Genomic DNA, 226392 nt, shown 5'->3' with positions numbered 1-226392 from the left:
CGGTTCCACCCCACCGCCGTCGCCGATGCCGCGCGGCGCCATGTCGACCGAGGTTCCGCTGCAACCCGGCCAGCAGACGGTGAACTTCTCAGTGACCCTGAACTGGGAGCTGCACTAAGCGTTAGTCCTGATAAACCCGCGGGTCCAGGGTTCCGATGTACGGCAGGTCGCGGTAGCGCTCGTCGTAGTCCAGTCCGTACCCGACGACGAATTCGTTGGGAATATCGAAGCCCACATAGGCAATGTCGGCGTTGGCGCGCCGCGCGTCGGGCTTGCGCAACAGGGTGCACACCTGCAGCGACCGTGGCCGCCGGGTGGCCAGGTTGCGCCGCAGCCAAGACAACGTCAGACCGGAGTCGACGACGTCCTCGACGATCAGCACATCGCGATCGTTGATGTCGCGGTCGAGATCCTTGAGGATGCGCACCACCCCCGACGACGACGTCGACGACCCGTAAGAGCTGACCGCCATGAACTCGAATTGGGTCGGCAGCGCGATCGCGCGCGCCAGGTCGGTGCAAAACAGCACCGCGCCCTTGAGCACGGTGATCAGCAGCAGGTCTTGACCACCCTCGGCGATCACGTCGCGGTAGTCGTCTTCGATCTGTGCACCGAGCTCGACGGTGCGCTGCCGGATCTGCTCTTCGGTAAGCAACACCGACTTGATGTCCCCCGAATAGAGCTCGGCCACGCCCACAGCCTAAGTTGTCGGGCGGCGACCCGTCCCCCTCGCCCCTACGGGGCTGGGGGTGCCCCCAGCGCCCGGCTCCGCCGCGCCGCTAGATGGGCTCGGGCCGCAGCCTCAGCACATCGCCCTCACGACCAGCGAACAACCGTTGCCCGCGCAGCTTTGAACCGACCGCTACCCCGCCTTGACCCCGCCACGCGGTGACCAGCGTGTCGACTCTGCGGATCTGGTCATCAGTCAGCCCGACCGCACCTTCGGCCAATAGCCAGCTGCGGATCACTCCGCGGCGGATCGGGTCGGGCAGCTCCGCCAACGCGCGGGCGTCCAGCCCGTCGGCGGTGACCGTGGCGGTCAGCGCCTCTTCGACCAGGGCATCGATGAAGTCGGTTTCCTCCCGCAGTGCCGTCGCGGTGCGGGCCAGCGCCTCGGCCACCCCGCCGCCGAGCACGTCTTCCAGCAGTGGCAGCACCTCGTGGCGCAGCCGGGTGCGGGTGAAGCGACGGTCGGTGTTGTGCGGGTCCTGCCATGCCGTCAGCCCTAGCTCTGCGCAGGCGGCATGGGTGACGTTGCGCCGTACTCCCAGCAGCGGTCGACACCACGGCGGGTCGAACGGGCGCATCCCGGCGATCGAGCGGGCACCCGAACCGCGGCCCAACCCGAGCAGCACCGTTTCCGCCTGATCGTCGAGCGTGTGGGCCAGCAGCACCGGCTGATCTTTCCGGGCGTCCTCCAGCGCCCGGTAGCGGGCCGCGCGGGCCGCCGCCTCCAAGCCGCCGTCGCCGCTCACTTCGACGGAAAGCACTTGCGCATCAACGCATCCCAGCCCTAGCGCCTGCGAGTGTGCGGTGACCGCGATCTCGGCCGAGCCGGTTTGTAAGCCGTGGTCCACAATCAGCGCGGTGGTCGGCAGCATTGCGGCGGCGACGGCGGTGAGCGCCAACGAATCCGGGCCTCCGGACAGCGCCACACACCACCGCTTCGCGGTCGGCAGATATTCCTTCACATAGGAGGCGACGACACGGCGAAGCGCTGTTACAGAACCCTGTCGATCCATCGCTCGGGATGCTCGATCTCGTCCGGCAGCGGGAGCGTCTGGGGGCTGGACCAGACGACGTTGAATCGTTCCATCCCGACCCGCTTCACCACCTGGTCGACGAACGCCTTGCCGCGGGTGTATTGGCTGAGCTTGGCGTCGATACCCAGCAACGCCCGCAGAAGGCGTTGCAGCGGTGGCTGTTTGCGCTGCCGGCGGTCGTCGAATCGGCGACGGATGGTGACCACCGACGGCACCACCAATGGTCCGACGGCGTCCATCACATGGTCGGCGTGGCCCTCCAGCAACGTGCCCAGCACCAGCAGCTGATCGAGAGCGTTGCGTTGCGGCTCGGACTGCACGGCGCGCACCAGGCCCAGCACCCCGGTCGAGTGCGGACCGCCGTCCGACGACTCGGCGCGGCCGCGGACGAAGCCCGCCAGCCGGGTGATCACCTGGGCAACGTCGTCACCGCTTTCCTGAGTGAGCACGCCAAGCGCTTGGGACATGTAGTCGGAAAGCCACGGGTTGGCGGTGAACTGCACCCGGTGGGTGACCTCGTGCAGGCACACCCACAGCCGGAAATCGGAAGGCTCAACCCGTAATTGGCGCTCGACCGCCAACACGTTGGGATACACCAACAGCAGACATCCCGTGTCGCCGGCGGCGAACGGGTCGTACTGTCCGAGAATGCCGGAGGCGACGAACGCGAGCACTGCGCCGGTCTGCGCGCCGGTGAGTCGCCCGGTAATGAAGCCGCGCGGCTGGTCGGTGCCGCCCGTCATCACGCGCATCGACTCGGCGGCCGCGCGCACCCACGCCGCCCGGTCGACGATGCGGGCGTCGGGCACCACATCGCTGGTGTCCAAACCGGTGACGTCGCGCACCGGCGGTTCGGCCGCTTTGGCGGCATTGGCCAAGTCGTCGATCACCTGCCGACGGGTGTAGTCGGTCGACGGCGGACCGGGCCGCGCCAGCCGTTCGCCCACGGTGGCGGCGAACTGCCAATCGACGGCACGTCCGACGGTCAGCTCGGGTGCCGTCACGTCGCGCATCCACACGACCATAGAGCCGCGGCCAGGTTGTCGATCGCAATACGGCCGGTTGGGCCGGCATCGTTGGAGATCAGCGCGAAGGTCAGCACCCGCCCGCTGGCGTCGGTGACCACTCCGGCCAGCGAATTGACGGCGGTCAGTGAGCCGGTCTTGGCCCGCAACCAGCCCGTCGCCGGGCCGGGCCGGTAGGTGGGATCAAGGAAACGGTCGGACAGCGTGCCGCTGCCGCCGGCGATCGGTAGCAGATCCAGCAGCGGCCGCAACGCCGGCTGATCCGGTCCGGCAGCCGCCTGCACCACCGAATCAAGCGTTTTGGCGGTCAGCCGGTCGTCGACCGACAGCCCGCTGGCATCGCGCAGCATGGCATGGCTGGTGTCGACGTGCGCGGTGCTCAACCGATTGGTCACCGCGTCGACCGCACCGGTGAAACTGCGCGGCCGGCCCATGGCGGCGGCAACCTCGCGGGCGATGCACTCGGCCATCACGTTGTCGGAGGCATCCATCATCTGCTGCAGCCGCTGAATCAGCGGCGCGGACTGCACGGCGGCCAGCTGTCGCGCACCCTCGGGTGCCGGGTGGGCGGCCAGCGTCACCTTCGCCGGGTTGATACCCAACCCGATAGCCAACGCACGGCCGGCGTCCAGCGCCGGGGTGTGCGAACGGGTGGATTGGTCGGTGGCCGGCTGCACCCGCCCGCCGTCGAGCATCACCGACTCGATCGGGGCGACGTCGCCGCCCTCGATGTCGCCGGGGTCCCAGCCGGGAGCCACCGTGGGACCGCTGAAAGCCGAAGTGTCCACCTGCACGGCGGTCGGTGTCACGCCGCTGCGACGGACCTGATCGACAAGATCGCTCATGCGGGCCGCGCCGCGGTACCAAGTCACCTGGCCGGGCGCTGCGCCGGACAGCGTTGGATCACCACCTCCCACCAGGATCACGACCCCCGGCTGGTCGGCCGCGACGACCTTGGTGGTGACCCGGGCGTTGCGGTCCAATGCGAGCAGCGCGGCGGCGGCGGTGAGGGTTTTGTTGGTCGACGCCGGCTGCAACGGCAGCTCGTCCTGGTGTTGCCAGAGCTCCTTGCCCGTCATCGCGTCGGTAACCCGTCCGCCCAGCGTGCCCAGATTGGGATCGGCCGCCACCTCCGCCAGCGTCGCGGCCAGCCCGCTTGTGGTCGGCATGGGCGCATCGTCGGATACCGGCACGACCCCGGGTTTCGCGGTGACCGGTGCTGGTGCCGGCATGGTCTGGCTGGCGCCGGGCCCACGGCCGGTCGCCGTGAAGAACGCGCCCGCCGCCACCAGAACGGCAACTATCGCAAGCACGGCCGCCCCCACGAGCAGGTAGGTTGACCGCCGCCACCGAGTGGGACGCATGTCTCTCCTGACTGTCTGGTCCCATTCTGCCAACCACCTTGCTCTACTAGGGTGGACCTCCGACGTCCGCCGACGAGCGGTGACACCCCGCACGAAGCCTGAAGGAGCCGAACCGGTGCAGTTCGACGTGACCATCGAGATCCCAAAGGGCCAGCGAAACAAGTACGAAGTGGACCACGAGACGGGCCGGGTCCGGCTGGACCGCTATCTCTACACCTCGATGATGTACCCCGCCGACTACGGATTCATCGAGGACACCCTCGGCGAGGACGGTGACCCGCTCGACGCCATGGTGTTGTTGCCCGAGCCGGTTTTCCCGGGCGTGCTGGTGGCGGCGCGACCGGTCGGCATGTTCCAGATGACCGATGAGGCCGGCGGCGACGACAAGGTGCTATGTGTCCCCGCCGGCGACACCCGATGGGACCACATCAAAGACATCGACGACGTTCCCGCGTTCGAGCTCGACGTCATCAAGCACTTCTTCTCGCAGTACAAGGCGCTGGAGCCGGGCAAGTACGTCGAGACGGCGCACTGGGTCGGACGCGCCGAGGCCGAAGCCGAAGTGCAGCGCTCAATCGAGCGGTTCAAGTCCAGTGGTCACTGAAGGCGCCCTTGGCCTTCCCAACTGTCCGGCAGCATCGGCATGCTCGGGCTATCCGGAATTTCCTGGCCGCCCAGGGTGACCAGCCCGCCCGCTTGCACATCCGAGCGGCACACAGTCCCGGCGAACCCCAACTGCCCAGCGCCCATACTGTCGTCGGCCTGCAGGTACTCGTAGCGATAGCCGGGCAGGTCGATACCGCCACGTCGTCGACGTAGCCACACGTGCTGTGGCTGCGCTGCGGTCGCGGCCGGCGCGGTCGCGGCGGCTTCGGCGGCCGGGACCGCGGATTTAGACCGCGTCGCCAATGCCGAATCACGGCTCAAGCCAAGACCACTCACCAGATAGCCGAAACCTTCCGCACCGGTGACCGGTGTCGGTGGGACGGGCGGGGTCGGCGGCGGTGCGGCGGCCGAAGCGACCGCTGTCGCCGAGACGGCCGACGCCGCCGGTGCCGTCGGGAGCGTCGGCACCGGCGGGGCAGCGCCGCTCGTCACCGAAATCGTCGGCGGCGCAACGCCGGACGTCACAGGTTGTGGGAGCGGCGCGACGACGCTCGGAGCAGCGACCTCGCTCAGACCGGCCAGTCCCGACAGCCCGGCCAGGCCGCCGAGATTGACCAGCCCGCCCAGGTTCGGGATCGCCATGCTCAACCCGACCGCGCTCAACAGCGGCAGCTCCTGGATGAGGAACCGCAGCGTTCGCAGCGTCCAGTTGACGGCGCGATACGTCTGCCAGGCGACGAAGAAGGAGATCAGCTGCGAGGACTGCGAGGGGTCGAGCAGCCCTTGCCAATTCTCCTGTAGCCACAGCAGGGCCTGCTGGTTGCCGTTGAAGAAGTTCGACAGGTTCAGCAGGTATTGCGAAGGGTCCCAGTTGGGTTGGCCCTGCCCGGGAATCTGCTCGCCGTTCGGCCCGAACAGCATCTGCCAGATCTCAGCCGGCGTGGGCAACTGAAATGACCCGCCACCGCCGCCGTTGCCCCCTCCGCCGCCACTGCCGGGTCCTCCGCCACTACCGTTGCCGCCCGCACCCGTACCGCCGCCGGCGCCGCTCCCGGCGCTGGCCGGCTCCGCGATCGCCTGATAGGTGCTCATGGTGGTGGCCGCCTGGGTCCACATCCGCGCGTAGTCGGCTTCGTTGAGCGCGATCGGAATCGTATTAATGCCAAAGAAATTCGTGGCCACCAATATGCCGTGAACGATGTGGTTGGTGGCCAATTCCGCCAACGTCGGCATGGCCGCCAACGCCGCTGTGTAGGCGGCGGCCACCGCTTCATGCTGGGCCGCCGTCTCGGCGCTGACGGCGCCGGCCAATCCCAACCACGCCAGATACGGCACGTGTGCCGCCACATACTGTTCGGCGGTCGGGCCGTCCCAGGCAGCCTGAGCGCCCGTCAGGGTGGCGGTCAGTTCGCTTGCCGCCGTTTCATATTCGGTGCTCAGCGACGTCCACGCCGACGCGGCGGCCAACAATGGACCCGGGCCCGGACCGCTGCTCAGCAGCGCTGAATGCACCTCCGGCGGAAATGCCATCCACACCGGCGTGAGCATTGTCAGTGGCCCGCACCCAGATACGTCGAGGCCGCCGCGGCGTCGCCGGCCGAATAATTTGCGCCGGCCAGGTTCACCCCGACACCGGCGCGGCCCAGCACTTCGACCCCCTGGGTCGCCGCCGACTCATGCTTGGCCCCACGCGCGCTGAACATCGCCGCGGACTGCGTCGATACCGCATCCGCCGCCGGCGGTACCACCGCGGTGATCAGCGGCGCCGCCCCGGCATGCGCGGCCGCCAACCGGGCGGCGATTGCCTCGACGGCCGCACTGGCCGCAGCTAAACCCTCGGGAACGACTTGCAGTGTCATCGCAATTACTCCTTCCGGGGCGCTGGCGCCAAAGGCGTTGCACCCCAGTCGATTCCGGTGGCGATAGCCCAGCCAAGCAATCCCGCCACCAAACCGAAACCCAAGTGGAACAACACCTTTTCGGCCATCCCGGCCCAGACCTGTATGCCCACGAGTGCAACCAGGTGGATCGGCGCGGCCGCGAATGCAAGTAACCAGCGCCGTTCACGCACTATCGGCGCTCCGGCCACCACATACAGCAACACCGCTGCGGCCAGGTAGCGCAAACTGGCGTGATCACCCGGGCCGGCGTGCAGCATCAGCGCCGCAAAAGTCGAGCCCGTCCCGACCGCAATCACCGTCGGTCGGGTGCGCGTCACCATGGCCACCGCCACCAGCAGGGTCAGCCAGACCAGTCCCCGGTGCCCGGGCAGCCCCAACGGCATCCGCGCATCCAAAGACACCACGATCGCCAGCAGCGCCAGCACCGGGAAGCCGACCTCACGAGCGACGACCACGCTATTCGCCGGCTGCCGCATCGCCGTCGGTACGCGATACGACCCGTTATTGCCCACATACAACCGCACGTGCGGAACTTTACTCCGGATACATTCCTTGGATGCGATATCCGGCTGGCAATAGGCTGTGACCATGCGAACCGTGACACTTCGGCTTCTGGCGCCGGCGATCATGGTGATTGCCGTCATTGCCGGCATCGGGGTCAGCGGTTGCGACGCGTCGGAAACCGACGAATCACTGGTGGTGCAGCAGGGCAGCCGGGCACTCGCCCACTTCACCGTGCGCCAGCTACAAGGACTTCCCCAGGTCGAGATCACCACGCCGCAGTCTCGGGGCGCCAAGGTCCAAAAGGGGCCCACCGTGCGTTCCGTGCTCGACGCGGCACACGCCGACGGCGTCATCGTTGTGCGGGTCGACGGCCGCGACCCGGCTCAGACGCTCAGCGCCGCCGAGCTGACCAACGACGTCATCTTGGACATCACCAAACGACACACCCTCAAGCTCACCGGAGCCAACCTGACCCTGGACCGGTGGGTCCGCGACGTCACCGCCCTGGTCGTGAACCCGTGACTGATGGCGATGGCATCCTGGCATTGTGAGCCCGGTCGTGCACTTCGCCGCGAACTTCTGGTGGTTGATATTCCCGCTTGGCGGTGTGATCGGTGGGGCTGTGCGCACCATCGCGGCGGCCAACGAGCGCCGCGCCGAGCGACGGCTCGAGCGATATCGACTGAAGCAGCAGGCCAAGATCGCGATCGCAGAAGCGTCGGCGCGAAACCGAAGCAATGAGCAGAGCTATCGCCGGGAGCTGAGCAAGCTCATCGCCGAACATGACCGCACCAACGCGCGCTGGTTCGACTACGAAATGGATATCGCCAAACTGCTCGACTTTCCGATGATGACCGACATGCGCAATCCGCTGACGATTGCATTTCACAAGGCCAAGCGGCGCGCGGACTTGCTGCGTCCGGAACGCCTCGAGGACATGCTCGAAGACCGGAGCGCGCAACTGGACTACCGCGACGCCGTACACGAATACATCGCCGCGTTCGAGGTCGCCGAGGCCGAAGCGATCCGGCGGCGTCGGAGCGACTTCTCCGCTGACGACCAGCAGCGATTGGCTCGGGCCCAAAATTTGTTGCACCTGGCCCAAGACAGTGCGGCCAGCCCGCAGGAGCGCCAAAGCGCCTATGCCCGGGCGAGCAAGGAGCTCGACGGCCTGCTCGTGCTGCCGGCGCCGGTCCGCGCCAGCATCGAAGCACGCATTGCCGGCCAGATCGAGGCGTGAGAAGTTAGTCCAGCCGCTCCAAGGCGAGTTGAGTCAGATCGGTGTAGCAGTCGACGGCCATCGTCAAGTCGGCCTCCGCCAAGATCTGCGACACCACCGTCCGCAGACCCTCACGCCCACCGACCGCCAGGCCGTAAGCGTACGGTCGGCCGATGCCGACCAGCGCTGCACCCAGGCCAATAGCGCGCAGCACGTCGACACCGTCACGAATTCCCGAGTCGAAAGTCACCGGCAGATCACCGGCCGCGTCGAGAACTGTTTCCAGATGGCAGATCGCGGGGACACCGCCATTGGCTTGGCGCCCACCATGATTGGAGCAGGCGATGACGTCGACACCCAGCTGCCTGGCGCGGGCGGCATCGTCAGGCATACAAATTCCCTTGACGATCAATGGTAATTCGGTGAGTTGCCGTACCCAGGTGATGTCATCCCAGGTGAATCTGGGATTGGCGAAGACTTCCAGCCACACCGCGCCCGCGTGCATCGGGTCGAGATCCTTTTCGCTTGTCACCCCGGCCAATTCGAGGAAACGGGGGTCGGAGGTGTAGTTGGCGATGCAGTCGCCGCGCATCATCGGCATGAACCCATGTGACAGATCCCGCGGTCGCCAGCCCACGATTCCGTAGTCCACGGTGACCGCGATGGCGTCGTACCCTGCCTGCTCGGCTCGCCTGACGAAACTTTCGGTGAGCTTCTCGTCAGCGGTCGGGTAGAGCTGAAAATCCCCAATGAGTCGCCCCGTGCGTCGGCAACTTCTTCCAGCGTTGCCGACGACAAAGTGGAATACATTCCGACGAGGTCGAGCTCGGCGCAGACCCGTGCCGCCTCCAAGTCCCCCTCCGGCCGGATGTTGCCGAGCACCCCGACCGGGCACAGGAAGACCGGCGTCGGCAGCCTGCGCTCCAAGAAGGTGACCGACATGTCGCGGTCGCTGCGGTCCCGCAGCATCCGGGGCGTAAAGCCGTACCGGCGCAACTCGGCGACGTTGGCGTCCTGGGTGTGCTCGTCACCGGCGCCGCCTTTGACGTAGCCGTAGATCAGCGGGTTCATGTTTTCCCTGGCGCGGTGTTCCCACTCGCTGAATGTGAACGGAAATGATGAAGTTTTGTTGAGAACGCCGGCTTGGTAGAACCGATATTGGTAGTCGCCGAAGTTGCCCATTGCCGCTTCCCTCCTGGTCGGTGACGACCGGAGTCGGCTACCCGCTGCGGTCCATGGCTACACCGACGCTGTCTTTGTCTTTGACGTCTTTGACACGGGTCTTATAGAGGCTGGCCGCCGCCGTGATCGCGAGAGTCACCACGATGACAGCGAGGCTGAGCAGCGTTGGGATCTCAGGCACCTCGAGGGGCTTGCCGCCGTTGATGAACCACAAATCGTTGCCGTGCAAGGCGTGCAGCACCAGCTTCACCCCGATGAAAAGCAGGATCACGGCGAGACCCTTGGACAGGTAGACCAGCCGTTCCAGCAAGCCGCCGAGCAGAAAATACAACTGCCGCAGGCCCATCAGTGCGAACACGTTGGCGGCCAACACCAAATACGGCTCGCTGGTGAGGCCATAGATGGCGGGAATGGAGTCAACGGCGAATATCAAGTCGGTGGCGCCCAGCGCCAAGATGACCAGAAACATAGGCGTCATCAGTCTTTTGGCGCCGTCTTTGACGTAGAGCTTGAGGCCGTCCCAGTCGTCGGTGGTACTGAAATGCCTGCGCGCGAATCGCACGACCGCGTTGTCGGTGCTGTCGTCGAACCCGGCCTGGCGTCCCAGTTTGACGGCGGTGTAGATGAGAAAGACGCCAAAGACGTAGAAGATCCACTCGAACTCTCGAATCGCCACTGCGCCAAGACCAATGAAGATGCCACGGAATACCAACGCGATCACGATCCCGGCGAACAGCGCTTCCTGCTGGTACGCCTTGGGCACATTGAAACTCGCCATGAGGACCATGAAGATGAACAGGTTGTCGATCGACAGGCTGTACTCGGTGAGCCATCCGGCGAAGAACTCCAGCCCGAACTCGTGGCTGTGGGAGCTCCAAACCCAGATCCCGAAGATCACGGCGAGCCCGATGTAGGCCGACAACGCGAGAGCGCACTCACGCACCGTCGGCTCGTGCGGCCGGCGCGCAACAACCACCACGTCAAACAGCAGGACGGCGATCATCACGCCGAAAACGGCGATCCACTCCAACAGCGTCACGTGCACGGGATACCCCTTCTTCCGCCCACTGTCTCAATTGCAGGTTGCCAGCGGATGGCGGGAAGGTGACCTGCTCTGAGTATTTTCGAACCGTGGCGATGCCGGAGGTCCCCGCTCAAGCGTCGACCGGGCCGGTCGCTCGCGGCAGCGTCGCCAGAGTCGGGCTGGCGACCGTGCTGACCGCCCTGTGCGGCTACGCGGTGGTCTACCTGGCGGCACGGGACCTGGCTCCGGCCGGATTCTCCGTCTTCGCCGTGTTCTGGGGTGCGTTTGGCCTGGTGACAGGCGCCGCCAACGGGTTGCTGCAGGAAACCACCCGGGAGGTCCGCGCGACGCCCTACACCGAGATCGCCGCGGGTGGCCGTACCCGCCCGCTGCAGGTGGCGGGGATGGTCGGGGCCGGGGCGGCGGTGGTGATCGCCGCCAGCTCGCCGCTGTGGAGCAGCCAGGTGTTCACCGGCGAGCGCTGGCTCTCGGTGGGTCTGCTCAGCGTCGGGCTGGCCGGATTCTGCGTGCATACCACCCTGCTCGGCATGCTGGCCGGCGCCGACCACTGGACGCACTACGGCGCACTGATGGTGGCCGACGCCGTGATCCGGGTGGGGGTCGCCGTGGCCGCCTTCGTGCTCGGGTGGGGTCTGGGCGGATATCTGTGGGCGACGGTCGCCGGCGCGGTTGCGTGGCTGATCATGCTGGCGGTGGCGCCCACCGCCCGCGCAGCCGCCCGGTTGCTGACGCCCGGGGGAACCGCGACGTTCCTGCGGGGCGCCGCGCATTCGATCACCGCGGCCGGTGCCAGCGCCATCTTGGTGATGGGTTTCCCGGTGCTGCTCAAGGCGACTTCGGCTGAGCTGGGCGCGGCCGGTGGCGTGGTGATCCTTGCCGTGACATTGACCCGCGCGCCACTGCTGGTGCCGCTCACCGCGATGCAGGGCAATCTGATCGCGCACTTTGTGGACGCGCGCACCCAGCGGTTGCGGGCGCTGATCGCGCCGGCGCTGCTGGTCGCCGGTATCGGCGCCGTCGGCGTGCCGGCTGCCGCCCTGGTCGGCCCGTGGATCCTTCGGGTCGGGTTCGGCCCGGCCTACGACGCCGGCGGCGTGCTGCTGGCGTGGCTGACGGCGGCGGCGGTGACGATCGCCATGCTGACCCTCACCGGTGCGGCCGCGGTCGCCGCCGCATTGCATCGCGCATATGCGGTGGGCTGGGTGAGCGCTACCGTGGCGGCCACGGCGCTGTTGTTGTTGCCGCTGCCGCTGGAGACCCGCACCGTCATCGCCCTGATGTGCGGGCCGCTGGTCGGTATCGGTGTGCACCTCACGGCGCTGGCCCGCCCGGCCGGGTAATTCATTCCCAGCCAAATTTCCAGGTAAGTTGTGCTGTCGAAATGGGTTACCCCGACGTGTGGGTCATCGTTCCGGCCTTCAACGAGGTTGCAGTCATCGGCGAGGTGATGGCCGATGTCCGGTCGGTCTTCGATCACGTGGTGTGTGTGGACGACGGAAGCACCGACGGCACCGGTGAGGATGCGTTGCGGGCCGGTGCTCATCTGGTGCGCCACCCGGTGAATCTGGGTCAGGGCGCGGCCATCCAGACCGGTGTCGAGTACGCGCGGGCGCAACCGGGCGCGCAGGTATTCGTCACGTTCGACGGCGACGGTCAGCACCGGGTCAAAGACGCGGTGACGATGGTCGACCGGCTGGCCCGTGGTGACGTCGACGTGGTGATCGGAACCCGCTTCGGCCACGGGGTCAGCAGGCCCCCGCTGGCCAAACGGATCGTGCTGCAGACCGCCGCCTGGCTGAGTCCGCGTGGTCGCCGACTGGGCCTGACCGACACCAACAATGGCCTGCGGGTGTTCAACAAGACGGTTGCCGACGGGCTGGACATCACCATGAGCGGGATGAGCCACGCCAGCGAGTTCATCATGCTGGTCGCCGAAAACCGTTGGCGGGTAACCGAAGAGCCTGTCGAGGTGTTGTACACCGAATACTCCAAGTCCAAGGGACAACCACTGCTCAACGGCGTGAACATCATCTTCGACGGGTTCCTGCGCGGAAGGACGTCACGGTGAACTGGATTCAGATTCTGTTGATCGCATCCATCATCTCGCTGCTTGTCTACTTGCTGCGGTCGCGGCGCCGCGCGCAGTCACGAGCCTGGGTCAAGGTCGGTTATGTGATCTTCGTGCTGGGCGGTGTGTATGCCGTACTGCGGCCTGACGACACGACGGTGGTGGCGCACTGGGTCGGGGTGGACCGGGGCACCGACCTGATGTTGTACGCGCTGATCATCGCGTTCGTCTTCGCCACGCTCAGCGCCTACATGCGGTTCAAGGACCTGGAATTGCGTTACGCGCGACTTGCCCGGGCGATCGCATTAAAGGGCGCGCAGTCACCCGAGCAGGGCTAATCAGAATGCGCGTGCCGGAAGTAGTCGACGGCGCGCCGCACACCTTCGTCCAGCGCTACCTGCGGGCGCCAGCCCAAAACCCGTTGGGCCAAACCGATATCGAGGCATGAGCGCTTGAGATCACCGAGCCGCGGCGGGTAAAACTCCGGGTTGTCGGGAGCGCCCACCGCCGCGGCGACCACCGAATGCAGTTGGCGGGCCGAGGGTTCCACGCCAGTGCCGATGTTGAACCGCTGCCCGCCGCCCACCGGCCCGGCCGCTTTGACGAACGCATCCACCACGTCGTCGACGTACACGTAATCCCGGGTGTTCGATCCGTCCCCGAACACCCGGGTGGACTTGCCGGACAGCAGTGCCTGGGCGAAGATCGCGACGACCCCGGCCTCGCCGTGTGGATCCTGGCGTGGCCCATAAACATTGGCGGGTGCAATGTGCGAGCAATCCAGCCCGTAGAGATGCCGAAAGGTGTTGAGGTAGATCTCCGCTGCCACCTTGCCCGCGGCATACGGCGATGCCGGATCGGTCGGTTCGGCCTCGCTGGTCGGGTACTTGGGCGGGGTGCCGTAGATGGATCCGCCGGACGAGGTATTCACGATTTTGCGCACCCCGGCGGAGCGCGCGGCCTCGGCCAGCCGAATCGTGCCGATGACGTTCACCGAGGCGTCGAACTGCGGGTCGGCCACCGAGTGCCGCACGTCGATCTGCGCGGCCAGGTGAAACACCACTTCGGGTCGGTGTTCGTCAAGGATGGCCTGCAGATCGGCGGTCACGATATCGGCCTCGACGAAGGCGAACTCGGGATCGTCGGTGAGGTGCTCGAGGTTGGTGGCTCGTCCCGAGGCGAAGTTGTCCAGCCCCACCACCGCGTGACCGTCGGCGCGCAGGCGGTCGACTAGCGTCGACCCGATGAATCCGGCTGCCCCGGTGACCAGTACACGCACCGGCCCACCATACCGGCGGGTTCCGGCAGTGGCGCTGGCCGCCGTCGCGCTGGTCGCGGTGCAGTTGGTGATACGCGGGGTGCTGGCCTTCGGCGGCTACTTCTACTGGGATGACTTGATCCTGGTCGGCCGGGCGGGCACGCACAGCCTGCTGTCGGCGGCGTACCTGTTCGACGACCACGACGGCCACCTCATGCCGGGCGCGTACCTGCTGGGCGGTGTCATCACCCGGCTGGCGCCGCTGAACTGGATCGGGCCGGCGATCAGCCTGGTGGCGCTGCAGCTGTTGGCGTCGCTGGCGCTGTTGCGGGCGCTGCAGGTCATCCTGGGCTGGCGGCCGGTGCTGCTGGTCCCGCTGACGTTCGCCCTGTTCACCCCGCTGGGCATTCCGGGCTTCGCCTGGTGGGCGGCGGCGCTGAACTCGCTGCCGATGCTGGCGGCACTGGCCTGGGTGACCGCGGATGCGGTTTTGCTGGTGCGCACCGGCAACTGGCGCTATGCGGTGACGGGCGCGCTGGTGTACCTGGGTGGCTTGTTGTTCTTCGAGAAGGCTGCGGTGATTCCGTTCGCGGCGTTCGCGATTACTGCGCTGCTGTGCCATGTTCAGGGCGATCGGGCGGCGCTGACGACGGTCTGGCGCGCTGGAATTCGGTTGTGGGCGCCCGCGCTGGCCCTGACCGCCGGATGGGTCGCGGTCTATCTGGTCGTGGTCAACCAGCAGCGGTGGAGCACCGATTTGGCGATGACGGTCGATCTGTTGTGGCGTTCGATCACCCATGGGATCGTGCCCGGGCTGGTCGGCGGGCCCTGGGTCTGGGACCGCTGGGCGCCGGCCTCGCCGTGGGCCACACCGCCGCTGCTGGTGCGGGTGATCGGCTGGCTGGTGCTGGCCGCGGCGCTGGTGGTCACGCTGCTCCGCAAGCAGCGCATCGCGCTGGTGTGGCTGGCCGCGGCCGGCTACGTCATCGTCTGCCAGGTACCGATCTACCTGATGCGCTCGTCGCCGTTCACCGCGCTGGAGCTGGCCCAGGCGTTGCGCTACCTGCCCGACCTGGTTGTGGTGTTCGCGCTGCTGGCCGCGGTGGGATTCTGCGCGCCCAATCGCCCGTGGTCGCGGTGGTTGGACGCGTCCACGCGGCGTCGCGCTGCGACGACGGGCCTGGCGGTGCTGTTCGTTGCCAGCAGCTGCTACTCGACCGCGACGTTCTCAAAGTCGTGGCGCGACAACCCCGCTCAGCCCTACCTGCAAAATGCGCGCCGCGGTCTGTCTGCCGCGCATGCGCAGTCGACTGCGCCGATGCTGGACCAGGAGGTCGATCCGCTGGTGTTGCAGCGGGTGGCGTGGCCGGAGAACCTGGCCAGCCACATGTTCGCGCTGCTGACCGATCGTCCGGAGTTCGCAACGGCCACAACGCAATTGCGCATGCTCGACAGCTCTGGTCGGCTGGTCGACGCGCGGGTGGCGTGGATCCGCACGATCGTGGCGGGTCCGGTGCCGCAGTGCGGGTATTTCGTGCAGCCCGATAGCCCGGTGCGGCTTGGTCTCGACGGCCCACTGCTGCCTGCGGATTGGACCGCCGAAATCAATTACCTGGCCAACAGCGACGGCTCGCTCACGATGTCGCTGTCGGAAGGTGAGCACGTCAAAGTGCCCGTGCATCCCGGGCTGAACCGGGTTTACGTGCGGCTTGCCGGAGCCGGCAATGCGATAACCGTGACAGCCGACACCGCCGCGCTTTCGGTGTGCATCGCGGCCGGCCCGGTCGGATATGTGGTGCCGGCCTGAACGCGCGAGCGGCGGAGCGGGGTGGAGCCACCTAGGAGAATCGAACTCCTGACCTGCTCATTACGAGTGAGCCGCTCTGCCGACTGAGCTAAGGTGGCGTGCCCCTTGCGGGCGGGACGAGTCTACCGGTCGGCGCGCAACGCCTGGCCGATGGTGGCGACCATGGCATCGACGGCGAACTTGGGTTTGACGTTGACGGCCAGGGCTTCGCGGCATTCCAGCACCGCCTCGATGCAGCGCAGCAGCCGTTCGGGCGACGCGTGCGCGGCCATCGCCGCCACCCGTTCGGTCATGTCCGGGTGGTTGGCCCGCACGCCGGTCGCTCCGGCGGACATCAGCAGGGCGTCCCGGAAGTAGGTGGCCAGGTCGATCAGCGCGCGGTCCAGCGCGTCTCGGGACGCCCGGGTCTGACGTGACTTCTGCCGTCGCTCAAGGTCTTTGATCGCGCCAGTGGCGCCGCGCAGCGCGCCCGCGGTCCCCTTACCGGTGCCGCCGGCGCCGAGCGCGGTACGTAGTTCTTCGGTTTCGGCCTCGTCGCGGCCGGCGGTCAGCACCAGCGCCTCGGCCTCCGCGGCGGCCACCAGCTCTTCGGCGGCGGCATAGGCCCGCGACGGCGTGGCCGCGTCGCGGGCCAGTCCCAAGGCCCGCTGCCGCCGCTCGCGCGCTTCGGGGTCGGTGGCCAGCCGCCGAGCCCGCCCCACATGCCCGCCGCTGACCGACGCCGCCCAGTTCGCGGTGTCAGCGGCCAGCCCGTCACTGTCCACCAACACCTGCGCGATCGCCTCCGCCGACGGGGTCACCAACGCGACGTGCCGGCACCGGGACCGCAGCGTGATCGCGATGTCTTCGGGGTCCACTGACGGCGCGCACAACAAGAACACCGTCGACGGCGGCGGTTCCTCGACGACCTTGAGCAAAGCGTTCGCCGCGCCCTCGGTCAGCCGGTCGGCGTCCTCGATCAGGACGATCTGCCAGCGGCCGGTACTCGGGCGGCGGGAGGCGATTTGGACAATGGCCCGCATATCGTCGACGCCGATGGACAGCCCCTCGGGTATCACCCGACGCACGTCGGCGTGGGTGCCGGCCATCGTCGTCGTGCAAGCACGGCACTGGCCGCAGCCGGGGACTCCCGGTGCGGTGCACTGCAACGCCGCCGCGAAGCACAGGGCCGCCACCGATCGTCCCGAGCCCGGCGGTCCGGTGATCAGCCAGGCGTGTGACATGGCCGCGCTGTGAGCCGAATCACCGCGGGCCGCCTCGGCGGCGGCCACCAGCTCGGCTTCCACCGTCGCCTGGCCAACCAGCCGCGCGAATACCCCGGACATCACCGGCAACACTAGTGGCCGGTGCCGACGGCCCCGCAAAATGGCAAACGGCGCACCCCGCGCAGCCGGTTTTTAGCTACGTGTTCGTCCTCGTCGACCGATACGGTGGGCTCGTGAACACCGCAATGCCACTTCCCAGGCGAATCATTGGATTCGTCCAGTGGCTGGTGCGCACCCCATGGCCGGTGTTCTTGCTTTCGGTGCTGCAAGCCGACATTCTCGGCGCGCTGTTCGTGCTCGGGTTCTTGCGCTACGGGCTGCCGCCCGAAGACCGCATCGAGCTGCAGGACCTGCCGCCCGGCAACCTGGCGATGTTCGGGGCAGCGCTGGTTGTCCTGTTCATCTGCGGCTCCGCGCTGAGCACGCGGCTGCTGGTGCCGGTATTCCGCTGGCAGCGCCGGGAGAGTCTGCTCGCTGAGACCGACCCCTCCGCAACCGAGCTGGCCCGCAGCAGGGCGCTGCGGATGCCCTTCTACCGCACGCTGATCAGCCTGGGCTACTGGGCGATAGGCGGCACGGTCTTCATCATCGCCAGCTGGCGACAAACCAGCCATCTGGCGCCGGTGGTGGGGGTGGCTGTCGCCCTGGGCGCCGCCGCCACCGCCATCATCGGCTACCTGCAGAACGAGCGGGTGCTGCGACCGGTGGCCGTCGCCGCGCTGCGCGGTGGGCTACCCGAGAACGTCCGGGCCGCCGGTGTCATCGGACGCCAGATGCTGACGTGGACGTTGTCCACTGGTGTGCCGCTGCTGGCCATCGTGTTGGCGGTGGTCGCCAACAAGGCTGCGTTTCTGCACGGCTCGCCCGAGCAGCTGTTCAACCCGATCCTGTTGCTGGCGTTGGCCGCGCTGGGTCTCGGGTTGGTCAGCACGCTGTTGGTAGCCATGTCGATCGCGGACCCGCTGCGCCAGCTGCGCTGGGCCCTCGGCGAGGTGCAGCGCGGTAACTACAACGCGCACATGCAGATCTACGACGCCAGCGAGCTCGGCCTGCTGCAGGCCGGCTTCAACGACATGGTGCGCGATCTGGCCGAGCGGCAACGGCTGCGCGACCTGTTCGGTCGCTATGTGGGTGAGGACGTCGCCCGCCGCGCGTTGGAGCGTGGCACCGAACTGGGCGGTCAGGAGCGCGACGTCGCGGTGCTGTTCGTCGACATGGTCGGCTCGACCCAGCTGGCGGCCACCCGACCGCCCGGCGAGGTGGTCAGCCTGCTCAACGACTTCTTCCGGGTGGTGGTCGACACGGTGGGCCGACACGGCGGCTTCGTCAACAAGTTCCAAGGTGACGCCGCGTTGGCGATCTTCGGTGCCCCGATCGAGCACCCGGACGCATCCGGCGGGGCGCTGGCGGCCGCACGCGAATTGCACGACGCATTGCTGCCGGTGCTGGGCTCGCTGGAGTTCGGTATCGGCGTCTCGGCCGGCAGGGCCATCGCCGGCCATATCGGCGCGCAGGCTCGTTTCGAGTACACCGTGATCGGCGACCCGGTCAACGAGGCCGCACGGCTGACCGAGTTGGCCAAGCTCGAAGAAGGGCATGTGCTGGCGTCGGCGACTGCGGTCAGCGGCGCGCTCGACGCCGAAGCCCTGTGCTGGGATGTCGGCGAAGTCGTCTCGCTGCGCGGTCGCACCGCACCCACCCAGCTGGCCAGACCCTTGAATCTGGCTGCACCGGACGAAGTTTCGGACCAAGCCAGCGAAGCGAGCGAAATCAGCTAGCTAGCTACTGCTTCTTGGCCGGCGCCTTGCGCCGAGTGCTCTTCTTGGCGCCCCGCTTGACCGGGCCCCGTGCCCGCCGGTCGGCCAGCAGTTCGGCGGCGCGCTCGTCGGTGATGGACAGCACGTCGTCGCCCTTGCGCAGGCTGGCGTTGGTCTCGCCGTCGGTCACGTACGGGCCGAACCGGCCGTCCTTGATCACCATTTGCTTACCCGACGCCGGATCGATACCCAGCTCGCGTAGCGGCGGCGCCGAAGCTGCTTGCCTGCCACGACGTTTGGGCTCGGCGTAAATCTTCAGCGCCTCTTCGAGCGTGATATTGAAGATCTGGTCCTCTGTCGTCAGCGACCGAGAGTCCTTGCCGCGCTTCAAATATGGGCCGTAGCGGCCGTTCTGCGCAGTGATTTCCTCACCCGTCTCCGGATCGACACCTACCACCCGCGGCAGCGACAGCAGTTTCAGCGCGTCGTCGAGGGTGACGGTCTGCAGGTCCATGCTGCGCAGCAGCGACGCCGTGCGCGGCTTGGGACCGGTCGGCTTCTTGCCCTTCTTGGCGGTGGCGCCGGCGTCGCCGTCGTTGTCGGGCTGTTCCGGCAGGACCTCGGTGACGTACGGACCGTATCGACCATCCCTGGCGACGATCTCGTGCCCGGTTTCCGGGTCCACCCCGAGCACTCGGCCCTCCTGCGGGGTGGCGAACAGTTCCTCGGCCAACTCCAGCGTCAGCTCGTCCGGCGTCAACGCGTCGTTGAGGTTGGCCCGCTGCGGCACCAGCTCACCGTCGTCGCCGGCCACCATGCGTTCCAGATACGGGCCGTTCTTGCCTACCCGCACATAGATGGGTCTGCCCTGAGCATCGTCAAACACCTTGATCGAGTTGACTTCTCGGGCGTCGATGCCTTCCAGGTTGACCCCGACGAGCTTTTTGAGACCTCCCGAGCGCGCCACCGAGTCCGGGACGCCGTGGTCGCCGCCGAAGTAGAAGTGGTTGAGCCAGGTGGTGCGCTGCTCGCTGCCCGCCGCGATGGCGTCCAGCTCGTCTTCCATTGCGGCGGTGAAGCCGTAGTCGACCAAGCGGCTGAAATGCTGCTCCAACAGTCCGATCACCGCGAATGCCACCCAGGACGGCACCAGCGCGCTGCCGCGCTTGTAGACGTAGCCGCGGTCCTGGATGGTCTTGATGATCGACGAGTACGTCGAGGGGCGCCCGATGCCCAATTCCTCGAGCGCCTTGACCAGCGACGCCTCGGTGTAGCGCGGTGGCGGGTTGGTGGAGTGCACGTCGGGGGTCAGCTCGGTGGCATCCACCCGCTGGCCCTGGCGCAGGTGCGGCAACCGGCGCTCGGCGTCGTCGGCTTCACCGCCGGCCAGCTCGTCGACGGTTTCCACATAGGCCTTGAGAAATCCCGGGAACGTCAGGGTACGGCCGCTGGCGGAGAACACGACCTGGCGGCCGTCCGACTCGCCGTTGATCCGCAGACTGAGCGTGGTCCCGCGGGCATCGGCCATCTGCGAAGCCACCGTGCGCTGCCAGATCAGCTCGTAGAGGCGGAAATCGTCGCCGTTGAGTTCGCGGCGCACCGCGTCGGGGGTGGCGAAGGTCTCGCCGGCCGGCCGGATGGCCTCGTGGGCTTCCTGAGCGTTCTTCACCTTGCGGGTGTATTGGCGCGGCGACGGGTGTACGTATTCCTCGCCGTAGAGCTGACGGGCCTGGTTGCGGGCAGCGTTGATCGCCGACTCCGACAGTGTCGTGGAGTCGGTCCGCATGTAGGTGATGTAGCCGTTCTCGTAGAGCCGCTGCGCGATGCTCATCGTCCGCTCGGCCGAGAACCGCAGCTTGCGACCGGCCTCCTGCTGCAAGGTCGAGGTCATGAACGGCGGATACGGCCGGCGGGTGTAGGGCTTTTCCTCCACTGAGGCCACCGACAACTGCCCGCCGCGCAGGCCGGTGGCCAGTGCGGTGGCGTTGGCCTCGTCGAGGACGATGACCTCGTCGGGCTTGCGCACCACGCCCTGCGAGTCGAAGTCGCGACCGGTGGCCACCCGCAGGCCATCGACACTGGTCAGGCGGGCGGTGAAGGTGGGCGGGGAGGCTTCGGGGTCGGACACGCTGGCGTCCAGCTCGGCCAGCACATCCCAATAGGTGGCGCTGCGAAACGCCATCCGGTCGCGTTCGCGCTGCACGATGATGCGGGTGGCCACCGACTGGACCCGGCCCGCCGACAGCTTGGGGGCGACCTTCTTCCACAGCACGGGGCTGACCTCGTAGCCGTACAGACGGTCCAGGATGCGCCGGGTCTCCTGGGCATCGACCAGGTCGGTATCCAAATCCCGGGGATGCTCGGCGGCGGCGCGGATCGCCGGCTCGGTGATCTCGTGGAACACCATCCGCTTGACGGGGATGCGCGGCTTGAGGGTTTCCAACAGATGCCAGGCGATCGCTTCACCTTCGCGGTCGCCATCCGTGGCCAGATAGAGCTCGTCGGCGTCCTTGAGCAGGGCTTTGAGCTCGCTGACCGTGCTCTTTTTCTCCGGACTGATGATGTAGAGCGGTTCGAAGCCGGCGTCGACGTTGACACCGAGCCGCGCCCATGGCTCGGATTTGTACTTCGCGGGCACGTCGGCGGCGTTGCGGGGCAGGTCACGGATGTGTCCGCGCGACGATTCGACTACATAGCCGGAGCCCAGGTAGTCGGCCAGTTTGCGCGCTTTGGTCGGCGACTCGACAATCACGAGTCGCCGCGCGCTTCCAATACCCCTGGTCGTGGGGCCGCTGCCATTGCCGTTAGCCAACTGCGCTTAGCTCCATTTCTGGTTCCACCCCCCCGATAGGCCCGGCGTTGGTGTGCGTAGGCCCCTATAGACAATTGACAATGTGACACCCGCGACGGGCCGACGCAAACTGACGCCCCGTCAGTAACCCTTCCAATGACCGCTATGCACGCGGCCAGCTCGCCTTCGCCTCCACACTGTCAGGCGGTTCTCCGACATTTTCTACCAGGCGCGAGAGCCGGCGGCGGCCGCTGACCCGCAGCGCCGGCCGCGCGCCGCGGGTACCGATCAGAGTGGGCGCGATGCCGACCCGCATCAGCGCTGACGCCAGGGGGGAATGGGTGTCCGGTGCGTGCGGGTCGAGCCCGAGCAGGTAACGGTCGGCCTCGGGGCTGCCGGCCGCCAGCGTCCAGGCCCGCAGCTCCCGCGGGCCGGGCAGCCACAGCGGAGGCACGGTCTTGACCGCGCCGCGGGTCCACATGGCTGCCATCGCCCGCAGCCGCCCGTCCAGCGCCGTTCGCACCAGCGGGGTGTTCTCGTCGGTCTCGGTGATCTCGGCCACCAGCCCGGCCTCCTCGATCATCTCGGCCAACGCTTCGGCCCGCCAGAGAAGCTCCACCACCACCGAAAGCCGCGCCTGGTCGCCGACCACCACGATCTGCCCGGTGGCCGCCAGAACCCCGCTCAGGTCGGTGACCGCAGGCGGCACCGACTCAGCGGAGAAGAACGAGAGCTGGCTCACGTCAACGACAGTAGGCCCCCCGGCGACGGTGCGCGCCGTGGCGGGGCGGGGCGATAGGAGTGCAGTAGGAGCCCCAACAAACGAAAACCCCCGCCTTCCCATCGAGTGGGAGCGGCGGGGGATTCGTCTGAGGTGGCTCAGATGGAGCGGACGCCGGTGGCCTGCGGGCCCTTGGGGCTTTGACCGACCTCGAATTCGACTCGCTGGTTCTCCTCAAGGGTGCGGAAACCGCTTCCCTGGATTTCCGTGTAGTGGACAAACACGTCGGCCGAACCGTCCTCAGGGGCGATAAAACCAAACCCCTTCTCCGCGTTGAACCACTTCACAGTTCCCTGTGGCATTTCTCGATCTTTCCTTTACTACTGGGGAGCGGGACACCGCCTTTCGGTGGCCCGGGCCCGCTGTGACCGCTGACCTCGCGGAGTTGCCGGAACTTCACCCGAGCTAAAACCTCGCAGGAACCGCGGCCGCAACGTCGATCCTGCGAAAGTGTGACACGAACACAGAAGCTGCGACCGCAGATCAGTCAATCACGTTCCTGGCGTCGGCGACAGCCTCCCGCCGCCAATTGAGCAACCATCCGGTGAACAATTCAGGTGACGGCGGCTTGGAAGGGTGCGTAATGGTGACGTTCGGCAGCGAACTGCTAGCCGTCGCGGTCGCCGGTGGTGAGCCGGGCGAAAACCCGTTGCGCCACGTCGCTGAGCTGCCGGCGCGGGAGGGTCGGCCCGGTCCCTGGCCGGTCTGGGCCGACCCTGAGGTGGTTCGCGCGTTCACCGGGCGTGGCATCAGCTCACCCTGGTCACATCAGCTCGAGGCGGCCGAGCTGGCCCACGCGGGCCGGCACGTGGTGATCAGCACCGGCACGGCGTCGGGCAAGTCACTGGCCTACCAGCTTCCGATCCTCAACACCCTGGCCACCCAACCGCGGGCCCGGGTGTTGTACCTGTCACCCACCAAAGCGCTCGGCCACGACCAGCTGCGCGCCGCCCATGGGCTGACCGCGGCCACACCGCGGCTTGCCGACGTGGCGCCCACCGCCTACGACGGCGACAGCCCGGCCGAAGTGCGCCGCTTCGCCCGGGAACGGTCCCGGTGGCTGTTTTCCAACCCGGACATGGTGCACCTGTCGATAGTGCGTAACCACGCCCGCTGGGCGGTGTTCTTACGCAACCTTCACTATCTGGTGGTCGACGAATGCCATTACTACCGCGGCGTTTTCGGGTCCAATGTGGCGCTGGTGCTGCGCCGGCTGCTGCGGCTGTGCGCTCGATACGGTGGGTCGCCGACGGTCGTCTTCGCCAGCGCGACGACGGCGTCACCGGGCGCCACGGCCAGCGAGCTGATCGGCCGGCCGGTGCACGAGATCACCGAGGACGGCTCCCCGCAGGGCGGCCGCACCGTCGCGTTGTGGGAGCCGACCCTGCGCGCCGATCTGATCGGGGAGAACGGAGCCCCGGTCCGCCGTTCGGCCGGCTCGGAAGCGGCCAGGGTGATGGCCGATCTGGTCGCCGAGGGCGCACGCACGCTGACCTTCGTCCGGTCGCGCCGCGGCGCTGAGCTGACCGCACTGGCCGCCCGGGCGCGTTTGAACGACATCGCTCCCGAGCTGGCCGACAAGGTGGCCTCCTATCGCGCGGGATATCTGCCCGAGGATCGCAGCGACTTAGAACATGCGTTGGCCGACGGGCGGCTGCGCGGCATGGCCACCACCAACGCGCTGGAGTTGGGCGTGGATATCGCCGGCCTGGATGCGGTGGTGCTGGCGGGTTTTCCCGGGACGGTGACCTCGTTCTGGCAGCAGGCCGGCCGGTCGGGGCGACGCGGTCAAGGCGCACTGATCGTGCTGATCGCCCGCGACGATCCGCTGGACACCTACTTGGTCCACCACCCTGCCGCGCTGTTGGACAAACCGATCGAACGGGTGGTGATAGATCCGGCCAACCCGTATATCCTTGGGCCCCAACTGCTCTGCGCTGCAACTGAACTACCGCTCGACGATGCCGAAGTCCGGGAATGGGGCGCCGAAGCGGTCGCCGCTTCGCTGGTCGACGACGGGCTGCTGCGTCGGCGGTCCGGCAAGTATTTCCCGGCGCCGGGTGTCGATCCGCATCCTGCGGTGGACATCCGAGGGCCGACGAGCGGCCAGATTGTCATCGTGGAGACCGAGACCGGACGGTTGCTCGGCACTGCCGGGATCGGCCAGGCCGCGGCCTCGGTCCATCCCGGCGCGGTGTATCTGCATCAAGGCGAGAGCTACGTCGTCGACTCGCTGAACTTCGAGGAGGGCATGGCTTTCGTCCATGCCGAGGAACCCGGATATGCGACCTTCGCGCGGGAGCTCACCGACATCGCGGTGACCGGAGCCGGTGAACGCGCGGTGTTCGGTCCGGTCACGCTGGGCTTGGTGCCGGTCACCGTCACCAGCCGGGTCGTCGGCTATCTGCGCCGCCGGCTGTCCGGGGAGGTAATCGACTTCATCGACCTCGACATGCCGACTCAAACGTTGGCCACCACCGCAGTCATGTACACGATCACGCCGGAGGCATTGGTGCGCAACGGAATCGACGCGCCACAGATCCCGGGAGCACTGCACGCCGCCGAACACGCAGCGATCGGGCTGCTGCCCTTGGTGGCCAGTTGCGATCGTGGCGACATCGGCGGGCTGTCCACGGCGGTGGGCCCGGAGTCCGACGGGTTGCCCAGCGTATTCGTCTACGACGGCTATCCCGGCGGCGCCGGATTCGCCGAGCGTGGCTTTCATCAGGCGAGCACCTGGCTGGGCGCAACCGCGGCGGCCATCGAGTCGTGCGAATGCGCGCGGGGCTGCCCGTCCTGTGTCCAGTCGCCGAAATGCGGCAGCGGTAATCAACCGCTGGACAAGGCGGGTGCGGTGCGAGTGTTGCGGTTAGTGCTCGCGGAGTTGGCTCGGGAATCTTAGCGAGACGTGTGAAGGCGACCGACCCCTCGACGATCGACTTCCAGGCGTCTGCATCGTGGCAGCTGCCACCGACGCGCTTTCCTCACTTCTGAAGAACGCAGGTATGCCAAATAGAAACAGCGCGACGAACGGTCGGAGGACGCGAGCCGTTCCCAATCCAAAAGGCTGAGCAAAAAATACCCAACGAGCGGGCCATACGCAACTTACTGCACACGTGTCGAGCAACTGGCGAATTGATTACCGTCGGTCACGAAGCGAATTCGCCGGGCGCGCAACGAACTAATCCATTCATCCAACATCGGTAAAATATGCAGCCATGCCCCGCGACTGGCTGCTGGTGGAAACACTGGGCGATGAGCCGGCGGTGGTGGCGCTGGGCCGTCAACTGAAAAACCTTGTTCCAATTTCCGCATTTCTGCGACGCAATCCTCATCTCGCCGCCATCCAGACGGCGATCGCCGAATCGATGAAAACCGGTGAGAGCCTGGTCAGTATCACCCCAAAAAGCGACCGGGTAATCCGCACCGAGCCGGTGCTGATGTCCGACGGCCGCATGCACGGTGTACATGTTTGGAGCGGCCCGGCCAGGGTCGAACCGCTCGAGCGGCCGATCCCCGGGCCGCTCAAGTGGGACATGACCGTCGGTATCGCCACCGACACACGGGAGTCGTTGACCAACAACGGCAAGAATCCAGAGGTTGAGGACACCGACGGCCGCGCATTCGCCGAGAACTGGCCGGCGCGCGAGCTCAAGCCCAACGAAAGCAAGGTGCTTGCACTCGCGGTCAACCCCGAGCCGGGTCGAACCCTGTGCGCGACTTGGGACGCCACCGATTGGCAGGGCAACCCGATCAGGGTCGCTTTTGTCGCGCGCAACCTAGTGGAACCGGGCCCCGACGGCAGAGACCATCTGATCGCTCGCGGCATGAACTGGCGCGCCGATCCGGCAGAGCAGGCGGAGTCGAATAACGGGCTGGCCGAGCGCATTCTGCATGGGCTGGCGCAGCCGGGGGTGCATCGCGCCCTGATCGAACTCAACAACTGGACACTGCTGAAATGGCTCGACGAGCCGTGTCCCTTCTACGACTGGCGGCGCAGCGCGCGCAACGCCCCGCGGATCTATCCCGGCGACGAGCCGCGGTTGGCGGCGATGATCGACCAATTCGGCGAAGGCGCCGCCTGCGGGGTGTTGCGCATGCCCGGTCACGGCGATGCCTGGGTGCCGGTGCATGTGACGGTCAACCGGGTAGAGCTCGCCGAGCGGACATACGCCGGGCTCGTCACACTACGGTTGCCCACCGACGCCGAACTCGCCGCCGCCAAACTCGACTAAGCCGAGTCGGGCCCGGCCCGCGCGGCGGCGCGGGCAGCGCCCCACCTGCCGCCGGCCAGACCCACCTGCACGGTGACGATCACGTCGAGGCCATCCACCACGCAATCCGTGGTGACGCCTCGCATTTCGCTGACCACCGTCCTGGCCCGCTTGCATGCGGCTTGGGCTCCGCCGGCCAGCCGCCCGGCCGCGGCCAGCGCGGCCAGATCGGCCGCGGCCTGGGCGCGGTGGCGTGCCAGCACAGCCGAACCAAGATACACGCCGCCGCCGGTCACCGACAGCAATGCGGCCATCATCGCCGCCGCCACCACGGTTGCCGACCCGCGCTCAGCGCGACGGTTCTGCCGCCGAGGTTGCGGTGGCCGAGACGCCCAGCGCCGGAAGCAGATTCGATCGGGCGGTGACGGTTGCGACGACGAACTCGCCGTCTCGACGCAGCTGGACCGCGGCACCGCCCGGCGCGACGCGCCGGGCGGCCTCGATCGCCGAACGTTCGTCACCGCGTGCGGCCAACCGCGCCGCCTCACGCGCGGCATCGACACAACGCACCTGCATCGACACCGCGGTGATCCCGGCAAGGCAGACCACCAGCACCGCGACGAGCGCGGCGATCCCCAGCGCCGCCTCGACGGTGCTTGCGCCGTCATCTGCGGCTAGGTCTTGGTGTTGAGCGCGCGGGTGATGATGTTCGTCAGGGCGGTGACGATGGAGTCGCCGGTGACCACCGTATACAGGATCGCGCCGAACGCCGCTGCGGCAATGGTCCCGATGGCGTACTCGGTGGTGTGAGATTACACCGTGCAGAACCGACAGGCAGCACTGCATAGTGCCATCAGAATTTCTTCAGTTCATCCTTCGCCCATTGCACAAACTGCTCTCGGTGCGTCTCACGCCAAGCCTTGTCTTGGCGGTACGTGTCGCGGATTGGCGGCAGAATCGTCTGCCAGATGTCCTGCACCATGCGTTGGCCGGTAAGGGCGACTGAGAGCTTCTTCAAGTCTTTATCGTCGTACTTGCTCTTCCGATAAGCCTGGAAACCGCCGTCCGGAATCAGCTGCAATTCGAAGTATCCCTCCGGCTCCGCATAATGCTTGATGCCTATCTTGGCAGGCCCGAGTCTCGACCGATTGCGTGCGACCAATGCGAGCGAATCTTCTCGGAACATGTCGACACCCTGCGTCAGATGATTTCGCCGCCCGACAAAGGCGCCGTTCATTTCAGTAATGCCAGACAGTTTCACGTTTGGCGCTATTCTCTCGCCTTTGTGGAGCTTGTAGAGCAGCCAGAGAAAGAAATCAGGATCTAGCTCTTCTGTAATGCTGGCTGAACTCAGGCTCCCTGGTGGTACCTCGCCAGAGACCAAGGCGGTCAACGCGGGCCGTACGAATTCTGTCATCTCGGAGTCATTCCGCGACGCCACCAAAGCAGTCAGCTGGTCAGGCTCATGTTCGTCCAGAAGAAGTACATCGACCGCGCGCCGGTTGCTAATCCTTTGCCACTCAACGTCACCACCCAACCGCTTCGCCAGGGTGGTATCAATTTCGTCGTAGTAGTACCGAAGGCCGAGAATGTTGGTCTCATTATGGTTCGTCGCGACCTTGAGTTTGTAGCCCTTGTATGGGAGATAAAGTCCCTCGTTGCCAGCGAAGACTTCATCGTCAGACAGCGATCCCCATCCTTCGCTGAGTTTGGTGGGTTCCGAGGGATACCTCCGCTCGCTCGCTGCGCCGGCGATCCCGTCCAGGCCGGCCGACGTCTTCACCTTCAGGACGCTGACCGACAAGAGTCCCTTCGTCAGCAGCCCCATCGCTACCTCCCCCTCAAGTGGAAGCCATCTACACCCGCCTTAACCTTGAGGAGCTTAGGGCAACACCTCGCAAGAGGCGGCGACCAACGCTGTGTTATTTCCAGTTCCATTGGATTCGAGACAGTAAAGGCACCGTCGCGGACGATTTGGATCTCGGACACGGCTTGAAAGCCGCTACGGGCACTAAGGCCGGTGAAGATCACTCCTGTCCCGGTTGCATTCAGCCGCGCAGGCGTGTTGCGCCGAGTCTGGATGACGACCAAGTGTGAGCCGTAGGGACGAAAGTCGAGTTCCAATTCGCACTGTCGGCCCTCGGTGCATTTCCGGATCGCTTTACACATCCACGTTTCACCGGTTACGTGAATCTGAACGTTCACGCTCTGGTTGGGAGCGAGCGTAGGGCGACCGCTTTCCGGCTGATAAGTCTCCGCAGTTCTCCAGTGGAGTTCGACGGTGGGCCGACCAACAACAAAGCCCCAGAACACGAAAGCCAGCGTTGAGGCTACGACAGCCTCAATTAGCATCTCCAGGAGTTTCCCGTTGGTGAATTTCAACTCAAAAGGCACGAACGAAAGTAGCCAGAAAGTCACCACCGCCGAAGCGAACTTCGACGTCTCGAAGATCCACTCGCGTAGTTTGGAGGTCACAGGCCTGGGTCGACTCCGGTCAGACCCTTCCGAAGTGAGGCGAGATCTTCCTCATTTGCGTTGACAACGCCTTGCTGCGCTATTGAAAGATGGTTGTCAGCTCCACTAAGGAACTGGACTTGCTCCACGAATCGCCCAGACATGTGTCGATCGACGAAATCCCACAGTGATTGCCATTTACCCGCTTCTATGAGCTGGATAAGTTCACCCGACAGCCATTCTCTTTCTTCCTCCGCAACACGAACAAAGAATCGGTCCACAATGTGGAAGTCGAGCACGCGAAAGTCGGTTTGACCCAGGTGAAAGGCAATCGAGATGAGGTCATCCGAACCAGCCAGAAAGGCGTCTTTACGCTGCCGAAAAATCTGCACAGGTTGGAGCTGATCTGGGTTGGGTAGCGGCTCGAGTCCCTTCTCGTCGCCCCTTACCAGCTGGAGGACGGTCATGCTGCAATCCTCCCTCCGACCTCCGACATGCCGTCGGAGTACCCGAGCTTAGGCCGTTCTCTACTGCTATACCACTCGGCCGCCTCACCGAACCGTGTTTGTGACGGAAAGTCGCCACCAGCGTTACCAGCGACAACGCAAACACCGACTCCCGCGTGTTTGCGTTTCATCGCCGGACCATGACGTAGTCGACATGAGCTGTTCGGCGGCTGCCGTTGTAGATCTTCGGATCCCCGTCGATGGCGTACCGCTTGCCGTTCCACTCGACGGCGCTCTGAGCGCCCAGCAGATCGCGGTATCCGACCAGCCGTAGCCGATACCTCGAGGTGGTCCCGTCGTCGTTCTCGGTGGACGACAGCGGTTGCACGACGGCGCGGCAGACGACTCCGACCGTGCCGGGTTTCGTCATTTTGTTGCCGTCTGAGTCGATGGTCAGTATCTCGGGGTAGACGGTGACCTGATCGGTTCCTCGGTGCAGGAGGCTCATCAGCGGCCTCCGATGTTCGGGACGATCTGGAACATCTTGCTCGGCTTGACCCCGAGGCGTTCCCACTCCTCGGCGGTGATGCGGAGGCTGTTGTCGGCAGCCTCTCGCGACAGTTGGTAGCCGTAGCTGCCGTCCTGCTCGCTGAAGAGACCCTCGGGGTTGCGAATGACCCGCAGCACGGCCTCGGCCTCGATGTCGATCACGTCGTCCTGGTCGATGTCGCCTTCGGCGATCTGGTCGGCCAGGTCCGGGATCCTGCGGAGGATCTTGCGTTCTACCTGCTCGAGCCGGCGGTTGACGAGCGCCGTCTCTTCGGCGGTCAGCGACTTGCCGTAGATCGCCTGTACGTCAGTCGCTTTCGCGTATGCCATTAGATGGCCCTCTCTAGTCGGTCTAGTAGTGCGGCGGTGGCTGGGTTGGCCAGCAGCCCTGCGGCTTGCTTGGCTCGCATTTCTGCGAGGAACTCCGCGTGCGAACGCGGGGGACTCATGAATCGTTGCCGAAAGATCTCAGCCATAGACCCGCTGGGGGATGGTTTCGTAGCTGCCGTGCGGCGGCGTCTGGTCTTGCGTCCAGCTCTGGACATCAGTCCTCGGTCTCCGCGAAGTTCATCCGCGCCAGGAGCTGAGCCAGGAGCCCGCGCTGAACGCGGGCCTCAGCGATGAACGGGGAGATCACCGGCTGACCCATCGAGCCCCGCACGGTCAGCGGGGCCTCGGCGGCTGCCTCGTCCAGCTCCGCGATTTGATCGGCTACTTTGCACGCTTGGAATAGCAATTCGAGCCGGTCTGGCTCGTTTTCCAGGTAGAACTCTGCGGTGATTTTCCGCCATAAAGCCTTACCGTTTTTCTGCAAACCTGCAGGTACACGCATGTTTTTCATAACTTACTGACTCTCGAAAAATAGGGGTTTAAGTTTAATCGGATTTCTCACCCGCATAACCGACCGGTCGGGAAGGGGTGGGGAGGGGATGCCCCCTGGGGTCCGCAGCGAAGCCCACTTGTCAGCGGGCAACAGCTTTGAGCTGCAGATAATCCTCGCCGGCTCTCGCGAGCCGCTAATTCCTACGATGCTCTCGCTGGCGGTTCTCTCATGCCTGAGTTCGAGTTCGTGTCGTCCATCAGATCGGTTGGTTCTCATCGCTACGGTGAAGCTCGGTCATCGAACAAGGGCGGGGGTTGCAATGGCCTCGGAAGTCTGGGCAGCAGTCATTGGCGGTGTAGCGGGGTTGGCTACTGGGGCGCTCGGCTCGGTAATCGCGCCGTGGGTGAATTGGGGCATCGAGAAGCGGCGGTCTGACCGTCAGCACAGGCGCGACTTGGTTAAGGCGTGGCGAGAAGGTGTGACATACGAGGGACACGATTTCGTGCTGGCGCTCAACAGCAACTGGTATGAGACGCTGCGGCCGAACATGAAACCGGAGACCGTCGAGCGTCTAGAGCGACAACGGACGAGCATCGTGCCGCCTGACAATCATCGGCACTTCAAAGACGTATTCACCGGAGAGATAGACCGGATAGAACGCGAGTGGAAGCTCTGACTGTGACGTACCGAGTGAATTCCTCAGGAGGCGAGGGCAACGGTGTCTGACAATGCAAGATGGCCGAAGATGAGGGCCGACCAAGCGCAGAAGGCGGTTGACTTCTTACGTGAGGGTTTGAGTGATGCGGGTAAGGGTCTGGGCCCAGCGGCTGGCATGGGCGAGTTCATGTTTCAAGTCGGAAACTACGAGCAACTGATGGAGCTGGCGATGGGCTTGAAGGACGTTGCCGAGATCCTGATCGAAGGAACCGGTAGCTCCTACGAGGATGTCCTCGAAGGCGTCTCCAATAACATCGAGAACAAGCGGATCTGACCCCTCGGGGGACGGCGGATCTGGCCGTCCCCGTCGGGGATTCGATCAGGCGGCGTCGTAACCGCGAACGACAGCGGCTTCGTGCAGGAAGCCAACACCGACACGGGTGATCGCACGAACGTCGAGCGCGTCGTTGTAGAACCCGGAGTCCTTCGACCGAGTGACCTCGGCGTCCTTGCGGAGCACGGTCACGACACGGTCGCTCGGGATACCCCAGAACAGCGTGTCCTCGTCCACGGACGGGAGCGTCAGAACCGGCAGGCCCAGGACCGACAGCTCGCCGCGAGCGTCGAACGCGATCAGCGACTCGTTCGAAGCCTCAGCCTTCTTGATCTTCGCCAGCGTCTCGGCCGTGCTCGGGGCCATCAGCCAGTGAGTCAGCTTGGCGCCCACGGCCTTAGCCGCGAAGACGGCCTGGACGAACGGATCGGTGTTCGTGATCGCCGCGCCGGTATCGACCACAGACGGCGTGATCGACAGGAGACCGGACGGGCCGTTCGTCGTCGTGTTGCCGACGAACGCGGTGTCGATGGCGTGGCTGATCTGGTTGACCAGACCGCGCACCGCCAGCTCTGCCACCTCGGGGGAGCTGTCATCCGCGAGTTCGTTCGACAGGCGGGTGATGCCGCCGACCTTGCTCGGGGTGACCGTCACACCTTCGGTGTTGCCGTCGGTGGCGACGATGGTGCCCAGCTCGGTCAGCCAGTTCACGGCCGGATCCTCGTCCCAGATCGGGAAGGTCATCGAGACCTTGCCGGTCTTGACGACCGACGAAACCTGAAGGGCGACCGACTCCGACTCCAGCGCGGTGTTCAGCAGCTTGCCGAAGTCCTGCGGGGTGAAGGCGTCGTTGGTGCTCGAATGCTGCATTGCCATGTTTGTCCTCCTACGGACATGAGTAAGGCCCTTGGCACAGATACCAAGGGCCGCAATGGAATACTGTCTCCGGGCTAGACCTACGGTCTAGTCCGGTGCGGTTCTACAACCGCGAACGGTGCTCAGAGTTCGACCTACGGTCGACAGCTCCGGGCGTCAGCTCTTGAGTAAGTCAGAACCGGATTACGTCTCCCAGACTCTTCGGCTCGCGCTTCGCCGGGGGCCTGCCGCCGCGCCCCTGGGACGGGTCGTAACCGGGAGTCTGCTTCCGCAGACCCGGCCGCTCGGCGAGGATCGCGGCCACGTCAGCCGCCACCTTCTCGGGGTCCACGTCTCCGTCCTCGGTGAGATAGTCGGCCAACTCGTTTCCGCTGAGGCTGAACAGATCAGCCGGATGACTCAGCCCATCGGAGGCCAGGCGCTCGACCTCGGCGCGTTGCATCCGCTGAATGCGCTCCTCGGCTGCGGCCAAAGCCTCGCGGGCCTCGTTACGCTCCTTGCGGAACCGCTCCTCCTTATTGCCCTTGGGGCTTTCGAAGTCGTTCCCCGGACCTTCCCCCTCGGGTGGGGCCGAAAGTCCGTCAGCGACGCTCTCAGCGCCTTCGTGAGTTGTCTGGACAGCGTTCTCGTTGGTGTCTTCGCTCATGGTCGTCTCTCATCGGTTGCGGCGGTGCCATAGGGCACGCCTCAGTTCCATCGGGTCGGCGTCTTCGGGGAGCCCGAGGCGCTCGGCTACAGCCGCTCGCTTCTCTGGGTCCATCGGCCACGGCACGCCGTCGTTGGCGATCACGGCAGCCTCGTATGGCTGACCGTGTTTGGCGTACCACTCCTCGAATGTCAGCTCAGGTCGGTAGCTCACCGGCTCTCCCAGGCGCTCAGGACGGCTCCGTCGAACGGGTTCGGGCCGTCTCCGAGGGTGACTCCGGCCTTCGGGCCGAGGTGCCAAACCTTCGGCGGCGATTGGCCTTCTGCTGCTGCCAGTACGGCTTGTTCCAGTCGGCTCTGCATGTGTGTCTCCTATCTGTGGTGGGCGTCAGGCTCTGCCGTAGGCAGAGCCGAGACGACGAGAGCCCCGGCGGTTGGGCCAGGGCTCGCGGTTGGGGTGTTCGGTTGTCAGGCCCACGGGTCGCCGTGCGACCACGTCGTGGCTGCGGTTGCGGGTTCCAGATTCTGTGAAGCGCGTCCCTCGCGTGCTCGCGCCTTAGCCACCCAAGCGGGTGGCTCAGCCCACGGGTCATCGAACGGTGACCCGGTGGCGGTTGGAGGTCGTAGACCGACAAGCCCCTCCGGTGCCTCGGAGGCACCTCCGGTTGCGGTTGAAGGAACAGCCTGCCGATTGGCCGGCTGTTCGGCTGCCAGCGTTGAGGCAGCCTCACAGGAGGAGCCCTTCTTAGGGCTCCGACTATCGGCAACCTTTCCGGTTGCCTCTAATCCCTCAACCGCAAGAGACCGGCTCTCAAGGCCGGTCTCGTCCTGATCAGTTCTTGCATTACTGGAATGCACTTCTGGTGCATTCCTGGAATCCATTCCTATGGTGTCCGTCTGGTACCCATCCATGTGACCGTGGGACGGACACCTATGTGTCCGTGTGGCGGACACCTCCCCCGTCAACGTGTCCGTGGGACGGACACCCTCGGTGGCACTCAACTCCCGGATCTCGTCCGGGGTGAACGGTCGGTTCGTCATCTGCAGGTGCCAGCGCTCCCAAGCTGGACGGCTCTTGCCGGGGTTGTAGTGGATCTCCCGGACGAGCCAGCCGCGCCCCTGCAGCTCGTCCAGTGCTGCTGCGACGGTCTTCCGGTTCAAACCAATCGCCTCGGCGACGGCGGCGGCCGACTGCTGCCACTTCTCGTCATGCGACCAGACGTAGAGAGCCACGGCTCGTGCGTACGGCGAGAGCTTGCCGTCACGGGCAAGCGCCATCGGGATTCCTGCGTACAACTTCCCTCCACCGGGGCCGTGAGCCCCGCGTTCTCCGTGGTGCTGAACTAGGTTGCGACTAGCCATTTCGGCGAGCTGCCTCCAGCTCGGCGCGGAGAGCGGCCAGCTCGGCGCGTGCCTCGTTACGTTCAACTCGGTAGCGTGCCGCCTCCAGGCGAGCCTGCGCGGTCTCCTGCCGCGCGTAGGTGCGCTGCTTGCGGTAGTCCTTTGCTTCGGATCGGAGGTTGCGTATCAACCTCTGCACCGGCTCAGGTAGTTCCTGTTGCGTAGGTGCGGCTTTCATCTCTTCCCTCTCGGTTGAATTGTCCCGGCGACGTTTGTCGCGGGGTTCGCCTCCTGGGCGATGTGGGACCGGCCCACCTGGGGCCGGGGTAAATCAGGGCAGCTCTGGGAGCGCGCCAGCCTCGTATAGCTCGGCTAGGGCTTTGGCTACCTCGGCGGGTGCGACGGGCACTCCGTCGTGCTCGAACCGCACTCCAGCGGCCTCGAAGGCTCGGACGACCATCAGCGCGGCGCTGTTGCCTACGCGGCGTCGTCGCTCGCGTTCGGCCTTGCACTTGCGGCAGTAGCCGAACTTGTCGCGGTCGGCGGCGGATCGAATCTCATGCCCTTGAGGGCACCGGTTGGCGGGCATGTGCCCTCCTTTCTCGTGCGCCATGCGCGTGCATGGTTTGAGTCAAATAAAAAGAGCCAGAACGTAGTCCAGTTCTGGCAAGAGGAGAGAGACCCGCGCTGCCGCAATGTCCAGTACATCAGCGCGGGCTCTCGGTGACCCCGATCCTCATCGGTAACGGGACGTATGGCCGCGTCCCTTATCCGCCTGGGTGATGCAGGCGGCTCACCGCTGGAGCAGGTAGACCAGCGGGAAGTCTGTGACGGTCGGGGGAGACTGCCGACCGTCAGCCGGTGCCTGGGGCTGGCACCGTCAGGAACGACCGGAGGTCGATCCCTCAGAGGGACGGGTCTGACCGTCCCGTCTCGCGGCGCTTCAGGCGGTGGGGTGACCGCCGAGCTGCACGCAAAGTTTGGGGCGAGGGCCTTCCCCTAGGCCCTCACTATGTAGATACGTGTATGTTGTCGGCTGCCAGGTGAATGGGACCACTTCAGTGCTGGTTTTGCCATGAGCATGGGACCACCTGTTTGCCATTGATGGGACCACCTGGCTGGCGTTTTGCCAGTTATGGGACCACCCCGGCGTGGCTTCGGGTCTTCCGGTTGTTGAGCCGCTGTATTGGCCAAATGAGCTACCGGGAGGTGTCGGTGATCGAGGTTGTGGAGATGCTGCGGCTGTGGTTGCAGGGGCGGGGATTGCGGGAGGTGGCCCGGCTATCGGGAACCGACCGTAAGACGGTGCGCCGGTATGTCGATCGGGCGCGGGCGTGTGGGCTCGACCGTGACGGCGGTGAGTGTCAGCTGTCTGATGAGTTGATCGCGGCGGTGATCGCCGAGGTTCGCCCGCATCGGCCGGCCGGCAAGAGCCTGGCATGGGAAGCTATCGCCGCCGAGCATGAACGGATCAAGGCCTGGCTCAAAGACGGGCTGACGTTGACCAAGGTCCACACCTTGTTGGGACGTCGGGGTGTGGTGGTGTCGTATCGGACTCTGAATCGTTATGCCACAACTGAATTGGACTTCGGTCGGCGCCAGGCCACGGTGCCGGTGGCCGATTGTGAACCCGGCGCGGAGGTGCAGGTTGACTTCGGGCGGCTCGGCATGCTCACCGACGCTAGCGATGGTCGCCGTCGGGTGGTGCACGGGTTGATCTTTACCGCGGTGTACTCACGGCACATGTTCGTCTGGCCCACCTACCGCCAGACCCTAGCCGATGTGGTCGCCGGGTTTGAGGCGGCGTGGAAGTTCTTCGGTGGGGTGTTTTCGGTGGTGATACCGGACAACATGAAGGCCATCGTCATCGCCGCTGATGCCACCGAGCCCCGGCTCAATGATTCCTTCCGTGAGTACGCCCAGTCGCGTGGGTTCGCGATCGATCCGGCGCGGGTCCGCAGCCCGAAAGATAAGCCGCGGGTGGAGCGCATGGTGTCCTATGTGCGGTCGAATTTCTATGCCGGAGAAGACTTCCGGGATCTCGATGACTGTCGTAGCCGCGCCGAGCAGTGGTGTCGCGATACCGCGGGGATGCGCATCCATGGCACCACCCGGCTTCGTCCGGCCGAGGTGTTCACCGCTGACGAACTCCCGGCGCTGAAGCCGGTGCCCGACACCGTGTTCGACGTTCCGGTCTGGACGCACCCGAAGGTGGCCCCGGATCGGCATGTGCAGGTCGCCAAGGCGCTCTACAGCGTGCCCGGTGAGTTGATCGGCAAGCGCATCGCTGCCCGCGCCGATGCGCACTCGGTGAAGCTGTACTGGCGTGGTGAGCTGATCAAGGTCCACCCGCGGGTGGCGCCCGGCCGCCGTCACACCGATCCGGCTGATCTGCCCTCGGAGGTGTCGGTCTATGCCATGCGTGACATCACCACGCTGCAGCGCAAGGCCGCCGCGCACGGCGCTTATGTGGGCACGTATGCGTCCGCGGTGCTCGAGCATCCGTTGCCGTGGACCAAGATGCGCCAGGTCTACCGGTTGCTGGGGTTGGTGCGCCGCCACGGCGGCGCCGCGGTCGACGATGCCTGCCGGCGCGCTCTGGACGCCGAGGTCATCGACGTCGGGCTCATCGAACGGATCCTGACCCGCAATGGCGGGGAACAACTCCCGCTGATACCCAAACCGCCGGCACAGGCGTCGCGGTTCGTGCGCCACAGTTCGGATTTCGCGGTGCGGAGGCCCTCGTGAGCCCCACCCGCCCCGACGCCGCGCCGGCGGTCAAACCGATCGAGGTCTCCGCCGACCTCAAAGCGTTGATGCGTCGCCTCAAGCTGGGTCAGCTGCTCGACACCCTGCCCGAACGGTTGGCGTTGGCCCGCACCAACCGGCTGCCGCATCACGATTTTCTGGAGCTGCTGTTCGCCGACGAGGTCACCCGCCGCGACCGCGAATCCGCAGCCCGACGCGCCAAGGCCGCCCACCTCGATCCGGCGATGCAGTTGCAGGCCTGGGACGACTCCGCCGCGGTGGCCTTCGATCAGCAGCTGTGGGCCGAGCTGACCTCGCTGCGGTTTTTGGCCGATGCCTACAACGTGCTCATCATGGGGCCGGTCGGAGTGGGAAAGACGTTCCTGGCCAACGCATTAGGACATATCGCCGTCCGCCGCGGGCGCAGCGTGCACACCGAGCGGGCCGACAAATTGTTCAAACGCCTGCGCGGGGCACGCCTGGACGGCAGCTACGAAGACGAGATGCGCAAGCTGCATCGCGTCGAACTGCTCATCGTCGATGATCTGGCGCTGCACCGGCTGGAGGCCACCGAAACGACGGACTTCTACGAGCTGATCGTCGAGCGCCACCGCAAGGCCTCCACGATCATCACCAGCAACCGGGAACCACCCGAGATCCTGACCATGATGGCCGACCCGCTACTGGCCCAATCAGCGATGGACCGGCTGCAATCAGCGGCCTACGAACTCGTCGTCGAAGGCCAGTCCTACCGGCAACGCCAAAAGCCAAAGCCGGTCCCTCCGACTGCGTCGGATTGACCGGCAACGGCTCCGTCAGTCACCATCAACACGGCCCGTGACCGGAAGACGAACTGGTCCCATCCTCATGGCAAACCAGTGGTCCCATCACCCTGGCAGGCGACAGTATGTGGGGTTTTTGGCCCCTCACATGTAGGAAGGTGACACTTCGCGCCGACCCGAGGTCAGGAGCTCGACCCCTTCACTAGATAGATACGCGTCCTTTAGACCCCTCCGCTTATAGGGAAGGCGTCTGCAACACCCCTCCACTAGTAGGGAAGGTGAGTATTCGCCCTCTCCACTAATTGGGAAGGTGTTACTTGCAGGCAGTTCCGGCTATTTGTGAGCAACATCACCGAGGCGGTTCATGGCGGAGTCAAATGACAAAGCCCCGCACGATGGCGGGGCTCGGTCGGTCGGTTGGGTTAAGGCTGCAGCTACAGCCGCTCGGGCAGACGCAGCTCGAGAACGTGCTCGTTGCAATCACTCTCGGCGCAGGACGGGCAGTCTGCCGAGAACACCGACTCGAGGAATCCGAGGCTGATCAACTCCTCTACTGCGTCGGCGCAATCAGCCGCCGTCGTCGTGGCCATCACGTCATCACCGACCTTCCGGCCTCTGCGGTTGATCGACTCAGCCATGCTGTCGGCGTCGGTCTTCCCGAGCAGGATCTCGGTGGCGGCGTCAACCGGCGTAACCATCGCCCCGCCGTAATGCGCGATGATCGCGGCGAGCCATTCACTCCTGTCGAAGCCCATCGTCACGCTCCCTTCCGGTCAGTGGCGTCGATCTGGTCGTCAACGGCTCCTCCGGTGTGGTGAATTGTCTCCGTCCGTCCATCCGTGAGGTGGACGATCACCTCACCCGTTCGCAATTCGAGTCCGGCAATGCCGTTCGCCTTCATGGCTTCGAATGCCTGCTGAAGGTTGGCCGCAGGTCCGCTGGTCTCCAATTGCTGCCTCAGCGTTTCGAGGTCCGCGAAGTCGACATTCAGCGTCGGCCCCTTGCCATCGAGTGAGTAGACGAATCCGAGGGTGAAGCCCATCGAACGCAGCCACACGTTGCGAGCGGTCACGTCCTGCCGGTCCCACCAATCGGCGAACTTCTCGCCAGTCGGCTGCCAAGTCCAGCCAGCGGGCTTGATGGCTTCGGCTGCCAGCTCGGCCTGGCGTGCCGCCAGCGCCTCGATCCTGGCGTCCAGGCGGTCACGCTGCGGAGTGCCCTTGCGGAAGGCGGGAGAGCCGAGCTGATCCGCCAGATCCGCCAGGGTGCTGTCGATCTCGGCCAACTCGGCCGAGTGATCCGATCCTGAGTCCCAGACCCGTTCCAACCTCTCGGACGTGCCGAGCACGCCGAGCAGGAGCGTCTCCACCGTCTCGTCTGCATACTCCAGCGGTATCGACCTGTTGCCGCAGGGATCTCGGTACTGCGCCGAGGCACACCGGTATCGAGGCTTGCGCCCCACGCCACCCTTCAGCCGGTAGGCCGGCCGACCGCAGACGCCGCAGTAGATGACCTGAAGCAACAGACCCGAGGACCGTTTCGTCGGCTCCTTCCGGTTCTCCCGGTCGGCCAGCTCCGCGCCGACCCGGTCGAATACCTCTCGGGTCAGAATCGGCTCAGACCGGACGACTGGCGATCCGTCGTCGTTACGGACGACCGTCTCAGGACCGAACACCTTGCGGCCCTTCGAATCCCGCTTGACGCGGCCCTGGGCGTCTGTCAGCGGTTCCCGTGCCACTATCTGTCCCAACAGCGTGGGACTCGTCAGAGCCCGTTTCAGCGGGCTGGAATGCCACTGGTACCCCTTGACCTCTCGGCCCTGCAACTGCGCGAACCGATCCTTCGGAGTGAGCACCTTCCGAGCCGTCAGATCGTGAGCAACAGCTCGCAGCGGCTCACCGGTCAGCACCCGCTCAACCACCTCCCGAATGACCGTAACTTGCTCGGGATCCTGTACCAGTCGCCAATTTCCGTCCTCGTCCTGCTGAGGCAGGTAGCCCCACGGCGGAATGCCTCCCCGGTACTTGCCAGCCCGAATGTTGTACCGGGCAGCCGAGGCGTTGCGGTCGCTGATGGCTGCAAGCTCCATCTCGGCCACCTTCGCGACCAGGAGCGCGATGATGTCGCCGAACGGCTGAGTCAGGTCGAGGAACTGCTCGGTGGCTGACACCACCAAGACCGAGTGCTGCTGACACCAGCGGATGAGGTCCGCGAGGTCTAGGAGCCTGCGGACTATCCGATCCATCCGGTAGAAGACCAGAACGTCGAACTCGCCGAGCCGGTTGGTCAGCCAGTCGCCGAGTTGCGGACGGTCAAACGGCGACGTGGCCGCAGCCGATACGTCGAGATCCTCGGCGATCCCAACCACCTCGTACCCGCGCCGAGCGCACAGCTCGCGGCAGGCTTGTAACTGCCGCTCAGGGGAGGTTGTAGCGTCGGTGACGCGGGACAAACGGACAACGATCAGGGCACGCACGGTGGCATCCTCTCAGACGGTGTAAACCGAGCCGATCGCGTATTCGACGGTGGACATGCCCGCCTCGTCGACGACCAGCAAGACCAATCGCGCATGCATCTTCCGAAGCATCTTGGCTCCCTTCGCCTTCCCGTTGCTCATCAACCCGCCTCACAACAGCCCCGACTGCAGTACCTCACCGGCCAGTCCGGCGACCACCGGAACCAGGCCCAAGCAGACGAAGGCCGGCAAAAAGCACAGGCCGAGCGGGCCGGCGATCAAGATTGCTGCCCGCTCGGCGGCCGCGGTCGCCGCGTGGGCGGCATCCTGGCGGCACTGCCCGGCCAGCTCGGCCACCCCGTCGGCGAGCGCCACCCCGGAGGACGCCGAGCGTCGTGCCAGCCGAAGCAGCGCATCGGTCTGCGCATCGATAGCACCGGCCGCCAGGTCCGCCGGCGCCGTCCAGGCGACGGCCGGATCGGCACCCATGGCGAGCAGATCGGAGGCCCGGCGCAGCAACCTGGCCAGCAGCGGCGGAGCGGCCCCGGCGGTGGCGGCCGCGGCGGTCGATGCGGCCATGCCCGCCGCCAGGCAGACCGACAGCACATCCAGGCTCGAGGCCACGGCCAACGGGTCAGGGCCGCGCGCCGGGCGTCGCCGCGAACGTGATCTGCCGATGGGCAAGCCGGCGCGCGCCCGCACCGTCGACGGCCCCGCACCGCTCAGCAGTGCCGCAGCCAGCAGCATCGCCGCGGTACTCACGACGTCACCCGGTCGGTGATGCGGTCCGACCACAACAGCCCGGCGCACGCCAGTGTCACTCCAACCACCAGCAGCCAGCCACCCGCGCGTCCGTTCAACAGGAACGCCATCGGTCGCGCCCCGATCAGCTGGCCGAGCAACACCGCGAGTACCGGTAGGCACGCCAGGATCGCGGCGGTGGCGCGAGCACCGGCCATCGCCGAACTCACCTGTGTCGAAAAGCGTTGTCGCTCAGCGATATCCCGTTGCGCTGCGCGCATCAACGTCGACAGCGCCAAGCCGTGGTCGGCGGCCAGCTGCCAGCACACCGCCATCCGCTCCCACTGTGTGGGCAACGCTGACGTCCGGGCCGCGTTACGCAGACCGGCGGCGACGTCGGCGCCCAGTCGGGCGCGCGCCGCCACGGCCCGGCAACGGTCGCCGACGGACCCGCTGGTTTCGTCCGCCGCCACGCCGAACGCCTGCACTGGGTGCGCGCCGACCCGTAGCTCACCGACGAGCACGTCGATCGCGGTTTCCAGGGCGCGGCTCTCGGCACGTTCACCGCGGCCGCGGCGTCGGCGCCGCCAACGCAGGGCGCACGTCGCGGCCAGTACAGCTGCCGCCAAAAAGGTGGTGCCCGGCAGGAGTACCGCGCCGACGACGCCGACAACAGCCCCGCATCCGACCAACAACGGCGCTGCCGGGAACCGGGTTGTGCGGCAACGGTCCGGCGACGCCAGCCGCCCACGGGGCGAGTTCGGTAGCACGAGCAGCGCCAGTCCCAACGCGATCGCAGCCAGGGGATAGCCCGTCACGCCGCATCCCGGTTGCTCAGCAATCGGCGTAGCTCGGTGATCTCGTCAGCCACGCCACGATCGGCATGCCACACCGTGGCGACGCGGACTTGGCGGTCGGCGCGGCGCAGCATGGCGATCTCGCTCACCCGCCGGCGCCCGCTACGGTCGCGGGCGACGTGCACCAAAACCTGACCGGCTTATCTGTAAGGAGAGCGGCAGCTTGTTGAATATGGGCTGGTCAAGAGGTGTTATACATGTGGTGATCGGGCGGGTTGGTGGCTCGCCAGGTGCACATGTGTAGGTCGCGGCTCGGCGCGGAGGGTTCTGGATCCAGGTAGGCGGCGCCGATCATGTCGGCGATGGCGGGCATGCGGGCGGCGCTTCCGAGTGTTCGTGATCAATGCGCGACCGTCAGCAGATAAGCAGAGCTCGAAGATGCCGCAGTCGGCACCGGAATCGCTAAACCCACCACTTCTAACTACTTCGCCAAAGCGGACATCCTGGCGTTCTTGCTCGCAGTGTCCCCCCAAGACGTCGCCAACGAGATGTCCTCGATCGCGTCCGCGCGCGGTTCCCGAAAACTAGTACTACTGGTAGCGCACCGCTACTAGTAGTAGCGTGCTTGGTGTAGGTAGCTGGACGCAAGGGGGAGCACGGGCCATGTCGGCAGAAGATCCGCCGGCCGCGGCGATCGCCGGGGCGCCATTGACTGGTGCCGGTGAGGTGCTTGGCGTTACCCGCATCACTGGTCGGCTGGATGTCTCAACTCCTATGTGGTGCCGTCATGAACGCGGCAGCGTTCGCTGACTTGCGGTCTGCCGTCACGCCGAAGCGGGGGCGTCGCGCCCTGATCCTGGATGCGGTTGTGGCGATTGGGTCGCAGGGCGGCTATGACGCTGTTCAGATGAGGGATGTCGCCGAGCGGGCTGACATCGCCATCGGAACGCTCTACCGCTACTTCCCATCCAAGGTGCATCTGTTGGTATCGGCGCTGGGGCGTGAGTTCGAACGCTTCGACACCAGCTACGACTGGGCGGCGAGCGGCGCTACGGCGCAGCAGCGGCTGCGCCGTTTGATCGACCGTGTCAACGAGGAATGGCAGCGCAATCCCGGGTTGACGGAAGCGATGACGCGAGCGTTCGTGTTCGCTGACGCCAGTGCGGCCGCGGAGGTTGATCATGCCGCCAACGTCTTCGAAGGCATGCTGGCCCGCGCCATGAGCGGCGGTGAGCCCACCGAGGAGCAGCATGCTATCGCGACAGTTATCTGCGATGTTTGGTTGTCAAATCTGACCGCCTGGCTGAGCCGGCGGGTGTCGACGGCCGAGGTCTGTCGGCGACTCGACCACGCGATGCGCCTGCTGATCGGTGACGACGAGCACTCGAAAATCTGAATCGGAGGGCCGCGATAATGAAACTCGCAGTAGCGTAGCGCTACCAAGGGTAGTCTTTGTGGTGAGGACCTGACGTCGCGTCGAAGGGACGATCATGTTGAGCCAGTGGATCGAGGGGTGCGCCGTGCAGCGCGTCGCCGTCAAGGATGGCCTCGCCCTTGACCTCGACGAGTACAACGAGCTGGTCATTTGGGGGCCGCTGCGCTTGACTGTGCCCCCGGTGGGTGACTGCCCGCCCGAGGAGGTCGTCATCGATCCGAACGATGTGCCGGTGGTGCTGCGTCCGCTGTTGGATTTTTCGGGATCGACGTGCACTCGGGCGCTCTACGACGACGATGGCCACCTGCATCTGGAGTTTTCCACTGGCCACTGGATCGATGTCGCGGGCGATGAGAACCTGACGGCGTGGGAGTTGTACGGCAAATACCACGGCTATATGGCCTGCCTACCCGGGGGCAGGGTGCGCGTCGTGCGCCACGACATACCCGACGAGCACGACAGCACCCCAGCGGTGGCGCGATAGCGCCACACTGCACAGCAGGACTATTAGGTAGGAGCCAGCCCGCCCATGGCCGCAGTTGATCCGACCGGACCGCCGGCACGCGGGGCAGACGGCATTTTCGACGACGACGACATCGACCCGCGCAAACTTCGTTCACGCGCCCGGCTGCTGGACGCCGCCACGTCGCTGCTGACCAGCGGCGGGGTGGAGGCGGTCACCGTGGACGCGGTGACGCGGTTATCGAAAGTGGCGCGCACCACACTGTATCGGCACTTCGAGAGCACCACCCATCTGCTGGCGGAGGCGTTTGAGCGGCTGCTTCCCCAGGTGACCTCGCCGCCGGCCACGGGCGATCTACGTGACCAGCTGATCGAGCTGGTGCATCGGCAGGCGGCCCTGATTGATGAGGCGCCGCTGCATCTGACCGCGTTGGCCTGGTTGGCGCTCGGGCCCGATCCCAACAGCGACGCGCGCCAGCCCCTGGCCGGTCTGAGCGCTCGCGTCATCGAGCAGTACCGGCAACCCTTCGACGAGCTGTTGGCCGGCGCGGCGGCTCGTGATGAACTCGACGACTTCGACACCACGCTGGCCATCATCCAACTACTCGGACCCATCGTGTTCGCCAAACTCACCGGGATGAAAACACTGACACCCGCGGACCGTGTCCGCATCGTCGACGATTTCCTGGTGGCCCACCGACCACCGACGCCAGAAACCGCCTGACGATGCCCGGCGCTGCCACCACTACAGGGGCATCGCGTCGGCAACCTCAGGTGCATGCCATTCCCCACAAAGGGGTACTCATAGTAGCGTTGCGATACCGATAGTCTCTTTTCCATAGTCTCTCTTCCAGGGAGAGGCGCTTCCCTTTCGGGAGTAGATGCGATGACAGACGGCCGACCAGGTTCGACGGCCACGGCGAACGCGCGCCACACGGCACGAACCGGGCAGTCCCGGCCGCCGGCTGCCGGGAGGGAATACAGCGGGCGGCTGGCCGCCCTGGGCGGATTCACCGTGCGGCATAAAGTGCTGGTGATCGGGGCGTGGCTCGCGGTCGCGGTCGTGTTGGCGCTGCTGTTTCCGCAGCTGGAGACTGTGGTGCGGCAGCAGTCGGTGGATCTGATCCCCCGCGACGTGCCGTCGTTTCAGACGCTGGACCGGATGAGCGCCGCGTTCGGCGAGCAGGGATCCAAGACCACAGTCTTCGTCGCGATGGAAGACCCCGCCGGGTTGACTCCGGCCGCGCGTGACCGCTACGAGGCGATGGTGTCGCGGCTGCGCGCCGACACCGACCATGTGCTGCTGGTCCAAGACCTGCTGGCCGACCCGGTCACCGCCACCCAAGCGGTCAGCCAGGACGGCAAGGCCTGGTATCTGCCGGTCGGCGTGGCCGGCACCTTAGGCGACCCCACCGCGGCCGAGTCCGTGCAAGCGGTGCGCGCCCTCGCCGCCGAGGCCTTCGCCGATTCGAGCACCACGGTGCGGGTTACCGGTCCACCGGCCACGTTCAGCGACCAAATCGCCTCGGCCGAACACGATCTGGTGCTCATCTCGATCGCGACCGCGGGGCTGATCGCGCTGATTCTGCTGATCGTGTACCGGTCGGTGTTCACCGCCCTTCTCCCACTGCTGGTCATCGGTGTGAGCCTGGCCGTCGGGCGAGGTGTGCTCTCCGCGCTCGGGGAGATGGGCATGCCCGTCTCACAGTTCACCGTGGCGTTTATGACCGCGATCCTGCTCGGCGCGGGCACCGACTACACGGTGTTTCTGATCAGCCGCTACCACGAGCAGCGCCGCGCCCAGGTAGCGCCCGAGCAGGCCGCGATCTACGCGACCGCCAGCATCGGACGGGTCATCTTGGCCTCGGCGGCCACCGTGGCGTTCGCGTTCCTGGCGATGGTGTTCGCGCGGCTCAGCGTGTTCGCCGCTTTAGGCCCCGCGTGCGCGATCGCTGTCCTGTTCGGATTCCTGGCCACCGTCACGCTGCTGCCGCCGGTGCTGGCGCTGGCCGCCAAACGCGGCATCGGCGACCCCAAACCCGACCGCACCCGCCGCTACTGGAACAGCGTGGCCGTCGCCGTGGTCCGCCGGCCAGTCACACTGTTGACCATCAGCCTGGCCGTCCTGCTGGCCCTGTCGGCGGTCGCGGTGACCATCAACATCAGCTACGACGACCGCAAAGGCCAACCCGCCGACACCGCCAGCAACCAGGGCTACCAGCTGCTGGACCGCCACTTCCGCAAAGACGTCGTCTTCACCGAATTCCTGGTGGTCGAAAACCCCACCGACATGCGCACCGGCAAAGGGCTGGCCGATCTCGACGAGATGGCCTCACGCGTGGCCCAGATCCCTGGCGTCACCAAGGTCTCCGGGGTCACCCGCCCCACCGGTGAGCGGCTCGACCAAGCCGAATTAGCTTGGCAGAACCAACAAATCGGGGACAAGATGGCCGACGCCGTCGCCGACGGCAACGCCCGCAAAGCCGACCTGGCCAAACTCACCAACGGCGCCGACCAACTGGCCGCCGGGTTGGCCCAACTCGACACCACCCTGCGCACCGCCCTGGCCCCGCTGAGTGGGATCTTGAGCCAAGCCCAATCCGCCGGCACACAAATGCAGCAGTTCCGGCCCCTGCTGCAGCAACTTTCGGCCACCGCACCCGCGGTCGACCAGGCCATCCAGTCCGGGCCGGGACTGCGGCCATGGGCCGACCAAGCCGCCAACGCGATCGCCATCCTTGATCCGCTCGTCGGTGCCCTCAACACCGCTCCGTGGTGTGCCACCACACCCCAATGCGCCCAGATCCGCGACCAGGTCCAGGTCTTGGTGACCCTGCGCAACAGTGGCTTCTTCAGCCAGGTCGCCGACCTCGGCGACCGCTACAATCCCGCCACCGGCGCCACGGTCGCCGAAACCCTCGCCGACATCCGAAACGCCGTCACCGCCTTGGACAAAGCATTCGGAGCCCTCGGGGACCCGGCCGACCTGGCCGGCAACATCGGACGGCTCCAAGACGGCATCAGCCAACTGGCCTCCGGCGCCCAAGCCCTGGCCACCGGCGTGCACACCCTCGTCGACAGCAACCTCGAATTGCTCTCAGGCATGAGTAAGATCGCCACCCAACTACAGAACTCCGCCCGCGCCAGCGCAGATTCAGATTCCTCCAGCGGCTTCTACCTACCTCCCAACACCTTCGAAAACCGCCAATTCGCCGATGTCGCCAAGCAATTCCTGTCCCCCGACGGCAAGACCGCCCGCTTCGCCATCGAATCCAGCCACGACCCCTACACCGTCGACGCGATGAACCTCGCCCACACGGTCACCGACGTCGCCAACGCCGCCCGCCCCAACACCGCCCTAGCCCACGCCACCGTGTCAGTGGCCGGATTCCCTGCCGTCAACTCCGACATCGCACGCCTACTATGGGCCGACTTCGCCCAACTCGCCATCGCCACCATCGTGATCGTCGGCCTCATCCTCGTGCTGCTGCTGCGTGCCGTGCTGGCCCCGATCTACCTGCTGGGCACCGTCGTGCTCAACTACCTCGCCTCCCTGGGCATCGGCGTCCTAGTCTTCCAATACCTGCTTGGCCACGAAATCGCCTGGCCCGTACCGCTTCTCGCGTTCATCATCCTCGTCGCGGTCGGCGCCGACTACAACATGCTGCTCGTCTCACGGCTACGCGAGGAATCCGGCACCAACATCCGCGTCGGCGTGCTACGCACCGTGGCGAACACCGGCTCCGTCATCACCTCCGCCGGAGTCATCTTCGCCGCCAGCATGTTCGGCCTCATGTTCGGCTCGATCGCCATCATGATCCAAGCCGGATTCATCGTCGGATGCGGCCTACTGCTCGACACCTTCCTCGTCCGCACCCTCACCGTCCCCGCCATCGCCACCCTGCTGCGCGAAGCCAGCTGGTGGCCCCAACCCAACCGTGCGCCGTAACCCCCGCCGAGCCCAACAGGTGCTCGGCGGGCACTGACCCCACCAGAGGTCCACGGCCCGGCCAAGGAACCTCCTCTTTCTGATTTCACGATTCAGCAGTCAGGCCACCGTTTGATGCTCCTAAGGCCATCTACCGTCGGCGATTGGAGATTCGGGGTCGAATCGCAGGATGGCCTCGGCGGGGTTGGTGCCCAGTGCTCGGGCGATCTCGGTCCAGCCGTGGCCGTTGGCGCGGGCGTCGTGGACCAGTTGGGGCAGGCAACGTTCGGCTTGCTGGATGAGGCTGGCGACCAACGCGAGGCTGCGCAGATCATCTCCTAGCCAGACGCCGCGGCGATCGGCGAGGGCGGCCACGGCGTCGTCGATGAGGTCGAACGTGTCCTCGCCGGTGCGCGGATCCTGGGTGGTCACCCTCTCACGCTACGTCTGCGGCGGCGGCAGGAGCACGCCGATGTCGCGGTACCGCAACAAGCATGTCGATGTCATGGTTCCGTGACATCGACGCCGAGAAGGTGCGCAAGCTCCCACCTGACCAGGTCCGGCGCCGCTTGGACCGACGGGACCTCAGGGTCCAATCCAACATCAGTCAATGCTTGTCTGTCGTCGGGATCCATGCTCGTAGGACGCACTGCTCACTCGACCGGTTCCAAGGGATCGCACGCGGGTTGGTCGATGACGACGCTCGACAGAACCATGCCCGCTACCGATTCGGCGTCAGGCAACACGCACGCACCGCTTCACCAGTCACACGAGTCACATCAGCCACACTCGTACGCATGTTCGGCAGGCCCGACCGCCCCTTCCTGCACCGGCCAACCACTGATCGGCGGCGACTCACGCTGGCGCAGCCACCCACCATTCTCGGCCTGCGAAACATACTCGGAAGTGCACGAAATCGGCGTGTTTACACTGCATCTCACGATTTACACATGTATACTTTGGGCGTGGTGAAGCAGCCGAAATTGTCGCCCCGACACGCGGGGAGCCTCCGCAGTGTTGTAGGAAAAACCGTGCAGAATTTCTGCCATGGCGGTTCCGAAGGACTTGCTTACGGACTTGGTTACCCAGCACGGGTTGGCGTGGGCCAAGTTGCTCGGCGAGGTGGAGGTGGCGTTCGACAAGACCTTGGCCGCCTGGGCGCCGGTGTGTCCCGACCCGATGCGGATTCCGGGCGGAACACTGTGCAGCGATGTGCGTACCCGGGTGCTGTTGATGAACGGCATCGACGCGCGGAGCCGGTTCGACGACCCGCCGCGGACACCCCCGAAAGGGGCGTCGTGCGGCCCGGGGTCGACGCTGAAGATGACCTCCGGCCCGAGTTCGTCAGTGCGTCTCGGCGATACCAAGAAGGTGGCGTGGGCGCGGTTGCGCCACCTGCCACGCCAGGAGGCCGAGGACATCGGGGCGTTGGCCCCGCAGCCGATGCCAGCCACCCAGCCGGGCAAGCAGATGGCGTTCGACGCCGCCGAGATGGAATCGGAGCCGCAGGTGATGGGCCCGCCGGGCATCGGCGACCAGTACGAGTTCATCGCCTACTGGTGGGAGAGTCCGGGCCGGTTGTCGGTAGCCGGTGCCATCCTGGCCCTGGTCGCCGATATCGACACCAAGGACGAGCGGATCGTGGAGTTCGTGGAACTGCCGGCGGCGATCCGGCCCAAGACGGCGGCCGAGCTGGCGGCCCACGACGACTCCGACGACGAGGATGTGCGCGACTTCGAGGATCTCTTGCCTCCCGAATCGCCTTCGGAGACTGGGGATTCGGAGGCCTAGCCGATGCAGTTCTGCCGACTGGCGCTGACCGGGGACGAGGTGGTCGGTGATGACGACAGTCGAGGTGTTCGGCACCCGGGTCCGCCAGGCCCGGGTCCTTCGGCGAATGTCGGGTACCGCGGTCATGGAGCACATGGGCTGGCGGTCGCCGCGGCAAACCCGACTGGAGCAGGCCGAGACGGCGGTGCTCGACGCGGTGGAGTTCGACCGGCTGGCTGCGTTGTTGCGGTTCCCCCCAGCGTTTTTCACCACCGCCCCGGTGTCACGGGTGAGCACTCGGGATCTGTTGTTCCGGGCGCCGAAGTCCACCACGGCCGCCGAGAAGGAGTACCTGGCGGTGTTCGCCAACGTCATCGGTGATCTGGCTCATCAACTCAACCGGCAGGCCACCCTGCCGGCGGTGCGGCTGGAGCCGCTGCCGGCGGGCACCGATGTGGTCGCCGCGGCCGCGCAGGCCCGTCGGTGGCTGGGCGTGGAGCCTTTGACGCCGATCAAACGGTTGACCTACGAACTGGAAGCCGCCGGGGTGCCGGTGGTGCTGCGGATGAAGCATTCGCGCTCCACCGGGCTGATCGATTGGGACAATGCCGAGGACGAACCGGTCGGCTTGTTGACCGAGAAGCATCTGGGCTGTTCGGCGCGGACCGGCGACTATCGCGACCGCCCCGTTGTCTTGTTGCGTGGCATGGAGTCTTGGGAGCGCACCCGCTGGACGGTTGCCCATGAGATCGGGCATTTGGTGTTGCACCGCTACGGCGATATCAGCGATGAGGAGGAACGGGAAGCCTCCCGCTTTGCCTCCGAGCTGCTCGCGCCCGCCGAGGCGATCGCCGCCGAGATCCCGGCCTCACCGACACTGAATGACTTGATCGAGGTGAAGTTGAAATGGCGAATCTCGATCGGGGCGTTGATCATTCACCTTCGCGAATCGAAACTGATCGACGGTGCCCGCGCGCAGACGCTGCAGCGTCAGCTCTACACCCGGATCAACACCGACACCGGGCACACTTGGGGCAAAACCGAACCGGGCTGGGACACCTACAAGCCCGAGCGGCCCCGGCTGCTGCGGCGGTGGATGGGGGTCTGCTACGCCGGGGCCGATTCGGCCGAAGCCCTGGCCGCCCACAACCTGATCTATCCCACCGATCTGCTCGCCGACATCCTGGCCGGCCAAAGCGATGCCCCCGGCCGCACCCGGGCAGAGCACGCCAGAACCGCTGACGCCGGTGCCCGACAGGGCGACATCGTGGTGCCACTGCACCGGGCTCCCCGGCAGGCCTAGCAGAAAGCCACGGGTCGGTCAGCACACAATGGCACGCACACAGCGGATCGCACTGACCGATCGCCCCGACACCTACACCGTGCTGGGCGCCGATCATCTACCGATTGATCCGGCTGAGGAGTACCTGCAGTTCCTGCGTGACGACGCGGCCTCCCCGAACACGGTGAAGGCCTATGCCGCCGGGCTGGCGGCCTGGTGGACACTACTGGAGCACACCGGCACCGATTGGCGTGATGTCAGCACCGCGATGTTCGGTCAGTTCTTGACTTACCTGCGCAGCGGGGATCTGCCCGGCACCGCCCGCATCGGCGCCCCGCCGACGTGGCTGGGCCCGGCCAGCACCCAACTGCGGGCTGCAGCGGTGCTGGCCTGCTACCGCTACCACGCCGACGCCCACGGACTGACCGTCCCGTATCAGCGGCTGTTCACCAGCCGCGGCAAACGCGGTCGCTCCCACTACATTCCGATGCTGGCCGGGGTTGGCCCACCTCGAACCAAGGATCGCCCCGTCTACACGGTGCGCCGCGGTAACCTCGCCGCCACCCCGGTCCTGCTGCCCAGTCAAGTCAGCGCCATCCTTGACGGGTGCGCCACCCAGAATGGGCATGTCTGGTCCGGACCTGCCTCCGGCCTGCGTGATCGGCTGCTGTTCGCCACGCTGGCCGAGACCGGGATGCGGCTAGGTGAAGCACTGTCGTTGCGCCACCACGACTTTCACCTGGGCACCGGCGCCACCCCCTACATCGAAGTGGGCGCCCGCCAGGACCATCCGCGCGGAGCCCGCGGCAAGACACTGCACGGGCGACGGATCTACATCGGCGACGACCTGGAAGCCCTGTATTCGTCATATGTCTGGCATCTGGTCGATCACGGCGCCGACCTCGCGATACCGAACCTGGACACCCATTTCGTGTTCGTCAACCTCGTCGCCGGTGAACGCTTCGCCCCGATGCGAGCCGAAACCGTTTACGCCAAAGTCGATTCCCTGACCCGACGCTGCAACGGTGTCCTGCCCGAGGACTGGACACCGCACTGGCTGCGTCACACCCATGCCACTGCGCTGCTGCTGTCCGGAGCGCCGCCACACGTGGTGATGCGCCGACTCGGGCATGCCGACATCCAAACCACTTTGTCGACCTACGGCTGGGTCACCGAGGACGCCGAAATGCGCACCGTGGCCCAGTGGCGCAACTACGTGGCCGGATGGAAAGGCCTGCACGATGACGACCCCCACTGAGCCGCCATGCCCACCCACCGGCGAGGCCCCGTCACTGGTCGCTGGGCCCGGCTCGTGGGAGGCCCAGTGGGCGCAGGTTCCCGCCGCGTGGCGCCGGCCCGTCTACCCGATCTACGCGGCCCCCTATGACGAAGTCTTCCTGCGCAACCAGTTCTATCTGCGGGCCAACCGCGCCACCGCCGCACACGATTTCACCCCGGCGGCCCCACCGCGGTTCGCCGACGAGATCGCCTGGTGGGTGTGGTTGTGCTGGGATCAGCAGCTGCGCCGTATCGAGCCCTCCCTGCTGGCCTGGCTGGTGCGGACCCTGCCGGGTGCGGTCGCCGAACACAGCGCCCGCACCGGTCACCCGCCGGTCAGCATCGCTGATCTGGATCCCACCGAGCTGATCCGCCAGGCCGCCCTGGCGTTCCAGCGACGCAACAACCGGCTGCCGTCGGCGGGGTCGCGGCGCAACATCCGCCATCTCATCGAACATCTCCATTTGAGCGTGTCAGTGCGCTGCACCGACGCCCCGTGGTGGAGCCACGACATCTGGGATCTTCGCGCCGACCCCCGTATCCCTCAACGCCCGCACGAACCTCACCACGACCAAACGGTGCGGCTGCGCGGCATCGAACCGGTGTGGCTGCGGGAAGGGCTGCGGTTCTGGCTGCGCAGCGCCCTGACCTATGACTTGCTCACGTGGTCTTCAGTCGTCTCACGCACACGCAACATCGGCTCGCAGCTGGGCCGCTTCGCCCGCGACCGCGGGTATCTGCACGACCCGTTGATCAGCACCGACCCCGACGAGCTGCGGAAGGCGTTTCTGGGCTACCTGGAATACCTTCGATCACCGCAGGCCGCAACACAATCCGAGCGGCTGACCCCCTACACCGTGGCCAGCCTACAAAGCGAAACCCAGTCGTTTTACACGTTCATGCACGACCACGCCGCCGAGGCCGCCGCGGGCACCGGCAATCCCCGCTGGCGCGAGGCCACGCTGACCCACACCGCGTTGTGGTCACCGATCCACGCGCCCCGACGCCAGCGCCGCGAACGCGACCTGACCTGGTATTCCACCGCCGACCTGCAACGCATGCTCACCTACCTCGACGTGCTGGCCGCCGACCGCAAGCAGAAGATCGTCCTGACCCGCCCCGACGGCACACTGACCGTCCTGCCCGGGCTCGGTGACCCTCAGGCCGCCCGCATTTGGCTGCTGCAAGCCCTGACCGGCCGGCGAGCCTCGGAAATCCTGATGCTCGACTACGACCCGCTCGAAGCCATCCCCGGCCGCGACCGCCCCACCGACGCCACCGAAGCTGACAGCGGGGCGTTCGTCGCGCGGCTGCGGTATCAACAAACCAAAGTCGACGGCGTCATACCGACCATCCTGGCCGAGCAGGCCATCGTCGACATCATCACAGAGCAACAGGCCTGGCTCAAATCCAAATACCCTGCGCTGCAACCGAAATACCTGTTTCTCGGCATCAAGAATCAGCACCGAGGGCAACGGCCACGGTCCTACACCACCTACCGGGCGATGCTCGACAAGCTCGACCAATGCCACGACCTCACCGACAGCGCCGGGCGCCCGCTGCGATTCACCCAAACACACCGGCTACGCCACACCCGGGCCACCGAACTGCTCAACGACGGTGTGCCGTTTCACGTCGTGCAGCGTTATCTCGGCCACAAGAGCCCTGAAATGACCGCCCGGTATGCCGCCACCATGGCCGCCACCGCTGAGGCTGAATTCCTCAAACACAAGAAGATTGGGGCACACGGCGCCGACATCGAAATCACCCCGCACGACATCTACGAAATGACCCAACTCGCCAAGCGCACCGACCGGGTGCTGCCCAACGGGGTCTGCTTGCTGCCGCCGCTAAAATCCTGCGACAAGGGCAACGCCTGTCTATCCTGCGGGCACTTCGCTACCGACGCCACCCACCTGGCCGAACTACGGCAGCAGCTCGCCTCCACTCAAACCCTCATCGCGCAGCGTCAGGACCAATACCGGCAACGCTCTGGTCGTGAACTCGGCGAGGACAACATCTGGATCATCGAACGCCGCCGCGAAATCGCCTCCCTACAGGCGATCATCGACCGGCTCACCACAGAGGAAGCCGGTTCGGTGGCCGGCGCCGGCGCCGCCAAGCGACTGCCGCTGCTGCAGATCCAAACCCGCGGCGCGCACCAATCCGCACTCGACAAAGCCCGCCGCCCCCGCACCGGAGAACCGTGACCCCACCGCGATCGACCGAAGGCCTGCTGGTCAGCACCAAACGGCGCAAAGCTGCGACCCGCGCCAAGGTCCGAAAAGCGCTGCGCGAGATGAAGAAAAAAGGACGCACCATCAACATCAACGCCGTCGCCAACTACGCCAAGGTCGCCCGCAAGACCATCTACAACCACCCAGACTTGCGCGACGAGATCCGCGCGGCAGCCACTGCGCCGAGGCCGCGGCCGACCACCGCACCCGGCGACGAGGCCAACGGCCAGACCAGCATCACCGCCGCACTGCGCGACCAACTCCGCAGCCAGAAAACCCGCTACGAAACCGACATCGCCACACTCAAATCCCAGATCAAGCAACTGCAACAAGAATTGGCCACCGCACACGGAGAACTGCACCGACTCCGCAATGCCGGCGGCCACCCACAACGAGGAACGTCATGAAGTTCAAACGGCGAAACGCCGCCGACCTCGCGGACTTGATCTGCGGAAACGTCGGCTCCGACGATCCAGGCTTCGGCGAGAAGCCCAAGTACTTCCCCTACCGGTCAAGTAGCTACATCACCGAGTTCTTCGCCGACCTCGACACCGACTGGGTGCATGACGGCTCGACTCGACAATGGTGGGTAGCCGACGTCATCGAATCCATCCTTAACGAACCCCACGACGGGCCACACCAACCGCCGCAGACCTTCTGCCGTCTCATCGACCAACTCATGGACCCGCGCGAGGCCCTCAACGAAAGTGCCGACCGTCCCCGCGCACTGGCCCAACTCAACGAGGTGCTCACCCGAGAAGGATTCGAAGCGTTCTACGCCGAAGGCCGACACTGCTATCTACGCCACCTCGGCAGCGACACCGTCACCATGCTGCACGCCAATCCCCACCGGCCACTCACCCCCGCCGAAAACCAAAGGCGCACCCACTTATCCGCACACCTCGACACCTGCAGCGAAGATGCCCTCATCGAACACGTCCTCCTGCCACTCTTCCGGCAACTCGGCTTTCACCGCATCACCGCCGCAGGCCACAAAGACAAGGCACTCGAGTACGGCAAGGACATCTGGATGCGCTACACCCTGCCCACCCAGCACCGCCTCTACTTCGGAATTCAAGTCAAGAAAGGCAAACTCGACGCCTCCGGAGTCACCAAAACCGGCAACGCCAATATCGCCGAAATTCGCAACCAGGCACTGATGATGCTGGCCCACGAAATCTTCGACCCCGAACACAACAAACGGGTCCTCGTCGACCACGCCTTCATCGTCGCAGGCGGCGAAATCACCAAAGCGGCACGCAACTGGATCGGTAACGCCCTCGACGCCTCCAAACGCAGCCAAATCATGTTCATCGACCGCAACGACATCTTGAACCTCTATGTCGTGACAAACCTCCCGCTACCCGACGCTGCCGTGGCGCCCTCCGGTCCGAGGACCACAGATACCGACGAACCGCCCTTCTAGGCGAACAGCCAACGCAGCGTCAAGGACCTACTCGCCACCCCGGCGGGCCCTCAGCGACTACTCACCGTCAATGCGCATGCGATGCAGCAAGCCGCGACAAGTAACCACGAAGGGAACACCGTTACAGATAAGACTGACACCGACGAGATGCTCGGCATTCCAAATCCACGTGGGTACCTGTCTTACACATCCCAATCGACGTTACAGATAAGACCGCCGCGGCCAGTTGGCTGTGCAGTGCGTCGCGATCCAACCCGCCGAGCGCGCCCAATGCCTCCAACCGGGCCGGTACCTCGCCCGGGTTGTTGGCGTGCACGGTGCCCGCGCCGCCGTCGTGACCGGTGTTCAGCGCCGCCAACAGGTCGACGACCTCGGCGCCGCGAACCTCGCCGACCACGATGCGGTCCGGCCGCATGCGCAGCGCCTGCCGAACGAGTTGGCGCACAGTGACTTCGCCGACACCTTCGACGTTGGCGCACCGCGCCAACAGCTTGACCAGATGCGGATGCGCGGGCGCCAGTTCCGCGGCGTCCTCGACACAGACGATCCGTTCCTGCGGCGCCACCGCGCCCAACATGGCCGCCAGCAAAGTAGTCTTCCCGGCGCCCGTGCCGCCGGTCACGAGGAATGCCAGCCGCGCGCCGATGACGTCGGCGAGTAGCTCGGCGGCCTCGGGCGCAATGGCCCCCGCCGCGGTCAACGCCGGCAGATCCTGCGTGGCCGGCCGCAGCACCCGCAACGACAAACACGTGCCACCGACGGCAACCGGCGGGAGCACGGCGTGCAGCCGCACCGCGAAACCATCGCTGCCGATACCGGTCAATTGACCGTCCACCCACGGCTGCGCGTCGTCGAGGCGCCGGCCGGCGGCCAACGCCAGCCGCTGCGCCAGTCGGCGCACCGCCGCCTCGTCGCTGAACCGAACCGAACTGCGCCGCAGCCCGTTTCCGTCGTCGACCCAGACCGCGTCGGGCGCGCTGACCAGCACATCGGTGGTGCCTTCCGCGCACAGCAGCGGCTCGAGGATCCCGGCGCCGGTCAGCTCGGTCTGCAGCGTTCGAAGACTGTTCAATACTTCGGTGTCGCCGAGCAGCCCGCCGGATTCGGCGCGGATCGCGTCGGCCACCACACTGGGCCGCAACGGACCGGATTCCGCGGCCAGCCGCTCGCGCACCCGGTCGATCAGCGAACCGGTCATGCAGCCCCCGCAGCGGTGTGCGCCGGTAGCAGGCCGAGTATCCGGCGGGCCGCCGCCGCCAAGGCGGATCGGCGTCGAAACCGCAGACCGCCATGTTCGAGTTGCTCGGCGATACGCGGTTCCGCCCGCATCGACGCCAACATTGGTACGCCGGCGGTGGCCGCGACCTCTGCGGCGCGCAGCCCACCTGGCGATGGTCCGCGCACCACCAAACCGACGTTCGGGTTGCTGCGGCGTAGCACCGGGACGATCGTCGCGGTGGCCGCGCATGCCCGCACGTCGCATGGGGTGACGACGACGACGAGATCGGCGGCCTCCAGCGCGGTCTGGCTGGCATCGCTCAGCCGACGGGCCAGATCGCACACCACCGTGGCGCCGCCGCGCCGGCCGGCGTCGATGACCGCGGCGGCCGCTGCGGCGTCCACTTCGTGTCCGCGGCGGGCACCGGAAAGCATGCTGATCCCGCGGTGGCGCGGCAACGCCTCGCGCAGCGCGGTCCAGTTCAGTCGCCCGCCCTGTAGCGCCAGATCAGGCCAGCGCACACCCGGTGCGGATTCGGCGCCGACCAGCAAGTCGATGCCACCGCCCCACGGATCGAGGTCGAGCAGCAGTGGTTCGCGGGCAAGTCGCGCCAGCGCGGCGGCGAACAGCGAGGCGCCCGCTCCGCCGCGGCCGCCGATGACTGCGATGACCGGCCCGCACCCGGCGTCCTCGCAGGCCGATTCGGCAGCCTCGGCGAGTTCGCGGACCAGCTCCTCGCCGTGTGCGGGCAAAGTCAGCACCTGCTGGGCGCCGACCCGGATGGCGGCCTGCCAGACCGACGGCGTCGGTTCGGCGCCGGTCACCACCACGACATGGCGGCGACGCGGCAAGGCGAAGCGCGCGCAGCGCTGCGCCGCCGCCTCGTCGAGCAGCACTACCGCGGCCGCCGACCAGGTTTTGCGGCTCACCGGCGAGCTGTGCGCGCCGTGAACTACCCGGACTCCGGCGGCGGCCGCGATCCGGTCGACCTCGACCCGCAGTGCGGTGCCGGCCAGCACCGCCAAAATGCCGGGAGTCTTCGGACTGAACGCGCGGGTGGTCACCCGCTCACCGTGCCGGGTTACGGCACCGGGCCGCCAGCACCAAACGACGATCTGTGGACAGCGCGCGATCTGTGGAGATAGTCAACTAAGTCACAACGCCGGCGCACTGTTCTGGAAGCCGATACCGGTAGCAGATTGACCCGAGAAAGGGACGACCCCCGCCAGGGGGGGAGGAGGCGAGGGTCGTCGTGTATCAGCCCCGGGGGGTCGGGCTGATACACCCTCGGCGCGAAGCCGAGTACCGTTAACTATACACATGACAGCGCTACCTAGCGCAAGAGTGCTTGCTAGAGAAAGCACAATGTGTAACGCCGTGGGCTCGACGCCGCGTCGTCGTGAAGAGCGGCCAAACCCCAGCTCACAGTGGGTTTTCCGGTCATCCCTCGCCCCGGCGCGCGGCGCCGCCCTATGCTGGGCGCGTGAGCGTCTCCGAGTCGGCCGCTGACCAGCAAACTCCGTCGCCCGCACCGGACAGCCCCGGGCCAGGGGTCCGCACCGCCGCCTTTTTCGACCTCGACAAGACGATCATCGCCAAGTCCAGCACGCTGGCGTTCAGCAAACCCTTCTTCAATCAGGGCCTGATCAATCGTCGCGCGGTGCTCAAATCCAGCTACGCCCAGTTCGTCTATTTGCTGTCGGGTGCCGACCACGATCAGATGGATCGGATGCGCGTTCATCTGACCAACATGTGCGCCGGCTGGAACGTGGAACAGGTCAAGTCGATCGTCAACGAAACGCTGCACGACATCGTCACCCCGCTGGTGTTCGCCGAAGCCGCGGATCTGATCGCCGGGCACAAGTTGTGCGGGCGCGACGTCGTGGTGGTCTCGGCGTCCGGCGAGGAACTGGTGGCGCCGATCGCCCGGGCCCTCGGGGCGACTCACGCGATGGCGACGCGCATGGTCGTCGAGGACGGTCGGTACACCGGCGAGATCGCCTTCTACTGCTACGGCGAAGGCAAGGTGCAAGCCATCCGCGAGCTGGCCGCGCGCGAGGGCTACGCGCTCGAACACTGCTACGCCTACTCCGACTCGATCACCGACCTGCCGATGCTGTTGGCGGTCGGCCATCCGAGCGTGGTCAACCCGGACCGCGCCTTGCGCAAGGAAGCGATCGCCCGCGGCTGGCCGGTGCTGAGCTTCTCGCGCCCGGTGTCGCTGCGTGACCGCATCCCGGCACCGTCGGGTGCCGCGGTGGCGACGACGGCGGCGGTGGGTGTCGGCGCGCTGGCCGCCGGGGCGGTCACCTACTCGTTGCTGCGCCGCTTCGCGTGGTAGGACCCGTCAGATCCAGCAAACGACCAGCGGCTGTACTCATGTCGTTTCGGACTCTTAACACGATTGGCTCTTGCTGTGATACCGGTCACGTAGTACAAAGGAGGCACGGAAGCCCGGTGAGGCCAAGGTCGATCCGGAAGAGAAGGGTCGGTCTCCCGAACCGGGCGCCCAGCACGGTACCCGGCACCCACGCGGAGCCATAGCCGCGATAGAGGCAGAAGTGTTGCGGGCCTGCGTAATTGCGAAGAGCGGACGGCCTTGACGGTCCTTTGGGTGGGGCCATGGTCGCACGCAGCGCAAGATCGCCGAGGCCAACCCACGCAACCCACAAGTTGCACGCTTGGTAACCGAGTCCCGTGCTAGCGGGCGACGAGCCGATCATGCCGGAGCGTCGCCCGCTGTGCATGTCCGCGGCTCTTTTGTCTCTGTTGTCTCCGGCCGCTGGCAACCTACTTGGCCAGTGAATCGGCGATCGACAGCGCCTCGCGCGCCCCGTCCTGCAGGGCACGGCAGCACAGCTTGAGCCAGGCCGCCACCCCGTCGTGGCCGCCGGCCGCGAAGCCGCGCGCGGCCTCGCGATAGTCGGCGCCGCGACGCATCCAGGTCACCTCGGGCACGCCTAAGCCGCGTGGATCCAGCCCGCTGGCGATGGTGATCAGCCGCGCGACCGCGCGGGCCACCACGCCGTCGGCGCTGCCGAAAGGGGCCAGCGTCAACAGCTCGCCGTGCGCCACCGCCGCGATCAACGGTGCCGGCGCGCGGGTGCCCCCGCTGACCAGATCGGCGAGCAGCTCCAGCCGGGGCCCGACATCCGGGTCGGTGCGCGGCCGGCCCAACCGGTCCTCGTCGACCTGGTCGGCGGCGGCAAGCACGTGCAGGCGCGCCAGTGCCTGCAGCGGCGCTCGTTGCCACACCCCGACAAGGTTGGTTTCGCCGCCCTCGAGCGCCTGCGCCACGCGCAGCGCACCGGCGAAGACCGGATCGCTGGTCGCCGACTCGTCGAGCTGCACCGGTCCCCCGTCGAGCACCGATGACGCCCGCGCCGCCCGCAGTGCGGCTTCGGCGGCGGTGACCGGCCAACCGCGCAAATTGGCCCGGTGCCGATGCACCCGGCTCAGCGCGTCGCGGGCGTGATCGGCAGCGGCGGCGACACCGGGCAGCTCGGCCAGCAGGGCCAGTGGGTCAGTGGTCATAGGCGCCGCTAACGATACGTATTCGTCTTTGGCGGTCACCCGCGCCCTGGAATCGCATCGAGCAGCTCACGCGTGTAGGCCTCCCGCGGTCGGCTGAACACCTCCTCGGTGGCCGCGTGTTCGACCACCCGGCCGGCCCGCATCACCAGCACCTCGTCGGCGATCTGCCGAATGACCGCCAGGTCGTGGCTGATGAACAGGTAGGTCAGGCCCAGCGTCGCTTGCAGTTCGCCCAGCAGATCCAGGATCTGCGCCTGCACGACGACGTCGAGCGCCGAGACCGCCTCGTCGCACACCAGCACCTCGGGTCGCAGCGCCAGCGCCCGGGCGATCGCGACCCGCTGTTGTTGACCGCCGGACAGCTCGTGTGGGCGCCGCCCCAGCAGCGACGACGGCAGCGCCACCTGGTCGATCAGTTCCCGCACCGCTCGGCGTCGTTGCCGACGGTCACCGATGCGGTGGATGCGCAGCGGCTCTTCGATTGCCCGGAACACCGAATACATGGGATCCAAACTGCTGTACGGGTTTTGGAACACCGGCTGCACCCGACGCCGAAACTCCAGCGTCGCGCGCCGATCCAGGGCGGCGATGTCTTGACCGTCGAAGACGACGGCGCCCGACGTCGGTTGCAGCAACCCGAGCACCATTCGCGCCAGCGTGGACTTTCCCGAGCCCGATTCGCCGGCGACCGCCAACGTGCGGCCGCGCCGCAGCCGAAACGACACGTCGTCGACGGCGCGCAAATGGGTGTGCCGCCACGGCAACCCATGGGACTGCCGATAGATTTTGGTCAGCCCGCTGGCCACGACGATGTCGTCGGCGGACGCTTCGCGGTCTACTCGGTGTTGGTCCGCGGCCGGACGCAGCGCCGGTGCCGCCGCAACCAGCCGTTTGGTGTAGTCATGCTGCGGATTACCCAGAACCGCTTGTGCCGCATCGGTTTCCACGACAGCGCCACGGTGCATGACGACCACACGCTCGGCCCGCTCGGCGGCCAGCGCCAAATCGTGGGTGATCAGCAGCAGTGCGGTGCCGAGTTCGGCGGTGAGGCGCTGCAGATGATCCAGCACCTGCCGCTGCACGGTGACATCCAGCGCGGAGGTCGGCTCATCGGCGATCAGCAGCTGCGGCCGGCCGGCCAAACCGATTGCGATCAGCGCGCGCTGGCACATGCCGCCCGACAGCTGGTGGGGGTATTTTCGGGCCTGCGTCGCCGGGTCCGGCATGCCCGCGTCGGCCAGCAGCCGCTCGGCGGCGACGTCGTTGACGTTGTTGACGCGCAACGCTTCTGACACCTGGAAACCAACCTTCCATACCGGGTTCAGGTTGGTCGTCGGGTCTTGAGGCACGTAGCCGATGCCCGAACCGCGGATCGCCCGCAGCGTGCGCCGGTCCGCCGCGGTGATGTCGACGCCGTCGAACACGATACGCCCGGCAGTGATCCGTCCGCCGGGCGGTAGCAATCCGAGAACCGCTGCGGCCGTTGTGGATTTCCCCGAACCCGACTCCCCGACGACGGCGACGGTCTCGCCACGGCGCACGGTGAAATCCGCTCCCTGGACCGCGGGGTCGTCGCCGAAGCGGACCTCCAGGCGCTTCACCGTCAACAGCGGCTCGGTCATCGCGCCGCTCTCCCCCGCGACGCCGGATCGAGCGCATCGCGCAGGACGTCGCCCATCATCATGAAACCCAGCACGGTGATCGCCAATGCGCCCGCGGGAAAGAACAGAATCGGCGACCCCGCCCGCAGCCGGGTTTGCGCCACATTGATGTCGCCGCCCCACGACACCACCGACGGCGGCAATCCGACACCGAGGTAGGACAGCGTGGCCTCGGTGACGATGAACACACCTGACGCGATGGTAGCCACCGCGATCACCGGCCCGATGGCATTGGGCACCACGTGGCGGACCAAGATGCCGAACTTGGTCAACCCCAACGCCTTCGCCGCCAGAACATAGTCGCGGCCCCGCACTTCGAGAACCGCTCCCCGCGCGATCCGGGCAATCTGCGGCCAGCCGAACACCGCCAGGATCGCGATCACCGTCCACACAGTGCGGTGATGCACCACCTGCATCAGCACAATGGCGGCCAGCAGCAACGGGATTGCGAAGAAGACGTCGGCGACGCGGGAGACCAACGTGTCGATCCAGCCGCCGTAGAACCCGGCCAGCGCCCCCAGCACCCCGCCGAGCACGAACACCACCGCGGTGGCACCCAACCCGACCGCGATCGATGCGCGGGCACCGTAGACGGTGCGCGCATAGATGTCATGACCCTGCAAGTCGGTGCCGAACCAGTGCGCCGCCGACGGCGCAAGCAGGCTCTGGTCGGGGTCGGCGTAGCCGGGATCGGCAGAGGTGAACAGCGCCGGGAAAGCGGCGACGACGAGGGCGAACCCGATCAGCGCCGCAGCGACAATGAACTTCGGCCGGCGCCAGAATCCACCCCAGAGCTCAGCCATAGCGGATCCTGGGATCCAGTGCAGCGTAAAGCAAATCGACGATCAGGTTGGCAGCCAGGTAGATCACGACCAGCACCGTCACGATCGACACCACGGTCGGCGCCTCTTGGCGGGTGACGGCCTGGTAGAGCACGCCGCCGACGCCGTGGATGTTGAATATCCCCTCGGTGACGATCGCCCCGCCCATCAGCGCACCGAGGTCCGCGCCGAGGAAGGTCACCACCGGGATCAGCGAATTGCGCAGGATGTGGACCGTCACCACCCGCGGTCGGGACAGCCCCTTGGCGGTCGCGGTGCGCACATAGTCGGCGTGCGCGTTGGCGGCCACCGCCGACCGGGTCAACCGCACCACGTAGGCGAATGACACCGAGCCCAGCACGATCCCGGGCAGCAGCAACCGCGACAATGACGCGTCATCGCCCACCGTGACCGCGGCGATGCCCAGCCGCACTCCGAAGACGAACTGTGCCAGGAAACCCAGCACGAAGATCGGGATTGCGATGATGATCAGACTGGCGATCAGCACCCCGGCGTCGAAAACGCCACCGCGCTGAAGCCCTGCGATCACCCCGAACCCGATGCCCAGCACCGCCTCGACCGCGACCGCAATCAGCGCCAGTCTGATCGTTACCGGAAACGCCTGGGCCAGAACGGTAGTCACCGGCAGACCAGAGTAGGAGCGGCCCAGGTCGCCGCGCAGGATGCCGCCCAAGTAGTGCACGTACTGCAGCCAGAACGGGTCATCGAGGTGATATTGGGCGCGCAGCGCCGCGGCCACCGCGGGAGAAAGCGGGCGGTCTCCCCCCAGCGCCGCCACCGGGTCGCCGGGCAGCAAAAACACCATGCCGTAGATCAGCAGCGTGGCCCCGAAAAAGACCGGGATCATGACCGCCAGCCGCCGCGCGATATACCACGTCATATCAGGCCTTGATGATGTGTTCGTAGTCGGGCAGACCGTTCCAGGTCAGCGTGAGGTTGCTGACGGCCGGCGACCGGCCGGCCACGCTGACGGTGTACCACAGCGGTATGACGGGCATGTCGCGCAACAGGATTCGCTGTGCCTGGTTGGCCAGCGCGTGAGATTCCGCCACGCTGGGTGCCGCCGCGGCATCGGACAGCGCACTGTCGAAACGGGGGTTGGAATAACCGACGTCGTTCGCTCCGGCCCCGGTGACGAACAGCGGTTGCAGGAAACTGAGCAGCGATGGGTAGTCGCCCTGCCAGCCGGCCCGGAAGGCGGTCGCGATGCTGCGGCTGGTGATCTGCGTGCGGAATCCGGCGAAGGTGGGTTGCGGCGCGCCGACGGCGTCGATGCCCAGGACGTTCTTGATGCTGTTGGCCACCGCGTCCACCCATTCTTGGTGGCCGCCGTCGGCGTTGTAGCTGATTGCGTACTGGCCGTTCCACTTTGAGATCGCGTCGGCCTGCGACCACAGCTGCCTGGCCCGGTCCGGGTCGAAATCGAGCCCCTCGTTGCCGTCGATGTCGGCGTCGTAGCCGGGCAGCGAGCTGGCGGTGAATTCGCGGGCGGGCGTGCGGGCGCCGGAGAAGATCTGCCGGCAGATCTGCGGCCGGTTGATCGCGGCCGACAGCGCCAGCCGGCGCAACCGTCCCTCTTCGCCGCCGAAATGCGGCAGCCGCAGCGGAGTATCGAGGGTTTGGTTGCTGGCTGCCGGTGCGGTGATCGCCCGGTCGCCGAGGTCTTTGCGGTAGACCGGCAGCACACTGGGCGGGATGCTGTCCAGCACATCGAGATTCGACGACAACAGGTCGGCGTAGGCGGTGTCGAGGTTGGCGTAGAGGACGAAGCGCAAGCCTTTGTTCTGCGGCATCCGGTTGCCGTGGTAGCGGGGATTGGGCGTCAGCTCGATTTTGACGTTGTGCAGCCAGGGGTGCTCGCCGGCGAGTTGGTAGGGGCCGTTGCCGATCGGGTGTTGGCCGAAGGCCGCCATGTCGGCGAACGCTACTTTCGGCAACGGGTAGAACGCCGAAAACCCGAGCCGCAGTTTGAAGTCGATGGTCGGCGCCTTGAGGCGCACGGTGAAGTGGTGGTCGTCGATCACGCGCAGACCCGACATCGTGTGGGCAGTAGGTTCGGCGGCGGCGACGTCGTCGAAACCGGCGATCGGGCTGAACAGGCTCTGCTGAAGTTGGGCGTTGGACGACAACGCGCCGTAGTTCCAGGCGTCGACGAACGAGTGCGCCGTGACCGGCGATCCGTCGGTGAACGTCCATCCCGGTTTGAGCGTGATCCGGTAGTTGATGTTGTCGGTCGTCTCGATCGACTGGGCGACCTCCGGCGACGGTGTGCCGTTGGCGTCGTAGGACATCAGGCCGGCGAACAGCCGGTCGATGACACGCCCGCCGTTGGTGTCGTTGGTGTTGGTCGGGATCAACGGATTCTGCGGCTCGCCGGCGTTGACGATAACGACGTCGGTGCGCGTGCCGCCGCCTCCGCAGGCGGTCAGGGCCAGCGCGGCAACGGCGACAACCGCTGCCGCCACCGCACGCACCATGCCAGCGACCCTAGCTAGATCTAATTGTCGGACTCCTCCTCAGGTCGTCCCGACCTGCATCGTCGCCCGACTAGATCCAATTGTCGTGCTCCTCCTCAGGTCGTCCCGACCTGCATCGTCGCCCGACTAGGCTCGTCACCGTGACCGAAGCGCCTTCGTCGTACCCGCCGCATCCGGAGTTCAAAAAGCAGGCCAACGTCGGCGACGAGGCATACCGCCAGGCCGAGCGGGATCGGCTGAAGTTCTGGGCCGAGCAAGCCAACCGGCTGTCCTGGGCGACGCCGTTCGAGCAAGTGCTGGACTGGTCGGATGCACCGTTCGTCAAGTGGTTCGTCGGCGGCAGACTCAACGTCGCCTACAACTGCGTGGATCGTCATGTCGAAGCCGGGCACGGCGACCGGACCGCCATCTACTGGGAAGGCGAGCCGGTCGGTGACAGCCGCAGCATCAGCTACGCCGAGCTGCAGACCGAGGTGTGCAAGGCCGCCAACGCGCTAAGCGACCTGGGGCTGGTCGCCGGCGACCGCGTCGCGATCTACCTGCCGATGATCCCCGAAGCGCTGATCGCGATGCTGGCCTGCGCGCGGCTGGGCGTCATGCACAGCGTGGTCTTCGCGGGTTTCACCGCCACGGCGCTGCGCGCCCGCATCGCTGACGCCGAGGCCAAGTTGCTGATCACCGCCGACGGGCAGTTCCGCCGGGGCAAACCGATGCCGCTGAAGGAAGCCGCCGACGAAGCGGTCGGCGACGACAGCCCGGTCAAGAACGTCTTGGTGGTCCGTCGCACCGGGATCGACGTGCCCTGGACGGACGGGCGTGACCTGTGGTGGCACGAGGTCGTCGACCGGGCGCCGGCCGAGCACACCTGCGAGGCCTTCGACGCCGAGCACCCACTGTTTCTGCTGTACACCTCAGGCACCACCGGCAAGCCCAAGGGCATCGTGCACACCAGCGGCGGCTATCTGACCCAGTCGTCCTACACCCACCACAGCATCTTCGACATCAAACCGGAGACCGACGTGTTCTGGTGCACCGCCGACATCGGCTGGGTCACCGGGCACACCTACAGCGTCTACGGCCCGCTGTGCAACGGTGTCACGCAAGTTATCTACGAGGGCACACCGTCCACCCCCACCCAGCATCGGCATTTCGAGATCATCGAAAAATACGGGGTGACAATCTATTACGCGGCGCCGACACTGATCCGGACATTCATGAGGTGGGGCCGCGAAATTCCCGACGCCCACGATCTGTCCAGCCTGCGATTGCTGGGGTCGGTCGGCGAGCCGATCAACCCGGAGGCCTGGCGCTGGTACCGCGAGGTCATCGGTTCGGGTCGCACCCCGGTCGTCGACACCTGGTGGCAGACCGAGACCGGCGCCGCGATGATCTCACCGCTCCCCGGGATCGCGGCGGCCAAGCCAGGCTCGGCGATGACGGCGCTGCCCGGTATCTCCGCCAGAATCGTCGACGACGACGGCAAGCAAGTCGAACCGTGCCCCGACCACGGTGAGCACATCACCGGATACCTGGTCATCGACCAGCCCTGGCCGGCGATGCTGCGCGGCATCTGGGGGGACCCGGATCGCTACCGGGAGAACTACTGGACCAAGTTCGCCCAGCAGGGCTGGTATTTCACCGGCGACAGCGCCCGCTACGACCCCGACGGCGCCATCTGGGTGGAGGGCCGCGTCGACGACGTGATGAACGTGTCCGGGCACCGGATTTCCACCGCCGAGGTCGAGTCCGCCTTGGTCGGACATTCCGGGGTGGCCGAGGCCGCCGTGGTCGGCGCCGCCGACGAGACCACGGGACAGGCCATCTGCGCGTTCGTGGTTCTACAGGCCGACCACGCCGACAGCGTCGGTGAAGAGGTCCTCGACGAACTGCGCGATCATGTGGCCAAGGAGATCTCGCCGATCGCCCGGCCGCGGGAGATCCACGTGGTGCCCGAGCTGCCCAAGACCCGCAGCGGCAAGATCATGCGCCGGCTCTTGCGCGACATCGCGAACGACCACGAGCTCGGCGACACCTCGACGCTGCTCGATCCCGGTGTGTTCGACGCGATCCGGGCGGCCAAATAGCCGGCTCCGTCAGGTAGCCGGCGGCTCGCCCCCGACCGGAACGAACCCGGCCCCAGGGCGGTTCTTGGCGGCGAGGTCGGCAAGCACCGCGTTGATCGACACAACCGTCGCCGGGGTGTGCAGTGGGATGTACTTGGTGACGCAGGCCGGCAGGCTCTCGCTGAAGGCGCCGTGAATCATGCCGACCAGGCGATTGTTGACGGTGACCGGCGCCCCGGAGTCGCCCTGCTGGCCACAGACCTGCATGACGATGGTGCCCGGCTCCTGGCCCGGCCCCCAGGTCACGCCGCAGGAGTTGCCGGTGGTGCGACCCTGCTTACAGGCGATCTGGCCGGACGACGGATCCGGGCCGATACCGTCGATCACGAAACCGCCGTAGTCGGGCACCGGCGCGACCTTAGCCGGGTCGAACCGGATGACGGCGTAGTCGAGGCTGTCGTTGCCGGCCACCATGGTGCCCAGCGGACCGCGGTTCTGCGCGGCCTCGGCGGCCACCTCAGCGCCGGGGCCGCCGCAATGGGCGGAGGTGAAGCCGATCAAGGCGCCGGTGTCGTCGTTACCGATGCTCGTCAGCGTGCACATGGTGTCCCCGTCGATGACGATGCCCGCACCGCCACCGATCGGGACGCGGTCGTCAGCAATCGCGCTCGTCGACGCCACGGCGGGTACGCCCAGCAGTCCGATCGCCGCGGCCAATGCAGACACGACGCGGAACCGGCGGTGCGTAGTCTGCAAAGTCGTGCTCCCGTCGACGAATCCGAGATGGATGCGCCAGTCTAGCGTGATGTCAGTCCGGTTGGCCTCGTCTGGCAACGACGGCCATGGCAACATGAACCGCGTCGACAGCGAACCGGCCGGCTTCGAGGCGGGCCGGGCCCATTTAACCGGGAGGATCGTCTGTGAGTAGGCCAGATCGCAAGAGCTCCGGCAATGGCGTGCCCGGTACGGTGACCACAATTCCGCTGACGGATCCGCATGCGTTGCCGGCCGAACCCTCGATCGGAGATCTGGTCAAAGACGCCACCGCGCAAATGTCGACGCTGGTGCGCGCGGAGGTGGAGCTGGCCCGCGCGGAAATCACCCGCGACGTCAAGAAAGGCCTCACCGGTAGCGTCTTTTTCATCGCGGCACTGGTGGTGCTGTTCTACTCGACCTTCTTTTTCTTCTTTTTCGTTGCCGAGCTGCTCGATCTCTGGTTGTGGCGCTGGGTGGCCTACCTGATCGTGTTCGGGATCATGGTCGTGTTCACCGCGGTGCTGGCGTTGTTCGGTTATCTCAAAGTCCGCCGCATCCGCGGTCCCCGGGAGACCATCGAATCGGTCAAGGAGACCCGCACCGCGTTCACCCCGGGGCAGGACAAGTCCGGGTCGGCGGCGGTCAGTGCGCCGCAGGGCGGGACGCCCGCGGATCCCTCGGGTTGGTAGATGGCCGCTCCAGATCCGTCGGTGACCCGTATCGACGGGCCATGGCGTCATCTGGACGTGCATGCCAACGGCATCCGGTTTCAGGTCGTCGAGTCGACACCACCTGCCGGGGAGTCGGCCAGGGCGCCGATGGAGCGGCCGCTGGTGGTCATGCTGCACGGCTTCGGCTCGTTCTGGTGGTCCTGGCGGCACCAGCTGCGCGGGCTGACCGGGGTGCGGGCGGTCGCGGTCGATTTGCGCGGTTACGGCGGCAGCGACAAACCGCCCCGCGGGTACGACGGCTGGACGCTGGCCGGTGACACCGCCGGGCTGATCCGCGCGCTCGGGCACTCCTCGGCAACGCTGATCGGCCATGCCGACGGCGGGCTGGTCTGCTGGGCCACTTCGGTGCTGCACTCCCGGCTGGTCCGCGCCATCGCAGTGATCAGCTCGCCGCATCCTGCTGCGTTACGCGCCTCGGCGTTGACCACCAGAGATCAAGCCCGTGCGCTGCTACCGTCGTTGTTGCGCTACCAGGTGCCGATGTGGCCGGAACACGTTTTGACCCGGCATAACGGCGCCGAAATCGAGCATCTACTACGCAGTCGTGCCAGTGCGAAATGGCTTGCATCCGAAGACTTTTCGGAGACCATCGGCCATCTGCGCCAAGCGATCCAGATTCCGTCGGCAGCGCACTGTGCGTTGGAATATCAGCGCTGGGCGGTGCGCAGCCAGCTGCGCGACGAGGGTCGGCGGTTCATGCGGGCGATGAACGCCAACATCAATGTGCCGTTGCTGCACATCCGCGGAGATGCCGATCCCTACGTGCTGGCCGACCCCGTCGAACGCACCCGACGTCACGCGCCGCATGGACGTTATGTAACGCTCTCGGGTGCAGGGCATTTCAGCCACGAAGAAGCGCCCGACGAAGTCAACGGACACCTCACGCGGTTCCTGGACAAGGTGTACGGACTGGGGGTCAGCTAACGCACTCACCGGTGGGGACCGGCGCCGTGTCGCCGATCGCAGATAGTTGACCGGCCACCTCTTTGGCGGTCAGCACGAAACCCGTGTCATTGTCGTCGACCGCCGCGCCGAACACCATGCCGAGCACCTTGCCGTTCAGGTCGATCATCGGGCCGCCCGAATTTCCTTGTTCCACAATTGCCCTGACCGTGTACACCTCGCGCTCCACCGTGGAGTTACGGTAGATATCCGGACCGGACAACTTGATGACGTCACGTATCCTGGCCGGCGTTGCGACGAAGCCTCCGCCCCCCGGATAGCCCAGAACCAGAGCGTCATCACCACCTTTGACGGGGTGCTCGGCGAAGGCCAACGGCGACGACGCAAGATTGGGCACTGCCAAGATAGCGACATCCGCGTTCGGGTCATAGGAGACCACGGTGGCGTCGTAGGGATTTCCGCTCGCCTCGACGGTGACGTTGTTCGCGCCGGCCACCACGTGGGCGTTGGTCATCACACGGTCGTGCGAGAGCACAAATCCACTGCCCTCCAACACTTTCTGACAGCCAGGAGCGACCGAGCGGATTTTGACCACACTGGGCTCGGTGGCGGCCACCACCGGGTTGCTCACCAGGTCGGCGTCGGGTGTCGCGACCGCCGCAACCGGAGTGCGGCTGAACGGTTCAAGCACCTGCGGCAGACCTGAAGTGTCCAGCAACGCCGACAGCCGCTTGGGCACCGTCTTCAACCAGGGCGGTGCCACCTCGTTGACCTGGGCGAGCACCCGCGAACCACGCACTGCCGCAGCCAGACTGGGCTCATTAGACGAGGTGGTGAGCGGAGTCGCCAGCATCCAGGCCGCAACCATCACCACGACCAGCTGAACGGCAACCCCGATGACCGAGTCGAGAAACCGGATGCCGCCGCTGTGGATCGCGCCGCGCACCGCCCGGCCGAGCACCACACCGGCGACCTCACCGACGACGACCAGCCCAAGGATCAAGAACAGCGCCGCGAACAATTTGGCGCGGGGAGCGCTGATGTGCTCGACGAGGTGCGGGGCCAGCAGTACCCCGGCGACCGCGCCCAGCAGCACTCCGATGAACGACAGTAGCGAGCCCAATGCCCCTGAGCGCCAACCGGAAACAGCCGCGATGAAGGCTATCGCGAGCACCGCGATGTCCAGCCACTGTGACGAGGTCATCACCTACCACCCTCATGGTCGAGCAGAGCCATAGCTTCGTCGAGCTCGCGGATATCGTTGCTGTCCCACGGCTGCGCCCAGCCGGCGACATCCAGCATCGCTGAAATTACCTGGCCGGTGAAACCCCACACCAGCATTTGGTTCAAGAGAAACGCCGGGCCGGCGAAGCGACGGTGCAACGCGCGACGGTACACCATCAGCCGATTGGCCGGGTTGATGAAGGCCCGCACCGGAACCCGCGCGACGATTGCCGTTTCCGCCTCGTCGACGACAGCCACCGGCCCCGGATCCGGCGAGTATGCGAGCACGGGAACCACATGAAAACCTGACGGCGCGATGAACGTTCGCTCCAGGGTGGCCAGCGGATGCAGCCGGGTGACGTCGATGCCGGTCTCTTCGTGGGCTTCCCGCAAGGCGGTGGCCACCGGTCCGTCGTCGCCGGGATCGGAGGCACCGCCCGGAAAGGCCGCCTGCCCGGCGTGATGGCGCAGCGTGGCGGCGCGCACCGTCAGCAGCAGGTCGGCGTCGTCGGGAGGGGCACCGTCGGTCGACGCGCACTGCGGACCGGAGAACAGCACCAGCACCGCGGCATCGCGTCCGTCGCCGCGCAGCGCTGCACCCTCCTTCGCCGCGGTCACCATGGCCAACACATCGGCCGGCAGCCGACGCCGGAAGGCCTCCGGCACCTCGCCGACGTTGTCGACGAGCGGGCGCAGCCACGACGGGCTGAGTTCAGGCGTCAGCGGAACCGCAGCGGTCACCGGCGCCTCCCCTTTCTAACTGGCTGCATCGACCGCGGCCGCGATTTGCTCAGCGCTGTCGAAGGCCCGCGGCAGGGTCTGCGCAACGCTACCGTCCGGCGCCAGTACGACCGTCGCGGGCATCACATTTGGTACCCGCAATGCAGCGGCAATCCCCCGCCGGCCGTCCTGCAGGGTGGGCAGGCGCACACCCAATTCGGCCAGCAGCAGCAAAGCGGCGGTCTCATTCTCGTCCTGGTGCACGGTCACCACCGTCACCCGCGACCCGGCGCGTCGCTGATATTCGGCCATCGCCGGCAACTCGGCCTTGCATGGTTCGCACCAATACGCCCACAGGTTGAGTACCACCCGGCGCCCGGCCAGCGCGCGAGCCACGTCGACCACCGAACCGTCGGCTGCGCACTCCGCGGTGACACCGCGCAGGGCTACCGGGCCCGGGTCGTCACCGGCGCCCGGACACGGCGGCAAGGCGGCGCGCTGCCGCGGCCCGGCCAGCGCGGCCGGGGTGTCGGCGTCGCGGTGTTCGCGGCCCGGGCCGCCGATCACCGGAGCGGTCGGCGCGGTCGAGGAGCCGGACATGTCGCGCAGCTCGACGAGCAACGCCGCGACCAGGATTCCCACCGCGACCAGGATCGCAACGGTCCAGCGGGTCCGAGAGGTCATGAACGGGTTCGGTCTACAGTCCGGCCAGGGCCAGCAGGTGCTCGGTTTCCGGGCCCTGGACCAGCTCGGCGGCGATCAGCGGCTCGGTGGGCCCGAGCCCGAACGAGGGGCAATCCTTGGCCAGCACGCACACGCCGCACGCGGGTTTGCGCGCGTGACAGACCCGGCGGCCGTGAAAGATCACCCGATGGCTCAACAACGTCCACTGGTCGCGTTCGATCAGTTCGCCGACGGCGTGCTCGATCTTGACCGGGTCCTGCTCGGTCGTCCACCGCCACCGTCCGACCAACCGCTTGAAATGGGTGTCAACGGTGATCCCGGGGATACCGAACGCATTGCCGAGAATCACGTTGGCTGTTTTGCGTCCCACTCCCGGCAGGCTCACCAGCTCCTCCATGGTCGACGGCACCTCGCCGTCGAACCGCTCGACCAGCGCTTGCCCCAGGCCGATCAACGCCGTCGCCTTGTTGCGGTAGAAGCCGGTGGGGCGGATGAGATTCTCCAGCTCATCGCGGTCGGCTTGCGCGTAATCCAGCGCGGTGCGGTAGCGGGCGAACAACGCCGGCGTGGTCTGGTTGACCCTCTTGTCAGTGCTTTGTGCCGACAAGATGGTCGCCACCGTCAATTCCAGCGGTGTGGTGAAGTTCAGTTCGCAATGGGCATGTGGAAACGCTTCGGCCAGTTTGCGATTCATTCGCCGAGCTCGTCGCACCAACCCCAGGCGGGTCTCAGCGGACCAGCGTCGGGCCACGGCGCCGCCGCGCTTGCCCGTTGTCACGCCCGTCAGCGTAACTGGGGAAGATATCCGCTATTCCGTGATCCCACTGAGACCTTTGCCGTGTTTACTGGCTCCTTGTGTCCTGGTTGCTGGTGGGGTTCATCCCGGCGTTGCTGATGCTGGCAACGTACGGGCTGCAGCGACTTGAATCGGGCTTAGTGGACGAGACCCTCACGGCCAGCGACGTCGCGGAATTCTTCCGGGAGGCTGAGGCCGCCGAGATGAACACGCTGGCCCGCGAGGGCATGCCGCAGGCCCTGGATTGCCTGCATCGCCGCCGTGCACGGCAGGCCGCCGGGGCGGATCCAGTCCGGCAGGGCCCGGCGGCGCCACGGCACAGGCATTCGCGGACGAATCGGCAATTTGGGCCGCCCCAGCACGCTAATCATGTGTAGCGTTGGCACGTTGAGCTAGCGGCCTACCTTTAGACTCATCTCACAACCGAGTGTGGGCCGATGCGCAAATCACACTGATGATCTGAAAGGGCAATGTGGACGAGATCCTGGCGAGGGCCGGAATCTTCCAGGGTGTTGAACCCAGCGCCGTCGCCGCGCTGACCAAGCAACTGCAGCCCGTCGACTTTCCCCGCGGGCACACCGTGTTCGCCGAGGGAGAGCCCGGCGACCGGCTCTACATCATCATTTCCGGGAAGGTCAAGATCGGTCGCCGGTCCCCGGACGGCAGGGAAAACCTGCTGACCATCATGGGCCCGTCCGACATGTTCGGCGAGCTGTCGATTTTCGACCCCGGCCCCCGCACATCGAGCGCGACGACCATCACCGAGGTGCGCGCGGTGTCGATGGACCGCGACGCGCTGCGCGCCTGGATTTCCGACCGTCCGGAGATCGCCGAGCAGCTGCTGCGAGTGCTGGCCCGCCGACTGCGTCGTACCAACAACAACCTCGCCGACCTGATCTTCACCGACGTGCCCGGCCGAGTCGCCAAGCAGCTGCTGCAGCTGGCCCAGCGGTTCGGTACCCAGGAGGGTGGCGCGATGCGGGTCACCCACGATCTGACTCAGGAAGAAATCGCGCAGCTGGTCGGTGCGTCCCGAGAAACGGTGAACAAGGCGCTGGCCGATTTCGCGCACCGGGGCTGGATTCGGCTGGAGGGCAAGAGCGTGTTGATCTCCGATTCGGAGCGGCTGGCCCGCCGAGCGAGGTAAGCGCGGGCGCAGCCCGGGCGCGACCGAGCGAGCATCCGACACCGAGCGAGGTAAGCGCGGGCGCAGCCCGGGCGCGACCGAGCGAGCATCCGACACCGAGCGAGGTAAGCGCGGGCGCAGCCCGGGCGCGACCGAGCGAGCATCCGACACCGCGCGCGTTGAGATTGCGCTCAGGGTCGTGACCTCGGCGATTTCACAGCACCAGGCGCAATTTCAACGCCGAAGGTAGTCCAGCTGTGCCTGCACCGACCATTCGGCGACGTCCCAAAGCTTCTCGTCGACGTCGACGTAGACATGTTCGACGACCTGGCGCACGGTTGCGTCTTCGCCGAGTTCCTGCAGCGCTTGGCGTACCTGCTCCAGCCGCTGTTCGCGGTGCGCCAGGTATTCGGCCGAGACCGCCGCCAAGTCGGGCAGATCCGGCCCGTGGCCGGGTAGCACCACCCGGCGACCCAGACCCTGCAGGCGGCGCAGCGACTCCAGGTAATCAGCCAGACCGCCGTCTTCCTTGTCGATAACGGTGGTGCCGCGGCCCAGCACGGTGTCGGCGGTCAGCACAACGTCGTCGAGAACAAACGACACCGAGTCCGCGGTGTGGCCCGGGGTGGCCATCACCTTGATCGTCAAGCCGGCGGCCTTGATCACCTCCCCGTCGACCAGGTGGTCGCCGAGGTTACGCAGAAAACCGCTGCCCCTCGACCGCACCGGGGCGCCCGTCGCAGCCACCAGCTTGTCGATGCCGTCGGTGTGGTCGCCGTGGCGATGGCTGATCAAAATCAGCGCGATACGCCCAACGTCGGCAAGCCGGCCGATGTGCTCGTCGTCGTCGTCCGGTCCGGGATCGACAATCACCACCTCGTCGCTGCCCGGCCCGCGCAGCACCCAGGTGTTGGTGCCCTCCAGCGTCATCAGGCCGGGGTTGTTGGCCAGCAGCACCGACGCCGTGTCGGTGACCGGCCGCAGCTGCCCGTACGCCGGATGAGTCAGCAACCGACCTCGACCACCAACTCGACTTCCACCGGCGCGTTCAGCGGCAGCTCGGACACGCCGACCGCGGATCGGGCATGTGCGCCGCGGTCGCCGAACACCTCGGACAGCAGATCCGACGCGCCGTTGATCACGCCCGGCTGGCCGTTGAACCCGGCTGCCGACGCGACGAACCCGACCACCTTGACCACCCGGGTCACCGCGTCGATGCCCACCAACGAATCGACGGCCGCGAGTGCGTTGAGTGCACACACCCGCGCCAGGGCTGCCGCCTCCTCGGCACTGACCTCGGCGCCCACCTTGCCGATGGCGGCCAGCTTGCCCGCCTGCATCGGCAGCTGGCCGGAGGTGTACACCAAATTGCCGGTGCGCACCGCCGGTACGTAAGAGGCCAGCGGTTTGGCCACTTCCGGGAGTTGGATGCCGAGCTGGCCGAGCCGGGTGGAAACGCTCACTTCGGGCGTTTTAGATACGCGACGTGTTGCTCCCCCGTCGGCCCGGGTAACACCGAAACCAGCTCCCAACCGTCGGCGCCCCATTGGTCGAGGATTTGTTTGGTGGCGTGCGTCAACAGCGGGACGGTCGCGTATTCCCAGGCGGTCGGTTGGGTCATGACCCGAGCTTATCGTTAGGGCATCGGGCCTTCTGGCGCCCGGCGACCATGCAGGCCGCGGAGCGGCCTGAAGAGCAGCAGGGCCTTCTGGTTAGAGTGCATTGGTGGCGACCACACCGAGCGGCAGCAGTCACATCGGCTGGCCATCGCGTTTGGAGAAGGCCCGCCTGCATTTCGTGACGGGCAAGGGCGGCACCGGCAAGTCCACAATCGCGGCCGCGCTCGCGCTGACGCTCGCGTCCGGTGGACGCAAGGTGTTGCTTGTGGAAGTCGAAGGGCGCCAAGGCATTGCGCAACTTTTCGACGTGCCACCGCTGCCCTACAAGGAAATTAAAATTGCGACGGCCGAGCATGGCGGTCAGGTCAACGCGCTCGCGATCGACATCGAAGCTGCGTTCCTGGAATACCTCGACATGTTCTACAACCTCGGCATCGCGGGGCGCGCGATGCGGCGAATCGGTGCGGTCGAGTTCGCGACGACGATTGCGCCCGGCCTGCGCGACGTCCTGCTCACCGGGAAGATCAAGGAAGCGGTGATCCGCGTCGACAAGAACAGGCTTCCGGTGTATGACGCGGTGGTCGTCGACGCACCACCGACCGGGCGGATCGCGCGCTTCCTGGATGTCACCAGGGCGGTTTCCGACCTGGCCAAAGGCGGGCCGGTTTATTCGCAGGCCGAGGGTGTGGTCAAGCTGCTGCACTCCGACGCGACCGCCATCCACGTGGTGACGCTGCTGGAGGCGCTGCCGATGCAGGAGACCATGGAGGCCATCGACGAGCTGAAGGAGCTCAACCTGCCGATCGGCTCGGTGATCGTCAACCGCAACATCCCCGCCTATTTAGAGTCCGACGATCTGGCCAAGGCCGTCGAAGGCGATATCGACGCCGACGCCGTGCGCGCGGGGTTGGCCGCGGCCGGCATCAAGCTCAGCGACGACGATTTCGCCGGCCTGCTCACCGAGACCATCCAGCATGCCACCCGCATCGCGGCCCGCGCCGAGACTGCGCAGCAGCTCGACGAGATCCATGTACCGCGCCTTGAGCTTCCCACCATCGCTGACGGCGTCGATCTCGGCAGTCTTTACGAATTGTCCGAATCGCTTGCAAAACAAGGTGTTCGATGAGTGTCACGCCGCCCAAACTGGATATCGCCTCGATGTTGAGCGACACCGCCAACCGCGTGGTGGTGTGCTGTGGCGCCGGCGGCGTCGGAAAGACCACCACCGCCGCGGCCATGGCACTGCGGGCAGCCGAGTGCGGCCGCACGGTGGTGGTGTTGACGATCGACCCCGCCAAACGGCTGGCGCAAGCGTTGGGAATCAACGACCTTGGCAACACGCCGCAACGTGTGCCGCTGGCGCCCGAGGTGACCGGCCAGCTCTTCGCCATGATGCTCGACATGCGGCGCACGTTCGACGAAATGGTCGTGCAGTATTCCGGACCCGAACGCGCACAAGCGATTCTGGACAATCAGTTCTACCAGACGGTCGCCACGTCACTGGCCGGTACCCAGGAGTACATGGCCATGGAAAAGCTCGGCCAGTTGCTGAGCCAGGACCGCTGGGATTTGGTGGTGGTGGACACTCCGCCGTCGCGCAATGCACTGGACTTCCTGGATGCGCCGAAACGGCTGGGCAGCTTCATGGACAGCAGATTGTGGCGGCTGCTACTGGGTCCCGGGCGCGGGATCGGCCGGCTGGTCACCGGGGCCGTCGGGCTGGCGATGAAGGCACTGTCGACCGTGCTCGGATCCCAAATGCTCGCCGACGCAGCGGGTTTCGTCCAATCGCTGGATGCCACCTTCGGGGGTTTCCGGGAGAAGGCGGACCGCACCTACGCGCTGCTGAAACGGCGCGGCACCCAATTCGTCGTGGTGTCTGCGGCCGAGCCGGATGCGTTGCGGGAGGCATCGTTCTTCGTCGACCGGCTCTCGGAGGAGCGCATGCCGCTGGCGGGGCTGATCCTGAACCGGACCCATCCGATGTTGTGCTCGCTGCCGGTCGAGCGTGCCATCGACGGTGCTGAAACGCTGGAGGACGTGCAGCACAGCGCCGACGGCAGCCACGCATTGACCATTGCGGTGCTGCGGATTCACGCCGACCGCGCGGCGACCTCCAAGCGGGAAATCCGGCTGTTGTCCCGGTTCACCGGGGCCAATCCGCACGTGCCGGTCGTCGGAGTGCCATCGTTGCCGTTCGACGTTTCCGACCTCGAAGCACTGCGCGCGATCGGCGACCAGCTGACCGCTTAGACAGCGTTGCGGTGTTTGCGCTGGTTAGCGAAAAACTCCGCCCAGGACACCACCTCCGGGTGCTGCTTGAGCAATGCCCGTCGCTGGCGTTCGGTCATGCCACCCCACACGCCGAACTCCACCCGGTTGTCCAATGCGTCGGCGCCACACTCGAGCATCACCGGGCAATGCCGGCAGATCACCGCTGCCTTGCGTTGCGCCGCGCCCCGGACAAACAGCTCGTCGGGATCAGCCGCTCTGCAGAGGGCCTTCGATACCCAAGCAATCCGCGACTCGGAATCCGAGCGGCCCGCAGCATTGCCTGTCGATGCTCCATTGCGCACCACAGTCCGCGTACCTGACACCAGCGTCCCCTTCGCTATCAACCGCCGGTAAGGCGGCTCCACCCCTCGGTGCAGACGGACAGTGCGATCTACGCCACACTATGCACTTCGGTGTTACCTGTATCTCACTGTGCCGATAATTTAAGTGGTCAGCGGCGATTGTGCAAGATGTGATTTTCCTGAATTTTTGGACGACCGTCCAGCCCGAGGGGTTGTGGAGCCGGCGGAGCGGATCGCGGATTTCGCCGATAACGGCCCGATAACGCCCTGACCTGTGACGCAGGCGGAAATTCGGATAATTCCTCAGTAGCCACTCGAGACGACACCTGTCGCGACGCCGCTAGTCTAGGAGCCATGCCGGAGCGCGTTCCGACTGCGATTACGGTCGCCAAGCTCGCCGGATGCTGCCTGCTGGCCGGCGTCCTCCTGGCGGCTCTGATGTTTCCTGCTGCCGGCGGAGTCGGCCTGATGTCCAACCGGGCCTCGGAGGTCGTCGCCAACGGCTCGGCCCAGCTTCTCGAGGGCGACGTTCCCGCTGTGACGACCATGGTCGACGCCAAGGGCAACACGATCGCGTGGCTCTACTCGCAGCGGCGGTTCGAGGTGCCCACCGACAAGATCGCCAACACCATGAAGTTGGCGATCGTCTCGATCGAGGACAAACGGTTCGCCGAGCACAACGGCGTCGACTGGAAGGGCACGCTGACCGGGCTGGCCGGCTACGCCTCTGGAGATCTCGACACCCGCGGCGGCTCGACGATCGAGCAACAGTATGTGAAGAACTATCAGCTGCTGGTGCTCGCGCAGACCGATGCCGAGAAACGCGCAGCCGTGGAGACCACGCCGGCACGCAAGTTGCGCGAAATCCGCATGGCGCTCACCTTGGACAAGACCTTCAGCAAGCCTGAGATCTTGACTCGCTACCTCAACTTGGTTTCGTTCGGCAACAACGCATTCGGTGTGCAGGACGCCGCGCAGACCTACTTCGGTGTGGACGCCGCCGACCTGAACTGGCAGCAGGCGGCGCTACTGGCCGGGATGGTGCAGTCGACCAGCACACTCAACCCCTACACCAATCCGGACGGTGCGCTCGCCCGGCGGAACCTGGTGCTGGACACCATGATCGAGAACCTTCCGCAAGAAGCCGACGCCTTGCGGGCAGCCAAGGCCGAGCCGCTGGGAATCCTGCCGCAGCCCAACGAATTGCCCCGCGGCTGCATCGCCGCCGGAGATCGTGCGTTTTTCTGCGACTACGTGCAGGCGTATCTGGCTCGCGCGGGCATCAGCAAGGAGCAGCTCGCCCGGGGCGGCTACCTCATCCGTACGACGCTGGATCCCGACGTGCAGGCGTCGGTCAAGCAGGGCATCGATGCCTTCGCCAGCCCGGATCTTGACGGCATCACCAGCGTGATGAGCGTGATCAAGCCCGGCAAGAAATCGCACAAGGTGCTGGCGATGGCCAGCAACCGCAGGTACGGGCTGAACACCGACGCCGGCGAAACCATGCGGCCACAGCCCTTCTCTTTGGTCGGCGACGGCGCCGGGTCGATCTTCAAGATCTTCACGACGGCGGCCGCGCTGGAGATGGGGATGGGCATCAGCGCCCAGCTCGAGGTGCCCGGCAGCTTCCAGGCCAAGGGGATGGGCAGCGGCGGCGCCAAGGGCTGCCCCAAAGAGACCTGGTGCGTAATCAACGCCGGTAACTACCGCGGGTCGATGAATGTGACCGATGCGCTGGCCGCTTCGCCGAATACCGCGTTCGCCAAGCTGATTCAGCTGGTGGGCGTGCCGCGCGCGGTCGACATGGCGGTGCGGCTCGGGCTGCGCTCGTACGCCGATCCGGGAACCGCCCGCGACTACGACCAGGACAGCAACGAAAGCCTGGCCGACTTCATCAAGCGGCAGAACATCGGCTCGTTCACACTGGGCCCGTTCGAGGTGAACGCGTTGGAGCTGTCGAACGTTGCGGCGACCCTGGCCTCCGGCGGCGTGTGGTGCCCACCCAACCCGATCGACAAGCTGATCGACCGGGACGGCAACGAGGTCGCCGTCACCACCGAACCCTGTGAACAGGTGGTGCCCGAGGGGTTGGCGAACACGCTGGCCAACGCGCTGAGCAAGGACAGCCAGCCGGGCGGTACGGCAGCGGGATCGGCCGGGGCGGCGGGCTGGAACCTGCCGATGTCCGGCAAGACCGGCACCACAGAGGCGCACCGCTCGTCGGGTTTCGTCGGCTTCACCAACCAGTACGCGGCGGCGAACTACATCTTCGACGACTCCACTCACCCGTCGGATCTGTGCTCCTCGCCGTTGCGGCGTTGCGGCAGCGGGAATTTGTTCGGCGGTAACGAGCCGGCCCGTACCTGGTTCACCGCCATGAAGCCGGTGGCGAACAATTTCGGCGAGGTGAAGCTGCCGCCGACCGACCCGCGCTACGTCGACGGCGGCGCCAACTCGCGGGTGCCCAGTGTTGTCGGTCTCGATGTGGAAGGGGCGCGCACGCGGTTGAAGGAAGCCGGTTTCCAGGTCGCCGACCAACCCGCATCGGTCAACAGCACCGCCAAGTACGGGGAGGTGGTGGGAACCTCGCCGAGTGGTCAGACCATCCCGGGCGCGGTGATCACCATCCAGACCAGTAACGGCATCCCGCCGCCTCCGCCGCCACCGCCGGAGGGCGCGCCGGTACCGATCGGCTCGCAGGTCATCGAGATCCCCGGATTGCCTCCGATCACGATTCCGCTGCTGGCACCGCCGCCTCCGCCTACCGAGCCGCCGCCCCCGTAGCTTGCGCGCGGCGGGTCACCACATGACGCCGTGGTGATCACCACCAAATCACGGGGCGGCAGTACTCTGCTTTTATGTCCGCCGCTTGGAAAGCCACCGGTGCCGCCACGCTCGGCTTGTCGCTCACCGGAATCGGTTACGCGTCGATCATCGAACGCAACGCGTTCGTGGTGCGCGAAGTGACGATGCCGGTTTTGACCCCGGGTTCTTCGCCGCTGCGGGTGCTGCACATCAGCGACATCCACATGCGCCCCACCCAGCGCCGCAAGCAGGCATGGCTGCGCGAGCTGGCCGCCTGGGACCCAGACCTGGTGGTCAACACCGGCGACAACCTGGCGCACCCCAAGGCGGTACCCGCGGTGGTGCAAACCCTCGGTGACCTGCTGTCGGTGCCGGGCGTATTCGTCTTCGGCAGCAACGACTACTTCGGCCCGCGCCTGAAGAACCCGTTGAACTACGTGACCAACCCCGCGCATCGCGTACACGGGAAGCCGCTGCCCTGGCAGGATCTGCGGGCGGCGTTCACCGAGCGTGGCTGGCTGGATCTCACGCACACCCGGCGCGAGTTCGAGGTGGCCGGGCTGCATATCGCCGCGGCCGGCGTGGACGACCCGCACATTGCGCGCGACCGGTACGAGACGATCGCCGGGCCCGCGTCGCCGGCCGCCAACCTGCGGCTGGGCCTGACGCATTCGCCCGAGCCGCGGGTGCTGGACCGCTTCGCCTCCGACGGCTACCAGTTGGTGCTGGCCGGCCACACCCACGGTGGCCAGGTGTGCCTGCCGTTCTACGGCGCACTGGTGACCAATTCGGGTCTCGACCGGTCTCGGGCCAGGGGCGCGTCGCGTTGGGGCGCCAGCATGTGGCTGCACGTTTCGGCCGGGATCGGCACCTCGCCGTTCGCGCCGGTGCGGTTTTGCTGCCGGCCCGAAGCGACGCTGCTGACCCTCGTCGCGGCCCCGACCGGTGGCCGCGATCCACACATCAACCGGGGGCGCTCGCAGCCGACGTATTCGGTGCATTGAGCGAACAGACCAGGGTCGCGGTTCGCAGCCGACCACGCGGCTGGACCGACAATGCGATTCGTCTGATCGAGGCCGACGCCCGGCGCAGCGCCGATACCCACCTGCTGCGCTATCCGTTGCCGTCGGCCTGGAGCACAGACGCCGACGTCGAGCTCTACCTCAAAGACGAGACCACCCATATCACCGGCAGCCTCAAGCACCGGCTTGCCCGCTCGCTGTTTCTGTATGCGCTGTGCAACGGCTGGATCGGCGAGGACACCACGGTGGTGGAGGCGTCATCGGGGTCCACGGCGGTGTCGGAAGCCTACTTCGCCGCCCTGTTGGGCCTGCCGTTCATCGCGGTGATGCCCGCCTCGACCAGTGCGTCGAAAGTTGCGTTGATCGAATCTCAAGGCGGCCGTTGCCATTTCGTGGAGCATTCGGGCGACATCTACGCCGAGGCCGAACGGGTTGCCGAGCGGACCGGCGGACACTACCTCGACCAGTTCACCAACGCCGAGCGAGCCACCGACTGGCGCGGCAACAACAACATCGCCGAGTCGATATTCGTCCAGATGCGCGACGAGAAGCACCCGATTCCGGAGTGGATTGTGGTCGGGGCGGGCACCGGCGGCACCAGCGCGACGATTGGGCGCTACATCCGCTATCGCCGGCACGCCACCCGGTTGTGTGTGGTCGATCCGGAGAATTCCGCGTTCTACCCCGCCTATGCCGAAAATCGCTACGACACCGTCATCGACGCGTCGTCGCGCATCGAGGGCATCGGCCGGCCGCGGGTCGAACCGTCGTTTCTGCCGGACGTGGTCGACCGGATGGTCTCGGTTCCCGACGCCGCGTCGATCGCCGCGGCACGGCATGCCAGCGACGTGCTGGGCCGCCGGGTAGGTGCCTCGACGGGCACCAATCTGTGGGGAGCGTTCGGCCTACTGGCCGAGATGGTCGCGGCCGGCCGCGCTGGCTCGGTCGTCACGCTGCTCGCCGACAGCGGCGACCGTTACGCCGACACCTACTTTTGCGACGACTGGGTCAAGGCCCAAGGGCTCGATACCGGCCCCTCCGCCGCGGTGTTGGCCGAATTCGAACGCACCGGGCGCTGGGTGTGATCCCACGCGTCGTGCGCCTCACTGGCCGGAGCGGTCAGCAGTAGCCACAGCACGCCGAGAGCCAACAGGCCACCGAACACCACAGCGCCCAAGACCGTCATGATTCTCTCGCTCCTCTTGCACCGATTCGGTGGATATAAACAGTACTGATATCGAGGCGTATTCCGCGGTAACTGTGAGGGACGTCGCTGAGCGCTGATGATGTGATCTACCTGGCACAGCGCGTCAAGTTGGAGACGAGTGTTCGGGTACCCGTTGTCTGCGGCCAGTATGCTTTAGCGGCATCGCGGGTCAGTGCGATACGCTGTCGTGGCTTTATACGGGGTGTGGCGCAGCTTGGTAGCGCGCTTCGTTCGGGACGAAGAGGCCGTGGGTTCAAATCCCGCCACCCCGACACAAATCACAAGGCCTCGACCAGCAACAACACAGTCGAGGCTCGTTTTGTGCATATGCCATGCTTCGGGCATGCAGCTACCCGCCCAGCGAATGGTAGGGCCATGACAGAGACGATCAACGCCGACGAACAGCAGCCGCGGCACAGGCGCGGACTCTCGTCACTGCAAAAGTCGCTTTTCGGGGTCCTGGCGTTTTTCTTCGCCATTCATGTCGTGTTCTGGTTTCTCGAATTTCACGGCGGGGTTTCCCATGTCGTCGCTTCCACCGGATTGGTGGTTGTCGTCGTTGGATGCTTCTTGACGGCGCTTGCCCTGCCCTGGCTGCCGGTGGCGGGCCGTCGCGACTGGACGAAGTCGGAGCGACTGAGCGCGATGGTGATCGTGTGGGTCTTCATTGCTCTCATCCCACGCTTCATCTGGGAGCTGCCGTGGCTATTGCTGTTCGACCAAATCAGGGCCGGCGTACAGCGCGGCGCTCTGTGGACGTACATGTGGGCGCCCATCCTGCTCGGAGGCGACGCACGCTACTTAAACGGTGACCCGCTCATTGTCGTCCTTGAATGGATTGCCTTCTTCGTCGGCCTCTTCGAGGCCTACGCGATGGTGCAGTTCTTCCGGAATGGCAAGCAGTTCACCACCACTCAACTGTCATTCATCATGGGCGGGATGATCGTGGAGGTCACGCTGCCAGCGGTCTACTTCGGGGTGGAGATTGCGAACAATCTGCAAAGCATGAGCAGTCCGGTTGAGATGTGGATCAAGTTCGTGGTGCTGAACCTCTTGTGGTGCACCATGCCCTTTGTTACTTACTTCTGGGGCGTTCGCCGTATAGCCCGCCAAGACCTTGCAGTGAAGTTCTAAATACTCGACGCGGTCAGCACACCCAAACACCCAGGTCGCTTCGTTCGGGCCGAAGAGGCCGCGGGTTAAATCCCGCCAGCCTGACTCAAGGGTCTAAGACCGCCGCCTCTTGGGTAATCACCTGCCGGTACTGATCCGGACAGGAATGGGGTGTGCGATGGCGAGCACGTTGGTTGCCGATTTTGTGCTCGAACGGCTGCGCGATTGGGACGTCGAGAAGGTTTTCGCGTACGCGGGTGACGGGATCAACGGCCTGTTGGCAGCGTGGGGGCGCGCCGATAACAAACCGAAGTTTGTGCAGGCCCGCCACGAGGAGATGTGCGCGTTCGAAGCGGTGGGCTACGCGAAGTTCAGCAACAAGCTGGGGGTATGCGCGGCGACGTCGGGGCCGGGGGCCATCCACCTGCTGAACGGACTGTACGACGCGAAGCTCGACCGGGTTCCGGTGCTGGCGATCGTGGGGCAGACCAACCGCAGCGCGATGGGCGGGTCCTACCAGCAAGAAGTCGACCTGATGAGCCTCTATAAGGACGTCGCCAGCGATTACATCCAGATGGTCACGGTGCCCGAGCAATTACCCAACGTGCTCGACCGCGCCATTCGCACCGCGCTGGCCCGGCGCGCACCGACGGCGGTCATCATTCCCGCCGACGTCCAGGAGTTGGAGTACTCGCCGCCCACTCACGAATTCAAGATGGTTCCGTCCAGCCTCGGCTTCGAGTGGCCGCGAACGCAAGGTTCCCCGGAAGGTTTGCAGCGCGCCGCCGACGTGCTCAATGCGGGCGAACGCGTCGCGATGCTCGTTGGGTGCGGAGCCAAAGGAGCGGTTGAGGAGGTCACCGAGATCGCCGATATGCTTGGCGCGGGTGTGGCTAAGCCGTTGCTGGGCAAGGACGTATTGTCCGACGAACTGCCGTGGGTGACGGGCTCGATAGGGTTGCTGGGCACCCGGCCGAGCTATGAGCTGATGCGTGATTGCGACACTCTGCTCACGATCGGTTCGAGTTTCCCCTACACCCAGTTCCTTCCAGGGTTCGGCGACGCCCGCGGTGTGCAAATCGACATCGATCCCGCGTTGATCGGCATGCGATACCCGAACGAGGTGAATCTGGTCGGTGACGCCGCGGCAACGCTGCGGGCGCTGATCCCGCTGATCGAGCGCAAGTCCGACCGGTCCTGGCGGGAAAAGATCGAAAAGAATGTCCGGCGCTGGTGGCAAACCATGGAAATGGAAGCCAACGTGTCGGCTGATCCGATCAACCCGATGCGGCTGTTCTCTGAGTTGTCGCCCAAACTGCCCGACAACGCCATCGTCACGGCCGATTCGGGATCGGCCGCCAATTGGTATGCGCGCCAATTGAAGTTCCGCGGCGAAATGCGCGGTTCGCTATCGGGCAACCTCGCCACCATGGGCCCGGGTGTGCCCTACGGCATCGGCGGCAAATTCGCCAACCCGGACCGCCCGGTGATCGTGTTCGCCGGTGACGGGGCAATGCAGATGAACGGCATGGCCGAGTTGATCACCATTGCGCACTACTGGAAGGAATGGGCTGATCCGAGGCTGGTCGTCGCGGTTTTGCACAACAACGACCTCAACCAGGTGACGTGGGAGATGCGGGCGATGGCCGGTGCGCCGAAATTCCCTGAATCCCAGACACTTCCGTCTGTGGACTTTGCCGGTTTCGCGGCCAGCCTGGGTCTGGCCTCGGCCACACTGACTGATCCCGATCAAATCTCGTCAGCGTGGGACCAGGCCCTGGCCGCCGATCGGCCCACTGTGCTCGACGTGCACTGCGATCCCGACATCCCGCCGGTTCCGCCGCACGCCACCTTCGACCAGATGAAGGCCGCTGCTACTGCCGTGCTCAAAGGCGACGAGGACGCATTCGGTTTGATCAGGGAAGGCATCAAAGTCAAAGCGCAGGAGTTTATCCCGCACCGCAACTAGAGCCGCACCTAAAGCAATGGGTCAGATGTGGCCCATGCCTCCGCCGATGTGCGGCATCCCGCCACCGATACCGCCACCGATGTCGTGGGGCATTCCGCCACCGATGCCGCCACCGATACCGCCTCCGATGTCGCCAGGCATGCCGCCACCGATCCCGCCACCGATGTCGCCGGGCATCCCACCACCGATGTCGGGAGGCATACCGCCACCGATCGGCCCATCGGGCATCCCGCCGCCAGCCGGGTCGAGCGGCGGCGGCGCGATCGGTGGTGCGGGCGGAGCGTTGTCAGGCGGTGGCGCGACCGGTGGCACAGCGTTGTCGACCGGGGACGCGGGCGGTGGCGGCGCAGAAGACGGGGGAGCGAATGGGCTTCCCACGCACCCCGCGCTACCCGGCATGCCGGCGCATGCGGGATCCAGCGGACCGGTGGGTGGGCTCGAAGGTGACCCGGGCGCAGGCGGAGCAAACGGGCCGCCCGCACATATCGGGTTGTTGGGCTGGCTGATGCATGCGGGATCCGCCGGACCGTTGGGAATCGTGTTGTTGTCGTACGGGCCGCCCTGGCATGGGGCGACGTCAGGCATCCCCGCGCATCTGGGATCGTTCGGGTTGGTGGGCATCCCGGGATCGGGATCATCGAGCGGGGCGAGCGTACCGGGCATGCCGGCAAATACAGGTGTCGCGTTCGCGGGAAGTGTAAAACCCAACCCAGCCATTCCGAGAAATGCGACGGCTACAGCTATTTTCGTCAGCACGCCGGGATTTCTTGAGGTCATCGTCGCTCCTTAACGTGCGGGGCCAAACGACCAAACTGGTGTTTGCTGTTGTCCAACCATCACGTGCATGCTGGCATTTCCATTGGCTGCGCACAGCGAATTCGCAATAACTGTCTGCCGATTCGGCACCGCATCGATAATGGCATCGGCGATATCGGTGTCGTCGAAACCGGCGAAATGTGCCCGTATTCTGCGCAAATGTCGCGATATTCAACATGTGTCGGAATTTCGCCACATCGCAGAGAGACTGTTTTACTTCTGCCTCATTTGGGGTAAACCAGGGCGTGACCCAAGTACAGACCACGCTGGAACCTGCGTTGCCGGCGGCCAACGGCCCGCTGTCCATGGCTGTCCGGCGCAGCCTCACCGAACCTGCGCCGCGCGATCAGCTGACGCGCATAGGGGCATCGGTGCGCGAGTCGGATCCCTACGGGCTGGATCTGCAACTGGCGCTGTACATGTGTTACGAGCTGCACTACCGCGGCTTCGCGGGTGTCGACCCGACCTGGGAATGGAATCCGGGATTGTTGCACCTGCGCGGCCAAATGGAACGGGCCTTTCTGGCCGGCATCCGCCGGGAAGTCGGCCCGATCGACCCCGACCGCACTGCGGCAGCCGAAATGCACGCGCTCTCAATCGAACCCGCCGACGGTACCGGACCTTCCTACTGGCTGCGCGACCACGGGACCTGGGAGCAGATGCGCGAGTACTTCGTGCACCGATCCCTGTATCACCTCAAGGAGGGTGACCCGCATGCCTGGGCGATCCCCCGGCTCACCGGCCAGGCCAAGGCGTCGTTCGTCGCCGTCGAATTCGACGAATTCGGTGCCGGGCGCGGGCATCGAGTCCACCAGCAGATGTTCGCCGACTTGTTGTGGGCCGCAGGCTTGGATGCGACGTACCTCGGTTACCTGGACGCGGTTCCGGCGCAGTCGCTGGCGGTGGTGAACTTGATGTCGATGTTCGGTCTGCACCGGCAGCTACGTGGCGCCGCCATCGGGCATTTCGCGTCGACGGAGATCACCTCGCCACCAGGCTCTCGCCGATTGGTGGAGGCGTTGCAGCGCATGGGTGCACCCGCGGAATGCATTGCGTTCTATAGCGAGCATGTCGAAGCGGACGCCGTACACGAACAGGTGGTGCGCATCGACGTGGTGGGCGATCTGGTCGCCCGGGAGCCGCACTTGGAGGCCGACGTGGTATTCGGGATCCGCGCCCACGCACTGGTCGAAGACCGATTGGGCGACGCCATGATGGAGGCCTGGAAGGCCGGCCAGAGCTCGCTACGACGCCCGCTGGTCTGATTTCGTGCGGGCAGGGCGACACCGCCGGTGGCTGGTGTCGCACAGTGGGTAGTTTTTGCTGCGGCGGCAGGTGCAGACGGCCACCGTGAATCGGTCGGACTCGACGACGCGGCCATTGGGCATCTCGATGCGCACCGGCCCCGGAATCAGTACGGGGCCGTTTGGAATGATCTGCACTCGGGTCGGCTCGGTCATCGTTTGTCCGCTCGGATGACGATGAGTTCTTCGGTGCGACGGCCGTGCGGGATAAGGCCGATTTCTTCCAACCACCCGGCTCGCGCCGACATCACCGGACCGAATGGAATGATTTGCGAGACGACGACTTCCGCGTGTAGGCCGGATTTGCGTAACGCGTACAAGGACTTTTCCGTGCCGGCCAGCTCGGAGTGCACCAGCAACGCCGAGCCGCCATCGTCGAGCAAATCGAATACCGCGTGGCACAAAGGATCCAGCAGCAGGCGTCCGTCGACACCTGCGTTCCAGGCCCGCGATGGCCCCGCGGTGTGCGGGATGACCTTCGTGTCGCCGTGCGGCGGCGTGGGTACATACGGTGGATTGCACACCACGAGGTCGAACGGCCCGCATTCGTGCGCGCGGGTCCACGATCCCTCCCGGACGTCGACATCGACGCCGGCATGTACCGCGTTACCCCGCGAACAGTGCACGGCACGCGGACAAACATCGAACGCGGTGACGCTGCCTGCCCCCAATTCGGCGGCGGCGATCGCGACGAATCCACTGCCGGTACAGATGTCCAGCACCCGCGCTCCCGGCACCAAACCGGTGGTGTCCATGGCGTAGACGAGCAACTGTGAATCTTGCTGCGGTGGGTATACCCCCGCAGCGGCCGGCGAGTCCGTGACGGCCGGCGCCAGGTATGGAATCGTCACGTGGGCCTCTCAAGACGTCGCCGCGACGTTCGCGGCACTTGAGTGACTAATGCCCACAAACCACCGATTTAAAACTGTCAGTTCAGGCGCTGGCCCGCGCGTGTGCGAGCTTTTCGACGATGGTCGAGCAGAATGCGGGCAGATCCCGCGGCGAGCGGCTCGAGATCAAATTCCCGTCCACCACGACTTCCTCGTCGACCACGTTGGCGCCCGCATTACGCAAATCGGTGCGGATGCTCGGATATGAGGTAACCGTTCGTCCGCCAACGACGCCGGCCTCAACCAGCGTCCACGGTCCGTGACAAATGGCGGCCACCGGCTTTCCCGAATTGACGAAGTCGCGCACGAACGAGACCGCCGAATCGTCCATCCGCAGCTTGTCCGGGTTGACCGTACCGCCGGGCAGCACCAGCGCGTCGAAATCGTCCACCGATACGTCCGACACCGTTCGGTCCACCGGAAAAGTCCCGGCCGGCTCCAAATCATGGTTACGCGCCTGGATTTCGCCGGGCTTGAGCGACACCACCTGGACCTGCCCACCCGCCTCTTGTACTGCGGCTCGCGGCTGTTCCAATTCCACCTTCTCGACGCCGTCAGCGGCGAGGATGGCGACTGTCTTGCCCTGCAAATCGTGATGCGACATGATTTCCCTCCAGATGGGTCACTAGGGTTTCAAAACAACTTTCGTGCAGTTGTCCTGTTTGTGCTTGAAGATCTCGTAGCCGTGCGGTGCTTCCTCGAGTGAAAGCCGGTGAGTGATCAGGAATGTGGGATCTATCTCACCGTTGCGGATCCTCTCCAGCAGTGGGCGCATGTATCGCTGCACGTGACACTGACCGGTCTTGATGGTCAACGACCGATTCATGACCGCGCCGATCGGAAACTTGTCCATTAAACCGCCGTACACGCCGATGACTGAGATGGTTCCGCCGTTGCGACAACTCAGTACGGCTTCTCGAAGTGCGTGGGGCCGTTCGGTTTCCAGCCGTGCCGCCTGCTTCACCCGGTCGTAGGCGTCGACGACGGTCGACCCGTTGCGGGCCTCCATACCGACCGCGTCGATGCAGTGGTCGGGACCGCGGCCCGCGGTGATGTCCCGCAACGTCTCAAGCACCGACTGCTCGCCGAAGTTGACCGGTATCGCGCCTTTCTCGGCGGCCAGCGCAAGACGATACGGAACGCGGTCGATAGCAATGACTTTCGACGCGCCGAGCAGATAGGCGCTGATGATCGCGAACAGCCCTACCGGGCCGGCACCCCAGACCGCGACAATATCGCCCGGCTGGATACCACACATTTCGGCGCCCATGTACCCGGTCGGCAAGATGTCGGAGAGAAACAGCACCTGTTCGTCGGTGAGATCGTCGTCGATCTTCAGCGGTCCCACGTCGGCAAATGGCACCCTCGCGTATTCGGCTTGCCCGCCGGCGAATCCACCCAGCATGTGCGAATAGCCGAACAGTCCGGCCGGCGAATGGCCCATCAACTTCTCCGGAATTCCGGCGTTGGGATTGGAGTTCTCGCACAGCGAGTACAACTCGTTTTCGCATGCCCAACAGGCGCCGCAGGCGATCGGGAACGGCACGACGACCCGGTCACCGGCTTTGAGATTCGTTACACCCTTGCCCACTTCGACAACCTCACCCATGAATTCGTGTCCGAGGATGTCGCCGTGTTTGACGGTCGGGATGTAGCCGTCGTAGATGTGCAGATCGGAGCCGCAGATCGCGGTCGAGGTGACCTGCACGATAGCGTCGCGGTCGTTGAGGATCTTCGGGTCGGGAACCGACTGCACCTCCACGCTGTTGCGACCGGCCCACACGGTGGCCTTCATCGGTTGTGTCCCTTCGGCTGCGCTGAGTGCTGATGCATCTGCCGGCTCGCGGCAGTCCCCTCCGGCGAGCCGTCCGAGCGCATGACTTCGCCGGTCTCCAGCAGTTGTTTGAATCGGCGAAGATCGTCGTTGACTTGCTGGTCGGCCGATTCGCCGAACAGCGTCCCGACCGCTTTGCCCAGCGCCCCGCCCGGCAGGCGGTAGCTGATCACCACCCGCACCTCGGTGCCGCGCCCACCCGGCGCGGCTTTGAACTCCACGCTGCCGCCGTTCTCGATCGTCGACCCGGGTAGCGATTGCCAGGCGATGCGCTCGCCTGGCTCGTCGGCGGTGATCTGCGCCTCCCACTGGACGGACTGCCCGGCCGGTGCGGTGGCCACCCAACGCGTGCGACCGTCGGCTTCGACGGTCACCGACTTCAGGTGATGCATGAACGATGGCAGGTTTTCCAGGTCGCGCCAGAACCGGTAGACCTCCTCGGCAGACTTGCGCACCGTGACGGCCGCTCGAACCGTGCGGTGAGGTGTTCCGTCAGCGTGTCGGCCACCGTTTCTGGTGCTGCGAAGCGGCGCGTAGAGATCGGCCGCAGCGATGCCCACCAGCGCGGCGGCCGACACGGCGGTGCGGCGGCGTCGCTGCCGGTCTTGGTTGGTCGCTCCGATACCCAGCAGAGCCAAGTCAAGGGCGTCGCCGGCCACTCGCGTCCACACCAATTTGCTCGGCCCGAACAGCAGCGCCGCGGCATGGCCGCATTCACGCAAGCCCAACGCCCGGATCACCGGCCGGGTTCGGCCGTTGGCGTCGACGCCGGTCAGCGCCGCGACTTTCTCGGGCGCGAGCATTTCGCTTAGCCCCAGGCCCAGGCTTGCCCCGCCCAGCCCCTTCACCAGCGCAGTCTTGGTGTTCATGAACGACGGATTAGTCATCGCCATCTCCCTTGCCGGCCGCGGCGCGCAGCGCATCCAGCAGCGGCTCGGCCGCCTCCTTGAAAAACAGGTCTTGTGCCTCGCCGCCGATTTGGATCAGCGCGACGTCGGTGAACCCCGACTCCCAAAACGGACGTACCGCGTCGACGATCTGGTCCAGGTCCGGTCCGCACGGGATGCTGTCGGCCACGTCATTGGGGCGGACGAACTGCGTGGCAGCCGCGAAACCCGCCGTCGTCGGCAAGTTGGCGTTGACGTGCCAGCCGCCGCCGAACCAGCGGAATTGATCGTGGGCGCGTTGCACTGCCGCGTCGCGGTCGGGGTCCCAGCAGATCGGAACCTGCCCGATCACCCGGCCGCCCCCGGCCATGCCGGTGGCCTGGCGCGCGGCGTGCCACTCGTGAACCAGGTCTCCGTTAGGTTCGACCGCGACCAGGTGGTCGGCGAGGGTGGCGAACCGGGCGATGGACCGTGGACCGGTCATCGACACGGCGATGCCGACCGGGTCCTCTGGCAGGTCCCAGAGCCGGGCCGAATCCACTTGGTAGTAATGGCCGTGCCAATCGACCAGGCCGCCGCCGAACAGTGCGCGGATGATCTCAATGGCCTCGCAAAGCATGTCGTGACGTTGCTTGACCGCCGGCCAGCCTCGTCCGATCACGTGCTCGTTGAGGTTTTCCCCGCTGCCCAGGCCCAGGATGAACCGCCCGTCGGCGAGGATTTGCACGGTGGCAGCCTGCTGTGCGACGACGGCGGGGTGATAGCGCATCGTCGGGCAGGTGACGTAGGAGTACAGATCCACCCGGTCGGTGGCGTGAGCTACCGCTCCCAGTACCGCCCAGGCGTTGGGAGCATGTCCCTGCGATGCCAACCAAGGCGAGAAGTGGTCGCTGCAGACTTCAAAGTCGAAACCTGTCCGTTCAGCTGAAATCGCGTATTGGACAAGGTCTTTGGGGCCGTTCTGCTCGGTCATCAGGGTGTAGCCAAACCGCGTCATAGCATTCGGGTACCCCTGAGCAGCCAGGGCAAACGGCCGAGCTGCGATCGCACGCGCGCCGGCACCGGACGCGGCGGGCGGCGGCCGAGTCTAGAGCCGGTCCTTCACCGCCGCGGCCAGCCGCGATCCGTCGGCCTTGCCGGCGGCAATGGCGGTGGCCGCCTTCATCACCATCCCCATCTGTTTCATGCCAGGCCGCTCCCCCAATTGCTCGGCCACCTGCGCGATGGCGGTGTCGACGACGTCGGCGAGCTCACCCTCGTTGAGCGGGGGCGGCAGGTACTCGTCGATCACGCGTGCCTCGGCGTGCTCCTGGGCGGCCAGCTCACCGCGACCGTTTTGCGTGTAGACCTCGGCCGCCTCGGCCCGCTTGCGGGACTCCCTGGCCAGCACCTTGATCAGCTCGTCGTCAGTGAGTTCGCGCGACTGCTTCCCGGATACTTCTTCGGTTTGGATCGCGGCCAGCACCATCCGCAGCGTCGCGGTGCGCAACTTGTCCTGCGACCTCATCGCCTCGGTCAGATCTGCCCGCAGCCGGGCCTTCAGTTCAGCCATGGCCCAGACGCTACGCGAGCCGCCGGAGTTCAGGGACGCCTACGACAACCCGTGGCACGTTGAGAAATGGCCGGATCGCCGTAAGGATGGAGCCATGATCTGCGCTGCCGGCGATGCGCCACGAATAGGCGGAGCAGCGCTAGTGACCGACTTCGGGGGCGGCGCTTTGGTGCCCGTGTCGTGAGCATGCCGCCACAGGACTACCCGGATTACCCGGGCTATCCGCCCCCCGGCTATGGACCGCCCGGTTACCCGGGAGCGGGCTACCCGCCGCCCGGCTACGGATCGCCCCCGGGCTACGGACCGCCCCCGGGCTATGGACCGCCCCCGGGCTACGGGCCACCACCGGGCTACGGGCCACCACCGGGCTACGGACCGCCCCCGGGCTACGGGCCAGCCCCGGGTTACGGGCCAGCCCCGGGTTACGGGCCACCCCCGGGTTACGGGCCACCCCCTGGTTACGGTCCGCCTGGCGGCTTCGGGCAACAGCTCGGGCCCGGGACGTTCAAGCCGGGCATCATTCCGCTGCGGCCATTGAGTCTCAGCGACATCTACAACGGCGCCGTCGGATACATCCGCGCCAATCCCAAAGCGACCTTGGGACTCACCGCCATCATTGTCGTGACAGTCCAGCTGATCGCGCTGGCGGCGTCGGCTGGTCCGTTCTCCGCCGCGAACCAGCTGCAAACCGGTTCGCCTGACGAAGTGACCGGCTACGAGGTAACCACCTGGATGGTTTCGCTGGGGGCTGGTGGCCTGGTCAGTTGGCTGGCCGGAATCCTGCTCAGCGGCATGCTCACCGTTGTCGTCGGACGGGCAGTGTTCGGTTCGACGATCACAATCGGCGAAGCCTGGTCCAGAATCAGCGGGCGGCTGTTGGCGTTGATCGGCCTGGCCGCGTTGGAAGCCGGCGGAGCGATACTGCTTTTCGCCGGTGTGGCAGTGGTCATCGCTGTAGTCGGCGCAGTCGGTAATGCCGCTGCCGCATTCGTTTTCGGGTTCCCGTTGGTACTGGCCGTGATCGCACTCGTGGTCTACCTCTACACCGTACTGTCGTTCGCGCCCGTGCTTATCGTGCTCGAGCGGCTGCCCGTTGTCGACGCCATCACCAGGTCGTTTGCATTGGTGCGCAACAGTTTCTGGCGCGTACTCGGGATTCGGCTGCTGACCGGTTTCGTGGTGACCCTGGTGTCAGGCACCGTCGCCGCACCATTCAACTTCGCAGGCCAGTTACTGGTCGGACTGAGCAGCGGCAGCGTCCTGCTCAGTCTCACGATCAGTGCCGTCGGCTCGGTGATCGGCCGAATCATCACCGCTCCGTTCAGCGCCGGAGTCGTCGTCCTGCTCTACACCGACCGCCGGATCCGCGCCGAGGCATTCGATCTGATCCTGCAGACCGGGGCCGCCGGCGGTCCGGCGGCGACCGCGTCCACCGACAACCTGTGGCTGACCCGGCCGATGTGAGGTTGGTTGCCGATGCCTGCTCTCGACATTGACCGCGATGCCGCACACGAGGCCGCACAGCGTGAGCTCACCAAACCGATCTATCCCAAAGCGTCCCCGGCGCAACGCTTCCATGACTGGCTCGACGAGCTGATCTACCGCATCGTCGAGAAAGGATCCTCGTTGCCCGGCGGGTGGTTCACCATCGCCGTGCTACTCACCCTGCTGGCGGTCGCCGTGGTTGTCGCCATTCGCATCGCGCGACGCACCATGCGCACCCGCCGCGGTGCCGATTACCAGCTCTTCGGGGGTAGCCAACTCAGCGCTGCCGCGCACCGCGCTGCTGCAGAACGTTTTGCGGCCGAGGGCAATTGGACAGCTGCAATCCGGCATCGACTACGGGCCATCGCGCGCGGGCTGGAGGAGACCGCGGTTCTCAACCCATCTCCAGGCCGCACCGCCAACGAACTGGCTCGTGACGCCGGCGCGCGCATACCGCATGTCGCATCGCAGTTCACGCAGGCCGCAACAGCTTTCAACGACGTCACCTACGGTGAGCGGCCCGGAACATCGGAGGCCTATCAGCTGATCGCCGACCTCGACGACCAGCTGCGGGCCGACGCGCGGGTGCCGATCCGATGACAGCGACAATGCCGGCAACCCGAGGGGCGGGACGCTTGCGCTCGTGGCGTTGGGTCCTGCTGTGCCTGGTCGCCATTTGCGCCGTGGCTGCCGTGAGCGCCTACCTGACTGCGCCACGGCCCGGAGGCCAGATGGACCCGGCGTCCACCAACCCCGGCGGCGCACACGCGTTGGTCGCGCTGCTGCGCAGTCACGGTGTCGACGTCGTCGTCGCCCGCACCGTTGCCGACGTCGAAAAGGCAATGGATGCCCAGTCTTTGCTGCTGATCGCGCAGAGCCAACGCATCGCCGACCCCGAGCTGCTGCACCGGCTGGCAGAGCTTCCGGGCGACCGGCTTCTGGTAGAGCCGACGTCGCGAGCGCGGGCTGTGCTGGCTCCCCAGATCCGCATCAGTGCTGCCAGCACGCCAGACAGTCAACCCAATTGCGCATTGCGCGAAGCGAATCGGGCCGGATCAGTGCAATTCGGGCCGACCGACACCTACCGCGCGATTGGCAGCCGCGAGATCATCAGCTGTTATGGCGGGGCACTCATCCGCTACCGCGACGGCGACCGCACCGTCACCCTGGTCGGCAGCACCGACTTCATGTCCAACGGTGGCCTACTGCGGGCAGGTAATGCCGCACTGGCGATGAACCTCGCCGGTGCCCGCGCTCGTCTGATCTGGTACGCACCACAGCGAGTCGAGGGACACACATCCTCGAAGACAACGCTTTTGGGTCTGATCCCGGATAACGTTACCTGGATGGTCTGGCAGCTAGTGCTGGCGGTGTTCCTGTTCGCGCTCTGGAAGGGCCGGCGAATGGGCCCACTGGTCGCCGAAGAGCTGCACGTGGTTGTGCGCGCGTCGGAGACGGTGGAGGGCCGCGGACGGCTCTATCGGTCCCGGCGGGCCCGCGATCGCGCCGCGCAGGCGTTGCGCACCGCGACTCTGCAACGACTACTCCCGCGGCTGGGATTGGCCACTCCCAGCCCAGACGCGCCGGTCGCAAACGCCGTTGCACAGCGCAGCGGCTCACACCCGGATACGGTGTGGCATACGCTCTTCGGACCGCCACCGGCTACCGACACTGACCTGGTGCACCTGGCCCGTGCTCTCGACGATATCGAAAGGCGGATCAATTACTCATGACTCAGTCGGCCCCCGCCCCAGCTCAGCCGCCGGCGGCGGAATCGGCACGTCATGCATTGCTGGCGTTGCGAACCGAAATCGCCAAAGCCGTCGTCGGGCAGGAAGCGGTTGTCAGCGGCCTGGTTATCGCCTTGCTGTGTCGCGGCCATGTGCTACTGGAAGGTGTTCCGGGCGTGGCGAAGACGCTGCTGGTGCGCGCAATGGCAGCAGCATTGCAGCTGGATTTCAAACGAGTGCAGTTCACTCCGGACCTGATGCCCGGCGACGTCACCGGCTCGCTGGTTTACGACGCCCGCACCGCGGCGTTCGTCTTCAGGCCCGGTCCGGTGTTCACCAATCTGATGCTCGCCGACGAGATCAACCGCACACCACCCAAGACCCAGGCCGCGTTGCTGGAGGCAATGGAAGAGCGGCAAGTCAGTGTGGAAGGCGAACCGCGGCCGCTGCCCGATCCGTTCATCGTTGCAGCAACCCAGAACCCGATCGAATACGAGGGCACTTACCAGCTGCCCGAGGCTCAGCTCGACCGGTTCTTGCTCAAATTGACCGTGCCGCTGCCGCCACGTGACGCGGAGATCTCCATTCTCGGCCAGCACGCGCACGGATTCGATCCCCGCGACCTGTCGGCAATCGAGCCGGTGGCCGGCCCGGACGAGTTGGCCGCCGGGCGCGACGCCGTCCAGCAGGTCCTGGTCGCCGACGAGATCCTCGGCTACATCGTCGACGTGGTGGCTGCTACCCGCCACTCGCCGGCACTGCAGCTCGGGGTTTCGCCTCGCGGTGCGACGGCGCTGCTGGCTACGGCGCGGTCATGGGCGTGGCTGTCCGGGCGAAACTATGTCACGCCCGACGACGTGAAGGCCATGGCCCGAGCGACGCTGCGCCACCGCGTGATGATGCGTCCAGAAGCCGAACTGGAAGGCGTCACCGCCGACGGTGTGCTCGACGGAATACTGGCGTCGGTTCCGGTGCCACGCTAGTGATCCTGACCAGGCGCGCCGGTCTCGCCGCGTTGGCTTGCGTTTTTCCTATCACGGTATCGCCGTGGCCGGCAACAGCTTTCGTCGTGCTGATGGTGGCGCTCGCGGCGGTGATCCTCCTCGACGCCGGGCTGGCCGCCAGCACTCGCGCATTGCGCTTCAGCCGCGGGCCCAATCCTTCGATGCGGCTGGGCGAGTCGGCGAACGCCGTTCTGCTGATTCACAATAACGGCCGCCGCCGGTTTCGCGGGCAGGTGCGCGATGCCTGGCCGCCGAGCATGCGCGCCCAACCGAGCCTGCACACCGTCGACATCGCTGCCGGGAGCACGCAGCGGGTGGAAACCTCGCTTCGGCCGGTCCGCCGCGGTGATCACCGGTCGGCGTCGGTGACCGCGCGATCGATCGGGCCGCTGGGCATTGCCGGGCGCCAGAGTTCTGCTCCGGTTGCCGGACAGGTGCGGGTGCTGCCGCCGTTCTTGTCGCGCAAACACCTGCCGTCGCGACTTGCCAGGCTGCGTGAGATCGACGGCCTGCTACCAACGTTGACCCGCGGCCAGGGCACCGAATTCGACTCGCTGCGAGAATATGTCGTCGGCGACGACGTTCGCTCAATCGACTGGCGCGCCACCGCTCGGCGCGCCGACGTCGTGGTCCGGACCTGGCGTCCGGAACGTGACCGTCGCGTCGTCCTCGTCCTCGACACCGGGCGCACGGCGGCCGGCCGCGTGGGCGTGGACCCGACAGCCGGCGACCCCAACGGCTGGCCCCGGCTGGATTGGTCGATGGATGCCGCGCTGCTGCTTGCGGCGCTGGCCAGCCGCGCCGGTGATCACGTCGATTTCCTCGCCCACGACCGGGTGACCCGCGCCGCCGTGTTCGGCGCGGCGCGGACGGAGGTACTGGCCCAGCTCGTCGACGCGATGGCGCCGTTACAGCCGGCGCTCATCGAATCCGATTCCGCGGCGATGGTTTCCACCATTTTCCAGCGGGTCCGGCAACGGGCGCTGGTAGTGCTGCTGACCGACCTGAATGCGGCTGCACTCGACGAAGGCCTGCTGCCGGTACTGCCCCAGCTGTGCGGCAGACACAAGGTGATCATCGCCGCTGTCGCCGACCCGCGGGTCGATCAACTGGCCACCGGGCGCAGCGACGCCCCCGCCGTGTACGACGCGGCGGCGGCCGAACGGTCCCGTAACGACCGGCGGGCGATCGCCTCGCGGCTGCGCCAGCTCGGGGTGGAGGTGGTCGACGCAGCGCCCGCTGATCTCGGCCCGGCGCTGGCGGACTGCTATTTGGCGATGAAGGCCGCCGGCCAGCTCTGAGATTTTGGCCGTCATCAGCCGGTGGGCACCACGTCGGGCGCGTCGGCGATGTCGCCGGTCTCGCCGGCACGGGCCGCCCGCCGGCCGAAATGGATTACATAGGTCAAAAATGCGGCCTCGGCGGCGATTCCGATCCCGATCCGCAGGAAAGTCGGCAACGGGGACGGAGTCACCAGTGCCTCGATCGCGCCCGACACGAGTAAAACCACCACCAGCCCGATGACAACCGCGACGACGGCGCGGCCCTGCTCAGCGAGAACCTGACCGCGCGGTCGGTGGCCGGGCGCGATCACCGACCACCCCAGCCGCATGCCGGTCGCAGCGGCCAAAAACACCGCAGTCAATTCCAGCAGGCCGTGTGGGATCAGCAATCCCAAGAGGATGTCGCCCTTGCCCGCCTGCCACATGAGGCCCGCGACCCCTCCGAGGTTGGCAGCGTTTTGAAACAGCACCAACGGGATCGGCAATCCCAATACGACGGCGAACGCGATGCACTGAGTGGCCACCCAGGCGTTGTTCAACCACACCTGCAGCGCGAACGCCCCCGCCGGATGCTCGCTGTAGTACGAGGCGAAGTCGTGGTTGACCAATTCGTCGATCTCGCTTGGTGTTCCGATGCTGGCCTGGACCTCCGGATTGCCCGCGACCCACATTGCGATCGCGATCACCACCGCGAAGAACACCAGGGCCGTCGCGAGCCACCACCGCCAGGCACGGTAGGCCACCACCGGGAAGGAGACCGTCCAAAACCGGGTGAACTCGTTGCTCAACGGAGCGTGGGCGCCGGTGACGGCGGCGCGGGCCCGCGCCACCAGTGTCGAGAGCCGGCCGATCAGCACCGCATCCGATGACGCAGAGCGCAGCATCGACAGATGCGTGGACACCCGCTGGTACAGGTCGACCAGTTCGTCAATCTCGGCACCGGTGAGTCGACGGCGGCGCTTCACCAAATAGTCGAGCCGCTTCCAGCTGTCACGATGCGCGAGCAGGAACGCGTCGACGTCCACAAGCGCCAAGGGTAGCGGCCGCCAGTACGTAGCGGCGAAGCCGAGTGCAGCGGGTCGCCGCCAGTAGGTAGCGTTTGCCCTATGGCGGAGGTGGTGACCGGGGACGCGGTGGTGCTCGATGTGCAGATCGCGCAATTGCCGGTACGCGCGGTCGGGGCGGTGATCGACATCGCGGTGACCGTCATCGGTTACTTGCTGGGCCTGATGTTGTGGGCGGCCACCCTCGAGCAGTTCGACGAAGCAATCACCGCCGCCATCCTGATCATCTTCACCGTCCTGGTGTTGGTCGGATATCCGGTTGCCATGGAGACCGCTACCAGGGGCCGCTCGCTGGGCAAGATTGTGATGGGCCTTCGGGTGGTGTCCGACGACGGTGGACCAGAACGGTTCCGCCAAGCGCTTTTTCGCGCGCTGGCCGCAGTTGTCGAGATCTGGATGCTGCTGGGAAGTCCGGCGGTGTTGTGCAGCCTGCTGTCGCCGAAAGGTAAGCGGATCGGCGACATCTTCGCCGGTACCGTGGTGATCAGCGAACGCGGCGGCAGACTTCCGCCGCCGCCGGCGATGCCGCCGTCGCTGAGTTGGTGGGCGGCGTCGCTGCAGTTGTCGGGGCTGAGCGGCGCACAGGCTGAGCTGGCTCGCCAATTCCTCGCGCGTGCACCACAACTCGAGCCGCACCTGCGCTATCAGATGGCCTGTCGCATTGCTGCGGACGTGCTGGCTCATGTGGCGCCGCCGCCCCCGCCGGGCACTCCGCCGCATCTCGCGCTCGCCGCGGTGCTCGCCGAGCGACACCGCCGCGAGCTCGCGCGGCTGCGTCCTCCCGGTCCTCCCGCAGCACCCCCGCAACCCTGGCCTCAGCCGCCGCAATCATGGCCGCCGACAGGCGGTTTCACACCGCCGCGGTGAGTTATTGCACCACCGTGACGGCGACGATGACGATGTCGGCGACCAGCAACGCCAGTGCGCATAGCGGGACAGCAATCCCCCAGCGGCGCCGCGCGGTGAAAACCGACAGCACGATCGCCAGCGCGGCGACGATCGGGGCGCCGTAAAACAACACCCCAAAGCTGATACCGCCAGGCCCGAGGTTGGGGCATTGCCCAGGGCTGCAGCCGGCCGTGCTCATCACAGCGCCGAGCGCGAAGACCAGCACCACCGCCGCGGCGGGCACCGTCAACAGCGCGAGCACCCAGTTCACCCAGACGCGCAGCCGCCCACCTTCTGGTGCCTCGTTTGGGGCCGCCGGTGCGGCTGCGGTGTCGAGCTTCCCTGCGTTTGCCTCGTTCATCCGTGCAGACCTACCCACGTGGCTCCGACGGGAAACCGCGCGCACACGCCAGCCGTTGCATCGCGATATTATTCGATATATCGTAATCATATCGGTAGCGCATCGGGCGCTGCCTTTCCAGAAACGAGACACAGCATGGATGCACCATTTCCCCCGTTCGGGACCCCCTTCGGCGGCGGTGCCGGCCCGCATGGGTTCGGCTTCGGCCCAGTCGACCGCCGCGCACTGCACGAGCAGCGCCGGCAGGCTCGCCGCGAGTTCCGCAACTATGTCCGCGGCCACGACGCCGGTCGCACCGGGCCGTTTGATGGACCGTTCGGGCCGGGGTTCGGATTCGGTCGAGGTTTTGGACCCGGCGGGTTCGGCTTCGGGTTCGGCCCCGGCCCGCGCGGTGGGCGGCGCGGCGGTCCCGGTCGGCGTGGGCGTCGCGGCGACGTACGCGCGGCGATCCTGGTCCTGCTGGCCGAGCGAGCGATGCACGGTTACGAAATGATCCAGCAGATCGCCGAACGCAGCCAAGACCTGTGGCGTCCCAGCCCCGGCTCGGTGTATCCGACCCTGCAACTGCTCGTGGACGAAGGCCTGATCGTCGGTTCTGAAACCGAGGGCAGCAAGCGACTTTTCGAGCTGACCGAGGAGGGTCGGGCCGCCGCTGAAAAGGTCCAGACTCCGCCATGGGACGAGATCGCCGACGGCGTCGACCCAGCGCACATCAACCTGCGGACCGCCCTCGGCCAACTGTTCGGTGCCGTGGCGCAATCCGCGCACGCGGCGACGGCCGAGCAGCAGCAGCGCATCATCGAGATCGTCAACAATGCGCGCCGCGAGATCTACACGGTTCTCAGCGAGGACGAGTAGCCAGTTGGGCGGCGGGGGATCAGGACACGTCGACCCAGTCCAGGGTGCGTTGGACGGCTTTGCGCCAGCCGGCATACCCCGCCGCGCGTTCGTCGTCGCTCCAGTTCGGCGTCCACCGCTTGTCCTCGCGCCAATTGGCCCGCAGCTCGTCGGGATCAGCCCAAAACCCCACCGCCAGCCCGGCTGCATATGCCGCCCCCAGCGCGGTGGTCTCGGCGACCACCGGGCGCACCACGTCGACACCGAGCACGTCGGCCTGGATCTGCATGCATAACTCGTTGGCGGTAACGCCGCCGTCGACCTTCAAAACCTCAAGGCGCACACCGGAATCGGCTGCCATTGCCTCGATCACGTCGCGGCTTTGGTAGCAGATCGACTCCAGAGTCGCACGCGCCAGGTGCGCATTGGTGTTGTACCGCGACAGCCCGACGATCGCGCCGCGGGCATCCGATCGCCAGTACGGTGCGAACAGCCCGGAGAACGCCGGCACGAAATACACTCCGCCGTTGTCGGAGACCTGACGGGCAAGTGCCTCGCTTTGCGCCGCGCCGCTGATGATGCCCAGCTGATCGCGCAGCCACTGCACCGCTGATCCGGTAACCGCAATCGACCCCTCAAGGGCGTAAACGGGTTTGGCCTCTCCGAACTGATAGCAAACCGTAGTCAGCAGCCCGTGGGCCGACCGCACGATCTCTTCGCCGGTGTTGAGCAGCAGGAAATTGCCGGTGCCGTAGGTGTTCTTGGCGTCGCCCGGAGCCAGGCACACCTGGCCCACCATCGCCGCATGCTGGTCACCCAGGATTCCGGTGATCGGTACCTCGCCGCCGAGCGGGCCGGCCCCTGAGGTCACCCCGTGGGGCTGCGGAGACGCCGACGGCCCGATAGTCGGCAGCATTGCGCGCGGGATTTTGAACAGCGACAACAGCTCGTCGTCCCAGTCCAACGTTTCCAGGTTCATCAACATGGTCCGGCTGGCGTTGGTGACGTCGGTGCGGTGCACGCCGCCACGCGGACCACCGGTGAGGTTCCACAACAGCCAGGTGTCAGCGGTGCCGAACACGGCCTCACCGCGTTCGGCGGCCTCGCGCACCCCGTCGACATTGTCCAGAATCCACTGCAGCTTGCCCCCAGAGAAGTACGTCGCCGGCAGCAGACCGGCTTTACGACGGATCACGTCACCGCGCCCGTCCCGGTCCAACGCCGAGGCGATGCGGTCGGTGCGGGTGTCTTGCCACACGATCGCGTTGTAATACGGACGCCCGGTATGCCGATTCCACACCAACGTGGTTTCCCGCTGATTCGTAATTCCCAGGGCGGCAATACCTTTAGCCGCCAGGTTGGTCCGATTGAGCACCGAGGTCAGCACCGAAGAGGTGCGCTCCCAGATCTCGACCGGGTCGTGCTCCACCCAGCCGGCCTGCGGCAGGATCTGCTCGTGCTCGAGCTGGTGACGGCCCACCTCCGCGCCGCCGTGGTCGAAGACGATGCAGCGGGTACTGGTGGTGCCCTGGTCGATCGAGACGATGAACTCCGGCGACTCAGCCACGTCATCCATGATGGCGTACCTGGGCACTCGGGCATTCGACATTGTGGCCATCCGCAGCGTGCGGTGGCTTTTCGCGGCTAGCCTGGCACTGTGGGCGAGGAGGTCAAGCGGACCAGATACAGCCACGCGCAGCGGCAGGATTACCGGCGCAAGGTGCAGCTGTGTCTGGACGTGTTCGAAACGATGCTCGCCCAGTCGAGCTTCGAATTCGAACGCCCGCTCACCGGGATGGAGATCGAGTGCAACCTGGTCGACGCCGACTACCAGCCGGCGATGTCGAACAAGCATGTGCTGGCCGCGATCGCCGATCCCGCTTATCAGACCGAATTAGGCTTGTACAACATCGAATTCAATGTCCCGCCCCGGGCATTACCGGGCCGCACCGCAATCGAGCTGGAAGCCGAGGTGCGGGCGAGTTTGAACGCCGCGGAGTCCAAGGCCCATACCGACGGCGCCCACATCGTGATGATCGGAATCCTTCCCACCCTGATGCCCGAGCATTTGCACGAGGGTTGGATGAGCGACTCGACGCGGTATCGGGCCCTCAACGACTCAATCTTCATCGCCCGCGGCGAGGACATCCAGATCGACATCGACGGCCCTGAGCCGCTGAGCCTGAACTCGGCGACGATTGCACCCGAATCGGCCTGCACCAGCATGCAATTGCACCTGCAAGTGTCCCCAGCTGACTTCGCCAACAACTGGAATGCCGCCCAGGTACTGGCCGGCCCACAGCTGGCACTCGGAGCTAACTCGCCGTACTTCTTCGGTCATCAGCTCTGGGCAGAAACCCGGATCGAACTGTTCGCACAGGCCACCGACACTCGGCCGGACGAGCTCAAGGCTCAAGGAGTGCGGCCACGGGTGTGGTTCGGGGAGCGCTGGATCACATCGATCTTCGATCTGTTCGAGGAAAACGTGCGGTACTTCCCGTCGTTGTTGCCCGAGGTGTCCGACGAGGATCCCATGGCCGAACTCGCCGCTGGGCGCACGCCGCAGCTGTCGGAATTGCGGCTGCACAACGGCACCGTTTACCGGTGGAATCGCCCGGTGTATGACGTCGTAAACGGGCGGCCGCATCTGCGGGTGGAGAACCGGGTGCTGCCGGCCGGACCGACCGTCGTCGACATGATCGCCAACTCGGCGTTCTACTACGGCATGCTGCGCGCGCTGTCGGAAGAGGATCGTCCGCTGTGGACGAAAATGAGTTTCGCTGCGGCCCATGCCAATTTCCTGGAGGCCGCGAAGAGCGGCATGGCCGCGAACCTGTATTGGCCCGGCGCGGGCCAGGTGGCCATCGACGACCTGGTGTTACGCCAGTTGCTGCCGATGGCCGACGAGGGCCTGCGGCGATGGGGAGCTACCGCCGAAGTCCGCGACCGGTTCCTCGGCATCATCGAGGGCCGCGCGAAATCCGGCCGCAACGGGGCGACCTGGCAGGTGGCCACGGTACGAAAGCTGCAGGAAGGCGGCATGACCCGGCCCCAAGCGCTGGCCGAGATGCTCCGGCGCTACTGCGAGCACATGCACGCCAACGAGCCAGTACACACCTGGGAATAGCGATCAGCTCACGTCGGCCAGCGCCCCGGCGAACATCGCCAGATCCTCGCTGGTGGCGTCGACGTGCGGGGAGATTCGCAGCACGGGTGCGGTCAGCTCCAGCGGCGCCCGCTCCACCCCGGCTGCAGTGGTGACGATCTGGCGTTCGCGAATCAGCCGGCCGCGCACCACTTCTGGATTGGAGCCGTCCACCGCGGCGAGCGTTGTGATCGCGCTCGGCTCGTCGAGTGGCTCGACGACCCGCCATCCCCGCACATCGGCCAACGCGACGCGGGTCATCCGGCCCACTTCGGCGAGACGATCCCGCACCGCCGCCGGCCCGGCGGCCATATGCTCGCCCAGCGCGACCGAAAAACCCACTCGCGCCGCGATATTGGCTTCGCCGAGTTCGAGTCGCGCAGCCACCGGAAGCGACGACACCCAATCCGGTGGCGGCAGCCGCGGCACCAGCCGCTGCATGAGCTCGGCACGCACCGCAAGAACCCCGACACCGCGCGGGCCGGCGATCCACTTGCGCGACGACGCATAGGCCGCGTCGGCGCCCACCGCGCAATCCACGTGACCGAGCGCCTGGGCAGCGTCGACGACCAACGGCAATCGGAGTTCACGGCAGAGCTGGGTCATCTCGGCGAGCGGCTGCACCACCCCGCGGTGGCTGGCCACTGCGGTCAGGTGCACCAGGTCGGGCGGGTCGGTCGCCAGCCCCACCGCGGCTTCGTCGACCGCGACCCTGCCATCGCCGTCGACGGGCAGCGGTCGGCGGGCGAAACCATGCGCGGCCATCACCGCCAAGTTGGGCCCGTATTCGCCGGGCAGGCACGCCAGCGTGCGACCGCCGGGCGGCCAACTGCCCAGCAGCAGATCCAATGCGTGCAGGGATCCGGTGGTGAACACCACCTCGGCGCCGGGCATACCGAACAGCTCAGCAACCGCGGCTCGACCGGCATCCAGCGCCGGTGCGGCGGCCTCCGCCGCGACGTAACCGCCGACTTCGGCCTCGTGCCGCGCGTGTCGGGCGGCGGCGTCAAGCGCGGCGAAGCTCTGCCGCGAACAGGCCGCGCTGTCCAGGTGCAGCCCGGCCACCATCGGACGCGCCGCCCGCCAGCTCTCGGTCAACGAAGTCACTTGACGGCAAGCGACAAGCCGAAATCGCCGGCGTCGTCGGTCCACCATTGAGTGCGCCGCAGCCCCACCTCGGCGAGCTCAGCGGCCACCGCCTCGGCCCGGAACTTGCACGACACCTCGGTGAGCATCTCTTCGCCGGCGGTGAACTCGACGGTCAGTTCGAGCGCACCGATGCGCACCCGCTGCGGGCTCTCGGCACGCAGCCACATCTCCATGCGCTCCGCGTCGGCATTCCACCGGGCCACGTGCACGTAGGCGTCGATGTCGAAATCGGCGTCGAGTTCCCGGTTGATCACCGCGAGCACATTGCGGTTGAACCGGGCGGTGACTCCGGCGGCGTCGTCGTAGGCGCGCACCAACCGGCCGGTGTCCTTGACCAGGTCGGTGCCCAGCAACAGGCTGTCATCGGGCTGCATCACCGCGGCCAGCGACGCCAAAAAGTCGGCACGCGGACCCGGCGTCAGGTTGCCGATGGTCGATCCCAAGAACACGAACAGCCGCCGACCGCCCCCGGGGATCTCGGCCAGGTGTTCCTCGAAATCGCCGCACACCGCTGCGATTTCGATATCCGGATAGTCACGCTTGATAGCGGTCGCCGCCGAGGACAGCATGCTGGCGTCGACGTCGAACGGCACGAATCTGCGCAATGACCCGGCGGCCTGCAGTGCCTCCAGCAGCAACCTGGTCTTCTCCGACGTTCCGCTGCCAAGTTCGACCAAGGTGTCCGCCTCGGCGGCCGAAGCGATCTCAGCCGACCGGGCACGCAGGATCTGCGCTTCGGCGCGGGTCGGGTAATACTCCGGTAGCCGGGTTATCTGGTCGAACAGCTCGCTGCCTATCGAGTCGTAAAACCACTTGGGCGGCAATGTCTTCGGGAAGCTCCGCAGGCCGTCGAACACATCACGCCGCAGCGCCTGATAAGCGGAGTCCGCGCTCAGATGGTTCGACAGGGACAGCGTCATCGTTTTCCTCCCAGTGCGGTCAGGGTGACGCCGTCCGCGGTGACCTCGACGAGATGGCAGTCCGGAACGTCTTCCCAATCGGGGTCGTCGTCGTACGGCTCGCTGGCCACCACCACACCATCCTCGCGGCGCAGCACCGACAAGGTGTCACCCCAGGTGGTGGCCAACAGCCGTGAGCCGTTGCCGGCCAGTATATTCAACCGGGCATGCGGGTCAGCGGTGCCGAGTTCGGCGATTACGTCGCCCAGCGCATCAAGGCCGCGGGCAAAGATCAGGTCGGCGAGAATGGCGCTGTCACAAATTGATTCGGCGGACGACGTGACCGGCATAATGCGCCGGTCGACGATGCCGTTGTGCGAGAGCAGCCACCGGCCGTCGGTGAAAGGCGCCGTCGCGCTCACTTCGATCGGCATGCCCACCGTCGCCGAACGCACCGCCGCCAGCACGCAGTGACTGCGCAGTGCGGGCGCCACCGAGGTGAACGACACGTCTCCCCACAGCGGTGCTGCGCTGCGCCACCGCCGAATCTCATCGCCGTCGAAAAAGCCCACGCCCCAACCGTCGGCGTTGAGCAACCCATGCTTTTGCCGCCGCGGCGCGTAGGACTGAGTCCGCAGGCCGTATGGCGGATCGAGCACCAGCGACGAGACCGTGACGTCGCGGCCGAGCCATCCCAAGTGCCGGCACATCAGGCGTCCCAGGCCAGCCGGACGCCGCAGAAGATCTGGCGACGATACGGGTGATCCCAGTTGCGGAAGCTCGGCCGCAGGATGCCGGCCTCGACCGCCCACGATCCGCCGCGCAGCACTTTGTAGTCACCGAAGAAGAACGGCTGCGAATAGCGCTGGTAGATCATCGGGGTGAATCCCGGCCACGGCCGCAGCTCCGAGCTGGTCCACTCCCAGACATCACCGAGCATCTGCTCGACGCCGTAGGCCGACACCCCGTCCGGGTACGCGCCGACGGGCGCGGGACGCAGCGCCGCGCCACCGAGGTTGGCGTGCGTGGCTGACGGCTCCTCGTCGCCCCAGGGGTAACGGCGCCGGGCGCCCGCGGCCGGATCCCACGCGCACGCCTTCTCCCACTCGACTTCGGTGGGTAGCCGCGCCCCAGCCCACTTTGCGTAGGCCTCCGCTTCGAAATAGCTGACATGCTGGACCGGTTCGTCGGGCGGGATGTCTTCGACGTGGCCGAACCGGGTCCGGGTTTTCTGATCGGCGCTCCAGAATTGCGGCGCGGTCAGTCTGGCGCGCTGGCGGTGCTCCCAGCCGCGCGCCGACCACCACCGCGGCTCGTCGTAGCCGCCGTCGTCGATGAACTGCCGCCACTCGCCGTTGGTGACCGGTACCCGCCCGATGCGGAACGCCGGCACGTCGACGACGTGGGCGGGACGTTCGTTGTCCAACGCAAACGGTTCGGTCGCGGCGTCGACGCCCAGCACGAACGGGCCCTCGGGAACCAGCACCGACGTCCCCGCGACGCCGGGACGCCCGGGCGGCAGCGCTGTACCCGACGACAGCAACGGCGAGCCGGTGCGCAGGTTCAGCGCTTGCAGCATGGTTTCGTGGTGCTGGTGTTCGTGGCTGACCACCATCCCGAATGTGAAAACGGCGTCGGGCTCGTCGGGCAGCGCGTCGAGAGCATCCAGCGCCGCTGAGCGCACCGTGCTGCAGTACGCGCGGGCCTGATCGGGCGACAGCAGTGGCAATTCGGCTCTACTGGCCCGGGAGTGCACGAAGGCGTCGTAGAGGCCCTCGACCGCCGGCGGCAGCATCCCCGGCCGGTTCGGGTCGCCGTCGCGAAGCAGCCACAGCTCCTCCTGCTGGCCGATGTGGGCGAGATCCCACACCAGCGGGCTCATCAACGGGTCGTACTGCCGGCGCAGCTCGGCGTCGTCGAAATCCACCAGCCGCAGGGTGCGTTCGCGTGCCCGTATCAGGCCGTCCGCCAACGCTTCTCGTGATGTCACGATTGTCCTCGCGCTAACTGGCTGACGGTCGGCGCAATGCCGTGTTTGATCACCCGATCGCAGAAGTCGTCCGCGGGACAGCGGCCCTGCTCGACCGCCTGAACCAGGCGGCCCATCGCGCCGGTCATTGCAGGGGGCACCCGTTCGGCCGCGGCGGTCACGCAGCGCGTGGCGGCGGCGTGCAGCCGCCGATCGGCCAGCCCCACCCGCGCCGCGGTGTCCCAGGCCGTGGCGACGGGTTCGACGGCCTCGGCCGCGATGCTCGTCAACTGCGGGTCGTCCAGCAGCGCCACCAAGGTGTAGACCAGCGCGGGCCAGATCGCGTCGGGCACGCTGTCCAGATAGCGGATCTCCAGCCAACGTCGGGGCCGCACCGGCGGGAACAGCGTCGTGAGGTGGTACTCCAGGTCTGCCGTGGTCGGCCGGCGTCCACCGAGCACCACCCGGCCGTCGGCCCAGTCGGCGAACGGCACATAGTGCCGCACGGGCTCCGCGGCGCCTTCCGGGGGCATGTGCACCAACATCACCGGCGCCTTGAGCGCGTAACGCGCCCAGTCGGTGCCCGGATCGTCGCCGCTGGCGGTCAGGATGGGCCCACAGCGCGCCGCATCGAGTTGACTCCACACCCGTTGACGGGTGGACACCCAGCCGGAGAATTCTCCGCGCAACATCGGAGAGTTCGCGGCCATCGCGATCATGACCGGTCCGAGCGCGTGCGCCAGCCGCACCCGCGCCGCCCACCCGGCCTGCGGGCCCGCATCGACGTTGACTTGCACCGACGCCGTCGACGTCATCATCGCCGCCCCGGCCACGGCGGTGTCGGTGGCGGCGAAAAACTGTTCCATCGCCCGGTAGCGCGGTCCCGGATTTATCCGCTTGGCGGGTCGCAGCGGGTCCGCGCCCAGCAGCACCAGCCCCAGCCCGGCGGCGGCGAAAGCGGCCCGCAACACGTCCTGGTCGCGTGTCATCGCCGCGATGGCCGCTGCGACGCCGTCAGCGGGCGGGCCGGAAAGTTCCACGGCGCCACCGGGTTCGACGGTGACCACGCTGCCGCCCGGCATCGCCGGCAGTGACTCGATCACCTCGATGATCTCGCCCCACCCGGGCCGGCGGTGCGGCGCGACCGGGTCGTAGCAATGGGCTTCCAGTTCCAGCCCGACCCGGCCCAACGGGCCGTCGCACAGGCAGCTGTCGGTGATGTATTGCGCGGCGGCCGACAAGCCGGCCAGTTCCCCGTCAGCGAGGCGCGTGCCATCCAGCTGCGACGCGACGGCGAACGCCATATTCCAAATCCCTCCGGGCCCGGACCCTGGTCGCGGGCCGCTGGTTGCGCGCGGCTATCTCACGATAGCCGTAGGTTCCATCTTCCAGAGGGGTCCGACATATTCCCCCTGAGCCGGCTGTTTACTGCCCGAGCGCGTTCTCCATGGCTCCGGCCAGCACGTTCACCGCCGGACCGCCGTTACCCGATTGGCAGACCTTGGCCTGCAAAAGCACGTTCTCGCGCAGCCGGGTCTGGGTGAAACAACGCCGATCGGTGCCGGCTTGCTGCTTGGTCCAGGCCGCGTCGGTGGGCCCCGGCGGCCCACCGTCGAAGGACCAGACCTCGGTGACGCCGCTTTCCAAATGCATGCCGGTGGTCTGCCCGGAACAGCCGACGGTGCGGTCGGTGATGCGGTGAAAGGCCCGCTCCGCGGCGTCGTTGGTGGCAAACACGCCGACCGCCTGCTTGACCAGATGAGTCTGGTCAGTCGGCGACGTCTGGGTGCTGGCGCCGTTGAACGACGCGAGGTCGGGGTCGTTGTACACCTCGGGCAGGCCGATGTCCGCCCAGTTGTTGCACACCGGATTGTCGACCCAGAACCCTTGGAACGGCTCGGTGAACACCGACTCCGCACGCATCGGTCCGCCGACGATGTTGCCGACCGATCCCTTGCCCATGACCGCGTAGTTCACCACGCCGGGCACCGAGGGGTCGGCCGCCGCGCTCGGTGCGACCGCCACTGCCAAGCCGATGCTCATCACCACTGCAGCCACTCGCACGGTCAGGCCTCGGCGAAGACGTCGATGGTCATGGTTTCGATCATGCCAACACCCGCACCCCGATCAGGGGGCCGGGCCTCACCGGCTNCACCAGAACATGCACACGATGAACAGCACCGCCGCCGCGATGAAGACGAGTCCCGCGACGATTGCAACCCACGCCGCGACTTGATAGAGCCTGTCTGGCCGGGCCGGCCGAGGTGTGTCGCTCATGGTTGCAAATCATGCCTTACCGCAAGGCTGGTCGCGAGTGTTGATGAGCCCGGCGCCCCACTACGGGACTTGTGGGGCGCCGGGCCGGTGAAGGAACACTTGGGTTGATTACGGGCGAGCCGGAGCAGTGGTCGGGGTGACGGACTGCGGTGGCTGTGCGGGTCCGGGAACGGCGCTGCTGTCGGGCCCGCCGCCCGGTCCGCCGCCACCTGGGCGATGGTGGAACATCGCGTGGTGGTGATGCCAGTGATGGTGGTGGTGACCATGGTGGCCGGCGATTCGGTAGCCGGCGAAGAAAACGGTCGTCACGATGAACACGATGCCGGCGACGATCACCACCCACGCCGCGAACCTGTAAAGCCAGTACGGTTTCGCGGGCGGCGCGGTGTCGACCGCGGCCGACCTGGATGTTGTTTCAGGTGTTTCACTCATGGGAAGCATGATGCGCGCCCAACCGATAGTGGCAGCTAGGTGCCGGCTATGAACCAGCTATGAGTCATAGCTCTGAATCGCCGGTTATTCGGGCTTGAACGGATTGACCGCGAACTGGATCACCCGATAGGGCGCGCGGGCGCGTGGATCGCTGTTGTGCCATTGGCTGACGAACACCCGCAACTCGTCGAGCGTAGAACCGGGGGAAATGTAGCCGCCGTAGGGCTGGGCCAGCCGATTGTCGTGCGGCGGCGGCAAGCTTTCGGCCGGATCGGGCCAGTCGTCATGTTGCACAACGGTGGTCACCGGCGCGGTGCCCAGCGAGGTCGGATCGTTGGCGACCCGCACTTCCATGTCTCCGGTGCTGGCGTTGAAATACGACAGCACCGCCTTGCCGTCGATTTGCTGGAAGCTCATCTCGCCAACTTGCTCGTCCCACAACGGTGTTGGTGGTTTGCCCCACCCGCCGTCGGGTCCGGCCGCCCAGCCCTCCCAGCGGGACCGGTCCTCGAAGTTCTCCGGTGCGACCCGGTACAACGTGACCGGATGGGTGCGCTGAAAGCTGTCGGCGACGATGTACACCCATCCGCTCGGCGAGTCGGGCGTTGGAATCGGGTCGTAGTAGCCGCTGATCTGTGTCTGGCCGCCGTCCTGATAGCCGCCGTCTCGAACCGAACCGGGAACGGTCTGCCAAAACGCCTGCGTCGGCGCGGCTTTCACCAACCGTGAATTCTGCGGCACCAACTCCTTGGTGGTGGTTACCAGAAGATAGTTCTGCCGGTTGATCTGCACCACGCCGGCGGGTATCTGCGAGGTTCCCGGCGGCGCCGGGTCGGCCAGCAGTGGCTCCCACACTCCCCTGACACCGGTGTAGCGCACCCCACCCGGGTCGTCGACCGACGACATGTCGACGCGCAGAGCGATCGGTGAGTACCAGCCGCCGAACCCGACACCTTCGCCGGCGAAGCTGTCGCCGCAGACTTGCAGCACTTCACTGGGAAATTCCATGAATTCGCACAAGTCAGTGGCACCGATGCCGTAATCGCGTGTGGGCGTGCCGGTTCCGGCGGTGGGACCGATCCGAATCACTTCGCCGGGCGCCAGCGGCGGCAGGACCGGCCTGGGCATCGGCGCGGGTGGATCAGCGTGGGCAGGCGAAATGCTAAGCAGCGCAAGCAAACAGGCGACCAGGAGCGCGGGGCGTGCGGGTGAGCTCACCCCGGATCACAATTCGGCGGCCAGCAGCTCGGCGATTTGAATGGTATTCAGCGCTGCGCCTTTGCGCAGATTGTCTGCGGCGATGAACAGCGCCAGGCCGCGCCCGTCCGGAACACCCGGGTCCTGGCGAATCCGGCCGACCAGCGTCTCGTCGACACCGGCAGCGGCCAGTGGCGTCGGCACGTCGACCAGCTTGACGCCCGGTGCGCCGTCGAGCAACTCGCGGGCCCGCTGGGGTGAAAGTGGTTGAGCGAACTCGGCATTGATCGACAGGCAGTGACCGGTGAACACCGGAACCCGCACACAAGTTCCGCTGACCAGCAGGTCCGGGATGCCGAGGATCTTTCGGCTTTCGTTGCGCAGCTTCTGATCCTCGTCGGTTTCACCAGAATCGTCGTCGGCAAGGTTGCCGGCCAGCGGAACGACATTGAACGCGATCGGGGCTACGTAGGTGTTGGGCGCCGGGTAAGCCAGCGCGCTGCCGTCGTGCACCAGTTGCTCGGCGCCGTCGACCACGGCGCGGGCCTGCTCGGCCAGCTCCGCCACCCCGGCCACCCCGCTGCCGGACACGGCCTGATACGTCGAGGCCACCAGACGCACCAACCGCGCCTCGTCGTGCAGCACCTTGAGCGCCGGCATCGCCGCCATCGTGGTGCAGTTCGGGTTGGCGATGATGCCTTTGGGCCGGTGTCGTGCGGCGGCGAAATTCACCTCGGACACCACCAGCGGCACGTCGGGATCCTTGCGCCATGCCGAGGAGTTGTCGATGACGGTCACGTTGGCGGCGGCGAAGCGCGGCGCCTGCACTCGCGACATCGCCGCGCCCGCCGAGAACAGCGCGATGTCCAATCCACTGGGGTCGGCGGTTTGCGCGTCCTCGACCTCGATCTCCTGCCCTCGGAACGCCAGCTTGCGGCCCTGCGAGCGGGCCGAGGCGAAGAACCGCACAGTGCTCGCCGGGAAGTCACGCTCGTCGAGCAGCGTCCGCATCACCCGGCCCACCTGGCCGGTGGCACCGACTACACCGATGGCGACCATTACCGCCCCGTCCCGGCGTACACCGTCGCCTGCTCCTCGCCGCCCAATCCAAACGCCTCATGGAGTGCGGCGACGGCCTTGTCCAGCTCGGTGTCGCGGCACAACACCGAGATCCGGATCTCCGAAGTGGAGATCAGGTCGATGTTGACGCCGACCCCGGCTAATGCCTCACAGAACGTGGCGGTGACCCCGGGATGGCTGCGCATGCCGGCGCCGATCAGCGACACCTTGCCGATGTGATCGTCGTAAAGCACCTGAGAAAAGCCGATCTCATCTTTGAGCGCGTCCAGCGTTTCCACCGCAAACGGGCCGTTGTCGCGTGGGCAGGTGAACGTGATGTCGGTCTTGCCGTCCTCGACTTTGGAGACGTTCTGCAACACCATGTCGATGTTGATGTCGGCGTCGGCGACCGCGCGGAACACTTTGGCCGCATAACCGGGGATGTCGGGGATGCCGACGATGGTGACCTTGGCCTCGCTGCGGTCGTGCGCGACGCCGGTCAGGATGGGGTCTTCCATGGGTATGTCCTTGATCGATCCGGTGACGACGGTGCCCGGCTGGTCCGAATACGACGACCGGACGTGTACCGGAATGTTGTAGCGGCGGGCGTATTCCACGCAGCGCAGCATCAACACCTTGGCCCCGCACGCGGCCATCTCGAGCATCTCTTCGAAAGTGACGGTGTCGAGCCGGCGGGCATTTGCCACGATGCGAGGGTCGGCCGAAAAGATCCCGTCGACGTCGGTGTAGATCTCGCAGACGTCGGCGTGCAGCGCTGCGGCCAGCGCGACCGCAGTGGTGTCCGACCCGCCGCGCCCGAGGGTGGTGACGTCCTTGGTGTCTTGGCTAACACCCTGAAACCCGGCGACCAGCACGACCAATCCCTCGTCGAGCGCGGACCGCAGCCGGGCCGGGGTGACGTCGATGATCTTGGCCTTGCCGTGCGCGCCGGTGGTGATGACCCCGGCCTGTGATCCGGTGAACGAGCGGGCCTTGGCGCCCAGCGATTCGATCGCCATGGCCACCAGCGCGTTGGAGATCCGCTCGCCGGCGGTCAGCAGCATGTCGAGTTCGCGCGCCGGCGGAGCCGGGCAGACCTGCTGGGCCAGCTCCAGCAGATCGTCGGTGGTGTCGCCCATCGCGGAAACCACCACGACGACGTCGTTGCCCTGCTTTTTGGTTTCGACGATGCGCTCGGCGACCCGGCGGATCCGGTCGGCATCGGCCACCGACGATCCGCCGTACTTTTGCACGACGAGCGCCACTGCTGCCCTTCTCTGCTGCGGGTTTTCAGGTCGTCAACAGAATACGTGCTCGCTTGCGCCGCCCGACTACGGCAACGACGGCAGCGTGATCGTCAGCGACGGCAACTCGATCGTCGAGGGCAAGTGGAACCCGTCCGATGTCGTGGTGGTGGTTGTTGGCTCGGACGTGGTGGTCGGCTCGGACGTGGTCGTGGAGGGCCCGGAGGTGGTCGTCACAGACGGCGTCGGCACCGAGGGCGCACCGCCCTTGTTTCCGCCGAACAGCGCGACAATGCCCACGATGATCAGCAGGACCAGAACTATCAGCACGATGCTCAACAGCACCACGGAGTTGCGATACCAGGGCGTGCGGGGCTGGTCAGGTGCCACGATGGCCGATCGTAACAGCCGACGGCCTGTCCTGCGGTTTTGGCTGGAGCGCCGGTAGCGGTAGAGTTCACATCGTGCAGTGGGTGCTCCTTCTCGGACGCCGCGGCGGGGTCTGATTCCCAGACCGGCTTCCCGTCGCGGGAGTTCGCGATGCGCCGGTCTGATGTCCCTCTTGACACCCCGGAGCAATCACCGTGACTAGCTTTCCTTCACCGGTCGACGAATTCAGGTCGGCCCGCAGCATCACCAAACCCACCGGCGCACCCAACCCCGGCCAGCCCGCCTGGAACACCCAGCGCGGATCGTCGATGCCCATCGGCCGGTACCGTCCATTCGCCGAAGAGGTCGAACCCGTCCGGTTAGCCGACCGCACCTGGCCCGACCGGGTTATCGACAAAGCACCGATGTGGTGCGCGGTGGACCTGCGCGACGGCAACCAGGCGCTGATCGACCCGATGAGCCCGGCCCGCAAACGCCGGATGTTCGACCTGCTTGTCCGGATGGGCTACAAGGAGATCGAGGTCGGATTCCCGTCGGCCAGCCAGACCGATTTCGACTTCGTCCGCGAAATCATCGAGCAGGGCGTCATTCCCGACGACGTGACGATCCAGGTGCTGACCCAGTGTCGTCCCGAGTTGATCGAGCGCACCTTCGAGGCCTGCGAAGGCGCACCGCGGGCGATCGTGCACTTCTACAACTCGACGTCAATCCTGCAGCGGCGGGTGGTTTTTCGCGCCGACCGGGCGGCCGTGCAGGACATCGCGGTGCAAGGCGCCCGCAAGTGCGTCGAAGAGGCGGCGAAATATCCCGGCACACAATGGCGATTCGAGTACTCGCCGGAGTCCTACACCGGTACCGAACTGGAATACGCCAAGCAGGTGTGCGACGCCGTCGGCGAGGTGATCGGCCCCACCCCGGACAACCCGATCATCTTCAATTTGCCCGCCACGGTGGAGATGGCCACCCCCAACGTGTACGCCGACTCGATCGAGTGGATGCACCGCAATCTGGCCAACCGGGAGTCGGTCATCCTGAGCCTGCATCCACACAACGACCGCGGAACCGCCGTCGCCGCAGCCGAATTGGGGTATCAGGCCGGGGCGGACCGCATCGAGGGTTGCCTGTTCGGCAACGGCGAGCGCACCGGCAACGTCTGCCTGGTGACGCTGGGCCTCAACCTGTTCTCCCGCGGTGTCGACCCGCAGATCGACTTCTCCAACATCGACGAGATCCGGCGCACGGTGGAGTACTGCAACCAGCTGCCGGTGCACGAACGCCACCCCTACGGCGGCGATCTGGTGTACACCGCGTTCTCCGGCAGCCACCAGGACGCCATCAACAAGGGTCTGGACGCAATGAAGGTGGCGGCGGACGAAGCCGACAGCGACGTCGACGACATGCTGTGGCAGGTGCCGTACCTGCCGATCGACCCGCGCGACGTCGGGCGCACCTATGAGGCGGTGATCCGGGTCAATTCGCAGTCCGGCAAGGGCGGCGTGGCCTACATCATGAAGACCGACCACGGGCTGGCGCTGCCGCGGCGACTGCAAATCGAGTTCAGCCAGGTGATCCAGAAGATCGCGGAGGGCACCGGCGGCGAAGGCCGCGAGGTGTCGTCGAAGGAGATGTGGGACGCGTTCGCCGAGGAGTATCTGGCCCCGGTGCGGCCGCTGGAGCGGATCAGGCAACGGGTGGACGCTGCCGAGGAGGACGGCGGAAGCACCACCGTCACCGCGACCGTGAAGATCAACGGGACCGACACCGAGATCACCGGAACCGGCAATGGCCCGCTGGCCGCATTCGTCGACGCGCTGAGCCATGTCGGCTTCGAGGTGGCGGTGCTGGACTATTCCGAGCATGCGATGAGCGCCGGCGACGATGCGCAGGCCGCGGCCTATGTCGAGGCGCGCGTTGGGGACCGGACCGTTTGGGGTGTGGGTATTGCACCGTCGATCACCACCGCGTCGCTGCGTGCCGTCGTGTCAGCGGTCAACCGCGCAAGCAGATGAGAAGCGAGTAATCAGAACAGCGCGAACTGCTCGCCCGGCTCGTTGACGTCGACGAACTCCTCGATGCCGGTCCCGCCCACGACGGCACCGACGCCGTCCATGAACTGCGCGTCGGAAACCATCGGGACACCCAGTTCCCGGGCTTGGTATCCCTTGCCGTGTGCCGGCCGGGGCTCATTGCAAACCACCAGTGACGTCTCGCGGTCGACGGCGTCGGTGTAGGCCAGCCCGGCGTGCAGTATCCGCTCGACCAGTTCCTCGTGGGTGCGTTGCACCTCGGCGGCCAGCGCTACCCGCATGCCCTGCACCATCGGCCGGCCTCGCACATACGGGCCGGGGTTCTGGTACGGGCAGGGCATCCGGGAGGCCAGCATCTTCAGCGGGCGCAGCTCGTCGTGCGTGACTCGCCCGTTGGGCCAGCGGCGACGGCCGACCGGGCGAACCGGCAGCCAGATATCGCGCTCACGCGCCCGCTCCAGGGCGGCTCCCAGCACGTGCGTCAGCACCCGGGCGTCGTCAAACGCGTCGTGTGGCCGCTGCTGGGTCACTCCCCAATGCGCGGCCAGCGTTTCCAACCGCAAGTTGTCCAGACCAAGGTCGAGTCGGCGCGTCAGCTCGACCGTGCACATGACGCTGTCGATGGGCAATTCGGTGTCGATGAGCTCCGCCTCGGCGGCCAGGAAGGAGTAGTCGAACGCGACGTTGTGGGCGACCAGCGTGCGGCCGTCGAGCAGCTTGACCACGTCGTCGACGATGTCGACGAACTGCGGCTGGTCCTCGAGCATCGCGGCGGTCAGGCCGTGCACGTGGGTGGGGCCCGGGTCGACTTCCGGGTTGAGCAGGCTGACGACGGACTCCTCGATTCGCCCGCCGGCGTCCAGCGCCAGCACCGCCAGGCTGAGGATCCGCGCCTGACCTGGCCGGAAGCCCGAGGTTTCGACGTCGATGACCGCCCAGCCCGCGCTGGGTTCACTGGCTGGCCGACCCCAAGCGATGCCCATAAGGGGAGGATGGCATGTCTCGGCGACATCGCCGGTTCGCTGCGGCCCGTGTCGTGAAGTTAAAGTGCCCCCGTGATCACCGCCCGAGGTCGTCTCGCCCTGGCCGTCGGGGCCGGGGCGCGGTGGGCATCGCGGGCGACGGGCCGCGGTGCGGGCGCCATGATCGGCGGCCTGGTGGCGCTGACCCTGGACCGCTCGATCCTGCGTCAGCTGGGTGAAGGCCGGCGCACCGTGATCGTCACCGGGACCAACGGCAAGTCGACGACCACCCGCATGACCGCCGCCGCGCTGGGCACACTCGGCGCGGTGGCCACCAACGCCGAAGGTGCCAACATGGACGCCGGGCTGGTGGCCGCGCTGGCCGCGCACCGCGACGCCGCGCTGGCGGCGCTGGAGGTCGACGAGATGCATGTGCCGCACGTCGCCGATGCGGTCGACGCCACCGTCGTCGTGCTGCTCAATCTGTCCCGCGATCAGCTCGACCGGGTCGGGGAAATCAACGTGATCGAACGCACGCTGCGTGGCGGGCTGGCCCGCCACCCCAAGACAGTCGTCGTCGCCAACTGCGACGACGTGCTGATGACGTCGGCCGCCTACGACAGTCCCAACGTGGTGTGGGTGGCCGCCGGCGGCGGGTGGTCGGCCGACTCGGTGAGCTGCCCGCGCAGCGGCGAAGTGATCGTCCGTGACGGCGCGCACTGGTATTCCACCGGAGCGGATTTCAAGCGCCCCACCCCGCACTGGTGGTTCGACGACGAAACGCTGCACGGGCCCGACGGGCTGGAATTGCCGATGCGGTTGGCGCTGCCCGGCGCGGTGAACCGCGGCAATGCCGCCCAGGCGGTGGCGGCCGCCGTCGCGTTGGGCGCCGATCCGGCGCTGGCCGTGTCGGCCGTCGGCGCGGTCGACGAGGTCGCCGGACGGTACCGCACGGTGCGCGTCGGGGAGCACGACGTGCGGATGCTGCTGGCCAAGAACCCCGCCGGCTGGCAGGAAGCGCTGTCGATGGTGGACAAGCACGCCGCCGGGGTGGTCATCGCGGTCAACGGACAAGTGCCCGACGGTGAAGACCTGTCCTGGTTGTGGGACGTGCGCTTCGAACACTTCGAGGGTGTGCGCGTGGTGGCCGCCGGTGAACGCGGGACGGACCTGGCGGTGCGGCTCGGGTACGCCGGCGTGCAGCACACCCTGGTGCACGACACGGTGGCGGCCATCGCGTCGTGCCCGCCCGGGCATGTCGAGGTCGTCGCCAACTACACCGCGTTTTTGCAGCTGCAGCGGAGATTGCGATAACGGTGCGCATCGGGCTGGTGCTGCCCGACGTGATGGGCACCTACGGCGACAGCGGCAACGCGGTAGTGCTGCGGCAACGGCTGCTGCTGCGAGGCATCGACGCTGAGATCGTCGAGATCACGCTGTCCGAGCCGGTGCCGGAGTCGCTGGATCTGTACACACTGGGCGGGGCCGAGGACTATGCGCAGCGGCTGGCGACCCGGCACTTGATCAAGCATCCCGGCCTGCAGCGCGCCGCGGCCCGCGGCGCGCCGGTGCTGGCGATCTGCGCGGCCATCCAGGTGCTCGGCCAGTGGTATGAGACGTCGGCGGGTGAGCGGGTCGACGGCGTCGGCCTGATCGATGCGACCACCTCGCCGCAGCCCAAGCGCACCATCGGCGAGGTGGTCAGCAAGCCGCTGCTGGACGGGTTGACACAGCCGTTGACCGGCTTCGAAAACCACCGCGGCGGCACGGTGTTGGGTCCCGCGGCCTCGCCGCTGGGTGCGGTGCGCCGGGGCGCCGGCAACCGGGCCGGTGACGGCATCGACGGTGTGGTGCAGGGCAGCGTCGTCGCCACCTACATGCACGGGCCGTGCCTGGCCCGCAATCCCGAGCTCGCCGATCTGCTGCTGTCGCGCGTGGTCGGGGACTTGCCGCCGCTGGAGCTGCCCGAGGTGGAGTTGCTACGCCGCGAGCGGCTGCGGGCGTAAGTTACTGATTGTTATTCGGCAAGCTGAATTGGAACCCGTCTAAGATCGTGCGCTTGGCGGCCAAATATTCCGGGTTATTTGGCTCGATGGTTTGCGTGTCAACGGTCGAAATCCAAATGTTTTGGAGTTCGTCTTCGGCTGCGATCATCAACGTGGTGCTCGCCCGGCCTTCATAGGTGTAAGTGAGCGTTCTACTCGGGTAGCCGCACTGTGTGCCCGGTTCGTCGTTGTCTATCTTGACCTTCTGGGCACGCCCGGCGCGCTCAGTATCAAGTGCCTGTTCTGGTGTGCTTGCGTCACCGGTGACATTCGCCAGTGCCACCACGAAACTCGGAGTGAAACCACTGGCCTCCAAACTTGGTTTCGAGAGGGCACCGCGAACCAACGAAGAGTTCTCTCTCGTCGAGAACGTCCATCCGGCCGGCTTAGGGATGGCGAGCAGCGGTTCGTCCGTCGCTTCGGAGTGCAAGCGCACCAAGGGTACTCCAGGGTCAACGCATCGGCTGTCAGGAGTTGCGGTTTGCAATGCTGAGGACTCGGCCCCACCGCTGGACATGCGGTTCGTTGAGCAGGCCACTAAGGCACCAATCACAAATAAGGACGCAAGGAATGCGGTCAGAGGCCGTGTCCAGGCAAACACATCCAACTCCTGTCTGCGAGAAATTAAATGCGTGCAATTAGACCTTGTAGCGAAGGTAGCCGCCGAACAGCAACAGTATCACTATTAACCCCATGCCTAGACCGCCTAGCACACTTTGGAACGCGATCGCCAGTAGAGTGATTGCAATGAGTGGTGCGAAGCACCAATAGATCCACTTTTGCAATTTTCCATTACGAGGTTCAACGAATAGCGCCGTGCCCATGGTGATCAATATTGCGATCGCGATATACGATTCAGCGTGCGGGCTTACCATTCAGCGAAACACTTAATCATCGAATGCGGCATGCCAGCCCTTTGAAACCGTTTCACCCATAGATTTACCGACCTCGCTGCCAGCTATCCCGCCAACGATCGCGCCGATTCCAGCACCAACTGCAGCACCAGCGGCAGTACCTATACCAGGAACTACGGTACCTGCAGCGGCACCTATCCCGGCACCATATTCAGCACCTGTCGCAGCCCCCACAAAACCACCCGCGATGCTCCCAGCGGTCTTGGGTGCTACATCAACCACAGCGTCCCCGACCGGCTTTCCCTCGCTTACCTCGTTTTTGGCTTCATTTACACCGTTGGCGCCCTCAAGGATGTAGCCCGTGTAACCGAGTCGTTTGCCGACCTTACTGACGTCCTCCCAAATTTCCGACCCACGTGCTGCCGCCCGGTTTAGCTGCCCTTGAGTAGGACCAAGACCTGCTGATTGTCGCGGGATGGCGGCGTATTGAGCTGCGGTCCCGGCGGATTTATCGATCGCGTCACCCAAATTGCTGATGTGGGTGTCCATCGCTTGCGGCGAAGGCACGGCACCTTGCTGCGGTAGCTGACCGTTCGCTGGTACCGGCGTTGCTGGCAACTGCGCAGCGCCACCGTCAGCTGCCATGGCTTGGCTTTGGCCATCTTTGGGTGGCTGCTCGCCGGATCTAGCTGTAGGAGCTGGGTACGCAGCGGCGCCACCGTCCGTGGTTGTCAAGTCTCTTGCAGCGGCACTGTCGGGTCCCTGGGTCGCAATGACAATCGCACGCGCCAAGTCGGCGTCCACCTGTTCGCTTTTCGCAAGCGCGGCCGCCACCCGTTCTTGCAAGTTAGTCACTTTGGCGGCCACGCTTGCCGCTGCTTCCTCGTCAAGGGAGTCGGTGTTCGGGGGGATTACCTCATTAGTCGACGTATTGATCTCTACCGATGGCCGCTCGTCAGCATCGTTAAGAATGCCCTTGATCTCATCAGCCAAGTTGTCGGCTTCCTGATGCGCGTGCTCCATGCCAAGAGCAGCTAGTCCGAAGTTCTGTGCCGCTTCGTAATGATCACCAGCCGTCGCCGCCATCGATGTTCGAGCCGCGTCACCCCCGTGGCCCTCCCAGGTCGAGACTTTGGTCAACCCGTGAAGGAACTCGGCCGAATTGGTGTGGTTGACGGCAAGACCGCGAGTCGCACTAGCCAAATCCGCGATTTCCGGAGCCCATTCCAAAAGTTCTTTCAATGTCAAGGACACTGATTCACCTCACGGTGCAGGATCAGCCGCATCGATCGCATCGGCGCCGACGGTGTCGGTGTTGATGTACCTCACTGCAGCCTCGCGGTGGTCCTCGGCGTGTTTTGTGAGCCGCGCAGCGAAATGACCACCGTCGTCTTCCCACTTGCACAGCATTTGCCGCAGCGCGGCGCTGGCCGCACCGGACCCGATAGAAACTTGAGCGGCGCGCCAATGCGATCCGCTGTGTGCGGCCAGAAAATCACTGGTGTGTCCTTCGAGTCGTCCTGCGATCAGGTGCAGCTCGGTCGGATCGACCCGCAACGGCTCAGGCACAGTCACCCCCTCAAGGCTTACAAGATCGTTATTAGCTTAATGCCAGCAGCTAGAGGGGCCTGACGTTAATTTCCAGTCACGGGCCTAGCTGCTTCCTGCGTCGAGATCGACACCAGCGCGGGAAAGTGCGAGAGAGCGTCGCGCTAGCGTCGATTTCGGCGAAACGGGCGAGCAAAAACCGCGCGCAATTAGACCATCGCCCGGCGGCCGGCCAGCGCACGGCCCAGGGTCAGCTCGTCGGCGAACTCCAGATCGCCGCCCATCGGCAGGCCGGAGGCGATCCGCGTCACGGTCAGGCCGGGAATCTCGCGCAGCATCCGCACCAGGTAGGTCGCGGTCGCCTCGCCCTCGGTATTGGGATCGGTCGCGATGATCACCTCGGTGATGTCCACCCCGTCGACCTGCTCACCGATCCGATTCAGCAGCTCCCGGATCCGCAGCTGCTCGGGACCGACCCCGGACAGCGGATCCAGCGCCCCGCCCAACACGTGGTAGCGGCCCCGGAATTCGCGGGTGCGCTCGACGGCCTGGATGTCTTTGGGCTCCTCGACAACACACACCACGGACGCATCGCGACGGGTATCGGAACAGATTCGGCAGCGCTCGTCGTCGGAGACGTTGCCGCACACCGCGCAGAACCGCACGCCGTCGCGCACCTTCGTCAGCACGGCCGTGAGCCGGTCGATCTCCGGCGGCTCAACGGACAACAAATGGAATGCGATGCGCTGCGCGCTCTTTGGCCCGATACCCGGCAGCTTGCCGAGCTCGTCGATGAGATCTTGGACAGGCCCCTCAAACACCTGGCGCGCCGCCCATTCCTCCGGCCAGTGGGCCGAGCTGCTCCTGCGCCATCTTGGTGACCTGCTTGGAGGCATCGGCCAACGCGCCGACGATCAGATCCTGCAGCGTTTCGACGTCGTTGGGGTCGACGACCTTGGGGTCGATCTTGATCGCGACCACCTCGCCGCTGCCCTTGACGGTGACCTCAACCAGATCCCCACCGGCTTTGCCGTGTACCTCGGAGCTGGCGAGTCGCTGCTGGGCAGCCATCAGCTGCTGCTGCATCTGCTGTGCCTGCGCGAGCAACGCCGACATGTCGGGCTGGCCTCCGGGTTGCATGACAATCCCCTTGCGTGTTGGTCTCGACTTGGTTTCACCCCGGGTTCATGGGCGGTTCGAAACCTCAAGCCTAGACGGAGCCGGGCTACCGTGACGCGGTGCGCGTATCTGTTTGCCTGCGTGTCGGGATCGCGACGGCTCTCGGCGTACTGGTCGCCGGACCGATGCCCGCGGGCCCGACTGCCAGGGCAGTTCCTACCAGCATCGCCGGCATGATCGTTTTCCTCGACCCCGGCCACAACGGGGCCAACGACGCCTCGATCGGCCGCCAGGTGCCCACCGGCCGTGGCGGCACCAAGGATTGCCAAGCCAGCGGAACCTCAACCGACGACGGCTACCCTGAGCACACCTTCGCGTGGGACACCACGCTGCGGATCCGCGCCGCGCTCAACGCACTCGGCGCGCGGACTGCGATGTCACGCGGCGACGACACCTCGGTGGGCCCGTGCGTCGACCAGCGCGCCGCCATGGCCAACGCGTTGCATCCCAACGCGATCGTGTCCATCCACGCCGACGGCGGTCCGCCGACCGGGCGGGGATTCCACGTCAACTACTCGGCGCCGCCGCTCAACCAGGCCCAGGCCGGCCCGTCGGTGCAATTCGCCCGGATCATGCGGGATCAGCTACAAGGCTCGGGTATCCCGCCGGCCAACTACATCGGCAAGGACGGTCTGTACGGCCGCTCCGACTTGGCCGGCCTGAACCTGGCGCAGTATCCGTCGGTGCTCGTCGAATGCGGCAACATGAAGAATCCCGCCGACTCGGTGCTGATGACCACTCCCGCGGGCCGGCAGAAGTACGCCGACGCCGTGGTCAAGGGCATCGCCGGCTTTCTGGGCAGTCAGGTCAGGTCTCCAGCTGCTTCTTGAGGTTGGCCAGCACCTCGCCCTGAATTTTCTTGAGCCCCAGCGGCGCGAAGATCCGCTCGAAGAAACCCTTCACCCCGCCCGCGCCGGTCCACGTGGTCTTGACGGTGACGCTGGAGCCGTTCCCCGCCGGAGCCACCGTCCAGTTGGTGACCATCGTCGAGTTGGCGTCCTTTTCGATAACGGCGTGGCCGGCGACGTCGACGTTGGCCTGTACGTCACGGACCCGGGATTTGGTGGCTTGCAGCTTCCATTTGGCCACCGTCCCTTGTCCCTGGCCACCTTGCAGCACCTCGTAGTCGCGGTAGTGCGCGGACAAGATCTTCGGGCGGACTTCCTTGTAGTCGGCGACGGCAGCTAATACAGCCTGCGGCGCCGCGTCGATCAAAATCGTGTTGGCTGCGCTGACCTGTCCCATCAGGCAAGACTCCTTTGCTGCAAATGCACCGACACCGTTTTGCGGCACCGTGCAGGGGCCACTGTCGGGGACTAGGCTATATGCGATGCCTGTTCCTGCAGCCGCGCAAGAGGTTCACCGGGCGGGCGTTGAGCGGTTGTTGAAGAGCTATCGTTCGATTCCCGCGACGGCGTCCGTCCGTCTTGCCAAGCCCACCTCGAATTTGTTCCGCGCCCGCGCCAAGCGCGACGCCCCCGGACTTGACACCTCCGGGTTGACGAATGTCATTTCAATCGACCCGGATAACCGCACCGCCGACGTGGCCGGGATGTGCACCTACGAGGACCTGGTCGCCGCGACCCTGCGGTATGGCCTGTCCCCGCTGGTGGTGCCGCAGTTAAAGACGATCACCCTGGGCGGGGCGGTCACGGGCTTGGGTATCGAATCGGCGTCGTTTCGCAACGGGTTGCCGCACGAATCAGTGCAGGAGATGGACATCCTCACCGGCGCAGGCGAATTGCTCACCGTCTCACCACAAAACTATCCGGACCTGTATCGGGCGTTCCCGAATTCCTATGGCACCCTGGGTTATTCGACAAGGATTCGAATCGAACTAGAGCCGGTCAAGCCGTTCGTGGCGCTTCGGCACCTTCGCTTCCATTCGCTACAGGACATGGCTGCGGCGATGGACCGCATCATCGACACCGGCGGGTTCGACGGCGTGCCGGCCGACTACCTCGACGGCGTGGTGTTCGCCGCCGACGAAAGCTACCTGTGCATCGGCGTGCGCACCACCACGCCCGGCCCGGTCAGCGACTACACCGGGCAGCAGATCTTCTACCGGTCCATCCAGCACGACGACGGCGTCAAAGAAGACCGGTTGACCATGCACGACTATTTCTGGCGCTGGGACACCGACTGGTTTTGGTGTTCGCGCTCGTTCGGCGCCCAGAACCCCCGCATCAGGCGGTGGTGGCCGCGCCGCTACCGGCGCAGCAGCGTCTACTGGAAGCTGGCCGCGCTCGAGCGCCGCTTCGATATCAGCAACCGGATCGAAAAGCGCCGGGGCAACCCGCCCCGCGAACGGGTGGTGCAAGACGTCGAGGTGCCGATCGAGCGGACTGTCGAGTTCCTGGCGTGGTTCCTCGACAACGTGCCGATCACGCCGATCTGGCTGTGTCCGCTGCGGCTCCGCGATCAGGAGGGCTGGCCGCTGTACCCGATCCGGCCGGGCCACACCTACGTCAACATCGGCTTCTGGTCCTCAGTGCCGGCCGGCGAAACCGAAGGCGCGACGAACCGGTCGATCGAAGCCAAGGTCGCCGAGCTCGACGGGCACAAGTCGTTGTACTCCGATTCCTACTACACCCGCGAAGAGTTCGACGAGCTCTACGGCGGGGAGACGTACAAAACGGTCAAGAAAACCTACGACCCGGATTCGCGTCTTTTAGACCTGTACGCAAAGGCGGTGCAACGACGATGACAACGCTCAAAGAGCACACCCCTAGCACCAGAGGCAAATTAAGCCTGGCCGAGATCCTAGCCCTCTTGACCGAAAGTAACGGCCAGCCACTGAAATTCACCGCGTACGACGGCAGCAGCGCCGGCCCCGACGACGCCGTGCTGGGCCTGGACCTGCTGACTCCGCGCGGCACCACCTATCTGGCCACCGCGCCGGGCGAACTGGGGTTGGCCCGTGCCTACGTTTCGGGCGATCTGGCGGCGCACGGCGTTCACCCGGGGGATCCCTACGAGCTGCTCAAGACGCTGGCCGACAAGCTCGAATTCAAGCGACCGTCACCGCGAACACTGGCCAACGTGATTCGTTCGATCGGCTTGGAGCGGTTGGTGCCCATCGCCCCGCCGCCGCAGGAGGCCCTGCCCCGATGGCGGCGGATCGCGGAGGGATTGCGGCACAGCAAGACTCGCGACGCCGAGGCCATCCACCACCACTACGACGTGTCCAACACGTTTTACGAATGGGTGCTCGGCCCGTCGATGACCTACACCTGCGCGGTCTATCCCGACCCGGACGCCACGCTGGAGCAAGCGCAGGAGAACAAGTATCGGCTGGTGTTCGAGAAACTGCGTCTTCAACCCGGCGACCGGCTGCTCGACGTCGGCTGCGGCTGGGGCGGCATGGTTCGCTACGCCGCCCGGCGCGGCGTTCGGGCGCTCGGCGCCACGCTGTCGGCCGAACAGGCCGCCTGGGCGCAACAGGCCATCGCCGCCGACGGACTGTCCGACCTGGCCGAGGTGCGGCATTTGGATTACCGCGACGTGCGCGAGGGCGGTTTCGATGCGGTCTCCTCGCTCGGGCTGACCGAGCACATCGGTGTGCGCAACTACCCGGCGTACTTCGCCTTCCTCAGCTCCAAACTGCGCACCGGCGGGCTGCTGCTCAACCACTGCATTACTCGCCCCGACAATTACTCGACATTTCATGCCAGCGGCTTCACCGACCGCTATGTCTTTCCCGACGGCGAGTTGACCGGATCCGGACGCATCATCACCGAGATCCAAGAGGTCGGCCTCGAGGTGCTGCACGAGGAGAACTTTCGCCACCACTACGCCATGACGTTGCGCGACTGGTGCGCAAACCTGGTGGCGCACTGGGACGAAGCAGTGGCCGAGGTCGGCTTGCCGACCGCCAAGATCTGGGGCTTGTACATGGCCGCTTCACGGGTGGGCTTCGAACAAAACAAGCTGCAGCTGCACCACGTCCTGGCGGTCAAGGCAGACAAGCGCGGCAACGACGGCGGCCTGCCGCTGCGGCCCTGGTGGCAACCCTAGCCGAGTGCCCGGCTAGCCGTTATCGATGGGTCGCGCCCCCAGCTCGTTCTGCAGCAACTCAAGGGCGGCTTCTTCCGGATCGCGCCGCGGTGCCGACGCATCCTCGCGTCCGGCCTCGGCCAGCATGCTTTCCTCGTCGGCCGGCGCCGGGTCGGGCGGATCGTTAAGCGTCGGCGTGCCCGGCTCGCAGCGCACCCGCCAGTCCACGCCCAGCACGTCTTTCAGCGCTTCAGCGATGACGTCGGCGTTGCGGCCTTCGCACAGCCGCTTGGCCAGCGGCGCCGATTCATGGGTCAGCACCAGGGTGTTGCCCTCGACGGTGCGAACGGTCGCCCCGGCCAGCATCACTTCGGTGGTGCGGCTGCGCTGACGCACTTTCTCGCGCACCGTCGGCCACAGGGTTCGCACCGCGGCCGCTCCGGGCTCACCCGACGTCGGAGCCGGTGGCGGTGACGTCTGCTTCGGATGCTTCGGAGTTGGTTCAGGCTGTGGCTCAGGCGCTTTCGCCGGCGGGTTGGGTCTCTTCGGGGTCGCCGGGATCGACATGTCCAGCCTGGTCTCGATCCGCTCGATACGTTGCAGCAGTGCCGCTTCGGTGTCGCTGGCTGACGGCAACAGCAGCCGCGCGCAGATGACTTCCAGCAGCAGGCGTGGCGCCGTCGCACCGCGCATCTCGCCCAGCCCGGCCTGCACCACCTCGGCGTAACGGGTCAGCGTCGCTGCACCGAACCGGGCCGACTGATCGCGCATCCGGTCCAGCACGTCTTCGGGCGCGTCCACCACGCCCCGGGTGACCGCGTCTGGAACCGCTTGCAGCACAAGCAGATCACGGAATCGTTCCAACAGGTCGGTGGCGAATCTGCGGGGATCGTGACCGGCGTCGATCACCGACTCCACCGCCCCGAACAGCGCCGCGGCGTCGCCCGCGGCCAGCGCGTCGACGGCGTCGTCGATCAAGGCGACGTCGGTGGCACCCAGCAACGCCAGCGCCCGCTGATAGCTGACCCGGTTACCGTCGGCGCCGGCCAACAGCTGGTCGAGCACCGAGAGGGCGTCGCGCGGTGAACCACCGCCGGCGCGAATCACCAACGGGTACACAGCCTCATCGACGACGACACCCTCCTGCTCGCAGATGCTCGCGATCAGCGAGCGCATGGTGCGCGGCGGCAGCAGCCGGAACGGGTAGTGATGGGTGCGCGAACGGATCGTCGGCAACACCTTCTCCGGCTCGGTGGTGGCGAACACGAAGATCAGGTGCTCGGGCGGCTCTTCGACGATCTTGAGCAGCGCGTTGAACCCCGCGGTGGTCACCATGTGCGCCTCGTCGACGATGAACACCCGGTAGCGGGATTGGGCCGGCGCGTAGAACGCCCGGTCCCGCAGTTCGCGGGTGTCGTCCACTCCGCCGTGGCTGGCGGCGTCGAGTTCGACGACGTCGATGCTGCCGGGCCCGTTGGGCGCCAGCGCGACGCATGACTCGCACACCCCGCACGGGGTGGCCGTCGGACCTTGCGCACAGTTCAGCGACCGGGCCAGGATGCGCGCCGACGACGTCTTCCCGCAGCCCCGCGGACCGGAGAACAGATACGCGTGGTTGATGCGGCCCGCCGCCAGCGCGGTCGACAGCGGCTCGGTGACGTGCTCCTGCCCCACCACCTCCGCAAAGGTCGCCGGTCGGTACTTGCGATAGAGGGCCACGGTCAGCAGGCTACCGACGCGGTCCGACGTCGGCTTCCCCCGCCCAATGTGCGGCTGGCTTCACTCTCGCGCTCGAGTGTGAAGCTAGCTTCACGCTCGGCGTCGTGGGCGGCTTCACTTCAGCAGAGACTCGGTGGCGGCCAGCAGCACGCAGGTCGCCAGCCCGTCGATGGCGTTACGCAGGTCGGGCAGCGACGGGAAAGTCGGTGCAATCCGGATGTTCTTGTCCTCCGGGTCTTTTCGGTACGGAAACGCCGCTCCGGCCTCGGTCACGGCGATACCGGCATCCTTGGCCAGCGCGACGGTGCGCCGCGCCGTGCCAGGTAACACGTCGAGGCTGATGAAATAGCCGCCTTTGGGCTCGGTCCAGGACGCGATCTTGGATTCGCCCAGTCGCTTCTCCAAAATCTCCAGTGCCAACGCAAATTTCGGGGCCAGCAGTTGCTGGTGGCGCATCATGTGCAGGCGCACACCGTCGGCGTCGCCGAAGAACCGCAGATGCCGCAACTGGTTGACCTTGTCCGGGCCGATCGACTTCTTGCCGGCGTACTGCAGATACCAGGCGATGTTGCCCAACGACCCGCCGAAGAAGCCGACACCGGCACCGGCGAAGGTGATCTTGGACGTCGACGCGAACACATAGGGCCGATTGGGGTTGCCCGCGGCGGCAGCCAACCCCAGCACATCGACCTGACGGGGAAAGTCCAGCGTCAGGGTGTGCAGCGCGTAGGCGTTGTCCCAAAACAATCGGAAATCCTCTGCAGCGGTGCGCATTTGGACGAGACGGCGAACAGTCTCCCAGGAGTACGTCACCCCGGTGGGGTTGGCGAACACCGGCACCGCCCACATGCCCTTGATCGCAGGGTCGACGGCGACCAGTTCTTCGATCAGGTCGACGTCGGGGCCGTCCTCGCGCATCGGGACGGGGATCATCTCGATGCCCATCGTCTCGTTGATGGCGAAATGCCGGTCATAACCCGGGACCGGGCACAAGAACTTGACCGTCGGCTCGTCCTTCCATGGCCGCGGCGAGTCAACGCCGCCGTACAGCATGGAAAAGACGATGACGTCGTGCATCAGCTCGAGGCTGGAGTTGTTCCCCGCGATCAGGTTGGGCACGCTGACGCCGAGCAGCTCAGCGAAGATGGCCCGCAACTCGGGCAGTCCGTGCAGCCCGCCATAGTTGCGGGTATCGGTGCCGTCGGCGTCGCGGTAGTCGTCGCCGGGCAGGCGCAGCAGTGCATTGGACAGGTCGAGCTGCTCGCGCGACGGCTTACCCCGAGTCAGGTCGAGGGCGAGCTTCATGGCTTGCAGCTGGGCGTAGGCCTGCTGGTTGCGTTCATGCTGCGCCACGAGCTCCGCACGGTTAAGGGAATGGAATGACACCATGCACCTTTCACCGTCAACGCAACGCCCTGGACAGGTGGGGACCCCGCGCACCCGCTAGAGCCCGTTGACCCTTGCTGCCTTCCGGCCCTGGGGGAGTTCACAGGATGAACGCCGCGCGGGGTCCACCGCGAGTGTAGTCCCTGGGGTTCGGCGAACTCTTCTCAGCCGGGATCATTGCCCGCCTCCTCCTCAGACCACCGCGCGGTCTGCATCGTCAGCGGGCTGGAATCATTGCCCGCCTCCTCCTCAGACCACCGCGCGGTCTGCATCGTCAGCGGGCTAACATGGCCGACGGAGGATTCGCCTAGTGGCCTATGGCGCTCGCCTGGAACGCGGGTTGGGTTAATAGCCCTCGCGGGTTCAAATCCCGCATCCTCCGCCGTCGGTCCGGGACGCGGCCAGCATGATGGCTGCGCCCCGGCCACCACATTGAGGAGGCGTATGGGGCGCACTGTCGCCACGCTGTGGCAGGCTTCGTTCGCGATTGCGGCCGGCGTCCTCTATTTCTTCTTCGTGCTGCCGCGTTGGCCCGAGCTGATGGGCAGTACCACCCACACCCTGGGCACGGTGCTGCGAATCGTGGCCGGTGTGCTGATCGCCCTGGCCGCCCTACCGGTCGTGTTCACCCTGCTGCGGACCCGCAAGCCCGAGTACGGCACACCCCAGCTGGCGCTCACCTTGCGGACCTGGTCGATCGTGGCGCACGTCGCGGCCGGTGTGCTGATCGTCGGCACCGCGGTCAGCGAGATCTGGCTGGACCTCGACGCCGTCGGGCAGTGGTTGTTCGCGGTCTACGGAGCCGCCGCAGCGGTCGCGATCCTCGGGATCTCCGCGTTCTACCTGTCGTTTGTCGCTGAGCTGCCCCCACCACCTCCGAAACCGATCAAGCCCAAGAAGCCGAAGCGGCGTCTGCGTCGTAAGGCCAAGAAGGCCGCTGAGGCTGAGACCGCTGAGACCGCTGAGACCGAAGTCGACGAGACCGAAAAAGCCGAGGGCGAAAAAACCGAGACCGAAAAAGCCGAGGCCGAGACTGCTGAGGCCGAACCAGAGCCCGCCACGGCGAAGGCCGACGAGCAGACGTCGGCCGAGGAGCCCGAGTCGACCGCCGAGGAGCCGCCCGCCGCTGAGGAGCCGCCCGCCGCCGAGGACACCGTGGCGACCGAGGGATCCCGCGGTGGGCTGCGCAACCGCCGTCCGACCGGCAAAACGCGACGCAGACGCTCTCGCCGTGGTGTCGCCGTCGAAGATTAGTTAGGGCTGTTAACTTCGACGCGGCTTCCTTATGCTGAGCGAGTGCCAAACAGCTATCGAGTCGTCCAATGGACCACGGGAAACGTCGGAAAAAGCTCGGTTCAAGCGATCGCAGCTAACCCCAATTTCGAGCTCGTGGGGTGCTATGCCTGGTCGCAAGACAAGGTCGGCAAAGACGTCGGCGAGCTGTGCGGTGTCGCCCCGCTGGGCGTCGCCGCCACGAATGACGCGGACGCGCTGCTCGCGCTGAAACCCGACTGCGTGGTCTACAACCCGATGTGGATCGACGTCGACGAGCTGGTACGCATCCTGTCGGCGGGCATCAACGTGGTGTCGACGGCCTCGTTCATCACCGGACACAATCTGGGCCCCGACCGGGAGCGCATCGCCCAAGCCTGCCGACAGGGCGGCTCGACGCTGTTCGGTTCGGGTGTGAGCCCGGGCTTCGCCGAGCTGCTGGCCATCGTGTCGGCAATGGTGTGCGACCGTGTCGACAAGATCACCGTCAACGAGGCGGCCGACACCACCTTCTACGATTCGCCGGCGACGGAGCTGCCGGTGGGCTTCGGCAAGCCGATCGACCACCCCGACCTGCCGGCGATGACCGCGCAGGGCACGGCGGTGTTCGGTGAAGCGGTTCGCTTGGTGGCCGATGCACTGGGGGTCGAGCTCGACGACATACGCTGCCAGGCCGAATACGCGCAGACCACCGCCGGTCTCGACCTGGGGTCGTGGACGATCGGCGCCGGCTGCGTCGCCGGTGTCCATGCCAGCTGGCAGGGCGTGGTCGGTGACAAGACCGTCGTCGAACTCAACGTCCGCTGGCGCAAAGGCCAGACCCTCGAGCCGGACTGGAAGATCGGACAGGACGGCTGGGTCATCCAGATCGACGGCCGCCCCACTGTTCGAACCGCGGTGAGTTTTTTGCCCCCGCCGGATTTCCAGGCCGAGACGATCGCCGACTTCATGACGCTGGGCCACATCATGACAGCAATGCCGACCATCAACGCGATCCCGGCGGTCGTGGCCGCGGCGCCGGGCATCGCTACCTACAACGACTTGCCGCTGACTTTGCCAAGGGGGGTGGTGCCGAATAGTTCGAGAAAAATCTAGCGCGCGGGGATGTTCTGCAGCTTGGGTGCTAAGTCCGGGCAGTAGAAGCTGATAGCGCTGCCCAGGAATTGGTACGTCTGCACCTGACTGGTGCCACGCGGAAGGTTCTTTTCCAGGAAGTGAGCGGAGGCCGCAGCATCAGGATCGACGCCCTCACCCAGCCGCCGGCAGGCGATCTTGGCCAGATACGGATTGTAGTCATGCGGACCGTAGATCCCGTAACTGTTGATCTGTTTGTCGAAGTCGGTATCGGGGTCGGCGAGGGCGGGCGCCGCCAGCATTATCGCGACGGCAGCGGCAACGGCCGGGGCAAACCTAACTGCCTTCATGAACCGAATCGTATCCGGGCGAAACTTCGGCGCAGATCTCATCGCGTTGCCTTCCCAGCCGGTTTCCGTTTAGCCACGTATACCCATTAGAGTAGCTAAGGTTACACACAAGCTAACTAGTTGAGTTACCTGGCCCCCGTTTCAGGATGGAGGCACACACGATGGTGATTGCGACGCCTTCGCATCACTAATCGACTTCGGCACCGACGCCGGGCGCGAAGCGCGCGAGTGCTCGCGAGTGCTGAAGTCATCGACGGTCAACAGCTAGCGACGAAAGGGGCAGGGGTTTCAAGTGTTTCGCTTGCTCAAACGTGTGTGGCTGCCGTTGGTCATCGTGATCGTTGTGGTCGTCGGGGGGTTCATGGTGTTCCGGGTCCGCGGGTACTTCGGTGCGCACGGCCACGCCGGCGGCAACTCGCAGGTGTTCGAAGACACCAAGCCGTTTCACCCCAAGGTCGTTGTCTACGAGATCTTCAGCCCGAGCGGCACCGTCGCCGACATCAATTACCTCGACCTCAACGCCGACCCCAAACGGGTGGACTCGGCTCCCCTGCCCTGGTCACTCAGGTTGTCGACCACCGACCCTGCGGTGAGCCCAACCATTGTGGCGCAGGGTCGCGGCAACGCCATCGGCTGCCGCATCATCGTCGACGGTGTCGTCAAGGACGAAAGGATCCAAACCGGGGTGAACGCCCAGACCTTCTGCCTGGTGAAGTCCGCATGAGCCGCACCGTCGAGGTAAGACTCGAGATTGGGGAGCGGCGCGGATGAGCGCAGGCATCACCGACGCACCCACCGACGTCCTGCCGACACCGGTACAGGCGGTGCGGGAACGACTGCCGCTGTGGATTCACCGGCTGGCGGTGCCGATCATCCTCGCCTGGGTGGCCGTCACGGTGCTGCTGAACGTCATCGTCCCCCAGCTGGACGTGGTGGGCCAGATGCGCAACGTGTCGATGAGCCCCAAGGACGCGTCGTCGCTGATCGCCATCAAGCGCGTCGGCCAAGATTTCAACGAGTTCAAGTCCGACAGTTCGGCCATGGTCGTCTTGGAAGGCGAACAGCCGTTGGGCGAGGCGGCCCACAAGTTCTACGACGAGCTGGTTGCCAAGCTGCGGGCGGATAAAACACACGTCGAGAACGTTCAAGACTTCTGGAGTGACCCGCTGACCGCGGCGGGTTCGCAGAGTCCCGACGGCAAGGCCGCCTACGTCCAGGTCTACCTGGCCGGCAACCAGGGCGAGAGCCTGGCCAACGAATCCGTCGAGGCTGCCCGCGACATCGTCAACAGCACGCCGCCTCCGCCGGGTGTCAAGGCGTATGTAACCGGCGCCGCCCCACTGCTCGCAGATCAGCGCATCGCCGGTGATCGCAGCGTCAAGCTGATCACCGGGCTGACCTTCCTGGTGATCATCTTCATGCTGCTGTTCGTCTACCGGTCAATCAGCACCGTGCTGATCGTGATGGCGATGGTGTTTTTGGAGTTGGCGGTCGCGCGGGGGGTGGTGGCGTTTTTGGGCTACCACAACCTCATTGGGCTTTCGACCTTCGCGGTCAACTTGCTGGTGACGCTGGCCATCGCCGCCTCGACGGACTACGCCATCTTCTTGATCGGCCGCTATCAGGAAGCCCGCACCCTCGGGGAAGACCGCGAGTCGGCGTTCTACACGATGTATCGCGGAACCAGCCACGTGATCCTCGGCTCGGGGCTCACGATCGCCGGCGCGACGTTCTGTTTGCGCTTCACCCGGCTGCCGTATTTCGAAAGCTTGGGTGTGCCGTTGGCCATCGGCATGCTGACCATGGTCGCCGCCGCATTGACGCTGGGCGCCGCTGTCGTGGTCGTGGCCAGTCACTTCGGCCTGTTGGAGCCCAAGCGGGCCATGCGCATTCGCGGCTGGCGCAAGATCGGCGCGGTGATCGTGCGCTGGCCGGGACCCGTCTTGGTCGCGACGGTTGCGGTCGCGTTGGTCGGACTGGTCACACTGCCCGGCTACCGACCCGGCTACGACAATCGCCCTTACCTGCCTGCCGACGTTCCGGCCAACCTCGGCTATGCGGCCGCGGACCGGCATTTCTCCCAGGCCCGGATGAACCCGGACCTGCTGCTGATCGAAACCGATCACGACATGCGCAACCCGGCGGACTTCCTGGTGATCGACAAGGTGGCCAAGGCGGTCTTTCGCACCTCCGGAATCGGCCGGGTGCAGGCGATCACCCGGCCGTTGGGCACCCCGATCAACCACGCGTCGATCCCGTTCGCGATCAGCATGCAGGGCACCACCCAGCGGCTCAACGAGAAATACCAACAGGACCGCATGGCCGACATGCTCGTCCAGGCCGACCAGATGCAAAAGAACGTCGACTACCTGGAAAAGATGTTGGACATCACCAAGCAGATGTCTGAGACCACGCACTCCATGGTCCTCAAGACCAGCCAAACGGCGCTCGATACCTCCGACGTTCGCGACCACATCGCCGACTTCGATGACTTCTTCCGGCCGATCCGCAGCTACTTCTATTGGGAGAAGCACTGTTTCGACATTCCGGTCTGCCAGGCGCTGCGGTCCATTTTCGACACTCTCGACGGCATCGACATTCTCAGTGACGATATTCAGAGCCTGGTGCCGGACTTGCAGCGGCTGGATTCGCTGTTGCCGCAAATGGTTGCGTTGATGCCGGAAATGATCGAAAGCATGAAGACCATGAAGGTCATGATGCTGACGATGTATCAGAGCCAGAAGAGCATGCAGGATCAGATGCAGGCCATGTCGGAGAACCAGTCGGCGATGGGCCATGCGTTCGACGACGCCAAGAACGACGATTCGTTTTATCTGCCGCCGGAGGCCTTCGACAATCCCGATTTCAAGCGCGGTCTGAAGATGTTCCTCTCACCGGATGGGCATGCGGTGCGGATGATTATCTCGCACGAGGGCGATCCTGCCTCACCCGAGGGTATTTCGCGGGTCGAACCGGTCAAACACGCTGTGCACGAGGCGATCAAGGGCACCCCGTTGGAAGGCTCCAAGGTCTATCTTGGCGGTACCGCGGCCACGTACAAGGACTTGTCCGAGGGGTCGAAGTGGGACCTGTTGATCGCCGGGATCGCTTCGCTGTGCCTGATTTTCATCGTCATGCTGATGATCACTCGAAGCATCATTGCGTCCGCCGTGATCGTCGGCACCGTGCTGCTCTCCTTGGGCAGCGCTTTCGGGCTGTCGGTGTTGATCTGGCAGCATCTGCTCGGACTGGATCTGCACTGGATGGTGATCGCTATGTCGGTGATCATCTTGTTGGCGGTCGGGTCGGACTACAACCTGCTGCTGGTGGCGCGGTTCAAAGAGGAGATCCATGCCGGGCTGAATACCGGCATCATCCGGGCGATGGGCGGCAGCGGCTCGGTGGTCACGTCGGCGGGTCTGGTGTTCGCGTTCACGATGATGGCCATGGGGGTCAGCGACCTGGTTGTTGTCGGCCAGGTGGGTACCACGATCGGACTGGGTCTGCTGTTCGACACATTGATCGTGCGCTCATTTATGACGCCGTCCATTGCCGCGCTGCTGGGACGCTGGTTCTGGTGGCCGCAGCGCGTGCGTACTCGCCCGGCGAACGGCTTACGACGGAGTGTCCGGCCCCGGCCGGTGGCCGGCGAGCTGGTGAATCAGCACGCGCGCTGACCGCGCTGACAGCTGACAGCGTTGTGGTGCACTAGCTTTGAGCGTGCGCCTTAGGTAGCTCCGCAGTAGCGGCTTGATCGTCGTACCCGTTGCTCAGCAGCGAGCGAACAGCCGGGCGTGGACCGGTCGGCCGCAGCATTGTGCTGGCCGGCCGCGGGCGCACCCGTTGGGGCCACCAGAACCAACGGCCGAGCAAGGCTGCGATCGATGGCGTCATGAACGAGCGCACCACCAGCGTGTCGAACAGCAGACCCAAACCGATAGTCGTGCCGACCTGGCCGATGATGCGTAGATCGCTGACCGCCATCGAGGCCATCGTGAACGCGAACACCAGACCCGCTGCGGTGACCACCTTTCCGGTGCCGCCCATCGACCGGATGATCCCGGTGTTGATCCCGGCATGAATCTCCTCTTTGAAACGGGAGACCAGCAGCAAGTTGTAGTCCGACCCCACCGCCAACAAGATGATCACCGACATCGCCAGCACCATCCAGTGCAATTCGATGCCGAGGACGTACTGCCAGGCCAGCACGGAGAGCCCGAACGAAGCGCCCAACGAGAGCGCCACCGTGCCGACGATCACCATGGCGGCGACGAAGCTTCGCGTGATGATCAGCATGATGATGAAAATCAGGCACAGCGAAGCGATTCCGGCAATCAGAAGGTCGTACTTGGAGCCGTCCTTCATGTCCTTGAACGTCGCCGCTGTACCGGCGAGATACAGCTTGGCGTCCTCTAGTGGAGTTCCCTTCAGCGATTCCTCGGCAGCTTGCTTGATCGGGTCGACCCGCGCAATGCCTTCGGGCGAGGCCGGATTGCCCCGATGCGAGATGATCATCCGGGCAGCTTTCCCGTCCGAGGACAGGAACAGATTCTCGGCTCGTTTGAAGTCTGGGTTGTCGAAGACTTCCGGTGGCAGATAGAAGGAGTCGTCGTTCTTGGCGGCATCGAACGCCTTGCCCATCGCGGTGGCGTTGGTGCTCATTTCCTCCATCTGGTTGAAGATCCCGGACATGGTGCTGTGCATGGTCAGCATCATGGTCCGCATGTTCTCCATGGTCGCGATCATCGGTGGGAACTGCGCGATCATCTGCGGCATCAGCGCATCGAGCTGATCGAAGTCGGTGACCAGCTCCCGCAGCTTGTCGCTCAGCTCATCGACCCCGTCGATGGAATCGAAGATCGATCGCAGTGACCAGCAGATCGGGATGTCGTAGCAGTGCTTCTCCCAGTAGAAGTAGCTGCGGATCGGACGGTAGAAGTCTTCGAAATCTGCGATGTGATCCCGCAATTCGTTGGTGATGTCCACCATTTCCTTTGTCTCACCGACCATGTGGTGGGTGGTGTTGGTGAGCTGTTGCATGAGGTTGTACATGCGCTTCATCGTCGCGATGGTGGCACTGAGTTCGTCGGCCTGCGTCAGCATGTCGTCCATCCGGTTCTTTTGAAACTTCATGGTTTGCAGCTGACCGGCGTTTTGCATGCTGAGCTGAAACGGGATCGACGTGTGCTCCATCGCGGTCCCCTCCGGCCGCGTGATCGCCTGAACCCGGGAAATGCCCGGCACTTTGAAGACTCCTTTGGCGAGTTTGTCCAGCACCAGGAAGTCGGCCGGGTTGCGCATGTCGTGGTCGGATTCGACCATCAACACTTCGGGCATCATGCGGGCGGCGGAGAAATGGCGTTCGGCGGCGTCGTAGCCCGCGTTCGCCGGAATGTATCCCGGGATGTAGAGGCGGTCGTTGTAGTTGGTCTTGTATCCGGGCAGGGTGATCAGACCTATCAGGGCCACCGCGCAGGCCGCAGCGAGGATGGGCGCCGGCCAGCGAACGATCGCGGTGCCCACCCGCCGCCACCCGCGGACCTTGATGCGTCGCCGGGGATCGAATAACCCGTAGCGGCTGCCGACCGTCAGCACCGCCGGCATCAACGTCAGCGCGACGGCCACCGCTACCAACATGCCCACGGCACACGGGATGCCCAGGGTCTGGAAGTACGGCATCCGGGTGAATCGAAGACAGAACACCGCGCCTGCGATCGTCAGACCCGACGCCAGCACGACGTGCGCCACGCCACGATAAGTGGTGTAGTAGGCGGTTTCCCGGTCCTCACCGACCTGACGTGCTTCCTGATATCGCCCGATGAAGAAGATGCCGTAGTCGGTTCCGGCCGCAATACCGAGAGACACCAGAAGATTGACAGCGAAGGTGGACAGCCCGATCAGCTGGTGATAGCCCAGGAACGCGACAATTCCACGCGCCGCGGTCAATTCGACCCCGACCATCGCCAGCAACAGCACCACGGTGATGACCGAGCGGTAGACGAGCAGCAGCATCGTCACGATCACCATGAGCGTGAGGATCGTGATCTTGATCAGCGTCCTGTCGCCGCTATGGTTCATATCCGCGATGAGCGCCGCTGGGCCGGTGACGAACACGCGCAGCCCCGGCGGCGGCGTCGACCGCTCCACGGTCTGGCGCACCGCCTCAACGGATTCGTTGGCCTTGGCCTGACCTTGATTGCCCACCAAGTTCAGCTGCACATAGGCGGCCTTGCCGTCGGGGCTTTGCGAACCCGCCGCGGTAACCGGGTCACCCCAAAAATCCTGGACGTGTTGGACGTGCGCCTTGTCGTTCTCCAGCTGCTGTACCAACCGGTCGTAGAACTTGTGTGCGGCGTCGCCCAGAGGCTGATCGCTTTCCAAGACGATCATCGCGACGCTGTCCGAGTCGGACTCCTTGAACACCTTGCCCATGTGCATCATCGCCTGCACCGACGGAGCATCTTTGGGCGCCATCGAGACCGAACGCTCTTTGCCCACCTGCTCCAGCGACGGAACGGCAACACTCACGATGAAGTCGATCGCCAGCCAGCCCAGGATGACCAACACCGCGAATCGGCGAATGGTTCGCGCCGCGAACGGCGGTTTGACAGTTTCCGAGCCGGCGGGCGGAGTGCTCATGCGCCTTTGACCACGCAATACACGTAGGCGTTCACCTCATGGGAGACCCGCTCGTCTTTGACCTCGCCGTCGACCGTGATGCGGCATCCGATGCTGTTGCTATTGCCCTGCGCCACAATGTTTCCCATCACGGCAGGCAGATTCGTGGTCATGTGGACCGACCATGGCAGCTGCGCTGCGTCCACGCGCTGCGGCTCGGCGTTGACGTCGAAATAGCTGATGTCCGCCACGGTTCCCGGCGGACCGAAAATCTCGTACGTCAAGTGCTTGGGGTTGAACGGCTTGGTTTCCTCCATCTTGGTGTCGCCGTACTGCGGACGCTTCTCGGAACCGAAGACGCCATGCAGGCGCCACACAGTGAACCCCCCAGTGGTGACGACAACGACAATCACCAGTGGGATCCACATCCGCCGCAGGCCCGCGAGTAGCACAAATCCCCTTCAACACTTTGGTCCGCATTCACACCACACTGCCCAGGCGTATCACGGAGTGACAAGCGACGGTCACCTCGGGCGAGTGGCCCCCGGCGAGAGCATCGGTCCGGCCTTGACGAAGTAAATCATCAGGGCTCGGGGCACTCGCCGTGTGCCACCCGCATCTGACTGTAACGCATACGGTGTGCGTAAGAGGAGCTCCCTCTGGCGCGGTTCGACCTGCAAGGCACATGCTGTGCGTTATCCTGCGCTGCGTGGCGCAACTGACCTTCCAGCGCGCGCGGACGGAAGAGAAGAAACGCCAGCGTGCCACGGCGCTTATCGAGGCCGCGCGCTCGCTGGCCCTGGAAAACGGCGTCGCGTCCGTGACCCTGACCGACGTCGCAAAGCGCGCCGGCATCCACTACTCCGCCGTGCGGCGGTATTTCTCCTCGCATAAGGAAGTGCTGCTGCATCTGGCGGCCGAGGGATGGGTGCGGTGGTCAGACACGGTCTGCGCGGGACTGGACAGCCCGGGTCCCATGTCGCCGTCGCGCGTCGCCGAAACACTGGCCAACGGGCTGGCGGCCGATCCGCTGTTTTGCGACCTGCTGGCCAACCTGCACCTGCACCTCGAGCATGAGGTGAATATCGACCGGGTGATCGAGCTCAAACGTGTCGGCGACGCGGCGGTGACCTCGCTGGCCGACGCCATCGAACGGTCGCTGCCGGGCCTGGGACATTCGGGTGCGCTCGACATCTTGCTGGCCGCCTACTCGTTGGCCGCGCCGCTGTGGCAGATGGCTCATCCACCCGAAGGACTTCGCGACGCCTACCCGGAGGGTACGGAAGTCCCGCCGGACTGGAACATCGATTTCGCGGCGGCCCTCACCCGGCTGCTCACCGCGACGTGCGTCGGGCTGATCGCCCAGTCGAGCTGAACCGGCTTACCAGTCCCACACGGACATGTCGTCGGGCGGGTAGTTGGCGCAGTTGTCGGTTTCCTTCGCCACGACGCCCTTGTTGTTGAAGAAGATCTTCATGTGGTTGGGCCAGGCGAACCACAGCGGGTCGCCGCCGGAGCCCAGTGGCGGGTAGAAGTTCTCGGAGTATTCCCTGCGCTGCGCCGGGGTCAGCGAGTAAAACCAGTGCACCTTGTCCTGAGTCGCCTGCTGGACGTTGGGGTGATTGCGATAGTCGGTCATGTACCGCTCGTAATACACCGGTGCGTAATCTCTGGCGGCGGCCAGGATCTGCTCGGCGGTGCAGGTGGTGTTGATCATTCGCCGGGGGATCGGGAAATCCTCGGTGGAGTCCGCGGCGGCGCGCCCGGGGAACGCCACGGCCGCGGTAGCGATCGCCAGCACAGCCGCGCCGGCCCGGAGAAAAGTGCTCAGACTTGAGGGGCGCATAGCGGTAACTATAACGCTTGGATAACCGGAATGATTAGCGGGTCTTAAGAATTCTGTCGCGCCCGACGGGAGCCGGCTTCTTCACGGCTGACGACGATGTGACAGCATCCAGACATGACTGCGCGCAACATCGTTCGTAAGTTTTTCGTTGCGGTGACGGCGCTGGCGGCGCTGTGCGGCGTCGCCTCCTACGTCCCCGCGGCGACCGCCGAGCCGTGTCCGGACGCGGAGGTGGTGTTCGCCCGCGGCACCGGCGAACCGCCCGGCGTCGGTGGGACCGGTCAGGCCTTCGTCGACTCGCTGAGCGCGCAAGTTCCCGGGCGATCTGTCGGCGTCTACCCGGTCAACTATCCGGCCAGCACCGACTACTACAACAGCGCGATGGACGGCGCCGGCGATGCCCGTGCGCACGTCCAGAACATGGTTGCCACCTGCCCGAACACCAAAATGGTGCTCGGCGGATATTCCCAGGGCGCAAGTGTGATGGATCTGGCCAGCAACGAGATGCCGTCCCAGGTCGCCGACCATGTCGCCGCGGTCGCGCTGTTCGGCACTCCGTCGACCAACTATGCGCAACAGATGGCCGGCCGGCCATTTCCTGCGCTCAACCCGGGGTATCAACCGAAGTCCATCGACTTGTGCCTGCCCGACGACATAGTCTGCGCAGATAACGGGAGCATGATCGCCCACCTCCAGTACGTGCCCGAGATGACGAACCAAGCCGCGACATTTGCTGCCGGCCGGCTGTGAACGTTCCCGCCGAGCCGAGGAGCGCAGATGGACAGCACCGACGACGTCACCACACTGGAAGACCTCCGGGGCGACCTCGCGGGGCGGTACAAGTGGACGCCGAGCGCCGGTAGCTCGGTCGACAGCGCGATCGTCGATGCCGACATGGCGGCCCTCGACCGGGACGGCTACGTCATCTGGGAAGGCCTGCTCAGCGCTCAGCAGTGTGAGCAGATCCGGGAGATCGTGCGGCCCTGGCTAAGCCACACCGGACGCAACTCGTTCGAGGGCCGGCGCACCCAACGCGTCTACAGCCTGCTCAATCGCACGCGGGTGGTCGACAAGCTCGCCGAGCATCCGCGGGTGCTGGCCGTGCTGGACAGGTTGCTGCTGCCCAACTATCTGTTGTCGACCTTGCAGGCCATCAACATTCAGCCCGGGGAGACCGCGCAGCTGGCCCATCACGACGACGGGTTTTATCCGGTGCCGCGTCCGCGAGCACCGCTGTCGGCCGCGACCATCTGGGCGATCGACGACTTCACCGCCGAAAACGGCGCTACGGTCGTCTTTCCCGGCAGCCACCGCTGGGGCAAGCGCCGGCCGGGTCCGGATGATCGCGAGCTACCTGTCGTGATGCCGGCCGGCTCCTGCGTCTTCTTCGTTGGCACCCTGTGGCATGGCGGCGGTGCCAACACCAGCACCGGTGACCGGCTGGCCGTCACCGCCCAGTACTGCCAGCCGTGGCTGCGGCCGATGGAGGCCTTCACCATGTCGGTGTCGCGCGACGTTGCGCGTACGGTCTCCGACGACCTTCGCCGCATGCTCGGCTACAGCATCCACCCGCCGTTCATCGGCTCGGTCGACGGCTTGCACCCACTGCGGCTGCTCGACCAGCCCTAGTCAGGCTCAGTCAGCCTCAGTCAGCGCAGCGTTCGGGTGGTGCGACGGCCGGTCAGCGCCTGGTAGATCGCGATGAGGAAAATCGCGACCACGACGCCGACCAGGAACGGAATCCAGGCGATGCCGCCGTTGGCGTTCTGGTAGTTGAATTGGGCCGTCACCGCCGAGCCGATCAAACCGCCCACGGCGCCCAACGCGACCGTCATGAGCATGCCGATGTTTTGCTTGCCGGGCATGACCAGACGTGCCACCACGCCGATGATCGCGCCCACGATGATGGCGAGAACGATTGATCCGATCACTTGCTGCTCCTGTCGTAGCGGGCGCCGCTTTCGGCGCCTGTCGGTGATCGCGCTCACTGAAATTCCCCACTGACGCTCATCGAAATTCCCCACCCGTGTGGCTCCGCCGAGAAGGGCGGGCCTCCTTGGAAGCTGCTGGTGTCTGACGCCTGCAGCCGTTCCGAAGGAGGCCNGCCTGTCGGTGATCGCGCTCACTGAAATTCCCCACTGACGCTCATCGAAATCCCCCCCCCGTGTGGCTCCGCCGAGAAGGGCGGGCCTCCTTGGAAGCTGCTGGTGTCTGACGCCTGCAGCCGTTCCGAAGGAGGCCCGCTTTCTCATGCTCACATGGGAGGACGATGTGGAAGTACATGCCCTGCGCCGCCGTGGTTGGTCGATCTCGGCGATCGCCCGCCACACCGGGTTCGACCGCAAAACGGTCCGCAAGTACCTCAACGGCGACGCTGAACCGGGAGTGCGGGCGCGGCCCAGCCCGGATCCGTTCGAGCCGTTCGTCGACTACGTCACTGCGAGGTTGACTGAGGATCCGCACCTGTGGGCGCGCACCCTGTTCGACGAACTGGAGGAGCTGGGGTTCGCGCTGTCGTATCAGAGCCTGACCCGCAACATCCGCCAACGCGATCTGCGCCCGGTGTGTGAGGCCTGCCGCACGGCGACAGAACGTCCGAATACGGTGATCCCGCATCCGCCCGGCCACGAAACGCAATGGGATTGGCTGGAATTGCCGAATCCACCTGGATCGTGGGGGTGGGGCAAAACTGCGCAGCTGCTGGTCGGCTCGCTGGCCCATTCAGGCAAGTGGCGAGCGGCGTTGTCGCCGTCGCAGGATCAGCCGCATCTGGTCGCTGCCCTAGACCGCGTGACGCGCGCCCTGGGTGGGGTGACGCGGGTGTGGCGCTTTGATCGGATGACCACGGTGTGCGATCCCGGCAGCGGGCGGGTGACCGCGTCATTTGCCGGGGTGGCCAAGCACTACGGGGTGTCGGTGGCGGTCTGCCCGGCTCGGCGCGGCAATCGCAAGGGCGTGGTGGAAAAGGTCAACCACACCGCCGCCCAACGCTGGTGGCGCACCCTGGCCGACGAGACGACCGTGGAGGCGGCCCAAGCCAGCGTGGACCGCTTCGCCCGGATGCGCGGGGACACCCGCCTGCGTTCCACCGCCGACGGCAGATCGTCGGTGGCCACCGTCGCGGCGGGCGAACCGTTGCAGCCCGTGCCAGCGATGCCCTATCCGGTGATCATCTGCGAGCAGCGCACGGCCTCGCGGCAAGCGTTGGTGTCCTACCGCGGCAACCGCTACTCAGTACCCCCGGAGCTGGCCGCCGCCCAGGTCGTGGTCAGCCATCCGGTCGGCGGTGAGTTTGTCGACATCGCGACCACGACCGGGATCGTGATCGCCCGCCACCACCTGGCCGCCGACGGGCTTGGAGTGATGGTGCGCGACAGCGGTCATGTCATCGCGTTGGATGCCGCCGCGATGGCCACCGCGGCCACCGGCCGCCCGCATCGGCGCAAGGAACGCATCCCGCCCGGGCCGGCGGCCAAAGCCGCGGCCGCACACCTGCTGCGGCTCAAAGCCGCCAACACAGCAGATGCCGAAACATCAACACCATCAACCGATTCCTCTGTCGTCGACTTGTCCGCTTATGAGCGGGCCGCCCAGAACAGGACCGTGAAATGACTCCTACCCCTCGTACCCCGAAAACCACCACCACGACCACCGCCGCAGCCACGCCGTCGGCGGCGGCCTCGCGCTATCAGCAGCTGCGCTCGCATCTGGCCGAACTCAAATTGCACGCCGCCGCCGAAGCGCTGCCCGCCGTGCTCGACCAAGCCAACGCCGAGAATCTGTCGCTGACCGTGGCCCTCGAGCGGCTGCTGGCCGTGGAGGTCGATGCCACCACCGCCCGCCGCCTGGCCGGGCGGCTGCGCTTTGCCTGCCTACCCACGCCGGCCACTCTCGATGATTTCGACGTCGACGCCGCGGCCGGGATCGACCGCAAGCTCATCGACGAACTGGGCACCTGTCGATACCTCGAGTCGGCCACCAACATCTTGTTCATCGGCCCGCCAGGCACCGGCAAGACTCCCCTGTCGGTCGGCCTGGCCCGCGCCGCAGCCCATGCCGGCTATCGCACCTACTTCACCACCGCTGCCGATCTGGCCGCCCGCTGCCACCGCGCCGCGATCGAGGGACGCTGGGCCACCACCATGCGCTTCTACGCCGGACCCACATTGCTGGTTATCGATGAACTGGGCTACCTGCCGCTGCCCGCCGAGGCCGCTTCAGCATTGTTTCAGGTTGTCTCCCAACGGTATTTGAAGACAAGCATCGTGATCACCACCAACCGCGGCGTCGGTGCCTGGGGAGACATCATCGGCGACACCACGGTCGCCGCCGCCATGCTCGACCGCCTCTTGCACCGCTCAGTGGTCATCAACCTCGACGGTGAGTCCTACCGTCTGCGCGACCACCACCACGCCGCCGAAACGCTGCGCCGCGCCGCCACCGGCACCCGCCAACCACTACACTGACCACCGCTCACAGGTGGGGAATTTCAACGAGCACACCTGGGGACTTTCGATGAGCGCGATCATCCGACTAGGTGTTCCCCGAACCGAGGTGCTTGTAACCCATCAGTGCGTGCGGGCTGTGCAGGAATGCGCGTTTACGACCGGCTGCGGCAGGGGTATACGCATTCGGCGCTGAACATGGGCACTTCGTGTCCGGCCGGAAGGACTTCAGCCATAGGTCCGACGAGGCGTTCCGGCTTTTTCATCCGACTCGAGTTTGGAGATTCACAATGCGGAAAACCATTGCTATTACGGCAGCCAGTGGCGCGCTCTTGTTCGGTGGGGCTGGTGTTGCCAGCGCTACCGCGCCGAGTTCGCCCCCTACCTCGACCACGACGACCGTGGCCCAGGAAGGCGATAACGCCAACAACCACAGCGACAAGACCGGCTTGTGGGGACTGCTGGGCCTTGCAGGGCTGGCCGGCCTCGCCGGACTGCGCCGGCGTAACGACGCCAACTTCGCGGCGACAACGAGCGTGCCGGGCACGCGCGGTCAAACCCCGCACGCATAGTCCGCATAGTTGAACGACGCCCCCGTCACGGTGGTTCGCCGTGGCGGGGGCGTCGGACTATTTATTCCGCTTGCGGTCCGTATCCTTGCTCGGCTGAACCCGTTTCGGTTCGCCCGGCATCTTCGGATAGTTGGGTTCTCAGGGCATTTCAACCCTGTGCGGTTTTAGGTTCGCCCCCCACCAGATCGGACCGTCCTCCCAGGGATCGGCGAGCAGTCAGCATGTTTGCCTCGGAAGCCTGGTTCCGACATCAGGTGGCACGTCCTCACTGAACATGAGGTGCCTCGCGGTAGTGATCGAGGACCCGTGACCAGGCACCTCGGTACTTCAGTGCGTGGTATCGAGCCGGATCTCGTTGGGTAGTACACCGCTGACCCAATTGGCGGGGGTGCTTCTCGGCCGCGTGCCCCGCGGCATGACTGGTGGCCTGGAGAGCCATCTCGACGTTTGCGACGTCGACGTCGATGGCGTGGACATGCGGATCGGCGGACAAGAAACCCGCAGACTCGCCGTCGGAGACCGAGTCCGCATCGACGCAATCATGAAGATCGAACCCACCTACACTGCGCAAGCTGTCCACTACCTCGACGAGCAATCCTGAATTTCCCGGTCGGGGTCAGCCGTGCCCGCGGAAGATTATCCGCATCATCTTGAGGGTGAAGCGGGTGAACCGCCAGGACTGGATGAGTAGGTTCTGACGCGCTCGCAGTTTGCTGCGGGTGGGCAACGGGGCAGCGGCGATGCCTTCGGCAGTCCGGTCGTTGCCCGTTGGGTGGAGGCTGTCGTCGTCCACGGGAGCACCTTCCATACGGGTCATTCGGGGATCAGCCACCAGAACGGCCTGGCTTTGGCCTTGTAGATGAACAGGTAGTGCAGCAGCAGTTTCATCCAGTGCCCGGCCAGGCCGATCTCTCCGGACGTGCCGGCGAGATCGCGGCCGGTCTGCGGATACGTCTTCCAATCCGGGACGACCGGGTACATCGTCATCGCGGCGGCCGATCCTTGCCGGAAGCCGGTGCCGGCCGAGGCGACGCACGCGGCACCCACGGCCGCCATCGAGGCCGCGTGCGCAGGAACTTGGGTGGACTTGGTGATCCGGTCGCGGATGGTCTCGGCGACCGCTTTGGCCATCATGCCCGACGGCATGCCGGTGCGCGGCGGGGCTGGGGTGATGACCGTTCCCCTGACACTCTTGCGCGGCTTCGAGATCGGATGTGGAGGCGCGAACGCGATGCCGGGCGCGAAGATGTTCGGGTAGGCCGGCGACTCGTAGGTGCGCGGCCAGTCCTCGGCAGACCATTCTTCGTAGGGCTTGCCCGAGTAGTCGGCGTCGACCTTCAAAAATCCCGATGGCGCGAACATGGCGGACGTGATATCCGCGCCGTCCCTGTCGTAGGCGGCGAGGGTCACGCCCTTGAACGGTGGCAGGAGCATGGCGAAGTCGAAGTCCAGGTCGTGCTCGTTGCCGTCGAGTTGCTCGTAACGCAGCTTGCCTTCCATCACCTTGCTGACATGAGCCTGGGTGATGGCTTTGACGCCGCGCTCACGGAATAGGGACTCGGTCCACATCCGGCTGGACTGCACGAAGCCCTTCTCGACGAACTGCATGCCGTCGACGCCGAAGTCGCCCAATTCGTATTCGTTGGTGAGGTAGTAGATCTCGGCGAGGTCGCGCACCCCGGCGTTGCGCAGCGTGCGCTCGACGTTGAAGGTGTACTCGAACGCCGCGCCCTCGCAGGTGCAGTTGCCGTGGCCGACGCCGACGACCAGGCGCTGCTTCTCGCCGGCCTTCAGCTTGGCGACGACTTGTTCAAATGCCTGGGCCGTTGCTGCGGCGTGGGCAGCGGTGCACACCGACCAGGAGTGCCCATCGGGTCCGAGGCCGGGAGTGGCGGCGAAGTTCAGCTGCGGTCCGGTGGCGTTGATGAGGTAGTCATAGGTGAGATTTCCGGTCTCACCACGGTGTTCCTCGTCGGTGTAGGTGAAGTCCACCGACGGCGACGACTGCTCGCCCGTACCCTCGGGACGGATCGCGGTGGCAAGACCCTGATGGAAGACGATGCCCTTGCGGTTGTAGACGGGCTTGAGCGGAATCAGCACCTTTTCGACGTCCATCCGGCCGACACCGACCCAGATGTTCGACGGTATCCAGTTCCAGTCGGGCTCCGGTGAGATCACGACGACCTCGTGTGCGCGGGAAAGCATTCGGCGCAGGTGCAGCGCGGCGGTATGCCCGGCGATACCCGCGCCGAGGATTACGGTTCGTGCCATTGGTGCTCCTCGGTCGACAGTATGATCCGACCCCCATGGTATACCGCATGGGGTATACGCGCCAATTGGCGCGCGGCCCCTTAACGCCCTTGACCTCGAACCATGTGTGCCACGAACGTCGAGTATGCGTCCGCCGCCTTGACGACCAGGCCCCCAGATCGGGCCGGCGCTAACATGATTCGCCACTATGCCTTGGCCTGCGCCACGGCCACCGCGCGCAACTGCGCAATTTGCAGATTCATACCCCCAGGGGCGCCGCCGGTCTTTACGATTTCTGAGCTGGTGCCCTCAGCTCGGTCGGGGCGTCCGGCAGTTGTCGCCGCCGTGGGAGCTGCGGGACACCTTCACCATCTTGATTGAGCTGGAAGCCGCGGTGGTGTTCATCGGCGAGGGGTGGAGGAGATTGCCGGATCGCGGTCAGGGATGCCATCGGACCCTGTGCACGGCGTCACCAACGAGTTGCCAAAGCTGATACCCATGTTTCGGCAGGCCGACGATCGGCTGCTGATCTGTGCCACGAACTCGGTGCGGGCGCTGGATCCGGCATTCCTGCAACCAGGACGATTCGACTGCATCATTCCGATTGGCCCGCCGTATGCGACGGCCCGCATTGCGATGTGGGAGCGATTTCTCGGTTCGGCCGCAGACACCGTCGATGTTGACGCGCTGGTCGCCGAGACCGCGATGTTCACCCCCGGCAGATATCGAGTTTGCTGCGCGCAAGGGTGCGCAGTTCGGATTCGAACGCGAAATCGAGTTCCGCCGCGACGAAGCGGCGCAGACGTCGGACTACCTGCGGGCGATCAGCGAAACCAGCCCGTCGTTGACGCAGGCTGAGCTCACCGAGTTCGGTGAGGATACCGAGTTGTACACCCGCGGCTGTGATCCCCGCGGCGTGGCCTGAATCCGTTTTGCGTCGTGCAAGTTGGACGGGACCAGCGGGTGCAGCCGCTTCACTGGCATATACCCCCTCGGGTATGATATATCTCTGTAGCCGATCCACTTGGGACGGGTGCACGGCGGCCGGGAGGCTGTAGTGGGAGGCGGCCACGGATGGAGAGGCTTGAATGTTGACCTTTCTCAAGCGGGTTTGGGTGCCGCTGGTCGTCGCGCTGGCGGCGGTCGCCGGGACCCTGGCGGTAGTCAACCTTCGCGGCGTTTTCGGTTCCGGCGAGATCTTCCGCTGGGATGGCAGCGGCTCGTCGGTGATCGAGTCGATCAATGAAAAGCGGGTCGTCTATGAGGTTTTCGGGCCTGGTGACGCGAGCGGGGGAATCAGCTACCTGAATGAGGGGACGCAGCCGGCGCAGACATCGTTCACAACCCTGCCGTGGAGCTACACGATGACCACGACGAGTCCGGCGGTGATCGGCAATCTGGTGGCCCAGGGGGACGGCGATGAGATCGGTTGCCGCATCACGGTTAACGGCGACGTCAAAGATGAACACTTCGCCACCGGTCACCACGCCCAGGTCTTCTGTCTGGTGAAAGCCGCATGAGCAGCCACGAGAACCTCCGTCCGGGGTACATGCGCCTGGTTCGCCGCCTCGCCTGGCCGCTGATCATCGGCTGGCTGCTGCTGACCGTCGGCCTCAATGTGCTGGTGCCGCCGATCGAATCGGTGGCGCGGGACCACGCGGTGACGATGTCCCCGCAGGATGCGCCCGCAATGATCGCGGCAAAGCGTATCGGTGCGAAGTTCGAGGAGTTCGACTCCGATTCCATGGTCATGCTGGTGCTCGAAGGTGAGCGTGAACTCGGCCCGGATGCCCACCGCTACTACGACACGCTCATCGCGAAACTGGCCGCCGATCACGAACACATCCAGCACATCGCGAACCTGTGGGGTGACCCGATCACCGCCGCCGGCGTGCAGAGCAGCGACGGCAAAGCCGCCTACGCGCAGATCAACACCGCCGGTGATCAGGGCAGCACTCTGGGCAATGAGTCGGTCGATGCGGTACGCAAGATCGTCGCCTCGGTGCCGGCACCGGATGGGGTGCGCGCGTATGTCACCGGGCAGGCGGCGCTGACCACCGACATGACCGAGGCCGCCGACCACAGCATGCTCAAGATGATGGGCGTGACCGGCCTGGTCATCATCATCATGCTGGCGATCGTCTACCGGTCGGCCAGCACCGTGGCGCTGGCGTTGGTGATGGTCGGTTTCGAGATGGGTACCGCCCGCGGCCTGGTCGCGTTGCTGGGAGACCTGGGCCTGCTGGGGTTCTCGACGTTCGTGGTGGCGATGCTGTCGTCGCTGGCGATCGCGGCCGGCACCGACTATGCGATCTTTTTGATCGGGCGCTACCACGAGGCCCGCAATGCCGGCGAGGACCGCGAAACCGCCTGGTATTCGATGTTCCGCGGTACCTGGCATGTCATTTTGGGTTCGGGGTTGACGATCGCGGGGGCCTCGCTGTGCCTGCACTTCGCCCGGCTGTCGTATTTCAAAGCGCTGGGCATCCCGTCGGCCCTGGGTCTGGTGGTGGTGATCGCCGGTGCGCTGACCGTCGCCCCGGCTGTCGTCGCGGTCGCCAGCCGGTTCGGTCTGCTGGATCCCAAGCGGGTGGAGGGTCGCGGCTGGCGGCGCATCGGCACCGCCAACGTCCGCTGGCCGGGGCCGGTGTTCGTGGCCGCGCTGCTGGTCACCCTGGCCGGCATGCTCGCGGTGCCGGGCATGAAGATCAGCTTCAACGACCGTTACTACATTCCGGCCGATCTGCCGGCGAACGTCGGCTACGACGCCGCCGAACGCCATTTCAGCGCGGCACGGATGAATCCCGATGTGCTGATGGTCGAAGCCGATCACGACCTGCGGAACCCCGCCGACATGATCATCTTGGATCGGATCGCCAAAAACATGTTCCGCACCCGCGGTGTGGAGCGGGTGCAGAGCATCACCCGGCCGCTGGGCAGCCCCATCGACCACACCTCGATCCCGTTCCAGATCAGCATGGGTGCCGTCCCGATTCAGGAGAATCTGCAGTTCATGACCGACCGACTCGCCGACATGGTCACGATGAGCGATGACCTGGGCGCCACCATCGATTCGATGGTGCGACTGCGGGATCTTGTTGGGCAAATGAACACCACCACCGCGCACATGACCGACCACATGGCGGCGATAGACGCGACCGTCAACGAGATCCGCGACCACATCGCCGATTTCGACGACGTCGCGCGCCCGGTCCGCAACTACTTCTACTGGGAGCAGCACTGCTTCAACATCCCGGTCTGTCATGCGGTCCGGTCGGTGTTCGACGCCTACGACGGGATGGACAAGTTCAGCGAGAACATGGAGCCGTTGCTCGCCGACATCGCCGACATGAACACGGTGATGCCGCAGATCGTCGGGCAGTTCGACCCGATGATCGCGGTCGCAAAATCCATGCGGGGCAGCCTGCTCTCGATGCACTCGAGCTTCGCCGGACTGGTGACCCAGATGGCGCGGATGACCGACACCGCCAGCGAGATGGGCCGGGCCTTCGACGCATCCAAAGCCGACGACTACTTCTACCTGCCGCCGGAGGCGTTCGACAACCCGGACTTCCAGAAGGGCTTAGCACTCTTCTTGTCCCCGGACGGCACGGCAGCACGGTTCATCGTCACCTACGACTCGGACCCGGCCACGCCCAAAGGTATTTCGTTCGTCGAGCCGATGCTCGCCTCAGCGCACGACGCGGTGAAGGGCACACCACTGACCACCGCCAAGTTCTATCTCACCGGAACCGCCGCGGTCTACAACAACATCCAAACCGGCGCGGAATACGACATCCTGATCGTCGGAGCAGCGGCGGTGACCCTGATCTTCATTGTGATGCTGCTGATCACACGGGCGCTGGTGGCCTCGGCGGTGATCGTCGGAACCGTGCTGCTGTCACTGAGCGCAGCGTTCGGGCTGACCGTGCTGGTCTGGCAGCACCTGATCGGCCTGGAGCTTAACTGGATCGCACCGGCGTTCGGCGTCATCATCCTGCTTGCCGTCGGATCAGACTACAACCTACTGCTGGTCTCCCGCTTCCAAGAAGAAATCGGTGCCGGGATCAAGACCGGGATCATCCGCTCGATCGGCGGTACCGGATCGGTGGTCACCGCGGCCGGACTGGTTTTCGCGTTCACGATGATGTCCATGGTCGCCAGCGACCTGTACTCCATCGGTCAGGCCGGCAGCACAATCGGGCTCGGTCTGCTGTTCGACACCTTGATCGTGCGGTCGTTCCTGACACCGTCTTCGGCAGCGCTGCTCGGACGCTGGTTTTGGTGGCCGCAGAAAGTACAACAACGCCCGGCCCGTTATGTGTCGCGGGCTCCTCGGAGCCCATCGGCTGGCTCGGAAGCCCCTACCGAGGAGATTCCAACGAAATAAGCCGAGTTTCAACCGTTATCCCTGCCGACATATAAGGAGTGCACCCATGATGTTCGGGAACAATGTGCGCGGGTTCGGTTACTCGGCGTGGCGCGCCAAAAGTGGCATCGGCGGCTACTGGCGCCGACAGCGCCGGGTGTTGAGCGCGGCCACTACCCTGCTGTTGGCCAGCACCATCGCCACGACGGTGTTGCCCGGTGTCGCGGCGGCTGATTCCACGCAGGACTACCCGATACCACGCAGGATCATTCAGACAACGTGCACCGCAGAGCAACTCTTGGGCGCCGCGCGCGACCGATCTCCCGTATATTACGAGCGGTATATGACCGATTTTCGTAATCACCCGTTAGAAGTTCAGCGGGCGGCGAAGGAGGAAATACATTGGTTTCTTTCGCTGAGCCCCGACGGCCGCAGAGCCCAATCCGAGGAATGGGCCACTCATTTCGCTGACCCCCTGACCGCGGCGTGGCCGAACTGGGGGAAGATCTTCTTCAACAACAAGGGCGTCGTCGCAAAGACCACTGGCGCGTGTTCCCAGTATCCTTCCGACGATGACTCCCTATGGGACTGGTGAGACGCCGTGATGAGACAGGCAGGATTCGCGACGATTGTCGCTACCGCGATCACCTTGGCGGCGCCTGCGCATGCCGACGTCGACACCGAGTTTGCTGATCAACTCCACAGCCATGGCATCTACGGCAGTCGCGACCACAACGCGTGGCTGGCCGAGATCACCTGCGAACGACTGCTCCGCGGCGTGGACGCCACCACCGCCGACTCAACCCGTTTCCTATCCACCAACCTTGCCCGGAATACCAGCCAGCCGCAGGCGTGGGCGTTTCTGGCCACCGCGCTCGCGTTCTACTGCCCGGATCGTGCACTCATGTTGGACCCGCCGACACAGCGTGGTGACGTAGAGCAGGGTTGATACCGAGTACTGGACAGCGTATGTCGTTGGGTAGGTGGTGGCTGGCTATCACCACCGTCCGTTCTGCTTCGATCAGCCCGCCTTCGGGCTCAAGCAGCCGGCGCAGCAGCAGATCGGCGTCGCCGGCGTCGAGGTGCTCGGTGGGTTCGTCGAGCAAAACGATGCGCGCTGGTGAGAGCACGGCCCGGGCCAGCAGCAGTCGGCGGCGTTGACCCGCGGACACCGCGTGCGCGCCGCCGGATAACACCGTCGCCAAGCCGTCGGGCAGGCCGACCAGCCACCCACCGAGCCCGACCCGGTGTAGGACCGCCATCAGCTCGTCGTCTCGACAGTCGCGGCGGGCCACCAGCAGGTTGTCGCGGACGGTGGTGGCAAAAATGTGTGCGTCTTCGGCGAAAAAGGTGATGGCATTGCGCAATTGGACTTCGTCGAAATCACTGAGCGCGGTCCCGTCCAACTCGGCCCGGCCGCACACCGGCGGCAACAGGCCGGCCAGCGTCATCAGCAGCGTCGTTTTGCCGGAGCCGCTGGGGCCGGTGACCGCCAGCCGGGCACCGGGTTGCAGGTCCACCGTCACCAGGGTCGAGCGCTCAGCGTGGTGACCGGCGCGAATATTGGCAGCGCACAGCCGGTGGGTCACCGGTGGATACGCCTGTGCCGGTGGGCGAACCGGGCTCCGCGCCGGCGCACCCGCGGGGGCCAGATCGAGCAGGCGTCGCGCCGCGATCCGCGACCGGGTCAACTGGATGGCCGCGCCCGGCAACGACGTGGTCGTCTCGAATGCCGACAGCGGCAACAGCATCAGAATCGCCAGGGTGGTGGGCGCGACGGTGGACGCAATCGAGATGCCGGCTATCACCGCGCCGAGCACGCTGACCCCGATCGCTGCGGTGGGCATGGCGGCGGCCACCGCGGCCGGTGTTGCCGCGGCGTCGATCGCGTCGGCCCAGGCGCGTTGCCGACGCTGCGATTCGGCGATGATAGCGGGCAGTCTGCCGCTGACGCGCAGCTCCGCGGCGTGCTCCAGCGCGAGCATCGCCGCCACGTCACGCTCGGCCAGGTGTTGGCGGGCAACGGCTTCCTGCGCCGCCGCCGCCCGCGCCGACAACCACGGTGCGATCACTCCGGCAGCAAGCAAGCAGGTCGCCAGCACCGCGGCGGCCGCCGGCGAAATCACCGCAATCACCACCACAGCGGCCAGGCTCAGGACCGCCGCGACACCGATCGGCAGCAGGGCGCGCACCAGCACGTCGGCCAGCACGTCGACATCGGCGCCGACCCGCGCCACCAGCTCACCGCTGTGCAGCCGGGTCGCGACGTCTGCGGGTCCGTGGGCCAGCCGGCGATAGATTGCGACGCGGCCGGTGCCGGCCGCGCGCAGTGCGGTGTCATGGGTGGCCAGCCGCTCGCAGTAGTGCAGCACGCCGCGGGAAATCGCGAGTGAACGTACCGCGACGACGGCGATCGACAGGTCCAGTACCGGCGGCATCTGCCAGGCACGGGTAATCAGCCAGGCCGACACCCCGGCCAGCCCCAGCGCGCTGGCCTGCGACAACACCCCCAACGTGACTGCCAGCACCAGCCGGGGCAGCCGCGGGCGCAGCAGGGTTGACGCGCTCAGCAGATCAGGCCGGCGCATGACGACTCGCTTCCACGTCGATCACTCGATCGCCGATCGCCAGCACCGGGTCACGGTGGCCGACGACGAGCACCGTTGCACCGGCCCGCGCCCGCTCGACGAGGGCCCGCAACACCGCGTCCTCGGTCTCGGCGTCCAGGTGGGCGGTCGGCTCGTCGAACAGCAGCACCGGCGCGGGTGATCCGAGCGCGCGGGCCAGGCCGAGCCGCTGTCGCTGACCCAGCGACAGCCCGACGCCGCCGCCCCCTATCTGGGTGTGCACGCCGTTGGGCAGCTCCGCCAGCACCGAATCGAAGCCCGATGCCGCACAGGCGGTGTCTGCATCATCGAGTTCGCCGAACAAGGTCAGGTTGTCGGCGATACTGCCTGGGATCAGCACCGGGCGCTGCGGCAGCCAGGACAGCTGACGCCACCACCGGGCCGGGTCCAGGTCGGCGATGTCGATCCCGGACACGGTGACCCGCCCCGACGTCGGCACAGTGAGCCCGGCGACGCACTCCAACATGGTGCTCTTGCCGACGCCGTTGGCGCCGGTCAGCACCGTCACCTGGCCGGGCTCGATCACCGCGGTGAGATCGCGCGGCGCAAAGCCGTCCCGGCCGGCGACGCTAAGACGTTCGACGCGGATCACCGCACCGCGCGCGGCCACGCTCCGGTGTCCCGGGGTAGGGCCGGGGGAGTCGTCGATGAGCGCGAAAGCTTTGTCGCCGGCGGCCCGCCCGTCCTGGGCGGCGTGGAATTCCACCCCGATCCGGCGCAGCGGTGCGTACACGTCCGGCACCAGCAGCAGCACTGTCAGCCCAGCGGTCAGGCTCATCTGCCCGAACACCAGGCGTAGCCCGATGCTGACAGCGACCAGGGCAACGCCGAGCATGCCCAGCAGCTCCAGCACCAGTGCCGACAAGAAGGCGATCCGCAGGGTTGCCATCGCCGAACGGCGGTGCGCGGCCGACAGTTCAGCGATGCGCTTCTCGGGCCCGGCAGCCCGACCCAGCGCGCGCAGCGTGGGAATGCCGGCGATCAGATCCAGCAGCCGAGCCTGCAGTGTCGTCATGGCCGCCAGCGCCGCCGCCGACCGGTCGGCGGTGGCCAGGCCGATCAACACCATGAAGATCGGGATCAACGGCAACGTGACCGCCACGATCACCGTCGACTTCAGGTCGTAGAGCGCAATCACCGCCACGGTTGCCGGGGTCAAGATCGCGGCCAGCACCAATGCGGGTAGGTAGGCGGTGAAGTAGGGGCGCAACCCGTCCAGACCGCGGGTCACCACCGTCGCGGCGGCGTCGCGCCGGGCGGCTAGTTCACGGGGGGCTCGCGCGGTCACTGCGGTCAGCACCTGACCGGCCAGATCGGCGATCACCGCGCTGGCACCCCGCTGGCCCAGCCGCGCCTGCAGCCAGTGGGCCGCTGTGCGAATCGCCCATAGTGCCGCCAGGATTGAGATCAGCGGCAGCCAACGCTCGACGCTGCGGGTGGACGGGTCGGTGATAACCCGGGAGGCGATCTGTGCCAACACCATCGCCGAGGCGACCGCGCAGCCGGAAATCACCACACCGTAGGCCACCGTGGCGGCCAGGAACCGGCGCACCGCCGTCGAGGCCCGCCACAAGCGCGGGTCCAGCGGTGCTTGGGCTGACGAACCGCTTCCGCTCAAGACGGACGCCTCGAAAGGCCGATCGACGGAGGTATCCGCTCGGCCGAGATCCGCTGCCGGAACACCCAATACGTCCAACCCTGGTAGGCCATCGCCAACGGGGCGAAGACCAGCGCCGCCCACGTCATGATCTTCAGCGTGTAGGGGGTCGACGACGCGTTGTAGATCGTCAGGCTCCAGGCCGGGTTGAGCGTGGAAGGCACCAGGTTGGGGTACAGCGCAGCGAACAGCAGGATCACCACCGCGGCAACCACCATCGCGGTCGAGAAGAAGGCCCACCCGTCAGAGGCGCGCCGGCGCACCAACGCCACCGTCGTTAGCTGGGCGATGACCGCGACGGCCAGCACCAGCCAGGTCCAGGTCTTGCCGTAGGCCAGTTGGGTCCACAACCCGAACCCGGCCACCAGCGCGGTCACCGGTGCCGACAACCACGCCGCGAACCGCAGCGCGTCGTCGCGGATCGCGCCGGCGGTTTTCAGCGCCACAAACACCGCGCCGTACAGCACAAACAACCCGCCGGTGGCCAACCCACCCACCAGCGTGTAGGGATTGAGCACATCGGTGACCGACAGGTGAACTTGGTAGCCGGCGTCCACCGGCAGCCCGCGGACCAGCACCGCGAACGCCACCCCCCACAGCACCGCGGGCAGCCAGGAGCCGGCCGCGATACCGAAGTCAGCCCAGGCCCGCCACTTCGGATCGTCGATCTTACCGCGCCACTCGATGGCGACCGCCCGCACGATCATGCCGAACAGGATCACCAGCAGCGGCAGGTACAGCGCGGAGAACACGGTGGCATACCAGCCCGGAAACGCGGCGAACATTGCGCCGCCGGCGGTGATCAGCCAGACCTCGTTGCCGTCCCAGACCGGGCCGATGGTGTTCAGCGCCGCCCGGCGATGTTGCTCGGCGTCGCCGCTGCCGATCCGGCCGAACGGCTCCATCAGCATGCCCACGCCGAAGTCGAAGCCCTCCAAGATGAAAAACCCCAAGAACAGCACCGCAACCAGACCGAACCACAGCTCGTGCAGGCCCATCTCGATCGTCTCCTTCCCAAATTCGCTGCTCTTAGTAGGCGAATGACAGCGGAGCCACCTCGTCGCTACCGGGCGGAGCCGGCGGTGCGAGTTCGGCGTCGTGCTCCTGCGGCCCTTCGACGACGTAGCGCTGCAGCAGCCGGAACCAGATGACCGCGAGCACCCCATAGACCAGGGTGAACATCACCAGCGACGTGACGACCATTGCGGGTGAGTGACTCGACACACCTTCGGCGACGGTAAGACGGACCAGCTGGTCACCGGTCGGGTTGGGGGCGACGATCCACGGCTGGCGCCCCATCTCGGTGAAGACCCAGCCCGCGCTGTTCGCCAAAAACGGCGTGGGAATGGTCAGCAGCGCAAACCAGGAAAGCCACCGCCGATTCGGGACCTGGCCGCCGCGGGTCAGCCACAGCGCGGCCAGCGCGAACAGCACCGGAACCGCCAGCAGCCCGATCATCGCCCGAAACGACCAGTAAGTGACGAACATGTTGGGCCGGTAGTCGTTCGGCCCGAACCGCTGCTCGGAGTCCTGCTGGATGTCGCGCACACCCCGCAGCTGCACGTCGCTGAACCGCCCTTTAACCAAAAATGGCAGCACATAAGGAACCTCGATCACCCGGGTGAGGTGGTCGCAGTCGTTCTGCCGGCCGATCGTCAGGATCGAGAAATGCGGGTCGGTCTGGGTGTCGCACAACGTTTCCGCCGACGCCATCTTCATCGGCTGCTGGGCAAACATCAGCTTGCCCTGGATATCGCCGGTGAACAACAACCCCACCGCGGCGATCAGCGTCACCCAGCAGCCCAGGATGGTCGCCGGACGGTACATGCTGCGGGCGTCATGCTCAGCCGCGGCCCGGTCGGCGCCCGCGCCGGCGGCAAGCCCGGTGTGGGAGCGGACCAGCCACCAGGCGCACACCGCGGCCACAAACGCCCCCGCGGTGAGAAACGCCCCTCCAATAGCGTGTGAAACCGCCGCCTGCGCAGTGTTATTGGTGAATAACGCCATGATGCTGTCCAACTCGGCACGGTGCGTTGCGGGATTATAGTGCGCGCCGACCGGATGCTGCATGAACGAGTTGGCCGCGATGATGAAAAACGCCGACACATTGGTCGCGACCGCGACGATCCAGATGCACGCCAGGTGCACCCACCGGGGCAATCGGCCCCACCCGAAGATCCACAACCCAATGAAGGTCGACTCGAAGAAAAAAGCCGCCAGGCCCTCCATGGCAAGCGGGGCACCGAAAACATCGCCGACGAACCGGGAGTACTCACTCCAGTTCATGCCGAACTGGAACTCCTGCACGATGCCGGTGGCCACACCCAGTGCGAAGTTGATCAAAAACAGCTTGCCGAAGAACTTGGTGAGCCGATACCAGGCCGGGTTATCGGTGATCATCCATACCGTCTGCATCACCGCCACCAGCGGCGCCAGACCGATGGTCAGTGGCACGAAGATGTAGTGGTAGACGGTGGTGATGCCGAACTGCCACCGGGAAACATCAAGGGTATTCATCGGTCACCTCCCCAGCCACCGCGAACTTATTACTACGTAGTGTAGTAGTTTTGGCGCTCGCGTTCGGCGGCCGTTACGAACCCCAGCCGATGCAACAGCACACTCATCGGACACCAGCCCAGCGCCCCATTGAGCACCAAGTTCGCCCCGACCCACCCCGCGAGCACCCGCAGGCGACTCACATGCCCAGACTGCGCGACCTGAGTTACCAGCACCACAGTGCCGGCCATGAGGCTCACGATCCGCTCGATCGTCCATCCCTGCGGCTTGGGCATACCGAACATGCCGCGCTCCGTTAACATCTGGTCCTGCATCGCAGCCCTCCTCGTCGGTTCGGCTACCGGCTCATTTTGTTCTTTATCGGTCAAGTCGTCAGGTCAGGTAGCTGCGTCGGCTGGTAGCGCGGCGTGACGTAGCCGAGAAGTCTCAGCGGGATGATGGCGGTGATCAACCCTTTCCCGGTGGGGGCTGACGGGGTGGAGGTCGCCACAGATCAGCTCAGATCAGAGCGCGCTGATCGCGGCGCGTAGTTTAGCGGCGGCTTGGTCGGCTATATCTTGCAGGCTCGGCTGGCCGGTGACCTGCACCATGAGTTGCGGGTCCATCGCCTCGACGATGACCGTGCCGCCTTGGTTATTGGCTGAATCGGCCCGCACAACAACGTTGCACGGCAGCAACTGGCCGATCTGGCGATCCACATCCAAAGCGCGGTGCGCCAGCTCCGGGTTACAGGCCCCCAGGATGAGATAGTCCTCCATGTCCTGGCCGAGCTTTTGTTTCAGCGTGGACTGAACGTCGATCGTGGTCAGCACACCGAAGCCCTGATCGGCCAGCGCCTGAGTCGTCCGCTCCACGGCATCGGCGAACGAGGTGTGCAACGTGGTGCTCAACCCCAAGGTCATTTCGTCCTCCTCTATGTCGTCTGTGTCACGGTGTCGGTTGGTGATCGCGCACGGGTGAAATTTAGGCCAGGGCCAAGAAAAGCTTCTCCAGTTCGGCTTCGGTCAGACGTGGCCCGCCGCCCGAGCTGGTATCGCTGATGCAGTCCCGAAGCCCGCAGGCGACGATCTTGAAGCCGGCCCGGTCAAGGGCGCGTGACACCGCTGCCAGCTGGGTCACCACGTCTTTGCAACCGCGGCCCTGCTCGATCATGGCGATCACCCCGGCCAGCTGCCCCTGGGCACGCCGCAACCTGTTGAGCACCGCGGTGATGCTGTCCTCGTCACCAATCATCGTTTCCTCCACATCCGGTTGATAGCTGTAAGCGTACCCCCTGGGGTATAAGCGCGCCAAACGTCCACGCCGCTGAGTCGATCAAGCTACCGCACTAGCATACTGATACGGGTATAGGTATTATGGCCGTCATGGACGAACACGACCACTACCACGACGTACTCGATGACCTCAATCCGCAACACCGCGCGTTGCGGCAGATGATCCCCGGGGTCTACCGCGGATTCGCTGAGATGAGCAGCGCCGCGCTGACCTCGGGCGCATTGGACAAAAAAGTCAAAGAACTCATCGCGGTGGCCATCGGGGTCGTAGCAGGCTGCGACGGCTGCATCGCCTCGCACGCCCAAGCCGCCGCTCGTGCCGGCGCCACCAAAGAAGAAGCCGCCGAAGCCATCGGTGTCAGCATCTTCATGCACGGTGGGCCGGCCACCATTTACGGTGCCCGGGCCTACACCGCCTTCTGCGAATTCGCCGATGCCGCCGGTGCTTCGGCGGGATCGCCCCAATGAGCACCGCGTGGCGCACAGACTCGCAACGCGTCGGTGCTTCGGGTTGGGGACTCGCCCCAACAATCGCTGCAGGGTCAGGGGCCAGTCATCGCCACCTCCAAGGCCGAAAGGGGGCGCCATGGCCGGCTCCAGCCTGAGCCTGGCATCGTGCACGCCAGCGGTCGATATCGAGGCTGAGCGGGATCTGGCGGCTATGGCGCGGACCCGCTCGGCTCCCCACCATCACGGCGTTTCGCGCCGGCATCCTTCTTGTCGACAGTCAGCCCGAAGCGATGCCATCAGCGGGCGAAAGCCCTCATCGACATCAAGGTCCTCGGTATGGCCGCGGCACGCACCAAGATCGTCGACCGCGAAACCGCCGCCAACACATAGCCGCCCAACAACTCTCACATAATTCCGGAGGCACCATGTGCTATCCCGTCCGCTGCCCAGACTGTGGTAAAACGACCTGGGCGGCCTGTGGCCGCCATGCCGACAATGTCATGAACCCCCTGCCGCCTAGCCAGCGATGCACCTGCCGTACGGACCCCGCAAGGCAACACCTAACCCCCGTAGAGGCACCTCGGGCGACTCCCAGAGCTAACGGTTACACGCGTTTGAGCCCACCCGTCGTCGGGTAGGTCTGGAGATGCCATGACTGCTGAAGCACCGCCTGTTGCGTCGTTGCAAGCGCATCGGCCGTTTCCGGTCCGGCTGGGCCCGAGGGCAGTCTCGTCTACAAGCTGGTGACGACAACCGATCACAAGCTGATCGGGTTCATGTACGTCATCACCTGCTACGTGTTGTTTTTCGCGGGCGGTCTGATGGCGCTATTGATGCGCACCGAGTTGGCGGCGCCGGGCCTGCAGTTTTTGTCCAACGAGCAGTACAACCAGCTGTTCACCATGCACGGCACCATCATGTTGCTGTTGTACGCCACCCCGATCGTGTTTGGGTTCGCCAATCTGGTGCTGCCGTTGCAGATCGGCGCTCCGGATGTGGCCTTCCCGCGGCTGAATGCGTTTTCGTTCTGGTTGTTTGCGCTCGGTGCCATGATCGTGATCGCCGGTTTCATCACCCCCGGCGGGGCCGCGGACTTCGGCTGGACAGGGTATCCGCCACTGAGCAGCGCCATCCACAGTCCCGGCGCCGGTGGTGATCTGTGGATCATGGGTCTGGTTGTCTCTGGTCTAGGCACGATCTTGGGTGCGGTCAACATGATCACCACCGTGGTGTGCATGCGCGCCCCCGGCATGACGATGTTTCGGATGCCGATCTTTACCTGGAACATCTTGATCACGTCGATCATGGTGCTGTCGGCTTTTCCGATTCTGACAGCGGCACTGGTCGGGCTGGCCTACGACCGGCACCTCGGGGCCCACATCTACGACGCCTCCAACGGAGGCGTCATCCTCTACCAACACCTGTTCTGGTTCTTCGGCCACCCTGAGGTCTACATCGTCGCGCTGCCGTTCTTCGGCATCGTCACCGAGATCTTCCCGGTTTTCTCTCGTAAACCGCTATTCGGCTACACCACCATGGTCTATGCGACGATGGCCATCGCCGGGCTGTCAACGGCGGTGTGGGCGCATCACATGTTCGCCACCGGAGCGGTGCTGCTGCCGTTCTTCACCATCACCTCGTATTTGATCGCAGTGCCGACCGGCATCAAGTTCTTCAACTGGATCGGCACCATGTGGAAGGGCCAGCTGACGTTTGAGACGCCTATGCTGTTCTCGGTCGGCTTCGCGGTCACGTTCCTAGCCGGCGGCCTGACCGGGGTAATCCTGGCCAGCCCACCGCTGGACTTCCATGTCCACGACACCTATTTCCTGGTGGCCCACTTCCACTACACCCTATTCGGCACCATCGTGTTCGCCACCTTCGCCGGAGTATATTTCTGGTTTCCGAAGATGACCGGGCGGCTACTCGACGAGCAGGTGGGCAAGCTGCACTTCTGGCTGACCTTCATCGGGTTTCACACCACGTTTTTGGTGCAGCACTGGCTGGGCAACGCCGGCATGCCGCGCCGCTACGCCGACTACCTGCCCACCGACGGCTTCCAGGGCCTCAACATCGTCTCCACCATCGGATCGTTCATCCTCGGCGTGTCGATGATCGTGTTCATCTGGAACGTCTTCAAAAGCTGGCGGTACGGCGAGGTGGTTACCGTCGATGACCCGTGGGGATACGGCAACTCGCTGGAGTGGACCACCAGTTGCCCGCCGCCGCGCCACAACTTCACCGAGCTGCCCCGGATCCGATCGGAGCGCCCCGCCTTTGAACTGCACTACCCGCACATGATCGAACGACTACGCACCGAAGTCCATATCGGCCGCCACGGCCAGTAGCGGGCGTCAAACCGGTCCGGTACGCAGCGAAGCCGGTCGCAACCGACCCCGCCGCTGACGTGTCAGCTGTCGGCCGCCTCGGATTCACTTAACGAAACACGACAACCGTCCTCGCAGACACCGCCGAGTGAAGCAATCGGAGGCGAGCGATAACCCCAGCGACCGTGGAACCGGTGAGACACCGGCCGTCTTAGGCGCCCGGATGGCTGGCCCGACAGTGACAAACTTCCCCGGAATATACCCCTACGGGTATCCGTTGATGAAGTGAGAACCACTCTACGAATAAGGATGAGAACCACTCTACGAATAAGGATGAGGTTGTGATGAGCACTCCCACCGAGGCGCCCGCCGCAAGAGCCATGCCCCGCATTGGCGACCCAGCGCCCACGTTTACGGCTGTCACCACGCAGGGGGAGATCAACTTTCCCGCCGACTACGCCGGCAAATGGGTCATCTTTTTCTCCCACCCAGCCGACTTCACCCCGGTCTGCACCACCGAGTTCATGACCTTCGCCTCGATGCAGCAGCAATTCAAGGCCTACAACACCGAACTGCTTGGACTCTCGGTCGACGGGCTCTACAGCCACATCGCCTGGCTGCGGGCGATCAAAGACAAAATCACGTTCCGCGGCCTTAGAGCCGTCGACGTCGCCTTTCCGCTGATCGACGATGTCGGCATGGCTGTCGCCGACAAATACGGGATGATCATGCCCGGTAAGGATTCCACCAAGGCGGTGCGCGCGGTCTTCGTCATCGACCCGACGGGCACCATCCGCGCGATCATCTACTATCCGCTAAGCCTCGGCCGCAACTTCGATGAGTTGCTGCGTGTCGTCAAGGCGCTACAGACCACCGACCATTTCGGCGTCGCCACGCCGGCGGACTGGCAACCCGGCGAGCCCGTCATCCTGCCCACGCCCGGCTCCTCCAACGATGCGCAGGAGCGCATGGACGAATCCGCAGACGGCGTCGAGTGTCAAGACTGGTTCTTTTGCACCAAAGAGCTTTCTGCTGACGAGGTCGAATCCGCCATCCACGGCGCATCGTCCACGGCGCATAAAGAGTGATCGCGATGACCAACAGGGAGTTGCCCGAATGGCGATCCGTTCTGGTCGTAGTCGCCCACCCCGACGACGAGTCGTTCGGCTTGGGCGCGATCCTATCGGCGTTCGCCGACCAAGGGGCGAAGCTGGCTGTGCTGTGCCTGACCCGCGGCGAGGCGTCAACATTGCACGGGGTTACTGGTGACCTGCGTGACATACGGGCCGGCGAGCTGGCTGCTGCCGCCGAGGTACTCGGGGTGTCGGCCGTGCAGCTGCTGGATTACCCGGACGGGCACCTCGCCGACACGCTCCCCGAGGAGCTGACGATGCCGATTATCGATTTCGCGGAACGATTCGGCGCACAGGGGCTGCTGGTGTTCGACCCGAGCGGTATCACCGGGCACCCCGACCACCGGCAAGCAACCGCTGCGGCGCGGGCCGCCGCAGCCGAGGTTGGCCTGCCGGTGCTGGGCTGGACGCTGCCCACCACAGTTGCCGACGCCCTCAACGGCGAATATCACACGTCGTTCGTCGGGCATGGCATCACCGACATCGACTTGATTGTGCCGGTTAACCGGCGTCAGCAATACCAGGCGGTGCGCCGCCACCTGAGCCAAGCGCTGCCAACCAGTGTGCTGTGGCGGCGCCTGGAACTACTGGGCCCGTTCGAACACCTACGCTGGCTCCCGGGCACGCTCGCAGCGGCATAAAGATTGCCGCCTACCAGCGCAGGCCGTCCGTGGCATTGGCGACCACACGGGTTGAGTTTAGGCACAAACCCTCGTCATCGGTGTCAGTCCCGCGTTGCTTGTGAGGCTCGACCCATAAGCTAAGACGGACTGGACTCATTCAGTGGGAGAACATCGACAGAATGTCTGGCCATTCGATCGAGCTTGCCTTGGAGTCTGGCCCGATCTCGAATACTGACCTGAAGCTGCTCGGACAGGGCCTGGACGACGGCTTCAAGCTCCGTGCGCTTTTCACGAGCTGATTTGTAGCGCCGTTCAGCATCGAGGGCACGTTCGGTCATCGCCTGGAGCTTCTTGTGCCATTCATGTTCTTGCGGCGTCACGATCTGGTTCTGCTTCGCTACTGCCCGGTCCATCCAGTCACCGAGATCGCTGAGTGCGCCCCGCACGAGTCGGGTGCGTCCCACCCCCGCTTCGTTGGCCAAAGCGACGATGCTGCGCTTGCTCCGGTTTATGGGCTTCGGGGCCGGATCACCGGTTAGCAGGCTGCGCATCGCGACGAGGACGGCCTTGCGGGTGGGGTTACGTTCTGCTTTGATCTCGTCGTCGGTGGGAGGCCAGTTCCGTTCCGCGATGGGGATCTCAGAGCCGGATGTCATGCCAGGTACCCCTGCTTTGTGAAGCGGGGCGATTGCATCAGCGTTCATTCGTCTCGGACATCAGTTTCCGACTCTCCCGTGCTGGCCGTGCTTGTCTTAGCCTGTTCGGCGGTCATGATGTCCAGTAGGGGCAACGCTGTGGTTTCGTGGTCGGCGATGTGCTCTTCGAGGTGCGTGATCCGCTTGTTGATCCGCGCGGCCAGGATCGGGTTCGCGTTCTTTACTCGCGCTCGGAGTTGGGTGGCTTCTTCTTTGTCTTGGGCGATCGTCGCGTCGGTGTAAACACGGTTGCCGCAGTAGACCTTGCAGTCGTTTCGGTTCGGTTCACCGTCGTTTTCTCGCGAGCAGGCCATCGTTTCCGGCTTCAGAGGATTGGCCAGGCAAAGACAGCCATGGCCTGGATTCTCCCGGACGATCAGATCGGGGTCGCTACGAAGTCGGCGTTCGTCCTTCCTTGACAGGTCGGCATAGGTGCCGGGAAACCGTTTGGCGCCGAACCGGTTGAGAGCCTTTCCGAGCTGTTTGGCCGCTGGGCCGGACGCTTTCATTCCGGTTTTCGCGGCGTTCGCATGGTCTTGCAGTGTGGTGTAGAGAGCACGTGTGCGTTCTTCGTCCATTGTCGCGGCGATGCCGGAGGTAATCGTGGAGGCGTACCCATCGGTGGTGGTCGACTGCATGTGGCCGAATTGGACGCCCGCGGCGGCAAGACCGTCTGGTTGATTGACGATGTGCCAGGCGACGCTGCGACGAAAGCGGTCGAGCGTGACGTTTCTCGCCGGTTCGGGGTCGATGTGATGGGTCTGATCGATGCCGAGTTCGGTACTCAAACCGTTCGCGAACTCGATGAGTTCCTTGATCCATCGAGTCATCGTCGTGGTCAATACTGGTTGATCGTGCGACTTTGGGTAAGTCATCAGCCCAGCGGAGCCGGTGATTTCGGCGAGGCGTTCGAGCGCCGTGATCGCGTCGGCGCCGGGCTTGATGGTGGCCCACACCCACTGCTTGCCGCCGCGGTCCTGTTGGTCGTTGTCGTCACGGACAGCCTTGAAGATGCGCCCGTCGATCCGGTAGGAGTAGGCACCGTCCGGGCGTGGAATTGTCCGCAGCGCGCCGCGCTTCAGCTTCGCGCACTCTTCGCCACGCATTCCTGTGCACGTGCAAATCAGGATCGCCGCCGCCGCCTGGAGGACGCGCTGCAATTTCCCGATATCTCGGTAGTCGATCAGCTGAAGCCAGGGCTGCCCCTCGATGACGCCCGCGACCGGCACCGGAATCGGCTGCGGCAGAGCCGGGTTCACTGAGAACGTGCCGCCACGTTGCCGGCGCCAACTGCTGAAGTCGCGAACATGGATCTCTCCTCCGTGGAGGGCGATGAGGTATTGCGCAGCGATATGCCCCGTGATCTCGCCTTGAGGCAGGATCCCACCGCGGGAGGCCACAATCTGTTCGACCGCGTCGAAGCCCGCGCGTGAACTTTCTTTAGGTTGGGGGCAGCTCGAAACCGCGTTCCGCCACTTCACGGCGGCGACGATGTCAGGGGTGCATTTGAGTATCTGCTGAGACCACCACAGCAGCGGCGCGAATGCGTCCGGGTGAATGATCTCTTTGCTGTTGTCAGCGGCACGCGCACGGCGGCCCCCTCCGAGGTATTCGCCAGACCAAGACGGTTCAACCATGCGGTTGGCTTCTGGGAGATCGTCGGCCAGGTGCGCAATCACCGCTGTATACCCCAAGTGCTGCGCCTTCGCAGACTGGCTGGATCGCGTTTCGTCAGCGAGGAGTGCCGTTGCATACGTGTCGAGCAAGTCGGTACTCACGTCGCAGAGTTGGGTGATCCCATGCTGTCCGAGGAAATGAGCAAAGCGGCGCAGCGCCGCGAACCGTTGGTACACCGATGCTGCCGATGGCCACCTCCGACCGTTGCTTCCCGCAAGGTAGGCCACCGGGGCCGGCCTGTTAATGATCAGCCATACGACGCGCTTGAATGGTGTGATCAGATGCGGCGGGACCGAATACTGCTGCTCTTTGAGCCCGGGGATCCAGTGCAGGTTCTGGACGGTGCCGCGGGTGACCCCCATGGGACGAAGCGACCATGTGTCATCGGCGAATACGCTTCCTGGAAGATCGGGGTGCTTCACTCGCAGCGGATGCACGATGACCGGGCCGGCCTCGACGGCGGCCCAGTCGACGGCGGCTCTAATGTCGTTGCTGCCGGCAAGATCACGGGCGTTCGTAGTGCCTCGGCTCACGTGTATCGCCCGTTGAGTAGCAGATGAATTTCGGTTCGATCTTCGTCGGTGATGGTTTGTTCGGCGACAGCGTATTCGTCGGCGCTAATGAGTGTGCGGTCGTCGATGAGGGCGAGCAGGCACCCGTAGGCCATGGCTCGAAAGTCTGTCCAGTCCGGCCCGTCGGTGGATGCGATGGCTTCCAACTGGTGCCGAAGTTCGATGAGCCGGGGAAGGTGGCGCGAGGTGGCGAAGGCATTAGTGCATTGCAGGCACAGCAGGAAGTCGTCACCGCATGGCTTGCCAGTTAGGGGGTGGTGCTCCCAGTCGATGCAGCCGCCAATAGTCGTATCGGTGTCGGCCATCGCCATGCCGCGCTCAAACCGCATTTTGAGGTGGCGCTCGGCGTTCTTGATCACCGCCCACAGTCCCGTTTCGACCGCTTCAGTCATAAGGCGCTCACGTTCGACTTCCGACGCTTCGATGTAGCTTGTGGACCACGTTGCGCGCGAATGGCCCTGGGGCGTCCGGTCAACGAGTACTCGGACCGTCTTGCGGATGCGGGTGAACGAGATCGGCTCGTCCTGGTTCGGCCACCATTTGAGCCTGCTCAGCTTGAGGTGACTGGGGGTCAGGCCGACCGAAGGAGACGAGTCCAGAGCCTTCATCACAGGCCAGTAGACGATGAGGCGATCAGCTCCGGGCAGGTCGTTCGCCGCCAAGTAGTCACGTCCCGGTTGCGTCATCTGGATGATTTTTGTCATCGCCCGGCGCGCGTTCTTCGGTATCGCATGGAAGTCGTATGGGTGATCGTGTCGCCGCCGCTTTTCATCTTCGACACTCCAAATATCTTCACTGACACCGAGCCCCGGAGCGGCCGATGGAACCTTCCGTTCGTTGATCGGGGTGAAGTTCGCTCCTTCCAGGCAGGCGATGAGCACAGCGATAGCGACTGCCCCCTCCTGGCTGACGAACAGCATCGGTCGTGCCGCGTTGACCCCCGAATATCTGTAGTCGGAGACCGTGATTCCCAGCGCATCGCGAGTCGCATCCGATAGCGGAGCACCGGCCGTGGCGACTTCATGAAGCGCGTCGACGCGAGCCCTCTGCTCAGGTGGGAGTTTCGTACTGTCACGCCGCCGCAGCATGAGGAGATTTGGATAGATGCGCTGGTACTCGGCATTGACGGCGACTGTTGCTGCCTTGAGGATCGCGTCGTACACAACCTTTGGATAGGGCTGACTTTCGGCGGCGTCCCTCTTCGGGAGCCGTCGATTGAGGTGTTTCGGCAGGTCGGGGTGAAGTCGACGTGGATACCGACGAAGCACCTGCCGCACCGTGACCAATTGCCTGTGCTGGGTATTGCTCTTGGTTCCCTTCGCCGCCAAGTGCAGCAGGTAGTCGTTCCACCGGTCCGGGCTCAACTGGTCCAGGTCGCGCACATCGTGTTCGCCGCACCACCTCGCAAAATATTTCGTCCTGTCCCGATTTTGCCGTGCCGATTGGGCACTCTTCCAAACTCCGTTCACTCCCGTAAGGGCCTCGACGGCATCGGCGAATTGAACCCGGAGACGCGCATCACACGGCCACTCCCGAAGATCAATGACAGTAGGCGCATACGCCCCTGGAAGGGAGGCGACCACCACTTGCGGATCCTCGCGGCGCGTGACAACGCCGTCAGCTGACTCTCGGCGCGAACTTGCCGTCATGCGCCGGACCCGGTTAAATCGCGAATCTCAACAAGGTCGCGCGCCAGGGCTGACACCAGATCGCTCGTGGTGGCCATCTGGGCATTCGGGAGGCCGAACAGCCGGTCGAAACGCAGCCGTTGCACCCGCGGCATATAGGTATTCCGCGTCGTCTCCACCGACCTGTGACCCAAAACGTCCTTCACCGTGCGGAAGACCTCGTCGTAGCGAGACCCATCCCCGTAGGCGATGCTCTCGTCCCACCCGTGCGCGGCGTCGAGCCGCTGATGCAGTTGAACTGCCAGCGCCAGCGCGAAACTGAAACGAAGGCAATGCGGCGTCACGGTCAACTCGTCACTGGCCGCCCCGCCGGTGGCTTCAACTGCTGACCAAAGCCGCTCGTTGGCCGCATCGAAAACCCCGATCCACGACTCGTGATGAAACGGGGTTCCACCTTCGCTGAGCCACAACGCCATCGGTTCCGGGCGACCGTCGCGGAGCCAGAACAGGCGGCGGCGCAGAGCTGGCTTCAGAGTGTTCAGCGACATCACAGCGCCGTCGTCTCGGACGGCTTCGAACGTTCCCTTGCGAGAGCGCCGGACCTCCGTTACCCAGATGATGTCCTCGATCGCGTCGTAGCGGCCCTCCCGTATTGCCCGGCGGACGGCTGCGGCCCGGGCGACAGTCATGTAGCTGCGCAATGTCTGCATTACAGTGGGCGCCGCGTACCACATCCGCGCCTTGCTGTACTTGGCGATCGCTGCCGGCAACTTCGCCTCAATCGCGTCCGCTGATGGCAGTTCCGCCAGCAGCAGCGCGCCTGCTTCCTGCACGCGCAGACCGGTTGAATAGACGAAGTCGGTGAATGCCGTGTTGCGCAGTGAATTGCGGGCGCGACACGACTCGTCGTCGCCAGCCGCTCGCCACTGGCTCGCACCGATCCGTTCAACACCGCGGCCACGTAAGCCAACGTCACGCCACAGCCGGTAGGTGCCGGGGACGATCCACCGGTCCCTGTCCTTGCGCACGAACGCTGCGTTGGCCCTTACCCCGGGCACCCTTGTGGCACCGTGCCCGCCGGGCACTGGACTCGCCTCAATCACAGGGCCATTCGGTGTGATCAGTACCTTGCGGCTCACGGCCCAGTCGTACAAACCCCTGAGCGCGAAGACCGCCTTGTTCCACGTTGCGCCCGTCACCGAATCAGCGAACTGCAGGTGATCAGTTCGGCGGATCTTGTAGTCGATGAAGTCGTCTTCCGTTGCTTCCAGCCAGGTCAGCGGATCGTCCTGACCTCCAAGAAAGCCGCACCACTTTGCGATCTCGAGTGCGTACGTTTTTCGGGACGACAAGTCCAAGGAGGTGAACTTCGGGCACGAAGTGAAATAGAGCACCAGCCACTCATCGAGTTCGCCGTTACTCGACAGCAGGATCGGCGTACCCGTCACGAGCCCCGGTGGATGATCACGTCCGTCCACCGCGCTGCAGTCATCCAGCACATCCGAATACCCGGACGGCCAGGTACCCGCGTTACTGGTTGTCAGCACTGTCCACGTCTTTGCTGGAGCGGCGGCGGACAGCATGACTGCACCGTAAACCGGATCAAAAGTCCATCGGGCGCGACACGCCCGCACATACCTACTTCCTACGGAAGACCGATGGGTAGGGCAGATCGCCGAGGCCGCGCTCTTCGTCGGCGGCAGCCATGTCCAGCAACGGCTTGATCGACTGCTTCGCCGAATCGATGTCGGCCCACGGATCTTCGCGCCCGGCAACGAAATCCGGCACCGTCGCGATGGTGTAGTCGTCGGGATCCGCACCGGCGAGCTCGTCCCACGTCAGCGGTGTCGACACCGTCGCGATCGGCGTCTTGCGCGCCGAGTACGCCGACGCGAACGTGCGGTCGCGGGCGTTCTGGTTGAAATCGATGAATATCCGCTTACCGCGCTCCTCTTTCCACCACGACGTCGTCACCGCATCGGGCGCGCGGCGCTCCACCTCGCGGGCCAGCGCGATCCCGGCCCGGCGCACGGCGATGAAATCCCAGTCGGTTTTGATCCGCAGGAACACGTGCACACCCCGCCCGCCGGAGGTCTTCGGATAGCCGACCAGCCCAAGCTCGTCGAGCAGCGGCTTGAGCACGTCGACGGCGATGGCGCGAGCCTCGGCGAAACCGGTGCCTGGCTGCGGGTCCAGGTCGATGCGCAGCTCGTCGGGGTGCTCGGTGTCCGGGCAGCGCACCTGCCAGGGATGCAGTGTGATCGTGCCCATCTGCGCGGCCCACACGATCGCCGACGGATGCGTGATCTGCAGCGCGTCGGCGGTGCGGCCGGACGGGAACGTGATACGGCAGGTCTTCAGATAGTCCGGATGGTGCCGCGGGATCCGCTTCTGGTAGATCTCCTCGCCGTCGATGCCGTCCGGAAACCGCTGCAGGTGAGTGGGTCGGTCACGCAGCGCGCTCAGCATCGGCCCGCCGGCCACCGCCAGGTAGTAGTCGACGAGTTTGCGCTTGGTGCCGGCCGAGCCCAGTTTCGGGTAGTACACCTTGTCCGGGTTGGTCAGCCGGACCTTGACCCCGTCGACGTCGATTTCTTCCGCTGCAGCAGCCATATGTGATTCCAGCATGCCGCACGCCAGAATGAACCAATGGATTTACCCGTCATGCCGCCGGTCTCGCCGATGCTGGCCAAGTCGGTTCGCTCGATCCCGCCTGACTCGTCCTATGAACCCAAATGGGACGGATTCAGGTCCATCTGCTTCCGCGACCTCGATCAAGTCGAGCTCGGCAGCCGCAACGAGCGCCCGATGACGCGGTATTTCCCTGAGCTGGTGGCGGCGGTCAAAGCCGAGCTGCCGCCACGGTGTGTGATCGACGGCGAGATCGTCATCGCCACCGAACACGGCTTGGACTTCGAAGCACTGCAGCAGCGCATCCACCCTGCTGATTCGCGGGTGCGGATGCTCGCCGAAAAGACGCCCGCGTCGTTCATCGCGTTCGATCTGCTCGCGCTCGGCGACGACGACTACACCGGGCGGCCGTTCAGCGAACGACGAGCCGCACTCGTCGAAGCCGTGTCTTCGGCGGGGTTGCCCGGCCGCTTGATTCACGTCACTCCGGCAACGACCGACCTCGAAACCGCGCAGCGCTGGTTCGAGGAGTTCGAGGGCGCCGGGCTCGACGGCGTCATCGCCAAACCGCTGACGATCACCTATCAACCCGACAAACGCGTCATGTTCAAAATCAAGCACGAGCGCACCGCCGACTGCGTGGTGGCCGGCTATCGGGTACACAAGTCCGGTGCCGACGCGATCGGCTCGCTGCTGCTCGGGTTGTACCAAGACGACGGTCAGCTCGCGTCGGTCGGAGTTATCGGGGCATTCCCGATGGCCGAGCGGCGTCGCTTGTTCAACGAATTGCAGCCGCTGGTAACTACTTTCGACGATCATCCGTGGAACTGGGCCGCGCACGAGGCCGGCGAGCGCACCCCGCGCAAAAACGAATTCTCCCGCTGGAACGCCGGGAAGGATTTGTCGTTTGTGCCGCTGCGACCCGAACGCGTGGTCGAGGTGCGCTACGACCACATGGAAGGCCCACGATTTCGGCACACCGCCCAGTTCAGCCGCTGGCGCCCCGATCGCGACCCGCGCTCGTGCACCTATGAGCAACTCGAACAGCCCGTCACCTTCCGGCTGAATGACATCGTGCCCGGGCTCGGCCCGACCTGATCAGTGGTGTGCCAGAGTCGAAACATGCAGACCGTACATGTGGAAACGGTATTGCCTACCAGCGCAGACCGGGTCTGGAACGCCATGCAGTCACCGGCGACGTTCCTTTACGTGTGCCGAGGTCTGTTCGGTATGCCCGCGCTGGCCGGACGGTCGGAGCCGTTGCGGGCCGGCGAACGCGGGACCGGCTGGCTGTGGGCGTTTCACGTGATTCCCGCCTACCGGCACACCATCGAGGTGGTCGAGGTCGACCACAACGCCCGCACGATCCGCACCCACGAGCACGGCGGAATGCTCACCAGCTGGGATCACACCCTGCACGTCGAACCGATCGACGAACACACCTGCCGTTACAGTGACACCGTCGCCATCGACGCCGGGCGCGCGACGTTCGCGGTCGCGGCGACCGCGGTGCGGATCTACCGCTATCGACAGCGGCGCTGGCACAAACTTGTTCGTAAGCACCTCATGCCCGAAGGCCCCGCGTATGCGTCCTAGACGGCCAAGGGCAGTCTCGCCAATCCGCGCAAGGTGACGTTCGGTTTGTACCGAGGCTCGCCGTCTAATCGCGCGTTTGGGAAGCGGGCGGTCACCGCCGAGAGTGCGATGGTGGCCTCCAGCCTGGCCAATGGAGCGCCGAGGCAGTAGTGAATGCCGTGGCCAAATCCCAAATGCCGCAACACAGCTCGATCCGGATCGAAGTCATCCGGTCGTTCGAATTCGGCGGGATCACGGTGGGCAGCAGCCAGCAACAGCAACATCGTGTCACCCTTGACCACCGTAGTGTCTCCAATTGTCATGTCATCTGCGGCAATTCGCCCCACCAACTGCACCGGCGGATCGTAGCGCAGCGTCTCTTCGATGACGGCTGTCGCGCGACCGGCGTCCGCGGCTAGCGCCGCCCACTGGTCGCGGTGACGCAGCATCAGCTGTATTGCGTTGCCGATCAGGTTCACCGTGGTCTCGTGTCCCGCGATCAGCAGCAGGTTGCAGGTGGCGACGATTTCGTCCCCGGTGAGCTGGTCACCGGATTCCTCGACGGCGATCAAGCGTGACATCAGATCCTCGCCCGGGCGCGACCGTCGCTGATCGACGAGGTCGCGGATGTATTCGCGCAGCCAGCGGCCGGCTTGCATGCGCTCCTCGAAGCCGCTCGACGGTTCGCCGGTGAGGGTGATGAACGGGTCGAGCGCCTGCGCCAACAGCGCCGACGCGTTGCTGAACTTCGGCTCGTCTTCCAGCGGCACCCCGAGCAGCCGGCAGATGACCGCGACCGGCAGCGGATACGCCAGATCACCGATGACCTCGAAGTGCCCCCGCTCGGCAACGCCGTCGAGTAATCCGTCGACCAGTGAGGTGATTTCGGGTTGCAGGGCGTTGATCACCTTCGGTGCGAATGCCTTGCTGACCAGCTTGCGCAGCCGCGTGTGGTCGGGCGGGTCGAGGAAGAGGAAGCCGGGCGGCCCGAACGGACGGGGCGCGGCTCCTTCGGCGATTTGGCGTTGTGCGATGGTGGATTTGAGCCGATCGCTTGCCGACGACGGATGCCGCAGCACTTCATCGCAGTGCCGATACGTCGAGAACACCGTGAGATTTACCTCCGGCAACTTGATTGGCCCGCGCTCGCGGAGCTGCCGGAAAATCGGGTACGGATCGGGCCGGTTCGCGGGATCGAGCAGCTGTCCGAACAGCGCCTGCGACTGGGTGGTGTCCGGCATGGTGATCGGCTAACTGCGCAAGAACTCGACGATGTGGCCGGCAAGTTCTTCGCCGGCGTCTTCCTGCAGGAAATGCCCGGCATCGCGGATCACCGGATGGTCGATGCCCTGGGCGCCCCGCATCTGGCTTTGGAAGATCGGCGCCATCCCGCCGGTGATCGGATCGCCGTCGCTGAAGGCAACCAACATCGGTGTCGGGCTTTCGCACAGCTTCGCCCACGCTGACCGGTTGGCCGGTGCGGCCGGGTCGTCGGGCGTGGTCGGAATCAGGCCGGGCATGGCTCGTGGGGCCACGCAGTAGGTGTCGTCGGGAAACGGCGCGTCGTACGCGGCACGCACGGCGTCGCTCATCGGGCGTCGACAGCCCGACTCCACGAACCGACCGATGTCCAGCGTCGGGGTGTTCTGGATCGCTTCGCGAAACTTCCACCAGATCTCCGGCATCGGGATGTCGCCGGTCGGCAACCCGGTGTTGGCGACGACGATTCGGCTGAACCGCTTGGGATGTTCGGCGGCCAGCCGTAACCCGATCAACCCGCCCCAGTCCTGGCCGACCAGCGTCACGTTCTGCAGATCGAGGACGTCGAACACGCAGCTGCGCATCCACTCCACGTGCCGGGCATAGGTGTGGTCTTCGCGTCGGGTGGGCTTGTCGGAGCGACCGAACCCGACTAGGTCGGGGCAGACGACTCGGTAACCTGCCTCGGCCAGGATCGGGATCATCTTGCGGTACAGAAACGACCAGGACGGCTCGCCGTGCAGCATGAGCACCGGGTCGCCGTCGTCCGGGCCGTCTTGCACCCAGGCCACCCGCAAAGTGCCGCCGTCGTCGTCGGGAACCTCGCAATACCTTGGGGCGTAGGGGAATTCGGGGATGTTCGCAAAGCGGTCTTCGGGGGTGCGCAATGTCTGCATGGGGGTGAACATACCTGTCGATACCTGGTACCCGCTACGTCCGGCGGTCTGGTTTATACCCCCTAGGGTATCTGGTATTGTCGCTGTATACCCACCGGGGTATCTGATTTACCCTGCGAAAGGAGTGCCATGTCCATCGCGATCAGCACATCGACTGCCGGACCCGATTTCGACAAAGTTGTGTCCCGAACTCGTGAAGTTCTGAAGGACAACGGTTTTGGGATATTGACCGAAATTGATGTGCAGGCCACGCTGAAAGAGAAGCTTGGACAGTCAATGGAGCGCTACCTGATTTTGGGCGCGTGCAACCCACCACTGGCGCACCGGGCGCTGTCTGCCGATAAGCAGGTCGGACTGCTGCTGCCTTGTAACGTCGTCGTCCGAGAAGACCCCGAGGATCCCGCAACAGTGCACGTCGAGGCGATGAACCCGCAGCTCATGGTGCAGGTGATCGACGATCCGGCCTTATCGCCGGTTGCCGAGGAAGCCACCCGCCTACTCCGCGCGGCAATCACGACACTCGCCGAGGCGTTGTGATGACCAACGTCGAACTCTACGTCGATCCTGTGTGCCCATTCGCGTGGGTGACGTCGCGCTGGCTACAAGCCGCGGACCGAGGAAGCGGACTTCGCCAGATGAGCCTGGCGGTGCTCAACGAGGGCCGCGACGTCGACCCGGCGCACCGAACCAAAATCGATTGGTCCCGTCGACTGGGGCGGGTGTTCGCGGCCGCTACCGCCGACGGCGGGCCCGACGCCTTTCGCGAGCTCTACGAGGCGTTCGGTGGCCTAGTACACGATGCGGCCCAGGAATTGGCGGACACTGCGCTCAAAGAGTCACTGTCAGCGTCGAATTTGAACCCGGCACTCGTCGAAACACTCGATGACCCAGGATGGGACGACGCGGTACGCGCCACGCACCGGCGCAGTCAGGACGCACTTGGCGGCAGCGGCGGTAGCCCGATCATCGTGGTCGACGGCAAGGGTTTCTTCGGGCCGGTATTGACCCGCATCCCCAATCGTGACGACGGTGCCGAGCTGCTCAACGCGGTGTTGAGCGCTGCGTCAACGCCAGGATTCGCCGTGCTGCAGCGCCCCTACCAAGGCCCACCATCGACAACACGGGAGGAGAACAATGGCTAACGCGGATGCCGAGGCGATGGACGTGATACTGAAACGACTCCGCCGCGCGCAAGGTCAGCTCTCCGGGGTCATCTCGATGATCGAAGCAGGCCGCGACTGCAAGGACGTTGTCACCCAGCTGGCGGCAGTCTCGCGGGCGCTCGACCGTGCCGGTTTCAAGATCGTCGCCACCGGGTTGCGCCACTGCATCACCGGAACGGACAGCGGGCTCGGGCCGACCCTGTCCGAAGAGGAACTCGAAAAGCTGTTTCTGGCCTTGGCTTAACAGTCGCGCAGATCGGCCAGGTCCGGCAACGCCATCAGCCGGTCGAGGAACGGTCGCTGGCCCTTGAGGAGTTTGTTTCTGGCCTGGCTTACCGGAAACCAGCCCACTCGGTCGATTTCCGGAAATTCTCGGATGGTGCCCGAGCCGCGAGGCCATTCCAGTTCGAAGGTGTTGCTGTGGGCCTCGGTGATGTCGAGGTCAGCGTGTACGGCGAACGCGGTGACGATCTTGCCGTTGGGCTGTTTCACCGCACCCAACTCGACGTGCGGAGCGGCCGGTACCGCAAGGCCGAGTTCCTCGACGAATTCTCGTTGCGCCGCCACCCAGGGGTCCTCGCCCTCGGTGCATTCGCCTTTGGGGATCGACCAGGCGCCGGCGTCTTTGCGGGCCCAAAACGGGCCACCCGGATGGCCGATGAGCACCTCGACGACCCCGTCGCGCACCCGGTACAGCAGCACACCCGCACTCAGTTTGGGCACGAATCGACTCAGACCTCGACCGCGCGTTCCAAATCCTTCAGCGCCGATTCTAGGTGTCCGAGCAGTCGCTGCAGATGCGGCACACTGCGCCGACAGCCGACCAGCCCGAAGTCCAGGTTGCCGGCGTTGTTGACCACCGTGATGTTCAGCGCCAACCCGTCCAGGGCAATCGACAGTGGATAGTTGCCGTCGAGCCGCGCGCCCCGCAGGTACATCGGCTCGGTGGGCCCGGGCACGTTCGAGATGACGATGTTGAACGGCGGTGGGGCCGCCGTGCCCAATCCCGGCACGATGGCCAGCGCCATCGGTGACAGCAGAAGCGCCGACAATGCCAGCGCCTGAAGCCGGGGCAGTTCGGAGAACACTTTCTTGTTGGAGCGGGTCGACTCGCTGATCGCTTCCAGCCGCTTGGCGGGATCCTCGACATCGGTGGCCAGGTTGCACAAGATGGTGCCGACCATGTTGCCGCCGCTATCGGCATCCTCTTCTTTGCGCAGGCTCACCGGGACCATCGCGATCAACGGTGTGTCCGGGAGCGCATTCTGGTCGACCAGGTAGTAGCGCAGCGCTCCGGCGCACATCGCCAGCACGACGTCGTTGAAGCTCACCCCGGCGGCCTGCTTGATGCTTTTGAGGCGGTCTATCGACCACGACTGCGCCGCGCACCGGCGGGCGCCGCCGATCGGGACGTTGAGCATGGTGCGTGGCGCGGCGAACGGCAAGGTCAACTGTTGTTCGATCAGCGCAGCGCGAGCCAGCGACAGAGTCGAAGGACCAAATGCCGCAACCGATCCCGCGAGCTGACTGACGATCTGCCAGCGTGACCTGTTGGTCGAGTGCCGGCGGCGAGGCAGGCTCCAGACGGCTCGGATCTCGAGATCGTTGGGATCTTTGGACAACGAGCGTTGCATCAGCCTGAGCGCCGAAACACCGTCGACCAGCGCGTGGTGGAACTTGGTGTAGAGCGCGAACCGACCGTCGCTGAGTCCCTCCACGAAATGTCCTTCCCACAGTGGACGGTGGCGGTCGAGCAAGCTGCTGTGCAGCAGCGAGGTCAGCTCGAGCAGGTCGCGGATCCGTCCCGGGGTGGGCAGCGCTTGCCGTCGCAGGTGGTAGTGGATGTCGATGTCGTCCTCGTCGTCGTATGCCCAAGTCAGGTTGGCGATTCCGCCGAGAAGTCGTGCCGGACGCTTACGAAACGTGGGCTGAAAGTCCTGGTGTTCGATTAACGCCTCGTACACCTCGCGGGGGAACTCGGGTCCGGCGCCCTCCGGCGGCTCGAACAACGTCAGGCCACCGACATGCATTGGATGTTCCCGGGATTCGCCGAGCAGAAAAACCGAATCGGTGGGCGATATCAACTCCATCGACCCATTAAACCCTCGCGGGCGGCGGCGCAGTTCAAATCTGGCCGCTGATTACAAACCGCTAGATCCCTGGAATGCCCGGGATGTTCGGGATACCCGGGATGTGCGGGCCGGGGCCATGGCCGCCACCGAATCCCGGAATCCCAGGCCCCGGAATGTGCGGGCCGGGGATGTGCGGGCCAGGGATCTTCGGTCCGGGGATCTTCGGGCCCGGAATCCCCGGTGCTCCTGGGATTCCCGGTCCTGGGACGGGCGGTCGCGGCGCCGGCACGGGAATCGGCGGAAGCGCTGGCGGAGGTGGCGGTGCTATTGGCGGTGGCGCGGGCGCGGGAGCCGGAGCGACGGGTGCGGGAGCCGGTGCGGGTGCCACCGCCGGCGCGGGGGCCTGCGGCGCGGGCGCAGGAGCTGGGGCAGGCGGTGCCTGCTTGGTCGGCACCACAACCCGTTGCCCCAGGTTGGGCCGCTGGTCGACATCCGGTCGGATGTCGAGCGCCAAGGCAATGGCCAGCGCGGCCACCCCGGCGACGAAGATGATCAACACGCCCAGCGCGACCAGAAACGGCTTACGTTCGGCCTCCAACTGCTCCGCGGCGAAGTCAGCGTCCGCGTACCCGGTCACGGCGTCGGCGTCGTCGTCCGGGGCCGCGCTGTACGCCAGCGGCTGGTTGTCTTGGGTGGCATCGTGATCCGGGCCGGGTGCGGCGGCCAAGCCCGCCGCCAGCGCCACCTCCGGATGAACCGCACCAACGCCGGGGTCTTGCGCATACGCCAGCGCCGCGGTGGACGAATTGAACAGCGGCGCATGCGCCGACGCCAACGCGGCACCGCGAGCCAGTGCCGTTTCGGGCTCGTCGGCCGTGCTGACCACCAGCGAGGTCGCAGCCTCCAGCTCTGGCTTGACCATCTCGACGTTCACCCCGGTGTCGCCGACGACGAGCAGCTCCTCCGGGTGTGACTCCAGCCTGCCGGCGTCGGCCGCCATCGCGGTGAGCCGGGCGACAGCCTCGGTGTCGTCGTCGGGCAGCGGCTCTTGTCGCACGTCGGCGATCGAACCGTCAGAAGAGTCGACCACCGCCAGGGTCGCGGCGTCCGATTCGACGAAAAGCAGGCCGGTGTTGGCGCGGCCGCGCTCGCTGCCGACCCGCTGGGCCAACGCGGCCGCGGCCAAGAACGCCGACACCAGCATGACGTTCTCGACCTTGTAGGCCGCGAGCGCGTCCCGCAACGCGCTCGCCTCGATGGGATCGGTGCAGGTCACTCCTGTCGACTTCAGTTGGTAGCCACTTTGGGCGGCGCTTTGGTGCGTGCCGACGATCGCCGAGATCACCTGCTCGGCGGCGCTTGGGGTGGGCGGCCTGGTGGGGTCGCGATCGTCGGGGACCTCGATGTTGTCTTCGTCGACGATGGTGCCGTCGGCGTCCTCCCCCTCGACCAGGACCACGTGAACCCGCTTGGGAGCCATCGAGACGCCGAGGACGATGTCCACAATTCCTCCAAATCAGACTGTCGGCCGCTGTCTCGCTGCATACCCCCTGCGCTCGACCTTACTCGCGGAGCGGTCAGCCCACCGTTTCCAGCCGGTAGGGCATCGGGATCATCGGAGAAAAATTTTTGTTGGGTTTTCGTGCAATAGGTAAACCCTCAGGTTTTGCTTAGGGTACTTTCAGGATCGAGACCCGGTCGCCGATAGCCCTACGTAGAAGGGGCGAGGTTATGGTTGCCGCCCTGCACGTGCAGCGGAATCACTGGGGCGTACCGCGAGCGCGCGGCCGCCGGGTGGTCGGTCTTACCACCGTTGATGTTTTTCGACCTACTCACCAATCCGATCAGCAAGCCGGTGCAGGCGCTGCTGGTTCGCTTAGCGACGTCTGAGGAAGGTTAGGGCCATGGCTCATCGACGTGCCAACAAGGAACGCCCAACTTCACGCAAGGCGATGGCACGCCGCCGTCGGCATGCGGTTGGGTTGACGGGCGCGGTCGGCACGTTTTTGGCGTTGGGGCTGGGGCCGTTGGCTTTTGCGCCCACTGCCAGTGCCGATGAGTTCGACGTGATCATCGACCAGATCTTCAATGCGATCACGGCGTCATGGGCCGATCTGGCTGGCCTTTCCGGCGCGAGTGTTGCCGATGTGGGCTCGGTGGCTGCGGCCAGCCCGGCTGATGGTTGGTTGGATGTGCTGCAGCAGGACTGGAACGCGTTCGGTCAGCAGGTGGACACCGCGCTCAACACCTGGTTCAACCATGTCGAGCCGGCTGCCGCGCCCACCGCTGACGTGACGCAGATGAGTCCGAATTTGCTGGTCAACCCCGGCTTCGAAACGGCCGACCCATCCGGGTCGGGCTTCAGCGGCGTGACCATTCCGGGCTGGACGGAGAGCGGCACCCCGACCGTGATCGCCTACGGTACCCAGGGCGGGTATCCGCTCGGGCTCTCCTCTCCGGTCCCAAAGTTTTGGGCCTTTCCACAGACGGCGCCCCCGGGCGGTGGCGACAATTTCGCCGGCGGCGGACCCGTGGCCACGTCCAGCATCAGCCAAACCGTCGACCTCACCGGCGCAGCCGGAACACCGTTCACCCTGAGCGCGGATCTCGGCGGCCAAGGCTGGGACCCGTCCGTGGCCACAGTGCAGGTCACCTTCCTCGACGCCGATGGAAACGTCCTGGGCACCGCCCAGCTCGACCCGGTCACGGTATGGGATCGCCTGGGTTTCACCGGGTTTGAAGAACGCGACGTCTTCGGGACGGTCCCGGAGGGCACCACTTCAGCACAGGTGACCACAACCTTCACCGACAATGACTGGTTCCTCGGCAACTACAACGGCGCCTACGCCGACAACCTGTCGTTCACCGTCGGCGATCCAAACCTCACCCCGGCGCCGCTCGCCCCACCGACGTCCGATGTCGGCCAGTTGGATCACATCTTCCTGATCTACATGGAGAACAAGGGCAGCGACGACATCATCGACAGCCCCAACGCGCCGTACCTCAACAGCCTGATCAACACCTACGGATATGCGGACAACTACTTTGCGCTGAGCCACCCCAGCGACCCCAACTACATCCGGGTCCTGGGTGGAACGGACTTCGGCATCGACTACAACCCCGACGCGGCTGGCATCGACGCACCCAACCTCATGCAGGAAATTGATCAGGCGGGCTTATCGTGGGCCGGCTACGCGCAGAGCATGCCCAACCCGGGTGCCCTCGAGCCATCGGGTGACTACAGTCCCGACGAACTACAATTCATCCAATTCAGCTATGTCTTCGACAACACCCCGGACTACCTGCAGGACCACCTGCTCCCGCTGACGGACTTGTCGACTGACCTCGAAAACCCGAACACCGTTCCGGAATTCACGTGGATCGCTGCTGACGAGGACCACAACATGGAAGGCCCGGTCGACACTCTTAGTGGCGTTCTCCAGTTCATTGCCACCCAGTTCACGGACCATCAGTACAACATCGCGGCCGGCGACCAGTTCCTGCAGCAGCAGCTGTCCGTCATTGAAAACTCGGCAACGTGGAATGACCCGACGCAGAGAAGCGCGATCATCATCACGTTCGACGAGGACAACAACAACCTGTCACTGGGCTTCGGCAACGATGGCAACCACGTTCCGATGATCATCATCCCGAGCGATGGCGCGGTGACGGTCGGGGGGATGCAATCCGGCCACTTCGTCACCGACACCTACTACAACCAATACAGCCTGATGGCCACTATTGAAGACGCCTTGGGTCTGGCCCCGCTCACCGACAACGACCTGTACGCCATGCCCATGAACGATTTCTGGAACTAAAACTAATGAGAGCGGTGGGTTGAAAGGCGTTGTCACCGCCAGGGATTCATCGACCACTACCTGTGTGAGCGTGGGCGCTGGCCGCCGTCCGGCGCATATCGACAGCCGATTTTCGACAACTTCGTAAATTCTCTGGAAACTATTACCTTATTTTAATAAAATTAGACGCGTCGGCACAGATCCAGCCACAGCCATAGCGCGTGAGGAGGGCCCGCCCGCAGATGGCTCGTCACCGCAGCATCAAGGGGATTCGTCAGGCAGGTCGTGCGGTGGGGGTGGCCACAGCCGCGGGGGCCTTTCTGGCGTTCGGGACCGCGCCGCTGGCTACGGCACCGTCGGCGCGGGCCGACGTGGTCGACGACGTGATCGACCAAGCTCTGGCGCCGTTTATCGATGCGGCGACGAGCAGCATCGCCTGGGATTCGCTGTTGTCGTCCGCGGCGTGGCAAGCCTTCCTTGATCCCGCGCATTGGGATGAGGTGTTCGCCGAGGCGAGCGTTGTGCCCGCGGCGTCGGACTTGCCCACCGATTGGACCGGGTGGTTCGACCAAAATATCTACGCCCCGATCCACACCGGTATCGAGGAGTGGATTCAAAGCGACATCGGCAAGCAGATCACCGACGCCATCAATGCGCCCTTCACGCTGTTGACCGGGCGTGGGTTGATCGGNGCCGGCCGCACCGCGGTCGCGGCCGGAACCGAACAGCCCGGTGCCGTCACCACCATCGCCGCCGGCACCACCGGTGGTGCCGGCGGCGATGGTGGTGACGGCACCGGGCTGTTCGGTTCCGGCGGCGACGGCGGTGCGGCCGGCGATAGCAGCACTTCGGTTGGCGAGCACGCACTTCCGGCACTGGGCGGTGCCGGCGGTAACGGCGGAATGTTGGGCACCCACGGCGCGGTCGGCCAATTCGGCACGCTGAACGGCGTCCCGCCGAGCGATGGCCCCGGCATCAGCACCAGCGGCAGCTGGTTTGTCGACAGCGACGGCCGGGTCGTCATCCTGCACGGCTTCAACGAGGTGTACAAGGTGGCGCCGTTCGAGCCGTCCGCCGGCGGGTTCAGCGACGACGACGCGGCGTTCCTGGCCGCCAACGGCTTCAACGCGGTGCGGGTTGGTGTCATCTGGGCGGGAGTGGAGCCCGAGCCCGGGGTTATCGACTACGACTACCTGGCCTCGATCGAGAACACCGTGCAGACCCTGGCCAATCACGGCATCGTCAGCATCCTCGACTTCCACCAGGACTCCTACAGCAGCGTGTTCGCCGGCGAAGGTGCGCCGGAGTGGGCCACGGAAACCGGCGCGCTACCCAACCCGATCTTCGGTTTCCCGATCGACTACGCCCTGAACCCCGCCGAGAACCACGCTTGGGATGCGTTGTGGTCCAACGCCGACGCCTCCGATGGGGTCGGGCTGCAGAACCATTACGCGCAGATGGCAGAAGCGGTGGCGGGCTACTTCAAAGACAACCCCGCTGTGGCCGGCTACGAGATCATGAACGAACCGTGGCCGGGCTCGCAGGCGCTGTCCACCGTGTTCGGCAGCGCGTTCTTCGACGCCCAGCAGCTGACCCCCTTCTATGACCAGGTGTCATCGGCGATCCGCGCTGTCGACTCGAACACGCCGGTGCTCTACGAACCCAACACCCTGTTCAACGAGGGCATCCCCGCCCATTTGGGCACGGTGGACGCGTCGAATGCCGTCTTCGCGTTCCACGACTACTGCACTCCGCCCCTGAACACCGCGGAGCTCTGTCCGATGTGGAACGACTTGATCATGGACAACGTCGCCGCGTACGTGCAGCCGCGCGGGATCCCGGGAATGATCACCGAATTCGGCTCCGGTGACGGCCCCATCGCCATCGCCAGCGCGATGCGCGCCGCCGACGAGAACCACTACGGCTGGCTGCAGTGGGCCTACAACGGCGTACCCAACATCACTGGTACATCGCCCGGCAACGCGCTGGTGATAGATCCCAGCAAGCCGCCGACTGGCGACAACCTCGACATGGTCAGGCTGGACGTCTCTTCCGCGCCGTACCCGCAGGCGATCGCCGGCACCCCGGATAACTGGTCGTTCGACCCCGACTCGCAGACCTTCACGCTGAGCTATTCGACCGACATGGTCGGCGGTGACGGCAGCTTCGGCGCCGGCGCGCAGACCGAGATCTCGGTGCCGCCGATCCAGTATCCGGACGGCTACCAGGTGGCCGTCACCGGCGGGCACGTGGTCTCCGGCCCCGACGCACCGGTGCTGGTGATCGCCTCAGACGCAGGCGCAAGCAGCGTCACCGTCACTGTGACGCCCGCGTCGGGTTAACCACAGTCCGGGCGGGTGGCGACGCAAAATCATTGCGCCGGAAGGCTATTCGACGGTCGGCGTAGTTGACCAAGTCAACGACGCGACGCATCGCAGTTGGCGGTGGCGGAGGGATTTGAACCCTCGGACGGGGGTTACCCGTCACACGCTTTCGAGGCGTGCTCCTTAGGCCGCTCGGACACGCCACCGCCGGACAGCTTACCGAACCCCGTCCCGCTCACCCCAACCGCTGTCGCGCAAAAAAGTCCTCCAGCAGCGCGGCGCATTCGTCGGCCAGCACCCCGCCGCGCACCTCGGGCCGGTGGTTGAGCCGCCGGTCACGCACCACATCCCACAGCGATCCGACCGCACCGGTCTTGGGCTCCCAGGCGCCGAACACCAGTCGCGCAACCCGCGCCAGCACCAGCGCACCGGCGCACATCGTGCAGGGTTCGACGGTGACCGCCAGCGTCGTCCCCTCCAGCCGCCAGCCGTCCCCGAGCGCGTTGGCGGCGGCCCGCATCGCCAGGATCTCGGCATGGGCGGTCGGATCACCGAGCGCCTCGCGGGCGTTGACCGCCCGGGCCAGCTCGGTGCCGTCGGCACCGACGACCACCGCGCCCACCGGAACGTCGCGCGGCCCGGCAGTCGCAGCAACCGCCAGCGCGGCGCGGATCAGCTCTTCGTCGCCCGGCACCGACCGACGCGTCACCGACCCAGACGCTCGAGCACCGCCGACAGCTCCTCGGCGAAGCCCATTTCACGCGCAATGCGTCCCAACTGCTCGTCGGCGTAAAGGTCCGTCTCGTCGAGGATGATGCTCAGCACCGCCTCGGGCAGCCCGACATCGGACAGCAGCCCCAGATCGCCCTCCTCGAACGGCTCGGCGTCCTCGAGATCCTCGGGCTCGATATCGGCGTCGAGATTCTCCAGGACTTCGGCGGCGATGTCGTAGTCCAGCGCTGCGGTGGCGTCGGACAGAAACAGACGCGTGTTGGACGGTCCCGGCCGGATGATCACGAAGAACTCGTCGTCGACGTCGATCAGCCCGAATACGGCGCCGGAGCTGCGCAAGTCGCGCAGTTCACGCTCAGCGGCCGCCAGGCTAGTCAGTGCCTTGCGCCGCATTGGAGCACAGCGCCACTTGCCCTCTTCACGCACGACGGCAACTCCGAAGCCGTCCGGTGCGTCCGCCTGTGCGGAGGCCCGCTGTGGTCCCATGCGCGCAACGCTAGTCCCTGACCAGCCCGTTGACCACCCGATCGGCTTCGCGCCGGACGGCATGTCGGCCCGGAAGTATGCCAACCTTGGAAGGTGGCAAAAACACCCGTATGCGTCCTGGGGCTGGGACTGATCGGCGGCTCAATCATGCGGGCCGCGGACGCGGCGGGGTATGAGGTCTTCGGCTACAACCGCTCTGTCGAGGGGGCGCAGGCGGCCCGTTTCGATGGCTTCGACGCCACCACCGACCTCGACGAAGCGCTGACCCGCGCCGCGGAGCTCGACGCGTTGATCGTGCTCGCCGTTCCCATGCCGGCGCTGTCGACCCTGCTCACCCACATCAAGAAGCTGGCACCGAACTGCGCGCTGACCGATGTCACCAGCGTCAAGTGCGCGGTCCTCGAGGAGGTCACCGCGGCTGGGCTGCAGGACCGCTTCGTCGGTGGTCACCCGATGACCGGTACCGCCCACTCGGGGTGGAGCGCCGGCCACGTCCGGCTGTTCACCGGCGCGCCCTGGGTGATCAGCGTGGACGACCACGTCGACCCGACCGTGTGGACGACGGTGATGACGCTGGCGCTGGACTGCGGATCGGTCGTGGTGCCGGCCCGCTCCGACGAGCACGACGCCGCGGCGGCAGCGATTTCGCATCTGCCGCACCTGCTCGCCGAGGCGCTGGCCGTCACCGCCGCGGAGGTGCCACTGGCGTTCGCGCTGGCGGCCGGGTCGTTCCGGGACGCGACCCGGGTGGCGGTCACCGCGCCGGATCTGGTGCGCGCCATGTGCGAAGCCAACTCCGACCAGATGCTTCCGATGGTGGATCGATTCATCGAACTGCTGACGAATGCCCGGGATTCGCTGGCACACAACAATTCCGTGGCCGAGCTGGCTGAGGCCGGCCATGCCGCGCGCACCCGCTACGACAGCTTTTCCCGCCCGGAGATCGTCACGGTGTTCATCGGCGCCGAGCGCTGGCGCGAGGAGCTGGCCGCCGCCGGCCGCGCCGGCGGGGTGATCAGATCCGCTCTGCCAAGTCTGGATAATCCACGATGAGCCCGTCGGTGTCGACGGTCAGCGTGGTGTCGGACACCGGCGAATGCACCTTGATTTTCTCGGTCGTTTCCGAGCTGGCGCTGCCGTAGCTGATCATCGCCGAGCTGAGAGCCATCTCGGGCAATCGCACGTAAATCACCGGCACGGTGACCGAATTCGGCCTTTCGTGCAGGCCGCAGCGGCGGATCGGCAGGGTGTTGAAAAACGGGCTGAAGACCACGTCGATGTCGAGCGCGCCGTCGAAGGCGGCCCGCGACTCGCCGCTGTGGTCGGTGACCAGCCACATGTTCTCCTCGTCGCGGGCGACAGAAAGCTGGCGTTCGCGTTCGGCCACCGCCACCGTCAACCCGAACCGTCTGGTGGCACCCGCGTCGTCGGTCTGGATGTCGTAGTAGGCGCTGAACGCCGGATTGTTGCTCGTCGCGGCGGCCACGATGCGGCCGTTGGCCTTGACTCGATTGCCGGACAACTGCACCCGCACTGATTCCATGCGGGTCGCGTCGTGCGCGCGCCAGGTAAGGACTTTCGGCCAGGTGCCCGGCGTCGCGTCAGGGGGGGCTGGGCTCACTCGCTATACCGTAGGCGACCGCATTCGGTGTCGCACAGCCCGGGCGGGTCGTAGACCGAATACGGAACCGGCCGGTGCCCGGCGCCGACAGCCACACCGCGAATGCCAGTGCGGCGTCGAGGATCAACGCCAGTGCCGCGACCATCAGCGCGCCGACCAGGGCAAGGTGAAATTGGCGGACCTTGATGCCGTCGATGAGGTATCGGCCCAGCCCGCCCAGGCTCGCGTAAGCCGCCACCGTCGCGGTGGCCACCACCTGCAGGGTCGCGGTGCGCAGCCCGCCGATGATGAGCGGCAACGCATTGGGCACCTCGACGCGCAGCAGCACGCGCCGCTCGGTCATGCCCATCGAGCGGGCGGCGTCGACGACTCTGGCATCGACATTGGAGATGCCCGCGTACGTGGCGGCCAGCAGCGGCGGGATGCCCAGCAGCATCAGCGCGAAGATGGGCGGCACCAGCCCCAAGCCCCACAGCAGCACGGCCAACAACAGCACGCCCAGCGTCGGCAGCGCGCGCAGCCCGTTGATCACGGTGACCACCAGCAGCGCGCCCCGCCCGGTGTGGCCGATGATCAACCCGATCGGGACGGCGATCAGCGCCGACGCCAGCACCGCCAGCACCGTGTATTCCAGATGTTCGGCCGTGCGCGCCGCCAAGCCCACCGGCCCGCCCCAATTGGCCGCGGTGAAAAGGTACGACAGCGCCTCACTGAGGAAGTTCATCGCGCACCGCCCACGATCGGCGCTCTCACCAGACGACGCCGGGGTCGTTCCCACGGTGTGGCCAACCGGCCGGCCGACATGATCAGCAGGTCGATGACGACGGCCAGCCCGAAGATCGCGATGATCCCCGCCACCACCTGATCGCTCTTGTCGGCCTGGTAGCCCTCGGTGAACCAGGTGCCCAGACCACCGATGCCGATCACCGCCCCGACGGCCACCATCGAGATATTCGTGACGACGACGACACGCAGTCCGGCAACCAACACCGGAATAGACAGCGGCAGTTCGACTTTCAGCGCCCTGGTGATCGGCCGATAGCCGACGGCGGTGGCAGCGTCCCGCAGCTGCGCCGGGACCGCGTCCAGCGCTTCGGGCACCGCACGCACCAGCAGCGCCGTGCTGTAGAGCGTCAGCGCGACGACGACGTTCGCCTCATCGAGGATTCGGGTCGGAATGATCAGCGGCAACATCACGAACAGCGCCAGCGACGGGATGGTGAACACCACACTCGCGGTCACCGTGATCAACCGGCGCAGCGCGGTGTGATGCCCTGCGAGCACCCCCAGCGGCAGCGCGATCACCAAGCCGATCAGCACCGGCACCAACGACAGCCGCAGGTGGATCACGGTGAGCGTCCACGCCGCCGGCAGGTGAGTGAGCAGATAGTGCACGCTCAGTCCTGCCGCTGCGATTCCAGTGCGGCCAGCACATCGGCAGCCCGCACTCCCCCGATGACCTTGCCCGCCGTGTCGACGGCGACCCCCAACGCCGCCGGCGAGGACAGCGCGGCGTCCAGCGCCTGGCTGAGGTTCCCGCCCGGGCGCAACAGCGAACCGGCCGTCAGGCAATCGGGTAATGGCGCGCCGGTTTGGTACTTGCGCAGACCGGCGGCGTCGATCCACCCGGTCGGCGTGCCGTCTTGGTGCACCACCAGCGCCCAGCCGTCCTGCAGCCGCGCGCCGGCGACTTCGGACTCCGGGATCTGCGGAATGTCGTGCAGCGGCAGCCCGTCCGCGTCCAAACACTGCAACCATCGGTAGCCGCGGCCCAGACCGATGAAGCTCGAAACGAAGTCGTTGGCCGGCCGTGACAGCAACCGGGCGGGCTTCTCGTACTGCTGCATTGATCCGCCCGGGCCGAACACCGCGATGAAATCCGCCAGCCGGATCGCCTCGTCGATGTCGTGTGTGACGAACACGATGGTCTTGTGCAATTCGTTTTGCAGACGGATGATTTCGCGCTGCAGCTCGCGGCGCACTATCGGGTCGACCGCGGAGAACGGCTCGTCCATCAACAGGATCGGCGGGTCGGCGGCCAGGGCGCGTGCCACTCCGACCCGCTGCTGCTCGCCGCCGGAGAGCTGGGCGGGATAGCGGTTGGCCAGCTTGCTGTCCAGCCCGACCCGCTCCAGCACGTCATAGGCCGCACGCCGCGCTGCCCGCCGCGACTGGCCTTGCAGCACCGGCACCGTCGCGACATTGTCGATCACCCGCTGGTGCGGCATCAGGCCCGCGCCCTGAATCACGTAGCCGATCCCGAGCCGCAGCTTGACCGGGTCGACCGTGGACACATCGGCACCATTGACGCGCACGCTGCCGGAGGTGGGCTCGACCATCCGGTTGATCATTCGCATCGACGTGGTCTTGCCGCAGCCGGACGGTCCGACGAAGACGGTCAACGCCCCTTTCGGTACCTCCAGCGACAACCGGTCGACGGCAACGGTGCCGTCGGGATAGGTCTTGCTGGCCTTGTCGAAGGTGATCATCGGCGTATTGGATGATCGAAGCCGTTGCGCTGGACCCAGTTTCGCGCTGCCTGGTCCGGGTCGACGCCGGAGTTGCCCGACACGGTAGCGTTGAGTTCGGCGAGTCCTTCGGTGGTCAGCTTGGCCGAAACGGCGTCCAGAACGTCTTTGAGGTGATCGGATTTCTTCTGCGAATTCAGCAGCGGCACAATGTTGCCCGCCATGAAGTTGTGCTTGGGATCATCCAGCGTCACCAGGTGATGCTGGGGGATGGCCGGTGAGGTGCTGAAGATGTTGGCCGCGTCGACCACACCGTCCACCAGAGCGCGCACCGTGACCGCACCACCGCCGTCGCTGATGGCCACGAAGTTGTTGGGGCTGATGTCGAGGCCGTATTTCTCTCGCAGCCCCACCAGGCCCGACGGGCGGGTTTGAAACGCCGATGGGGCGGCGAAGCGCACCTGGGCCGAATGCGGAGCCAGATCGCCGATGGTTTTCAGGTTCCACTTCTGTGCGGTGGTGGCGGTGACGGTGACGCTGTCGGTGTCTGACGCGGGCGCCGGGGTCAGGATCGACAAATCGCCGGGCAGGCGCTTGTAAAGCTCCAACTCGACGTCGTTGAGCATGGTCGTCATCGCGTCGGGCTGGAAGTACAGCAGCAAGTTGCCGATGTATTCGGGAATCAGGTCGATCGAATGGTCCTTGAGCGCCGGGATATACGCCTCGCGACTGCCGACACCAAGACGACGTCCGACGTCGAAACCGTTGGCTTGCAACGCTTGTGCGTAGATTTCGGCGAGAATCATCGATTCGGGGAAGTCCGAGGATCCCACGACGATGGATTCCATGCCGCCGGACATGCCGCCAAGCGGATTGGGGCTACCGCAGGCCGCCAGCCACACAGTGACCAGGCACATCACAACCCACACCGCCGCGGAGCGCTGACGCAGCAGGCTCATAGCAGCAGACACTATCGCCATAACCCCTGCCGCACGACGCTGATTCCTGCAAAGATGACACCATGAGCAGCGATCCATCTGTGTCGCCCGATCAGCCATATCCCGCAGAGGCATCGAAAGGCGACACGGCCACCACGCCGTCGGGCCAGCCGGTGAAGTTCACCCGGGCCGGCGCACTGTGGTCGGCGCTGACCGTCGGGTTTCTCATTCTCATCGTGCTGTTGATCTTCATTACTCAGAACACGACCTCGGCGCAGTTTGCGTTCTTGGGCTGGCGCTGGACCCTGCCGCTAGGGGTTGCGATTCTGTTGGCGGCGGTGTGCGGTGGGCTGATCACCGTGCTGGCCGGCACGGCGCGGATCTACCAGCTGCGGCGCGCGGCGAAGAAACAGGCGGCCGGTCAGCGATAGCTAACCAGGGCTATGCGCGCTGGTTGCGCGGCAGCAGATCCCACACATGTTCGGTGCTGTTGACCGCGGCGACGGTGGCCTCCCCGGACCGGGAGAACAGCAGCCGGGTCACCGACACGTAGTCGACCGGAAACGACAACAGCCGCCGGGTTCCCAGGATCTGGTGTAGCACCACGTTGATCACCCCGCCGTGACTGAACACCGCGACGGTGTCTTGCGGTTCGGCGGCCGCGACGACGTCATCGACAGCGGCGCGTACCCGAGCGCAAAACGCAGCCTCGTCGACCGCGCTGGGCAGATGGCCCTGCGCCATGCGCGCCCACTCCTGCGGATTCTCTTCGCGGATCTGCTCGATGGGGATATAGACCGGCAGGTCGCGGTCGTACTCGGCGAACCTGTCGTCGATGTCGACGGCCAGTCCGCGCGCCGCGGCGACCGGTTCCGCGGTTTGGACGGCACGGCGCTGCGGGCTGCTGACCACCCGAGAAATCGGAAAGCGCGCCAACCCGTCGGGTAACCGCTTCACCTGTGCGCGACCATCTTCGGACAGGTCGGGGTCGGCGCCCTGGCCAGGTTCGCTGCGCAGCGGCAGGGCATGGCGGATCAAGAGCAGCTGCATCCGCTCAGCTTCGCATGCCGTCTTCGGCGTTTCGCACCCGCCGGGAGAATGCTATTCTCCAGCGCGAGAGCGAGGTGTGCGGTGCTGGACGAAGCGGTTTTGGGTCGCTGGCTAGACGCGAATCATGCTCCGGGCGCCGGGGAAAAACCTCTGCTGAAGCAGCTATCCGGAGGCTCCCAAAACACGCTGTATTTGATCGAGCGCGGCGCCGCGCGGATGGTGTTGCGGATGCCCGGCCCGCGAGCCGACGCGGCCCGGATCGACGGCCTGCTGCGCGAAATCCGGCTGGTGCGGGCGCTGTCGGGCACCGACGTGCCGCATGCCGAGCTGATCGCCGCCGACGATGTCGGCGATCAGTTCGGCATGCCCTTCTACGTCATGGCGGCGATCGACGGCTGGAGCCCGGTGGACGGCGGCTGGCCGGCACCGTTCGACACCGACCTGGCGGCGCGACGTGGACTGGCGTTCGAGCTGGTCGAGGGCGCGGCCAAGCTCGGCCGGGTGGACTGGCGAGCCCAGGGCCTGGAGGGATTCGGCCGCCCGGAGGGGTTTCACGAACGCCAGGTCGACCGGTGGCTGGCGTTTCTCGACGACTACCGGGTGCGCGAGCTGCCCGGCCTGGACGAAGCCGCCGAGTGGCTGCGCCGCAACCGCCCCGCGCACTACACGCCGGGCATCATGCACGGCGACTACCAGTTCGCCAACGTGATGTTCGCGCACGGGGCACCGGCGCGGCTGGCCGCGATCGTGGACTGGGAGATGACCACCGTCGGCGATCCGCTGCTGGACCTGGCCTGGTGCCTGCTGGGCTACGACGGCGAGCACCCCCGCAGCGACGGTTTCTATCTGGACATGACCGGCATGCCCGCGCGCAGCGAACTGCTGGCGCACTACGAGTCCGTGAGCGGGCTTTCCACCGAGAACATCCACTACTACCTGGTGCTGGCGAACTGGAAACTCGGGATTGTCTTGGAGAAGACATATGCTGCGGGCGTGCGCACCGGGAAAGTCGACCCCAAGATCACCGAGGCGTTCGGCCCGATGATCCTGCAGTTGATCGCGACATCGGCTGAACTGGCCCGGTCGAAATGAGTTACGCCGACCAGCTTTTCGACCTGACCGATCAGTTGGTACTGATCACCGGCGGCAGCCGCGGTCTGGGCCGGGCGATGGCGTTCGGGGTGGCCCGCTGCGGGGCCGACGTTGTGATCGCCAGCCGCAAAATGGACAACTGCGTGGCCACCGCCAAGGAGATTGAGGCCGAGACCGGCCGCACAGCAATGCCTTTCGCGGTGCACGTCGGGCGCTGGGATCAGCTCGACGGCCTTGTCGAGGCAACCTACGACCGGTTCGGCAAGGTCGACACGCTGATCAACAATGCCGGGATGTCACCGCTTTACGACAAGCTCACCGACGTCACCGAGAAGCTGTTCGACGCCGTCGTCGATCTCAACCTCAAGGGACCGTTCAGGTTGTCGGCACTTGTCGGTGAGCGGATGGTTGCCGCCGGTCGCGGATCGATCATCAACGTCAGCACCGCGGGCTCGCTGCGCCCGACGCCGGACATCGTTCCCTACGCGGCGGCCAAGGCGGGGCTCAACGCGATGACCGAGGCGCTGGCGAAAGCGTTCGGGCCGACGGTGCGGGTCAACACGTTGATGGCCGGGCCGTTTTTGACCGACGTCAGCAAGTCGTGGAACTTGGAGCAGGCCACCGAGAACCCGTTCCGCCACCTGGCGCTGCAGCGTGCCGGCGATCCGTCCGAAATCGTCGGTGCCGCACTGTTTTTAGCTTCGGATGCATCCAGCTTCACCACCGGCTCGATTTTGCGTGCCGATGGCGGGCTGCCCTGACAGGAGGTTTGGGCATGGCGTGGGATTTCTCCACCGAACCGGAGTTCGAGAAGAAGCTGGACTGGATCCGCCAGTTCGTTCGCGACGAGGTCGAGCCGCTCGAAGTGCTGTTTCCGGGCTGCGAGTTCTTGCCGCTGACCGACGAACGTCGCCGCATCGTCGACCCCCTCAAGCAGCAGGTCCGCGACCAAGGACTGTGGGCCCCGCACCTTGGGCCCGACCTCGGCGGACAGGGCTTCGGCGCGGTCAAGCTGACCCTGATCAACGAAATCCTCGGCCGCAGCCCCTGGGCACCGATCGTGTTCGGCACCCAGGCCCCCGACACCGGTAATGCCGAAATTCTGGCGCGCTTCGGCACCCAGGAACAAAAGGACCGTTACCTGGCCGGTTTGCTGTCCGGCGAGATCTTCTCCTGCTTTTCGATGACCGAGCCGCAGGGTGGCGCCGACCCGCGTGTGTTCACCACCCGGGCCGTCCGCGACGGTGATGATTGGGTGATCACCGGGCGAAAGTACTTCTCCTCCAACGCCTCTGTTGCCTCGTTTTTCATCGTCGTCGCGATCACCGATCCCGATGTGCCGGTGCACCGGGGCGCGTCGACGTTTTTGGTCCCGGCCGGAACCCCGGGCCTGGTGCTGGAGGCCAATCATCACCTGGTCGGCGCCCACCCGCACGAGCCCGGACATTCCCTGGTGCGCTACGACGGTGTGCGGGTGCCGTCCGACGCACTGCTCGGTGAGCCCGGCCAGGGCTTCTTGATCTTGCAGACCCGGCTGGCGGGCGGGCGGTTGCACCACGCTATGCGCTCGATCGGGATGGCCCAGCGTGCCATCGACATGATGGCTCGCCGCGCGAAAAGCCGATTCACCCAAGGCAGTTCGCTGGCCGACAAACAGCTGGTACAAGAGTTCATCGCGGACTCCTACGCGGAGTTGATACCGTTCCGGCTCACCGTGCTGCACGCCGCGTGGCTGATCGACACCGCCGGCGAGCACGCCGCGCGCACCGAGATCGGCATCTGCAAGATCCTGGCATCGCAAGTCCTCAAATCGATCGGGCTGCGCGCTATTCAAGTCCACGGCGCGTTGGGACTCACCGACCAAATGCCGCTGGTCCAGATGCTGCTCGGCGGCGTGGCGCTCGGATTGGCCGACGGGCCCACCGAGGCGCACAAGGTCAACCTGGCCAAAATGTTGCTGAAGAACTACGACGCCGAGGATGGGGAATGGCCGAGCGAGATGCTCGACGTCCGCCGCGACGCCGCCCGCGCCAAGTACGGTCACCTCGTTGACCAATAGGATCGCCGCCGCGGTCGAGCGCGCGCTGGACGATCGCCAGCGCGAAGCCACCGAGGAGGTCGAACGGATCTTGGCGGCCGCCATACGGGTGATGGAACGAGTGGCGCCCGACCCGCCGCGGGTCAGCGACATCGTGTCCGAGGCCGGGTCGTCGAACAAGGCGTTCTACCGCTACTTCGCCGGCAAGGACGATCTGATCCTGGCGGTCATGGAACGCGGTGTGGCGATGGTCGTCTCCTATCTCGAACACCAGATGGCCAAGGAGACCGCGCCGAAAGCCAAAATCGCGCGGTGGATCGAAGGTGCGCTGGCCCAGGTCGCCGACCCGCACCTGCTCAGCATGAGCCGCGCCGCGGTCGGGCAGATGTCGGCCGACGCCAACGTCGATGAGATCATGCGGCCGATGCGCAACCTGCTGACCGAACCGGTTGCCGCGCTGGGCAGCAAGGACGTTCGCCGCGACGCGGATGCGGTGTTCTATTGCACCGCGACCGCGATGCGCCGCTACCTGGATTCGGCCGTTCGCCCCGGCCGCGCCGACATCGACCATCTGGTGCGGTTCTGTCTACGTGGGCTGGGGGCCGATTGATGCGTGCCGTTGTGTGCCGTCGCTACGGTCCGCCGGAGGACTTGGTTGTCGACGAGCTGCCCGACCCGACACCCGGGCCTGGTGAGCTGGTGGTGCGGGTGCGGGCGGCGGCGGTCAACTTCCCCGACGTGCTGATGATCGGCGGCAAGTACCAGATCAAGATTCCGGTGCCGTTCACACCGGGCAGCGAATTGGCCGGTGAGGTAACGGCTGTCGGCGACGGCGTGACGTTGTCGCCGGGCGAGCGGGTGACCGGCACCGCGTTCGTGGGCGCCTTCGCCGAGCAGGCGTTGCTGCGTGCCGAGTTGGTGTCGGTGCTGCCCGACGGCGTCGACTATGCGTCCGCTGCCGGGTTCGGCGTCACCTATCGCACCGCATACCACGCTCTGCGCTCGGTTGCCCGCGTGGCAGAAGGTGATTGGGTGGTAGTGTTGGGTGCTGCCGGCGGAGTCGGGCTGGCCGCGGTCGATCTGGCGGTCGCCATGAAGGCCCGGGTCCTGGCGGCGGCGTCGTCCGCGGACAAGCTCGAGGTGTGCCGGCGGCGCGGCGCCGAGGCGACCATCGACTACGACCACGAGGACATCAAGACCCGCATCCGCGAGCTCACCGACGGGGGTGCGCAGGTCGTCGTCGACCCGGTCGGCGGCCCGTACGCCGAGCCGGCGTTGCGCGGTCTGCGACGCGGTGGGGTGTTCGTCACGCTCGGCTACGCCGCCGGCACGATCCCGGCAATACCGCTGAACCTCGTCCTGCTCAAAGGAGTCACCGTGCGAGGCATGGAGATCCGCACGTTCGCCGACGACTATCCCCACGAGGCCGCGCGCGATTTGGCCGAGCTGGATCAGATGTTCGCCGACGGGCTGGTCCGGCCCTACATCGGCGCGCGGTTCCCGCTGGCCGAGACTCCCGCGGCGCTACGCTACGTGGCCGAGCGCAAGGCGATCGGCAAGGTGATCATCGACGTCGATTGATCGAGTTCAGATTGCGTGCAGGGTCGTGAATTTCGAGATATCACAGCACTGCGTGCAATCTCAACGGGCACGTCACGGCGTGACGATGTTGAACGCCGGGTCCGGCCGGTCGATGACCCCGAGAAACGCCTGCAGCGCGGCCTGGTCACCGGAGACCTCCAGTCCGGGCGAGCTGAAATCGCCCGACGTGGCGGCTAATAACCGCACCTTGGTGGCCAACTGCACTGTCACATTCGCCGTCGCCGGGTCAGCCGGCAGCCGGCGATGCACAAGCACACCGTTGCGCAGCGTCACCCGATAGTTGGCGCCGAGGTCGGCGAAACTGATATCGAGGGCCAGGTCGAGATCCCAGGCGCGCGGCCCGTTGACGCTGATCGCCATTGCGTCGAAGATCTGCTCCGGTGTCAGCTGGGCCAGCAGCGATACCGAGGCCGTCTGCGCCGCGGTGCCGAGGTTGCCGTCGCGCAACTCGGCGGCCCCGGACAAAAAGAAGTTGCGCCAGGTCGCATTCTCGGCGCCGTAGGCCAGCTGCTGCAGGGTGTCGGCGTAGAGCTGCCGGGCCTCGGTATGGGTGTCCTCGGCGAACACCGCGTGATCGAGCAGGGTTGCCGCCCAACGGAAGTCACCGGTATCGAAGGCATTCCGGGCGAGACCGACCACCCGGTCGATGCCGCCCATCGCGTCGACGTATCGCTTGGCCAACGCCTCCGGCGGATGCGGCCACAGCCGCGCCGGGTTGCCGTCGAACCAACCCATGTAACGCTGGTAGATCGCCTTGACGTTGTGGCTGACCGAACCGTAATAGCCGTGGGTGTGCCAGGCCTTCTCCAGCGCGGGCGGCATTTGCAGCATTTCGGCGATTTCCGTCCCGGTGTGGCCCTGGTTGATCAGTCGCAGCGTCTGATCGTGCAGGTATGCGTACAAATCCCGTTGCAGCGACAGGAACTCGACGATTCGGTCGCGGCCCCAGGTCGGCCAGTGGTGCGACGCGAACACCACATCGGTGCGGTCGGCGAACAGGTCGATCGCCTCGGTCAGATATCCCGCCCAGACGTGCGGGTCACGGACCAGCGCGCCGCGCAGTGTGAGCAAGTTGTGCAGATTGTGGGTGGCGTTTTCGGCCATGCACAGTGCGCGGAATCGGGGAAAGTAGAAGTGCATCTCGGCGGGCGCCTCCGTGCCGGGAGCCAGCTGAAACTCGATCTGCACACCGTCAATGGTGTGCGTCTCACCCGTTGCGGTGATGTCGACGGTCGGGACGATCAGCGCCACCTCACCGGTCGACGGCACCTGTCCCAGACCGCAACCGACTTGGCCTTGCGGCCCGCGCGGCAGCAGTACCCCGTACATGTACGTCGCACGCCGCGCCATGGCCGGGCCGGCATAGACGTTCTCCTGCACGGCGTGGCGGGTGAATCCTTCCGGTGCCAGCACCGCCACGCGTCCGGCATCCACCTCGGCCTGCGAGGTGACGCCAAGCACGCCGCCGAAGTGGTCGAGGTGGCTGTGGGTGTAGATCACCGCGACCACCGGTCGTTGACCTCGGTGGGTCCGGTACAGCAACAGTGCGGCGGACGCCACTTCGGTGGATATCAGCGGATCGATGACGATGATCCCGGTGTCACCCTCGACAAAGGTGATGTTGGAGATGTCCAGACCACGGACCTGATAGATGCCCGGCACCACTTCGTAGAGGCCTTGTTTCGCGGTCAGAATTGATTGTCGCCAAAGACTGGGATGCACCGATGCCGGCGCCGCACCGCTGAGGAAGGAGTAAATGTCGTTGTCCCATACCACCCGGCCATCGGCGGACTTGACGACGCAGGGGCTCAGCGCCCCAATGAACCCGCGGTCGGCATCCTCGAAATCCGTTGTGTTATCGGGCTTCCGTTCCACTTGTTCCAGACTGCCATTGATGAGATTGGCGCGGACCGGAATCATCAATTGACGGCGACACCTGGGAATAGGTGTAAATCGGTACGCCTGAACCAAAATCCACAGCTAACTGTCAGAAATCGAATTTTTGCCAATTTTCCGTTTTTCACCCGCTGTGCCCGCATACTGCGGGAACAGTCCGCTAGTGGTGGCGGGCGTTCACTAAGGCAAAGGAGAACACGTGAACCGTGCAGTCACGATCGCAGCGGCAGCGTCGGCGATCGTCATCGTAGGTCTCTCGGGTTGTTCGAAGGACAAGTCGACGTCGAGCGGCAGTGAAAGCTCGCCGCAAGCTTCCGGCGCGTCGGCGACCTCCTCCGCCGGTGCCTCTAACGCGAAGGTCTCCATCGACGGCGAGGACCAGAACGTGCAAGGCACGACGGTGTGCACCACGACGGGCGGCAACGTCAACATCGCCATCGGTGGCGCAGCGACCGGCATTGCGGCGGTTCTCACCGACGCCGACCCGCCTGAGGTGAAGTCAGTCGGCCTGGGCAACGTCGAGGGTGTCACGCTCGGATACACGGCGGGCACCGGCCAGGGCGACGCCAAAGCCTCCAAGGACGGCAACACCTACAAGATCTCCGGCACCGCAACGGGAGTCGACATGAAGAACCCGATGCAGCCAGTCAACAAGCCGTTTGAGATCGATGTGACCTGCTCGTAGCACACGAGCACGAGGGGAATTTGGCGGCGCTTCGGCGTCGCCAAATCCTTTTAACCGGGCTGCTCGCCGACGGCCAGCGGCAGCCGCACGGTGAATTCGGTGTGCCCGGGTGCGCTGCGCAGACCGATCGTGCCGCCGTGGGCTTTGACCACCGCTGAGACGATCGCCAGCCCCAAGCCGGTGCTGCCGCCCTTGCGGGACCGTGACGTGTCGCCGCGCGCGAACCGCTCGAACACCTCCGACTGCAGGTGCTCGGGAATTCCGGAACCGTTGTCGGTCACCGTCAGCGCGGCATGCGACCCGTCCGTGCTCAACCCGGTGGTCACCACAGTTCCCGGACCGGTGTGGACCCGGGCATTGGTGAGCAGATTGGTCACCACCTGGTGCAGCCGGGCCGCATCGCCGTCGACGATCACCGGCTGGTCGGGCATGTCGAGCTCCCATTGATGATCCGGGCCCGCGACGTGCGCATCGCTGACGGCGTCGAGGGCAACCCGCGACAGGTCCACCGGTTCGCGCTCCAGCGGCCGCCCGGAATCCAGCCGGGCCAGCAAAAGCAAGTCCTCCACGAGGCGGGTCATCCGCTCGGCTTCCGAGCGCACCCGGCTCATCGCGTGCGTCACCGCGTCGGTGTCGCCCTGGACTCGCTGCGCCAGTTCGGTGTAACCGCGGATCGCGGCCAGCGGCGTTCGTAGTTCATGACTGGCGTCGGCGACGAACTGACGCACCCGGGTCTCGCTGGCCTGCCGCGTGGATAGCGCGGCCGCGATGTGGTCAAGCATTCGATTCACCGCCGACCCGAGTTGACCGACCTCGGTGTGCGGGTTGGCGTCCGCTTCGGGCACCCGCACCGGAAGCGTTACTTCACCGCGGTCCAGCGGCAGGTCGACCACTTCGCCCGCGGTTTGCGCGACGCGCCGCAGCGGAGCGAAGGCTCGACGAATGATGACGACGCCGGCGGTCGTCGCGGCGGCCACCGCGATCACAGTCACCACCGCGAAGATCAGCAGCACCCGGATCATGGTGGCGTCCACGTTGTCCATGGACAGCCCGGTGACGATCACGTCGCCCCCGTGCCGGGCGGGCGTGGCCACCACGCGGTAACGGCCCAGCTCGTCAAGACTCCGCGTCACCGGGGCCCTGCCGGGAACGACGGCTTTCAGTTGCGCTTTGGCCCCGTCGGTCACCTCGGCAGTGGTGCCGGTGGTGGTCAGATATCCGGCGTCGATGGCGGTGTCGCCGCTGATGACGGCGGCAACCATGCCAACCGGTTGCCCCGGGGCGTCCAGGAAATCCGGGCCGGGCCCCGGTCGTAACGGGCGGTGATGCCGCCACGGCACCGGCATCGGCGGTTGGGCGAATATCCGCACCGAGCGGTGAGTGGCGTCGTGCAGCTGTGTGTCGAGTTGTCCGACCAGATATCCGTACAACGCCAGCTCGGTCACCGCGCCGATCCCGATGCAGGCGATGGCCAAGATGATGATCTGGCCGGCCAGCAGCCGAGCGCGCAGCGACCAGGCCCTAGCGGGCGGCTGGTTTGAGGACATAGCCGGCGCCGCGCAGCGTATGGATCATCGGTTCGCGCCCGTTGTCGATCTTCTTGCGCAGGTACGAGATGTACAGCTCGACGATGTTGGACCGGCCGCCGAAGTCATAGCTCCACACCCGGTCCAGGATCTGCGCCTTGCTCAGCACCCGTTTGGGGTTGCGCATCATGAACCGCAACAGCTCGAACTCGGTGGTTGTCAATGAGATTGGCTCGCCGGCGCGGGTGACCTCGTGGCTGTCCTCGTCGAGGACCAAGTCGCCGACGACGATCTGTGCGCCGCTGTCGACCGTGGTCACCCCGGTGCGCCGCAGCAGAGCGCGCAGCCGCAGCACCACCTCTTCGAGACTGAATGGTTTGGTGACATAGTCGTCGCCGCCGGCGGTCAGCCCGGCGATACGGTCTTCCACCGCGTCCTTGGCGGTGAGCAGCAGAACGGGCAGTTGCGGATTGTGTTCGCGCAGTGTGCGTAACACATCGAGCCCGCTCATGTCGGGCAGCATCACGTCAAGGACGACGACGTCCGGCCGCTGGTCTCGGGCAGCCTCCAGGGCCGACGCCCCGTCCCCCGCGGCGGAGCTGTTCCAGCCCTCGTAGCGCAGCGCCATCGACACCATTTCGGCGAGCACCGGCTCGTCGTCGACCACCAGGACATTGATCGGGTTGCCGTCGGCACGCCGCATCACGACGCGCTCGGCGGTCATCCGGTGATCGCCACTGGGTTGGCTCACAACTTCCCAGTATGCGCACCCGAATGGGCCAAAGCTATGCCAAAGCTATGCGCACACTGTGAAGCAGCTATCGATCAATACCAATAGCGCCTGCCGCCGACCGGCCGGCCGACGCTGCCCAGGATCCAAAACACTGCACCGATGACCAGCAAGATGATGCCGAGCACCCAGAGCAGGTGAATCCCGAATACAAATCCAAGGATGAGCAAGACGACACCGAGGACGATCATGACTACTCCATTCCGATGAGATGTTCGATGTTGATTGCGGGCATTGAACTGGGTTCCGGCAAATTACAAGTCACTTTCGGGTTGACGCCGCCATAGTTCAATGGACCTGCGAGAACGGTGAGCGCAATACTTCCACCTGTTGCGCAGGTGGTGTCTGAACCTTTGAAGTAATCGCGCTGCCAAGCCGCGACCACCCCAATAAGTAGCCAGACGAACACAATGACCCCGATGAGTCCGCCATATCGCATCGTGACCTCCATGTCCGGGGACCTAAATTGTGGTGAGAGGTTTACCCGGCCGGGGAATTCTCAAACCCGTCTACTGACGCGGTGTCAGTTTCTCCTCGGGGAGGGCTCTGGCGGGGCAGCGAGCGGCGATATTGCGGCGATATTGCGGCGTCGGGGCGGGCCGGTAGGATTCTCAAGTAGCACTGCGGTACCTGAAAAGATTGCGAAGTGTTGCATGACGAGAAAGATGCAATGACCGACACACTCTTTGCTGATGTCTCTGAATACCAAGTGCCGGTGGATGATTCGTATCCGTACCAAGTCCTGTCAATTCGGGTGTGCGACGGCACATATCGTGACCACAACTTCCCCGCCAACTATGCGTGGATGCGCGGGGCATTGGACAGCGGCCGGCTGACCTTCGGCATCGTATACACCTATGTCCGGCCGAACTGGCAGGCGAACGCCGACACGGTGCGCACGATGATCGACAGCCACGGCGGGCTGCACCCGCGGGTCGCGCTGATGCTCGATGTCGAGTCGGGCGGCAACCCGCCCGGTGACGGGTCGAGCTGGATCAACGCCCTGTACTGGAACCTCGCCGAGTACGCCGGCAGCCCGGCCCGAGTTATCGGTTACGCCAACAGGTACGACTTCTTCAACATGTGGCGCACCCGCCCGCCGGGCCTGCGGGTAATCGGCGCCGGCTACGGCTCGAACCCGAACCTGCCCGGCCAGATCGCCCACCAGTACACCAACGGGCAGGGGTACAGCCCCAATCTGCCGCAGGGCTGCCCGCCGTTCGGCCGCTGTGACATGAACTCAGCGGATGGAATGACCCCGCAGGAATTTGCCGCCGCGTGCGGTGTCACTGCGGAGGTTGGTCAGCTCACCGCTGCGCAGCAATGAAATCCGTTGGCGGCATGACTCCTTCGTCCGGGATGCTGCGGCCATAGCGCCCCAGCATCTCCGCCATCGTCGTTGTCGCCACCTCCCAGCCGTGCTCGCCCAGCCACTGGGCGACATCGGTTCGCTCCTCGCGGTACCACAGGTCTTCGGTGTCAGGGACTTCCGTGCCGACCAGCTTGGCCGCCGCGGCGCGGTAGCGCCCCGTCAGTTCACGCTGGCGGGCCAGTAGGCCGGGGTCGAGGAAATTTTTGGCCGGTGCGTTGACAGCCAGTCGACTGCCGGCGGGGCTCAGCGCATCGATGCGCTCGAACAGCAGATCCTGGGCCCACGCCGGCAGGTACCGAATCAGTCCTTCGGCTGACCAGGCGGTCGGTCGCGAAACGTCAAACCCGCCTTCTTGCAGTGCTGTTGGCCAATCTTGTCGCAGATCCACCGAAACGTTGACGACCAACCTCGACGTCGGACGCGCGCCTGATTGCCGCAAGGTGGCCGACTTGAAGTCGAGAACCTTGGCCTGGTCGAGTTCATACACCGTGGTGCCATCGGGCCACGGCAACCGCCAGGCTCGAGCGTCCAGGCCCGCCGCCAAGATCACCACCTGCCGAACACCGGAACTCGCGGCGTTCAAGAAGAACTCGTCGAAGAACGCCGTCCGCACGGCCATGAAGTCCACCATCACCTGCAGTCGGCTCTGCAATTCCGGGTCGGTGTCAAGCAGCTGCGCCCGCAGCGCCGGATCGGTGAAGACTCGCCAGGTTCCGTCGCCCGCCGCGTCGACGAACATCCGGGCGAAAGGGTCCCGGATCAGCGGGTTCTCGCTGGCGGTTTCTGCGGCGCGGGCCGCGGCCACACCCAGCGCCGTCGATCCCACACTCTCGGTGATGTCCCACGAATCGTTGTCGGTTCTCGGCACTTCGGTTCCTTCCATCGCTAAGCACAACGCTAAGGACGGTGCGCGGCCAGCCACTCGGAGGCCCGGCGCTTGGATGCCCGTGACAACCAGGCGTCTTGGATGAGCTCGGCCAGTTCGGTTCTGCTGATCTCGCCCAACCGGCTGGCCCGGATCAACACCGAAGGATGCTCGTCGAAGCGATCGGTGGTGAAGAACGGCGACTGCGGATCCTCGACCAGCGCCAGTTTGTCGCTCTCGGATTCCACCCAGATCATGATCACGTCAAAGTAGCGCTCCCCGGTGTCCGGGTCGGCGGCGTCGGGCTGCGGGGTGCGGAAGAACACGAACGACTTGCCGCCGACCTGGTAAATCGGGTTGCCCTTCGGCCCTTCGATACGCCGGGTATGCGGCATCGCGGCGGCGAGCTGGTGAACATCGCTGAGCCGAGCCGGTCGATCCGCCATCGGTCTAGGTGGCCAGCAGCTCTGCCATGGCCGGCATGATCGTCTGCAACGCCTTGAGCGGCCGCAGCATCACCTTGACCGACACGATCTGCCCCTCGTCATTCCAATGGATCATGTCGATGCCGTTGACGTAGATACCGTCGATGGTGGCGGCGAACTCGAGGATCGCGGACCGCTCACTGTACCAGTGCTCGATGTAGTGAAAATCGGTGTCGGCGAACACTTTCGCGGCCGCCCGCAGGTATGCGGCGGTCTTGTCGCGGCCTTCCTGCGGGGTGAAGACCGCCGGTGAATAGAACACCGCGTCTTGCGCAAGCAATGTTTCCAGCTCGTCGGTGCGCCCGTTCTCGACGATCTCGATCCAGCGTTCAATGACCGGTGGCGTCATACGGCGATCCTTGCAGACGGTAGCTTTTCCACCGTGGAGAACCTGGATGCGGTCGCGGGGTGGATGTCGCAGCAGGGGCTGGGTGAGGGCCCGCTGGAGGATGTCACCGAGCTCAGCGGCGGTACGCAGAACATCATGCTGCGGTTTACCCGGTCCGGGCGGTCGTATGTGCTGCGCCGCGGTCCGCAATTCCTGCGCCCACGCAGCAACACCGTGATCCTGCGCGAGACCCGGGTGCTGGCCGCGCTCGCCGGCAGCGACGTGCCGCACCCGAGGCTGATCGCCCGCTGTGAGGACCCCAGTGTGCTCGGCGACGCCGTCTTCTACTTGATGGAGCCCGTGGACGGGTTCAACGCCGGAGTGGAGCTGCCGGCGCTGCACGCCAACGATGCGAGCGTGCGTTTCGGCATGGGCCTGTCGATGGCCGACGCGCTGGCCAAGCTGGGCGCCGTGGACCACGAAGCCGTCGGCCTGGCCGATTTCGGGAAGCCGGAGGGTTTCTTGGAACGCCAAGTGCCACGGTGGCTTTCGGAGCTGGAGTCCTACAACGAGTTCGAGAACTACCCCGGCCCCGAGATTCCCGGCGTCGACGACGTCGCTAAATGGCTCGACGAACGCCGGCCGTCGCAGTGGAAACCGGGCATCCTGCACGGCGACTACCACGCGGCCAACGTGCTGTTTTCCCGCACCGGCCCGGAGGTGGCCGCGATCGTCGACTGGGAGATGAGCACCATCGGCGACCCGCTGCTGGATCTGGGCTGGCTGCTGGCCACCTGGCGCCAGTCCGACGGATCCAGCGTGTTCGGCCACACCCTCACCGAGGTGGGCGGGCTGGCCGACAGCGAGGACCTGATCGAGCGCTACGCGGCCAACACCACCCGCGACCTGTCGAACATCACCTGGTACCGGGTGCTGGCCTGCTTCAAGCTCGGCATCGTCATCGAGGGCACCCTGGCGCGGGCCTGTGCGGGCATGGCGCCGCGGGAGATCGGCGACCAACTCCACGCGGCGACGGTGAAGTTATTCGAGCAGGCGCTGGAATTGATAGAGCGTTGATCGACTTCGAGATACCCGCGGAACTGGCGAGGCTGCGCGACGAAATCAGGGCCTTCGTCGCCGAGCAGATCGTCCCCTACGAGTCCGATCCGCGCCTGACCCAGCACGGCCCCACCGACGACCTGCGCGCTGAGCTGGTGGAGCTGGCCCGTTCGGCGGGATTGCTGACGTTCCAGGCGCCCAAGCGATTCGGCGGCCGCGAGCCGTCGCATCGCGAGCAGGCCGTGCTGTTCGAGGCTGCCGGATGGTCGACGCTGGGCCCGGTCGCGCTCAACTGCGCCGCACCCGACGAAGCCAACATGTATCTGCTGGGCAAGATCGCCAACGCCGAGCAAGCCGAGCAGTTCCTCGTCCCGGTCATCGAGGGCCGGCAGCGGTCGGTGTTCGCGATGACCGAGCCCGGCGGCGCCGGTTCGGATCCCAACCAGCTGGCCACCACCGCCGAGTTCGACGGCAGCCACTACGTCATCAACGGCCGCAAGTGGTTGATCACCGGCGCGCACGGCGCGCGGACATGGATCATCATGGCCCGGGCTCCCGACGGCCCGACGCTGTTCCTGTGTGACGGCAGCACCCCGGGGATAGAGATCGAGCGGGTGATGTCGACGATGGACCGCAACTACGTGGAAGGGCACGGCGTGGTGCGGTTCACCGATGTGCGGCTGCCGGCGTCGGCGGTGCTCGGGGAGGTCGGGCAGGCGCTGCGTTACGCGCAGCTGCGGCTGGCGCCGGCCCGGCTGACGCACTGCATGCGGTGGCTGGGCGCCGCAACGCGGGCACAGTCGATCGCGGTGGCGCACGCCCGGGAGCGCACCGCGTTCGGCAAGCCGCTCGGCGAACACCAGGGCGTGAGCTTCATGATCGCCGACAACGAAATCGCCTTGCAGCAATGCCGACTGGCGATCTGGTGGGCGTGCTGGACTCTGGACAACGGCAGCAAGGGACGCCATGAGAGCTCGATGGTGAAAGCCTTTGTGTCCGAGGAGCTGTTCAAGGTCGCCGACCGCTGCGTGCAGATCCTCGGCGGCATCGGGATCTCGGACGAAACTCCGGTCGGGATGATCTTCTCCGACATGCGGGCGTTTCGCCTTTACGACGGCCCGACCGAGGTACACAAATACGCCATCGCCCGGCAGGTGTTGCGCTCGCCTTGAGGCTATTCGGCGGTCGTCGGCACGTCCGCCAGCGCGTCGTCCAAGCTCATGTACAGCGAGAAAACCTTGTCCAGGTCGGTCAACTGAATCGGCCGGCGGGTGGCCGGGCGGTCCGCTACGACGGCCACCTGCGTCGATTTGCTGACTTTCTCCTGAGTGGCCACCAGGATCCGCAGACCGGAGGAGGCCAAAAAGTCGACCGCGGACAACTCGATGACGAGCACCGTCGGGTCCCCGGCAAGCGCTTCGGCAATGGCCGCTTCGAAAGCCGAAGCGGTGCTCAGGTCGATTTCACCGGCCGCACTGACCACGGCGACGCCGTCAGTGCGGGTCACCGAAGTGCTGAGTAAGTCCGGAGGAGACAACGACCGTCCTTATCTGGCGTCGCAATGCGGGCCGCGAGTAGGGTCCCCAACCGGAACTCGCTGCCGCGAACTGTCAGAAATAATACTTCACCTTTGCCGCCTGGACCTCGGTTACGCTTGGCTATTGCTTGCGGGCTTCCGCCGGCTTGTGGTGAGAACCGGGAGGTTCGATGACGGATCCGTCAACAAGCCTGGCAACCGCCGGCTTTTCCGGTCAGTCGGTGAGCATCTCCAGCGAGGGTTTGCTGCCGCAGCTGGTTCAGCACCTGCGCCAAAACCGCACCGCGCTGCGTGAGGAATGGGCCCGCCGCATCACCGAAGCGGAATTATTGACGGCGATGACACCCGAGGAGTTGTTCTCCGAGGCAACCGCCGTGTACGACAACTACGTCGAAGTGCTCGAAACGGGAAGCGTTGAGGCACTGCAGGCCTACGCGCGTGACCTGTCCGAACGCATCATCCCGCGGGGCGTGGAGACCGACGAGGTCGTCGGCATCGTGCTGCTGCTGCGCGACGTCCTGGCGCGCTCGCTGTTCTCCAAGTACCAAGGCGACTTCGAGATGCTCAACCGAGTGCTCGACGCCTACGAGCCGGCCGCCAACCGAATTGCCAACACGGTGGCCGTGAGCTTCGTCCAGGAACGTGAACGCATCATCCGTCAGCAGCAGGAAGCCATCCGGGAGCTGTCGACTCCGGTGTTGCAGGTGCGCGAGCAGTTGCTGATCCTGCCGATCATCGGCGTGCTGGACAGTCAGCGCGCCCGGCAGCTCACCGAGCAGCTGCTGCGGGCCATCCGGGCCAACCGCGCCAAGGTGGTTGTCATCGACATCACCGGTGTGCCCACCATCGACTCCACGGTGGCAAACCACTTGGTGCAAACCGTCGACGCCTCCGGGCTGATGGGCGCCAACGTGATCATCACCGGCCTGTCCTCGGAAATCGCACTGACACTGGTGACCATCGGACTGGATCTGTCGAAGATGAATGCCGTCGGAGACCTGCAGGGCGGCATCGAGGAAGCCGAGCGGCTCTTGGGCTACGAAGTCACCCGCACCGGCGAGCAGAGCGGGTGAGCACAAAGATCACGAGCGCCGCATGCCAGTACCTATTCTGAAGCAGGGCGCGATCCTCATCGCCTCGGTGCAGGCCGCGCTCACCGACTCCGATACCGAACGGCTCCGCCAGGATCTGATGGAGCGGGTCAGCCGGTTCCGTGCGCAGGGCATCATCGTCGACGTCACCGCGATCGATGTGATGGACTCGTTCGCCGCCCGATCGCTGCGCACCATCGCGCACATGACCAGGCTGCGTGGCGCGGACACCGTCATCGTGGGCCTGCAACCGGAAGTGGCGTTCGCCATGGTGCAGCTGGGGCTGGCGTTCGACGACATGTACACAGCGCTGGATTTGGAGGAGGGCCTTGCGCTGCTGAACCGGCAACTGGCACTGCGGAAATCGATCGGACCCGACGGTGTCGGATGAGCTCGGGGTGGACCTGAAACTCGACATAGTCAGTTCGGACGACATCGTCACCGCGCGCCAAGCGGGACATCAGCTGGCCCAAGAGCTCGGGTTCTCACTGACCGATGTGACCATGATCGCCACAGCAATTTCCGAGGTTGCCCGCAACATCACCAGCTACGCCGGTCGCGGCGAGGTCCGGGTCGCGGTGGTCGACCGGGACGGCCGCCAAGCGCTGGTGGTGCGCGCCCAAGACGAAGGCCCGGGCATCGCAAATGTGGAAAGAGCGCTCGAGGATGGGTATTCGACGGGCCGTGGGCTGGGTATGGGACTGCCGGGAGCCCGGCGGCTGATGGACGGATTGATCGTCGAGTCCAGCCCCGGCCAGGGAACGATTGTCGAGATGTGGAAATGGATTCCGTCGGATGGATGAGCACGGCTGGCTCGGCCCGCTGGAGTGGGCGGCGACGTCTCGCCCGCGGCAGGGCGAGCACGTTTGCGGCGACCGTCAGATCGCGGTCGAGGTAGACGGAGCGGGGGCACTGGTCGGCGTGCTGGACGGTCTCGGTCACGGCGCAGACGCCGCAGATGCAGCACTTTGCGGGGTGCAAGTCCTCACCGACGCACGCACCGAGCCGGTCGAGGTCTTGGTGCAGCACTGCCACCGCGCGCTGTCGGGCACCAGAGGCGCGGCGATGACCCTGGCGCGAATCGATTTCGCCGCCGGCATGCTGCAGTGGATCGGGATCGGCAATGTCCGCGCCAGCCTGGTGGCCAAAAGCCCGGGTGGTGTCGAGGTACGTTCGTCAGCGCGCCTCACCGGCGGGATCGTCGGATATCGGGTGCCGGAAGTTTTGTCGCCGCAGGAGGTTTCGATCCGACCGGGCGATCTGCTCGTCATCGCCAGCGACGGCATCACCGACGACCACCTCGACGACATCGACTTCGCCGCCCCCAGCCGCGTCATCGCCGATCAGATCCTCGCCCATCACAGCAAGCAGACCGATGACGCGCTGGTGCTTGCCACTCGCCATCGGGGCACCGCAGGATGACCCGCGCCAACGACTTCCATCGCGAGTACGCAGCCGCTCTGCGTACGTATCTCGAAGACCGCAAGGTCGCAAGCCTGGCGGTCGGCGAAGAACTGGGTCGTCGCGCGCTGCAGCAACAGATCAGCACGCTGGAGATCATCGAAAGACACTTCCGGCTGGTCAACGAGGACCTGGCACGACACTCGGAGGTAGATCGGTCCGCGGCGCTGGAGTTTCTGTTGCAGACGCTGACTCCGCTCGATGTCGCAAGCCGTGGGTTTCTGGACGGCACACGGCGTTACGAGGAACAGCGGGCCCGCGCTGAAGATCTCGCCGATCGCGACGAGTTTCGCACCGCGTTGGTGAATTCTCTGCAGGAGGGCTTCTTCGTGGCCGACGACCACGGCGCGGTCGTCGAAATCAACGACGCCTTCACCAAGATCACCGGGTTTTCGACCGACGGCCTGCCGTACCAATTTCCGCACCCGTGGCTGGTCGACAAGAAGGCGGCCGCTCAGCAGCAAGAACGCCTGGCCACCGAACCCCAGGTCCAATACGAGACTCCGATCCGGCACCGCGCCGGGCACCTCGCGTGGGTGGCGGTGAACATCAGCAGGGTCGTGGCAGAGGGCCCCGACGGTGACGTGTACGTGGGAACCATTCGGGACATCACCGCCGAGCGCGCCTTCGCTGCCCGGGAAAGTGCGGTCCTTCGGCTGGCGACGGCTGTGAGCGTGGCCAAGAGCATGACCGAGGTGTTGTCGATCACCTTCGACGAGTGCCGGACGGCTCTCGATGTTTCACGGGTGGTGGCCGCGATCTGGACCGACGACAGCATCGAGCCGACCGTGATGTCGGCGGGTGAACCTGCCGTGTCGACGTGGCGTGGGCTCGATCCGTTGCTGCAGCACACCTTTCAGGATGCGCGCCGCCAGTTGCCGCTCACCGTGCAAACCGTCGAATGGGCCGACACGCCGGGCCAGTCACGCGGAATCGTCGCAGTGCTCTCCGGTGCCGGCGACGTCGCGTTGTGGCTGGAGCTTCGGGCGCCGCGCCGAATCAGCGCTGAAGACCGGGTGCTGGCCACGGTGCTGGTGGGTCACCTCGGGCTGGCGATCCAGCATGTGCGCCAGTTCGAAAGCGCCCGCGAGACGTCACTGACGCTGCAGCGCACGATGCTGCCGTCGCTGGATCCCCCGCAAGGTTTCGCTGTTCGCTACGAACCGGCTGTGCCGCCCCTGCAGATCGGCGGCGACTGGTACGACGTGCTGCCGGTGGGCGAACACGAGATGGGCATCATCGTCGGCGACAGTGTCGGGCGTGGGCTGTCGGCCGCAGCGGTGATGGGTCAGCTGCGCAGTTCGGCGCGGGCGCTGTTGCTGACTGGAGTCGAACCGGCGATGCTGCTCGAGCAACTCGACGCGGCGGCTCAACGGATTCCGGATGCCTTCTGCGCCACCGTGTTTCTGGCGATCCTGAACACCGAGTCCGGTGAGTTGCGCTACAGCAGCGCCGGACACCCGCCGGCTGTGCTCGCCGCACCGCAAGGAGATGCGACACTGCTGACCCAAAGCCAGTCGGTGCCACTTGCAGTGCAGCGCAGGGGGCGCCGACCCCAGGCATCGGCGGTGATGGTGCCCGGATCGACATTGATGCTCTACACCGACGGGCTCGTGGAGCGGCGGGACACCTCCATCGACGACGGGATTTCCCGTGTCGCCCAGGTTGTGGTGAAGGGGAGCAATTTGTCCGCCGACGAGGTCGCCGACGCCGCCCTTGCCGAGATGGCACCGCCAAATGGATACGACGATGACGTGGCGATTGTGGTCTACCGCAGACCGTACAGCCCGCTCGTCATCGAAACCGATGCGCTACCAACTGAATTAGCCGATATCCGGCACCGACTCACCACCTGGATGCGCCAATCCAACGTTCCGGAGGAGTTGGGCGTCGACGTCATCTTGGCGGTCAGCGAGGCATGCGCCAACAGCATCGAACACGGTTACCGCGATCAGCGGCCCGGCAAGGTCCGCGTCGATGCCGGTTTCGACGGCGCGCAGGTGTGGGTCCGGATCACCGATTCGGGCTCGTGGAAGCCCGCGCCCTCGCCGGGCAACCGCGGGCGCGGGCTGCTGCTGATCCGGTCGGTCAGCGACTGGTTGGAGCTTGACTGCACGCCGTCGGGGACTACGGTCGATATGACCTTCAAAGTGCCGTCATCGTAGGAGCCTTGTTGTGGCACGACAGTTTGTCGAGACCATCGTCGACGCCGACGCCGCACGGCTTCTCGAGGTGTTCAAGGATCTGCACCGCCACCCCGAGCTGAGCTTTCGGGAGACCCGCACCGCCGGAATCGTCGCCCAGGCACTGAAAGAACAGGGTTTCACGGTGACGACCGGGATCGGCGGCACCGGGGTCGTCGCAATCCTGCGCAACGGAGCCGGCCCCACCGTGATGTACCGCGCCGACATGGATGCACTGCCGGTCGAAGAAGCCACCGGCCTGGACTACGCGAGCACGGTGCGGGTCACCCGAGACGACGGCACCGAATCACCGGTGGCGCATGTGTGCGGTCACGACGCGCACGTGACGTGGATGCTGGGGCTGGCCAAGGTGCTGGCGCAGACGAAGGACGAGTGGTCGGGCACGGCGGTGCTGATCGGGCAGCCGGCCGAGGAGCTGATCGGCGGCGCGCAGGCCATGGTCGACGACGGCCTCTACAACCTGGTGCCCAAACCCGATTTCTTCATCGGCATGCACACCGCGCCCGCTCCGGTCGGCATGGTGCTGGCCGCCGGCGGCCCGCGAATGGCGGGCACCGATCAGCTCGACATCGTGTTCACCGGCGTCGGCGGTCATGGTGCGCTGCCCCAGTTGGCCAAGGACCCGGTGCTGATGGCCGCGCTGGCCGTCGTCGAATTCCAGACGATCGTCAGCCGAACCGTGGCGCCGCAGGAGACCGCGGTGCTGACGGTCGGTGCGCTGCAGGCCGGCTCGAACCACAACGTCATTCCCGACCGGGCGTTGCTGAAAGCCAATCTGCGATGGTTCAACCCGCAGGTGCGCGAACAGTTGATCGCCGGGGTCAAGTCGGTAAGCGAAGGCATCGCCCGCACCTACGGGATGCCCGAGGACCAGTGGCCCGCGATCACGGTGAAGGGCGGATCGCCGCCGCTGGTGAACGACGACGCGCTCGCCGAGCGGGTGGCCGCGGCACTCAGCGAGGTGCTCGGCCCGCAGAACGTGCTGACCCAGGTGCCGGCGGTGACCGCCTCGGAGGACTGCCATCTACTCAAAGGCCCGCACACCGATGTGCCGCTGTGCTTCTTGATGGTCGGTGTCGCCGACCCGCAGGTGTGCGCCGAAGCGTGGGCGGCCGGCAGGCTGTTCCCCTATTCACCGCACAGCCCTGACTACGTCGTCGACCTGGCCGCCATCCCGGCAGGGGCAAAGACCGCCAGCCACGTGATGCTGGAGTTGCTGGGTAGTTAAGCGCGCCGTTTTTCCGCGATTGCGTGTGCGACGGTTGGCAAACCGCGTACCTTCCATGTCGTGCAGGAGGACCGACGGTTCGTCGCGAGCATTTCAAACGAATAAGGGAGTCGGGCATGACATTCGCGCGAATTTCCACCATTGGCATGATCGCCGCCGCGATCGCCGCACCCACTGCTCAAGTCGTATACGCCGATCTGGCTCTGACGTCTACCAACGGTCCGCTGTTGGGCAGCGAAACCGCGATCATCCTCGGTGGAACCACCGAACCGACGCCGTCGGTCGACTTCGCGCGGACCGCCGAGGAGTTGTATCTGAACCCGCTGGGTTTCAACGGCGGCTCAACCGACTCAATCGTCTGTTACATGGACGGCACCGACCCGTGCAGCGCACCGCTGCAGGTGCTGACCACACCCGAGCTGATTCAGCAGGGACCGAGCAGTTTGACCGCCGCGTCGGACATCGTTCTGGCGGTGCGGAACCAGTTCGACGCGAACCCGGGTGCGTTCGATGCCGAGCATCCGCTGACGATTTTCGGGTATTCGCAGAGCGCAACCGCCGAGTCGATCGCCATGAGCCGGCTCGCAGAACTCGGTATCCCCACCGATTCGCTGCACTTCGTGTTCATCGGCGATCCCTCCACCCCGGACGGCATCTGGCAACACCTGGAATCGGCCATGGACCAGACGCTCGGCTCGGAATTCACGGACTGGATTCTCAACACTTTCCAGATGAACGAGGTCCTCGGCAGCCTGACACCGAATGACCTGTACCCGGCAACCATTTACGATCTGCCCAGCGATCCGGTCTCCAACTTCGTAGACGTCTTCGAGGAAAAGGGCCTGTTCGGCGCGATGTTGGACATCCTCTGGCCGCATGTGTGGTACCTGGGGTTGACGCCGGATCAGATCGCCGACGCGACAATCACGACCGACGGCGCCCTGACCTACGTCGACATCGACGAGACGGGCATCAACGGCCTGCAAGCGTGGCTCGACGCGGTGTTCTTCGGCGGCGCCGCCAACAGCGGGCTGCTGGACAGCTTGTTCGACTCGCTGCAGCTGCTGTTCACCGGCTCGTACGCGCTCTGAGCGCCCGAAGAGATTGGAACCCTTCCTACGACGATCGACCCACCGCGCGCCGCGAGAATGGGTCAATCACCGGATGCGGCCGTTGTCCTGGCTTCCTAGCATTGCGGACATCTGCGACCATCGGGGTTCGACATGACCACACAGCACATCGAGACGCTGATCATCGGAGCGGGGCAGGCCGGCCTGTCGACCGGATATCACCTGCAACGCAGGAACCGACCGTTCTTGATCGTCGATGCGAATGAGCGCGTAGGAAACAACTGGCGCAGGCATTACGATTCGCTCCGACTCTTCACGCCAGCCAAGTACAGCGGGCTGCCGGGTATGGCATTCCCGAGCCAGGACCGGTGGCGCTGTCCGACCAGAGACGAGGTTGCCGAGTTCCTCGAGCGCTACGCGATCGAGTCGAATCTGCCGGTGCGGATGAGCACACGGGTGGACCGGCTGACTAAGCGGCCGCAAAACGGCTACGCCGCGTTCATCGGCGACGAAACCATAACCTGCGACAACGTTGTAATCGCGACCGGTACGTTCGGTCAGACGCCAGGGCTTCCGGACTTCGCTACAAAGCTGGATCCGACTATCCGGCAACTACATTCGAGCCAGTATCGGCGCCCACAACAGCTACAACCGGGCCCGGTGCTGGTCGTGGGCGCCTCGCATTCGGGCACCGATATCGCCTACGAGGCGGCGCTGACACACCCGACGATCCTATGTGGGCGCGACTGCGGGCAGATTCCGGTGCACTGGGACTCGCGCAGCATCCGCATAGCATTACCCGTAATACTCTTCACATGGCGTCACGTCCTCACGAGAAGGACACCGATCGGCCGAAAGGCGATGCGGCACATCCGCTTCCACGGTGGACCGATGCTCCGGATCCAGCGTGAAGATCTGGCAGCGCGCCGCGTGCAGCGCCACACAGCTCGCGTAACGGGCGTGATCGACGGCCGGCCGGCGCTGGACGACGGCACCGTCATGAACGTGCGAAATGTCGTCTGGTGCACCGGGTTCAAACAGGTTTTCGACTGGATCGATATACCCATCTTCGGGCCCGATGGCTGGCCACGGGAATACCGCGGAGTATGCGCCGACGCGCCCGGGCTGTTCTTCTGCGGGTTGAGTTTCCAGTACGCGTTCAGCTCGATGGTGTTCTCTGGCGTCGGCCGCGATGCAGAGTATGTCGCCCGCAAGATCGCGATGCGCGCGAGGCCAAAACGTGACGACCGCGGCGTCTCCCCGAGGACCGGGTCGCTGTTTGCCTGACGACGACCGCCAGCGCGTAACCTCATCCCCGAGCAAAGTCGCCGTTCCAGGGAGTGATGCGCGGTGGGCGTCGTTGATGACCTGCTCGCGGCGCGCGAGGTCTATGAGCGTGGTGAATGGGTGGCGGCCTACGAGGCCCTATCGGGCCTGGACAGGACCGGTAAGGACGACGCGGCCACGTGGAGGGCGAAGACTTTGTACGCCTTGCGACGGCCGCTTACCTGACCGGCGGGCACAACGACTGCATTCAGGCCCTGCAACGCGCCTACCAGATCAATCTGGATGCCGACGACGGTCTCGGCGCGGTGAGGTGTGCGTTCTGGCTGGCGATGGTGCTAACCAACGCCGGCGAGTCGGCGGTCGGCGGCGGCTGGGTGGCTCGCGCGCAACGGTTACTCGAAGACGCGCCGGGCGATGTGATCGAACGCGGTTATGTGCTGATCCCGGTAATGATGCGCCACATCTTCGCGGCAGAGTTCGCATCGGCACAGAGCTGCGCGGTAGAAATCACAGATTACGGACGCCGGTTCGGCGACGCCAACCTTGTCGCGATGGCTGTCATGCCGCAGGGCCGGCTTGCCATGTACTCCGGGCGTGTTTCCGAGGGGCTGGCCCTGCTGGACGAGGCGATGGTGTGTATTGCGACGGGCACGGTGTCGCCCGTCTTCGCCGGCCAGGTTTACTGCTCGATGATCGAAGCTTGCCAGGAGATTTCGGATTTCGGCCGGGCTGCCGAATGGACGGTGGCTTGACCAATTGGTGCGACGAGCAGCCGGGCCTGGTCCCGTTCACCGGCCAGTGCGCTGTGCACCGCGGCCAGATCATGAGGTTGTACGGCGCATTCGACGACGCGCTTCAGGAGTTCGGCCGCGCCACCGAGCGCTACCTCGAGGCGAACACCATCCAGGCGGCTGGGCTTGCACTGGCCGAAAGCGGTGACGTGCTGCGTATCCGTGGACAGTTCGATGCGGCCGAAGCGACCTTCACACAGGCGCGCGAATACGGGCACGAGCCGCAGCCGGCCCTGGCGCTGCTGTGGCTCGCCCGGGGTCGCGTCGCTGCCGCGGTCGCGGCGATCACACGACTCCTGGCCGAACCGCGCGACCCCGTGCACCGTTCGCAGTTGCTGCCAGCGGCAGTGGAGATCCTGCTGGCCGGAGAAAAGACAGACCTCGCCGCAGAGGTCAGCTCCGAACTATTCCAGATCGCGAGCGATTTCGGCTGCATAGCACTACGCGCCATGGCAGGCCGCGCCGCCGGTCACGTCGCACTGATGCGCGGCGACCACGCCGCTGCGATCCCGGAACTTCGACGCGCCGGTCAGCTCTGGAAAGAGCTCGGCGCACCCTACGAAGCCGCGCGATGCGCTCTGCTGCTCGGTCGGGCGCTGCGCGCGCTGGGCGACGAGGATTCGGCGGTGGCCGAGCTGACCGCAGCACATGACAGCTTCGCCCGCCTCCACGCCGAACCCGCCGAACGGGAGGCCGCGGCCCTGCTGCATCCGGGTGCCCCTGGGGGACTGAGTGCCCGGGAAGTCGAGGTGCTGCAGTTGGTGGCCGCGGGCAAGACCAATCCCGAAATCGCGGCGGCGCTGTTCCTGAGCGAGAAAACCGTCGCGCGACATCTGTCGAACATCTTCGCCAAGATCGACGTCAGCTCCCGCACTGCCGCCGCCGCGTCGCTTTCGAGCACCGATTGGTTTGACGCGGGTACGCGGCTGCACTAGGGACAGTCGCCAACTCAATTGGCCGGCCAGATTCCCGGATTGCTCGGCGACGGGCCTGGGCTGATCGCTGCGGCGCAGCAAAAGTTGTGTCAGGACACCTTGGGACACTGACATCCTGACACGGAAAGTGTGCCTGACCTGCCGATTTTGATGTCTAGTGTACTTTACTAGATAATGTCTAGTGCGCTAGACTACTCTTCATGGTGAAGGAGGAGCCAACCCGACAGGTCATCAAGCGGCTCAAGGATGCAGGCTTCACCCGCATCAGCACAGACGGCCGCCACTCCAAATGGCAGCACCCGACCGGTGTATGGGTCCCGCTCCCCGATACCCACCGCATGATCAGTCCGGGCGTCGTCCGCAAGATCAACCAAGCCATCCAAGAAAGCGAGGAACGCAAGTGACACACACTTACAAAGTCAACGTCACCCGCGACGGCCGCTGGTGGATGATCGACATACCCGAAATCGACCAACTCACCCAAGCCCGCCGCATCAACGAAATCGAAGACCAAGCGCGTAGTCTCATCGCCATCAGCACCGACACGCCACTCACCGACATCGACGTCGACATTACGATCGAGGTCACCGGCATCGGCGACATCGCCAAACGCGCACGCGACATCAACCGACGGCGCTGCGAAGCGCTGAAAGCGACCGAAGAAGCACAACGCGAAACAACCCACTACATCCAGCAACTGATGCGTGCCGGCATCACCGTACGCGACGCCGGCACGCTACTGGACTTCTCACCGCAGCGCATCAGCCAGATTGTGCATTCCGAACACATCGACGCCTAAATAGTTGTCGAGGACACCGGCAGTCCAAAACATCAAAATGATTTTGCCCAGCGACCTGGGCGGAGGGTGATGTCGCATCCAGCTTCCGACTGATGGGATTCCGAGGTTCCCAGAACCCAGACGGCCCATGGAATGTCCGGCCGTTGACTACATGGAGTGTCAAGGATCAGCCGAAGTAACTGTCAACCATCAGCCGAAACACTGTCAGGCATCAGCCGAAGACGCAAAGTCAAGTATCACCCGAGGTAACACACTGGTAGCGGCGCGCCCGAAGAGATTCGAACTCCCAACCTTCTGATCCGTAGTCAGATGCTCTATCCGTTGAGCTACGGGCGCTTGTGTTCAGTTGTGGTCTATATCATCCGGCGGCGACCCGCTGCGCCCGGCTTCGCCGCGCTTGCGATCGCCACGTGGCGGAGGCGAGAGGATTTGAACCTCCGGTCCCCGGTAAAGGGGACAACTCATTAGCAGTGAGTCCCATTCGGCCGCTCTGGCACGCCTCCTTGGATTTCTGAGGGTACCGGACCTGCCCCGACCTCCGGGCGGGTCACGGAACCGCCGCGGAGCACAGCGTACACAGTCGTTTCATATGCTGTCGAAATGACCGCCCGCCTCCGCCCCGATCTGGCCGAGGTGGCCCCCTATGTCGAGGGTAAAACGATCCCGGGCACGATCAAGCTGGCCAGCAACGAGACCGTGCATGGGCCGCTGCCCAGCGTGCGGGCGGCCATCGCCGAGGCCGTCGACGAGGTCAACCGCTACCCCGACAACCACAACGTCGAGCTTCGGTCGCGGCTGGCGCAGCACCTGGACTGCGGCTTCGCCCTCGAGCACATCGCCGTCGGCTGCGGTTCGGTGACGCTGTGCCAACGGCTGGTCCAGGCCACCGCGTCGGTCGGCGACGAGGTGCTCTACGGGTGGCGCAGCTTCGGGATGTATCCACTGCAGGTGCGGGTCGCCGGCGCGAACCCCGTCGAGGTCCCGCTGTGTGACGACACCTACGACCTGTACGCCATGCTCGCCGCCGTCACCGACCGGACCCGGCTGATCTTCGTCTGCAATCCGAACAACCCGACGTCGACGGTCGTCGAACCTGATGCGCTGGCCCGGTTCGTCGAGGCGGTGCCCTCCGACGTCCTGATCGCCATCGACGAGGCCTACGTCGAATACATCCGCGACGGCATGCTGCCCGACAGCCTGGGGCTGGTCCGGTCTTATCCCAATGTGGTTGTCCTGCGTACATTTTCGAAGGCCTACGGGCTGGCCGGGTTGCGGGTGGGGTATGCGGTCGGCGACCGGGACGTGATCGCCGCCCTGGACAAGGTCGCGGTGCCGTTCACCACGACCAACGTCTCGCAAGCGGCGGCGATCGCCTCGCTGGACGCCGCCGACGAACTGATGGCCCGCACCGACGCGGTGGTTGCCGAGCGAGCGCGGGTTTCTGCCGCGCTGCGCGACGCCGGTTTCACGCTGCCGCCATCACAGGCCAACTTCATCTGGCTGCCGTTGGGCGAGCGCAGCACGGATTTCGTGGAGCAGGCCGCGCAGGCCAGGATCGTGCTGCGGCCTTTCGGCAACGACGGTGTGCGAATCACGATCGGTGCGCCCGAGGAGAACGACGCCTTGTTGAAGTTCGCGCAGGGCTGGCTGAAAAGGAGTGATTCATGAGCGAGAGCTTGGCCCGCAAGAAGTTCACCGAGTTCAAGGAGCGCACCGGCCCGATCAGCGACGCCGAACTCGACGACTACTGGGCGAGTCTGCCGCCGGCGAGCATCGACGACATGCTCGGCGAGTGGAAGGGCGGCGAATTCGTCACCGGCCACCGGATGAATGGTCAGCTGGAAAAAGCCCGCTGGTTCGGCAAGACCTTCAAGTCGGCCACCGACGTGCAGCCGCTGGTGTGCCTCGACGACGACGGCAACCGCTTCTCCAACGTCGAGATGGGCAAGGGCGAAGCCAGCCTGTGGCTGGAGGAGTTCCGCGGCGAGGTGACGGCGACCATGGTTTACGACGGCCAGCCGGTGCACGACCACTTCAAGAAGATCGACGACACCGCCGTGATGGGCATCATGAACGGCAAAGGCGTCGTTGTTGACGGTCGCTACTTCTACTTCTACCTCGAGCGGGTTTAGGCACCTCCACGCACGCCCGCGCCAAACTCGCCAAACTCGCGTTCGCCGTAGGGACTTTCGGCCCTAGCCCACGGTGTGGGCCGCCCGCGAGGCTTCGGTTCTGGTGTGGGTCGGGTACAACAACTGGAGAGCGGGGTGGGCTTGTGGTCTACACGCCCGAGCCCGTGTCGGCACGCGAATTCCCCGATGTCGAGGTGTTTTCCCGTGGCCGGGTTCCGGCCTGGGAGGCCGATCGGGCGGCGCGTGCGGTGGGCCGTGTGTTAGCGCATCGCGGCATCACCGGTGGTGCGCGGGTGCGGCTGACCACGGCGAATTGCCCGGATGGGCCGATGCTGGTGCAGGTCAACCTGCGGGTGCGGGACACCCCCGTGCGGGTGCAGGCGGTCACGGCGGGTCGCGATGACTTGCCGACGGCGTTGATGCGACTAGATCGCCAGATCGTGCGGGTATGGTCACCGTGGCGGCCTCGGCCCTGGCCCGATCGGACTCGCCGGATTCTCTGGGCGACCGGCGAGGAGGTGATCGCCCGCCGTAAAGGCTATGCGCTGCGGCGGATGACACCGTTGGAGGCGGTGGCTGTGATGGATGCGATGGATTACGACGTGCACCTGTTCACCGATATCGAAACCGGCGAGGACGCCGTTGTGTATCGCGGCGGCCCGTCGGGGCTGCGGCTGGCCCGTCAGCTGCACATGTATCCGCCGGGCTGGTCGTGGTCGGCGCCCACAACACGCCCACCGGTGCCGCTGATTGTGAATTCGCGCCCGACACCCACGCTCACGGAGGCTGCCGCGATGCACCGGATGTGTGCGCACCACTTGCGGTTCGCGTTTTTCACCCACCCAGACAGCGGCCGCGGCCGGCTGCTGTATCCGCGCTACGCCGGCAACCTCGGATTGATCACCTCGATCGACGACTCCGATGAGGAGGGTGCATCGTGACCAACAGCCCCGAAAGCACCGACGCGAGGGCGCCGCATCAGACCGTCGAGCTCGACCGCGTCGAGGCGATGCGATTGCTGGCCAGCGTCTCCTACGGGCGGGTGGTCTTCACCCGCGATGCGCTGCCCGCGATCCGCCCGGTCAACCACCTCGTCGATTCCGGTCAGGTGATCCTGCGTACGCGGGTGAGCGCCACATTGTCCACCACGCTGCGATCAAGCCCCGATTCGGGCGTGGTGGTGGCCTACGAGGCGGACGACCTCGACCCGCAGCGGCGAACCGGCTGGAGCGTCGTTGTCACCGGGCTGGCCACCCCGATCACAGACCCCGATCGGATCGCGCGCTACGAACAACTGCTGCAGCCGTGGGTGAACATGGCGATGGACACCGTGATCGCGATCGACCCCGAAATCGTCACGGGCATCCGCATCGTTGACGGCAGCGCACAGCAAACCGCCGTCACCGGCTAGCACAAGTGGTGCTCTTCGACTAGCGACTTCTGACCTTTTCTAGCAATGACTTACGACGAGTCCGCGGGGCCGTCCGGCCGTCGTGCGCAGCGGCTCCGGCGATGGACTCTGCGTATGTGATACACGAACACCGGGGTAGCTGGCTACCGGACGGCGTGTACGGTGCGGCTGATCCCAGCTTCGCCTGCGCCATCCGCTGCTTTGCCGGATTGTTCCCGAGCCGCCGACTCGGCGGCGGCTCGCTCTCGGTATACCTGGATGGTTGGCCGGTTGTCGATGTGTGGACCGGGTGGGCCGATCGCGATGGCAGTGTGCCGTGGTCCGCCGACACCGGCGCCACGGTGTTTTCGGCGACCAAAGGCCTTACCTCCACCGTCATCCACCGGCTTGTCGACCGCGGATTGCTGGCCTACGACGCGCCCGTCGCCGAATACTGGCCGGAGTTCGGCGCAAACGGCAAGTCCGCCATCACCATTGGCGACGTCATGCGCCACCGCGCCGGCCTGTCACATCTCGACGGCGCCACCGCCGCCGATTTGATGGACCACCAGCTCATGGAGGCCCGGCTGGCAGCAGCGCCGGCGGGGCGGTTGCTGGGTAAGCCCGCCTACCATGCCCTCACCTACGGGTGGTTGATGTCCGGTCTGGCACGCGCAGTGACCGGCAAGGGAATGCGTGAGCTGATCCGCGTAGAGCTGGCCCAGCCGCTGAACACCGACGGTCTGCATCTGGGCCGACCACCAGCTGAATCACCGACCCAGACGGCGCACATCATCGCCCCGCAGAGCAGCAAGGCAAACCCGCTGTTCAACTTCGCAGCACCGAAGCTCGCGAAGTTGCCCTTCTCGGCTGCGTTCGGCGCAATGTACTTCCCCGGCATGAAAGCCTATGTCCAAGGCGACATCCCAATGCTCGACGGCGAGGTACCGGCCGCTAACGGGGTGTGCACCGCACGCGCACTGGCGCGGCTCTACGGTGCGATCGCCAACGGTGGCCGAATCGACAAAACCCAGTTCCTGTCGCCCGAACTGGTCAGCAGGCTGACCGGCAAGCCCAGCCTGAGGCCCGACCGCAACCTCTTCCTACCCCTGGCCTGGCACATGGGATATCACGCGGTACCTCTGCCCGGCGTGCTGCCGGGATTCGGCCACGCCGGCATGGGCGGATCGATCGGCTGGGCCGACCCGTCCAGCGGAATGGCGTTCGGCTTCGTGCACAACCGGTTGCTGACTCCGATGGTCTTC

Annotated in this window: 231 protein-coding genes, 6 tRNA genes, 1 other RNA gene and 7 pseudogenes (2 of these 245 running past the window's edge); 112 read left to right on the top strand and 133 right to left on the bottom strand. The window is 65.7% G+C overall.

Annotated elements, in window-relative coordinates; genetic code table 11:
* On the top strand, positions 1-118 hold the final stretch of the coding sequence (locus tag MSP7336_RS07555; RefSeq protein WP_113963420.1) for an SIMPL domain-containing protein. The gene continues 575 nt to the left of window position 1, outside the view; 118 of the gene's 693 nt are visible here — the last part of the coding sequence; its start codon lies off the left edge, out of view; it ends in the stop codon at positions 116-118.
* A 3-nt stretch (positions 119-121) separates the two neighbouring features.
* Here MSP7336_RS07555 and hpt read toward each other — a convergent pair whose 3' ends face one another.
* The 4 genes from hpt to dacB all read right to left on the bottom strand — a co-directional run bounded on the left by hpt (position 122) and on the right by dacB (position 4152).
* Positions 122-697, bottom strand: a complete 576-nt coding sequence (gene hpt / locus MSP7336_RS07550; RefSeq protein WP_069394720.1) for a hypoxanthine phosphoribosyltransferase — start codon at positions 695-697, stop codon at positions 122-124.
* A gap of 82 nt (positions 698-779) precedes the next feature.
* The gene (tilS, locus tag MSP7336_RS07545; RefSeq protein ID WP_113963419.1) at positions 780-1742 is read right to left on the bottom strand and encodes a tRNA lysidine(34) synthetase TilS; all 963 of its coding nucleotides are present in this window, start codon (positions 1740-1742) and stop codon (positions 780-782) included.
* Complete coding sequence (locus tag MSP7336_RS07540) at positions 1721-2776, bottom strand: zinc-dependent metalloprotease (protein WP_244917435.1); 1056 nt, start codon at positions 2774-2776, stop codon at positions 1721-1723. The genes tilS and MSP7336_RS07540 overlap by 22 nt, the downstream gene beginning before the upstream one ends.
* On the bottom strand, positions 2764-4152 hold the full coding sequence (gene dacB / locus MSP7336_RS07535; RefSeq protein ID WP_113963417.1) for a D-alanyl-D-alanine carboxypeptidase/D-alanyl-D-alanine endopeptidase: 1389 nt from the start codon (positions 4150-4152) through the stop codon (positions 2764-2766). The genes MSP7336_RS07540 and dacB overlap by 13 nt, the downstream gene beginning before the upstream one ends.
* A gap of 115 nt (positions 4153-4267) precedes the next feature.
* On the opposite strand from dacB, the gene MSP7336_RS07530 reads away from it, so the two are divergent.
* Entirely contained in the window at positions 4268-4756 is a 489-nt protein-coding gene (locus MSP7336_RS07530) for an inorganic diphosphatase (protein ID WP_069394924.1), read from the top strand.
* On the opposite strand, the gene MSP7336_RS07525 is transcribed toward MSP7336_RS07530, so the two are convergent.
* From MSP7336_RS07525 to MSP7336_RS07515, 3 genes are read right to left on the bottom strand one after another with little or no spacing between them, the layout of a single operon-like run.
* Positions 4750-6306, bottom strand: a complete 1557-nt coding sequence (locus tag MSP7336_RS07525) for a PPE family protein (protein ID WP_181786632.1) — start codon at positions 6304-6306, stop codon at positions 4750-4752. The two genes, MSP7336_RS07530 and MSP7336_RS07525, sit on opposite strands and share 7 nt — an antisense overlap.
* Before the next feature lie 2 nt (positions 6307-6308).
* Positions 6309-6617 (bottom strand): PE family protein, encoded by a 309-nt coding sequence (locus MSP7336_RS07520; protein ID WP_113963416.1) that lies wholly within the window; start codon positions 6615-6617, stop codon positions 6309-6311.
* Positions 6618-6622: 5 nt separating this feature from the next.
* The gene (locus MSP7336_RS07515; protein ID WP_244917434.1) at positions 6623-7183 is read right to left on the bottom strand and encodes a hypothetical protein; all 561 of its coding nucleotides are present in this window, start codon (positions 7181-7183) and stop codon (positions 6623-6625) included.
* Between the two features lie 103 nt (positions 7184-7286).
* Here MSP7336_RS07515 and MSP7336_RS07510 point away from each other — a divergent pair, with 103 nt between their 5' ends.
* Both MSP7336_RS07510 and MSP7336_RS07505 read left to right on the top strand, forming a co-directional pair.
* Positions 7287-7685: a hypothetical protein gene (locus MSP7336_RS07510; RefSeq protein WP_181786948.1), complete on the top strand. Its 399-nt coding sequence runs from the start codon at positions 7287-7289 to the stop codon at positions 7683-7685.
* A 25-nt stretch (positions 7686-7710) separates the two neighbouring features.
* Positions 7711-8403 (top strand): hypothetical protein, encoded by a 693-nt coding sequence (locus tag MSP7336_RS07505; RefSeq protein ID WP_181786630.1) that lies wholly within the window; start codon positions 7711-7713, stop codon positions 8401-8403.
* A 4-nt stretch (positions 8404-8407) separates the two neighbouring features.
* On the opposite strand, the pseudogene MSP7336_RS07500 reads toward MSP7336_RS07505, so the two are convergent.
* Both MSP7336_RS07500 and MSP7336_RS07495 read right to left on the bottom strand, forming a co-directional pair.
* Positions 8408-9564: pseudogene (locus MSP7336_RS07500) on the bottom strand (alpha-hydroxy-acid oxidizing protein).
* A 37-nt stretch (positions 9565-9601) separates the two neighbouring features.
* A complete protein-coding gene (locus MSP7336_RS07495; RefSeq protein ID WP_069394713.1) occupies positions 9602-10609 on the bottom strand; it encodes a TerC family protein in 1008 nt (335 codons plus the stop codon).
* Between the two features lie 92 nt (positions 10610-10701).
* Between MSP7336_RS07495 and MSP7336_RS07490 the strand changes: the two genes are divergently transcribed.
* From MSP7336_RS07490 to MSP7336_RS07480, 3 genes are read left to right on the top strand one after another with little or no spacing between them, the layout of a single operon-like run.
* Positions 10702-11949 (top strand): polysaccharide biosynthesis protein, encoded by a 1248-nt coding sequence (locus MSP7336_RS07490; RefSeq protein WP_113964824.1) that lies wholly within the window; start codon positions 10702-10704, stop codon positions 11947-11949.
* Positions 11950-11990: 41 nt separating this feature from the next.
* Positions 11991-12677: a glycosyltransferase family 2 protein gene (locus MSP7336_RS07485; RefSeq protein WP_113963412.1), complete on the top strand. Its 687-nt coding sequence runs from the start codon at positions 11991-11993 to the stop codon at positions 12675-12677.
* Positions 12674-13015, top strand: a complete 342-nt coding sequence (locus MSP7336_RS07480; RefSeq protein ID WP_113963411.1) for a DUF2304 domain-containing protein — start codon at positions 12674-12676, stop codon at positions 13013-13015. The genes MSP7336_RS07485 and MSP7336_RS07480 overlap by 4 nt, the downstream gene beginning before the upstream one ends.
* Here the strand turns inward: MSP7336_RS07480 and MSP7336_RS07475 are convergent.
* A complete protein-coding gene (locus MSP7336_RS07475; protein WP_113964823.1) occupies positions 13012-13956 on the bottom strand; it encodes an NAD-dependent epimerase/dehydratase family protein in 945 nt (314 codons plus the stop codon). The two genes, MSP7336_RS07480 and MSP7336_RS07475, sit on opposite strands and share 4 nt — an antisense overlap.
* Here MSP7336_RS07475 and MSP7336_RS07470 point away from each other — a divergent pair.
* On the top strand, positions 13922-15742 hold the full coding sequence (locus MSP7336_RS07470) for a hypothetical protein (protein WP_113963410.1): 1821 nt from the start codon (positions 13922-13924) through the stop codon (positions 15740-15742). The two genes, MSP7336_RS07475 and MSP7336_RS07470, sit on opposite strands and share 35 nt — an antisense overlap.
* Before the next feature lie 22 nt (positions 15743-15764).
* On the opposite strand, the gene MSP7336_RS07465 is transcribed toward MSP7336_RS07470, so the two are convergent.
* Positions 15765-15840, bottom strand: a tRNA-Thr gene (locus tag MSP7336_RS07465).
* Between the two features lie 24 nt (positions 15841-15864).
* Positions 15865-17067 (bottom strand): DNA polymerase III subunit delta', encoded by a 1203-nt coding sequence (locus MSP7336_RS07460; protein WP_069394919.1) that lies wholly within the window; start codon positions 17065-17067, stop codon positions 15865-15867.
* 125 nt (positions 17068-17192) lie between these two features.
* Between MSP7336_RS07460 and MSP7336_RS07455 the strand changes: the two genes are divergently transcribed.
* Positions 17193-18785 (top strand): adenylate/guanylate cyclase domain-containing protein, encoded by a 1593-nt coding sequence (locus tag MSP7336_RS07455; RefSeq protein WP_113964822.1) that lies wholly within the window; start codon positions 17193-17195, stop codon positions 18783-18785.
* Positions 18786-18789: 4 nt separating this feature from the next.
* Here MSP7336_RS07455 and topA read toward each other — a convergent pair whose 3' ends face one another.
* The 3 genes from topA to MSP7336_RS07440 all read right to left on the bottom strand — a co-directional run bounded on the left by topA (position 18790) and on the right by MSP7336_RS07440 (position 22638).
* The gene (topA, locus tag MSP7336_RS07450) at positions 18790-21576 is read right to left on the bottom strand and encodes a type I DNA topoisomerase (protein WP_113963409.1); all 2787 of its coding nucleotides are present in this window, start codon (positions 21574-21576) and stop codon (positions 18790-18792) included.
* A gap of 142 nt (positions 21577-21718) precedes the next feature.
* The gene (locus MSP7336_RS07445; RefSeq protein ID WP_113963408.1) at positions 21719-22297 is read right to left on the bottom strand and encodes a hypothetical protein; all 579 of its coding nucleotides are present in this window, start codon (positions 22295-22297) and stop codon (positions 21719-21721) included.
* Between the two features lie 137 nt (positions 22298-22434).
* The gene (locus MSP7336_RS07440; protein WP_003925183.1) at positions 22435-22638 is read right to left on the bottom strand and encodes a cold-shock protein; all 204 of its coding nucleotides are present in this window, start codon (positions 22636-22638) and stop codon (positions 22435-22437) included.
* A 281-nt stretch (positions 22639-22919) separates the two neighbouring features.
* Here MSP7336_RS07440 and MSP7336_RS07435 point away from each other — a divergent pair, with 281 nt between their 5' ends.
* Both MSP7336_RS07435 and MSP7336_RS07430 read left to right on the top strand, forming a co-directional pair.
* The gene (locus MSP7336_RS07435) at positions 22920-25238 is read left to right on the top strand and encodes a DEAD/DEAH box helicase (RefSeq protein WP_113963407.1); all 2319 of its coding nucleotides are present in this window, start codon (positions 22920-22922) and stop codon (positions 25236-25238) included.
* A gap of 316 nt (positions 25239-25554) precedes the next feature.
* On the top strand, positions 25555-26571 hold the full coding sequence (locus MSP7336_RS07430; RefSeq protein WP_113963406.1) for a PAS domain-containing protein: 1017 nt from the start codon (positions 25555-25557) through the stop codon (positions 26569-26571).
* Here the strand turns inward: MSP7336_RS07430 and MSP7336_RS24180 are convergent.
* The 9 genes from MSP7336_RS24180 to MSP7336_RS07390 all read right to left on the bottom strand — a co-directional run bounded on the left by MSP7336_RS24180 (position 26568) and on the right by MSP7336_RS07390 (position 30831).
* Positions 26568-26879, bottom strand: a complete 312-nt coding sequence (locus MSP7336_RS24180; RefSeq protein WP_342353111.1) for an Rv3654c family TadE-like protein — start codon at positions 26877-26879, stop codon at positions 26568-26570. The genes MSP7336_RS07430 and MSP7336_RS24180 overlap by 4 nt on opposite strands.
* Positions 26880-26898: 19 nt before the next feature.
* Positions 26899-27189 carry a TadE family type IV pilus minor pilin gene (locus MSP7336_RS24175; protein ID WP_244917531.1) on the bottom strand — a complete coding sequence of 97 codons (291 nt, stop codon included), beginning with the start codon at positions 27187-27189 and terminating at the stop codon, positions 26899-26901.
* A 35-nt stretch (positions 27190-27224) separates the two neighbouring features.
* Positions 27225-27341: a DUF4244 domain-containing protein gene (locus tag MSP7336_RS07420; protein WP_113964821.1), complete on the bottom strand. Its 117-nt coding sequence runs from the start codon at positions 27339-27341 to the stop codon at positions 27225-27227.
* A gap of 62 nt (positions 27342-27403) precedes the next feature.
* Positions 27404-28378, bottom strand: a complete 975-nt coding sequence (locus MSP7336_RS07415) for a hypothetical protein (protein ID WP_113963405.1) — start codon at positions 28376-28378, stop codon at positions 27404-27406.
* Positions 28379-28380: 2 nt separating this feature from the next.
* Entirely contained in the window at positions 28381-29025 is a 645-nt protein-coding gene (locus MSP7336_RS07410) for a hypothetical protein (protein ID WP_113963404.1), read from the bottom strand.
* Positions 29022-29471, bottom strand: coding sequence for a hypothetical protein (locus MSP7336_RS07405; RefSeq protein WP_113963403.1), 450 nt, complete (start codon positions 29469-29471; stop codon positions 29022-29024). Before MSP7336_RS07405 ends, MSP7336_RS07410 begins: the two co-directional genes overlap by 4 nt.
* A gap of 166 nt (positions 29472-29637) precedes the next feature.
* Positions 29638-29958 (bottom strand): hypothetical protein, encoded by a 321-nt coding sequence (locus tag MSP7336_RS07400; protein ID WP_113963402.1) that lies wholly within the window; start codon positions 29956-29958, stop codon positions 29638-29640.
* The gene (locus MSP7336_RS07395) at positions 29958-30329 is read right to left on the bottom strand and encodes a Gp19/Gp15/Gp42 family protein (RefSeq protein ID WP_113963401.1); all 372 of its coding nucleotides are present in this window, start codon (positions 30327-30329) and stop codon (positions 29958-29960) included. Before MSP7336_RS07395 ends, MSP7336_RS07400 begins: the two co-directional genes overlap by 1 nt.
* 214 nt (positions 30330-30543) lie before the next feature.
* Complete coding sequence (locus MSP7336_RS07390) at positions 30544-30831, bottom strand: hypothetical protein (protein ID WP_113964819.1); 288 nt, start codon at positions 30829-30831, stop codon at positions 30544-30546.
* A 310-nt stretch (positions 30832-31141) separates the two neighbouring features.
* Between MSP7336_RS07390 and MSP7336_RS07385 the strand changes: the two genes are divergently transcribed.
* Positions 31142-31498, top strand: coding sequence for a hypothetical protein (locus MSP7336_RS07385; protein ID WP_113963400.1), 357 nt, complete (start codon positions 31142-31144; stop codon positions 31496-31498).
* A 69-nt stretch (positions 31499-31567) separates the two neighbouring features.
* Positions 31568-31813 (top strand): hypothetical protein, encoded by a 246-nt coding sequence (locus MSP7336_RS07380; protein WP_113963399.1) that lies wholly within the window; start codon positions 31568-31570, stop codon positions 31811-31813.
* 45 nt (positions 31814-31858) lie between these two features.
* On the opposite strand, the gene MSP7336_RS07375 is transcribed toward MSP7336_RS07380, so the two are convergent.
* The 7 genes from MSP7336_RS07375 to MSP7336_RS07350 all read right to left on the bottom strand — a co-directional run bounded on the left by MSP7336_RS07375 (position 31859) and on the right by MSP7336_RS07350 (position 35264).
* Positions 31859-32689, bottom strand: a complete 831-nt coding sequence (locus tag MSP7336_RS07375) for a phage major capsid protein (protein WP_113963398.1) — start codon at positions 32687-32689, stop codon at positions 31859-31861.
* 172 nt (positions 32690-32861) lie between these two features.
* On the bottom strand, positions 32862-33335 hold the full coding sequence (locus MSP7336_RS07370; protein ID WP_113963397.1) for a hypothetical protein: 474 nt from the start codon (positions 33333-33335) through the stop codon (positions 32862-32864).
* 9 nt (positions 33336-33344) lie between these two features.
* Positions 33345-33548, bottom strand: a complete 204-nt coding sequence (locus MSP7336_RS07365) for a hypothetical protein (RefSeq protein WP_113963396.1) — start codon at positions 33546-33548, stop codon at positions 33345-33347.
* Positions 33545-33697, bottom strand: a complete 153-nt coding sequence (locus MSP7336_RS23745) for a hypothetical protein (protein ID WP_181786628.1) — start codon at positions 33695-33697, stop codon at positions 33545-33547. The genes MSP7336_RS07365 and MSP7336_RS23745 overlap by 4 nt, the downstream gene beginning before the upstream one ends.
* Before the next feature lie 105 nt (positions 33698-33802).
* A complete protein-coding gene (locus MSP7336_RS24645; RefSeq protein WP_181786626.1) occupies positions 33803-34612 on the bottom strand; it encodes a helix-turn-helix domain-containing protein in 810 nt (269 codons plus the stop codon).
* A gap of 76 nt (positions 34613-34688) precedes the next feature.
* Positions 34689-34913: a hypothetical protein gene (locus tag MSP7336_RS07355; protein ID WP_113963394.1), complete on the bottom strand. Its 225-nt coding sequence runs from the start codon at positions 34911-34913 to the stop codon at positions 34689-34691.
* A gap of 93 nt (positions 34914-35006) precedes the next feature.
* The gene (locus MSP7336_RS07350) at positions 35007-35264 is read right to left on the bottom strand and encodes a hypothetical protein (protein ID WP_113964818.1); all 258 of its coding nucleotides are present in this window, start codon (positions 35262-35264) and stop codon (positions 35007-35009) included.
* Positions 35265-35869: 605 nt separating this feature from the next.
* Between MSP7336_RS07350 and istA (MSP7336_RS07345) the strand changes: the two genes are divergently transcribed.
* Together istA (MSP7336_RS07345) and MSP7336_RS07340 are read left to right on the top strand one after the other, a co-directional pair.
* Positions 35870-37423: an IS21 family transposase gene (gene istA, locus MSP7336_RS07345; RefSeq protein WP_113963393.1), complete on the top strand. Its 1554-nt coding sequence runs from the start codon at positions 35870-35872 to the stop codon at positions 37421-37423.
* On the top strand, positions 37420-38223 hold the full coding sequence (locus tag MSP7336_RS07340) for an ATP-binding protein (protein WP_113963002.1): 804 nt from the start codon (positions 37420-37422) through the stop codon (positions 38221-38223). The genes istA (MSP7336_RS07345) and MSP7336_RS07340 overlap by 4 nt, the downstream gene beginning before the upstream one ends.
* A 416-nt stretch (positions 38224-38639) precedes the next feature.
* Here MSP7336_RS07340 and MSP7336_RS07335 read toward each other — a convergent pair whose 3' ends face one another.
* The 7 genes from MSP7336_RS07335 to MSP7336_RS24470 all read right to left on the bottom strand — a co-directional run bounded on the left by MSP7336_RS07335 (position 38640) and on the right by MSP7336_RS24470 (position 42571).
* Positions 38640-38960, bottom strand: a complete 321-nt coding sequence (locus tag MSP7336_RS07335) for a hypothetical protein (RefSeq protein ID WP_113963392.1) — start codon at positions 38958-38960, stop codon at positions 38640-38642.
* Between the two features lie 2 nt (positions 38961-38962).
* Entirely contained in the window at positions 38963-40681 is a 1719-nt protein-coding gene (locus MSP7336_RS07330; RefSeq protein ID WP_113963391.1) for a recombinase family protein, read from the bottom strand.
* Between the two features lie 12 nt (positions 40682-40693).
* Positions 40694-40822, bottom strand: a complete 129-nt coding sequence (locus tag MSP7336_RS24480; RefSeq protein ID WP_280524362.1) for a hypothetical protein — start codon at positions 40820-40822, stop codon at positions 40694-40696.
* Positions 40823-40831: 9 nt separating this feature from the next.
* On the bottom strand, positions 40832-41422 hold the full coding sequence (locus tag MSP7336_RS07320) for a type II secretion system F family protein (protein WP_181786624.1): 591 nt from the start codon (positions 41420-41422) through the stop codon (positions 40832-40834).
* Positions 41419-42219, bottom strand: a complete 801-nt coding sequence (locus tag MSP7336_RS07315) for a type II secretion system F family protein (protein WP_113963390.1) — start codon at positions 42217-42219, stop codon at positions 41419-41421. The genes MSP7336_RS07320 and MSP7336_RS07315 overlap by 4 nt, the downstream gene beginning before the upstream one ends.
* Complete coding sequence (locus MSP7336_RS24475; protein ID WP_280524361.1) at positions 42216-42347, bottom strand: hypothetical protein; 132 nt, start codon at positions 42345-42347, stop codon at positions 42216-42218. Before MSP7336_RS24475 ends, MSP7336_RS07315 begins: the two co-directional genes overlap by 4 nt.
* Before the next feature lie 92 nt (positions 42348-42439).
* Positions 42440-42571 carry a hypothetical protein gene (locus MSP7336_RS24470; RefSeq protein ID WP_280524360.1) on the bottom strand — a complete coding sequence of 44 codons (132 nt, stop codon included), beginning with the start codon at positions 42569-42571 and terminating at the stop codon, positions 42440-42442.
* A 414-nt stretch (positions 42572-42985) separates the two neighbouring features.
* On the opposite strand from MSP7336_RS24470, the gene MSP7336_RS07310 reads away from it, so the two are divergent.
* The 4 genes from MSP7336_RS07310 to MSP7336_RS07295 all read left to right on the top strand — a co-directional run bounded on the left by MSP7336_RS07310 (position 42986) and on the right by MSP7336_RS07295 (position 48044).
* Complete coding sequence (locus MSP7336_RS07310; protein ID WP_084249069.1) at positions 42986-43594, top strand: TetR family transcriptional regulator; 609 nt, start codon at positions 42986-42988, stop codon at positions 43592-43594.
* 94 nt (positions 43595-43688) lie between these two features.
* Positions 43689-44117: a DUF6188 family protein gene (locus MSP7336_RS07305; RefSeq protein WP_084264198.1), complete on the top strand. Its 429-nt coding sequence runs from the start codon at positions 43689-43691 to the stop codon at positions 44115-44117.
* A gap of 45 nt (positions 44118-44162) precedes the next feature.
* Positions 44163-44819 (top strand): TetR/AcrR family transcriptional regulator, encoded by a 657-nt coding sequence (locus MSP7336_RS07300; RefSeq protein ID WP_084249067.1) that lies wholly within the window; start codon positions 44163-44165, stop codon positions 44817-44819.
* Between the two features lie 162 nt (positions 44820-44981).
* The gene (locus tag MSP7336_RS07295; RefSeq protein ID WP_084249066.1) at positions 44982-48044 is read left to right on the top strand and encodes an MMPL/RND family transporter; all 3063 of its coding nucleotides are present in this window, start codon (positions 44982-44984) and stop codon (positions 48042-48044) included.
* 120 nt (positions 48045-48164) lie between these two features.
* Here MSP7336_RS07295 and MSP7336_RS07290 read toward each other — a convergent pair whose 3' ends face one another.
* Positions 48165-48455 (bottom strand): hypothetical protein, encoded by a 291-nt coding sequence (locus MSP7336_RS07290; RefSeq protein WP_084249065.1) that lies wholly within the window; start codon positions 48453-48455, stop codon positions 48165-48167.
* A gap of 615 nt (positions 48456-49070) precedes the next feature.
* Between MSP7336_RS07290 and MSP7336_RS07285 the strand changes: the two genes are divergently transcribed.
* The 6 genes from MSP7336_RS07285 to MSP7336_RS07260 are packed head-to-tail and all read left to right on the top strand — an operon-like array spanning position 49071 to position 56016.
* The gene (locus MSP7336_RS07285) at positions 49071-49814 is read left to right on the top strand and encodes a hypothetical protein (protein ID WP_084249064.1); all 744 of its coding nucleotides are present in this window, start codon (positions 49071-49073) and stop codon (positions 49812-49814) included.
* Between the two features lie 49 nt (positions 49815-49863).
* Entirely contained in the window at positions 49864-51096 is a 1233-nt protein-coding gene (locus tag MSP7336_RS07280; protein WP_084249063.1) for an ImmA/IrrE family metallo-endopeptidase, read from the top strand.
* A 28-nt stretch (positions 51097-51124) separates the two neighbouring features.
* Positions 51125-52333, top strand: a complete 1209-nt coding sequence (locus MSP7336_RS07275) for a tyrosine-type recombinase/integrase (RefSeq protein ID WP_084249062.1) — start codon at positions 51125-51127, stop codon at positions 52331-52333.
* Positions 52317-54563, top strand: a complete 2247-nt coding sequence (locus MSP7336_RS07270) for a tyrosine-type recombinase/integrase (RefSeq protein ID WP_084264199.1) — start codon at positions 52317-52319, stop codon at positions 54561-54563. The genes MSP7336_RS07275 and MSP7336_RS07270 overlap by 17 nt, the downstream gene beginning before the upstream one ends.
* Entirely contained in the window at positions 54560-54997 is a 438-nt protein-coding gene (locus MSP7336_RS07265; protein ID WP_084249172.1) for a DUF6262 family protein, read from the top strand. Before MSP7336_RS07270 ends, MSP7336_RS07265 begins: the two co-directional genes overlap by 4 nt.
* Positions 54994-56016 carry a PDDEXK family nuclease gene (locus tag MSP7336_RS07260; RefSeq protein WP_084264201.1) on the top strand — a complete coding sequence of 341 codons (1023 nt, stop codon included), beginning with the start codon at positions 54994-54996 and terminating at the stop codon, positions 56014-56016. Before MSP7336_RS07265 ends, MSP7336_RS07260 begins: the two co-directional genes overlap by 4 nt.
* A 121-nt stretch (positions 56017-56137) precedes the next feature.
* Here MSP7336_RS07260 and MSP7336_RS07255 read toward each other — a convergent pair whose 3' ends face one another.
* Positions 56138-57214, bottom strand: coding sequence for a TadA family conjugal transfer-associated ATPase (locus MSP7336_RS07255; protein WP_113963388.1), 1077 nt, complete (start codon positions 57212-57214; stop codon positions 56138-56140).
* The gene (gene ssd, locus MSP7336_RS07250; protein ID WP_342353153.1) at positions 57211-58263 is read right to left on the bottom strand and encodes a septum site-determining protein Ssd; all 1053 of its coding nucleotides are present in this window, start codon (positions 58261-58263) and stop codon (positions 57211-57213) included. Before ssd ends, MSP7336_RS07255 begins: the two co-directional genes overlap by 4 nt.
* A 455-nt stretch (positions 58264-58718) precedes the next feature.
* Between ssd and MSP7336_RS07245 the strand changes: the two genes are divergently transcribed.
* Positions 58719-59576, top strand: coding sequence for an HAD-IB family hydrolase (locus MSP7336_RS07245; RefSeq protein ID WP_069394700.1), 858 nt, complete (start codon positions 58719-58721; stop codon positions 59574-59576).
* 449 nt (positions 59577-60025) lie between these two features.
* Here the strand turns inward: MSP7336_RS07245 and MSP7336_RS07235 are convergent, their stop codons facing one another.
* The 5 genes from MSP7336_RS07235 to MSP7336_RS07215 are packed head-to-tail and all read right to left on the bottom strand — an operon-like array spanning position 60026 to position 65749.
* Complete coding sequence (locus MSP7336_RS07235; protein ID WP_113963387.1) at positions 60026-60769, bottom strand: Fic family protein; 744 nt, start codon at positions 60767-60769, stop codon at positions 60026-60028.
* A gap of 35 nt (positions 60770-60804) precedes the next feature.
* Complete coding sequence (locus MSP7336_RS07230) at positions 60805-62391, bottom strand: dipeptide ABC transporter ATP-binding protein (RefSeq protein ID WP_113963386.1); 1587 nt, start codon at positions 62389-62391, stop codon at positions 60805-60807.
* A complete protein-coding gene (locus MSP7336_RS07225) occupies positions 62388-63233 on the bottom strand; it encodes an ABC transporter permease (RefSeq protein ID WP_181786622.1) in 846 nt (281 codons plus the stop codon). The genes MSP7336_RS07230 and MSP7336_RS07225 overlap by 4 nt, the downstream gene beginning before the upstream one ends.
* Complete coding sequence (locus tag MSP7336_RS07220; protein WP_113963385.1) at positions 63226-64152, bottom strand: ABC transporter permease; 927 nt, start codon at positions 64150-64152, stop codon at positions 63226-63228. Before MSP7336_RS07220 ends, MSP7336_RS07225 begins: the two co-directional genes overlap by 8 nt.
* 1 nt (position 64153) lies before the next feature.
* The gene (locus MSP7336_RS07215) at positions 64154-65749 is read right to left on the bottom strand and encodes a peptide ABC transporter substrate-binding protein (protein WP_113963384.1); all 1596 of its coding nucleotides are present in this window, start codon (positions 65747-65749) and stop codon (positions 64154-64156) included.
* A gap of 140 nt (positions 65750-65889) precedes the next feature.
* Here MSP7336_RS07215 and acs point away from each other — a divergent pair, with 140 nt between their 5' ends.
* Positions 65890-67833 carry an acetate--CoA ligase gene (acs, locus tag MSP7336_RS07210; protein ID WP_181786620.1) on the top strand — a complete coding sequence of 648 codons (1944 nt, stop codon included), beginning with the start codon at positions 65890-65892 and terminating at the stop codon, positions 67831-67833.
* 9 nt (positions 67834-67842) lie between these two features.
* On the opposite strand, the gene MSP7336_RS07205 is transcribed toward acs, so the two are convergent.
* Positions 67843-68568, bottom strand: coding sequence for a chymotrypsin family serine protease (locus MSP7336_RS07205; protein WP_084226330.1), 726 nt, complete (start codon positions 68566-68568; stop codon positions 67843-67845).
* Positions 68569-68732: 164 nt separating this feature from the next.
* Between MSP7336_RS07205 and MSP7336_RS07200 the strand changes: the two genes are divergently transcribed.
* Together MSP7336_RS07200 and MSP7336_RS07195 are read left to right on the top strand one after the other, a co-directional pair.
* Positions 68733-69257, top strand: a complete 525-nt coding sequence (locus MSP7336_RS07200) for a phage holin family protein (RefSeq protein WP_069394694.1) — start codon at positions 68733-68735, stop codon at positions 69255-69257.
* The gene (locus tag MSP7336_RS07195) at positions 69258-70223 is read left to right on the top strand and encodes an alpha/beta fold hydrolase (protein ID WP_113963383.1); all 966 of its coding nucleotides are present in this window, start codon (positions 69258-69260) and stop codon (positions 70221-70223) included.
* Here the strand turns inward: MSP7336_RS07195 and marP are convergent.
* The 4 genes from marP to nth are packed head-to-tail and all read right to left on the bottom strand — an operon-like array spanning position 70216 to position 73581.
* A complete protein-coding gene (gene marP, locus MSP7336_RS07190; RefSeq protein WP_113963382.1) occupies positions 70216-71406 on the bottom strand; it encodes an acid resistance serine protease MarP in 1191 nt (396 codons plus the stop codon). The two genes, MSP7336_RS07195 and marP, sit on opposite strands and share 8 nt — an antisense overlap.
* On the bottom strand, positions 71406-72167 hold the full coding sequence (locus tag MSP7336_RS07185; RefSeq protein ID WP_113963381.1) for an NUDIX hydrolase: 762 nt from the start codon (positions 72165-72167) through the stop codon (positions 71406-71408). The genes marP and MSP7336_RS07185 overlap by 1 nt, the downstream gene beginning before the upstream one ends.
* A gap of 15 nt (positions 72168-72182) precedes the next feature.
* The gene (locus MSP7336_RS07180) at positions 72183-72830 is read right to left on the bottom strand and encodes a TlpA family protein disulfide reductase (RefSeq protein WP_069394690.1); all 648 of its coding nucleotides are present in this window, start codon (positions 72828-72830) and stop codon (positions 72183-72185) included.
* Positions 72831-72843: 13 nt separating this feature from the next.
* Positions 72844-73581, bottom strand: coding sequence for an endonuclease III (nth, locus tag MSP7336_RS07175; protein ID WP_113964813.1), 738 nt, complete (start codon positions 73579-73581; stop codon positions 72844-72846).
* A gap of 143 nt (positions 73582-73724) precedes the next feature.
* Between nth and MSP7336_RS07170 the strand changes: the two genes are divergently transcribed.
* Complete coding sequence (locus MSP7336_RS07170; protein ID WP_084226329.1) at positions 73725-74003, top strand: hypothetical protein; 279 nt, start codon at positions 73725-73727, stop codon at positions 74001-74003.
* 95 nt (positions 74004-74098) lie between these two features.
* Positions 74099-74773, top strand: coding sequence for a cAMP-activated global transcriptional regulator CRP (crp, locus tag MSP7336_RS07165; RefSeq protein WP_069394687.1), 675 nt, complete (start codon positions 74099-74101; stop codon positions 74771-74773).
* Between the two features lie 213 nt (positions 74774-74986).
* Here crp and MSP7336_RS07160 read toward each other — a convergent pair whose 3' ends face one another.
* From MSP7336_RS07160 to sp36, 3 genes are read right to left on the bottom strand one after another with little or no spacing between them, the layout of a single operon-like run.
* Entirely contained in the window at positions 74987-75763 is a 777-nt protein-coding gene (locus MSP7336_RS07160) for an MBL fold metallo-hydrolase (protein WP_232320941.1), read from the bottom strand.
* A complete protein-coding gene (locus tag MSP7336_RS07155; RefSeq protein WP_069394686.1) occupies positions 75757-76215 on the bottom strand; it encodes a RidA family protein in 459 nt (152 codons plus the stop codon). Before MSP7336_RS07155 ends, MSP7336_RS07160 begins: the two co-directional genes overlap by 7 nt.
* Entirely contained in the window at positions 76212-76373 is a 162-nt protein-coding gene (gene sp36 / locus MSP7336_RS07150) for a Sp36 family protein (protein WP_099539648.1), read from the bottom strand. Before sp36 ends, MSP7336_RS07155 begins: the two co-directional genes overlap by 4 nt.
* Positions 76374-76474: 101 nt before the next feature.
* Between sp36 and bagA the strand changes: the two genes are divergently transcribed.
* Both bagA and bagB read left to right on the top strand, forming a co-directional pair.
* On the top strand, positions 76475-77497 hold the full coding sequence (gene bagA / locus MSP7336_RS07145) for an ATPase BagA (protein ID WP_113963380.1): 1023 nt from the start codon (positions 76475-76477) through the stop codon (positions 77495-77497).
* The gene (bagB, locus tag MSP7336_RS07140) at positions 77494-78624 is read left to right on the top strand and encodes an ATPase BagB (RefSeq protein WP_113963379.1); all 1131 of its coding nucleotides are present in this window, start codon (positions 77494-77496) and stop codon (positions 78622-78624) included. Before bagA ends, bagB begins: the two co-directional genes overlap by 4 nt.
* Here bagB and MSP7336_RS07135 read toward each other — a convergent pair.
* Positions 78621-78968: a WhiB family transcriptional regulator gene (locus tag MSP7336_RS07135; RefSeq protein ID WP_069394683.1), complete on the bottom strand. Its 348-nt coding sequence runs from the start codon at positions 78966-78968 to the stop codon at positions 78621-78623. The two genes, bagB and MSP7336_RS07135, sit on opposite strands and share 4 nt — an antisense overlap.
* A gap of 333 nt (positions 78969-79301) precedes the next feature.
* Here MSP7336_RS07135 and ponA2 point away from each other — a divergent pair, with 333 nt between their 5' ends.
* From ponA2 to MSP7336_RS07100, 6 genes are all read left to right on the top strand, one after another.
* The gene (gene ponA2 / locus MSP7336_RS07130; RefSeq protein WP_113963378.1) at positions 79302-81731 is read left to right on the top strand and encodes a transglycosylase/D,D-transpeptidase PonA2; all 2430 of its coding nucleotides are present in this window, start codon (positions 79302-79304) and stop codon (positions 81729-81731) included.
* A 74-nt stretch (positions 81732-81805) separates the two neighbouring features.
* A complete protein-coding gene (locus MSP7336_RS07125; RefSeq protein ID WP_113963377.1) occupies positions 81806-82756 on the top strand; it encodes a metallophosphoesterase in 951 nt (316 codons plus the stop codon).
* Positions 82753-83859, top strand: a complete 1107-nt coding sequence (gene cds1, locus MSP7336_RS07120; RefSeq protein ID WP_181786618.1) for an L-cysteine desulfhydrase Cds1 — start codon at positions 82753-82755, stop codon at positions 83857-83859. The genes MSP7336_RS07125 and cds1 overlap by 4 nt, the downstream gene beginning before the upstream one ends.
* Before the next feature lie 320 nt (positions 83860-84179).
* Positions 84180-84253 (top strand) — tRNA-Pro (locus MSP7336_RS07110).
* Between the two features lie 103 nt (positions 84254-84356).
* Positions 84357-85115, top strand: coding sequence for a hypothetical protein (locus MSP7336_RS07105; protein ID WP_181786616.1), 759 nt, complete (start codon positions 84357-84359; stop codon positions 85113-85115).
* A gap of 157 nt (positions 85116-85272) precedes the next feature.
* The gene (locus MSP7336_RS07100) at positions 85273-87063 is read left to right on the top strand and encodes a thiamine pyrophosphate-requiring protein (protein WP_113963374.1); all 1791 of its coding nucleotides are present in this window, start codon (positions 85273-85275) and stop codon (positions 87061-87063) included.
* Positions 87064-87084: 21 nt separating this feature from the next.
* Here the strand turns inward: MSP7336_RS07100 and MSP7336_RS23550 are convergent, their stop codons facing one another.
* Positions 87085-87726 carry a hypothetical protein gene (locus MSP7336_RS23550; RefSeq protein ID WP_142706761.1) on the bottom strand — a complete coding sequence of 214 codons (642 nt, stop codon included), beginning with the start codon at positions 87724-87726 and terminating at the stop codon, positions 87085-87087.
* Positions 87727-88184: 458 nt separating this feature from the next.
* Between MSP7336_RS23550 and MSP7336_RS07090 the strand changes: the two genes are divergently transcribed.
* A complete protein-coding gene (locus MSP7336_RS07090; RefSeq protein ID WP_244917529.1) occupies positions 88185-89144 on the top strand; it encodes an iron-containing redox enzyme family protein in 960 nt (319 codons plus the stop codon).
* Here MSP7336_RS07090 and MSP7336_RS07085 read toward each other — a convergent pair.
* The 7 genes from MSP7336_RS07085 to MSP7336_RS07055 form a co-directional block, all read right to left on the bottom strand.
* Positions 89124-89339 (bottom strand): CDGSH iron-sulfur domain-containing protein, encoded by a 216-nt coding sequence (locus MSP7336_RS07085; RefSeq protein WP_069397235.1) that lies wholly within the window; start codon positions 89337-89339, stop codon positions 89124-89126. The genes MSP7336_RS07090 and MSP7336_RS07085 overlap by 21 nt on opposite strands.
* Positions 89336-90034: a HemK2/MTQ2 family protein methyltransferase gene (locus MSP7336_RS07080; protein ID WP_425325735.1), complete on the bottom strand. Its 699-nt coding sequence runs from the start codon at positions 90032-90034 to the stop codon at positions 89336-89338. Before MSP7336_RS07080 ends, MSP7336_RS07085 begins: the two co-directional genes overlap by 4 nt.
* Positions 90035-90116: 82 nt before the next feature.
* Positions 90117-90677, bottom strand: coding sequence for a type 1 glutamine amidotransferase domain-containing protein (locus MSP7336_RS07075; RefSeq protein WP_069397234.1), 561 nt, complete (start codon positions 90675-90677; stop codon positions 90117-90119).
* Positions 90678-90698: 21 nt separating this feature from the next.
* Positions 90699-91868: a zinc-dependent alcohol dehydrogenase gene (locus MSP7336_RS07070; RefSeq protein ID WP_113963372.1), complete on the bottom strand. Its 1170-nt coding sequence runs from the start codon at positions 91866-91868 to the stop codon at positions 90699-90701.
* Positions 91865-92794 carry an SRPBCC family protein gene (locus MSP7336_RS07065; protein WP_220178564.1) on the bottom strand — a complete coding sequence of 310 codons (930 nt, stop codon included), beginning with the start codon at positions 92792-92794 and terminating at the stop codon, positions 91865-91867. Before MSP7336_RS07065 ends, MSP7336_RS07070 begins: the two co-directional genes overlap by 4 nt.
* On the bottom strand, positions 92787-93791 hold the full coding sequence (locus tag MSP7336_RS07060) for an LLM class F420-dependent oxidoreductase (protein ID WP_069397231.1): 1005 nt from the start codon (positions 93789-93791) through the stop codon (positions 92787-92789). Before MSP7336_RS07060 ends, MSP7336_RS07065 begins: the two co-directional genes overlap by 8 nt.
* A 90-nt stretch (positions 93792-93881) precedes the next feature.
* On the bottom strand, positions 93882-94346 hold the full coding sequence (locus MSP7336_RS07055) for a GatB/YqeY domain-containing protein (protein ID WP_113963371.1): 465 nt from the start codon (positions 94344-94346) through the stop codon (positions 93882-93884).
* Positions 94347-94532: 186 nt separating this feature from the next.
* Between MSP7336_RS07055 and MSP7336_RS07050 the strand changes: the two genes are divergently transcribed.
* The 5 genes from MSP7336_RS07050 to MSP7336_RS07030 are packed head-to-tail and all read left to right on the top strand — an operon-like array spanning position 94533 to position 99866.
* On the top strand, positions 94533-95810 hold the full coding sequence (locus tag MSP7336_RS07050) for a DUF7847 domain-containing protein (protein ID WP_113964807.1): 1278 nt from the start codon (positions 94533-94535) through the stop codon (positions 95808-95810).
* Between the two features lie 12 nt (positions 95811-95822).
* On the top strand, positions 95823-96431 hold the full coding sequence (locus MSP7336_RS07045) for a DUF4129 domain-containing protein (RefSeq protein WP_069397228.1): 609 nt from the start codon (positions 95823-95825) through the stop codon (positions 96429-96431).
* Positions 96428-97564, top strand: a complete 1137-nt coding sequence (locus tag MSP7336_RS07040; RefSeq protein ID WP_113963370.1) for a DUF4350 domain-containing protein — start codon at positions 96428-96430, stop codon at positions 97562-97564. The genes MSP7336_RS07045 and MSP7336_RS07040 overlap by 4 nt, the downstream gene beginning before the upstream one ends.
* Entirely contained in the window at positions 97561-98544 is a 984-nt protein-coding gene (locus MSP7336_RS07035; RefSeq protein ID WP_113963369.1) for an AAA family ATPase, read from the top strand. Before MSP7336_RS07040 ends, MSP7336_RS07035 begins: the two co-directional genes overlap by 4 nt.
* On the top strand, positions 98544-99866 hold the full coding sequence (locus tag MSP7336_RS07030; protein WP_113963368.1) for a DUF58 domain-containing protein: 1323 nt from the start codon (positions 98544-98546) through the stop codon (positions 99864-99866). The genes MSP7336_RS07035 and MSP7336_RS07030 overlap by 1 nt, the downstream gene beginning before the upstream one ends.
* A 14-nt stretch (positions 99867-99880) precedes the next feature.
* Here the strand turns inward: MSP7336_RS07030 and MSP7336_RS07025 are convergent, their stop codons facing one another.
* Positions 99881-100873 carry a stage II sporulation protein M gene (locus MSP7336_RS07025; RefSeq protein WP_069397224.1) on the bottom strand — a complete coding sequence of 331 codons (993 nt, stop codon included), beginning with the start codon at positions 100871-100873 and terminating at the stop codon, positions 99881-99883.
* 81 nt (positions 100874-100954) lie between these two features.
* On the opposite strand from MSP7336_RS07025, the gene MSP7336_RS07020 reads away from it, so the two are divergent.
* The gene (locus tag MSP7336_RS07020) at positions 100955-101779 is read left to right on the top strand and encodes an RDD family protein (protein WP_069397223.1); all 825 of its coding nucleotides are present in this window, start codon (positions 100955-100957) and stop codon (positions 101777-101779) included.
* Position 101780: 1 nt separating this feature from the next.
* Here MSP7336_RS07020 and MSP7336_RS07015 read toward each other — a convergent pair whose 3' ends face one another.
* On the bottom strand, positions 101781-102161 hold the full coding sequence (locus MSP7336_RS07015; RefSeq protein ID WP_069397222.1) for a hypothetical protein: 381 nt from the start codon (positions 102159-102161) through the stop codon (positions 101781-101783).
* Between the two features lie 135 nt (positions 102162-102296).
* On the opposite strand from MSP7336_RS07015, the gene MSP7336_RS07010 reads away from it, so the two are divergent.
* Entirely contained in the window at positions 102297-103019 is a 723-nt protein-coding gene (locus tag MSP7336_RS07010; RefSeq protein ID WP_069397221.1) for a PadR family transcriptional regulator, read from the top strand.
* 19 nt (positions 103020-103038) lie between these two features.
* Here MSP7336_RS07010 and glpK read toward each other — a convergent pair whose 3' ends face one another.
* On the bottom strand, positions 103039-104574 hold the full coding sequence (glpK, locus tag MSP7336_RS07005; RefSeq protein ID WP_425325734.1) for a glycerol kinase GlpK: 1536 nt from the start codon (positions 104572-104574) through the stop codon (positions 103039-103041).
* Positions 104575-104655: 81 nt separating this feature from the next.
* On the opposite strand from glpK, the gene MSP7336_RS07000 reads away from it, so the two are divergent.
* Complete coding sequence (locus MSP7336_RS07000) at positions 104656-106125, top strand: glutamate-cysteine ligase family protein (protein WP_069397220.1); 1470 nt, start codon at positions 104656-104658, stop codon at positions 106123-106125.
* Between the two features lie 3 nt (positions 106126-106128).
* On the opposite strand, the gene egtE is transcribed toward MSP7336_RS07000, so the two are convergent.
* The 11 genes from egtE to MSP7336_RS06945 all read right to left on the bottom strand — a co-directional run bounded on the left by egtE (position 106129) and on the right by MSP7336_RS06945 (position 116759).
* Positions 106129-107250, bottom strand: coding sequence for an ergothioneine biosynthesis PLP-dependent enzyme EgtE (gene egtE / locus MSP7336_RS06995; RefSeq protein WP_280524359.1), 1122 nt, complete (start codon positions 107248-107250; stop codon positions 106129-106131).
* Positions 107247-108212, bottom strand: coding sequence for an L-histidine N(alpha)-methyltransferase (gene egtD, locus MSP7336_RS06990; protein WP_069397218.1), 966 nt, complete (start codon positions 108210-108212; stop codon positions 107247-107249). Before egtD ends, egtE begins: the two co-directional genes overlap by 4 nt.
* A complete protein-coding gene (gene egtC / locus MSP7336_RS06985; protein WP_069397217.1) occupies positions 108209-108901 on the bottom strand; it encodes an ergothioneine biosynthesis protein EgtC in 693 nt (230 codons plus the stop codon). The genes egtD and egtC overlap by 4 nt, the downstream gene beginning before the upstream one ends.
* Positions 108901-110181: an ergothioneine biosynthesis protein EgtB gene (gene egtB, locus MSP7336_RS06980; RefSeq protein WP_113963366.1), complete on the bottom strand. Its 1281-nt coding sequence runs from the start codon at positions 110179-110181 to the stop codon at positions 108901-108903. Before egtB ends, egtC begins: the two co-directional genes overlap by 1 nt.
* The gene (gene egtA / locus MSP7336_RS06975; RefSeq protein WP_069397215.1) at positions 110178-111464 is read right to left on the bottom strand and encodes an ergothioneine biosynthesis glutamate--cysteine ligase EgtA; all 1287 of its coding nucleotides are present in this window, start codon (positions 111462-111464) and stop codon (positions 110178-110180) included. The genes egtB and egtA overlap by 4 nt, the downstream gene beginning before the upstream one ends.
* Positions 111465-111585: 121 nt before the next feature.
* A complete protein-coding gene (locus MSP7336_RS06970; RefSeq protein ID WP_113963365.1) occupies positions 111586-112224 on the bottom strand; it encodes a sensor domain-containing protein in 639 nt (212 codons plus the stop codon).
* Positions 112225-112545: 321 nt separating this feature from the next.
* Positions 112546-112869, bottom strand: coding sequence for a hypothetical protein (locus tag MSP7336_RS06965; RefSeq protein WP_113963364.1), 324 nt, complete (start codon positions 112867-112869; stop codon positions 112546-112548).
* 84 nt (positions 112870-112953) lie between these two features.
* A complete protein-coding gene (locus MSP7336_RS06960) occupies positions 112954-113997 on the bottom strand; it encodes a DUF4185 domain-containing protein (RefSeq protein WP_113963363.1) in 1044 nt (347 codons plus the stop codon).
* Positions 113998-114093: 96 nt separating this feature from the next.
* Complete coding sequence (locus MSP7336_RS06955; RefSeq protein WP_113963362.1) at positions 114094-115125, bottom strand: aspartate-semialdehyde dehydrogenase; 1032 nt, start codon at positions 115123-115125, stop codon at positions 114094-114096.
* Positions 115125-116390: an aspartate kinase gene (locus tag MSP7336_RS06950; RefSeq protein ID WP_069397207.1), complete on the bottom strand. Its 1266-nt coding sequence runs from the start codon at positions 116388-116390 to the stop codon at positions 115125-115127. Before MSP7336_RS06950 ends, MSP7336_RS06955 begins: the two co-directional genes overlap by 1 nt.
* A gap of 66 nt (positions 116391-116456) precedes the next feature.
* Positions 116457-116759: a hypothetical protein gene (locus MSP7336_RS06945; protein ID WP_181786614.1), complete on the bottom strand. Its 303-nt coding sequence runs from the start codon at positions 116757-116759 to the stop codon at positions 116457-116459.
* Between the two features lie 188 nt (positions 116760-116947).
* On the opposite strand from MSP7336_RS06945, the gene leuA reads away from it, so the two are divergent.
* Positions 116948-118768 carry a 2-isopropylmalate synthase gene (gene leuA / locus MSP7336_RS06940; RefSeq protein ID WP_425325767.1) on the top strand — a complete coding sequence of 607 codons (1821 nt, stop codon included), beginning with the start codon at positions 116948-116950 and terminating at the stop codon, positions 118766-118768.
* Positions 118769-118779: 11 nt separating this feature from the next.
* Here leuA and MSP7336_RS06935 read toward each other — a convergent pair whose 3' ends face one another.
* Entirely contained in the window at positions 118780-119769 is a 990-nt protein-coding gene (locus MSP7336_RS06935) for a DEDDh family exonuclease (RefSeq protein ID WP_113963360.1), read from the bottom strand.
* A gap of 72 nt (positions 119770-119841) precedes the next feature.
* Between MSP7336_RS06935 and MSP7336_RS06930 the strand changes: the two genes are divergently transcribed.
* Both MSP7336_RS06930 and MSP7336_RS06925 read left to right on the top strand, forming a co-directional pair.
* Positions 119842-121062, top strand: coding sequence for a Mur ligase family protein (locus MSP7336_RS06930; protein WP_113963359.1), 1221 nt, complete (start codon positions 119842-119844; stop codon positions 121060-121062).
* Positions 121063-121064: 2 nt separating this feature from the next.
* Entirely contained in the window at positions 121065-121754 is a 690-nt protein-coding gene (locus MSP7336_RS06925) for a type 1 glutamine amidotransferase (protein WP_113963358.1), read from the top strand.
* A gap of 1 nt (position 121755) precedes the next feature.
* Here the strand turns inward: MSP7336_RS06925 and MSP7336_RS06920 are convergent, their stop codons facing one another.
* The 5 genes from MSP7336_RS06920 to MSP7336_RS06900 form a co-directional block, all read right to left on the bottom strand.
* The gene (locus MSP7336_RS06920) at positions 121756-122223 is read right to left on the bottom strand and encodes a hypothetical protein (RefSeq protein WP_142706759.1); all 468 of its coding nucleotides are present in this window, start codon (positions 122221-122223) and stop codon (positions 121756-121758) included.
* A 457-nt stretch (positions 122224-122680) separates the two neighbouring features.
* Complete coding sequence (locus MSP7336_RS23545; RefSeq protein WP_181786612.1) at positions 122681-123895, bottom strand: hypothetical protein; 1215 nt, start codon at positions 123893-123895, stop codon at positions 122681-122683.
* Positions 123896-123910: 15 nt separating this feature from the next.
* Positions 123911-124222 (bottom strand): hypothetical protein, encoded by a 312-nt coding sequence (locus MSP7336_RS06910; protein ID WP_113963356.1) that lies wholly within the window; start codon positions 124220-124222, stop codon positions 123911-123913.
* Positions 124223-124404: 182 nt separating this feature from the next.
* The gene (gene recR, locus MSP7336_RS06905) at positions 124405-125016 is read right to left on the bottom strand and encodes a recombination mediator RecR (protein ID WP_113963355.1); all 612 of its coding nucleotides are present in this window, start codon (positions 125014-125016) and stop codon (positions 124405-124407) included.
* Positions 125009-125335: a YbaB/EbfC family nucleoid-associated protein gene (locus tag MSP7336_RS06900; RefSeq protein ID WP_069397195.1), complete on the bottom strand. Its 327-nt coding sequence runs from the start codon at positions 125333-125335 to the stop codon at positions 125009-125011. Before MSP7336_RS06900 ends, recR begins: the two co-directional genes overlap by 8 nt.
* A gap of 98 nt (positions 125336-125433) precedes the next feature.
* Here MSP7336_RS06900 and MSP7336_RS06895 point away from each other — a divergent pair, with 98 nt between their 5' ends.
* On the top strand, positions 125434-126204 hold the full coding sequence (locus MSP7336_RS06895; RefSeq protein WP_113963354.1) for an Rv3717 family N-acetylmuramoyl-L-alanine amidase: 771 nt from the start codon (positions 125434-125436) through the stop codon (positions 126202-126204).
* Here MSP7336_RS06895 and MSP7336_RS06890 read toward each other — a convergent pair.
* A complete protein-coding gene (locus MSP7336_RS06890; RefSeq protein WP_069397193.1) occupies positions 126182-126619 on the bottom strand; it encodes an SRPBCC family protein in 438 nt (145 codons plus the stop codon). The genes MSP7336_RS06895 and MSP7336_RS06890 overlap by 23 nt on opposite strands.
* Before the next feature lie 85 nt (positions 126620-126704).
* Here MSP7336_RS06890 and MSP7336_RS06885 point away from each other — a divergent pair, with 85 nt between their 5' ends.
* Together MSP7336_RS06885 and MSP7336_RS06880 are read left to right on the top strand one after the other, a co-directional pair.
* Complete coding sequence (locus MSP7336_RS06885; protein ID WP_181786610.1) at positions 126705-128081, top strand: FAD-binding oxidoreductase; 1377 nt, start codon at positions 126705-126707, stop codon at positions 128079-128081.
* Positions 128078-129391 (top strand): class I SAM-dependent methyltransferase, encoded by a 1314-nt coding sequence (locus tag MSP7336_RS06880; protein ID WP_069397191.1) that lies wholly within the window; start codon positions 128078-128080, stop codon positions 129389-129391. The genes MSP7336_RS06885 and MSP7336_RS06880 overlap by 4 nt, the downstream gene beginning before the upstream one ends.
* A gap of 12 nt (positions 129392-129403) precedes the next feature.
* Here MSP7336_RS06880 and MSP7336_RS06875 read toward each other — a convergent pair whose 3' ends face one another.
* The 3 genes from MSP7336_RS06875 to ffs form a co-directional block, all read right to left on the bottom strand.
* The gene (locus MSP7336_RS06875; protein WP_069397190.1) at positions 129404-131089 is read right to left on the bottom strand and encodes a DNA polymerase III subunits gamma/tau; all 1686 of its coding nucleotides are present in this window, start codon (positions 131087-131089) and stop codon (positions 129404-129406) included.
* 114 nt (positions 131090-131203) lie between these two features.
* Complete coding sequence (locus tag MSP7336_RS06870) at positions 131204-132475, bottom strand: aspartate aminotransferase type Ic (RefSeq protein ID WP_113964804.1); 1272 nt, start codon at positions 132473-132475, stop codon at positions 131204-131206.
* A gap of 35 nt (positions 132476-132510) precedes the next feature.
* An RNA gene (ffs, locus tag MSP7336_RS06865) (signal recognition particle sRNA small type) lies at positions 132511-132605 on the bottom strand.
* 166 nt (positions 132606-132771) lie between these two features.
* Here ffs and MSP7336_RS06860 point away from each other — a divergent pair.
* From MSP7336_RS06860 to MSP7336_RS06850, 3 genes are all read left to right on the top strand, one after another.
* A tRNA-Ser gene (locus MSP7336_RS06860) sits at positions 132772-132857 on the top strand.
* Positions 132858-132919: 62 nt separating this feature from the next.
* Positions 132920-133729 (top strand): lipid uptake coordinator LucA, encoded by an 810-nt coding sequence (gene lucA / locus MSP7336_RS06855; protein WP_113963353.1) that lies wholly within the window; start codon positions 132920-132922, stop codon positions 133727-133729.
* 42 nt (positions 133730-133771) lie between these two features.
* Positions 133772-134842, top strand: coding sequence for an NAD(P)H-dependent amine dehydrogenase family protein (locus MSP7336_RS06850; RefSeq protein ID WP_113963352.1), 1071 nt, complete (start codon positions 133772-133774; stop codon positions 134840-134842).
* Here MSP7336_RS06850 and MSP7336_RS06845 read toward each other — a convergent pair.
* Entirely contained in the window at positions 134839-135171 is a 333-nt protein-coding gene (locus MSP7336_RS06845; protein ID WP_113963351.1) for a DUF732 domain-containing protein, read from the bottom strand. The genes MSP7336_RS06850 and MSP7336_RS06845 overlap by 4 nt on opposite strands.
* Positions 135172-135463: 292 nt before the next feature.
* Here MSP7336_RS06845 and MSP7336_RS06840 point away from each other — a divergent pair, with 292 nt between their 5' ends.
* The gene (locus tag MSP7336_RS06840) at positions 135464-135895 is read left to right on the top strand and encodes an MmpS family transport accessory protein (protein WP_113963350.1); all 432 of its coding nucleotides are present in this window, start codon (positions 135464-135466) and stop codon (positions 135893-135895) included.
* A 43-nt stretch (positions 135896-135938) separates the two neighbouring features.
* Positions 135939-138848 (top strand): MMPL/RND family transporter, encoded by a 2910-nt coding sequence (locus MSP7336_RS06835; protein WP_069397184.1) that lies wholly within the window; start codon positions 135939-135941, stop codon positions 138846-138848.
* Between the two features lie 31 nt (positions 138849-138879).
* Here MSP7336_RS06835 and MSP7336_RS06830 read toward each other — a convergent pair whose 3' ends face one another.
* Both MSP7336_RS06830 and MSP7336_RS06825 read right to left on the bottom strand, forming a co-directional pair.
* Entirely contained in the window at positions 138880-141810 is a 2931-nt protein-coding gene (locus MSP7336_RS06830; protein ID WP_069397183.1) for an MMPL/RND family transporter, read from the bottom strand.
* The gene (locus MSP7336_RS06825; protein WP_113963349.1) at positions 141807-142217 is read right to left on the bottom strand and encodes an MmpS family transport accessory protein; all 411 of its coding nucleotides are present in this window, start codon (positions 142215-142217) and stop codon (positions 141807-141809) included. Before MSP7336_RS06825 ends, MSP7336_RS06830 begins: the two co-directional genes overlap by 4 nt.
* Positions 142218-142479: 262 nt before the next feature.
* Here MSP7336_RS06825 and MSP7336_RS06820 point away from each other — a divergent pair.
* Positions 142480-143164, top strand: a pseudogene (locus MSP7336_RS06820) (TetR/AcrR family transcriptional regulator).
* Between the two features lie 6 nt (positions 143165-143170).
* On the opposite strand, the gene MSP7336_RS06815 reads toward MSP7336_RS06820, so the two are convergent.
* A complete protein-coding gene (locus tag MSP7336_RS06815) occupies positions 143171-143635 on the bottom strand; it encodes a DUF5078 domain-containing protein (RefSeq protein ID WP_069397181.1) in 465 nt (154 codons plus the stop codon).
* A 114-nt stretch (positions 143636-143749) separates the two neighbouring features.
* Here MSP7336_RS06815 and MSP7336_RS06810 point away from each other — a divergent pair, with 114 nt between their 5' ends.
* A complete protein-coding gene (locus tag MSP7336_RS06810; protein WP_084226541.1) occupies positions 143750-144385 on the top strand; it encodes a cutinase family protein in 636 nt (211 codons plus the stop codon).
* Positions 144386-144412: 27 nt separating this feature from the next.
* A complete protein-coding gene (locus MSP7336_RS06805) occupies positions 144413-145264 on the top strand; it encodes a phytanoyl-CoA dioxygenase family protein (protein WP_069397180.1) in 852 nt (283 codons plus the stop codon).
* Positions 145265-145284: 20 nt separating this feature from the next.
* Here the strand turns inward: MSP7336_RS06805 and MSP7336_RS06800 are convergent, their stop codons facing one another.
* Positions 145285-145566 carry a GlsB/YeaQ/YmgE family stress response membrane protein gene (locus MSP7336_RS06800; protein ID WP_069397179.1) on the bottom strand — a complete coding sequence of 94 codons (282 nt, stop codon included), beginning with the start codon at positions 145564-145566 and terminating at the stop codon, positions 145285-145287.
* A gap of 319 nt (positions 145567-145885) precedes the next feature.
* Here MSP7336_RS06800 and istA (MSP7336_RS06795) point away from each other — a divergent pair, with 319 nt between their 5' ends.
* The 3 genes from istA (MSP7336_RS06795) to MSP7336_RS24560 all read left to right on the top strand — a co-directional run bounded on the left by istA (MSP7336_RS06795) (position 145886) and on the right by MSP7336_RS24560 (position 148652).
* Positions 145886-147247 carry an IS21 family transposase gene (istA, locus tag MSP7336_RS06795; protein WP_113963347.1) on the top strand — a complete coding sequence of 454 codons (1362 nt, stop codon included), beginning with the start codon at positions 145886-145888 and terminating at the stop codon, positions 147245-147247.
* Entirely contained in the window at positions 147244-148101 is an 858-nt protein-coding gene (gene istB, locus MSP7336_RS06790) for an IS21-like element helper ATPase IstB (RefSeq protein WP_113963346.1), read from the top strand. The genes istA (MSP7336_RS06795) and istB overlap by 4 nt, the downstream gene beginning before the upstream one ends.
* 269 nt (positions 148102-148370) lie before the next feature.
* On the top strand, positions 148371-148652 hold the full coding sequence (locus MSP7336_RS24560; protein WP_069397178.1) for a WGxxGxxG family protein: 282 nt from the start codon (positions 148371-148373) through the stop codon (positions 148650-148652).
* A gap of 57 nt (positions 148653-148709) precedes the next feature.
* Here MSP7336_RS24560 and MSP7336_RS24640 read toward each other — a convergent pair.
* Positions 148710-148787, bottom strand: a pseudogene (locus tag MSP7336_RS24640) (hypothetical protein); the annotation flags it as partial.
* Positions 148788-148986: 199 nt separating this feature from the next.
* Here MSP7336_RS24640 and MSP7336_RS06780 point away from each other — a divergent pair.
* A complete protein-coding gene (locus MSP7336_RS06780) occupies positions 148987-149253 on the top strand; it encodes a hypothetical protein (protein WP_083082637.1) in 267 nt (88 codons plus the stop codon).
* Positions 149254-149268: 15 nt separating this feature from the next.
* Here MSP7336_RS06780 and MSP7336_RS06775 read toward each other — a convergent pair whose 3' ends face one another.
* Both MSP7336_RS06775 and MSP7336_RS06770 read right to left on the bottom strand, forming a co-directional pair.
* A complete protein-coding gene (locus MSP7336_RS06775) occupies positions 149269-149445 on the bottom strand; it encodes a hypothetical protein (protein WP_234808352.1) in 177 nt (58 codons plus the stop codon).
* A gap of 20 nt (positions 149446-149465) precedes the next feature.
* Positions 149466-150923, bottom strand: a complete 1458-nt coding sequence (locus tag MSP7336_RS06770; RefSeq protein WP_067976665.1) for an NAD(P)/FAD-dependent oxidoreductase — start codon at positions 150921-150923, stop codon at positions 149466-149468.
* 423 nt (positions 150924-151346) lie between these two features.
* Here MSP7336_RS06770 and MSP7336_RS24165 point away from each other — a divergent pair.
* From MSP7336_RS24165 to MSP7336_RS06745, 6 genes and pseudogenes are all read left to right on the top strand, one after another.
* Positions 151347-151448, top strand: a pseudogene (locus tag MSP7336_RS24165) (hypothetical protein); the annotation flags it as partial.
* Between the two features lie 130 nt (positions 151449-151578).
* Positions 151579-151827: a hypothetical protein gene (locus MSP7336_RS24160; protein ID WP_067976666.1), complete on the top strand. Its 249-nt coding sequence runs from the start codon at positions 151579-151581 to the stop codon at positions 151825-151827.
* Positions 151828-151990: 163 nt separating this feature from the next.
* Positions 151991-152422 (top strand): MmpS family transport accessory protein, encoded by a 432-nt coding sequence (locus MSP7336_RS06760; RefSeq protein WP_113963345.1) that lies wholly within the window; start codon positions 151991-151993, stop codon positions 152420-152422.
* Positions 152419-155292, top strand: a complete 2874-nt coding sequence (locus tag MSP7336_RS06755; RefSeq protein WP_113963344.1) for an MMPL/RND family transporter — start codon at positions 152419-152421, stop codon at positions 155290-155292. Before MSP7336_RS06760 ends, MSP7336_RS06755 begins: the two co-directional genes overlap by 4 nt.
* Before the next feature lie 46 nt (positions 155293-155338).
* Entirely contained in the window at positions 155339-155866 is a 528-nt protein-coding gene (locus MSP7336_RS06750; protein ID WP_244917431.1) for a DUF5078 domain-containing protein, read from the top strand.
* Positions 155867-155875: 9 nt separating this feature from the next.
* On the top strand, positions 155876-156220 hold the full coding sequence (locus MSP7336_RS06745; protein WP_113963343.1) for a DUF732 domain-containing protein: 345 nt from the start codon (positions 155876-155878) through the stop codon (positions 156218-156220).
* Here the strand turns inward: MSP7336_RS06745 and cydC are convergent.
* The 8 genes from cydC to MSP7336_RS06710 form a co-directional block, all read right to left on the bottom strand.
* Positions 156174-157859 carry a thiol reductant ABC exporter subunit CydC gene (cydC, locus tag MSP7336_RS06740; RefSeq protein WP_113963342.1) on the bottom strand — a complete coding sequence of 562 codons (1686 nt, stop codon included), beginning with the start codon at positions 157857-157859 and terminating at the stop codon, positions 156174-156176. The genes MSP7336_RS06745 and cydC overlap by 47 nt on opposite strands.
* Positions 157846-159450, bottom strand: a complete 1605-nt coding sequence (gene cydD / locus MSP7336_RS06735) for a thiol reductant ABC exporter subunit CydD (protein ID WP_113964802.1) — start codon at positions 159448-159450, stop codon at positions 157846-157848. Before cydD ends, cydC begins: the two co-directional genes overlap by 14 nt.
* Positions 159451-159512: 62 nt before the next feature.
* Complete coding sequence (gene cydB / locus MSP7336_RS06730) at positions 159513-160553, bottom strand: cytochrome d ubiquinol oxidase subunit II (protein WP_113963341.1); 1041 nt, start codon at positions 160551-160553, stop codon at positions 159513-159515.
* A 31-nt stretch (positions 160554-160584) separates the two neighbouring features.
* Entirely contained in the window at positions 160585-162072 is a 1488-nt protein-coding gene (locus tag MSP7336_RS06725; protein ID WP_113963340.1) for a cytochrome ubiquinol oxidase subunit I, read from the bottom strand.
* Between the two features lie 32 nt (positions 162073-162104).
* Positions 162105-162386: a YgaP family membrane protein gene (locus MSP7336_RS06720; protein WP_234808372.1), complete on the bottom strand. Its 282-nt coding sequence runs from the start codon at positions 162384-162386 to the stop codon at positions 162105-162107.
* Positions 162387-162436: 50 nt separating this feature from the next.
* Positions 162437-162562: a hypothetical protein gene (locus tag MSP7336_RS24465; protein ID WP_280524358.1), complete on the bottom strand. Its 126-nt coding sequence runs from the start codon at positions 162560-162562 to the stop codon at positions 162437-162439.
* 13 nt (positions 162563-162575) lie between these two features.
* Positions 162576-162974, bottom strand: coding sequence for a DUF302 domain-containing protein (locus tag MSP7336_RS06715; RefSeq protein WP_067976674.1), 399 nt, complete (start codon positions 162972-162974; stop codon positions 162576-162578).
* Positions 162975-163035: 61 nt separating this feature from the next.
* Complete coding sequence (locus MSP7336_RS06710) at positions 163036-163305, bottom strand: metal-sensitive transcriptional regulator (RefSeq protein ID WP_067976675.1); 270 nt, start codon at positions 163303-163305, stop codon at positions 163036-163038.
* Between the two features lie 131 nt (positions 163306-163436).
* Here MSP7336_RS06710 and MSP7336_RS06705 point away from each other — a divergent pair, with 131 nt between their 5' ends.
* The 5 genes and pseudogenes from MSP7336_RS06705 (at position 163437) to MSP7336_RS06685 (ending at position 167897) form a co-directional block, all read left to right on the top strand.
* Positions 163437-163814, top strand: coding sequence for a carboxymuconolactone decarboxylase family protein (locus tag MSP7336_RS06705; RefSeq protein WP_083083054.1), 378 nt, complete (start codon positions 163437-163439; stop codon positions 163812-163814).
* Positions 163815-164063: 249 nt separating this feature from the next.
* Positions 164064-164186, top strand: a complete 123-nt coding sequence (locus tag MSP7336_RS24460; RefSeq protein WP_280524357.1) for a hypothetical protein — start codon at positions 164064-164066, stop codon at positions 164184-164186.
* 261 nt (positions 164187-164447) lie between these two features.
* Positions 164448-166144: pseudogene (gene ctaD, locus MSP7336_RS06695) on the top strand (aa3-type cytochrome oxidase subunit I).
* Positions 166145-166503: 359 nt separating this feature from the next.
* Positions 166504-167211 carry a peroxiredoxin gene (locus tag MSP7336_RS06690; protein WP_083083041.1) on the top strand — a complete coding sequence of 236 codons (708 nt, stop codon included), beginning with the start codon at positions 166504-166506 and terminating at the stop codon, positions 167209-167211.
* Between the two features lie 5 nt (positions 167212-167216).
* On the top strand, positions 167217-167897 hold the full coding sequence (locus tag MSP7336_RS06685; RefSeq protein WP_083083056.1) for a PIG-L deacetylase family protein: 681 nt from the start codon (positions 167217-167219) through the stop codon (positions 167895-167897).
* A 119-nt stretch (positions 167898-168016) separates the two neighbouring features.
* On the opposite strand, the gene MSP7336_RS06680 is transcribed toward MSP7336_RS06685, so the two are convergent.
* From MSP7336_RS06680 to ligD, 5 genes and pseudogenes are all read right to left on the bottom strand, one after another.
* Complete coding sequence (locus tag MSP7336_RS06680; protein ID WP_181786606.1) at positions 168017-168583, bottom strand: hypothetical protein; 567 nt, start codon at positions 168581-168583, stop codon at positions 168017-168019.
* Positions 168580-170613 (bottom strand): hypothetical protein, encoded by a 2034-nt coding sequence (locus tag MSP7336_RS06675; RefSeq protein WP_142706755.1) that lies wholly within the window; start codon positions 170611-170613, stop codon positions 168580-168582. Before MSP7336_RS06675 ends, MSP7336_RS06680 begins: the two co-directional genes overlap by 4 nt.
* A 167-nt stretch (positions 170614-170780) precedes the next feature.
* Complete coding sequence (locus MSP7336_RS06670) at positions 170781-172205, bottom strand: hypothetical protein (RefSeq protein WP_113963336.1); 1425 nt, start codon at positions 172203-172205, stop codon at positions 170781-170783.
* 263 nt (positions 172206-172468) lie between these two features.
* Positions 172469-174034: a site-specific integrase gene (locus MSP7336_RS06665; RefSeq protein ID WP_109560639.1), complete on the bottom strand. Its 1566-nt coding sequence runs from the start codon at positions 174032-174034 to the stop codon at positions 172469-172471.
* A 76-nt stretch (positions 174035-174110) separates the two neighbouring features.
* Positions 174111-175064 (bottom strand): annotated as a pseudogene (ligD, locus tag MSP7336_RS06660) (non-homologous end-joining DNA ligase); the annotation flags it as partial.
* A gap of 36 nt (positions 175065-175100) precedes the next feature.
* On the opposite strand from ligD, the gene MSP7336_RS06655 reads away from it, so the two are divergent.
* Together MSP7336_RS06655 and MSP7336_RS06650 are read left to right on the top strand one after the other, a co-directional pair.
* Positions 175101-176180 (top strand): ATP-dependent DNA ligase, encoded by a 1080-nt coding sequence (locus MSP7336_RS06655; RefSeq protein ID WP_069397176.1) that lies wholly within the window; start codon positions 175101-175103, stop codon positions 176178-176180.
* Between the two features lie 24 nt (positions 176181-176204).
* The gene (locus MSP7336_RS06650; RefSeq protein WP_069397175.1) at positions 176205-176678 is read left to right on the top strand and encodes a hypothetical protein; all 474 of its coding nucleotides are present in this window, start codon (positions 176205-176207) and stop codon (positions 176676-176678) included.
* On the opposite strand, the gene MSP7336_RS06645 is transcribed toward MSP7336_RS06650, so the two are convergent.
* Entirely contained in the window at positions 176675-177898 is a 1224-nt protein-coding gene (locus tag MSP7336_RS06645; RefSeq protein ID WP_113963334.1) for a cytochrome P450, read from the bottom strand. The two genes, MSP7336_RS06650 and MSP7336_RS06645, sit on opposite strands and share 4 nt — an antisense overlap.
* Positions 177899-177907: 9 nt before the next feature.
* Positions 177908-178813 carry a haloalkane dehalogenase gene (locus MSP7336_RS06640; RefSeq protein ID WP_069397239.1) on the bottom strand — a complete coding sequence of 302 codons (906 nt, stop codon included), beginning with the start codon at positions 178811-178813 and terminating at the stop codon, positions 177908-177910.
* 129 nt (positions 178814-178942) lie between these two features.
* Between MSP7336_RS06640 and MSP7336_RS06635 the strand changes: the two genes are divergently transcribed.
* The 3 genes from MSP7336_RS06635 to MSP7336_RS06625 are packed head-to-tail and all read left to right on the top strand — an operon-like array spanning position 178943 to position 180220.
* The gene (locus MSP7336_RS06635; RefSeq protein WP_069397173.1) at positions 178943-179350 is read left to right on the top strand and encodes a DUF302 domain-containing protein; all 408 of its coding nucleotides are present in this window, start codon (positions 178943-178945) and stop codon (positions 179348-179350) included.
* Positions 179350-179955 (top strand): mycothiol-dependent nitroreductase Rv2466c family protein, encoded by a 606-nt coding sequence (locus tag MSP7336_RS06630; RefSeq protein ID WP_069397172.1) that lies wholly within the window; start codon positions 179350-179352, stop codon positions 179953-179955. The genes MSP7336_RS06635 and MSP7336_RS06630 overlap by 1 nt, the downstream gene beginning before the upstream one ends.
* A gap of 16 nt (positions 179956-179971) precedes the next feature.
* On the top strand, positions 179972-180220 hold the full coding sequence (locus MSP7336_RS06625; RefSeq protein WP_372507666.1) for a metal-sensitive transcriptional regulator: 249 nt from the start codon (positions 179972-179974) through the stop codon (positions 180218-180220).
* Here MSP7336_RS06625 and MSP7336_RS06620 read toward each other — a convergent pair.
* From MSP7336_RS06620 to MSP7336_RS06610, 3 genes are all read right to left on the bottom strand, one after another.
* The gene (locus MSP7336_RS06620) at positions 180217-180699 is read right to left on the bottom strand and encodes an NUDIX hydrolase (protein ID WP_069397170.1); all 483 of its coding nucleotides are present in this window, start codon (positions 180697-180699) and stop codon (positions 180217-180219) included. The two genes, MSP7336_RS06625 and MSP7336_RS06620, sit on opposite strands and share 4 nt — an antisense overlap.
* An 8-nt stretch (positions 180700-180707) precedes the next feature.
* A complete protein-coding gene (locus MSP7336_RS06615) occupies positions 180708-182066 on the bottom strand; it encodes a WS/DGAT/MGAT family O-acyltransferase (protein WP_069397169.1) in 1359 nt (452 codons plus the stop codon).
* 61 nt (positions 182067-182127) lie between these two features.
* Positions 182128-183552, bottom strand: a complete 1425-nt coding sequence (locus MSP7336_RS06610; RefSeq protein ID WP_232321083.1) for a DUF7159 family protein — start codon at positions 183550-183552, stop codon at positions 182128-182130.
* Between the two features lie 400 nt (positions 183553-183952).
* On the opposite strand from MSP7336_RS06610, the gene MSP7336_RS06605 reads away from it, so the two are divergent.
* Together MSP7336_RS06605 and MSP7336_RS06600 are read left to right on the top strand one after the other, a co-directional pair.
* The gene (locus MSP7336_RS06605; protein ID WP_069397168.1) at positions 183953-185866 is read left to right on the top strand and encodes an alkaline phosphatase family protein; all 1914 of its coding nucleotides are present in this window, start codon (positions 183953-183955) and stop codon (positions 185864-185866) included.
* Between the two features lie 221 nt (positions 185867-186087).
* Entirely contained in the window at positions 186088-188187 is a 2100-nt protein-coding gene (locus MSP7336_RS06600; RefSeq protein ID WP_113963333.1) for a cellulase family glycosylhydrolase, read from the top strand.
* Between the two features lie 97 nt (positions 188188-188284).
* Here MSP7336_RS06600 and MSP7336_RS06595 read toward each other — a convergent pair.
* The 3 genes from MSP7336_RS06595 to MSP7336_RS06585 all read right to left on the bottom strand — a co-directional run bounded on the left by MSP7336_RS06595 (position 188285) and on the right by MSP7336_RS06585 (position 189387).
* A tRNA-Ser gene (locus tag MSP7336_RS06595) sits at positions 188285-188375 on the bottom strand.
* 29 nt (positions 188376-188404) lie between these two features.
* On the bottom strand, positions 188405-188863 hold the full coding sequence (locus MSP7336_RS06590; RefSeq protein ID WP_069397394.1) for a nucleoside deaminase: 459 nt from the start codon (positions 188861-188863) through the stop codon (positions 188405-188407).
* Positions 188864-188874: 11 nt separating this feature from the next.
* Positions 188875-189387, bottom strand: coding sequence for a tRNA adenosine deaminase-associated protein (locus MSP7336_RS06585; protein ID WP_069397378.1), 513 nt, complete (start codon positions 189385-189387; stop codon positions 188875-188877).
* Between the two features lie 57 nt (positions 189388-189444).
* Between MSP7336_RS06585 and MSP7336_RS06580 the strand changes: the two are divergent.
* Positions 189445-190440 (top strand): annotated as a pseudogene (locus MSP7336_RS06580) (prephenate dehydrogenase); the annotation flags it as partial.
* On the opposite strand, the gene MSP7336_RS06575 reads toward MSP7336_RS06580, so the two are convergent.
* The 5 genes from MSP7336_RS06575 to MSP7336_RS06555 are packed head-to-tail and all read right to left on the bottom strand — an operon-like array spanning position 190403 to position 194435.
* The gene (locus MSP7336_RS06575) at positions 190403-191008 is read right to left on the bottom strand and encodes a putative glycolipid-binding domain-containing protein (protein ID WP_084226561.1); all 606 of its coding nucleotides are present in this window, start codon (positions 191006-191008) and stop codon (positions 190403-190405) included. The pseudogene MSP7336_RS06580 and the gene MSP7336_RS06575 sit on opposite strands and share 38 nt — an antisense overlap.
* On the bottom strand, positions 190989-191732 hold the full coding sequence (locus MSP7336_RS06570) for an ABC transporter permease (RefSeq protein ID WP_113963332.1): 744 nt from the start codon (positions 191730-191732) through the stop codon (positions 190989-190991). Before MSP7336_RS06570 ends, MSP7336_RS06575 begins: the two co-directional genes overlap by 20 nt.
* Positions 191729-192403 carry an ABC transporter permease gene (locus tag MSP7336_RS06565; protein ID WP_113963331.1) on the bottom strand — a complete coding sequence of 225 codons (675 nt, stop codon included), beginning with the start codon at positions 192401-192403 and terminating at the stop codon, positions 191729-191731. Before MSP7336_RS06565 ends, MSP7336_RS06570 begins: the two co-directional genes overlap by 4 nt.
* A gap of 2 nt (positions 192404-192405) precedes the next feature.
* Complete coding sequence (locus MSP7336_RS06560) at positions 192406-193497, bottom strand: ABC transporter ATP-binding protein (RefSeq protein WP_113963330.1); 1092 nt, start codon at positions 193495-193497, stop codon at positions 192406-192408.
* Entirely contained in the window at positions 193494-194435 is a 942-nt protein-coding gene (locus MSP7336_RS06555; RefSeq protein ID WP_113963329.1) for an ABC transporter substrate-binding protein, read from the bottom strand. The genes MSP7336_RS06560 and MSP7336_RS06555 overlap by 4 nt, the downstream gene beginning before the upstream one ends.
* Positions 194436-194497: 62 nt before the next feature.
* Between MSP7336_RS06555 and MSP7336_RS06550 the strand changes: the two genes are divergently transcribed.
* Positions 194498-194845, top strand: a complete 348-nt coding sequence (locus MSP7336_RS06550; RefSeq protein WP_069397372.1) for a LapA family protein — start codon at positions 194498-194500, stop codon at positions 194843-194845.
* Between the two features lie 10 nt (positions 194846-194855).
* On the opposite strand, the gene MSP7336_RS06545 is transcribed toward MSP7336_RS06550, so the two are convergent.
* Positions 194856-195464 carry a histidine phosphatase family protein gene (locus MSP7336_RS06545; RefSeq protein WP_069397371.1) on the bottom strand — a complete coding sequence of 203 codons (609 nt, stop codon included), beginning with the start codon at positions 195462-195464 and terminating at the stop codon, positions 194856-194858.
* Positions 195465-195512: 48 nt separating this feature from the next.
* Between MSP7336_RS06545 and MSP7336_RS06540 the strand changes: the two genes are divergently transcribed.
* The 5 genes from MSP7336_RS06540 to MSP7336_RS06520 are packed head-to-tail and all read left to right on the top strand — an operon-like array spanning position 195513 to position 200175.
* Positions 195513-196556, top strand: a complete 1044-nt coding sequence (locus MSP7336_RS06540) for a phosphotransferase family protein (RefSeq protein ID WP_113963328.1) — start codon at positions 195513-195515, stop codon at positions 196554-196556.
* Complete coding sequence (locus MSP7336_RS06535) at positions 196553-197317, top strand: SDR family NAD(P)-dependent oxidoreductase (RefSeq protein ID WP_069397369.1); 765 nt, start codon at positions 196553-196555, stop codon at positions 197315-197317. The genes MSP7336_RS06540 and MSP7336_RS06535 overlap by 4 nt, the downstream gene beginning before the upstream one ends.
* Before the next feature lie 14 nt (positions 197318-197331).
* Positions 197332-198615 (top strand): acyl-CoA dehydrogenase family protein, encoded by a 1284-nt coding sequence (locus tag MSP7336_RS06530; RefSeq protein WP_113963327.1) that lies wholly within the window; start codon positions 197332-197334, stop codon positions 198613-198615.
* Positions 198536-199204, top strand: a complete 669-nt coding sequence (locus MSP7336_RS06525; RefSeq protein ID WP_113963326.1) for a TetR/AcrR family transcriptional regulator — start codon at positions 198536-198538, stop codon at positions 199202-199204. Before MSP7336_RS06530 ends, MSP7336_RS06525 begins: the two co-directional genes overlap by 80 nt.
* Entirely contained in the window at positions 199204-200175 is a 972-nt protein-coding gene (locus tag MSP7336_RS06520; RefSeq protein WP_113963325.1) for an NADPH:quinone oxidoreductase family protein, read from the top strand. The genes MSP7336_RS06525 and MSP7336_RS06520 overlap by 1 nt, the downstream gene beginning before the upstream one ends.
* Before the next feature lie 72 nt (positions 200176-200247).
* On the opposite strand, the gene MSP7336_RS06515 is transcribed toward MSP7336_RS06520, so the two are convergent.
* Complete coding sequence (locus MSP7336_RS06515; protein WP_113963324.1) at positions 200248-202116, bottom strand: alkyl/aryl-sulfatase; 1869 nt, start codon at positions 202114-202116, stop codon at positions 200248-200250.
* Positions 202117-202291: 175 nt separating this feature from the next.
* Here MSP7336_RS06515 and MSP7336_RS06510 point away from each other — a divergent pair, with 175 nt between their 5' ends.
* Entirely contained in the window at positions 202292-202777 is a 486-nt protein-coding gene (locus MSP7336_RS06510) for a lipoprotein LpqH (protein ID WP_069397365.1), read from the top strand.
* 50 nt (positions 202778-202827) lie between these two features.
* Here the strand turns inward: MSP7336_RS06510 and MSP7336_RS06505 are convergent, their stop codons facing one another.
* From MSP7336_RS06505 to MSP7336_RS06495, 4 genes are all read right to left on the bottom strand, one after another.
* Positions 202828-204324, bottom strand: coding sequence for a sensor histidine kinase (locus tag MSP7336_RS06505; protein WP_069397364.1), 1497 nt, complete (start codon positions 204322-204324; stop codon positions 202828-202830).
* Positions 204299-205006 carry a response regulator transcription factor gene (locus MSP7336_RS06500; protein ID WP_069397391.1) on the bottom strand — a complete coding sequence of 236 codons (708 nt, stop codon included), beginning with the start codon at positions 205004-205006 and terminating at the stop codon, positions 204299-204301. Before MSP7336_RS06500 ends, MSP7336_RS06505 begins: the two co-directional genes overlap by 26 nt.
* 122 nt (positions 205007-205128) lie before the next feature.
* Positions 205129-205284 carry a DUF6131 family protein gene (locus MSP7336_RS23740; RefSeq protein WP_181786604.1) on the bottom strand — a complete coding sequence of 52 codons (156 nt, stop codon included), beginning with the start codon at positions 205282-205284 and terminating at the stop codon, positions 205129-205131.
* 2 nt (positions 205285-205286) lie between these two features.
* Positions 205287-205544: a hypothetical protein gene (locus MSP7336_RS06495; RefSeq protein WP_069397363.1), complete on the bottom strand. Its 258-nt coding sequence runs from the start codon at positions 205542-205544 to the stop codon at positions 205287-205289.
* Positions 205545-205763: 219 nt separating this feature from the next.
* Between MSP7336_RS06495 and MSP7336_RS06490 the strand changes: the two genes are divergently transcribed.
* The gene (locus MSP7336_RS06490) at positions 205764-206420 is read left to right on the top strand and encodes a hypothetical protein (protein ID WP_069397362.1); all 657 of its coding nucleotides are present in this window, start codon (positions 205764-205766) and stop codon (positions 206418-206420) included.
* Here MSP7336_RS06490 and MSP7336_RS06485 read toward each other — a convergent pair.
* Genes MSP7336_RS06485 through MSP7336_RS06475 form a run of 3 tightly spaced genes read right to left on the bottom strand, consistent with a single transcriptional unit; the run spans position 206401 to position 208164 of the window.
* Positions 206401-207333, bottom strand: coding sequence for a class I SAM-dependent methyltransferase (locus MSP7336_RS06485; RefSeq protein ID WP_113964801.1), 933 nt, complete (start codon positions 207331-207333; stop codon positions 206401-206403). The genes MSP7336_RS06490 and MSP7336_RS06485 overlap by 20 nt on opposite strands.
* Before the next feature lie 29 nt (positions 207334-207362).
* Positions 207363-207776 carry an MmcQ/YjbR family DNA-binding protein gene (locus MSP7336_RS06480; RefSeq protein ID WP_113963323.1) on the bottom strand — a complete coding sequence of 138 codons (414 nt, stop codon included), beginning with the start codon at positions 207774-207776 and terminating at the stop codon, positions 207363-207365.
* Positions 207777-207780: 4 nt separating this feature from the next.
* Complete coding sequence (locus tag MSP7336_RS06475; protein WP_113963322.1) at positions 207781-208164, bottom strand: nuclear transport factor 2 family protein; 384 nt, start codon at positions 208162-208164, stop codon at positions 207781-207783.
* Positions 208165-208227: 63 nt separating this feature from the next.
* Here MSP7336_RS06475 and MSP7336_RS06470 point away from each other — a divergent pair, with 63 nt between their 5' ends.
* Positions 208228-209220: a phosphotransferase family protein gene (locus MSP7336_RS06470; RefSeq protein WP_113964800.1), complete on the top strand. Its 993-nt coding sequence runs from the start codon at positions 208228-208230 to the stop codon at positions 209218-209220.
* A complete protein-coding gene (locus MSP7336_RS06465; RefSeq protein ID WP_113963321.1) occupies positions 209217-210374 on the top strand; it encodes an acyl-CoA dehydrogenase family protein in 1158 nt (385 codons plus the stop codon). The genes MSP7336_RS06470 and MSP7336_RS06465 overlap by 4 nt, the downstream gene beginning before the upstream one ends.
* A 2-nt stretch (positions 210375-210376) precedes the next feature.
* Here MSP7336_RS06465 and MSP7336_RS06460 read toward each other — a convergent pair whose 3' ends face one another.
* Positions 210377-210709, bottom strand: a complete 333-nt coding sequence (locus MSP7336_RS06460) for an STAS domain-containing protein (RefSeq protein WP_372507687.1) — start codon at positions 210707-210709, stop codon at positions 210377-210379.
* 200 nt (positions 210710-210909) lie between these two features.
* Between MSP7336_RS06460 and MSP7336_RS06455 the strand changes: the two genes are divergently transcribed.
* The 12 genes from MSP7336_RS06455 to MSP7336_RS06405 all read left to right on the top strand — a co-directional run bounded on the left by MSP7336_RS06455 (position 210910) and on the right by MSP7336_RS06405 (position 221605).
* On the top strand, positions 210910-211812 hold the full coding sequence (locus MSP7336_RS06455; RefSeq protein WP_069397356.1) for an STAS domain-containing protein: 903 nt from the start codon (positions 210910-210912) through the stop codon (positions 211810-211812).
* Between the two features lie 22 nt (positions 211813-211834).
* Positions 211835-212221, top strand: a complete 387-nt coding sequence (locus tag MSP7336_RS06450) for an STAS domain-containing protein (protein ID WP_069397355.1) — start codon at positions 211835-211837, stop codon at positions 212219-212221.
* 7 nt (positions 212222-212228) lie between these two features.
* On the top strand, positions 212229-212633 hold the full coding sequence (locus tag MSP7336_RS06445; protein WP_113964799.1) for an anti-sigma regulatory factor: 405 nt from the start codon (positions 212229-212231) through the stop codon (positions 212631-212633).
* Positions 212626-213252, top strand: a complete 627-nt coding sequence (locus tag MSP7336_RS06440; protein WP_113963320.1) for a SpoIIE family protein phosphatase — start codon at positions 212626-212628, stop codon at positions 213250-213252. Before MSP7336_RS06445 ends, MSP7336_RS06440 begins: the two co-directional genes overlap by 8 nt.
* Positions 213249-215456, top strand: coding sequence for a SpoIIE family protein phosphatase (locus tag MSP7336_RS06435; RefSeq protein WP_113963319.1), 2208 nt, complete (start codon positions 213249-213251; stop codon positions 215454-215456). Before MSP7336_RS06440 ends, MSP7336_RS06435 begins: the two co-directional genes overlap by 4 nt.
* Before the next feature lie 10 nt (positions 215457-215466).
* Positions 215467-216723, top strand: a complete 1257-nt coding sequence (locus MSP7336_RS06430; RefSeq protein ID WP_113963318.1) for an amidohydrolase — start codon at positions 215467-215469, stop codon at positions 216721-216723.
* Positions 216724-216839: 116 nt separating this feature from the next.
* Positions 216840-217814, top strand: coding sequence for a PE-PPE domain-containing protein (locus tag MSP7336_RS06425; protein ID WP_244917430.1), 975 nt, complete (start codon positions 216840-216842; stop codon positions 217812-217814).
* A 132-nt stretch (positions 217815-217946) separates the two neighbouring features.
* The gene (locus tag MSP7336_RS06420; RefSeq protein ID WP_113963317.1) at positions 217947-219080 is read left to right on the top strand and encodes a flavin-containing monooxygenase; all 1134 of its coding nucleotides are present in this window, start codon (positions 217947-217949) and stop codon (positions 219078-219080) included.
* Between the two features lie 179 nt (positions 219081-219259).
* Positions 219260-219832, top strand: coding sequence for a hypothetical protein (locus MSP7336_RS24150; protein ID WP_244917429.1), 573 nt, complete (start codon positions 219260-219262; stop codon positions 219830-219832).
* Positions 219829-220806 (top strand): helix-turn-helix transcriptional regulator, encoded by a 978-nt coding sequence (locus MSP7336_RS24145; protein WP_232321098.1) that lies wholly within the window; start codon positions 219829-219831, stop codon positions 220804-220806. The genes MSP7336_RS24150 and MSP7336_RS24145 overlap by 4 nt, the downstream gene beginning before the upstream one ends.
* Before the next feature lie 200 nt (positions 220807-221006).
* Positions 221007-221210, top strand: coding sequence for a type II toxin-antitoxin system HicA family toxin (locus tag MSP7336_RS06410; RefSeq protein WP_069397350.1), 204 nt, complete (start codon positions 221007-221009; stop codon positions 221208-221210).
* On the top strand, positions 221207-221605 hold the full coding sequence (locus MSP7336_RS06405) for a hypothetical protein (RefSeq protein ID WP_084226558.1): 399 nt from the start codon (positions 221207-221209) through the stop codon (positions 221603-221605). The genes MSP7336_RS06410 and MSP7336_RS06405 overlap by 4 nt, the downstream gene beginning before the upstream one ends.
* A gap of 263 nt (positions 221606-221868) precedes the next feature.
* On the opposite strand, the gene MSP7336_RS06400 is transcribed toward MSP7336_RS06405, so the two are convergent.
* Together MSP7336_RS06400 and MSP7336_RS06395 are read right to left on the bottom strand one after the other, a co-directional pair.
* Positions 221869-221941, bottom strand: a tRNA-Arg gene (locus tag MSP7336_RS06400).
* Between the two features lie 75 nt (positions 221942-222016).
* Positions 222017-222108, bottom strand: a tRNA-Ser gene (locus MSP7336_RS06395).
* 97 nt (positions 222109-222205) lie between these two features.
* Between MSP7336_RS06395 and hisC the strand changes: the two genes are divergently transcribed.
* The 5 genes from hisC to lipL form a co-directional block, all read left to right on the top strand.
* Positions 222206-223273: a histidinol-phosphate transaminase gene (hisC, locus tag MSP7336_RS06390; RefSeq protein WP_069397349.1), complete on the top strand. Its 1068-nt coding sequence runs from the start codon at positions 222206-222208 to the stop codon at positions 223271-223273.
* Positions 223270-223737 carry a DUF4334 domain-containing protein gene (locus MSP7336_RS06385; RefSeq protein ID WP_069397348.1) on the top strand — a complete coding sequence of 156 codons (468 nt, stop codon included), beginning with the start codon at positions 223270-223272 and terminating at the stop codon, positions 223735-223737. Before hisC ends, MSP7336_RS06385 begins: the two co-directional genes overlap by 4 nt.
* 143 nt (positions 223738-223880) lie before the next feature.
* Positions 223881-224678 carry a sigma 54 modulation/S30EA ribosomal C-terminal domain-containing protein gene (locus MSP7336_RS06380; RefSeq protein ID WP_113963316.1) on the top strand — a complete coding sequence of 266 codons (798 nt, stop codon included), beginning with the start codon at positions 223881-223883 and terminating at the stop codon, positions 224676-224678.
* Entirely contained in the window at positions 224675-225148 is a 474-nt protein-coding gene (locus tag MSP7336_RS06375) for a pyridoxamine 5'-phosphate oxidase family protein (protein ID WP_069397347.1), read from the top strand. The genes MSP7336_RS06380 and MSP7336_RS06375 overlap by 4 nt, the downstream gene beginning before the upstream one ends.
* A 101-nt stretch (positions 225149-225249) precedes the next feature.
* A protein-coding gene (gene lipL / locus MSP7336_RS06370; protein ID WP_113963315.1) for an esterase/beta-lactamase LipL crosses the window boundary here: on the top strand, positions 225250-226392 show its 5' portion. 171 nt of this gene lie beyond the right edge of the window; 1143 of the gene's 1314 nt are visible here — the first part of the coding sequence; its start codon is at positions 225250-225252; its stop codon lies beyond the right edge, outside the window.

The sequence above is a fragment of the Mycobacterium shimoidei genome, from assembly GCF_900417275.1.
Lineage (GTDB): Bacteria > Actinomycetota > Actinomycetes > Mycobacteriales > Mycobacteriaceae > Mycobacterium > Mycobacterium shimoidei.
Note: the sequence above shows the minus strand (reverse complement) of the source record. Positions and strands in the feature narration are given on the sequence as shown.

Excerpts from the sequence above, each read along its gene's own strand:
- tilS (WP_113963419.1), bottom strand. The coding sequence starts at position 1,742 with ATGGATCGACAGGGTTCTGTAACAGCGCTTCGCCGTGTCGTCGCCTCC.
- MSP7336_RS07540 (WP_244917435.1), bottom strand. The coding sequence starts at position 2,776 with ATGCGCGACGTGACGGCACCCGAGCTGACCGTCGGACGTGCCGTCGAT.
- dacB (WP_113963417.1), bottom strand. The coding sequence starts at position 4,152 with ATGCGTCCCACTCGGTGGCGGCGGTCAACCTACCTGCTCGTGGGGGCG.
- MSP7336_RS07525 (WP_181786632.1), bottom strand. The coding sequence starts at position 6,306 with ATGCTCACGCCGGTGTGGATGGCATTTCCGCCGGAGGTGCATTCAGCG.
- MSP7336_RS07520 (WP_113963416.1), bottom strand. The coding sequence starts at position 6,617 with ATGACACTGCAAGTCGTTCCCGAGGGTTTAGCTGCGGCCAGTGCGGCC.
- MSP7336_RS07510 (WP_181786948.1), top strand. The coding sequence starts at position 7,287 with ATGGTGATTGCCGTCATTGCCGGCATCGGGGTCAGCGGTTGCGACGCG.
- MSP7336_RS07490 (WP_113964824.1), top strand. The coding sequence starts at position 10,702 with ATGCCGGAGGTCCCCGCTCAAGCGTCGACCGGGCCGGTCGCTCGCGGC.
- MSP7336_RS07485 (WP_113963412.1), top strand. The coding sequence starts at position 11,991 with ATGGGTTACCCCGACGTGTGGGTCATCGTTCCGGCCTTCAACGAGGTT.
- MSP7336_RS07470 (WP_113963410.1), top strand. The coding sequence starts at position 13,922 with ATGAATCCGGCTGCCCCGGTGACCAGTACACGCACCGGCCCACCATAC.
- MSP7336_RS07460 (WP_069394919.1), bottom strand. The coding sequence starts at position 17,067 with ATGTCCGGGGTATTCGCGCGGCTGGTTGGCCAGGCGACGGTGGAAGCC.
- MSP7336_RS07455 (WP_113964822.1), top strand. The coding sequence starts at position 17,193 with ATGCCACTTCCCAGGCGAATCATTGGATTCGTCCAGTGGCTGGTGCGC.
- MSP7336_RS07440 (WP_003925183.1), bottom strand. The coding sequence starts at position 22,638 with ATGCCACAGGGAACTGTGAAGTGGTTCAACGCGGAGAAGGGGTTTGGT.
- MSP7336_RS07435 (WP_113963407.1), top strand. The coding sequence starts at position 22,920 with ATGGTGACGTTCGGCAGCGAACTGCTAGCCGTCGCGGTCGCCGGTGGT.
- MSP7336_RS07430 (WP_113963406.1), top strand. The coding sequence starts at position 25,555 with ATGCCCCGCGACTGGCTGCTGGTGGAAACACTGGGCGATGAGCCGGCG.
- MSP7336_RS07415 (WP_113963405.1), bottom strand. The coding sequence starts at position 28,378 with ATGGGGCTGCTGACGAAGGGACTCTTGTCGGTCAGCGTCCTGAAGGTG.
- MSP7336_RS07405 (WP_113963403.1), bottom strand. The coding sequence starts at position 29,471 with ATGACCGTCCTCCAGCTGGTAAGGGGCGACGAGAAGGGACTCGAGCCG.
- MSP7336_RS07400 (WP_113963402.1), bottom strand. The coding sequence starts at position 29,958 with ATGAGCCTCCTGCACCGAGGAACCGATCAGGTCACCGTCTACCCCGAG.
- MSP7336_RS07395 (WP_113963401.1), bottom strand. The coding sequence starts at position 30,329 with ATGGCATACGCGAAAGCGACTGACGTACAGGCGATCTACGGCAAGTCG.
- MSP7336_RS07390 (WP_113964819.1), bottom strand. The coding sequence starts at position 30,831 with ATGCGTGTACCTGCAGGTTTGCAGAAAAACGGTAAGGCTTTATGGCGG.
- MSP7336_RS07385 (WP_113963400.1), top strand. The coding sequence starts at position 31,142 with ATGGCCTCGGAAGTCTGGGCAGCAGTCATTGGCGGTGTAGCGGGGTTG.
- MSP7336_RS07380 (WP_113963399.1), top strand. The coding sequence starts at position 31,568 with ATGAGGGCCGACCAAGCGCAGAAGGCGGTTGACTTCTTACGTGAGGGT.
- MSP7336_RS07375 (WP_113963398.1), bottom strand. The coding sequence starts at position 32,689 with ATGGCAATGCAGCATTCGAGCACCAACGACGCCTTCACCCCGCAGGAC.
- MSP7336_RS07370 (WP_113963397.1), bottom strand. The coding sequence starts at position 33,335 with ATGAGCGAAGACACCAACGAGAACGCTGTCCAGACAACTCACGAAGGC.
- MSP7336_RS23745 (WP_181786628.1), bottom strand. The coding sequence starts at position 33,697 with ATGCAGAGCCGACTGGAACAAGCCGTACTGGCAGCAGCAGAAGGCCAA.
- MSP7336_RS24645 (WP_181786626.1), bottom strand. The coding sequence starts at position 34,612 with ATGGCGCTTGCCCGTGACGGCAAGCTCTCGCCGTACGCACGAGCCGTG.
- MSP7336_RS07355 (WP_113963394.1), bottom strand. The coding sequence starts at position 34,913 with ATGAAAGCCGCACCTACGCAACAGGAACTACCTGAGCCGGTGCAGAGG.
- MSP7336_RS07350 (WP_113964818.1), bottom strand. The coding sequence starts at position 35,264 with ATGCCCGCCAACCGGTGCCCTCAAGGGCATGAGATTCGATCCGCCGCC.
- istA (WP_113963393.1), top strand. The coding sequence starts at position 35,870 with ATGAGCTACCGGGAGGTGTCGGTGATCGAGGTTGTGGAGATGCTGCGG.
- MSP7336_RS07335 (WP_113963392.1), bottom strand. The coding sequence starts at position 38,960 with ATGGGCTTCGACAGGAGTGAATGGCTCGCCGCGATCATCGCGCATTAC.
- MSP7336_RS24480 (WP_280524362.1), bottom strand. The coding sequence starts at position 40,822 with ATGAGCAACGGGAAGGCGAAGGGAGCCAAGATGCTTCGGAAGATGCAT.
- MSP7336_RS24470 (WP_280524360.1), bottom strand. The coding sequence starts at position 42,571 with ATGCCCGCCATCGCCGACATGATCGGCGCCGCCTACCTGGATCCAGAA.
- MSP7336_RS07310 (WP_084249069.1), top strand. The coding sequence starts at position 42,986 with ATGAACGCGGCAGCGTTCGCTGACTTGCGGTCTGCCGTCACGCCGAAG.
- MSP7336_RS07305 (WP_084264198.1), top strand. The coding sequence starts at position 43,689 with ATGTTGAGCCAGTGGATCGAGGGGTGCGCCGTGCAGCGCGTCGCCGTC.
- MSP7336_RS07300 (WP_084249067.1), top strand. The coding sequence starts at position 44,163 with ATGGCCGCAGTTGATCCGACCGGACCGCCGGCACGCGGGGCAGACGGC.
- MSP7336_RS07295 (WP_084249066.1), top strand. The coding sequence starts at position 44,982 with ATGACAGACGGCCGACCAGGTTCGACGGCCACGGCGAACGCGCGCCAC.
- MSP7336_RS07285 (WP_084249064.1), top strand. The coding sequence starts at position 49,071 with ATGGCGGTTCCGAAGGACTTGCTTACGGACTTGGTTACCCAGCACGGG.
- MSP7336_RS07280 (WP_084249063.1), top strand. The coding sequence starts at position 49,864 with ATGACGACAGTCGAGGTGTTCGGCACCCGGGTCCGCCAGGCCCGGGTC.
- MSP7336_RS07275 (WP_084249062.1), top strand. The coding sequence starts at position 51,125 with ATGGCACGCACACAGCGGATCGCACTGACCGATCGCCCCGACACCTAC.
- MSP7336_RS07270 (WP_084264199.1), top strand. The coding sequence starts at position 52,317 with ATGACGACCCCCACTGAGCCGCCATGCCCACCCACCGGCGAGGCCCCG.
- MSP7336_RS07260 (WP_084264201.1), top strand. The coding sequence starts at position 54,994 with ATGAAGTTCAAACGGCGAAACGCCGCCGACCTCGCGGACTTGATCTGC.
- MSP7336_RS07255 (WP_113963388.1), bottom strand. The coding sequence starts at position 57,214 with ATGACCGGTTCGCTGATCGACCGGGTGCGCGAGCGGCTGGCCGCGGAA.
- MSP7336_RS07235 (WP_113963387.1), bottom strand. The coding sequence starts at position 60,769 with ATGACCACTGACCCACTGGCCCTGCTGGCCGAGCTGCCCGGTGTCGCC.
- MSP7336_RS07230 (WP_113963386.1), bottom strand. The coding sequence starts at position 62,391 with ATGACCGAGCCGCTGTTGACGGTGAAGCGCCTGGAGGTCCGCTTCGGC.
- MSP7336_RS07225 (WP_181786622.1), bottom strand. The coding sequence starts at position 63,233 with ATGGCTGAGCTCTGGGGTGGATTCTGGCGCCGGCCGAAGTTCATTGTC.
- MSP7336_RS07220 (WP_113963385.1), bottom strand. The coding sequence starts at position 64,152 with ATGACGTGGTATATCGCGCGGCGGCTGGCGGTCATGATCCCGGTCTTT.
- MSP7336_RS07215 (WP_113963384.1), bottom strand. The coding sequence starts at position 65,749 with ATGGTGCGTGCGGTGGCGGCAGCGGTTGTCGCCGTTGCCGCGCTGGCC.
- MSP7336_RS07195 (WP_113963383.1), top strand. The coding sequence starts at position 69,258 with ATGGCCGCTCCAGATCCGTCGGTGACCCGTATCGACGGGCCATGGCGT.
- marP (WP_113963382.1), bottom strand. The coding sequence starts at position 71,406 with ATGACCTCGTCACAGTGGCTGGACATCGCGGTGCTCGCGATAGCCTTC.
- MSP7336_RS07180 (WP_069394690.1), bottom strand. The coding sequence starts at position 72,830 with ATGACCTCTCGGACCCGCTGGACCGTTGCGATCCTGGTCGCGGTGGGA.
- MSP7336_RS07170 (WP_084226329.1), top strand. The coding sequence starts at position 73,725 with ATGCTGGCAACGTACGGGCTGCAGCGACTTGAATCGGGCTTAGTGGAC.
- sp36 (WP_099539648.1), bottom strand. The coding sequence starts at position 76,373 with ATGACCCAACCGACCGCCTGGGAATACGCGACCGTCCCGCTGTTGACG.
- bagB (WP_113963379.1), top strand. The coding sequence starts at position 77,494 with ATGAGTGTCACGCCGCCCAAACTGGATATCGCCTCGATGTTGAGCGAC.
- ponA2 (WP_113963378.1), top strand. The coding sequence starts at position 79,302 with ATGCCGGAGCGCGTTCCGACTGCGATTACGGTCGCCAAGCTCGCCGGA.
- MSP7336_RS07125 (WP_113963377.1), top strand. The coding sequence starts at position 81,806 with ATGTCCGCCGCTTGGAAAGCCACCGGTGCCGCCACGCTCGGCTTGTCG.
- MSP7336_RS07105 (WP_181786616.1), top strand. The coding sequence starts at position 84,357 with ATGACAGAGACGATCAACGCCGACGAACAGCAGCCGCGGCACAGGCGC.
- MSP7336_RS07100 (WP_113963374.1), top strand. The coding sequence starts at position 85,273 with ATGGCGAGCACGTTGGTTGCCGATTTTGTGCTCGAACGGCTGCGCGAT.
- MSP7336_RS23550 (WP_142706761.1), bottom strand. The coding sequence starts at position 87,726 with ATGCCCGGTACGCTCGCCCCGCTCGATGATCCCGATCCCGGGATGCCC.
- MSP7336_RS07090 (WP_244917529.1), top strand. The coding sequence starts at position 88,185 with ATGGCTGTCCGGCGCAGCCTCACCGAACCTGCGCCGCGCGATCAGCTG.
- MSP7336_RS07085 (WP_069397235.1), bottom strand. The coding sequence starts at position 89,339 with ATGACCGAGCCGACCCGAGTGCAGATCATTCCAAACGGCCCCGTACTG.
- MSP7336_RS07075 (WP_069397234.1), bottom strand. The coding sequence starts at position 90,677 with ATGTCGCATCACGATTTGCAGGGCAAGACAGTCGCCATCCTCGCCGCT.
- MSP7336_RS07070 (WP_113963372.1), bottom strand. The coding sequence starts at position 91,868 with ATGAAGGCCACCGTGTGGGCCGGTCGCAACAGCGTGGAGGTGCAGTCG.
- MSP7336_RS07065 (WP_220178564.1), bottom strand. The coding sequence starts at position 92,794 with ATGACTAATCCGTCGTTCATGAACACCAAGACTGCGCTGGTGAAGGGG.
- MSP7336_RS07060 (WP_069397231.1), bottom strand. The coding sequence starts at position 93,791 with ATGACGCGGTTTGGCTACACCCTGATGACCGAGCAGAACGGCCCCAAA.
- MSP7336_RS07055 (WP_113963371.1), bottom strand. The coding sequence starts at position 94,346 with ATGGCTGAACTGAAGGCCCGGCTGCGGGCAGATCTGACCGAGGCGATG.
- MSP7336_RS07050 (WP_113964807.1), top strand. The coding sequence starts at position 94,533 with ATGCCGCCACAGGACTACCCGGATTACCCGGGCTATCCGCCCCCCGGC.
- MSP7336_RS07045 (WP_069397228.1), top strand. The coding sequence starts at position 95,823 with ATGCCTGCTCTCGACATTGACCGCGATGCCGCACACGAGGCCGCACAG.
- MSP7336_RS07040 (WP_113963370.1), top strand. The coding sequence starts at position 96,428 with ATGACAGCGACAATGCCGGCAACCCGAGGGGCGGGACGCTTGCGCTCG.
- MSP7336_RS07035 (WP_113963369.1), top strand. The coding sequence starts at position 97,561 with ATGACTCAGTCGGCCCCCGCCCCAGCTCAGCCGCCGGCGGCGGAATCG.
- MSP7336_RS07020 (WP_069397223.1), top strand. The coding sequence starts at position 100,955 with ATGGCGGAGGTGGTGACCGGGGACGCGGTGGTGCTCGATGTGCAGATC.
- MSP7336_RS07015 (WP_069397222.1), bottom strand. The coding sequence starts at position 102,161 with ATGAACGAGGCAAACGCAGGGAAGCTCGACACCGCAGCCGCACCGGCG.
- MSP7336_RS07010 (WP_069397221.1), top strand. The coding sequence starts at position 102,297 with ATGGATGCACCATTTCCCCCGTTCGGGACCCCCTTCGGCGGCGGTGCC.
- glpK (WP_425325734.1), bottom strand. The coding sequence starts at position 104,574 with ATGGATGACGTGGCTGAGTCGCCGGAGTTCATCGTCTCGATCGACCAG.
- egtD (WP_069397218.1), bottom strand. The coding sequence starts at position 108,212 with ATGACGCTGTCCCTGTCGAACCATCTGAGCGCGGACTCCGCTTATCAG.
- egtC (WP_069397217.1), bottom strand. The coding sequence starts at position 108,901 with ATGTGCCGGCACTTGGGATGGCTCGGCCGCGACGTCACGGTCTCGTCG.
- egtA (WP_069397215.1), bottom strand. The coding sequence starts at position 111,464 with ATGGCGTTCGCCGTCGCGTCGCAGCTGGATGGCACGCGCCTCGCTGAC.
- MSP7336_RS06965 (WP_113963364.1), bottom strand. The coding sequence starts at position 112,869 with ATGAGTGAAACACCTGAAACAACATCCAGGTCGGCCGCGGTCGACACC.
- MSP7336_RS06960 (WP_113963363.1), bottom strand. The coding sequence starts at position 113,997 with ATGCCCAGGCCGGTCCTGCCGCCGCTGGCGCCCGGCGAAGTGATTCGG.
- MSP7336_RS06955 (WP_113963362.1), bottom strand. The coding sequence starts at position 115,125 with ATGGTCGCCATCGGTGTAGTCGGTGCCACCGGCCAGGTGGGCCGGGTG.
- MSP7336_RS06935 (WP_113963360.1), bottom strand. The coding sequence starts at position 119,769 with ATGGGCATCGCTTGGGGTCGGCCAGCCAGTGAACCCAGCGCGGGCTGG.
- MSP7336_RS06900 (WP_069397195.1), bottom strand. The coding sequence starts at position 125,335 with ATGCAACCCGGAGGCCAGCCCGACATGTCGGCGTTGCTCGCGCAGGCA.
- MSP7336_RS06890 (WP_069397193.1), bottom strand. The coding sequence starts at position 126,619 with ATGGGACAGGTCAGCGCAGCCAACACGATTTTGATCGACGCGGCGCCG.
- MSP7336_RS06885 (WP_181786610.1), top strand. The coding sequence starts at position 126,705 with ATGCCTGTTCCTGCAGCCGCGCAAGAGGTTCACCGGGCGGGCGTTGAG.
- MSP7336_RS06880 (WP_069397191.1), top strand. The coding sequence starts at position 128,078 with ATGACAACGCTCAAAGAGCACACCCCTAGCACCAGAGGCAAATTAAGC.
- lucA (WP_113963353.1), top strand. The coding sequence starts at position 132,920 with ATGGGGCGCACTGTCGCCACGCTGTGGCAGGCTTCGTTCGCGATTGCG.
- MSP7336_RS06845 (WP_113963351.1), bottom strand. The coding sequence starts at position 135,171 with ATGAAGGCAGTTAGGTTTGCCCCGGCCGTTGCCGCTGCCGTCGCGATA.
- MSP7336_RS06835 (WP_069397184.1), top strand. The coding sequence starts at position 135,939 with ATGAGCGCAGGCATCACCGACGCACCCACCGACGTCCTGCCGACACCG.
- MSP7336_RS06830 (WP_069397183.1), bottom strand. The coding sequence starts at position 141,810 with ATGAGCACTCCGCCCGCCGGCTCGGAAACTGTCAAACCGCCGTTCGCG.
- MSP7336_RS06825 (WP_113963349.1), bottom strand. The coding sequence starts at position 142,217 with ATGTGGATCCCACTGGTGATTGTCGTTGTCGTCACCACTGGGGGGTTC.
- MSP7336_RS06815 (WP_069397181.1), bottom strand. The coding sequence starts at position 143,635 with ATGCGCCCCTCAAGTCTGAGCACTTTTCTCCGGGCCGGCGCGGCTGTG.
- MSP7336_RS06810 (WP_084226541.1), top strand. The coding sequence starts at position 143,750 with ATGACTGCGCGCAACATCGTTCGTAAGTTTTTCGTTGCGGTGACGGCG.
- MSP7336_RS06805 (WP_069397180.1), top strand. The coding sequence starts at position 144,413 with ATGGACAGCACCGACGACGTCACCACACTGGAAGACCTCCGGGGCGAC.
- istA (WP_113963347.1), top strand. The coding sequence starts at position 145,886 with ATGCTCACATGGGAGGACGATGTGGAAGTACATGCCCTGCGCCGCCGT.
- istB (WP_113963346.1), top strand. The coding sequence starts at position 147,244 with ATGACTCCTACCCCTCGTACCCCGAAAACCACCACCACGACCACCGCC.
- MSP7336_RS24560 (WP_069397178.1), top strand. The coding sequence starts at position 148,371 with ATGCGGAAAACCATTGCTATTACGGCAGCCAGTGGCGCGCTCTTGTTC.
- MSP7336_RS06770 (WP_067976665.1), bottom strand. The coding sequence starts at position 150,923 with ATGGCACGAACCGTAATCCTCGGCGCGGGTATCGCCGGGCATACCGCC.
- MSP7336_RS24160 (WP_067976666.1), top strand. The coding sequence starts at position 151,579 with ATGTTGACGCGCTGGTCGCCGAGACCGCGATGTTCACCCCCGGCAGAT.
- MSP7336_RS06760 (WP_113963345.1), top strand. The coding sequence starts at position 151,991 with ATGTTGACCTTTCTCAAGCGGGTTTGGGTGCCGCTGGTCGTCGCGCTG.
- MSP7336_RS06755 (WP_113963344.1), top strand. The coding sequence starts at position 152,419 with ATGAGCAGCCACGAGAACCTCCGTCCGGGGTACATGCGCCTGGTTCGC.
- MSP7336_RS06750 (WP_244917431.1), top strand. The coding sequence starts at position 155,339 with ATGATGTTCGGGAACAATGTGCGCGGGTTCGGTTACTCGGCGTGGCGC.
- MSP7336_RS06745 (WP_113963343.1), top strand. The coding sequence starts at position 155,876 with ATGAGACAGGCAGGATTCGCGACGATTGTCGCTACCGCGATCACCTTG.
- cydC (WP_113963342.1), bottom strand. The coding sequence starts at position 157,859 with ATGCGCCGGCCTGATCTGCTGAGCGCGTCAACCCTGCTGCGCCCGCGG.
- cydB (WP_113963341.1), bottom strand. The coding sequence starts at position 160,553 with ATGGGCCTGCACGAGCTGTGGTTCGGTCTGGTTGCGGTGCTGTTCTTG.
- MSP7336_RS06725 (WP_113963340.1), bottom strand. The coding sequence starts at position 162,072 with ATGAATACCCTTGATGTTTCCCGGTGGCAGTTCGGCATCACCACCGTC.
- MSP7336_RS06720 (WP_234808372.1), bottom strand. The coding sequence starts at position 162,386 with ATGCAGGACCAGATGTTAACGGAGCGCGGCATGTTCGGTATGCCCAAG.
- MSP7336_RS06715 (WP_067976674.1), bottom strand. The coding sequence starts at position 162,974 with ATGACCTTGGGGTTGAGCACCACGTTGCACACCTCGTTCGCCGATGCC.
- MSP7336_RS06710 (WP_067976675.1), bottom strand. The coding sequence starts at position 163,305 with ATGATTGGTGACGAGGACAGCATCACCGCGGTGCTCAACAGGTTGCGG.
- MSP7336_RS06705 (WP_083083054.1), top strand. The coding sequence starts at position 163,437 with ATGGACGAACACGACCACTACCACGACGTACTCGATGACCTCAATCCG.
- MSP7336_RS06690 (WP_083083041.1), top strand. The coding sequence starts at position 166,504 with ATGCCCCGCATTGGCGACCCAGCGCCCACGTTTACGGCTGTCACCACG.
- MSP7336_RS06685 (WP_083083056.1), top strand. The coding sequence starts at position 167,217 with ATGACCAACAGGGAGTTGCCCGAATGGCGATCCGTTCTGGTCGTAGTC.
- MSP7336_RS06680 (WP_181786606.1), bottom strand. The coding sequence starts at position 168,583 with ATGAACGCTGATGCAATCGCCCCGCTTCACAAAGCAGGGGTACCTGGC.
- MSP7336_RS06675 (WP_142706755.1), bottom strand. The coding sequence starts at position 170,613 with ATGGGGGTCACCCGCGGCACCGTCCAGAACCTGCACTGGATCCCCGGG.
- MSP7336_RS06665 (WP_109560639.1), bottom strand. The coding sequence starts at position 174,034 with ATGCTGTCCGCCGCCGCTCCAGCAAAGACGTGGACAGTGCTGACAACC.
- MSP7336_RS06655 (WP_069397176.1), top strand. The coding sequence starts at position 175,101 with ATGGATTTACCCGTCATGCCGCCGGTCTCGCCGATGCTGGCCAAGTCG.
- MSP7336_RS06650 (WP_069397175.1), top strand. The coding sequence starts at position 176,205 with ATGCAGACCGTACATGTGGAAACGGTATTGCCTACCAGCGCAGACCGG.
- MSP7336_RS06645 (WP_113963334.1), bottom strand. The coding sequence starts at position 177,898 with ATGCCGGACACCACCCAGTCGCAGGCGCTGTTCGGACAGCTGCTCGAT.
- MSP7336_RS06640 (WP_069397239.1), bottom strand. The coding sequence starts at position 178,813 with ATGCAGACATTGCGCACCCCCGAAGACCGCTTTGCGAACATCCCCGAA.
- MSP7336_RS06635 (WP_069397173.1), top strand. The coding sequence starts at position 178,943 with ATGTCCATCGCGATCAGCACATCGACTGCCGGACCCGATTTCGACAAA.
- MSP7336_RS06630 (WP_069397172.1), top strand. The coding sequence starts at position 179,350 with ATGACCAACGTCGAACTCTACGTCGATCCTGTGTGCCCATTCGCGTGG.
- MSP7336_RS06625 (WP_372507666.1), top strand. The coding sequence starts at position 179,972 with ATGGACGTGATACTGAAACGACTCCGCCGCGCGCAAGGTCAGCTCTCC.
- MSP7336_RS06615 (WP_069397169.1), bottom strand. The coding sequence starts at position 182,066 with ATGGAGTTGATATCGCCCACCGATTCGGTTTTTCTGCTCGGCGAATCC.
- MSP7336_RS06605 (WP_069397168.1), top strand. The coding sequence starts at position 183,953 with ATGGCTCATCGACGTGCCAACAAGGAACGCCCAACTTCACGCAAGGCG.
- MSP7336_RS06585 (WP_069397378.1), bottom strand. The coding sequence starts at position 189,387 with ATGGGACCACAGCGGGCCTCCGCACAGGCGGACGCACCGGACGGCTTC.
- MSP7336_RS06570 (WP_113963332.1), bottom strand. The coding sequence starts at position 191,732 with ATGAACTTCCTCAGTGAGGCGCTGTCGTACCTTTTCACCGCGGCCAAT.
- MSP7336_RS06560 (WP_113963330.1), bottom strand. The coding sequence starts at position 193,497 with ATGATCACCTTCGACAAGGCCAGCAAGACCTATCCCGACGGCACCGTT.
- MSP7336_RS06555 (WP_113963329.1), bottom strand. The coding sequence starts at position 194,435 with ATGAGCCTGCTGCGTCAGCGCTCCGCGGCGGTGTGGGTTGTGATGTGC.
- MSP7336_RS06550 (WP_069397372.1), top strand. The coding sequence starts at position 194,498 with ATGAGCAGCGATCCATCTGTGTCGCCCGATCAGCCATATCCCGCAGAG.
- MSP7336_RS06545 (WP_069397371.1), bottom strand. The coding sequence starts at position 195,464 with ATGCAGCTGCTCTTGATCCGCCATGCCCTGCCGCTGCGCAGCGAACCT.
- MSP7336_RS06540 (WP_113963328.1), top strand. The coding sequence starts at position 195,513 with ATGCTATTCTCCAGCGCGAGAGCGAGGTGTGCGGTGCTGGACGAAGCG.
- MSP7336_RS06535 (WP_069397369.1), top strand. The coding sequence starts at position 196,553 with ATGAGTTACGCCGACCAGCTTTTCGACCTGACCGATCAGTTGGTACTG.
- MSP7336_RS06530 (WP_113963327.1), top strand. The coding sequence starts at position 197,332 with ATGGCGTGGGATTTCTCCACCGAACCGGAGTTCGAGAAGAAGCTGGAC.
- MSP7336_RS06525 (WP_113963326.1), top strand. The coding sequence starts at position 198,536 with ATGGGGAATGGCCGAGCGAGATGCTCGACGTCCGCCGCGACGCCGCCC.
- MSP7336_RS06520 (WP_113963325.1), top strand. The coding sequence starts at position 199,204 with ATGCGTGCCGTTGTGTGCCGTCGCTACGGTCCGCCGGAGGACTTGGTT.
- MSP7336_RS06515 (WP_113963324.1), bottom strand. The coding sequence starts at position 202,116 with ATGATTCCGGTCCGCGCCAATCTCATCAATGGCAGTCTGGAACAAGTG.
- MSP7336_RS06505 (WP_069397364.1), bottom strand. The coding sequence starts at position 204,324 with ATGTCCTCAAACCAGCCGCCCGCTAGGGCCTGGTCGCTGCGCGCTCGG.
- MSP7336_RS06500 (WP_069397391.1), bottom strand. The coding sequence starts at position 205,006 with ATGCGGCGTGCCGACGGCAACCCGATCAATGTCCTGGTGGTCGACGAC.
- MSP7336_RS23740 (WP_181786604.1), bottom strand. The coding sequence starts at position 205,284 with ATGATCGTCCTCGGTGTCGTCTTGCTCATCCTTGGATTTGTATTCGGG.
- MSP7336_RS06495 (WP_069397363.1), bottom strand. The coding sequence starts at position 205,544 with ATGGAGGTCACGATGCGATATGGCGGACTCATCGGGGTCATTGTGTTC.
- MSP7336_RS06490 (WP_069397362.1), top strand. The coding sequence starts at position 205,764 with ATGACCGACACACTCTTTGCTGATGTCTCTGAATACCAAGTGCCGGTG.
- MSP7336_RS06480 (WP_113963323.1), bottom strand. The coding sequence starts at position 207,776 with ATGGCGGATCGACCGGCTCGGCTCAGCGATGTTCACCAGCTCGCCGCC.
- MSP7336_RS06475 (WP_113963322.1), bottom strand. The coding sequence starts at position 208,164 with ATGACGCCACCGGTCATTGAACGCTGGATCGAGATCGTCGAGAACGGG.
- MSP7336_RS06470 (WP_113964800.1), top strand. The coding sequence starts at position 208,228 with ATGTCGCAGCAGGGGCTGGGTGAGGGCCCGCTGGAGGATGTCACCGAG.
- MSP7336_RS06455 (WP_069397356.1), top strand. The coding sequence starts at position 210,910 with ATGACGGATCCGTCAACAAGCCTGGCAACCGCCGGCTTTTCCGGTCAG.
- MSP7336_RS06450 (WP_069397355.1), top strand. The coding sequence starts at position 211,835 with ATGCCAGTACCTATTCTGAAGCAGGGCGCGATCCTCATCGCCTCGGTG.
- MSP7336_RS06440 (WP_113963320.1), top strand. The coding sequence starts at position 212,626 with ATGGATGAGCACGGCTGGCTCGGCCCGCTGGAGTGGGCGGCGACGTCT.
- MSP7336_RS06435 (WP_113963319.1), top strand. The coding sequence starts at position 213,249 with ATGACCCGCGCCAACGACTTCCATCGCGAGTACGCAGCCGCTCTGCGT.
- MSP7336_RS06425 (WP_244917430.1), top strand. The coding sequence starts at position 216,840 with ATGACATTCGCGCGAATTTCCACCATTGGCATGATCGCCGCCGCGATC.
- MSP7336_RS06420 (WP_113963317.1), top strand. The coding sequence starts at position 217,947 with ATGACCACACAGCACATCGAGACGCTGATCATCGGAGCGGGGCAGGCC.
- MSP7336_RS06410 (WP_069397350.1), top strand. The coding sequence starts at position 221,007 with ATGGTGAAGGAGGAGCCAACCCGACAGGTCATCAAGCGGCTCAAGGAT.
- hisC (WP_069397349.1), top strand. The coding sequence starts at position 222,206 with ATGACCGCCCGCCTCCGCCCCGATCTGGCCGAGGTGGCCCCCTATGTC.
- MSP7336_RS06385 (WP_069397348.1), top strand. The coding sequence starts at position 223,270 with ATGAGCGAGAGCTTGGCCCGCAAGAAGTTCACCGAGTTCAAGGAGCGC.